169 protein-coding genes, 6 tRNA genes, 2 rRNA genes and 15 pseudogenes (1 of these 192 only partly in view) are annotated in these 196,408 nt (G+C 57.3%); 85 read left to right on the forward strand and 107 right to left on the reverse strand.

All coding sequences use genetic code 11. The features are described 5' to 3' along the window. From BLW22_RS06620 to BLW22_RS06630, 3 genes are all read left to right on the forward strand, one after another. Nucleotides 1-366 carry the 3' portion of a glutathione S-transferase family protein gene (locus BLW22_RS06620; RefSeq protein WP_074845180.1) on the forward strand. 252 nt of this gene lie to the left of the window's left edge, so 366 of the gene's 618 nt are visible here — the last part of the coding sequence; the start codon falls outside the window, past its left edge; it ends in the stop codon at nt 364-366. A 134-nt stretch (nt 367-500) separates the two neighbouring features. Beyond that, nucleotides 501-1,433: an ABC transporter ATP-binding protein gene (locus BLW22_RS06625; protein WP_027607098.1), complete on the forward strand. Its 933-nt coding sequence runs from the start codon at nt 501-503 to the stop codon at nt 1,431-1,433. Further along, the gene (locus BLW22_RS06630) at nt 1,430-2,209 is read left to right on the forward strand and encodes an ABC transporter permease (protein WP_012723134.1); all 780 of its coding nucleotides are present in this window, start codon (nt 1,430-1,432) and stop codon (nt 2,207-2,209) included. The genes BLW22_RS06625 and BLW22_RS06630 overlap by 4 nt, the downstream gene beginning before the upstream one ends. A 128-nt stretch (nt 2,210-2,337) precedes the next feature. Here the strand turns inward: BLW22_RS06630 and BLW22_RS06635 are convergent, their stop codons facing one another. Next, nucleotides 2,338-2,877: a TetR/AcrR family transcriptional regulator gene (locus BLW22_RS06635; protein ID WP_065947283.1), complete on the reverse strand. Its 540-nt coding sequence runs from the start codon at nt 2,875-2,877 to the stop codon at nt 2,338-2,340. Nucleotides 2,878-2,968: 91 nt separating this feature from the next. Here BLW22_RS06635 and BLW22_RS06640 point away from each other — a divergent pair, with 91 nt between their 5' ends. From BLW22_RS06640 to BLW22_RS06650, 3 genes are all read left to right on the forward strand, one after another. Then, nucleotides 2,969-4,168, forward strand: a complete 1,200-nt coding sequence (locus tag BLW22_RS06640; protein WP_074844749.1) for an MFS transporter — start codon at nt 2,969-2,971, stop codon at nt 4,166-4,168. 88 nt (nt 4,169-4,256) lie between these two features. Next, nucleotides 4,257-5,405 carry a TDT family transporter gene (locus BLW22_RS06645; protein WP_074844751.1) on the forward strand — a complete coding sequence of 383 codons (1,149 nt, stop codon included), beginning with the start codon at nt 4,257-4,259 and terminating at the stop codon, nt 5,403-5,405. A gap of 57 nt (nt 5,406-5,462) precedes the next feature. After that, the gene (locus tag BLW22_RS06650) at nt 5,463-7,337 is read left to right on the forward strand and encodes an MFS transporter (RefSeq protein ID WP_065924523.1); all 1,875 of its coding nucleotides are present in this window, start codon (nt 5,463-5,465) and stop codon (nt 7,335-7,337) included. 56 nt (nt 7,338-7,393) lie between these two features. Here BLW22_RS06650 and sugE read toward each other — a convergent pair whose 3' ends face one another. The 3 genes from sugE to rdgC all read right to left on the reverse strand — a co-directional run bounded on the left by sugE (nt 7,394) and on the right by rdgC (nt 9,793). Continuing rightward, on the reverse strand, nt 7,394-7,708 hold the full coding sequence (gene sugE, locus BLW22_RS06655; protein ID WP_027607103.1) for a quaternary ammonium compound efflux SMR transporter SugE: 315 nt from the start codon (nt 7,706-7,708) through the stop codon (nt 7,394-7,396). Between the two features lie 107 nt (nt 7,709-7,815). Next, a complete protein-coding gene (locus tag BLW22_RS06660) occupies nt 7,816-8,781 on the reverse strand; it encodes a bile acid:sodium symporter family protein (RefSeq protein ID WP_074844754.1) in 966 nt (321 codons plus the stop codon). A 91-nt stretch (nt 8,782-8,872) separates the two neighbouring features. Beyond that, nucleotides 8,873-9,793, reverse strand: a complete 921-nt coding sequence (gene rdgC, locus BLW22_RS06665) for a recombination-associated protein RdgC (protein WP_065939896.1) — start codon at nt 9,791-9,793, stop codon at nt 8,873-8,875. Between the two features lie 159 nt (nt 9,794-9,952). Here rdgC and BLW22_RS06670 point away from each other — a divergent pair. From BLW22_RS06670 to BLW22_RS06705, 8 genes and pseudogenes are all read left to right on the forward strand, one after another. Then, a tRNA-Val gene (locus tag BLW22_RS06670) sits at nt 9,953-10,028 on the forward strand. Between the two features lie 19 nt (nt 10,029-10,047). Further along, nucleotides 10,048-10,124, forward strand: a tRNA-Asp gene (locus BLW22_RS06675). Between the two features lie 176 nt (nt 10,125-10,300). Next, nucleotides 10,301-10,376: transfer RNA gene (locus BLW22_RS06680), tRNA-Val, on the forward strand. A gap of 19 nt (nt 10,377-10,395) precedes the next feature. Then, nucleotides 10,396-10,472, forward strand: a tRNA-Asp gene (locus BLW22_RS06685). 233 nt (nt 10,473-10,705) lie between these two features. Next, nucleotides 10,706-12,010 carry a tyrosine-type recombinase/integrase gene (locus BLW22_RS06690; protein ID WP_074844757.1) on the forward strand — a complete coding sequence of 435 codons (1,305 nt, stop codon included), beginning with the start codon at nt 10,706-10,708 and terminating at the stop codon, nt 12,008-12,010. A gap of 439 nt (nt 12,011-12,449) precedes the next feature. Next, a pseudogene (locus tag BLW22_RS06695) lies at nt 12,450-12,578 on the forward strand (AlpA family phage regulatory protein). 476 nt (nt 12,579-13,054) lie between these two features. Next, nucleotides 13,055-13,730 (forward strand): annotated as a pseudogene (locus BLW22_RS06700) (inovirus Gp2 family protein). A 250-nt stretch (nt 13,731-13,980) separates the two neighbouring features. Beyond that, a complete protein-coding gene (locus tag BLW22_RS06705) occupies nt 13,981-14,592 on the forward strand; it encodes a glutathione S-transferase (RefSeq protein ID WP_074844764.1) in 612 nt (203 codons plus the stop codon). A 21-nt stretch (nt 14,593-14,613) separates the two neighbouring features. Here BLW22_RS06705 and BLW22_RS06710 read toward each other — a convergent pair whose 3' ends face one another. From BLW22_RS06710 to BLW22_RS06735, 8 genes are read right to left on the reverse strand one after another with little or no spacing between them, the layout of a single operon-like run. After that, on the reverse strand, nt 14,614-15,819 hold the full coding sequence (locus tag BLW22_RS06710) for an MFS transporter (RefSeq protein WP_083381322.1): 1,206 nt from the start codon (nt 15,817-15,819) through the stop codon (nt 14,614-14,616). A gap of 51 nt (nt 15,820-15,870) precedes the next feature. After that, nucleotides 15,871-17,220, reverse strand: coding sequence for an ATP-grasp domain-containing protein (locus tag BLW22_RS06715; RefSeq protein WP_074844767.1), 1,350 nt, complete (start codon nt 17,218-17,220; stop codon nt 15,871-15,873). Between the two features lie 27 nt (nt 17,221-17,247). After that, nucleotides 17,248-18,825, reverse strand: coding sequence for a carbamoyltransferase C-terminal domain-containing protein (locus tag BLW22_RS06720; protein ID WP_074844770.1), 1,578 nt, complete (start codon nt 18,823-18,825; stop codon nt 17,248-17,250). Between the two features lie 30 nt (nt 18,826-18,855). Next, the gene (locus tag BLW22_RS34820; protein WP_159440233.1) at nt 18,856-18,996 is read right to left on the reverse strand and encodes a hypothetical protein; all 141 of its coding nucleotides are present in this window, start codon (nt 18,994-18,996) and stop codon (nt 18,856-18,858) included. Nucleotides 18,997-19,003: 7 nt separating this feature from the next. After that, nucleotides 19,004-20,107, reverse strand: a complete 1,104-nt coding sequence (locus BLW22_RS06725) for an MFS transporter (RefSeq protein ID WP_074844774.1) — start codon at nt 20,105-20,107, stop codon at nt 19,004-19,006. Between the two features lie 16 nt (nt 20,108-20,123). Then, nucleotides 20,124-20,297: a hypothetical protein gene (locus tag BLW22_RS34825; RefSeq protein WP_159440234.1), complete on the reverse strand. Its 174-nt coding sequence runs from the start codon at nt 20,295-20,297 to the stop codon at nt 20,124-20,126. 39 nt (nt 20,298-20,336) lie between these two features. Then, the gene (locus tag BLW22_RS06730; protein WP_074844780.1) at nt 20,337-22,175 is read right to left on the reverse strand and encodes a carbamoyltransferase family protein; all 1,839 of its coding nucleotides are present in this window, start codon (nt 22,173-22,175) and stop codon (nt 20,337-20,339) included. A 15-nt stretch (nt 22,176-22,190) separates the two neighbouring features. Further along, a complete protein-coding gene (locus BLW22_RS06735; RefSeq protein ID WP_074844785.1) occupies nt 22,191-24,329 on the reverse strand; it encodes an iron-containing redox enzyme family protein in 2,139 nt (712 codons plus the stop codon). Between the two features lie 202 nt (nt 24,330-24,531). Between BLW22_RS06735 and BLW22_RS06740 the strand changes: the two genes are divergently transcribed. After that, a complete protein-coding gene (locus tag BLW22_RS06740; RefSeq protein ID WP_074844788.1) occupies nt 24,532-25,314 on the forward strand; it encodes an alpha/beta fold hydrolase in 783 nt (260 codons plus the stop codon). On the opposite strand, the gene BLW22_RS06745 is transcribed toward BLW22_RS06740, so the two are convergent. Next, nucleotides 25,311-27,740, reverse strand: a complete 2,430-nt coding sequence (locus BLW22_RS06745) for a penicillin acylase family protein (RefSeq protein WP_074844792.1) — start codon at nt 27,738-27,740, stop codon at nt 25,311-25,313. The genes BLW22_RS06740 and BLW22_RS06745 overlap by 4 nt on opposite strands. Next, nucleotides 27,737-28,966, reverse strand: coding sequence for a cation:proton antiporter domain-containing protein (locus BLW22_RS06750; RefSeq protein WP_074844795.1), 1,230 nt, complete (start codon nt 28,964-28,966; stop codon nt 27,737-27,739). Before BLW22_RS06750 ends, BLW22_RS06745 begins: the two co-directional genes overlap by 4 nt. A gap of 228 nt (nt 28,967-29,194) precedes the next feature. On the opposite strand from BLW22_RS06750, the gene BLW22_RS06755 reads away from it, so the two are divergent. The 10 genes from BLW22_RS06755 (at nt 29,195) to BLW22_RS06800 (ending at nt 37,909) form a co-directional block, all read left to right on the forward strand. Next, on the forward strand, nt 29,195-29,500 hold the full coding sequence (locus BLW22_RS06755; RefSeq protein ID WP_074844797.1) for a hypothetical protein: 306 nt from the start codon (nt 29,195-29,197) through the stop codon (nt 29,498-29,500). 25 nt (nt 29,501-29,525) lie between these two features. After that, nucleotides 29,526-30,410 (forward strand): GNAT family N-acetyltransferase, encoded by an 885-nt coding sequence (locus BLW22_RS06760; protein WP_143045095.1) that lies wholly within the window; start codon nt 29,526-29,528, stop codon nt 30,408-30,410. 1 nt (nt 30,411) lies between these two features. Then, entirely contained in the window at nt 30,412-31,107 is a 696-nt protein-coding gene (locus BLW22_RS06765) for an SDR family NAD(P)-dependent oxidoreductase (RefSeq protein WP_074844803.1), read from the forward strand. Continuing rightward, nucleotides 31,104-32,471, forward strand: a complete 1,368-nt coding sequence (locus BLW22_RS06770) for an ANL family adenylate-forming protein (protein WP_074844806.1) — start codon at nt 31,104-31,106, stop codon at nt 32,469-32,471. The genes BLW22_RS06765 and BLW22_RS06770 overlap by 4 nt, the downstream gene beginning before the upstream one ends. Then, nucleotides 32,468-33,085: an LbetaH domain-containing protein gene (locus tag BLW22_RS06775; protein ID WP_074844809.1), complete on the forward strand. Its 618-nt coding sequence runs from the start codon at nt 32,468-32,470 to the stop codon at nt 33,083-33,085. Before BLW22_RS06770 ends, BLW22_RS06775 begins: the two co-directional genes overlap by 4 nt. A 15-nt stretch (nt 33,086-33,100) precedes the next feature. After that, a complete protein-coding gene (gene cmlS, locus BLW22_RS06780; RefSeq protein ID WP_074844812.1) occupies nt 33,101-34,813 on the forward strand; it encodes a chloramphenicol-biosynthetic FADH2-dependent halogenase CmlS in 1,713 nt (570 codons plus the stop codon). Next, nucleotides 34,803-35,360, forward strand: a complete 558-nt coding sequence (locus tag BLW22_RS06785) for an RBBP9/YdeN family alpha/beta hydrolase (protein WP_074844815.1) — start codon at nt 34,803-34,805, stop codon at nt 35,358-35,360. Before cmlS ends, BLW22_RS06785 begins: the two co-directional genes overlap by 11 nt. A 62-nt stretch (nt 35,361-35,422) precedes the next feature. Beyond that, entirely contained in the window at nt 35,423-36,826 is a 1,404-nt protein-coding gene (locus BLW22_RS06790; protein WP_074844819.1) for a GNAT family N-acetyltransferase, read from the forward strand. Between the two features lie 19 nt (nt 36,827-36,845). After that, on the forward strand, nt 36,846-37,208 hold the full coding sequence (locus BLW22_RS34830; RefSeq protein ID WP_159440235.1) for a hypothetical protein: 363 nt from the start codon (nt 36,846-36,848) through the stop codon (nt 37,206-37,208). After that, entirely contained in the window at nt 37,205-37,909 is a 705-nt protein-coding gene (locus BLW22_RS06800; protein ID WP_074844825.1) for a 4'-phosphopantetheinyl transferase family protein, read from the forward strand. Before BLW22_RS34830 ends, BLW22_RS06800 begins: the two co-directional genes overlap by 4 nt. Here the strand turns inward: BLW22_RS06800 and BLW22_RS06805 are convergent. The 3 genes from BLW22_RS06805 to BLW22_RS06815 are packed head-to-tail and all read right to left on the reverse strand — an operon-like array spanning nt 37,896 to nt 39,962. Continuing rightward, entirely contained in the window at nt 37,896-38,630 is a 735-nt protein-coding gene (locus BLW22_RS06805) for a helix-turn-helix transcriptional regulator (protein ID WP_083381326.1), read from the reverse strand. The genes BLW22_RS06800 and BLW22_RS06805 overlap by 14 nt on opposite strands. A gap of 49 nt (nt 38,631-38,679) precedes the next feature. Next, complete coding sequence (locus BLW22_RS06810; protein WP_074844828.1) at nt 38,680-39,606, reverse strand: DMT family transporter; 927 nt, start codon at nt 39,604-39,606, stop codon at nt 38,680-38,682. After that, a complete protein-coding gene (locus BLW22_RS06815; protein ID WP_143045096.1) occupies nt 39,606-39,962 on the reverse strand; it encodes a hypothetical protein in 357 nt (118 codons plus the stop codon). The genes BLW22_RS06810 and BLW22_RS06815 overlap by 1 nt, the downstream gene beginning before the upstream one ends. Nucleotides 39,963-40,099: 137 nt before the next feature. Between BLW22_RS06815 and BLW22_RS06820 the strand changes: the two genes are divergently transcribed. Then, a complete protein-coding gene (locus BLW22_RS06820) occupies nt 40,100-41,011 on the forward strand; it encodes a LysR substrate-binding domain-containing protein (RefSeq protein WP_074844835.1) in 912 nt (303 codons plus the stop codon). 96 nt (nt 41,012-41,107) lie between these two features. Here the strand turns inward: BLW22_RS06820 and BLW22_RS06825 are convergent, their stop codons facing one another. The 4 genes from BLW22_RS06825 to BLW22_RS06840 all read right to left on the reverse strand — a co-directional run bounded on the left by BLW22_RS06825 (nt 41,108) and on the right by BLW22_RS06840 (nt 48,508). After that, nucleotides 41,108-42,001 carry an HNH endonuclease gene (locus BLW22_RS06825; protein ID WP_074844838.1) on the reverse strand — a complete coding sequence of 298 codons (894 nt, stop codon included), beginning with the start codon at nt 41,999-42,001 and terminating at the stop codon, nt 41,108-41,110. Beyond that, complete coding sequence (locus BLW22_RS06830) at nt 41,998-43,671, reverse strand: AAA family ATPase (protein ID WP_074844841.1); 1,674 nt, start codon at nt 43,669-43,671, stop codon at nt 41,998-42,000. The genes BLW22_RS06825 and BLW22_RS06830 overlap by 4 nt, the downstream gene beginning before the upstream one ends. 1,064 nt (nt 43,672-44,735) lie before the next feature. Continuing rightward, nucleotides 44,736-45,452: a hypothetical protein gene (locus tag BLW22_RS34295; protein ID WP_074844844.1), complete on the reverse strand. Its 717-nt coding sequence runs from the start codon at nt 45,450-45,452 to the stop codon at nt 44,736-44,738. Further along, nucleotides 45,449-48,508, reverse strand: a complete 3,060-nt coding sequence (locus tag BLW22_RS06840) for an HsdM family class I SAM-dependent methyltransferase (RefSeq protein WP_074844847.1) — start codon at nt 48,506-48,508, stop codon at nt 45,449-45,451. The genes BLW22_RS34295 and BLW22_RS06840 overlap by 4 nt, the downstream gene beginning before the upstream one ends. A gap of 1,700 nt (nt 48,509-50,208) precedes the next feature. On the opposite strand from BLW22_RS06840, the gene BLW22_RS06845 reads away from it, so the two are divergent. Then, the gene (locus BLW22_RS06845; RefSeq protein ID WP_074844850.1) at nt 50,209-55,350 is read left to right on the forward strand and encodes a RecQ family ATP-dependent DNA helicase; all 5,142 of its coding nucleotides are present in this window, start codon (nt 50,209-50,211) and stop codon (nt 55,348-55,350) included. A 344-nt stretch (nt 55,351-55,694) separates the two neighbouring features. Here BLW22_RS06845 and mobH read toward each other — a convergent pair whose 3' ends face one another. Further along, entirely contained in the window at nt 55,695-57,419 is a 1,725-nt protein-coding gene (mobH, locus tag BLW22_RS06850) for a MobH family relaxase (RefSeq protein ID WP_074844853.1), read from the reverse strand. A gap of 224 nt (nt 57,420-57,643) precedes the next feature. On the opposite strand from mobH, the gene BLW22_RS06855 reads away from it, so the two are divergent. Then, complete coding sequence (locus BLW22_RS06855) at nt 57,644-57,841, forward strand: DUF7740 domain-containing protein (RefSeq protein WP_074845191.1); 198 nt, start codon at nt 57,644-57,646, stop codon at nt 57,839-57,841. Between the two features lie 132 nt (nt 57,842-57,973). Here the strand turns inward: BLW22_RS06855 and BLW22_RS06860 are convergent, their stop codons facing one another. Both BLW22_RS06860 and BLW22_RS06865 read right to left on the reverse strand, forming a co-directional pair. Beyond that, entirely contained in the window at nt 57,974-58,936 is a 963-nt protein-coding gene (locus tag BLW22_RS06860) for an ArdC family protein (RefSeq protein WP_074844856.1), read from the reverse strand. A gap of 126 nt (nt 58,937-59,062) precedes the next feature. Then, a complete protein-coding gene (locus BLW22_RS06865) occupies nt 59,063-59,401 on the reverse strand; it encodes a hypothetical protein (protein ID WP_074844859.1) in 339 nt (112 codons plus the stop codon). Nucleotides 59,402-59,859: 458 nt separating this feature from the next. On the opposite strand from BLW22_RS06865, the gene BLW22_RS35660 reads away from it, so the two are divergent. After that, the gene (locus BLW22_RS35660) at nt 59,860-60,243 is read left to right on the forward strand and encodes a DUF3742 family protein (RefSeq protein WP_074844862.1); all 384 of its coding nucleotides are present in this window, start codon (nt 59,860-59,862) and stop codon (nt 60,241-60,243) included. 9 nt (nt 60,244-60,252) lie between these two features. Here the strand turns inward: BLW22_RS35660 and BLW22_RS06875 are convergent, their stop codons facing one another. From BLW22_RS06875 to BLW22_RS06895, 5 genes are all read right to left on the reverse strand, one after another. Then, nucleotides 60,253-61,797, reverse strand: coding sequence for a conjugal transfer protein TraG N-terminal domain-containing protein (locus tag BLW22_RS06875; RefSeq protein ID WP_074844865.1), 1,545 nt, complete (start codon nt 61,795-61,797; stop codon nt 60,253-60,255). A gap of 10 nt (nt 61,798-61,807) precedes the next feature. Continuing rightward, nucleotides 61,808-62,116: a hypothetical protein gene (locus BLW22_RS06880; RefSeq protein WP_074844868.1), complete on the reverse strand. Its 309-nt coding sequence runs from the start codon at nt 62,114-62,116 to the stop codon at nt 61,808-61,810. A gap of 4 nt (nt 62,117-62,120) precedes the next feature. Further along, a complete protein-coding gene (locus BLW22_RS06885) occupies nt 62,121-63,503 on the reverse strand; it encodes an integrating conjugative element protein (RefSeq protein ID WP_074844871.1) in 1,383 nt (460 codons plus the stop codon). Further along, a complete protein-coding gene (locus tag BLW22_RS06890) occupies nt 63,500-64,456 on the reverse strand; it encodes a TIGR03756 family integrating conjugative element protein (RefSeq protein ID WP_074844875.1) in 957 nt (318 codons plus the stop codon). Before BLW22_RS06890 ends, BLW22_RS06885 begins: the two co-directional genes overlap by 4 nt. A gap of 105 nt (nt 64,457-64,561) precedes the next feature. Beyond that, nucleotides 64,562-64,816 carry a helix-turn-helix domain-containing protein gene (locus BLW22_RS06895; protein ID WP_069551348.1) on the reverse strand — a complete coding sequence of 85 codons (255 nt, stop codon included), beginning with the start codon at nt 64,814-64,816 and terminating at the stop codon, nt 64,562-64,564. Between the two features lie 168 nt (nt 64,817-64,984). Here BLW22_RS06895 and BLW22_RS06900 point away from each other — a divergent pair, with 168 nt between their 5' ends. Then, nucleotides 64,985-65,239 carry a LasR-specific antiactivator QslA gene (locus BLW22_RS06900; protein ID WP_074844878.1) on the forward strand — a complete coding sequence of 85 codons (255 nt, stop codon included), beginning with the start codon at nt 64,985-64,987 and terminating at the stop codon, nt 65,237-65,239. A 44-nt stretch (nt 65,240-65,283) separates the two neighbouring features. Here BLW22_RS06900 and BLW22_RS06905 read toward each other — a convergent pair whose 3' ends face one another. The 9 genes from BLW22_RS06905 to BLW22_RS06945 are packed head-to-tail and all read right to left on the reverse strand — an operon-like array spanning nt 65,284 to nt 72,772. Beyond that, nucleotides 65,284-68,037: a conjugative transfer ATPase gene (locus BLW22_RS06905; protein WP_074844881.1), complete on the reverse strand. Its 2,754-nt coding sequence runs from the start codon at nt 68,035-68,037 to the stop codon at nt 65,284-65,286. Then, nucleotides 68,037-68,453 carry a TIGR03751 family conjugal transfer lipoprotein gene (locus BLW22_RS06910; protein WP_074844884.1) on the reverse strand — a complete coding sequence of 139 codons (417 nt, stop codon included), beginning with the start codon at nt 68,451-68,453 and terminating at the stop codon, nt 68,037-68,039. Before BLW22_RS06910 ends, BLW22_RS06905 begins: the two co-directional genes overlap by 1 nt. Continuing rightward, a complete protein-coding gene (locus tag BLW22_RS06915; protein WP_074844887.1) occupies nt 68,416-69,936 on the reverse strand; it encodes a TIGR03752 family integrating conjugative element protein in 1,521 nt (506 codons plus the stop codon). Before BLW22_RS06915 ends, BLW22_RS06910 begins: the two co-directional genes overlap by 38 nt. Then, the gene (locus BLW22_RS06920; protein WP_074844890.1) at nt 69,926-70,738 is read right to left on the reverse strand and encodes a TIGR03749 family integrating conjugative element protein; all 813 of its coding nucleotides are present in this window, start codon (nt 70,736-70,738) and stop codon (nt 69,926-69,928) included. The genes BLW22_RS06915 and BLW22_RS06920 overlap by 11 nt, the downstream gene beginning before the upstream one ends. Further along, nucleotides 70,735-71,376, reverse strand: coding sequence for a PFL_4703 family integrating conjugative element protein (locus BLW22_RS06925; RefSeq protein ID WP_074844893.1), 642 nt, complete (start codon nt 71,374-71,376; stop codon nt 70,735-70,737). Before BLW22_RS06925 ends, BLW22_RS06920 begins: the two co-directional genes overlap by 4 nt. Further along, complete coding sequence (locus BLW22_RS06930) at nt 71,373-71,786, reverse strand: TIGR03750 family conjugal transfer protein (RefSeq protein ID WP_074844896.1); 414 nt, start codon at nt 71,784-71,786, stop codon at nt 71,373-71,375. Before BLW22_RS06930 ends, BLW22_RS06925 begins: the two co-directional genes overlap by 4 nt. A 7-nt stretch (nt 71,787-71,793) precedes the next feature. Further along, the gene (locus tag BLW22_RS06935) at nt 71,794-72,165 is read right to left on the reverse strand and encodes a TIGR03745 family integrating conjugative element membrane protein (RefSeq protein ID WP_020300904.1); all 372 of its coding nucleotides are present in this window, start codon (nt 72,163-72,165) and stop codon (nt 71,794-71,796) included. Nucleotides 72,166-72,182: 17 nt separating this feature from the next. Beyond that, complete coding sequence (locus BLW22_RS06940; RefSeq protein ID WP_029290855.1) at nt 72,183-72,422, reverse strand: TIGR03758 family integrating conjugative element protein; 240 nt, start codon at nt 72,420-72,422, stop codon at nt 72,183-72,185. Then, a complete protein-coding gene (locus tag BLW22_RS06945; protein WP_074844899.1) occupies nt 72,419-72,772 on the reverse strand; it encodes an integrative conjugative element protein, RAQPRD family in 354 nt (117 codons plus the stop codon). Before BLW22_RS06945 ends, BLW22_RS06940 begins: the two co-directional genes overlap by 4 nt. Nucleotides 72,773-73,079: 307 nt before the next feature. Here BLW22_RS06945 and BLW22_RS06950 point away from each other — a divergent pair, with 307 nt between their 5' ends. Next, on the forward strand, nt 73,080-73,451 hold the full coding sequence (locus tag BLW22_RS06950; RefSeq protein WP_029290860.1) for a histone-like nucleoid-structuring protein, MvaT/MvaU family: 372 nt from the start codon (nt 73,080-73,082) through the stop codon (nt 73,449-73,451). Nucleotides 73,452-73,738: 287 nt separating this feature from the next. Here BLW22_RS06950 and BLW22_RS06955 read toward each other — a convergent pair whose 3' ends face one another. The 12 genes and pseudogenes from BLW22_RS06955 to BLW22_RS07010 all read right to left on the reverse strand — a co-directional run bounded on the left by BLW22_RS06955 (nt 73,739) and on the right by BLW22_RS07010 (nt 83,274). Further along, nucleotides 73,739-74,470: a TIGR03747 family integrating conjugative element membrane protein gene (locus tag BLW22_RS06955; protein WP_074844902.1), complete on the reverse strand. Its 732-nt coding sequence runs from the start codon at nt 74,468-74,470 to the stop codon at nt 73,739-73,741. Nucleotides 74,471-74,560: 90 nt separating this feature from the next. Then, a complete protein-coding gene (gene traD / locus BLW22_RS06960) occupies nt 74,561-76,666 on the reverse strand; it encodes a type IV conjugative transfer system coupling protein TraD (RefSeq protein ID WP_074844905.1) in 2,106 nt (701 codons plus the stop codon). Nucleotides 76,667-76,675: 9 nt separating this feature from the next. Beyond that, nucleotides 76,676-77,191 (reverse strand): integrating conjugative element protein, encoded by a 516-nt coding sequence (locus tag BLW22_RS06965; RefSeq protein ID WP_074844909.1) that lies wholly within the window; start codon nt 77,189-77,191, stop codon nt 76,676-76,678. Next, nucleotides 77,188-77,736 (reverse strand): lysozyme family protein, encoded by a 549-nt coding sequence (locus BLW22_RS06970; protein ID WP_074844912.1) that lies wholly within the window; start codon nt 77,734-77,736, stop codon nt 77,188-77,190. The genes BLW22_RS06965 and BLW22_RS06970 overlap by 4 nt, the downstream gene beginning before the upstream one ends. After that, nucleotides 77,718-78,437: a TIGR03759 family integrating conjugative element protein gene (locus tag BLW22_RS06975; protein ID WP_074844917.1), complete on the reverse strand. Its 720-nt coding sequence runs from the start codon at nt 78,435-78,437 to the stop codon at nt 77,718-77,720. The genes BLW22_RS06970 and BLW22_RS06975 overlap by 19 nt, the downstream gene beginning before the upstream one ends. A 9-nt stretch (nt 78,438-78,446) precedes the next feature. Further along, nucleotides 78,447-79,118 carry a chemotaxis protein gene (locus BLW22_RS06980; protein ID WP_074844920.1) on the reverse strand — a complete coding sequence of 224 codons (672 nt, stop codon included), beginning with the start codon at nt 79,116-79,118 and terminating at the stop codon, nt 78,447-78,449. Then, on the reverse strand, nt 79,115-79,657 hold the full coding sequence (gene pilL2 / locus BLW22_RS06985) for a PFGI-1 class ICE element type IV pilus protein PilL2 (RefSeq protein WP_074844923.1): 543 nt from the start codon (nt 79,655-79,657) through the stop codon (nt 79,115-79,117). The genes BLW22_RS06980 and pilL2 overlap by 4 nt, the downstream gene beginning before the upstream one ends. Before the next feature lie 89 nt (nt 79,658-79,746). Beyond that, nucleotides 79,747-80,509: pseudogene (locus BLW22_RS06990) on the reverse strand (DUF5983 family protein). 51 nt (nt 80,510-80,560) lie between these two features. Next, nucleotides 80,561-81,055 (reverse strand): RadC family protein, encoded by a 495-nt coding sequence (gene radC, locus BLW22_RS06995; protein WP_074844926.1) that lies wholly within the window; start codon nt 81,053-81,055, stop codon nt 80,561-80,563. A 100-nt stretch (nt 81,056-81,155) separates the two neighbouring features. After that, nucleotides 81,156-81,413, reverse strand: a complete 258-nt coding sequence (locus BLW22_RS07000) for a hypothetical protein (RefSeq protein ID WP_074844928.1) — start codon at nt 81,411-81,413, stop codon at nt 81,156-81,158. A gap of 71 nt (nt 81,414-81,484) precedes the next feature. After that, on the reverse strand, nt 81,485-82,066 hold the full coding sequence (locus BLW22_RS07005; protein WP_074844930.1) for an STY4534 family ICE replication protein: 582 nt from the start codon (nt 82,064-82,066) through the stop codon (nt 81,485-81,487). Nucleotides 82,067-82,932: 866 nt separating this feature from the next. Beyond that, complete coding sequence (locus BLW22_RS07010) at nt 82,933-83,274, reverse strand: helix-turn-helix domain-containing protein (RefSeq protein WP_074844933.1); 342 nt, start codon at nt 83,272-83,274, stop codon at nt 82,933-82,935. Between the two features lie 207 nt (nt 83,275-83,481). Here BLW22_RS07010 and BLW22_RS07015 point away from each other — a divergent pair, with 207 nt between their 5' ends. Beyond that, nucleotides 83,482-83,739, forward strand: coding sequence for a hypothetical protein (locus BLW22_RS07015; protein WP_074844936.1), 258 nt, complete (start codon nt 83,482-83,484; stop codon nt 83,737-83,739). Between the two features lie 37 nt (nt 83,740-83,776). On the opposite strand, the gene BLW22_RS07020 is transcribed toward BLW22_RS07015, so the two are convergent. Continuing rightward, nucleotides 83,777-85,744, reverse strand: coding sequence for a DNA topoisomerase III (locus tag BLW22_RS07020; RefSeq protein WP_074844939.1), 1,968 nt, complete (start codon nt 85,742-85,744; stop codon nt 83,777-83,779). A gap of 149 nt (nt 85,745-85,893) precedes the next feature. Between BLW22_RS07020 and BLW22_RS07025 the strand changes: the two genes are divergently transcribed. Next, on the forward strand, nt 85,894-86,181 hold the full coding sequence (locus BLW22_RS07025) for a hypothetical protein (protein WP_074844942.1): 288 nt from the start codon (nt 85,894-85,896) through the stop codon (nt 86,179-86,181). 156 nt (nt 86,182-86,337) lie between these two features. Here BLW22_RS07025 and BLW22_RS07030 read toward each other — a convergent pair whose 3' ends face one another. Continuing rightward, nucleotides 86,338-87,336: a LysR substrate-binding domain-containing protein gene (locus BLW22_RS07030; protein WP_235865557.1), complete on the reverse strand. Its 999-nt coding sequence runs from the start codon at nt 87,334-87,336 to the stop codon at nt 86,338-86,340. A 59-nt stretch (nt 87,337-87,395) separates the two neighbouring features. Between BLW22_RS07030 and BLW22_RS07035 the strand changes: the two genes are divergently transcribed. Genes BLW22_RS07035 through BLW22_RS07045 form a run of 3 tightly spaced genes read left to right on the forward strand, consistent with a single transcriptional unit; the run spans nt 87,396 to nt 89,136 of the window. Further along, complete coding sequence (locus BLW22_RS07035; RefSeq protein ID WP_069787744.1) at nt 87,396-87,956, forward strand: sugar ABC transporter; 561 nt, start codon at nt 87,396-87,398, stop codon at nt 87,954-87,956. Continuing rightward, on the forward strand, nt 87,949-88,275 hold the full coding sequence (locus BLW22_RS07040; RefSeq protein WP_069787743.1) for a hypothetical protein: 327 nt from the start codon (nt 87,949-87,951) through the stop codon (nt 88,273-88,275). The genes BLW22_RS07035 and BLW22_RS07040 overlap by 8 nt, the downstream gene beginning before the upstream one ends. Nucleotides 88,276-88,296: 21 nt before the next feature. Beyond that, nucleotides 88,297-89,136, forward strand: a complete 840-nt coding sequence (locus tag BLW22_RS07045; RefSeq protein WP_074844948.1) for an MBL fold metallo-hydrolase — start codon at nt 88,297-88,299, stop codon at nt 89,134-89,136. Between the two features lie 45 nt (nt 89,137-89,181). Here the strand turns inward: BLW22_RS07045 and BLW22_RS07050 are convergent, their stop codons facing one another. After that, nucleotides 89,182-90,090, reverse strand: a complete 909-nt coding sequence (locus BLW22_RS07050) for a LysR family transcriptional regulator (protein WP_174562727.1) — start codon at nt 90,088-90,090, stop codon at nt 89,182-89,184. Nucleotides 90,091-90,216: 126 nt separating this feature from the next. Between BLW22_RS07050 and BLW22_RS07055 the strand changes: the two genes are divergently transcribed. The 5 genes and pseudogenes from BLW22_RS07055 to BLW22_RS07075 all read left to right on the forward strand — a co-directional run bounded on the left by BLW22_RS07055 (nt 90,217) and on the right by BLW22_RS07075 (nt 92,821). Then, the gene (locus BLW22_RS07055) at nt 90,217-90,927 is read left to right on the forward strand and encodes a type 1 glutamine amidotransferase domain-containing protein (RefSeq protein ID WP_235865558.1); all 711 of its coding nucleotides are present in this window, start codon (nt 90,217-90,219) and stop codon (nt 90,925-90,927) included. A 3-nt stretch (nt 90,928-90,930) separates the two neighbouring features. Continuing rightward, nucleotides 90,931-92,124, forward strand: a complete 1,194-nt coding sequence (locus tag BLW22_RS07060; protein ID WP_074844958.1) for an MFS transporter — start codon at nt 90,931-90,933, stop codon at nt 92,122-92,124. A 7-nt stretch (nt 92,125-92,131) separates the two neighbouring features. After that, nucleotides 92,132-92,248, forward strand: a pseudogene (locus tag BLW22_RS35665) (LysR family transcriptional regulator); the annotation flags it as partial. Nucleotides 92,249-92,402: 154 nt separating this feature from the next. Further along, nucleotides 92,403-92,576: pseudogene (locus BLW22_RS07070) on the forward strand (TrbI/VirB10 family protein); the annotation flags it as partial. Next, a complete protein-coding gene (locus BLW22_RS07075) occupies nt 92,573-92,821 on the forward strand; it encodes a DUF2274 domain-containing protein (RefSeq protein ID WP_074844960.1) in 249 nt (82 codons plus the stop codon). The pseudogene BLW22_RS07070 and the gene BLW22_RS07075, both read left to right, overlap by 4 nt. Before the next feature lie 237 nt (nt 92,822-93,058). Here BLW22_RS07075 and BLW22_RS07080 read toward each other — a convergent pair whose 3' ends face one another. After that, nucleotides 93,059-93,655 carry a TetR/AcrR family transcriptional regulator gene (locus BLW22_RS07080; protein ID WP_074844963.1) on the reverse strand — a complete coding sequence of 199 codons (597 nt, stop codon included), beginning with the start codon at nt 93,653-93,655 and terminating at the stop codon, nt 93,059-93,061. Between the two features lie 113 nt (nt 93,656-93,768). Here BLW22_RS07080 and BLW22_RS07085 point away from each other — a divergent pair, with 113 nt between their 5' ends. The 4 genes from BLW22_RS07085 (at nt 93,769) to BLW22_RS07100 (ending at nt 97,979) form a co-directional block, all read left to right on the forward strand. Next, the gene (locus tag BLW22_RS07085; RefSeq protein WP_074844965.1) at nt 93,769-94,524 is read left to right on the forward strand and encodes an SDR family oxidoreductase; all 756 of its coding nucleotides are present in this window, start codon (nt 93,769-93,771) and stop codon (nt 94,522-94,524) included. A gap of 165 nt (nt 94,525-94,689) precedes the next feature. Beyond that, nucleotides 94,690-96,012, forward strand: a complete 1,323-nt coding sequence (locus BLW22_RS07090; protein WP_074844968.1) for an NtaA/DmoA family FMN-dependent monooxygenase — start codon at nt 94,690-94,692, stop codon at nt 96,010-96,012. 166 nt (nt 96,013-96,178) lie between these two features. Next, nucleotides 96,179-96,928 (forward strand): NADPH-dependent F420 reductase, encoded by a 750-nt coding sequence (locus BLW22_RS07095; protein ID WP_074844971.1) that lies wholly within the window; start codon nt 96,179-96,181, stop codon nt 96,926-96,928. A gap of 793 nt (nt 96,929-97,721) precedes the next feature. Further along, nucleotides 97,722-97,979: a hypothetical protein gene (locus tag BLW22_RS07100; RefSeq protein WP_235865559.1), complete on the forward strand. Its 258-nt coding sequence runs from the start codon at nt 97,722-97,724 to the stop codon at nt 97,977-97,979. A gap of 251 nt (nt 97,980-98,230) precedes the next feature. On the opposite strand, the gene BLW22_RS07105 is transcribed toward BLW22_RS07100, so the two are convergent. The 10 genes from BLW22_RS07105 to BLW22_RS07150 all read right to left on the reverse strand — a co-directional run bounded on the left by BLW22_RS07105 (nt 98,231) and on the right by BLW22_RS07150 (nt 105,675). After that, nucleotides 98,231-98,701: a single-stranded DNA-binding protein gene (locus BLW22_RS07105; RefSeq protein WP_074844974.1), complete on the reverse strand. Its 471-nt coding sequence runs from the start codon at nt 98,699-98,701 to the stop codon at nt 98,231-98,233. Further along, nucleotides 98,698-99,216: a DUF3158 family protein gene (locus tag BLW22_RS07110; RefSeq protein ID WP_074844977.1), complete on the reverse strand. Its 519-nt coding sequence runs from the start codon at nt 99,214-99,216 to the stop codon at nt 98,698-98,700. The genes BLW22_RS07105 and BLW22_RS07110 overlap by 4 nt, the downstream gene beginning before the upstream one ends. Beyond that, a complete protein-coding gene (locus tag BLW22_RS07115) occupies nt 99,213-99,968 on the reverse strand; it encodes a PFL_4669 family integrating conjugative element protein (protein WP_074844980.1) in 756 nt (251 codons plus the stop codon). The genes BLW22_RS07110 and BLW22_RS07115 overlap by 4 nt, the downstream gene beginning before the upstream one ends. A 144-nt stretch (nt 99,969-100,112) precedes the next feature. After that, entirely contained in the window at nt 100,113-101,300 is a 1,188-nt protein-coding gene (locus BLW22_RS07120) for an STY4528 family pathogenicity island replication protein (RefSeq protein WP_074844983.1), read from the reverse strand. Continuing rightward, a complete protein-coding gene (locus BLW22_RS07125) occupies nt 101,297-101,845 on the reverse strand; it encodes a DUF2857 domain-containing protein (protein WP_068934431.1) in 549 nt (182 codons plus the stop codon). Before BLW22_RS07125 ends, BLW22_RS07120 begins: the two co-directional genes overlap by 4 nt. Beyond that, the gene (locus BLW22_RS07130) at nt 101,842-103,425 is read right to left on the reverse strand and encodes a ParB family protein (RefSeq protein WP_074844985.1); all 1,584 of its coding nucleotides are present in this window, start codon (nt 103,423-103,425) and stop codon (nt 101,842-101,844) included. The genes BLW22_RS07125 and BLW22_RS07130 overlap by 4 nt, the downstream gene beginning before the upstream one ends. Nucleotides 103,426-103,439: 14 nt before the next feature. Continuing rightward, complete coding sequence (locus BLW22_RS07135) at nt 103,440-103,649, reverse strand: hypothetical protein (RefSeq protein WP_074844988.1); 210 nt, start codon at nt 103,647-103,649, stop codon at nt 103,440-103,442. Between the two features lie 82 nt (nt 103,650-103,731). Further along, complete coding sequence (locus BLW22_RS07140) at nt 103,732-104,574, reverse strand: ParA family protein (protein WP_074844990.1); 843 nt, start codon at nt 104,572-104,574, stop codon at nt 103,732-103,734. A gap of 4 nt (nt 104,575-104,578) precedes the next feature. After that, a complete protein-coding gene (locus tag BLW22_RS07145) occupies nt 104,579-104,809 on the reverse strand; it encodes an AlpA family transcriptional regulator (RefSeq protein WP_074844992.1) in 231 nt (76 codons plus the stop codon). 110 nt (nt 104,810-104,919) lie between these two features. Then, the gene (locus BLW22_RS07150) at nt 104,920-105,675 is read right to left on the reverse strand and encodes a hypothetical protein (RefSeq protein ID WP_074844995.1); all 756 of its coding nucleotides are present in this window, start codon (nt 105,673-105,675) and stop codon (nt 104,920-104,922) included. A gap of 565 nt (nt 105,676-106,240) precedes the next feature. Here BLW22_RS07150 and BLW22_RS07155 point away from each other — a divergent pair. Further along, on the forward strand, nt 106,241-106,861 hold the full coding sequence (locus BLW22_RS07155; RefSeq protein WP_074844998.1) for a TetR/AcrR family transcriptional regulator: 621 nt from the start codon (nt 106,241-106,243) through the stop codon (nt 106,859-106,861). 318 nt (nt 106,862-107,179) lie between these two features. Beyond that, nucleotides 107,180-108,451 (forward strand): OmpP1/FadL family transporter, encoded by a 1,272-nt coding sequence (locus tag BLW22_RS07160; protein ID WP_074845001.1) that lies wholly within the window; start codon nt 107,180-107,182, stop codon nt 108,449-108,451. A gap of 103 nt (nt 108,452-108,554) precedes the next feature. Here BLW22_RS07160 and BLW22_RS07165 read toward each other — a convergent pair. Beyond that, nucleotides 108,555-109,342 (reverse strand): annotated as a pseudogene (locus BLW22_RS07165) (SDR family NAD(P)-dependent oxidoreductase). A 103-nt stretch (nt 109,343-109,445) separates the two neighbouring features. Then, nucleotides 109,446-110,290: pseudogene (locus tag BLW22_RS07170) on the reverse strand (TolC family protein); the annotation flags it as partial. Between the two features lie 2,499 nt (nt 110,291-112,789). On the opposite strand from BLW22_RS07170, the gene BLW22_RS07175 reads away from it, so the two are divergent. Continuing rightward, on the forward strand, nt 112,790-113,752 hold the full coding sequence (locus tag BLW22_RS07175) for a helix-turn-helix transcriptional regulator (protein ID WP_083381327.1): 963 nt from the start codon (nt 112,790-112,792) through the stop codon (nt 113,750-113,752). A gap of 483 nt (nt 113,753-114,235) precedes the next feature. On the opposite strand, the pseudogene BLW22_RS34315 reads toward BLW22_RS07175, so the two are convergent. After that, a pseudogene (locus BLW22_RS34315) lies at nt 114,236-114,378 on the reverse strand (IS110 family transposase); the annotation flags it as partial. A gap of 357 nt (nt 114,379-114,735) precedes the next feature. Then, nucleotides 114,736-114,948, reverse strand: coding sequence for a helix-turn-helix domain-containing protein (locus BLW22_RS35820; protein ID WP_083381328.1), 213 nt, complete (start codon nt 114,946-114,948; stop codon nt 114,736-114,738). A 958-nt stretch (nt 114,949-115,906) separates the two neighbouring features. On the opposite strand from BLW22_RS35820, the gene BLW22_RS35825 reads away from it, so the two are divergent. Next, entirely contained in the window at nt 115,907-116,131 is a 225-nt protein-coding gene (locus BLW22_RS35825; RefSeq protein WP_346428880.1) for a reverse transcriptase domain-containing protein, read from the forward strand. 167 nt (nt 116,132-116,298) lie between these two features. Next, on the forward strand, nt 116,299-116,457 hold the full coding sequence (locus BLW22_RS35830) for a hypothetical protein (RefSeq protein WP_413038058.1): 159 nt from the start codon (nt 116,299-116,301) through the stop codon (nt 116,455-116,457). Nucleotides 116,458-117,029: 572 nt separating this feature from the next. Here BLW22_RS35830 and BLW22_RS07205 read toward each other — a convergent pair. Continuing rightward, a complete protein-coding gene (locus BLW22_RS07205; RefSeq protein WP_328586399.1) occupies nt 117,030-118,067 on the reverse strand; it encodes an MFS transporter in 1,038 nt (345 codons plus the stop codon). A 225-nt stretch (nt 118,068-118,292) separates the two neighbouring features. Between BLW22_RS07205 and BLW22_RS07210 the strand changes: the two genes are divergently transcribed. Together BLW22_RS07210 and BLW22_RS35225 are read left to right on the forward strand one after the other, a co-directional pair. Next, nucleotides 118,293-118,799 (forward strand): Lrp/AsnC family transcriptional regulator, encoded by a 507-nt coding sequence (locus BLW22_RS07210; protein WP_074845014.1) that lies wholly within the window; start codon nt 118,293-118,295, stop codon nt 118,797-118,799. Nucleotides 118,800-119,506: 707 nt separating this feature from the next. Beyond that, nucleotides 119,507-119,761 (forward strand): diguanylate cyclase domain-containing protein, encoded by a 255-nt coding sequence (locus tag BLW22_RS35225; protein WP_268876147.1) that lies wholly within the window; start codon nt 119,507-119,509, stop codon nt 119,759-119,761. A gap of 44 nt (nt 119,762-119,805) precedes the next feature. Here BLW22_RS35225 and BLW22_RS07220 read toward each other — a convergent pair whose 3' ends face one another. The 3 genes from BLW22_RS07220 to BLW22_RS07230 all read right to left on the reverse strand — a co-directional run bounded on the left by BLW22_RS07220 (nt 119,806) and on the right by BLW22_RS07230 (nt 124,021). After that, nucleotides 119,806-120,999, reverse strand: a complete 1,194-nt coding sequence (locus BLW22_RS07220; protein ID WP_074845019.1) for an MFS transporter — start codon at nt 120,997-120,999, stop codon at nt 119,806-119,808. A 1-nt stretch (nt 121,000) separates the two neighbouring features. Beyond that, nucleotides 121,001-123,004 carry a TonB-dependent receptor gene (locus BLW22_RS07225; protein WP_074845022.1) on the reverse strand — a complete coding sequence of 668 codons (2,004 nt, stop codon included), beginning with the start codon at nt 123,002-123,004 and terminating at the stop codon, nt 121,001-121,003. Nucleotides 123,005-123,115: 111 nt separating this feature from the next. Continuing rightward, nucleotides 123,116-124,021 carry a helix-turn-helix transcriptional regulator gene (locus BLW22_RS07230; protein WP_074845024.1) on the reverse strand — a complete coding sequence of 302 codons (906 nt, stop codon included), beginning with the start codon at nt 124,019-124,021 and terminating at the stop codon, nt 123,116-123,118. Between the two features lie 151 nt (nt 124,022-124,172). Here BLW22_RS07230 and BLW22_RS07235 point away from each other — a divergent pair, with 151 nt between their 5' ends. After that, nucleotides 124,173-125,357, forward strand: a complete 1,185-nt coding sequence (locus tag BLW22_RS07235; protein WP_074845027.1) for an FAD-dependent monooxygenase — start codon at nt 124,173-124,175, stop codon at nt 125,355-125,357. A 653-nt stretch (nt 125,358-126,010) separates the two neighbouring features. Here BLW22_RS07235 and BLW22_RS34325 read toward each other — a convergent pair. The 4 genes from BLW22_RS34325 to BLW22_RS34330 form a co-directional block, all read right to left on the reverse strand. Then, nucleotides 126,011-126,541, reverse strand: coding sequence for a hypothetical protein (locus tag BLW22_RS34325; RefSeq protein WP_143045099.1), 531 nt, complete (start codon nt 126,539-126,541; stop codon nt 126,011-126,013). A 634-nt stretch (nt 126,542-127,175) separates the two neighbouring features. After that, entirely contained in the window at nt 127,176-128,210 is a 1,035-nt protein-coding gene (locus BLW22_RS07245) for an alpha/beta hydrolase (RefSeq protein ID WP_074845196.1), read from the reverse strand. Nucleotides 128,211-128,286: 76 nt separating this feature from the next. After that, nucleotides 128,287-129,927, reverse strand: coding sequence for a methyl-accepting chemotaxis protein (locus tag BLW22_RS07250; RefSeq protein ID WP_074845033.1), 1,641 nt, complete (start codon nt 129,925-129,927; stop codon nt 128,287-128,289). Nucleotides 129,928-130,044: 117 nt separating this feature from the next. Next, nucleotides 130,045-130,410 (reverse strand): hypothetical protein, encoded by a 366-nt coding sequence (locus tag BLW22_RS34330; protein ID WP_143045100.1) that lies wholly within the window; start codon nt 130,408-130,410, stop codon nt 130,045-130,047. A gap of 457 nt (nt 130,411-130,867) precedes the next feature. On the opposite strand from BLW22_RS34330, the pseudogene BLW22_RS35115 reads away from it, so the two are divergent. The 7 genes and pseudogenes from BLW22_RS35115 to BLW22_RS35840 all read left to right on the forward strand — a co-directional run bounded on the left by BLW22_RS35115 (nt 130,868) and on the right by BLW22_RS35840 (nt 143,373). Continuing rightward, nucleotides 130,868-131,459 (forward strand): annotated as a pseudogene (locus BLW22_RS35115) (winged helix-turn-helix domain-containing protein). A 1,072-nt stretch (nt 131,460-132,531) separates the two neighbouring features. Next, nucleotides 132,532-133,614, forward strand: a complete 1,083-nt coding sequence (locus tag BLW22_RS07255; RefSeq protein ID WP_074845036.1) for an efflux RND transporter periplasmic adaptor subunit — start codon at nt 132,532-132,534, stop codon at nt 133,612-133,614. Nucleotides 133,615-133,627: 13 nt separating this feature from the next. Then, nucleotides 133,628-136,690: an efflux RND transporter permease subunit gene (locus BLW22_RS07260; protein WP_074845039.1), complete on the forward strand. Its 3,063-nt coding sequence runs from the start codon at nt 133,628-133,630 to the stop codon at nt 136,688-136,690. A 5-nt stretch (nt 136,691-136,695) separates the two neighbouring features. Beyond that, the gene (locus BLW22_RS07265; RefSeq protein ID WP_074845199.1) at nt 136,696-139,818 is read left to right on the forward strand and encodes an efflux RND transporter permease subunit; all 3,123 of its coding nucleotides are present in this window, start codon (nt 136,696-136,698) and stop codon (nt 139,816-139,818) included. Then, nucleotides 139,815-141,236 carry an efflux transporter outer membrane subunit gene (locus BLW22_RS07270; protein WP_074845045.1) on the forward strand — a complete coding sequence of 474 codons (1,422 nt, stop codon included), beginning with the start codon at nt 139,815-139,817 and terminating at the stop codon, nt 141,234-141,236. The genes BLW22_RS07265 and BLW22_RS07270 overlap by 4 nt, the downstream gene beginning before the upstream one ends. A gap of 1,081 nt (nt 141,237-142,317) precedes the next feature. Further along, nucleotides 142,318-142,506: pseudogene (locus BLW22_RS35835) on the forward strand (HAMP domain-containing protein); the annotation flags it as partial. Nucleotides 142,507-142,509: 3 nt separating this feature from the next. Then, complete coding sequence (locus BLW22_RS35840) at nt 142,510-143,373, forward strand: methyl-accepting chemotaxis protein (RefSeq protein WP_413038059.1); 864 nt, start codon at nt 142,510-142,512, stop codon at nt 143,371-143,373. Between the two features lie 856 nt (nt 143,374-144,229). On the opposite strand, the gene BLW22_RS35845 is transcribed toward BLW22_RS35840, so the two are convergent. Continuing rightward, nucleotides 144,230-144,451 carry an RAQPRD family integrative conjugative element protein gene (locus tag BLW22_RS35845; protein ID WP_413038054.1) on the reverse strand — a complete coding sequence of 74 codons (222 nt, stop codon included), beginning with the start codon at nt 144,449-144,451 and terminating at the stop codon, nt 144,230-144,232. A 713-nt stretch (nt 144,452-145,164) separates the two neighbouring features. Here BLW22_RS35845 and BLW22_RS34340 point away from each other — a divergent pair. Further along, on the forward strand, nt 145,165-145,599 hold the full coding sequence (locus BLW22_RS34340) for a hypothetical protein (protein WP_143045101.1): 435 nt from the start codon (nt 145,165-145,167) through the stop codon (nt 145,597-145,599). Nucleotides 145,600-145,699: 100 nt separating this feature from the next. Here the strand turns inward: BLW22_RS34340 and BLW22_RS07285 are convergent. Beyond that, a pseudogene (locus BLW22_RS07285) lies at nt 145,700-146,035 on the reverse strand (DNA helicase); the annotation flags it as partial. A 1,060-nt stretch (nt 146,036-147,095) separates the two neighbouring features. Here BLW22_RS07285 and BLW22_RS35850 point away from each other — a divergent pair. The 4 genes from BLW22_RS35850 to BLW22_RS07305 all read left to right on the forward strand — a co-directional run bounded on the left by BLW22_RS35850 (nt 147,096) and on the right by BLW22_RS07305 (nt 149,819). Next, on the forward strand, nt 147,096-147,362 hold the full coding sequence (locus BLW22_RS35850; RefSeq protein ID WP_159440236.1) for a helix-turn-helix domain-containing protein: 267 nt from the start codon (nt 147,096-147,098) through the stop codon (nt 147,360-147,362). A gap of 104 nt (nt 147,363-147,466) precedes the next feature. Next, nucleotides 147,467-148,243, forward strand: coding sequence for an AraC family transcriptional regulator (locus tag BLW22_RS07295; RefSeq protein WP_074845063.1), 777 nt, complete (start codon nt 147,467-147,469; stop codon nt 148,241-148,243). Nucleotides 148,244-148,346: 103 nt separating this feature from the next. Beyond that, entirely contained in the window at nt 148,347-149,252 is a 906-nt protein-coding gene (gene yddG, locus BLW22_RS07300; RefSeq protein WP_074845066.1) for an aromatic amino acid exporter YddG, read from the forward strand. Between the two features lie 261 nt (nt 149,253-149,513). Beyond that, nucleotides 149,514-149,819, forward strand: coding sequence for a transposase (locus BLW22_RS07305; RefSeq protein ID WP_074845070.1), 306 nt, complete (start codon nt 149,514-149,516; stop codon nt 149,817-149,819). A 403-nt stretch (nt 149,820-150,222) separates the two neighbouring features. Here BLW22_RS07305 and BLW22_RS35855 read toward each other — a convergent pair whose 3' ends face one another. The 3 genes and pseudogenes from BLW22_RS35855 to BLW22_RS07315 all read right to left on the reverse strand — a co-directional run. Beyond that, nucleotides 150,223-151,236, reverse strand: a complete 1,014-nt coding sequence (locus BLW22_RS35855) for a methyl-accepting chemotaxis protein (protein ID WP_459564949.1) — start codon at nt 151,234-151,236, stop codon at nt 150,223-150,225. Nucleotides 151,237-151,347: 111 nt separating this feature from the next. Continuing rightward, a pseudogene (locus BLW22_RS35865) lies at nt 151,348-151,878 on the reverse strand (MCP four helix bundle domain-containing protein); the annotation flags it as partial. A gap of 125 nt (nt 151,879-152,003) precedes the next feature. Further along, nucleotides 152,004-152,243 (reverse strand): annotated as a pseudogene (locus tag BLW22_RS07315) (transposase domain-containing protein); the annotation flags it as partial. Between the two features lie 474 nt (nt 152,244-152,717). Between BLW22_RS07315 and tnpB the strand changes: the two are divergent. The 5 genes from tnpB to BLW22_RS34835 all read left to right on the forward strand — a co-directional run bounded on the left by tnpB (nt 152,718) and on the right by BLW22_RS34835 (nt 156,546). Then, nucleotides 152,718-152,882, forward strand: a complete 165-nt coding sequence (gene tnpB / locus BLW22_RS35870) for an IS66 family insertion sequence element accessory protein TnpB (RefSeq protein WP_143045102.1) — start codon at nt 152,718-152,720, stop codon at nt 152,880-152,882. A gap of 238 nt (nt 152,883-153,120) precedes the next feature. Beyond that, complete coding sequence (locus tag BLW22_RS07330; protein ID WP_074845076.1) at nt 153,121-154,260, forward strand: hypothetical protein; 1,140 nt, start codon at nt 153,121-153,123, stop codon at nt 154,258-154,260. Between the two features lie 642 nt (nt 154,261-154,902). After that, a complete protein-coding gene (locus BLW22_RS35230; RefSeq protein ID WP_235865561.1) occupies nt 154,903-155,301 on the forward strand; it encodes a reverse transcriptase family protein in 399 nt (132 codons plus the stop codon). Next, nucleotides 155,298-155,807: a reverse transcriptase domain-containing protein gene (locus BLW22_RS35235; RefSeq protein WP_235865562.1), complete on the forward strand. Its 510-nt coding sequence runs from the start codon at nt 155,298-155,300 to the stop codon at nt 155,805-155,807. The genes BLW22_RS35230 and BLW22_RS35235 overlap by 4 nt, the downstream gene beginning before the upstream one ends. Before the next feature lie 505 nt (nt 155,808-156,312). After that, the gene (locus BLW22_RS34835; protein WP_159440237.1) at nt 156,313-156,546 is read left to right on the forward strand and encodes a hypothetical protein; all 234 of its coding nucleotides are present in this window, start codon (nt 156,313-156,315) and stop codon (nt 156,544-156,546) included. A gap of 124 nt (nt 156,547-156,670) precedes the next feature. Here BLW22_RS34835 and BLW22_RS07345 read toward each other — a convergent pair whose 3' ends face one another. Further along, complete coding sequence (locus BLW22_RS07345) at nt 156,671-157,837, reverse strand: catalase family protein (protein WP_074845079.1); 1,167 nt, start codon at nt 157,835-157,837, stop codon at nt 156,671-156,673. Then, nucleotides 157,834-159,642 carry a di-heme-cytochrome C peroxidase gene (locus BLW22_RS07350; protein ID WP_065924527.1) on the reverse strand — a complete coding sequence of 603 codons (1,809 nt, stop codon included), beginning with the start codon at nt 159,640-159,642 and terminating at the stop codon, nt 157,834-157,836. Before BLW22_RS07350 ends, BLW22_RS07345 begins: the two co-directional genes overlap by 4 nt. 258 nt (nt 159,643-159,900) lie before the next feature. Here BLW22_RS07350 and BLW22_RS07355 point away from each other — a divergent pair, with 258 nt between their 5' ends. From BLW22_RS07355 to BLW22_RS07370, 4 genes are all read left to right on the forward strand, one after another. Beyond that, a complete protein-coding gene (locus BLW22_RS07355) occupies nt 159,901-160,632 on the forward strand; it encodes a BamJ family beta-barrel-assembly machinery protein (protein WP_012723274.1) in 732 nt (243 codons plus the stop codon). A 312-nt stretch (nt 160,633-160,944) separates the two neighbouring features. Next, nucleotides 160,945-161,403 carry a YkvA family protein gene (locus BLW22_RS07360; RefSeq protein WP_065924528.1) on the forward strand — a complete coding sequence of 153 codons (459 nt, stop codon included), beginning with the start codon at nt 160,945-160,947 and terminating at the stop codon, nt 161,401-161,403. Between the two features lie 93 nt (nt 161,404-161,496). Continuing rightward, nucleotides 161,497-161,835 carry a helix-turn-helix domain-containing protein gene (locus tag BLW22_RS07365; protein ID WP_074845206.1) on the forward strand — a complete coding sequence of 113 codons (339 nt, stop codon included), beginning with the start codon at nt 161,497-161,499 and terminating at the stop codon, nt 161,833-161,835. Continuing rightward, nucleotides 161,832-162,203 (forward strand): hypothetical protein, encoded by a 372-nt coding sequence (locus BLW22_RS07370; RefSeq protein ID WP_005786715.1) that lies wholly within the window; start codon nt 161,832-161,834, stop codon nt 162,201-162,203. The genes BLW22_RS07365 and BLW22_RS07370 overlap by 4 nt, the downstream gene beginning before the upstream one ends. Here the strand turns inward: BLW22_RS07370 and BLW22_RS07375 are convergent. Together BLW22_RS07375 and BLW22_RS07380 are read right to left on the reverse strand one after the other, a co-directional pair. Next, nucleotides 162,200-163,969, reverse strand: a complete 1,770-nt coding sequence (locus BLW22_RS07375) for a bifunctional diguanylate cyclase/phosphodiesterase (protein ID WP_043293707.1) — start codon at nt 163,967-163,969, stop codon at nt 162,200-162,202. The two genes, BLW22_RS07370 and BLW22_RS07375, sit on opposite strands and share 4 nt — an antisense overlap. A gap of 118 nt (nt 163,970-164,087) precedes the next feature. Continuing rightward, nucleotides 164,088-166,169 (reverse strand): carboxy terminal-processing peptidase, encoded by a 2,082-nt coding sequence (locus BLW22_RS07380; protein WP_174562728.1) that lies wholly within the window; start codon nt 166,167-166,169, stop codon nt 164,088-164,090. Nucleotides 166,170-166,307: 138 nt separating this feature from the next. Here BLW22_RS07380 and BLW22_RS07385 point away from each other — a divergent pair, with 138 nt between their 5' ends. Then, nucleotides 166,308-167,270, forward strand: a complete 963-nt coding sequence (locus BLW22_RS07385) for a zinc-binding dehydrogenase (protein ID WP_065924529.1) — start codon at nt 166,308-166,310, stop codon at nt 167,268-167,270. Nucleotides 167,271-167,367: 97 nt separating this feature from the next. Here the strand turns inward: BLW22_RS07385 and BLW22_RS07390 are convergent, their stop codons facing one another. From BLW22_RS07390 to BLW22_RS07415, 6 genes are all read right to left on the reverse strand, one after another. Next, the gene (locus BLW22_RS07390; RefSeq protein ID WP_027607113.1) at nt 167,368-168,021 is read right to left on the reverse strand and encodes an HAD family hydrolase; all 654 of its coding nucleotides are present in this window, start codon (nt 168,019-168,021) and stop codon (nt 167,368-167,370) included. 30 nt (nt 168,022-168,051) lie between these two features. Next, nucleotides 168,052-169,041, reverse strand: coding sequence for an ABC transporter ATP-binding protein (locus tag BLW22_RS07395; RefSeq protein ID WP_065924530.1), 990 nt, complete (start codon nt 169,039-169,041; stop codon nt 168,052-168,054). Then, nucleotides 169,038-169,838, reverse strand: coding sequence for an ABC transporter permease (locus tag BLW22_RS07400; protein ID WP_074845081.1), 801 nt, complete (start codon nt 169,836-169,838; stop codon nt 169,038-169,040). Before BLW22_RS07400 ends, BLW22_RS07395 begins: the two co-directional genes overlap by 4 nt. Continuing rightward, a complete protein-coding gene (locus BLW22_RS07405) occupies nt 169,825-170,670 on the reverse strand; it encodes an ABC transporter permease (protein ID WP_027607116.1) in 846 nt (281 codons plus the stop codon). The genes BLW22_RS07400 and BLW22_RS07405 overlap by 14 nt, the downstream gene beginning before the upstream one ends. After that, nucleotides 170,667-171,473, reverse strand: coding sequence for an alkaline phosphatase family protein (locus BLW22_RS07410; RefSeq protein ID WP_074845084.1), 807 nt, complete (start codon nt 171,471-171,473; stop codon nt 170,667-170,669). The genes BLW22_RS07405 and BLW22_RS07410 overlap by 4 nt, the downstream gene beginning before the upstream one ends. A gap of 293 nt (nt 171,474-171,766) precedes the next feature. After that, nucleotides 171,767-172,843 (reverse strand): ABC transporter substrate-binding protein, encoded by a 1,077-nt coding sequence (locus BLW22_RS07415; RefSeq protein ID WP_027607118.1) that lies wholly within the window; start codon nt 172,841-172,843, stop codon nt 171,767-171,769. 347 nt (nt 172,844-173,190) lie between these two features. Between BLW22_RS07415 and BLW22_RS07420 the strand changes: the two genes are divergently transcribed. Together BLW22_RS07420 and BLW22_RS35670 are read left to right on the forward strand one after the other, a co-directional pair. Next, entirely contained in the window at nt 173,191-173,904 is a 714-nt protein-coding gene (locus tag BLW22_RS07420; protein ID WP_065924533.1) for a UTRA domain-containing protein, read from the forward strand. After that, nucleotides 173,901-174,020: pseudogene (locus BLW22_RS35670) on the forward strand (outer membrane lipoprotein carrier protein LolA); the annotation flags it as partial. The gene BLW22_RS07420 and the pseudogene BLW22_RS35670, both read left to right, overlap by 4 nt. On the opposite strand, the gene BLW22_RS07425 reads toward BLW22_RS35670, so the two are convergent. The 10 genes and pseudogenes from BLW22_RS07425 to soxR all read right to left on the reverse strand — a co-directional run. Beyond that, complete coding sequence (locus BLW22_RS07425) at nt 174,013-174,936, reverse strand: metal ABC transporter solute-binding protein, Zn/Mn family (protein ID WP_074845087.1); 924 nt, start codon at nt 174,934-174,936, stop codon at nt 174,013-174,015. The pseudogene BLW22_RS35670 and the gene BLW22_RS07425 sit on opposite strands and share 8 nt — an antisense overlap. Continuing rightward, nucleotides 174,936-175,835: a metal ABC transporter permease gene (locus tag BLW22_RS07430; RefSeq protein ID WP_027607121.1), complete on the reverse strand. Its 900-nt coding sequence runs from the start codon at nt 175,833-175,835 to the stop codon at nt 174,936-174,938. The genes BLW22_RS07425 and BLW22_RS07430 overlap by 1 nt, the downstream gene beginning before the upstream one ends. Further along, nucleotides 175,832-176,578: a metal ABC transporter ATP-binding protein gene (locus BLW22_RS07435; protein ID WP_074845090.1), complete on the reverse strand. Its 747-nt coding sequence runs from the start codon at nt 176,576-176,578 to the stop codon at nt 175,832-175,834. The genes BLW22_RS07430 and BLW22_RS07435 overlap by 4 nt, the downstream gene beginning before the upstream one ends. After that, nucleotides 176,575-177,495: a metal ABC transporter substrate-binding protein gene (locus tag BLW22_RS07440; protein ID WP_065924535.1), complete on the reverse strand. Its 921-nt coding sequence runs from the start codon at nt 177,493-177,495 to the stop codon at nt 176,575-176,577. The genes BLW22_RS07435 and BLW22_RS07440 overlap by 4 nt, the downstream gene beginning before the upstream one ends. Nucleotides 177,496-177,514: 19 nt before the next feature. Further along, nucleotides 177,515-178,075, reverse strand: coding sequence for a DUF6162 family protein (locus BLW22_RS07445; protein WP_065924536.1), 561 nt, complete (start codon nt 178,073-178,075; stop codon nt 177,515-177,517). Further along, nucleotides 178,072-178,395, reverse strand: a complete 324-nt coding sequence (locus tag BLW22_RS07450) for a hypothetical protein (protein WP_065924537.1) — start codon at nt 178,393-178,395, stop codon at nt 178,072-178,074. The genes BLW22_RS07445 and BLW22_RS07450 overlap by 4 nt, the downstream gene beginning before the upstream one ends. Further along, on the reverse strand, nt 178,392-178,931 hold the full coding sequence (locus tag BLW22_RS07455) for a hypothetical protein (protein ID WP_027607126.1): 540 nt from the start codon (nt 178,929-178,931) through the stop codon (nt 178,392-178,394). Before BLW22_RS07455 ends, BLW22_RS07450 begins: the two co-directional genes overlap by 4 nt. Further along, on the reverse strand, nt 178,928-180,130 hold the full coding sequence (locus BLW22_RS07460) for a PepSY-associated TM helix domain-containing protein (RefSeq protein ID WP_065924538.1): 1,203 nt from the start codon (nt 180,128-180,130) through the stop codon (nt 178,928-178,930). The genes BLW22_RS07455 and BLW22_RS07460 overlap by 4 nt, the downstream gene beginning before the upstream one ends. 220 nt (nt 180,131-180,350) lie before the next feature. Then, nucleotides 180,351-180,809: a VOC family protein gene (locus BLW22_RS07465; RefSeq protein WP_074845093.1), complete on the reverse strand. Its 459-nt coding sequence runs from the start codon at nt 180,807-180,809 to the stop codon at nt 180,351-180,353. 95 nt (nt 180,810-180,904) lie between these two features. Next, a pseudogene (gene soxR, locus BLW22_RS07470) lies at nt 180,905-181,339 on the reverse strand (redox-sensitive transcriptional activator SoxR); the annotation flags it as partial. A 99-nt stretch (nt 181,340-181,438) separates the two neighbouring features. On the opposite strand from soxR, the gene BLW22_RS07475 reads away from it, so the two are divergent. Continuing rightward, nucleotides 181,439-181,804, forward strand: coding sequence for an antibiotic biosynthesis monooxygenase (locus tag BLW22_RS07475; protein ID WP_074845096.1), 366 nt, complete (start codon nt 181,439-181,441; stop codon nt 181,802-181,804). On the opposite strand, the gene BLW22_RS07480 is transcribed toward BLW22_RS07475, so the two are convergent. From BLW22_RS07480 to msuE, 4 genes are read right to left on the reverse strand one after another with little or no spacing between them, the layout of a single operon-like run. Next, the gene (locus BLW22_RS07480) at nt 181,793-182,896 is read right to left on the reverse strand and encodes a sigma-54 interaction domain-containing protein (protein ID WP_065924541.1); all 1,104 of its coding nucleotides are present in this window, start codon (nt 182,894-182,896) and stop codon (nt 181,793-181,795) included. The genes BLW22_RS07475 and BLW22_RS07480 overlap by 12 nt on opposite strands. Before the next feature lie 12 nt (nt 182,897-182,908). Next, nucleotides 182,909-184,096 (reverse strand): acyl-CoA dehydrogenase family protein, encoded by a 1,188-nt coding sequence (locus BLW22_RS07485; protein ID WP_074845099.1) that lies wholly within the window; start codon nt 184,094-184,096, stop codon nt 182,909-182,911. Nucleotides 184,097-184,151: 55 nt separating this feature from the next. Next, entirely contained in the window at nt 184,152-185,291 is a 1,140-nt protein-coding gene (ssuD, locus tag BLW22_RS07490; RefSeq protein WP_027607133.1) for an FMNH2-dependent alkanesulfonate monooxygenase, read from the reverse strand. Nucleotides 185,292-185,300: 9 nt separating this feature from the next. Next, nucleotides 185,301-185,864 carry an FMN reductase gene (gene msuE / locus BLW22_RS07495; protein ID WP_074845103.1) on the reverse strand — a complete coding sequence of 188 codons (564 nt, stop codon included), beginning with the start codon at nt 185,862-185,864 and terminating at the stop codon, nt 185,301-185,303. Between the two features lie 396 nt (nt 185,865-186,260). Here msuE and BLW22_RS07500 point away from each other — a divergent pair, with 396 nt between their 5' ends. From BLW22_RS07500 to BLW22_RS07510, 3 genes are all read left to right on the forward strand, one after another. Further along, the gene (locus BLW22_RS07500; RefSeq protein ID WP_065924558.1) at nt 186,261-186,530 is read left to right on the forward strand and encodes a hypothetical protein; all 270 of its coding nucleotides are present in this window, start codon (nt 186,261-186,263) and stop codon (nt 186,528-186,530) included. Nucleotides 186,531-186,764: 234 nt separating this feature from the next. Then, on the forward strand, nt 186,765-187,925 hold the full coding sequence (locus BLW22_RS07505) for a cysteine desulfurase family protein (RefSeq protein ID WP_065924545.1): 1,161 nt from the start codon (nt 186,765-186,767) through the stop codon (nt 187,923-187,925). Between the two features lie 39 nt (nt 187,926-187,964). Continuing rightward, a complete protein-coding gene (locus BLW22_RS07510; protein ID WP_065924546.1) occupies nt 187,965-189,773 on the forward strand; it encodes an aminopeptidase P family protein in 1,809 nt (602 codons plus the stop codon). Nucleotides 189,774-189,879: 106 nt separating this feature from the next. Here BLW22_RS07510 and BLW22_RS07515 read toward each other — a convergent pair whose 3' ends face one another. Both BLW22_RS07515 and rhtA read right to left on the reverse strand, forming a co-directional pair. After that, nucleotides 189,880-190,161, reverse strand: coding sequence for a hypothetical protein (locus tag BLW22_RS07515; protein ID WP_027607138.1), 282 nt, complete (start codon nt 190,159-190,161; stop codon nt 189,880-189,882). A gap of 164 nt (nt 190,162-190,325) precedes the next feature. Further along, nucleotides 190,326-191,213: a threonine/homoserine exporter RhtA gene (gene rhtA / locus BLW22_RS07520; RefSeq protein WP_027607139.1), complete on the reverse strand. Its 888-nt coding sequence runs from the start codon at nt 191,211-191,213 to the stop codon at nt 190,326-190,328. Nucleotides 191,214-191,910: 697 nt separating this feature from the next. Between rhtA and BLW22_RS07530 the strand changes: the two genes are divergently transcribed. The 4 genes from BLW22_RS07530 to BLW22_RS07545 form a co-directional block, all read left to right on the forward strand. After that, nucleotides 191,911-193,447, forward strand: a 16S ribosomal RNA gene (locus BLW22_RS07530). A gap of 83 nt (nt 193,448-193,530) precedes the next feature. Next, nucleotides 193,531-193,607 (forward strand) — tRNA-Ile (locus tag BLW22_RS07535). Nucleotides 193,608-193,637: 30 nt separating this feature from the next. After that, nucleotides 193,638-193,713, forward strand: a tRNA-Ala gene (locus BLW22_RS07540). Between the two features lie 249 nt (nt 193,714-193,962). Further along, nucleotides 193,963-196,408 (forward strand): 23S ribosomal RNA (locus tag BLW22_RS07545); the annotation flags it as partial.

The raw sequence follows: 196,408 nt of genomic DNA on the forward strand, positions 1-196,408 counted from the left end.
GACCTGCAGGCGCGTGCCAGCGCCGAGAAATGGATGGACTGGACCACCTCGACCCTCGCCGAGCCGTTCAAGGCCGTGTTCTGGGGCGTTGTGCGCACCCCGGCGCAGAAGCAGGACTGGGACAGCATCAACGCCGGGCGTCAGGCCTGTATCGATGCACTGAGCACCGTGAACAATGCATTGGCCGAGCAGCCTTACCTGTCGGGCGACACCTTCGGCGTAGGTGATATTCCCCTGGGCTGCTTTATCTACGCCTGGTTCGAGATGCCCATCGAACGCCCTGCGATGCCCAACCTAGAGGCCTGGTACCAGCGTCTGCAACAGCGCCCGGCCTACCGCAAGGCGGTCATGACCGCGTTGACTTAATACTGACTATTAATACAGGTGACTGTACTTGTGCGGCGCGGGCAAGCACCATGCCTGTCATGCGCCGCCGTTGAACTACCTGCGCTGCGCCCTCATCTACTCTTTCTATTCCCTTCTTTGGTGCGTATTCCGATATGAGTTCCGCTCTGTCCATCCGGCAGCTAACCAAAACCTACGGCAACGGTTTCCAGGCCCTGAGTGGTATCGATCTGGACGTTGCCGAAGGTGACTTCTTCGCCTTGCTCGGCCCCAACGGCGCCGGCAAATCCACCACCATCGGTATCCTCTCCACTCTGGTCAACAAGACCAGCGGCACGGTGAATATCTTCGGCCACGACCTGGACAAATCCCCGGCGGCGCTCAAGCGCTCCATCGGTGTGGTGCCCCAGGAATTCAACTTCAACCAGTTCGAAAAGACTTTCGACATTGTCGTGACCCAGGCTGGCTACTACGGCATCCCGGCGAAAGTTGCCAAGGAGCGCGCCGAGCAATACCTGACCCAGTTGGGCCTGTGGGACAAGCGCGACGTGCCGTCCCGCTCGCTGTCCGGCGGCATGAAGCGTCGCTTGATGATTGCCCGCGCACTGGTGCATGAACCGCGCCTGTTGATCCTCGATGAGCCCACCGCCGGCGTGGACATCGAACTGCGTCGTTCGATGTGGACCTTCCTCACCGAGCTGAACGAGAAGGGCATCACCATCATCCTCACCACCCATTACCTGGAGGAGGCTGAGCAGCTGTGCCGCAACATCGGCATCATCGACCACGGCACCATCGTCGAGAACACCAGCATGCGTAACCTGCTGGGCCAACTGCATGTGGAAACCTTCCTGCTCGACCTGAAGAACAACCTGTCGGCACCGCCGCAACTGCTCGGCTACCCCAGCCGCCTGGTGGACAGCCACACCCTGGAAGTCCAGGTGGATAAAGCCATGGGCATCACTGCGTTGTTCACCCAGTTGGCGGCGCAGAACATCGACGTGCTGAGCCTGCGTAATAAAACCAATCGCCTTGAGGAGTTGTTCGTGTCCCTGGTGGAGAAAAATCTGACGAAGGTGGCGGTATGAGTTCTGAGCTGCAACCCAACCTCGTCGCACTGCAGACCATCGTCTACCGCGAAGTGAAGCGCTTTACCCGGATCTGGCCGCAGACCCTGCTGCCGCCGGCGATCACCATGGTGTTGTACTTTGTGATCTTCGGTAACCTGATCGGCCGGCAGATCGGCGACATGGGTGGTTTCACCTATATGGAGTACATCGTGCCGGGCCTGATCATGATGTCGGTGATCACCAATTCCTACGGCAACGTGGTCTCCAGTTTCTTCGGCAGCAAGTTCCAGCGCTCCATCGAAGAGCTGATGGTCTCGCCGGTGTCGCCGCATACCATTTTGATCGGCTACACCCTGGGTGGCGTACTGCGCGGCTTGATGGTGGGCGTGATCGTGACGCTGCTATCACTGTTCTTCACCCACCTGCAGGTGCATCACCTCGGCGTCACCATTCTGGTGGTGGTGCTGACGGCGACCATCTTCTCGCTGCTGGGGTTTATCAACGCCGTGTTTGCACGCAACTTCGATGACATCTCGATCATCCCGACTTTCGTGCTGACGCCGCTGACCTACCTGGGCGGGGTCTTCTACTCCATCACCTTGCTGCCGCCGTTCTGGCAGACCGTGTCGCTGGCCAACCCGGTGCTGCACATGGTCAACGCCTTCCGCTACGGCATCCTGGGCGTGTCGGATATCAAGATCAGCGTGGCGATCACCTTCATGCTGGTGGCGACTGTGGTGTTGTATATCGGTTGCGCGAAGCTGCTGGTGAGCGGGCGCGGGATGCGTACCTGATAAAACGCGGTCAAAAAATGTGGGAGGGGGCTTGCTCCCGATTGCGATGTGTCAGCTACAGATAAGCTGACTGACATACCGCTATCGGGAGCAAGCCCCCTCCCACATTTGGTTTTTGTGTCAGGTCTTCAGGCTTTCAGTGCCAGCTCGATCAGCGTGTGCAGTTCTTCAACGTTCAGCGGTGCGCTTGAGAACAGAATACGAAACACCGTCGGCGCTGCCAGCAGATTGATCAAGTGGTCCACGCTCGGTGGCGACTGGTGCGGATAACGGTCGACAATTGCCTGCAGCTGCCCACTCAAGATGCTCACGCAGTAGCCCGGCGTCCCCCTGCATTGCAGGTCGCGCATCATGTTGCGGCCCGGCTCCGAACTCATCTCATCCAGGTATTGCTCGGCCCACGCCCGCAAGTCGCCACGCAGGCTGCCGGTGTTGGCGGGCTCGCTGTCAGGGCGCATGCGCGCCAGGGCCACATCCGCCAGCAGCACCGAGAGGTCGCCCCAGCGCCGATAGATGGTCGAGGGCGTTACGCCTGCGCGCGCGGCAATCATCGGCACCGTGACACTGGAGCGCTCATGGGTTTCGAGCAATTCACGCACGGCCGAATGGACCGATTCCTGTACCCGGGCACTGCGGCCCCCCGGGCGGAGGCCTTCTTTTATCGCCATGCGTGTGACCTTAACACAAAGAATTTGCTTTAAGCGCCGGCGAGTAGCACACTCCGCAAAAGCAAAAAATTAGCTTTAGCGGAGCGTGCCCATGTCCAGCCTCACTTCTCATCGTTCCAGCCTGGTGTTCCTCGCGGTCACGTTGCTGACGTTTCTCGCCGCTTCCAGTGCGCCGACACCGTTGTATCACCTGTACCAGGAGGGGCTGCATTTTTCGGCGGGCACGCTCACGCTGATCTTTGGCGTGTACGCCCTGAGCCTGTTGGCGGCGCTGTTGACCGTGGGCGCGCTGTCGGACCACCTGGGACGCAGGCCAGTGATTTTTACGGCGTTGGTCCTGAATATGTTGGCGATGCTGCTGTTTATCAATGAAGACAGCGTGGCCTGGCTGATCGCTGCGCGTACCGTACAGGGGTTTGCCACCGGCATGGCCACGGCGGTGCTGGGCGCGGCCTTGCTCGACACCGACCGCCAGCAGGGCCCGCTGGTCAACAGCGTGGCACCGCTGCTGGGCATGGCGTGCGGTGCGATGGGCAGCAGCGTGCTGGCGGAGTTCGCGCCACTGCCGACGCAGTTGATCTACTGGACGCTGCTGGCGCTGATGCTGATGCAGGCGCTGTATGTGTGGCGCCTGCCGGAAACCGTTGATCGTATTCCCGGTGCACTGGCCTCGCTGCGCCCCACGCTGCATGTGCCGCCCCAGGCGCGTCGCGCGTTGTGGCTGTCATTGCCGGTGGACGTGGCGGTGTGGGCGATGGGGGGCTTTTACCTGTCCCTGGCGCCGTCGCTGGTACGGGCGGCGACAGGCTCTACATCGAACCTTATCGGTGGCGGCCTGGTGGCGGTGCTGACGTTGAGTGGCGCGCTGATGATCTTCACCCTGCGCAATCGCCCGGCCAGCAAGGTGCTGCGCCTGGGCGCGACGCTGCTGGCGGTGGGGGTGGCGCTGATCCTTACTGCGGTGCACAGCGCCAGCCTGCCGCTGTTTTTTATCGCCACATTGATCGCCGGCAGCGGCTTCGGCGCCGGCTTTCTCGGCGCATTGCGCAGTGTGGTGCCGCTGGCTTTGCCCCATGAACGGGCAGGCTTGATGTCGGCATTCTATGTGCTGAGTTATTTGGCGTTCTGCTTACCTTCGCTGCTGGCGGGCAACCTGATTCGCAGCTTTGGCCTGATCGTCACCACCGACGGTTACGGCGCTGTACTGATCCTGCTGGCCCTCGGGGCGTTGGTCGCCTTGCTGCTGCAGGATTCGGCAAAATCCAAGGCGGCCTGCATATCTGTAAAGTAGATAACAGTTAGAGATATTACCCGTTATATAGATATTCGATCAGGTTCTACCATGGCCTCAACCTCATGCGAGGAAGAGGATTGCCATCATGAACTGCTCGACGACCATCAGCTACAAACCCTTCAGTCACCTGACCCGGCCTCGGGAAGTGATTCGCCAATTCACCCCCAACTGGTTCGCCGCGACCATGGGCACCGGCGTGCTGGCGCTGGCCCTGGCGCAATGGCCGGTCAACCTGCCAGGTGTGCAGGCCATTGCCGAAGCACTGTGGTGGTTCACCATTGGTCTGTTCATTCTGTTCAGTGCCCTGTATGCCGCGCGCTGGGTGATGTTTTTCCACGAGGCGCGGCGGATTTTCGGGCACTCCACGGTCTCGATGTTCTTCGGCACCATCCCCATGGGCCTGGCGACCATTCTCAATGGCTTGCTGCTGTTTGGCCTGCCGCGTTGGGGCGCCGATGTGATTGCGTTGGCCGAAGCCCTGTGGTGGCTGGATGTGGCGATGGCCCTGGCCTGCGGTGTGCTGATTCCCTTCATGATGTTCACCCGCCAGGAACACAGCATCGATCAGATGACTGCGGTCTGGTTGCTGCCGGTGGTGGCGGCCGAAGTCGCCGCAGCCAGCGGCGGCTTGCTCGCGCCGCACCTGGCGGACGTTCATTCGCAACTGGTGATGCTGGTGACCAGCTACGTGTTATGGGCGTTTTCCCTGCCGGTGGCGTTCAGCATCCTGACCATCCTGATGTTGCGCATGGCCCTGCACAAACTGCCCCACGCCAACATGGCTGCGTCGAGCTGGCTGGCGCTGGGCCCGATCGGTACCGGTGCCCTGGGCATGTTGTTGCTGGGCGGCGATGCTCCGGCGATCTTTGCCGCCAATGGCTTGTCCGGCGTGGGTGAAATAGCCAATGGGCTCGGCCTGGTCGCAGGCATCACCCTGTGGGGCTTCGGCTTGTGGTGGATGCTGATCGCGGTATTGATCACCCTGCGTTACCTGCGCGGCGGTATCCCGTTCAACCTCGGTTGGTGGGGCTTTACCTTCCCATTAGGGGTGTACGCCCTGGCCACGCTGAAGCTGGCGAGCCTGCTGCACCTGGGCTTCTTCAGCGCCTTCGGTAGCCTGCTGGTGGTGGCGTTGGCGCTGATGTGGCTGATCGTGGCCAAGCGCACCGTGCAGGGCGCCTATAAGGGAGAGCTTTTTGTTTCGCCGTGCATTGCAGGACTAGGGAATAAGTAAGCGGAGTTAGGTAAAGTCGTGGCCTGATAACTATTAGGCCACGCAGGAACACGGACGATGAGCCACCCCTCACAATTCACCTTGCTGCGCACACGGCGCTTCCTGCCGTTTTTCATCACCCAGTTGCTGGGCGCTTTCAACGACAACATCTTCAAGCAATCGCTGATCCTGGCGATTCTCTACAAGCTCACCATCGACGGTGACCGCAGCATTTGGGTCAACCTGTGCGCCTTGCTGTTTATCCTGCCGTTCTTCCTGTTTTCGGCGCTGGCCGGGCAGTTTGGCGAAAAATTCAACAAGGATGCGTTGATCCGTGCGATCAAGATCGGCGAGATCGTGATCATGGCCGTCGGTGCCACAGGCTTCCTGTTCAACCATTTGGAATTGATGCTGCTGGCGTTGTTTGCCATGGGTACCCATTCGGCGCTGTTCGGTCCGGTGAAGTACTCGATCATGCCCCAGGCCCTGCACGAAGATGAGCTGGTAGGTGGCAACGGCCTGGTGGAGATGGGTACGTTCCTGGCCATCCTGGCCGGCACCATTGGCGCCGGGATCATGATGTCGTCCACCCATTACGCGCCGATCGTGGCGGTGGCGATTGTCGGCGTGGCGGTGCTGGGTTACCTGGCCAGCCGCAGCATTCCACGGGCGGCCGCATCCACGCCGCAACTGCGCCTGGATTGGAATATCTTCACCCAGTCCTGGGCCACGCTGCGCATGGGCCTGGGGCAGACGCCGGCGGTGTCGCGCTCGATTGTCGGTAACTCGTGGTTCTGGTTTGTCGGCGCGATCTACCTGACGCAGATCCCGGCCTACGCCAAGGAGTGGTTGTACGGCGATGAAACCGTGGTGACCCTGATCCTCACCGTGTTCTCGGTGGGCATCGCCCTGGGCTCGATGCTCTGCGAAAAACTCTCCGGGCGTAAGGTGGAAATCGGCCTGGTACCGTTTGGCTCGTTCGGCCTGACGGTGTTCGGCCTGCTGCTGTGGTGGCATTCCGGCGGTTTCCCGCAGAACGTCCAGGCCAACGATTGGCTCGCGGTGCTCAGCTACGGCCAAGCCTGGTGGGTGTTGTTCGATATCCTTGGCCTGGGTGTGTTCGGCGGCTTCTATATCGTGCCGCTGTACGCGCTGATCCAGTCGCGTACCGCCGAGAACGAGCGGGCGCGGGTGATCGCCGCCAACAACATTCTCAATGCGCTGTTCATGGTGGTATCGGCGATCGTGTCGATCCTGCTGCTGAGCGTGGCCAAGCTGTCGATCCCGGAGTTGTTCTTGGTGGTGTCGCTGCTCAACATCGCGGTCAACGCCTACATCTTCAAGATCGTCCCCGAGTTCACCATGCGCTTCATGATCTGGCTGCTCAGCCACTCCATGTACCGCGTGGAGCATCGCAACCTCGACCTGATCCCGGACGAAGGCGCAGCGTTGCTGGTGTGCAATCACGTGTCGTTTGTCGATGCGTTGTTGATCGGTGGCGCGGTGCGTCGGCCGATTCGCTTTGTCATGTACTACAAGATCTACCGTTTGCCGGTGCTGAACTTTATCTTCCGCACCGCCGGGGCGATTCCGATTGCCGGGCGCAATGAAGATATCCAGATCTACGAAAAGGCCTTCACGCGCATTGCCCAGTACCTGAAGGACGGGGAGTTGGTGTGTATCTTCCCGGAAGGCAAATTGACGGCGGATGGCGAGATGAATGAGTTCCGTGGTGGGGTGACGCGCATCCTGGAAGAGACACCGGTGCCGGTGATTCCGATGGCGTTGCAGGGGCTGTGGGGGAGTTTCTTCAGCCGCGATCCGCACAAGGGCTTCTTTCATCGGATCTGGTCGCGGGTGGTATTGGTGGCGGGTGAGCCTGTTGCCGTGGGGGCGGCTACGCCTGCGCAGTTGCAGGCGGTGGTGGGTGTTTTGCGGGGGAGTGTCAGGTAGTTCTGTGCTGGATGTTCCGGACTCATCGGGGGCTTGCCCCCGATGGCGGTAGCGGCCTAAGCGCTGATCTTAAGCCCAACAAGCCCGCAAATGATCAACGCCACACTGGCCAATCGAAACAACGCCATGGACTCCCCGAACAGGACAATCCCGGCAATCACGGTGCCCACCGCACCCACGCCGGTCCAGATGGCATAGGCGGTGCCCAGGGGCAGTTCTTTCATGGCCAGCCCCAGCAGGCCGAGGCTGATGGCCATGGCTGCAATCGTCAGGGCCGTGGGCAGTGGCTTGCTGAAACCGTCGGTGTACTTCAGGCCGACGGCCCAGCCGACTTCGAACAAGCCGGCAAAAAACAGAATGATCCAGGACATGATGACCTCGCTTCCATAGGCGGGGTCGTCCCCGGATTGTGCGCCTCGACAGCGTCGCGAGGTCGTCCCCGCGAAGCTCGGTAGAGTGCCGAAAATTGATCATGCGATCAAGTTTGCGGCGTGTTCTCCATTACGCGGCGGTCTTCCTTCTCGCTCATGCGGCGGAAATACGTCGACAGCAATGCCCCGGAAATATTGTGCCAGACACTGAACAACGCACTGGGCACTGCCGCCAACGGCGAAAAGTGCGCACTGGCCAAGGCGGCGCCCAGCCCTGAGTTCTGCATGCCCACTTCCAGCGCCAACGACTTGCGTTGGGCCAATGGCAACTTGAACACGCGGCCGGTGAAGTAGCCCAGCAGGTAGCCGAAGCTGTTGTGCAGCATCACCACAGCCATGATCAGCAGGCCCGATTCGGCAATTTTCGCCTGGCTGGCAGCCACTACCGCGGCGACGATGATCACAATGCTGACCACCGACACCAGGGGCAGCACGTCCACCGCATGGCGGACCCGCTCGCCGAGCACGCGTTGCGCGACCACGCCGAGCACGATCGGCAGCAGCACCACTTGCAGGATCGACCAGAACAACTCCATGAACGACACCGGCAACCAGGCCGAGGCCAACAGCCAGATCAGCGCCGGGGTGAGCAGCGGGGCGAGGAGGGTGGTGACGGCAGCGATGGCCACCGACAGCGCCAGGTCGCCACGGGCCAGCCAGGTCATCACGTTGGAGGAGGTGCCGCTTGGGCAGCAACCGACCAGGATCACGCCGACGGCAATTTCCGGCGGCAGGTGAAAGGCCTGGCACAGCAGCCAGGCCACCCCCGGCATGATCACGAAATGCGCGACCACGCCCAGAGCCACGCGCCACGGGTGGCGAGCGACTTCGGCGAAGTCTTCAAGTTTGAGGGTCAGCCCCATGCCGAACATCACCAGGCCCAGCAGCGGGACGATGGCGCTTTTCAGGCCGATGAACCAGCTGGGCTCGAGGAAAGCCACGACGGCGAAGATCAACACCCAGTAGGCGAAGGTATTGCCGACGAAGCGGTTCAAGGCGGCGAGTGCGCGCATGGGGGTGTCCTTGTTATTAGATTCTTGAAGTGCAAATGCGATCAAATGTGTGAGGGGTAATTCCCCTCCCACAATTTGATCTTCAAACGGCTTAGATACCTTGCGGGGTTTCTTCGCCGCCAAGGGCTTCGATCAGCGCCGGCAGGAAGTCACCGAAGGTCAGCATCATCAGCGTGAAGCTGGCGTCCAGTTGACCCAGGGCCTCTTCACCACCGTCCTGTTCCGCCTGGTCTTGCAGCAGGTCTTCGAACTTCAGGCGCTTGACGGTCATCTTGTCGTCGAGCATGAAGGACAGCTTGTCCTGCCAGGCCAGGGACAATTGGGTCACGACTTTGCCGGTGGTCAGGTGCAACTGGATTTCTTCGCCGGTCAGGTCCTGGCGCTTGCAACGCACAATGCCGCCGTCTTCGTGGGTGTCGCGCAGTTCGCATTCGTCGAGGACGAAGAAGTCAGCGGCCGGTTTCTGGGTGGTGACCCAGTCGGTCATGATGGCCGTGGGCGCGGTCTTCACGGTGAGTGGGCGAACCGGCAGGGTGCCGATCACTTCCCGCAGGGTGGAGAGCAGGTCTTCGGCGCGTTTCGGGCTGGCGGAGTTCACCAGGATCAGGCCCTGTTTCGGCGCGATGGCGGCAAAGGTCGACGAACGACGAATAAAGGCGCGGGGCAGGAAGGCCTGGATGATTTCATCCTTGATCTGGTCGCGTTCCTTTTTATAGACCTTGCGCATTTGCTCGGCTTCGATCTCTTCGACTTTCTCTTTCAGTGCGTCACGCACCACGCTACCCGGCAGGATGCGTTCTTCCTTGCGGGCGGCGATCAGCAGGAAGTCACCGCTGACGTGAACCAGGGGAGCGTCCTCGCCTTTACCGAAAGGCGCGACGAAACCGTAGGTGGTCAACTCCTGGCTTGCACAAGGGCGCGCCAGTTTGGTGGCCATGGCCGCTTCCAACGCCTCGGCATCAACAGGCAGATCTTGGGTCAGGCGATAGATAAGCAGGTTCTTGAACCACATGGGGTGAGTCTCTCCTTTATACAAAGGGGGGCATTATTCTCTTGATAGCGCCCCAGGCCAACCCTGCCTAAGCCATTGGAAGGCCTCAAAAAAAAGATTTAAGAAAGTGCTTGCCAGACCCAAGGTCGCTCCGTAGAATGCGCGCCACACCGAGACGAAGGGTGATTAGCTCAGCTGGGAGAGCATCTGCCTTACAAGCAGAGGGTCGGCGGTTCGATCCCGTCATCACCCACCATTCGCTTCATGTGTTACGCGCAGCGGTAGTTCAGTCGGTTAGAATACCGGCCTGTCACGCCGGGGGTCGCGGGTTCGAGTCCCGTCCGCTGCGCCATATTCGGTAGCCTGGAACGCTGAACGCCAGGTCACCACAGAAAGCCCGCCTGATCGCGGGCTTTTTGCTGTCCGGAATATGGCAAAAAATCGTACGATGAACTTTTTTTGAATAAATTGCATTTAAATCAAGACATTACGATTTTTTGGTGTATGATGCGCCCACACCGAAACGAAGGGTGATTAGCTCAGCTGGGAGAGCATCTGCCTTACAAGCAGAGGGTCGGCGGTTCGATCCCGTCATCACCCACCATTCGCTTCACGTGTTACGCGCAGCGGTAGTTCAGTCGGTTAGAATACCGGCCTGTCACGCCGGGGGTCGCGGGTTCGAGTCCCGTCCGCTGCGCCATATTTGCTTCCATTAAGGCCCACTGAACGCCTGGAAGCCACGGAAATAGCGGCCTTGAGCCGCTTTTTTCGTTTTCTGAATTCCACTGGATTCCATCTCCAGCCACGGTTTTTAAGTACATATTTAAGTACACCGCTGGCACAGCCTTTTACGATTCATTGCGCATCAATTTTCGCATTGGTCCGTCTAGCACAGGGTTGTATTCCCCTCCTTGATGCGAAAGGAGGTGTCTGATGGCTCTGACAGATACAGCGATCAAGCAAGCCAAGCCCGCCAACAAGCCTTATACGTTAACTGATGGCGATGGCTTATCTCTGCAAGTGCCCCCAACGGGTTCGAAGCGCTGGCATTTCCGTTTCTATTGGCATGACAAGCAATTACGTATTTCCCTCGGCATCTATCCCGACGTGAGTCTCAAGGAGGCTCGTCAGCGGAGAGAGGCTGCACGTACGCTGGTGGCCAACAATATCGATCCCCGATTGCATCGCCGTGCTGAGCGGCAGAAAGCCTCTCACGCCATCAACAACACGTTTGAAGCGGTTGCTGGTCGTTGGCACGCGTTCCGAAGTAAGAAGCTGACGAAAAGTACGAAGGGCAGTGCAGGGCAAGCCAGCAAATACCTGAAGAAGGACATGCTGCCCTGTTTGGGCGATCTTCCGATCGCGAATGTTTCTCGTGGTGACGTGCTGGAGCTCATTCGGCGAATTGAGCGCAGAGGGGCGCTGGTCTCTGCTCGAAAGGTACGCACCTGGCTCAACCAAATCTTTCGTTTTGCCATGGCGGAAGGGCTTATTGAAGTGAACCCTGCCGCGGACCTTGATATCGTTGCTGAGACGCCGCGGCCAGTTCGCCATAATCCCTTCCTCCAGGTAAATGAGCTTCCAGGACTGCTCAGAACCGTCACCCACTATGGGTGTGCAGAAGCGACACGGCTTGGTATCCGTCTATTGCTGCTGACAGGGGTGCGCACAGGAGAGCTACGGGCGGCGACGCCAGACCAATTCGACTTCGACAAAGGAATCTGGCGGGTGCCGCCGGAGGGTGTGAAGCAACTCCGGAGTCGTGTGCGAACACAGGGGAATGAGATCCCACCTTACGTGATTCCGCTTTCTGCTCAAGCAATTGCAATTGTGCAGCGGTTGATGCAGTTAAGGGCGCGCGGTGCGCGTTATCTGCTGGTTCACCGATACGAACCGCAGGAAATGATCAGTGAAAATACTCTTAACACCGCGATCAGCCGTATGGGTTACAAAGGCAGGCTCACCGGTCATGGGATCAGGGCCACCATCTCAACGGCGCTCAACGAGGTTGGCTTTGCAGAAGAATGGATTGAGGCGCAGCTTTCCCACGCTGATGCCAACCAAGTTCGAGCTGCGTACAATCATGCGGAATACGTCGAGCCGAGACGTAGGATGATGCAATATTGGGCGGATTTATTAGATGCACTCGAGGTCGGCGTTTCGCCGCCTACGCCCGAAGCATACATGCCGCAGATCGGCCGAGTTCCTGCGTGTTTTCTGGGCTCTCAGTTGGAATAGGGTGATAGCAGCATGGGGTGCTAGGGGGCGAGTGTTCGAATCGCTCCGTCCTGACGATATATTCAATGGGTTGCGAGATTTTATCTCGTGACCCCTTTTTATTTCTAAGGGCCCTTACTCCTACGAAACGACTGGCTTTGGATGGAATCATCGTCTGTTTCGAAGAAAGTGGACGCGAGATTTCTAGGCGCCAATGTCCTCCGCAGTAAGTTCGGCGATGGAGGTTGTGAGGGGAACTAATTGACGACTCTTCGGCAGCCTCCAGTTTTGACTGTTGGGCGGCTGCGCTAACCGGGAAGTTCCAATAGCCCCATAAGACGAAATGTCAGCGAATCGGGGCTAGAAGATCTGGGGCTCGAAGCCCATCCATTCAACTCTGAGCCCCTATCGATCCACCTGAAACCGCGTGACCAGATTAGGCTGCCGCTGAGAGCGTGGCTTGCACGGCTTGATTCATCCAACCGTAGAAATCACTGGTCTTGGTCGGTCTACCATCTATAAGTACATCGCCGAGGGAGCCTTCCCTAAGCCGGTTTCACTGGGAGAGCGCAGCGTTGGTTGAGTGTAGGAGGAGGTACACGAGTGGATTTTGGCTCGGATCGAAGAGCGCGACACGGCCGAATAATTTGTTGCGTGAAGGGTGTTGACTAACCGGCATAAGCGCCATGGTCGGATCAACTCCGACCATGGCGCTTATGCCGGATGCTGTGCGGGTCGTTGTGAACGCTTCAGTGACTCATGGCATGCGTCCAGTGAGTTGATCACAATTGCCGACAGTGTGAGCAGGCTCATGCATGGGAGATGCTTTTTTTCCAGAGTGAAGGGATTATTAAAAAACTCAACATATTGTTGGGATTTCAGCGATATGCCTTCGCAGCTCTCGGAGGTTACTTCGTCGGTGCGGGTAATATGCTTTATAGACTTACAGATACCCATCCGCTAGGTGCATCCCTCGAAGGCGAATGCATCTGGGGCAGGAAGGAGGCCGGGCTAAAAACTACTCAGTGTGCAGAGGTTATGACCACCACTCCAAGAGTAGTAATCATGCTTCGTCACCCCGATAACCGAAACCTTCACTTCCACTACGACGACACCTTCGAAGGGCTGCCAGTGATGGTGGAGAAAGGCCCACTCATCCGCGAATACCTGGCTGATCTAAAACGCACCATCTGCCTGGCACTTGATCAATATCCCAGGGTGCTGGCATTCAGGGTGAACCTACGGCTTCCCTGTGATATTGAACTGGACGATTACATAGATTCCAACGAGGTCATTAGCAGGTTCTTCGCCTCATTCAAATCAAAGGTGAAGCATCACCGCGAAATAGCTGCACGGCGGTACCAGCACGCTCATAGCTGCAAAGTTCGGTACGTGTGGGCACGAGAGCAAGGGTGGCGTGGAAGGCCGCACTACCATCTGCTGATATTGCTCAACCGAGACGCTTTTTACACGGTAGGCAAAATCGCTTCAGACCGAGCCAACATGTTCAGCCGCTTGAACGAGGCGTGGGCGAGCGCGCTGGGGGATGCCAGTCGATCTAGTTGTAGGACTGGTAGAGATTCCAGATAACGCGACCTACAGAGTAGCCAGGGAAAAATCTGCGAAAGGGTTTGGTGGCGATGGGCTTGTTTCACTTTTCAGAAGGGCTAGCTACCTCTGCAAGTCGGCTACCAAGGCCTACGGAAGCAATCAGCATGGGTTTGGTTGCAGTAGGGGGTGACGGTTCGGGTTTCCGACACCGACGTAAGTGAACAATATTACGTTTTTACAGGCCCTTTTTGTATTCTGCGGTTTATTTCCGCCCTTTGATCATTGCGCCGCTCTGTATTGGGCTTACCTTTTTTGCTACAGCCCGATGACGCTCAGAGCCTGACGATATCTCTCAATGCCCCATGCCAACACTCAAATTTCACTTCTCTGCAACGCAGCCAAGAAATAGGATTAACCTCTATTACCAAGGAGTTCACCTGATGAAATTGATCGGCATGCTCGATTCCCCATATGTTCGACGTGTGGCTATTTCGCTGGAGGTGATGGGGGTCTCGTTCGAACACGCCGCACTTTCGGTATTCAGCGAGTTCGAAGCATTCGGTGCGATCAACCCGGTGGTAAAAGCACCAAGTTTGGTGCTGGATGATGGCAACGTGTTGATGGATTCGACGCTAATCATCGACTATTTCGAGGCGTTGAGCCCGGCTGAGCGAAAATTGATGCCGCACGAGGCCTTGCCTTTGGCCGCTTCGCTGCGCAGCTTAGGGCTGGCACTGGCTGCCTGCGAAAAGGCAGTGCAGATCGTCTACGAATATCAGCTGCGACCGGAGGAAAAACGCCATCAGCCCTGGCTGGAGCGGGTAACCAGGCAGTTATTGGCTGCTTGTCGTGCATGGGATACCCAATTGTCGGGGCGACAACCGGTTTCGCTAGATCGGCCGGGTCAGGACGACATCACCAGCGCCGTCGCCTGGTCGTTCATTCAGTTGATGGTCGCTGATGTGGTCAGGGCGGATAATTTCCCAGCGTTGCAGGCACATGCGGCACGCTGGGAAGCTACCGAGCTATTTAAACGCTACCCCCAGGTTTAATGGCACCAGAGCGCCTGATGGTCAGTCCTTCACCAGGGACGAGCGTTGGCTGTTGGACGAATAGGCCTCTCTCAGCATATAGCACAGGTACAGGGCCGACAGGATCAGCGCGGTCTGCAGCAAACCGAGGTATTGGGTGAGCAGGCCGCCGGCCAGGGTGACTGAAATGATGCCAAAGTAGGACGCCGCGTACTGGTAGGTGGCGACATGAGCCATGTCGGCGCTGGAGCAGGCGTTGACCACGTTGGCTTCGTAATTGAAGAACATCAGTTCCCACATGAACATGTAGGCAAAGTAGGCGGTGTAGCTGCTCGCCACGTTGTAGCCGCTGCTGGCGGCACACAGCGCGGCGAGGCTGGCGATACTCACCAGGCGCACCGCGGTGGCACTGAACGTGCGGCCGGTCTTGTTATAAAAGTAGAACGCGACTGCTCCGATCAGCGCGCCCAGGCTGCTGAGGATCTGCAGGTAACCCACGTATTCATCGTTCAGGCCCAACTGGTGCGCGGGAAGCGTTACCCGTGAGATGTTGAAAAAGCCCTGGAAGACGCTGACGAACACGATGGACGCCATCAAATAGTGCTTGAGCAGCGGGTTGTTTTTAAGCAGGTTCGCGAGGTTGTTGCTCTTGAGCAGGGTTGGCGCGTCGGGCGACTCCTTGTCTTCAATCGCCTGGCTGTCGGGCAGCAGCAATGACACCAGGCCGGCGACCGTAAAGAGCACAGCGACGGCGCTCAGAATGATCATCGGCGTGGTCTGGCCCTTGAAGTAAGCGAGCATGACACCGGCCAGGCCACCGGCAATAAACTGCGCGGTCAGGGTCATGGGCACGGCGAATTTAACGTCTTCGCCCGAGAAAAATCGTTTGATCGCGACGATCCGCGTTACTCGCTGAAGCGCATCAAGGAAGCCGATGGTCAACGCACCTGCGATGGCAATTATGGGGAACCTTGGCAGCAGCAGGAATATCCCCACCGCGGATATCAGACAGGCTGCGTTGGCCAGTGCGAAAATTGGTCGTGGCGAGCCCGAGGCCGCGACTTTCTTGATGGCGACGTAGAGCAGGATCGGCACCAGCATCGGTGCAACCAGCACCGCGTCGGCCAGCAGCACATTGCCGGTCGCGTTGTAGAGGTAATAGGAGAGGTAGACGTAACTGACGGTGCAGCCGGCGATGGACGCCAGGTTGATCACCCATAGCGTCATGCTCAATTTTCTGGCGTCCATGATTCGATCCATTTCAAAAAAGTGGTCGGGCAGCCGCGGCTGCCGTGTGGGTCATACGGATTCAGGCAACTGTTGCTCAAGCCCATCCAGCAGTTTGTAGGCCGACGCTTTCAGCGTGCTGGCGTCAGTGCTGATCAGAAACGCTTGCCCGGCATAATTGAGTACGCCGCCGGACAGGTCGTAAGGCGGGAAGGGCGCGCCTGGCGAGATGGACTGCGCCAGCTCGACATTCACCGAGGTCTCGTGGCCGGTGAGGGCTTTCCAGTCCACCTGGCTCGGCGCGAACACCCGCGAGGACGTCCATTGGGTCCCCAGGCTGTCGCAACCGATCAAGGCGATCGAGGCCGCCGCACAGCGCGGTGGGGTTTCTTCGAAGCCGGGAATCTCGCACTCATTGCCGAGGATGACGTCCAGGAACAGGCCGACATAGTCGACGCCGAACACCTCATCAAGCTCCTTGGCGATCGCCACGCCACCCATGCGCGCCGCGGTTTCCAGGAAGGATACTTCGCCATTGGCCATCAGCTTGAGTTCGGTGTGGGTCGCGCAGTTCTGCAACCCCAGGGCATCGATGGAGCGACTCACCCACTGCACGATCCGTTGTTTTTTCTCACTGTCCAGCACACAGGGCGCCACGTTACCCAGCTCGGTGAACGGCTCGATAGTGCGCAGCCGGCTGGTCATGGCGATCGGGTAGTACTGGCCGTCGCGCACCAGGCCCTCAACGCTCAGGTAATCGCCATAACCCTCTTCCTCGTACCAGGAATCGGTGGTCGACTCGATGATTTCCTCGGCAATCAGTTGCGGGAAACCCTGGCTTTCGCTGAACTCGTGGTCACCCTGCTGACGTGTGACTTCGGTCAGGTCCAGCATGCGCATCACCGCGCTTTCGCTTTCTTCGTGCCGGCGGATAATTTGCTGTGCGATGGAACCTGCGCCGTACGCCAGCTTGATCAGGAACGGCAGGCGCAATTTACGCGTGCCTGGCAGATCATCCAGCGACCTGACCGGGCAGAACAAGGGTTGCGGTATGCCCGCGGAGGCCCAGTGCTGGCGCATCAGAATCTTGTTGCGGGCCAGCATGACATTAGGCCCCACCCCGCGCAGTCCCAGGGAGTCGGCCATGTTCGAGACCGAGCTCAAGAGAAATTCGGCAAACGAGAACAGTGCGTCGGGGCTGATCTGCGTGGCGTAGGCATAGACCCGCTCCATGGCGGCGTCGGCGCTCAGGCCGCTGAAGTCTTCGACATGCTCGCTGTAGCGTTCGATGATCTGGCGATTGTAGGCCGACACCGGGCTGACAATGCAGGTGTGGACCGAGGCGCGCTCGACCATCTTGGGGTAGAAATAATCCAGCGGTGGACCGCCGATTGAATAGACGTAGAGGATTTTCTTTTTCATGGCGTTTCCTGGCGAAAGTGTCCGGGCTTAATCCTGGGGTTTGAAGGTGCACAAGGTGTCGTTGTAGACGAAGCCGTCCAGCCCATTGGTTTTGCAGTAGTGGTACAGGTCGCTGGTGCGGTTGATGAAGCCCGTGCCGTTGAAATTCAGCGATGTATTGCACAGCACGCCGGCGCCGAAGCGATCCCGGAAGGCGCTGAGCAGTGCATGGATGCCGGGGTTCTGTTGCGCGTTCACGGTCTGTGCCCGTGCCGTGCCGTCGACGTGGGTGATGGCGCCCAGGTCATGATTGATGACCTTCTGGAAATACAGCATGTGCGGTGACGGGCCCTGCCAGTCGAAGTGGCGGTGTACCTCTTCTTCCAGGCAAATGGGGGCCACGGGGCGAAAGCCTTCGCGCTTTTTGATGGCGTTGAGGCGGTCGCGTGTTTGCGTCGAGAACGGCTCGGCCAGGATCGAACGGTTACCCAGGGCGCGTGGGCCAATCTCGCAGTTGCCCTGGGCCCAACCAATGATGTGCCCGGTACCGATAAACTCGGCCAGTTTCGCCGGATCCAGGGGCTCGCGATGCACATCCGGCATGTGGGGTTGATCGTCGACGAAAGCCTGGCCGCAATAGACATCCCAACTGACCTTGGCCTTGCCGGTGAGGCGGCGCATGGCATCCACGGCCGTGCCGATGGCCGAGCCGGTGTCGTTGGTGCACGGCGGCACGAAGACGTCATCGAACAGGCCGCAGTCTTTCCACATGGTGTTCCAGTCGCAGTTCAAACCACAGCCACCCACCACCAGAAGCGGGTGTTTGCCCTGGGTCAGGTGTTGCCTGGCGTACTGGTAGAAACGATCGAACAGCGCATCCGAGAAACGTTTTGCCATGCGGGTGAAGTCAGGGTGTTCAAGGCCGATGTTGTAATACGGCGAGTCCTTCAGGTCGTCTTTGGCCAGGCTCAGCAGAATGCTGTCGCGGTCCAGCAGGAAGTCGGTAAGTTCACGCTCCTGGGGCGTCATTTCACCGGACTCACCGTAGGAACACAGCGCCATTAATTTGCCGGGGTCCTCGAAACGCAGCTTGCCCTTGGGCAGGGTGAACGTCGGGTCCGCCAGTGCATAGAGGAAGCCATATTTGTTGCCCGGGGTTTTCATCACCGACCCCAGGTGCTGCACCTGCAGGTGCTCGTCGATGAAGTAGAAGTCACCCAATGCGCCTTCCCAGACCAACGCATAGCACGGGCGACCCTGCTCGTAAGGCGACAGGCCATAGGCGCACCAAATGTGCGAGCTTTCATGGCTGGAGCTGAAGTATTGGACCTCTTTGCCAAACAGGTTGCGCGCTTGAACCAAGGTTTGTTCATCCGCTGTGCCGTAGTAGCCGGCACCAATCGAGGCGCCTTCATCCAGCGAGTTTTTGCCCCAGCCGCTGATCGCGACCACGTCAGGCACCTGGTCCATCAAACCGGCCGCTTCGACGAACTGATGGGGATTGAAGGCTTCATAGCGCGGGAAGCTGTCTTTCTCGGCTTCAAACGACCACAGCAGCTTTTGCTGGTCAGTGTCGATCAGGGCCACGGCACCGTCGTGCCCGGGTTTCATCGAAAAAATCTGCATGGGGTCTTCCTTGGCGAATGATGGTTGGCTTCAACGCAGTGGATAGATCGAGTTGGGTTTTTTCTTCTTGCGTTTGAACAGGCGGCTGAGGACCTGCTTGAGCGTGCCAAGTAAACCTTTGGAGGCTGTCTTGCCGGCCGGTGGAAGGTCGTGGGCTGGGTTTTTTTTCATGCTGGGCTCACTGGGTAATCAAGTGGTGGTGGATAAGCCGGGCGGCTTCGTCATAGCCGGCGTCGTTAAAGTGCACGCGGTCGACGAAGACCGTCTGTGACAGCAGTGGGGAATGCCGGTACATCAGGTTCATGTCGAAAAAATCGATGCCAAGCCGCCGGCATTCACGCTCGATGGCCGATGCGAACGGCGCGTGGTTTTCGGGACGCAGGATCTGGCTGAACAGCCGCCAGAAGTTGTTCGGGCAGCTGTCGATGGCATGGAAGACCGCCTCTTCGTCTTCGGTCAGAAAGTCGCGGGTCCAATAGGCCATGGGCTGCAGTACGAAGGTCAGGCGCGCGTTGAACGGGGCAAGCAATTGCTGCCATTGCTTGAGGGCGTTGCTCACGACCCAGGCCGCTCGTTCGAGTCGCTGCGCATTGTCGGTGGCGCGGTCATCAATGATTTTGTCCGCGGGGTTTTCGTGGCTGACCTGGCCGTCCAGGTAGTGCTTGAACCGGCTTAACCACCCGCCGCGTTTATCCAGCTCGGAGGCGTAAGTGTTGGTCCGGCGCTTGAGGTCGTCGTTGTACTTGCCCATGTAATGGTCGTACTCATACGAGTAGTAATAGCGCCCGTGCTCGGTGGCCAGCTCGTCCGGCAGCCCCTCCAGTGTGAGGGTGTTCATGCCGCTGAACACCACCACGTTTTGGATCGCCTGGAAGCGATGCTGATGCATCAGGAACATCACCACCTCTTGCACTGCGTTGTAGCCGCGCCCGCCGAAGTTGATCCAGGGCGCGTCGCTGTGGGCGGACAGCCGCGAGGCCACGGTCCAGTCATCAGTGGATGCGCCGGTGCCCAGGGTGGTCGAACCGCCCACCAGGATATTCACCGGAGCGTCGGCCGGCAGTTGGGCGACACTGACCTGGGTATCGCGGTAGCGACTCAGGCGAAAGCCAAAGGCGTCGGTATTGATCACCTCCGAGCGATAGTTGGGGTGATGGAAGAACATGGTGTAGGGCAACCAGCGCACACCCAGGTACATGAATTCATCGTATTCACGGATCTGTGGGGTCAACCGATAGACTTCCTGCACCGCGGCTTCGTGGGAAAGGGCAGCTGTTGGCATGGCGTACCTGTACGGGTCAAAGGGCTGGGCGTTTAGCCGTCGAGGCCGGGTTGAAATAGCTGTGCGGTGACTTCTTGCGCTTCAATTGCAACGGGTCGACGAAGATCGACAGCGCAAGCCCTACCGGCAGCAGGGCGACAAACAGCAATGCCAGCACTGGCACGAGCAAGTATTTGATCAAGGTCAGCATGGTGAGCAGGTCCGGTCAGTGGGCGGGTGGCAGGGTGGATCAATCCAGTTCGAATTCGGTGCGCCAATCCCCGTCGCCTTGCAGCGCCGGTTGCTGGTCTTTTTCCATCACGTAGCGACCGATGACCAGGTCGTCCATGTGCGTGCGCAGGAAGCACAAGTAAGCGTTTTGCGGTGTTTCGACGATGGGTTCGCCGCGCACGTTGAACGACGTGTTGATCAGCACCGGGCAGCCGGTGAGCGCGTGGAAGCGCTGCAGCAGGGCGTGGAAGGCACTGTTGGAATATTGGTTGACGGTTTGTACGCGAGCCGAATAGTCGACATGGGTTACCGCAGGAATGTGCGAGCGCACCACTTTGAGTTTTTCGATGCCCTGCAGCGGCTTGTCGATCACCGGCGTCAAACTCACCTCGGCGCTGATCGGCACCACAAACAGCATGTACGGGCTGCTGCTGTTCAAGTCGAACCAGGTGGCGGCGTGGTCTTCCAGCACGGCCGGGGCGAACGGGCGAAATGACTCGCGGTTCTTGATCTTGAGGTTCATCACGCTTTGCATATCCGGGTTGCGCGGGTCACCGAGGATCGAGCGCGAGCCCAGTGAGCGCGGGCCGAACTCCATCTTGCCCTGGAACCAGCCGATCACCCGGCCGGCGGCGAGTTTTTCGGCGACGATCTGGCTGCGTTCTTCATCGCTGACTTTGCGGTAGACGGCACCGCAGGCATTCAATGCGGCTTCCACCTGCACGTCGTTGTAGCAACTGCCGAGCAACGAACCGGCCATGCGGTCCGCCGCCTGGCTGGGGCGTACGGCCTGGCGGCGTTCGTACCAGCCGGTATAGGCGGCCCCCAAGGCCCCGCCGCTGTCGCCGGCGGCAGGTTGCACCCAGATCGATTCGAAGATGCCCGATTCCAGCAATTTGCCATTGGCGACGCAGTTGAGTGCCACGCCGCCGGCCATGCATAAATGGCGGGCGCCGGTTTGCGCTTTGATGGTTTGGGCCAGCTTGAGAATCACGCCTTCCAGCACCTGCTGCACCGAGGCCGCCAGGTCGAACTCGCGCTGGGTAATCTGGCTTTCGGGTTCGCGACGAGGGCCACCGAACAGCTGGGCAAATTTGTCGCTGACCATGCAATCGCCGACGGCGTAATCGAAGTACGACATATCGAGCCAGAAGCTGCCGTCGTCTTTGACGTCAATCAGGTGGTCGAGAATGGTTTTCGCATAGACCGGGTTGCCGTAGGGGGCCAGGCCCATCAGTTTGTATTCGCCTGAGTCGACCTTGAACCCGCAGAAATAGGTAAAGGCCGAGTACAGCAAGCCCAGTGAATGGGGAAAGCGGATATCCCACAGCGGCTTGAGGTCCTTGCCATTGCCCCACCAGGCAGACGTGGTGGCCCATTCGCCGACGCCGTCGATACACAGCACCGCTGCCTCGTCGTAGGGGCTGGCGTAGAACGCCGAGGCCGCATGGGACTGGTGATGGTCGATATAACTGATGGCAGGGCAGTACCCGTCGGCGGTACGGCAGCTGGCAAACTCACGCTTCAAGGTGCGCTTGATGTGGACTTTTTCAGTCAGCCAGGCGGGCATTTCAGACAGGAACGAACCCATTCCCTTGGCGCCGAAATTCAGGTACGTCACGCCGATACGGCTGAGTTTCTTGTAGGGGTTTTCGTAGTAATAAATATGGTTGACCTGGGAGAGCGTGATACCCGCTTGCTCCAGGCAGAAGTCGATCGCATTGCGCGGGAATCGAGCGTCCTGTTTCTTGCGGCTGAATCGCTCTTCCTGAGCGGCCGCGACAATGTGTCCATCGCCCAACAGCGCTGCGGCGCTGTCATGATAATAGGCGGAAATGCCAAGTACATAGCAAGTCACGTATGCGTCCTCGATTCAGCGAGATAAGGTTGGAGAGGGGTAAAAAGTGTTGCGTGCCCACCAGCTCTTCAGGTTCTTCTGCGGGGCGCGCAAGGCGCGATAGCCGACCCAGATGCGTTGCCACAACGCCTGGGCGCTTTCGGGCAAGTGCGCGCATTCGTCCATAAAACCTTCGATAGCCTGCAGGGCCATGGCCGAATGGCCGGTGGCAACGTTGTCGATGGTGTTGTGCAGGTCGACGAAGTGGGTGGGGAATCCGTAGTGACGCAGCTCGTCACGCGCCTGGCGGTACGCGCCGCCCACCCCCGACATTTCCATGGCCAGGTTCAGGCCCAGGGTTTCCGGCAGGAAGTGACGTGGAAACAGCGATAACGACAACCAGAACACGGGCACGTCAAAATCTTCATCGTCGAAACCGTCCCAGTCTACGAAGGCTCGCTGTTCGAAGTCCGGCAGCTCGACACCCATCGCAGTCATCAACTGGCGATAGATGTTCGCGTGGTTCTGGCGGATATCTCCGTTGCCGATTTCATCCGAATAAATCTGGTAGAACAGCGAGCCGGTAGGGCTGTCCAGCAGCCCAGGGGCGCACCAGTGTTGAAGCCAGGCGCCATCGATGAAAATCATCGGGCACAACGACACGGCTTCTTCGATGACCTGTTCGCGCGACTTTTCGATTTCGCACTGACGCGTGTAGGCCTGCACCTGCCCGAGCGCCTTGGCGTCATACCAGGCGCGCAGTTGACCGGCGTCGTAGACAGGCAGCGGCATGGCGCCGTCGTCAGGCGCGGCGTTGGCGCGGGTCTGAGCCAGCCAGCGCACGGCGAAGGCTCGTGCTTGCAGGCGCGCGTCCGGGAAACGCTCGATGTTGATCAACTGGTGATACAGCGTGCGCGCGCCGGTGCGTCGCGGCACGCTTAACGGCTCACTTATCAGCTGGCCAGGCTCGGCGGGTGTCGCTGATGCGACCTGCTCGACTGCGGCCACTGTCGTGGGCGCGTGTTCGGCCAGATCATTGATCCAGTTGCGGATCACCACCAGGTCGGCCTCGTTGAAAATGCGAAACATCGGGCCTTTGAAGCTGATCAGTTCGTTGATCAACCGACTGCGCTGCGGCTGACCGGGCACTACCCAGCGCGAGCGCCCCAAGGCATCGACAAAACGCGCGGGGTTGCTGCTCATCAGTTCGTCGAACGCCAGCCCATCCATCTTCATGTTGGCGTGATAACCCTGGGCGTACCTGGCCTTGTCCTGAACCAGCCGGATCATTTGTTGGCGCGCCCCTGTCCGCCCTTGTGCGACCCAGTGCTGCAGGCCTTCAAGCCATTTCTGCATGATCGCCATGCTCAGGTTGAAACCGGCTTCAATGTCCCGGCAGGCGTGGATCAGCGAGGTGCCTGGGCTGCTTAAAACATGCGCGATAGCGTCGGCGATCACCGTGTCCAGGCGCTGTGCCTGCAACCACTGCATCTGTTGCAGATAAGCCGTGCAGCTCAGCGAGCGGACGAGATGCGGCAGTGGGTAGACGGTTTCAAACAACGCGGCGCCGAGCAGTTTTGCCCTGTACTTTTCGGGTTGGCTCGCCAGGCTCAGGCGCAGCTGTGTGAGGGTCCAGGCATCCGGCAGCAGGTGTGGGTCGCGGGCTGCCCGGGGGGACGAAATCGCCGGCAGATAAATGCCCAGGTGTTCAAGAAATTGGCGATACAAGCGATTGGGGTTGCGGTCCAGCCGTGCTTCGCCCATCTGAGCGCTGTGCATGCGATGCAGCAGGCAGGACAGCGGCAGGTGCGAACGGCAGGCGCTTGAAGCACTGTGCAAAAGGCTGCCGTGGGTCAGCCCCTGCGGCGCATATTGGCGGGCAATGAAGTCCTCGGTTCCTGTGCACGGCAGGTACAGGGCTGGGTCATGGCTGGCAGCGCTGGCGCGTTCGAGCAGGGCGCTGGCGATGTGCTCGGGGAGTGGGGCGTCGAACGATGCGAGGTCAAGTTGCAACCAGGCTGGGGCGCAAGCGAAGCGTTGTTCAATCAACGCCAGGCAGGCATCGGCGTGCTCGTGTAATGAGGGGTTGAGTTCTGCACTTAATAACGCGTCAACCGAGTAGCGCGGCATCTGGGGCGCTGCACCGCGAATACCAACGTCAATCTGAACGTCCATGTGCATGTCCTGAAAAAGTGCGCCTGCCCCGGCGCTTGTTGTTGTCTTTCAATCGCTTGGCAGGTGTTGGCAACACAGCTGGACGCAGAATCTAGTGAGTTCAGGAATGCCTTGCAACCTACCTGATCTGAGGGGTAGTAGAGGCGTTCGGGAGCGTGTTAACTAAGGGGTTGGTTCAGCTTTTAGACCCAGGGAGAGCACCATGAACACTGGCGAACAGACTCCGGTCATTTTTATCAATGGCCTTATTGGAACCTTGAAATCGCAACTGAGCGAGCAAGCGTTTTCGGGGCGGCCGATGGCAGCACCAGACCTGCTTGGCTATGGCTATGGCTGTGAAGCTGGGCGGCAGGCGGGAGTTATCGATATTGCGGCGCAGGTCGAGCACCTCGAGCAGAAGATCGCGCAGCAATTGGGTGAGCGTAAAGTGCACCTGGTCGGGCATTCCGTCGGTGGGGTGGTGGCGTATCTGTTTGCCTTGCGCTACCCGGAGCGGGTGGCAGGGGTGGTCAGCGTGGAAGGCAATTTCAGCCTCAAGGATGCATTCTGGTCTTCGTCGGTGGCGCGCGCGCCGGCCCAGGAAGTCGCCGACATGCTGGCCGGCTATCGCGCGCAGCCGCACACCTGGCTGACCAAGGCCGGGCTTGCGCCCGAGGCGCCGCTGCTTGAGCGCGCACAGGCATGGCTGGCGCATCAACCGGCGGGCACGCTGCAGGCGATGGCCAAGTCCGTGGTGGCGATTACCGGTGCGCCCGACTACCCAGAGCAATTGCAGCGTCTGTTCGAGCGCACGCCGGTGCACCTGCTGGCAGGGGAGCGTTCGGTGTCAGGCTGGGACATCCCGGCCTGGGCACATTCTGCCAGCCACGGCCTGACCTTGATGCCGGATACCGGCCATCTGATGATGCTGGAGGACCCGGCCGGTTTTGCTCGCTGTTTGGCTGCGATCCTCGTGCAGCTTGACCAGCAGACGGCGCGGGCCTAAGGCGCGGGCCGCAACTGCAAGGTGCTTTGGGTGGCCCGGGCAATGTCCGTCGAGGACAGGTGCAGCGCTTGATACTCGCCACGCACAAAGGGCAAGACCTGGTCCTGATAGTGCCGGTTGAAGGGAACGCCGCTCTGCCCCACAGGCAGTATGCCCTGCGCCTGGTCCGGCATCGCCAGGTCGATCACCCGGCGCGTTGAAGGGCCGTAGGTGACCGACCAAGGCGCCGCGCTCAGCGGCGCAGAGAAATTGTTCGGCACTTCGTGGCTGCCGGGTACCGCGTAAGGGCCCACGTTAAGCAGCGGCGCCAGTAGTTTTTGACTGCCCAGCGGATGCATCTGGGTCAGTTGGTGCGCTTTGCCCCATTGCCAATGTGCGGTGTCGGTGCCGAGAGTGGCCTGCAGGTGCGCGACGCTGGTCTTCCAGGCGCGCACCACCACATCGGCGCGCTGCTGTACCGCCGGTTGAGTCTTGTCCTGCCACCAGGGTGAATGCTCATCGGAGGCCAGGCGCGGCAGGGCGGCATCCAGGACGCGGGTGGCGAGCAGGTTCTGGAACATCACATCACCGAGTTCATCGTGCAAGGCGCCGTAGCCGAGGTCATAGAGGAACTGGTTGAACAGCGTCGGGTTGATTGAGTCCAGCGGGTAATCGCCCGGCCATTGTGCCAGCTCCTCCAGCCACTGGCGTTGCAGTGGGTCGTCAATCGCCGCCCGCAGGATCGGCAATAGCGGTTGTAATACACGCTGGGCGTAGCCGGTTTGTGTATCGAGCTGCAGCTGCTTGCTCTTGTCGATGCTCCAGTGCGCGTCCTGGGCCAATTGCCGGTTCAGGCGTTGGCCGCGGTCGGGCAGATTGTAATACCCAGGTATTGCCTGGCCGGCGGGCGAGGCGGGCTGGGCGTTGGCGGAGACGATATAGCCCCTGGCCGGGTTTTCTTCATGGGGGTTGGCGCTGAAGGGGTAATAGCCGAGCTTGTCGGCCTGATCGGTGCTGCCATCGAGGATGAAATTCGGGTCGACCTGTGGGGGCCGCTTGGGCAGACCTGCCGCGGCCCACCAGGCAATGTCGCCCTGGGCATTGGCGTAGACCACGTTGAGTCCCGGCGCCTTGATCAGCGCCGCCGCCGAGCGGGCCTTGTCCAGGGTATCGGCACGGTTGAGTTGATAGAAGGCGTCCACCACCGAATTGGGGCCATCCAGGTACGCCCACCACATTGCGATGGGGCGACCGGGGGCATTCTCGCCCAGTGCGTCATTGATGATCGGGCCGTGGGGCGAGCGTCGCAGGCGCAGCATGACGGGGTCGGCATCACGCACTTCGATACGCTGTTGTTCTTCCTCCAATGTTACCCAATGGCCCTGGTACCAGACCTGTTCGGGGTTGTCAGGGTTGGTGGTTTCGGCAATCAGGTCGATGTCGTCGTTCTGGAACATGGTCAGGGTCCAGGCGAACGCGTTGTTGTGCCCCAGCAAGGCGAACGGTACCAGGCTTTCATAGTCGCCATAGAGTTCGAAGCCGGGAGCGTTGAGGTGCGCCTCGTACCACACTGACGGCACCGAAAAACGAATGTGCGGATCACCTGCCAGCAGCGGCTTGCCGCTTTGGCTGCGTTGGCCGGACACGACCCACGCGTTACTGCCCTCCATTTGCGGCAGCCCGGCGTCACTCAAGGCCTGTTCGCTGAGTTGCGCCAAGGCCGTCAGGGATTTCCAGTCTTCACCGGTCAACGGTTGGCCGGCAATGGCGCCCTGCGGGTTCCAACTGCGATCGAACAAGTCCAGGTAAGGCTCACCCAGGGTGTCCCTGACATAGGTCAGCAAGGGCTCGGTACGAAACGCTGCGGCAAAACTGTAAGCCATGTACCCGACAACGCTGTAGACATCCTGCGCGGTGAACGGTCGTCTTTCAATTCCGAGCAGATCGAACTCAACCGGGCGCGGGCCCTGCTCTTGGTAGGCGTTGATACCGTCCAGGTAGGCCTGCAAGGCGTGCCATGCCGGGCTGTCATGATCGGCGTGAGTCACCTGCCAGTCGGCCTGATCCCGGATGCGCAGCGTGCGAAAGAGTTTGTCGGTGGGCAGTAGCTTGCTGCCCAGCACCGCCGCCAATTCACCACGGGCCAGGCGCCGCAGCATTTCCATCTGGAACAGACGCTCCTGGGCATGCACGTAGCCAAGGGCACGGTACGCATCCGCTTGATTACCTGCGGTGATATGCGGCACGCCGCGTTCATCGAACTGCACGTTGACCGGCGCCTGCAGCCTGGGCAGGTCAACCACCCCCTGGCGGCGCGGCTGTTTGCCATATAGGTAGAGAGATACACCGACGGCGCCAACCAACAGCACGATAATTAACGCAGCGCCGCTACGTTTGAGTCGGCGTGACCGCACCACGGCAGTGGCGGGGGTATTGAGTGCGGTCATGGCATGTCCAACCTTTGGCGCGCAGGGCGTAGCCTATCCAGAATGTTTAGTAAGGGGCCGGTCATGACGGTGGTGACCACGGTCATGATGACGAAGAGGGTGAACAACTCCTTGCCGATAATCCCCAGGTCAAGTCCGACCTTTAATACCACCAGTTCCATCAGCCCTCTGGCGTTCATCAGTACCCCGACGCTCAGTGCTACTGGTGCCGGATAACCGGCCAGACGCGCGCCCAATGCACCGCCCAGCAACTTGCCACAGATGGCTACCAACAGCACCAGAGCCAGGAGGCTGATACCCACCCCGGAAAACGTCGCTGCAGTAGTGTTGAGCCCGGCCAAGGCAAAGAAGCTGGGCATCAACACGATCACCGCCATATGTTCTACGCGCTCGACCAGCATGTTCAGCAGCCGTTGATCGCGCGGCAGGCACGCGCCGAAGAGGAACGCGCCAAACACGGCGTGCACCTGCAGCCATTCGGTGATGCTGCCGTAAAGCAGTGCTCCACAGAGCAGTACTGCAAGCAAGGGCAGCGTGCTCCTGTTGTCCTGTGCGGTTATCCACCGAGCCAGCAGCGGACGCACGCACCAGAATGAGGCGGCGCACAGCGCCAACAGCCCGCAAAGCCTGAGGATGAGAGCCTGCCATTGATGATCCAACGACAAGCTCATGGCAGTGATCGCCAACAACACCCACGCGCAAATATCACTCACGGCGGCGGCCATCAGCGAGAGCGCACCGATTTCGCTATCGAGCATCTGCCGTTCCTTGAGAATGCGCGCCAGCACCGGAAAAGCGGTCACCGAAAACAGCGTTGCAATGAATAGGTTAAAGCCCAGGTGAGGCGTGCCAGCAGGCGCGAAGGTGCTGTAGAGCACGGGCGTGATCGCAATGCCCAGTGCGAAGGGCAGGGCAATGCTGCTTCCGGCGACCAGCAAGACTTTGCCCAGTGCGTTGGCCGAGCGCTGGACCGGCATTCGAAACTCGGCGCCGACGACGAACATGAATAACAGGATGCCCAAGTCACTGAGTACTTTTAAGTGAGTGATGGTGTCGCCCTTAAATAGTGCATGGTGTGCCTCGGGAAATAGCAGGCCAAGAACTAAGGGGCCCAATACAAAGCCGGCGATCATTTCGCCAACCACTTCCGGTTGCCCTAACTTTTTTAGAAAGGCACCCGCAACCTTGGCCGTTAATATTACAAAAACAATGGGCAGGAAGAGCATGCGGTTACCTTGTTGGGTTAGTCGAAGATATGGGGCGCCGAGCGTCTATTTATCTATCGCGTGCTTGCAGGTCGGCGCTGGATCTTAGCGGAGCGGCCAAAGTTAAAAAACCTATCTGATCTGGTAGTTTTTTTTGTTCAGGTGAAGCTGTTAGGTTTTACCCACTGCCGGCTGCGTGTTTTTTAAGTGTGTCCGGCGCTTGTTCAATGATTACCCGGAAGGTCGATTATGCGAGACGCGATATTTACTATCATCCATGGCGCTTTGGTTGAAGTTAATGCCACGCGCAAAGAAAAAATCGATTTATCGAGTATCGATTCGCTGGCGCTTTATGGGACCACGGGCGTATTCGATTCCATGCAACTGGTGAGTTTTCTCGCGGCGGTGGAAGAAGGCCTGGACGACGAACTTGGCATTGAGATTTCGTTGACCTCGGAAAAGGCTGTGTCCCAGACCATCAGCCCTTTCAGCAGCGTCAGTTGCCTGATGGATTTCATCATTGCCGAGCAACAGCCGTTGTTGGCATCCGCCTGACTGTCATTCAGCAGGGAGCACTGACGTGAACGTGACTGTTCGTAGGGCGCTGAGCGCTGATATGTATCCCGTGTGCAAGCTATTGCGCGAATCTACCTTGAACTCCAACTGGATTGGCGCGAGCGTGCGCAAGCGCATGTTTACCGATGTGTGGTCCGGCGGTGAAGACTACTTTGGCTACGTGATGCTCGATGGCGACACGGTGGTGGGGTTTCTGGGTTTGCTCTTCACCACCCAGCCCTGTAACGACGAGCAGCGTTTCTGCGAGCTGCACAGTTGGTATGTACAGGCCGAGTACCGCAAGGAAAGCTTGAGGTTGCTGCTGCCGGTGCTGTCGATGCGCAAAGTCACGCTGCTTAACTACACGCCTACACCTGACGTTTATGAGATCAGCAAAAAATTCGGATTTACCGATCTGGAAACCGACTTGCGGCTGATTTACCCGCTGCCCAACCCGTTGAACATACGTCGCCGCTATCGTCTGGAAACCGATATTCATCGGGTTGCCGGCTGGTTGAATGAGCAAGAAGCCGTGGTGTTCCAGGACCACGCCGGGGTGGAGTGCCGACACCTGATGATTGTCGATTCGCAGACGGCGCAATCGTGCTACCTGATCGTCAAGCGCATGACCCGGCGCTGGTTCGAACCCATCGGCCGAGTGCTCTATATCGGCAACCCGGCGCTGTTCGCGCGCAGCCTCGACAGTTGGCGGTTGTCATTATGTCTGCGCCTGCGCGTGCAATGCCTGGTGAGTAATGCCGAGGAACTGGCCGAGTGGTCCCTGGGGGGATCGCGGGTTATCAAGCGCGAAGTACCGTCGTTGATAAAACGCGCCTCAGGCAGCTCACAAAGTACCCAAATTAAACCGCTGTATAGTTTGCCGTTACTTATCGGCTATAAGTTGCATTGATATGATTATATTGCTGACCGGTACGCGCAAAGGCGTGGGCAAAGAAGCGGCATTGTATTTTCTTGAACACGGCCATGTCGTCGTGGGCTGCAGTCGTGGAGAAGGTTCAATTGAACATGAGCGATACACGCACTTTTGCCTGGATCTGAATGACGCCAGTGCCGTCAGGAACATGATTAAGCATGTGCGTCTCGTCCATGGGAAATTGGATGTACTTATTAATAACGCGGGTGAGGCGACTATGGCGCCGTTTCAACTAACGCCGACTGAAACCGCTCGCGACTTGTTTGCCAGCAATGTATTCGGGCTGATCAATGTGACCCGTGAAGCCGTCAAGTTAATGCAAAAGAATGATGGCCCCAGTGCCATCGTCAATATCTCTACCGTGGCCACACACTGGGCCATTCCTGGCCAGTCAGTCTATGCCGCGAGCAAGGCTGCGGTGGAGCAACTGACGCGCACCTTGAGCAAGGAGTTGTCCGGCTTTGGTATTCGCGTCAACAACCTGGTACTGCCGCTGTATCGCAGCGCCCTGACTCGCACACTTCCTCAAGAGATTAAACAGAAGATGATTGAACGCCAGACGATTGCCAGGCCCTGCGTGTTTGCCGACCTGATCGGGCCATTGACGTTTCTGATCTCCAGCCAGTCGGTCTTTGTCACCGGCGAGACCTTGAGCCTGGGCGGTGTGCAATGAGCCGCGAAGCCTTGCTCGCGACACTGGGCGAACCCGCAGAGCGCACAGCGCTGTTGCACGGTGAACGGCAGTGCACTTACGCCGAACTGCTGACTCGGGTGCAGCAGTGTCTCGGGTGGCTGGTCGACCAGCGCGTCAAGCCGGGCGATGCGGTGATCCTCCACACCGATTACGGCGTGTCGGCGGTCGCCGCGTTGCTGGCCCTGTACCTGAACCGCAACATTGTCGCGCCGCTTGTGGACCTCAGTGAGCGAGCCCTGCTGACCTTGCAGGGCGCCGCACGCTGTGAGCACCGCATCGAGATTATTGACGAGAACTGGGTCCATCACGGGTTGGTACGGCAAGCCACCGATGACACCCCCGCTTACTACAACGCGCTGCGTGACAAGGGCCGCGCCGGCCTGGTGCTGCTGAGCAGCGGCAGCACCGGGGCGCCCAAGGCGATCCTGCATGACTTTGACGATCTGGTCGACACCAAGCTGGGCAAGGAACACAAAAAGCCGATGTCGATATTGATGTTCCTGCTGTTCGATCACATTGGCGGTTTGAACTCGTTGCTCAACACGCTGACCGTCGGCGGTTGCGCGGTGATGCCGGTGGACCGCGCGCCCGAGGCCATCTGCGCGCTGATTGCACGGCATGGCGTCAAAGTCGTCCCCGTCAGCCCGACTTTTCTCAACCTGATCCTCATGGGCCGGCATCACCAACAGCATGACCTGTCGTCGGTGCGGCTGATTACCTATGGCACGGAAAGCATGCAGCAAAGCCTGCTCAAGCGGGTTCAGCAGGCATTTCCCAAGGCCCGGATGCTGCAAACCTTCGGCACCAGCGAAACCGGGATCAGTGCCACGGTCAGTCAGTCGTCGGCCAGTACCTTCTTCAAGCTGGCGGACACCAACACCCAGTTTCGGATTGTCGACGGTGAGTTGCAGCTCAAGACCCGCAGCCAGTTCGTCGGCTACCTGAACCAGGACACCGATAACGTCACCGAGGACGGCTGGTTCCGCACCGGCGACCTGGTGGAGCAGAACGAAGAAGGCTACTTGCGCATCCAGGGGCGGCAAAAGGAACTGATCAACGTGGGAGGGCTGAAGGTGCTGCCTACCGAGATCGAGGATGTGATGCTGCGCAGCGCGCTGATCGACGATTGCGTGGTGTATGGCATGCCCAACGCCATTACCGGCCAGGCCGTGCACATGGATGTAAAGGCCACCGGTTTCACCTGCAAGAAGGCCCTCAAGCAACATGTGCTTGAACATCTGGCCGCTTGTCTTGAGGCCTATAAGTTGCCGGTCAAGGTCAACAAGGTCGATGAAATCGCCTTTTCCAACCGCTTCAAGAAAACCCGTGCGGTGGCCTCATGAGCGCAATCGTGATCCTTGGCGCCGGGCGCTTTGCGCTGGAGCTGGCGAGCTACCTGCAAGAAATCGAGCCCTCGGCGGTGGTGCGCCACCTGGCGGTGCAGGGCGAAAGCGAGGTCGCCGCCGTGGTCGAACCATGGCCCACCGACGACCTGGACGTGCGTGACCGCTACGTACTGGGCGTGGCTGATATCACCCTGCGCCAAACGTTGATCGACGCGTATTTCAGCGACGGTCGCTTGTCGGCCCCCAACTTCATTCATCCCTCGGTGCGCCATCGCCTGGACCTTGGCGCCAGTCGCGGCAATGTGATCGCCGCCGACTGCCATATCGGGGTCAATACCCGGGTCGGTTCCTGGAACATGATCAATTACCACTGCAGCGTGGGTCATCACTCGCAGTTGGGTGACAACAACTTCCTGTCGCCGCATTTCAATGCCGGCAACAGCATCACCCTCGGTAGCCGTTGTTTCATCGGGCTCAGCACGGTGGTCACGCCGCAGACGGTGATCGAAGACGACGTCACGGTTCAAGCCGGTTGCACCCTCAGTGACTGCATTCCGGCCCATTCGCATTGCACATCCACAGCCCGTCAGAAAATCCTTCAACTGGTCTAAAGGAGTAGTACCCGCATGAACAAGTCTGCACACGTCATTATCATGGGCGGTGGTCCAGCTGGCAGTATCGCCGCGTTGACTCTGCAAAAGCTTGGGCACCAGGTGACGGTGTTCGAGAAAGAGAAATTTCCGCGCTACCGGGTTGGCGAGTCCTTCCTGCCGGGCACACTGTCCATCCTGCATCGCCTGGGGTTGAGCGAAAAGATCGAGCAAGCGGGCTACGTGCTCAAGCCTTCGGCCACCTTCCTGTGGGGCAAGACCGAGGCGCCATGGACCTTCTCGTTCAGCACGCCCAAGACCGAAGACTGGGTGTTCGACCACGCCATCCAGGTACTGCGTTCGGACTTTGACCAGATGCTGCTCGACACCTGCCGCGAGCGCGGCGTGCGGGTGTTCGAAGAGGCCGCCGTCATCGACGTGGACACCGAGCAAGCCGACAGGATCAGCGTGACCGTGCGCCACAAGGACGAAGTCAGCGAGTTCACCGGTGACTACCTGATCGACGCCTCAGGCAGCAACAGCCCGCTGGTGCGCAAACTGGAGCTGCGCGAGTACGACGAGTTCTACAAGAGCGTGGCGCTGTGGTCGTACTTCAAGACCCCGGACCCGTTCAAGAACGACCTCAATGGCACCACCTTCTCGATTACCTTCGAAGACGGCTGGATCTGGATGATCCCGCTCAAGGACGGTATCTACAGCGTCGGCACCATTGTCGACCAGAGCAAGCTGGCCGACATCAAGACCCTTGGTCTGAATGCGTTCTATGACAAGACCCTGTCCAAGAGCGAGCGCGCCCTGTCGATCCTCAACGGTGTCGAGCGTTCGGAAGATGTGAAGCTGGTGCGTGACTGGTCGTACGAGACCAAGTGCTTTTCCCGTGACCGCTTTTTCCTCTGTGGTGATTCGGCCTGCTTCACCGATCCGCTGTTCTCCCAAGGCGTGCACCTGGCCTCGCAGTCCGCCGTCAGCGCCGCCAGCAGCATCGATTACCTGATGCAAAACCCCGAGCAAAGCGACAAGGTGCACGCCTGGTACAACCGCAGCTATAGCGAGACCTACAACCAGTACCACGAGTTTCTGGCGTCCTTCTATACCTTTGCCTCGTTCACGGAACCGGCGTCCGAGTTCTGGACCAAGCGTCGCATCAGCGAGTCGGCGGACGAACGCTTGAAGCGCAAAGAGTGGTTTGAGCAACTGGTCAACGGCGAGAAACAGAACCGCCCACAGATCGGCGATTTCAAGGATCGCGCCTCGACCATGATCGCGATCGGCCGGCACCAGCGCGACGAGCTGACCGACGAGTTCATGGATGTCGAGCTGAACCCGGCCCGTGTTCGCTGGATTTCCGATTTGACCAAGCAACTGAACCGCATCGTACGGTTCGACTGGTTGGGCGATCAGGTCGAGACCGCCGAGTACTTCAAGATCGAGCCCCTGAGCTTCAAGCTGAGCCTCAAGCAGATCCTCTCCAACGGCGCCGGCAAGGACATGACCAAGTACACCGTCAGCGATGCATTGGTACAGTTGTTCAAGGACCTCAACGAACAGGGTTTCGGCTACAAAGAGTTGATGGTGCGCCTCAACGACGTGGGCGAAGTGAATTCATCGCAGTTTGTTATCCGCTTGATGGAAGCCGGTCTGCTCGATGGTTTCGACAAACAAGGGCAGAAGGTGCTGGTGCAGGATCGCCTGCGCTTCGACGGGGTGGGGGTTGAATATGAAGTCTGACGAGGCGTTCAATTGGCTGTTCCTGGCGGGTGTCGGTAACTCCGGCGACACCCACTGGCAGCGACGCTGGAGGGCCGAACATCCGGATTCACTGTGGCTGGAGCACCGTGACTGGGATAACCCCGACTGCGAGGAATGGGTCGCCGATTTGCAGGCGCTGCTGGAGCACCAGCAGCAGCCGGTGGTGGTGGTTGCCCATAGCCTCGGTTGCCTGCTGTTGCTGGAGTGGGCCGCGCGCCATCGCTCGGAGCGGGTGCGCGGGGCGTTTCTGGTCGCGGTGCCGGACCCCCATAGCGCGCAATTCCCGGCAGAGGCCCGCGGTTTCCGACCGGCCGATCAACTGGCGAGCGATTTTCCGATCACGCTGGTCACCAGCCAGAACGATCCCTACGGTGACCTCGCCTATGCCCAACGCAGTGCACATAAGCTGGGGTGTGCGTGCGCGAACCTGGGCGAGTTGGGTCACATCAATGGGAAGTCGGAGTTGGGCTACTGGGATCAGGGCTACAACCTCCTGCAATCCTTCGCGCAGTCACTGAGCCGTTGAGTGACGATTGCACACAGGTCGCCCAGGCGGCCTGTGTTCCGTTTATCCATCAGGACGATGCTATGTCAGCCAATGCTGCATCTGTACTGCCAGGCGATGAGCCGGGGGCCGCCTTATCGCCGTTGATTAAAGGGGGCGCGCAGGGGCAGTGCCACCGCATTCCGGTGCAGGCCCAATTTGACGGGTACAGCGTGCCGGCCCTGCTGACGGTTCAAGGTGAGGCCCATTGCCTGCTTGAGCTGCCCGCCGGCACGTACCGCGCCGGTGCCGCGCCGGTCAGCGTGGCGCTGTACTTCCAGCAGAACCTGCATCACCCGGTGGTGCCGGTGAAAATGCGCGGTCGCTGGGCACCCAGCCAGCAACCTTGCCTTGAGCTGGTCAACAGCGGTCCCAGGCCGGCTCATCTGAATGAGCGCGAGCGCTGCGAAGAGCCTCTCAAGGCGTTGGCGCGCAGCCCCGTGTTGTTCAATCGCCGCCTGAGCCTGGACCTGCATTACCTCAGCCCGCTCAAGGGCGTGTTCGAGGTGATGGACCGCGATGTGGTGATCGTGTCCGGCATGGACCTTGAGCTGCAGTTCAACTGCCCGTGGAGTGGCCTGGCCATTGCGCGGGTGCAGGTGCTCGGGCGTTTCGAGGAGCACGGGCGCTGGCTCTGCCACTTCCGCGTGCTGGACACGCCGTCGAGCCGCGCCGTGGCACTGATGCTGCTGTGTCGGCAACGGCACTTCACCTTTGACAGCCTGCCGGCAGCGCTGCGCAAGGGGGCGGCGGTCGACCGCCTGATCAACGTCGCGATTATCCAGAACGCCGATGCACTGGAAGAAGTGCTTGCCTGTCGGCTGGCGGCCAACCGGCACTACGGACGCCTGGAAGACGTGCAGGACCCGCACACCTTGTGGGACGAATGGGACCCCTACGCCATTCAGGTCTGTGCGCGTCTGGGCAACAAGTGCGTGGGGAGCGGGCGTGTGGTGGTCAACAGCAGCCACCGCGAGCGCTGCGAGATCGAAGTGTCGACGCCTCTGCCCGTCTGGTTGTGGGACGCAGGTTTTGTCGAGATGTCGCGGGTTGCGGTATTGCCCGAATACGCCGGGCACCGTGTGATGCTGGCCTTGCTGCGTGAGCTTGGCAGGGTCGCGCTGCACCTGCGCAGTCGCTACATCGTGCTGGATGCCATTGAGATTCTGGTGCCGGTGTACACCCGTTTAGGCGCGCAATGCCTGCCGATCACGAAAAAACATCCGTACAGCGGTGAGAGCGTACGGGTGATGTATTTCGACGTCGGCCAGTTGCTCAGCCGCCTGAACTGGCATTTGCCGCAGTGGTTGTACGTATTCGGGCCGACTATCGAGCACAGTGTGCATCGTCGGCAGATTGGCGCCCTGGCCGCTCAGTTTCGTGTGTCGTCCATGGGCATCCGGGTTAAATGGGGGATTGCGCGTGCGCTCAAAAAACTCAGGGGTTAGCCCTTCGGTCGTGCGGCTGGTGAGTTCGATTGCGTCGGCCACGTTGTATGCCGGTTGGGTGGCGTTCTGCGCTCGGCACATGCCCTGGACGGCCATGGCGCAATCAGCCCTGGCACAGTGGTTGTTGAGTTTCGCGGCGACTTTTGCATTTTCGGCCTTTATCAGTCGCCGGATCGGCCGCAGCCCACGCCAGGCGGTTGCCGTTCGCGTGGCAGCCGTGGCGATGCTGATCTACACGGCCGTCCTGCTGAGCGTTCACCTGGTCATTGGCACGCCCCATCCGCTGCTGACTCTGCTTCCGGTGGTGAGCCTGGCGGGGGCTTACGCCTTGTTCTTTGCGCGCCTGCAGGTGCGCCACAACCTGCGCGAACAATCGGCGTGAGCGCGGTGCGGTTGGTGGTGTTTCCCGTACATGCGGCGGCGGATCCTGACTGGCAGGTAACGTTGGACGCCGAGCAACGGCAGCAGGCCGCGCGCCTGTGCGAGCGGCGACGGGTGCGCTACCTCAATGCTCGCGTGGCCTTGCGCTTGACCATCGCCGAGCTGCTGCACTGCGACCCTGGGCAGGTGATTATCGAGCAGCAGCCCAGCGGGCAATTGCGCGTGCGCAGCGAGCCGCCGCTGTTCGCCAGTGTGACCTACGCGCAGCGTCTGGGCGTGCTGGTGGTGGGAACGTCCGCAGTAGGCCTGGATTACGAGGAGGGTGGCGCCCCGGTATTCTGGCGCAGTGCGGTGCGTCGCTACTTTTGTGACAGCGAACGCACCTGGCTGCAAGGCCGTGACATCCATACGCAGGAAGCCGACTTCGTCTGGTTATGGACCCGGCGCGAGAGCTTGCTCAAATACCGTGGTTCCGGGATTCGCGGCGATATGCGCTGCCTGTGTAGCAGCCGGGACGGTGCCACCGCACCGTACCAGCACAGCTTCATGCTGGCGGGCGGGGTGGGCACACTCACGGGCGAGGCGCTGACCGTCGAGCTGTCGCCCGAGTGGTTGGCCTTGTGTGGTCAGCAGTCGTTTAACCTGGGGTTCAGTTGGCGCACGGCACCTGTCGGGATGGGATGTTGCGTCAAATCTGAATAAGATGCATCGACAGTGCCTGCACCACGGCAGCGCTACGGCTCGAGACGCTGAACTTGCGTCGGATATTCTTGAAGTGGAAGTCCACGTTGGCTTCCGAGCAACTGCAAATATTCGAAATCTCCCAGCTGGTCTTGCCGAAGGCACTCCAGCGCAATATCTCTTTTTCGCGCTGCGTCAGTTTGATCTGGGCGGCAGGCACTTCGCGCGTCATCGGTGCCATTACGCGCAAGGCGGCTTGCAGCGCCGCGTCCCTGAGCATCAGCAAGGTCCCCATCTGGCGCCTGATCAGCCATTGCGCCTGATCAATATCACTCGCTTCAAGACTGAGGCTCAGCGTACCGAATTGGCCCTGGGGGCCGTGCAGAGCGAAGGTCACGCCATATTCGAGACCGTGAGCCAGGGCCAGCTCGCGCAGGTTGAGGCGCTGCGGCGAACTGAACAATGCCTCGGTCCAAATGATCGGGGTGACGTTCTCCATGCAATGCAGTTGCACCGGGTCTATCTTGGCGTAACCGGCTCGTTCGTACTCCTCGCGCAAGGCCTGGGGGAAATCGCCAATGACCAACTGGTTGCACGCGTGTGCGTTCCTGCTGGGGCTCAGGCGCAGCTGAAACCGGCCGAAGCCCAACTGCAGCACACGTTCCTTCAAGCAAGCCATCAACTCATTGCTGGTGGTGATGCACAGCAGGTCCAAAAAGGGCTCAAGTGCTTGCGAAATCATCTTTCATTCCTTTTTCAAGTGATTGCCAGCTCAGCCCAGAGGGTGCCGATCAACGATTCATCAGCCATATCGACGCGGCTACCAGCAGCCCTCCCAAGCCTTGCCACAGGGAGAGTTGGGTGTTGAGAACGACCCAGGACAACAACACCGCAAACAAAGGCGCCAGAAACAGGAAGCCACTGGTGCTGGCCGCGTCTGCGCGTTTGAGCGCCACAAACCACAGCCCGAACGAGCCGGTCGAGGCGGGTATGGCCAGCCAGGCAAACCAGCCCCACTGCTGCGTAGTGAGGTGGGCCGGCCAGTGTTCGCCGGCCAGCACAGCACAGGCGAGCGCCCCCAGGGCGCCAATAAACATTTGCCAGAAGCTCAAGGCCCAAGTGCCCATGGGCAGCGGGTTGCGCTTGATGATCAGGGTCGTGGCGGCCCAGCTCAGGGCCGCACCCAGCGCCAGGGTCACACCGACCCACGCACCCGGCTGGGCGTCCTGCGCCAGGTCTGCACCCACGGCCAGCGCTACACCGATCACGCCGATCACCAGGCCCAGCAGGCGAATGGCCTTGAGCGGTTGCGCGAAGAACAGCCGATTGCCCACGGCGACCCACACCGGGTTGGTAAACAGCAGGATCGCGGCAGTGGAGGCCGACACCGTGCGCATCGCCAGGAACAGCAGACTCATCACGGCAGCGGTTTGGGTCAGGCCAATGACGGCGATTACGCGCATTTGCCGGGCGTTCAGGTGACGCGGGAACAGGGCGGCGCGCCAGGCACGCCCTTCGAGCATCACCAGGGGTAAGGTCGCCAGCGCCGCCAACAGGAACCGCGCGCCCACCAGCATCAATGGGTCGAACCCTTGGTTGAGCAGCACCTTGCCGGAGACGAAGCTTGAACCCATCAAAAACGTGGACGCCAGGATTGTCACGGCAAAGCCCAGGTAGTCACGGGCGCCGCTCGCTCCAGCAGTGATTGACACGGCCATCAGTGAATTTCAATCCGCAACGGCTCGGCGTGGTTCGGCTTGAACGGCGCGATCAGCCATTGACTCAGGCGTCTGGTGGGCGCTTCCTGCGCTGGCGCCAGGGCGATTTGCAACACACCTGCGCCATCGATCAAGGCTGTACCGGCGCTCAGGCGCAGGTCCTGGTGTTGCTCCAGAAACAGATCGCAGCCTTCCCAGCTCACCCAGTGACTGCCACTGAGCGAGCGCGCAATGATGTCCTGGTTAAAGCGCAGCGACATCAACTCCGCTGCGCGCAGGTGAACATAAACCCACTCCGGCTCGCAGTCCGCCCAGGCGTGAGGATGAGGGCTGGAAGTGACTGATAGCGTACGCACCCTGATGTCTCCTGAAAGGTCTATGGGGTGCGTCCGACACCGAAAAAACTGTGGTGAGTGCACCTGCACTTACATTAAATTGGCATCAGGTTCTTAGATATCAGTCTTTTTTTTACATATTTGTTAGGAGCGCTTACATGTCGGCTATCCCGCCCCTCAGTTGCCTGCGCAGCTTTGAAGCCGTCAGTCGTCTAGCGAGCGTCACCCTCGCGGCGGCAGAACTGCATGTCACGCACTCGGCGGTCAGCCAGCAGATCAAAGTGCTGGAAGAGATGCTCGGGGTGACGCTGTTCGCGCGTGAGGGACGCGCCCTGCGTATCACCGAAGACGGCCGCTTGTATTCACTGCAAGTGCGTGAGTCGTTGAATAACATTGCCGACGCCACACGCCAGGTCAAAGCGCAGCCCAAGGCTTCGGAGCTGGTGGTCGCGGTCATGCCATCGTTCGGGTTATCCTGGATGCTGCCGCGCATTGGACGGTTCCAGGCGCGCTACCCGCATATCACCTTGCGCCTGCAGGCCAGCCTGGCGGTGACCAATCTGGCGCAGGAAGCCATCGACATCAGCGTGCGCATGGGCCGGGGCGATTGGGATAACGTGCAACAATTCATGATGTTCCACGATGAAATGATTGTCGTCGCCGCCCCCGGTTTCAACGGCGGGCAACTGCCCGAAACGCCGGCGCAGATCGTTGCCAGCCCGATCATTTTCACTATGGATTCCTGGCAACCCTGGTGCGAAGCCGCCGGCCTGAACGTCGAGGTAGCGCGTAAAGGCTTGTGCAGCAACGATTCGAACCTGGTGCTGGAGGCCGTGCGCCTCAAGCAGGGAATTGCCCTCGTACGCCGCAGCCTGGTACACGACGCCATCGGCCGCGGTGAGCTGGTGCAATTGAGTGACTATGCGGTGCCGTATGCCTATCCCTACTGGCTGCTGCTGCCGGACCGCGAACGCATCCAGGGCAGGCGCCAGCAGTTTGTCGAATGGCTGAACGAGGAGGTGGAGCTCTATCTGCAAGAGGTCGATCAGGTGCTTAGATCGTCTGTGTAGCGGACTCATCCCAGATGCCCTAAATCACCCGGTGTGCGGCTAGTGTAATAGGGTGAGGACAAGTTGAATCAACGTATCGAGTAGATCCCTAGGCTATCAGTCTAAATCATCGAACAGGTCGTCCAAGATATGCTGAGGCACCCTGAAAACATCCACAAACCCGCCATCTACGAATGCGTCATGTCTCGCGAGGGCTCGCAGTAGCGTCGGGCGCCAATGGTTGGTGTACAGCTCGTGAGCCTCATGAAGTGCTTGAATCTTTAAGTGCTTACGGACACCTGCTTTACCACTTCGAGCGTACTCACGATGGGCTGAGGTTGCGTGCGACATGACGTAGGTGTTGATCTCCTTTTCATAACGCTCATTGAGCTCAAGCGTTTTAATCTGGTGTGTCAGTCGATTGCTGATGTCCTCGTTCAGATCAACATCAGTCGCGACCTGGAAGGTAACGACCAGCCCACCTTCGGAGATATCAATCCTAGCCTCCAAAAACTTCAAATCGGGCAGCGCGTCAAAATAGGCGTGGAGAAAAGCTAACTCATCTTTAGTCTGCTCCCCAAAGCCTGCGAGCTTGATGTGGTTGCAATCGTGGCAACTTGGTACGAGATTTCGCGCGTAGATGGCCAGAGGCTTGAAGTGGGTCCGAGGTAAAAAGTGGTCAAGTTCGGAAACGGTTTTGATGCCGCAGATGGGACACAGCCCCACGTCCTTGAACAGGCGTTGACGCAGCGGATAAAGCAAACGGTCTTCCTGCGTTTTGTCATAAGCGGCGTCCAGCGCATCAATTAATGACGCAGGGAAATCATTACCTTTCAGCATCTCGCTAGCTGTGCCCAGGTCACCGTCATAGCGATCATAGATGGCGAGCAGGCTCGTGATTTCGTCTTCAGTCAATTTATGCCCTTTTGGGCCACGGTAGTTGTACTGACGAATGGAGGCGATCAGATCATCCCGTGATGAGTCGCGATGTGGCAGGGGAAGATTTCTCATTTCTTCAATCTGCGCCTCGCTTGTTTGGAAAGCACATAAGCGCGGGCTTGGGCGCTAAGGCCGTACTCAAAAGCCGTTTCCACCTCGTCTATGGAATCGTACTCTTCGGCCAGCTTGTCGAGAGCATTGTGGTAGTCAGTGCTCGCTGCGGTCAGTCCAAAACTGTCATAAGTCAGGATGCCTATATTTTCCCCGAAGGTTTCAATCTTCGGCCTTTCAATGGTGATTTCCGCACCATTGCGGCTGACGTAGCGGACGTGGCAGGCAAGTGTCTCCTGCAACATTACAGGGGAGTGCGTTGCGACGACACAGTAGGCATTAACCTCCGTCAGGATCATCCGCACGGCGTGCATCAATGCGGCCATCAGCGGTGGATGCAAATGCGTTTCCGGTTCGTCGAAGAGAACAAGTGATTGCGGCCTCGTGTGCACAACCAACGAGGCGATCACGTGCAGCACAATCTTGTGACCTGTACTCCAACTCATGAAATGGCGCCGAGATCGCCGAGGCCTTGGAATAAGGTCCGCAAGTTGAAGCTTAAGATCTCGAAATGATGGGTCGGCTATCAGCGATTCAACGGCAGCTTCAAACAATTCGCTTCCACCGTTTTTTCTGATTGCTTTAAGCAATCCTTCGAATTCATCCGCAAGCGCGTCGATCGATTTGAGCTTCGTAGAGCTGCGCCTTTCCATGGATATTTCGGGCGGCTCGATCTCTGGATCTTCTTCTGCTTCGGCCTGCAGTTTTTCCAGATCATCGCGTACCTCTGCTACGACGTCTCTAAGGCCACAAAACACGAAACGGCTATCACCGTTTTCAATGTCATCAGTAATTTGCGAGAGGTCTCGAGCTGCAAGGCCGGGAACGGCGAAGCTGTCGAAGGCACTGTAAGAAATAGTGATTACCCGCATGAAGCCGATGGCCTTTGGCGTGATCTCACCCATTGCGGCGAACTCAGGTTGATCCCGTTCGTGGGGGGAGGCATAGGCGAGATGTGAGAGCCTCGACAAAATGGTGCTCTTTCCTGACCCGTTACGGCCGACCATAACGATGATTCGCTCGGGCAACAGAACCCGTTTTCGGCTCGGGCCGACTCGTCTATATGACCCTGAGTAGTAATCGGGCTTAGGCGCCTCGAAATTAAACTCGATAGGATCGGCGGCTCCTGCCGGCTGGAAGGAAAACTCATCCATTCCGACAAGTGTTGTAAAATCCCCTTGGTAGAGAATGCTCGCATCCCGAATGAACTCCCTCCACTCTGTCGTATCCCTAAACACGGAATTCCCCCATCCCTCTTCGTTTTTGAACTCATCCACAAGATTCGGGTTCGCAACCGCGTCCTGGAGGGCCGTCATGATCCTCGTGCGATGTCTGCGAGGGATCTCATTGAGACGCTGGTAATAGTCGAGCGAAGTCCCGACTGACACCCACCCATCCCCTAGTCGGGTGAAAGGTTTTTTGATGAGTCGAGCACCGGTGGTTTGGCCCTGCTTGAGAATCTTCACCCCACCGATATAGGTAACGTTGTCCGGTTCGTCCGCTTTCGGGCGATAATAAAGGTGATATAGCGTCTGGAAGCTGTAGTCATTCCAGTCATCCTGCTGAAGTGCGAACAGTGTTTCGGTACGTTTTAAGATTCGGCGCGATGGAGCGTAAATTTCGATGGCCATTGGGATTTCGATTCCTTTTGAGTGTTGTCTTATCCATTGCTTGATCCGTGTGTATGTCGGGAATCAGTTGGTCAAGATCAGGAAGCAAAGTTATGTCGCTGATTGTGCCAGAGCGAGCGTTCAGCGGCGATAAACCGAAGGGCTAGTGGCTCAAACATCGTGATTGCGCCGTCTGAACCGCCCCGGTGGCATCAATGCAAATCACCGAAGTCATCTACGAGAGAAACAGGCACATCCCTCGGAAGCTGAGGCGGGGTTGTAGGTGTTGCTGACCGAGTTGGGATAAGAGTTTCGTTGGCGCATGGCGATCCTGATGATAACGGCGATGGAGTCCACGTATTTTTCACTGTGCCAGCTGCCTTATGGCTGAAGTCGGTAGGTGGCTTCGCCGGGCGGTTACAATGATACTGCCGAATCAGCCCGTAATCTGTCACTCGATTCGCTGGATTTGATCATTTGAGATGTTGGGAGTACCGATGCGAATTGGACAACCTTGTTTCCCATCGGAGAGTAGTGCTCAGAACACATTTCGGTGCTGGAAACTGCTTGCCAAGACTAGCTGTTAGAATTGCGCAGGTTTAGTGACCAGGCCCTTGAGGAGCAGTATGAACAAAGAATGGACCGGAGAAGAAATGCGCCAAGCGTTGTGCAATTTTTAACGCGTGCCGTCCTGGTCGATCAGAAGTGCGTAGCGGCTCGCGCGGTAAAAGGAATGATGTTCGTGCTAGGTATCGGCTGAGCGCAACGCAAATCGGTGCGTCGATACACAAAATGACATTGCGCGTGTGAGTAAAGAGCGTTCTTTGTAAGAGGTAATATAAGAAGCGCGCGCATGCAATCTCTTGATAGGCGGTATCGTCTGTCCGGCTATCAATGACGTCTGTCAAGGTTTAAGTAAGTGAAGATGGCCGAGGATGTATTTTGGAGCCACCTCAATATCCCGTAAAAAAGAGTTTGGACGAGCTCAACATCCGTGATGTGCTGCTTCAGGAGTGACCTGGACACTTTCACGATGAGGCGACGGTCCAACCAGTGAGCCGTCTATTTCCTGGAGGAGCGTTTTTTCATACTTTTTTCTTCCCGCGACTTTGAGGAGCAGGCGAAGAGTAACCAAACTCTAGGAAGAAGTGTGCTATGTGGATGCTACCGTGTGGTGGGGCGCTTGCGGCGGGGCGAAGATGTACCGTGTCAAACGCCGCTGCTGATGGAAAAAGAACAGACGGCGCTTGCAGATGAGCGCCGTCGCTTGAGGGCTGAATTCTGAGGTTGGTCTGAACATCTGGACTACTACCTAAAGCCAGACGGATAGGATCCACACATTGTGAGTAGTCATCAATGATGATGCCCATCATGCAGGCCACGGGGTCTCCTAAGCTATAGGAACCATCGACGAAACGACCCAGACCATCGCTCCCCCAATAAGCCTTATAACTACTGGCGGTCCTTTTTAGTTTTTTAAACTCAAAAACGATCTTCCAGTTATTTGAGTCATTCCAAGTATATTCAATATCCGTTCGCGTACGAGACTGAATATTCAGAGTGTTTGGGTCTACGATGACGTGAACAGGTTCGGCGGACCAGTTTCCGAGCAACCTAGGGTGCAAATCCCGTACTCGGGAGCAAAGGACTAGAGTTAGGTCAGGTTCTTTTTTGGCTCTATTAAAGCCATCTTGGTGGCGTCTAGCCAAGAGCTTCCATGTTTCTGAAAGCGCGTCGACTGCCTGTTTTGCCTGCTGGTGAGGGAAGGTTTTCAACCAGTCCAATGGGATGCTATTACTCATTCAGCAGACACCTTTTCACGGTGAATAAGCTCTACGATAGAGCGCGCATCGCGCATTGCAGATCGTTTTAGCCACATTCGCCGGAAAGGTGGACGAAGAAGCAAGAAAGCACCTGGCGCTTGAATTGTTACGTCCGGGAGGAAGGCAACAGTTTCAGAGCGATGAGCTGGTAGTAGTCCTTGGGAGTTCAGACCTTCCATAGTTTTCTTAACCCAAATTTCTAATTTTTTCTCGTCGAAGTCAGCAGCCTTTTCAGGCTCAGAGAGAGTAATAGCCGCTACCGCTACTCGACCAACTGCAGAGTTTACCGTCCAAGCCTTAACTGCAATGGATCCCTCGCCGTTTAAGTGGGACCGCCATATACCGAGTTCTTGGCTCAAAGTTTCTGCGTAATCTTTTAGCTCATTTTTTGTAATCGTTTTATATACTTCAGTATTGATGCTTTTATAGCCGCGAGGGCGCACTGAAGGAACTAGTATAGTGTTTGCTTCTGTGACCAAGGCAGATTCTACGGCGCTCAGTCCGAAATACTCGTGAATCAAGGTGTTTATGTGTTTCTGTATCTGGGGGTTATGGTTTTGTGCTCTTAGAAATTCAGGTCTTTCGATATCTCCGAGTGCTAAAGATACTTCAGATATTATTTCTCTAGCTCGGCTTGGATCAAAGTGGTCATCGGGAGCGAAAAAAGGAAACTGTTCTATGTCGCCCAATGTTACTCGGTTGCGGTCACAAGTAACTTGAAATGCCCTCATCAACAGAAAGTAGGTAGCAAGGTCGGAGCGTAGATATGCAGCCATAAAGCGCAAAAGTTCTCTATCGCTTTCTGGTCCCGAAATTACCCCTATGCTGCTGGTGAATGAGGCCGGTCTGTCAATATAGGCTGCTCGAATTTGTTTACTGCTATCGAAACCGTCAGTAAATAATATACGAGGGCCATGAAAAACATCCCATAAGTCGTCAGTGAGGTTTACAACGGACTCAATACCTTCTGGAAAACTTTGTATTTCGTCATCTAGGAGAACAGGCGAGCTGGACTTCAATGATTCAACTAGTATATGCCCGATTTTTTTTAGGGGCGCCGCATCTGAAGTAAACTTAGCATGTTTGTCTTTTAGGTGAACGCCTTTGCGGGTGCGCCAGCTGTTTTCTCCGTTGTTGAACAAATCTTTAACTTGGCCTATAGCTCTAAGCCGTTCACATAGGGCTATGTCGAACTCATTGCCCCACATCAGTGTGACAAGACGAGTGGGATCATTGTAGTAAGCCTGTGCTGGCACCAAGTGACGGTCCGCAGGAGAAAGAGCCAAGCGGCCAAAGGCTAAACTAGCATCAACTTTTGGGGCCCAGTATTCAATATGCTCATCTGCTGGAATTGACCATGACTGTGTGCCTGTTCTAGGGCGAGAAGTAATAACAGCACAGCTGTGTTCCGCTGTCTCAAATATAAAGTTATGGAGGTCTCCAAAATTTATAAATCGATCAATTTTCGCCAGCGCAAGCCAGCCTTGAATAAATGGCCGACTAGTAGACGCAATGAGCAGGCTGATTGGCATAATCAGGCATATGCGGCCATTTGGCGATACACTTTCCAATGCTCTAAATGCAAAGTCGCCTGCCAGTTGACGACGCGCTCTTGGCACTCCTTTCTTCTTTGCCCAAACATCCGCCGAACTCCATGCGCTTCCGGCAGGCTCACTCCAAGGAGGATTCGAGATTATGAGGCTGAATCTTTGTGATGTAGCAAACAGGTTTTCAGGTGCGAAAAAATCCCCGTGTTGTTCGCCGCACAGTAAGTTTATGCCGCGAAGTGTTGGAAGTTTAACCTGTTCACTCTCCTGGAGTAGAGCAATATCGGCAGGTTTTAGATCTTCAAGAAGCGAAAGGTATAAACTGAAAGCAGTAACACGACAGGCGGCCTCACTAATGTCAGCGCCAAAAATGTGTTCCTTTAAAAGTTTTATACGACCTGCGAGATCCAGGCATTCCCCCGTTTGACTTTCTTGTATTTGAAGAAGGCGCCGGTATGCAGTAGTAAGCAAGATGCCAGAGCCGCAGGCTGGATCGAACACCGTTTCATTTGCCGGATTCAGAGATGTATGGAATGCTTCATCAATTACAAAGTTTGCAAGATGACGAGGCGTATAATAGGCCGACAATATGCTCTGCCGTTCCCCGATAAATGATTCGTAAATTCCGGACAGCAGCTCTACAGGAATGAAGCTGAAGTCATAATTCCATAGTGATTGCTGACCAGTGTCCAGATCGACTTGGTCAAGGAAGCGGCCAAGTATGTCTAAACCCTTGGAGCTGACCAATGACCACCAGTCAGAGTTTGTATGGTCTAGCGAAAGAAAATCACCGTTAAAGTCTTTCCTAAGCGCCTCGATCAGTTTTTCAATGCCACGGGTGTTATGGCTGGCAACTAACGAATGTAAAGGCTCGACATCTCGTTGGGTGCGGTAAACTTCGCTTACGATATTTCTATGCTCAAGGTAGGAGATAAAAAGTATCTGGCCTAAAAGTCCTTGTGCTGCTGCTCGAGCTACATGGACTTTGGTTAGCTGTTCAATTGCAAGTCCCAAGTTTTTCAGAAGTTGTCGATCGACTCTGTCTCCTGGAGAAAACCATTTTGGCAGTCTACGTTGAACATCACTTGATGAGATTTCAGCTAATGAGAAGTAGCCAGTAGTAATGGCTTCTTTAGCACTTAGGGTGGTGCCAACTGGCACGTTCTTCGCCGGCGGGTACGCAGTTAAGCTTGAGTCGTCCATCACAATGACTAACGAAATCAGGTTTTGATTCCAGATCTTTTGACGAATACGATTTAAGTCTTCTGTAGAGAGTGATAGCGCGTTATCAAAAAAAGCCACCGCAGGCACGCCATCTACTTCAAATACAGCTTTTGCGCGAACTTGGCCGTCAGGACGCAACAGCTCGTTAAGCTCACTTCTATACCTGTGACTGAGGCTAATATCCGAAGACTCAACGTGAAGTCCTTGGGCATGGCGATATCCGAGGACTTCTAACCAGCGCTCAAAAGTAATGTTCTCGTTCATTGTTTACGCTGCCTACGCGCTCCGGCTTTGACGGCCGTTTCAGAAGCGTTGAAAGTCTGCACTCTGTTTTTTTTCCGATTTGGCGTCACTGATTGCAGACCAAGGTCAAGCAATTGCTGTTGAGAGAGTCCAGGTAGGTAATCGGCTACTAGGTAGCCGTCCACTCGTGCAAAGATCTCTCGTAAAGATATGACCAGACCCTCTCTCAAGTTGCTTGGCACATGTTCCACAAACTGAACGGTTGCAGGGCAAACTTGGATGATCAAATATGCCTCTTGGGTGTTTGGGCGCGGGCCAAGGAGTGCTCGTGCGATATCTTGGCTTAAAGAGACAATAGCGTCCCTGCGGAGCCCAAAACGAGTCTCAAGCTCGCAGCAGATAGTGATCACTGCCAGATCATGCTTGGAGTACTCACGGGCAACCCGCGCACGCTCAGCCCTAGCCTGATATGCAGGTAATTCATTCAGTAATCCGCGTAGCTGGTGCCGGGTATATCCCGTTACGTTCGCAATATCGGCGGATGTTATCGGCTTGGTCTTCATCTGCGTATGTTAGACGCAGATCTGAGTATATGTCACGCAGGCTCGTGTTTTTTATCGTTTAAGGCCGAGACCAAGGCAGCTTAGCTGGCTCAGTGTGCCGAGAGATGGTGGCGAGGGCTCGTGACTGCGCGAACATTTACTGCTCAAGGTGTACAGAGCAGCAGCGTCCTCCGATTTCGGATTCATTATTTCTCGAAATAACCCGTGTGTTTATTGCTCATGAGTGCCGAATTTTCCCAGTCCGCGAGATGCGGGATGACTGCTGCGAAATGTCGGTCTTCTCATAGCCTCGCCCGCGTTTGCTTTCGGGGTACAGGGCTGCGGGTTGGTAGGTTGGATTGAGCAGCTGTGTTACTGCTAGGTTCCGATCCGACGCCGCCTGACTACCAAATCAGAAATTGGCCGTAACAGCTTGCCGTTTTATCCACACAATGACCCACTGCAGCTGAGATTTCTCCTGGGATACATGTCGGCTTGCCGACCACTCCGCCCCCGTCGGGGTGGACGTGGGCGGAGGCGAAAAGTGGGGTGGCAATCACTGACTCCAGCACCAAGACGAGCCAGTTCTCTACGGAGGTAATCCAAGCTGAAGGGACCATCGGAACGTAGGTACTCAAAGTAGCGCCTAAGAAAAATAAACTCTTCAGTGATCAATGAAGAAAGGCTCTGGAAAACAGCTCCGCCATCGAAGCCGGCCTCCACCAACACCATCATTTTTCGTATCCGTCGCACTGCGCTACTCGCGCCTCGCCATGGGCGCAAACGACAGTATTCTCGGGGTCAGCAAAAAGCCTCAAATCAGCCACTGACCAAGCTGCAATGATCAACGCAGCACCGGAAACCACGCAGCGTGATGAACGGTGGTGAAGTGAGGGGAAACCTCGATTTCTTCCAGCTTAAAATTTCGACTTTTTCAACGCAATTCGACGAAAGCAGCCACTTGCTCGGCCTCGATATTTCTCATTCGGGCTGTAAATGCCCATCCAGAGGGTAAGGCAATGTCGACTCGATCAGCATTAGTTCATCGCTCCTATACCTCGATACCCATCGCGGAGCTGCATAAATGCGTCTCACCGCAACCGTGCGCACCTATCAGCGCTGGCCATTTGCCGTTAAAGTGACGCAAGCCAAGTAGTTTTTTGCAAGGATGCTGTTCGGATGGTTTCACTGACTCTACCTACAAGCCTGATTTTTGACCTGGAAGTCGTCCCCGGCAGAGCCAATCAACCTGACCGCATTTTTATGATTGGCGCGATGCGTCCTGACACGGAAGAGGAGCTCGAGCATAAAGTCGACAAGGATCTGCCCGCTGCCCTTGAGGCCTTAGATCGCTTAGGGCAGGGCGCTAGTTTTGTGCTCGGCCATAACGTCATCGACCATGACTTGCCGATACTCCAAGAGCAAGCTGCGCATCTCGCCTTACACCAGTTGCCGGTGATCGACACCCTGCGCCTATCGCCGTTGGCTTTTCCGCAGAACCCGTATCACCGTTTGGTCAAAGACTACAAACTCATTCGTGACAGCCTCAACTCTCCGCTGTCCGATTGCCGCTCGACCCTGACACTATTCAATGACCAACGCCGGGCATTTGAAGAACTGAGCATTAAGCACCAGGCAGAACTGCTCTGCTACCAAGCGCTGCTCGCCCCAACGCCGAAGAGCGACCTGGGCGCGCTCTTCTCCTCGATCACTGGACAGGAGCCTAGCCTCACAGAGTTGCGCAGTTTGATTCCCGAGCTGCTTAGGGAAACCGACCTGGACCTGACGCGCACTTCCAAAGTCTGCAGCACCAGACTGAATCAGTTGCTGGAAGTCGACCTTATGGACGAGAGTCTGCATTGGCCATTAGCTTATGCGCTGGCCTGGCTGCGCGTCTCGGGCGGCAACTCGGTTCTAGCACCCTGGGTGCGCCATCAATTTCCAGCAACTGGTAAATTGATTGCCGAGCTGCGTGACGTCCCCTGCGGAGGAAGCCACTGCGACTACTGCAGCACTACTCATGACCCCCGCCACGAGCTCAGGCGCTACTTCGCTCCAATTCAGGAGTTTCGGACTGAACCGGACGGGCGCCCTTTACAGCATAACGTGGTACTGGCGGGTATGCAGGGAAAGCACGTGCTCGCAATTCTCGCGACAGGGGGTGGAAAATCCCTGTGCTACCAGTTGCCCGCTCTGAACCGCTTTCACCGCAACGGCAGCCTGACAGTAATCATTTCGCCATTGCAGTCGCTGATGAAGGATCAGGTCGACGGCCTTCTTGCTCGCAACGTCCAATGTGCAGCGACCTTGAACGGCCTTTTAACCATGCCTGAACGAGCCGAGGTGTTAGAGAGGATCCAGTTAGGGGATGTAGGCATTCTGCTGGTCTCGCCCGAGCAGTTTCGCAACATGGCCTTTCGCCGCGCGATCTCCCAGCGTCAGATCGGTGCCTGGATCTTCGACGAAGCGCATTGCTTGTCCAAATGGGGCGCAGATTTTCGCCCGGATTACCTCTATGTCTCGCGTTTCATCAAGCAGTTCACGGGGGACGGTCCGCTCGCCGCGATCGGCTGCTTTACAGCTACTGCCAAGCCTGACGTGATTGAGGACATCGAGCAGCACTTTGAAGAGCAACTGGGCATCACCCTTAAGCACTTCATCGGTACTCACGAGCGTACCAATCTGCACTTCGAAGTCTTGCCTTGTACCCGGTCAGAGAAGCGGCACCACACTCAGGCATTACTTGAGGAAGAGCTAGGCGGTAGCGAGGGCGGTGCCGTGGTATTCGTGTCTAGCCGCAAAGGTGCTGAAGAACTCGCGGAGTTTTTAATCGGCCATGGCTGGGCCTGCAAGCATTTTCACGCTGGGCTGGAACCACACGACAAGAAGGACATTCAGGACGCTTTCAAGGCTGGGGAGCTGAAGATTATCGTGGCCACCAATGCTTTTGGCATGGGCGTAGACAAATCTGATATTCGCCTAGTGGTACATGCTGATATTCCGGGATCGCTGGAGAACTACTTGCAGGAAGCTGGCCGCGCTGGGCGCGATCAAGGGCAGGCTCGATGCGTGCTCCTGTATGACGCTCAGGACATCGAGAACCAGTTCGGGATGTGCGAAGGGTCGAAGCTGACTCTGCGTGATATCCAACAGATCCTGCGCAAACTGCGCAAGGAGAGCGACCGACGCAAGGGCGGCCGGCTCGTCATCACTGCCGGTGAAGTATTGATGGACGAACAGGTCGATACAAGCTTTGAGGCCGGGGAACGCGATGCTGAAACCAAGGTCGTCACGGCTGTGTCCTGGCTTGAGCGCGGGCAGTTTTTAAAGAGGGAGGAAAATCAGACCCAAATCTTTCCGGCAAGCCTGAAGCTGACTAAGGTAGAAGCCGACAAGCGTCTGGCCACCGCCAAATTGCCGGCCAGGCGGCTGGAAGAATTTAACGCTATTCTGAGTTATCTGTACGAGGCGAGTGTTGATGAGCGCATCAACACTGATGCCTTGATGGCACTTACCAGCCTCACGTCAGAAGAAGTCACTGCGACACTGCGTCAGATGGAGAACTTGGGGATTTTAGTCAACGACTCTAAGCTTACTTTGTATGTCCGGCATGGCGTCGTGTTTCCTTCCACCCAACGTCTGCAAGCTACCTTAAAGCTCGAATCTGCCTTGTTTGACCTGTTACAGGAATTGGCACCGGAGGCCGAGAACGGCGAGTGGCAGGATCTTAACGTGCCGCTGTTGACCTCGACGCTCAAAATAGCTTCCGACAACAAAGATTTGATACCGCTGCACGTCCTGCGACTGCTGCGCAGTCTGGCCCAGGATCACGACAGCGAGAGTCAACTGCGTAGCAGTTTCGAACTGCGTCAGATCACTCAGGATTTCCTCAAGTTACGTGTCCGCGCGGGGTATAGCTGGAGAGGTATTCAAGGATTAGGCGAGCGCCGACGTGCGTTAGCTGCCGTAGTACTTGCGTTTTTAATTGGCAAACTGCCGCCGGGTTCACGAAACAAAGATCTGTTGGTCGACACCACATTCGGCGAACTTATAGGCCTGATTGATCAGGATCTTGAACTGCGCTCCAGAATCCCCGAGTCGCAACGCCGTAAGGCTATTGAGCACGTGCTGCTATACCTGCACAAGCAGGACGTGCTAACGCTGAACCACGGCATGACCGTTATGCGTCGCGCTATGACGATTGAAGTTGAGCCGGAAAAGCGTACCGGCTACCTTAAGGATGACCACCAGCGCCTTGATGAGCATTACCGAGAAAAACGTATTCAGGTTCACGTCATGCGCGAGTATGCCGAGGTTGGGCTCGACTCGATGCGAGAGGCCAGCGACCTCGTTCAGCATTATTTCACGCTAGCCAAACAGGAGTTCATTCGTCGCTATTTTGTAGGTCGCGAGGAGGTGCTTAAGCTAGCCACAAGTGAAGAATCCTGGCGTAGCATTGTCGAGAGGCTTAGCGCTGCCCAGCGGGTTATCGTGTCCGACGACGACGACGTGAATCGTCTGATTCTGGCGGGCCCCGGGTCGGGTAAGACTCGCGTGATCGTGCACCGCATCGCTTATCTATTGCGAGTTCGGCGTGTGCCGGCGCGCTGCATCGTGGCTCTGACCTTCAACCGTCATGCGGCAAACGAGATCAAGCAGCGCCTGCTTAAGCTGGTTGGCCCCGATGCTTTTGGGGTCAACGTGATGACTTATCACCGCATGGCGATGCGCCTTACTGGTACTCGCTTCGAACAAGGCGAAACGGTCGAGGAAGGGCGTCTGGCTCAGGTGATGGGAGAGGCCGTTGAGCTCCTCGAGGGCAAGCGGCAGGTAGAAGGCGAGGACGATCTACGCGAGCAACTGATGCGAGGTTACCGCTACATCCTGGTCGACGAATACCAAGACATTGACGACCTGCAGTATCGACTCGTGAGTGCTTTGGCCGGGCGTAAGGCCGAAGAAGAAGGGCGCCTGTGCATATTGGCGGTAGGTGACGACGATCAGAACATCTATGCCTGGCGTGATACCAATAATCGCTACATAGAGCGCTTTCGCGAGGAATACTCGGCCACGAAGAACTATCTGGTCGACAACTATCGCTCCAGCGGCCGCATCATCAATGCGGCTAACAGGGTCATTGGTCGCAATCCTGATCGCCTCAAAAAAGAGCATCCTATTCAGATCGATACTATTCGCCGCGCATTGCCGAAGGGCGGCGATTGGGAGACTCTGGACCTTGAGCGGGCTGGGCGTGTGCTTCGTCTGAGGATAGAGGCTGAGGGCCACGCCCGGGCGAACGTGCAGGCCCAGGCTGCTGTGGCTGAGCTGCAGCGTCTGCTCAGTTTGGACAGCGAGGATTGGCATGGGTGTGCGGTGTTGGCCCGTGCCCACCAGTACCTGTTGCCCCTTCAGGCCTGGTGTGAAGCTCACGGCGTTCCGTATTGCCTTGCCGCCGACAAGGAAGGTGTTTTACCTCTGACCGCTCAGCGCGGCTTTGTGCAGGCTGTTGAAATACTACGAGGAATTACCGAGCCGCTGAGTGCTTCCGAGACATGGACTTACATGAGTGGAAAGCAGCTCGGGCCAGAATGGTATGACATCTTGCTCACCGCCTTTAATCAGCTCACTGCAGAGTTCGGGCAATGCCCTATGAGCGCCCAGATGCTGGTCGATTGGCTCTACGATTATTTCCGGGAGCTGCGTCAGCAACCCAGGAAGGGCCTCTACTTAGGGACTGTCCATTCTGCCAAAGGCTTGGAGTTCCGCCACGTAGTGGTCCTTGATGGCGGCTGGTCCACTCAGCCCGAAACTCTTAGCGATGAGCGCCGACTCTTCTACGTGGGCATGACCCGCGCCGAGCAAACCCTAACGTTGTGTGAATTCCCTGGAGGCAACCCTTTCAGTGGCCAACTTATCGAAGAGGTCATGTGCCGCACCTTCCAAGGTGAATTTCTTGAGGAGCTGGAGAAGCGCTACCTACAGCTCTCTTTGAAGGATATTGACCTTGATTATGCTGGGCGCCAGAACCCCGCGGCGTCAATTCATAAGACATTGGCTGCGCTTGAACCTGGCGACACGCTTGCGTTCAAGGCCCATGAAGGTAGGTATCTAATTCAGGATGCGGGCGGTCAGGTTGTAGGCCGCACAGCAAAGTCATTCAATCTGGACCTTGAGGTTGAAGAATGTGAAGTGGCCGCCGTTATGGTGCGGCATTCTGATCGGTGTGAAGAGTCCTTCAGAGCCCATCATCGCTCGCAAGAGTGGGAGTTAATAGTGCCGAGAATTGCTGGCCGGGTTGTAAAGAGTAGCGGAAAAATCTGAAGCATCTGAGGAAAAGAAAGATCCCCAAGTCCCAGCTCTCCAAATTCGCAGGTTCTACTGCAGGTCAAGGTAACAATCTGAGGCTTCGGGCAGAGAGTCCTTGCGCTGACATTGATGAATGATCCTGACCCACTTGGGATCATTCCCCCCTGACAGGGCTGGCACGGTACGGTCTGCATGGCTTTAAAACCCATTGCATCGGGTTAAAAGTTATCCACAAATAGTGTGGGTATTTTTGTGGATAAGGCTGATCAAAAACTGAGCTTCTCCGTTCGCACTAGCAAAAGTGCGGTCTTGATATTCTCCTGTATGCAGAGGCGGTAGACCTTGAGAAATATGCATCTTCATTTTAATTCGAACGATAGAAAAGGATTGTCGGCAGGCATCGTTTCGAACAGTAGTTCCGGCTTTTCTAGTAAATAACCTTTAAGTCTTGCTTTCTTCCGAGGACCTTCGACCTGGCAGATCCAGATGTTCAAGCCATTCCCACGTTTCCTGTGGACGTTCAGTTTCTCGAACTGCTTCTGCACCCAACGCCATTCCTCCACGCCCTGATTGGCCCCTTTGGCGATGCCCGGAAATTCCTGGATATAACGTTGGAAGAGTCCCGGTGTTACGAGAAACACAGTACCGGCCACTGTATGGATTTTAGCCTTGCTGTCATTGATGATCAGCTTGTGACTCTGAATGCCTTCCCTGATCCAACTCAAGAAAACCTGCCCAGGATTGTTCGAGGGGTTTCCTGCCACTTCGAGAGGATTTTTTGACGGCGTATCAAGCGCCTCGGGTTCTCCCGTTTCGAACATATCCAGCAGCGCTCCGAGGTAGTCAGCATCCTCCGTAGCCATGAGCTCTGGCTGCGATTGGCTTTGATGCGATTCTGTTCCGCCTGTCTTGGGGGAGAGTGGTGATACGGGAGCGTTGGGCTGATTGTCATCGAGTGCAACGTTCACCTTTCCACTGAAAGCCTCGGGGCGGTCTGCGCTCCCCCAAATCAATGCCGGTTGAATGCGTAAAAACGTAAAGGTCTGCTGCCAATTTCCCTGTGCCACAAGCGCGGTCCAGATAGCTTTGCCTTCCGGGTTAGACTCGACTAACCCATATGACTGGAGTTCGTCGAACACAGCGATGTTGGACGTGGGGATGCCCTCAATCGACTGTGACAGCAGATAGGCCCGCAGCTTATCCGTGACCGTCTTGCTGACCAGCCACAGGGCGTCCTGGGTTAGCCAACCCGCGGCACCCGGCTGGTTGAGTTTCAGCTCGTGCTGAACCAGATGACGAAGTCCGCTGATCAAGTGATGTTGCAGCGAATGAATTGGTGCTTGCAGCGCCTTGCTCGGGTTACCACCGATGTTCTGTGCGGTGGAAACACGGTCGGCCTGCATCACCAACTCACCGAGCACGCCGGCACGTTCGTACTGGCCCGCCAGGACATACAGCAGACAGGCCCACAGCGACGGAAATCCACTGAGCCAATCCAGGATAGGTCGGTCAAGAATCTGGGTGTAGAGCAAGCCGGCGGCGGCGCCATGCAGGTGGTAGTCCCGACCTTTGAGGTAACGAAAACGGTAGGGTTGATCTAGCGGACCCTGCCAAGGATGCCAAAGACGGCCATCCTGGCGTTCGACCTGCAGGTCTACGGCGATCTTGCCGATGTCATGCAGCAGGGCACCATAAGCAATACCGGCGGACCAGGCATCAGTCTGGGCGGCTTGGTCTTCGGGCGCGGCGCCGGTGGGCAGCAGATAGGATTGGCGCAGTTTCAAACTACAGGCGACCAGCTCCAGGCCATGGTCGAGCATGCCGCCGAGATACGCATGGTGGTGCGTCTCGCTGGCCGGGAGTTGCTGGACCTGTTCGGCGTAGCGATGGATCGGATTTAAATAGAGTTGGGTGAATTGGACGTGGGAGAGGGCGGTGTACTGCCAGATGCGATCGAGCAACTGGCGGCGGTGCTCCGCGGCTAACAAGTTGTGGGTCGACTCGATGGGCAGGTAACCGTCGGCGACGTTGACGGTTGGTGGCGGAGGGGGCTTCTGCCTTTTGTGGCGAAACAGACTGAGCATCGTGACCTCCGGGAAGTGACTGGGTCAGTGGCCTTTTAGCCTTTTCGGATAGGGCTCTTACCCTTGAATCCCCATTCCCTTCCAACCCTTACCTGTCCTTTTGGCTCGTGTCCCTTTGTGCCGCAATCGGAATATGGATACTGCTCGACATCGTTTTGTTGGAGGGCTGGTACGGAAAAGACGAGTGTCGGTACACTGCGGTGCGAATTTTCTCGGGGCTTGCCATGAATCTGACTGACGCCACGCTGGTGCTGCTCCTTGCGGCACGTATCCATGGGACAGACGAAGCCGTCAGGGCCTCGGCGAAGAGCGTGGTCAAGAAGTTGCCGCGCAGTAAGCGCGATCTGATCTACAAGGTGATCGACAGCCGGAGACCACTCGAGCTGGTGGGTTTTCTGGCGCAGAATCTGGATGCGGAATGACAGGCTGCTGGTGAGCGTGCCTCTCTTGTTCTTTGCGTCAGAGTCCCGCGGCATGGAGCCTTTCTTCTGAGCATAAAAAAGGGCCCAACTTGTGTCAGGCCCTTTGAAGCGTTTGCAACGGTGAGGTATCGATTAAGCTCCATCGTTCATGCAAGGCGAGTCATCCATGACCGCTTGCTTCAGTTGCTGCTCCAAGTTGAGTACATACTCCGATGCGCTTCGGGCGTGACCACTAGCGCGAAAGATCGCGCGTTTGTCAGCCTTAAGCAGGCCTAGCCAAAAGTCGATGTAGCCCTCGTGCCGCAACTCTCCCTGTATACCGGTATAGGCACATAAAAAAGCGGCGCCCATCTCAGCGATTAACTCCTCAAACGCGTAGCCTGGCGAGCCGAACGGACAGGCTGACGTCATGCCTTCGCGCTGCAACCGAGCGTGATGTCCCGTCCAGTGCGCCAGCTCATGAAGTGCAGTCGCGTAGTACCCGCCTTCATCGTGAAATTGTGCTTTTGTCGGCAGTTGGATGAGATCCCTGATCGGGTGGTAAAAGGCTTCGTCTGCAGGCCGATGAACGATGCGTGCACCTGAACTTAACAGCAAATTTTCCGCGGCGCTGTTGGGCTGGAAGGGATCACCCTGGTCCGTCTCGAACAGGGTTTCATTGAGCATTTCGAGCCCCTCCGTTTGCTCGATGTTGAATAGAAGATGTGTTCTGAGAATGCCGAAGTGAGCGACCTTGGGTTGACCGTTTTCATCGAGCACGGGTTGGCCTGACTCGCTTTGTTCCTCGCGTTCCATCGGCCTGTAGAGCACCGCCAGGGTGCTGTGCTCACCCTTACGGATGTGCCCGCCGGCTTTCTTGGCTTGGTTGAAGGTCAGCCAACGATCTTGAGTGAACCCCTGCAACCTGGCATCGGTCCAGAGCAACGGTAAATTGATCCCCGAATAGGGACGCCCCGTGATGGCGTTAATGGGGTAGGGGTGATGATGACCGACGTGAGCTGAGCCACTTGAGGACCAGGGTTTGATCCAGGGGGCTACGCCTTGGTCCAAAGCGGTAACGATCTTGTCAGTCACGTCTTGGTAGATATCGCGCATGGCATTTTCCTCGAGAGAAAACGGAGGAACGCCGTGCCCGTCGGGGAGGGTTCCCCGATTGGGTGATGAGTGGACTGATACAGGTCTTGCATGCTGGTCGAATGTGGATTTGAGCGCCGAGTACGGTTATCTGCGTTTAGCGTTGGCCTCTTCTGCAAGCGCTATCAGCAAGGCGCAAGGCTGCCCCGGCTCTTGGAGCAGGCTGAGTCTCAGTTGCAGCAACGGGTCGTGGTATAAGTGATCGGTTGGTTGAATGTGGACTACCTCGAACAGCACATAGGGCTCGTGTGGAGAGGCCCGATGAGCCTCGAAGGCTGCGCGCAATACGTGGCTCAGCCGATCGACCTGCAGCTTCTCAGGGTGATCGGAACGCTCGAGCAGAACTGCGCGTTGCCACGCGCCAGGCGTGAACACGATGGGCAACCGAAGGGTGTTCAGTGTTTCCGGTGTCAGTGAGTCGGGCATGGTGTGTCTCCGTTGAAAACGCGAAGAAACCTGTCCCGTGGAGGGAAAGATTTTCCCCGCGGTGGGTTGAAGAAAAACAAGAAGGTTTGTCTGGCGAGCAAAGCTCGAAAGGCGCTCTGGAGAGCAGTAGGCGTTCATCACCGTAGCAACGGTCACCGTGCGAGCTACCGAACGCTAATCGCACTTGGGGAGAACCATCACCGAAGTGACGTAGTCTTGAAGGCTCTGGCTACCTGGGCAGGGTGCTGTCGATAACAGCGATCCGTACCTTGTATTTAACCGGACGATTTGTATGGGTCAATGACTGTAAAGACGCTGTTTCACGGAGCTTGTCCTCTGTCTTCCAATGAAGATTTTTCGGCTGGGGCAAACTGATAAACGGTCAGGGACGGGCCGATTTCAGTAGTACGCTATTACTCTTGTCTCAACCATGAAAACGCTCAGAAGAGGGCGAGACCATGCCGACTCAGCAACCTGTTCAGAGTTCACGTGCCCACCGCTGGGCGTATGCCTGTGGTCTGTCGGTGAAGCGTGGTTACCGTAAGTTGAGAGCGTTTGAATCCCGCGTGGTTGAGCGTGCGGAGACGGCAGGAATGCCCGCAGGTAAATTACTTGTTCGCGGGAGTTTTCTAGTTATCAAGTTGGCAATAGCCGCCGGACTCCTTCTAGTTAGCTTATGGTTCACAGTGTCGGTGATGATCCTTATTGTCTTGTGTTGGGCCATCGCCAATGGAACGCCTATCAAACCTAAGGATGCTCTCCGGTACAAGGCATATGGCGACCCATATAGTGAGTATGAGTATGGCCGCGCACCCGGTCAGCCTGATTTAAAAGACCTGTAGTCGAGTTCTTCACCCCTTCCTTAAGGCCTTTCCAGCAGACATCAGAGCTCCAGCGCCTCTTGCACCAGCGTCCTGCGCTTGAGCTGCTCCTTTGCTAAGCATGCCGTCGGCAATTGAGCCAACGCTATATCCTGCCCAGCTCATTGCAGCCAAAAACAACATCGGAAGCACGACGAACATTGCCCCCATCACGTACTCGATCACCTGCGCGGTGACCGTCCCATCCATAAGTCCGGATGTGGGCAGCGACAACAGCACCTGATTGGACACCGAAACCTGGTTGTACAAGGTATCGAGCATGCTGGAGTCGACCCAGCGGGCCAGTTCCCACCAGAAGCTCAGCATATGCAGTGTGAACAGTGCGAACGTCACCGTCATGACGGTCTTCAGCTGGTAGGTACTGACCAATAGAATCAGCGGCAAGCTGATGATGACGCCCATGATCAGGAAGGCCTGCACCATTGGCAGAGCGGCGCGTAGCGCATTCATCGCCGGGAAGTTACTGAAGGAACCGAGGGCCAAGCCGGTGTTGGTGGCCAGGTTATTGAGCCCCTGATTGATTGAGCCGCCACGAGCGCTAGAGCCATAGTCCTGGTACACCTGTCCAGGTGACATGGACATCGTTTGCTGGCGCGGGCTGATCAGTTCGCGCAGGGTGGCATCTTCGATCTCGTTGCTCGAACGGCCAGTCAACCAACCTTTCAGCTGAGTCAGCAGCGAGGGATCAACCTGCTGGATCAACCGCTCGCGCAAGCCAATACCGCTGTCGCTCCACCACTGCTTGCAAGTGGGGTAGCCCGCGCCATTCTCCAGCCGCGGCAAGGAAACATCGCGGCTTTCGTCATACGGCCAACTGATTCGCGGTGTGCGTGAACGATCCGTGTCGTAGTAGCCGGGCGTGTCGAGAAGATAGCTTGAGCCGATCCAGGACGCGTCGTGACTTTGTTCCTTGTCCAGTTGCGGGCGATTGGTAAACAACCGAGAACGGGAATAGCCATAACAGTCGCGGGTGAAGTCGGCGACTTCCTGCAGCAGTACCTGGCTGTTGATACGCGAGCTGTCGATCTCCATGCGCATCTGCCGAATATCCGGTGCGCAGGGAATGGAGGCGGTGGCTGCGGCGGTTACCCCTTTGCTCAAGGCATGCACTAGAAACCACCAGATCGGTACGTTGGCGGAGCGTTCGCCGATGGTATTGAAGGTCGTCCCCCAGGCGGTTTCCGCTGGCTTGGCCACACTTACGCCGCAGCGCTGACTCGCCGCATCATCGAACGTCATTGACGAGAGGCTCAACGGAAAGACCGGCGCGCAGCCGAACAACACAACGATGTAGGCCAGCCACAACCGGTTTTCGATCCGCGGCACCGAGAGCTGTCCCTTGTTACCTTCATCCGCACCTTGCTGACGGGCCGATAGCCATTCTTGCAGGATGATTGCACCAAAGGGCGCGGCGAACAGTCCGGTGTCGGACAGGACGCTCCAGAGGCCGTTGTTGATGATCCAGGCCAGCAGGGAGAGGTAAAACTCCAGGTAGCTGTTGGTGCTCATGAGCATGGTGGTGACCTCACAGTCGGGTGAGTTCGACGCAGGTAATGAGCACGAGCCCTAATGTCCCGATGCGTTTCACGCGCAGTCGATCCTGTGGTCGATGTCGGTAGCGCCGAAGCAGACCCCACCAGAGCGCGAAGAGGGCGCCGTAGAGCAGGGCACGCCACCCCCGCAGATAGGGTCGTACGGATTCGAATACCTGCTGCCAGGCCTCGAAACTACCCAACGCAATGCGGCCGATCCAGGCGACCAATGCGGCGGTGAGGATCATCGCCGCGGCAATTCCCAGACCTGAAAGCAGAGTGAACAGCCGTGAGCGTTTCATGGCTTCACTTGCGCCTGGCGTCGGCGTCATTGAGTCGGCGGGGCTCGGGATCACCTTGTTCGACGGTGCGTGATGCGTCGGCACCCCCTGCATGCCGATCGAGCACCAAGCTGGCGGTATTGGTGGCCAGCATCTGCCGGACCTGCAGTTCGGTCTGCAGCAGACGAATTTCGCGCTCCAGAGCGTCGATGTTTTTCGTCAAGGCGGTTTGGGCCGGTTCGGCGGAAGCGATGTTCGGTTCGTGGCTGCCCGCCAGCAGAGTGCGCAGTAGCAATAGCGCCTTGTCGAGCACGCTGGACAGGGCTGTCTCACTGGCCAGGCGCCGTGTCAGTAGATCCTGGTCGGGATCGTCGCGCAGCGCTTCGATCACACCCCGGGTCACCGGCAGCATCGGGCTGGAGGCTTTCACCAGGTTGTCAGGGGTAGGCGGCAGCGAGCCAGACAGCAGCTCTTGCAAGGCCTTGAGGCGCTCGTTATAGGCCTCCTGGATCAGTGGCGTCAATCCGCTGCCAGCGGTCGCACGCAGGGTTTCGCAGCTATCGCAGGTCGAGACTTCGCTCTCGCCCAACACGCGAACGGCCCATTCGGATTCCTCTTGCGGCGAGGCCCAAGTCTGGCAGATAGCCCCACCCAGGCAGTCGTTGCTACTGATCGACGCACCGTCATCCACCGACCGGTTATGCAGCAGGTTATAGCCTGCGCGGACCACGTCGGCGGTCACCCGAATGGGCGTCTGTCCGTTACCTCCGGCCTTCGAACCGCCGACCCAGGACACTCCATTGTTGCCGTTACGCGCCTCGGTGTTTTTCACTGCGGCCACCGCATCACCGCCGGTTTGCTCCAGATTACCCTGCATTTCCTGGTTCTTAGCCAGCGCGCCCCAGCCGGCCTGACCGACCTTGTCCGCCATCTTCTCGGCCATGGCCTGGCAGGTCAGCTTGGAGCGGTCGAAGTCGATACGCCCCTGCATCACCCCGTTACTCAGCAACTCATAGAGACCGGGGTTGGCGCGCTGGATGATCAACGCCGGCAGTGACATCACCGCTTGGGTCGCGTTCTGCACGATGCTGCCCATAATCTGCTGGAAACCTTCGGTGGCACCGTTTAGCTGGTTTTGCAGGGTGTTGGTGAGGCTCATGTTTCCGCACATCATGTTCGCTCGCCAGGACCCGCCGACACCGAGACCACTGGGTCGGTAGAGCGAGCTCGGTGAGCCCACTGCCGAGCCGCCACCAATGGTGTACATCACTCGGTCATCGAGCACTTCGCCTTGAGTGCCCAGGCGGTAATCGCCCTCGGCGGCGTGGGCATGCGTGGCCATGGCGAGCAGCCCGTAGATCAACAAATTTGCCAGACCAAACCATGATTGCGCACGAAGTCGACTCATGACGCACCGCCTTCGAAGTCGATGCTGAACAGGAAGGTCTGCCCCTCGCGTTTACAGCAGCTATAAGGACGCCACAGCGACCAGGCATAGCCGCCATCCGCGCTCTGGACCGGATCGCTGGGGAAGATGGCGCACGTGGGCTGAACCTGGGGGTAGAGCAACTGCCATTTGTGGGTTGAGGTGTCGTTTTCAATAATCGGGCCCGGCGGCCAGTAACCGTCGCGTTTGGCCGGCGTGAGTGGTACATACACATGCGGTTGCCCGTTACGGGTGATGACATCGCCGGCCCGTTGCGCCATGACTGCGGCGGCTTTGAAGTCGTCAGGCTGTACCAGAAAACCCTGCCGGGGATAAACGTTGCCCCACATGTTTCCCGAGGCCTGACTACCGATTTCACGGAGCCCCGGCATGAGCGACTCGGGGTAGAAACCTTCCGGGATGCCATGGCGCCAGGCCAGTGAGTCCAGGGTACTCAGGAAGTAAGGCATGAATGCAGTTGCGCCGCTGGCGCAGGCGTAGCCTGATTGCGAAGCCAGTTGCGTGGCGATCCTACCACCGGGGTGGCCGATACCGTCGACGTTCTTGAAGCGGGGCAGGTTGTCGCGGCGGGTGTTCGGGGTGATCAGGTTGCCGCCACCCTCCGCGCCGCTGATGGGAGCGGAGAGGGCAGCCATCTCGGTCCAGGGGTTGTTGCCGGTGTTGGCGTAGCTCGAGACCACCAGTTCAGGAATGAAATGACGAACCTTGGTCGAGGTTTTGACTGTGCAGCCGAAGGGGGTGCAGAACAGCCAGAAAAAAATGCCGACGACCCTGTAGTCGAGGCAGTTTTGCGAAAGCACGGAGGACGTGATGCTGGCGGTGTCCAGCGCCACGCTTGGGCCGCACGCCAGCAGGATACTCAGCGCCAGGGGCCGTAGCTTTGTGGGCGAGATTGACGAGCAGGCAACAGGCATGATCCAGGCTCTCGGTGTATGGCCTGGGCAGGTTCGATTACAGACTGAAGACTGTCAGTGGAAATTATGAAGGCGGATCTATCGGATTTGTGAGCCGTGAGACTATTATTTGACGTGAAGGGCGCTGCGCAGAGTATCGGGTTCTGCAAGTAGCTGATCTGTGGTGATTTCGAGAATATTGGCGAGCTTGCACAGGACCAACAGCGACGGATTGCCCGTGCATCGTTCGATTTGACTGACGTACGTGCGATCCACCTCGGCCATGAGCGCGAGCTGCTCTTGGGTAAGGTTTTTCACGCGTCGCATCAAGCGGATGTTTTCCGCCAGCTGAAGACGAAGCTGTTCGTAGTCTTGAGTCATGCGCGCAAATTGCGCCTTGAGGGACTCTCAATCCACGGGATATAGTCTACATTGGTATTGATCTAGGCCATTTGATGCACATACCTGTTATCCAGTGTTCATTTGGTTTCGTTATGATTCGAGGCTGGGTCCAGTGTCTAACAATAAAATCAGAACTCTAGGGTGTGTATGGACGAAAACTACATTTCAATTCCTGCGGCGGATGGTTGCTCAAGTCTTCTGACCCCTTGGGGCAACGAATTTGCTCAGATGATCGAACGTGGCGTGCAATGCGCCCAGGCTTGGCTTGATACGCCCGGTGAAATTCCACTGTGGTGGGAGCTGGCGCAAACACGCAAAACCTTTCCTGTCGGTGACTGCCAAGATGCTTTTGAAGCCGGATTCTTGTTGCGGATTCAGCAGCGGCTTCGAGGCGCATCGTAATAACCGGTCACTCGCTTTAGAGCGCGATACCTGAATAGATTCCCCTATGTGGGTTCTATGCCTCGCGCTCTATCGATCCGGTCAGCTATCCGATAAGCCGCTTCCAACTCTGAGCAGCCATTCTCCTGCATCAGTGTCCAGCGCTCGGCTTTTTCCTCGGGCTCTGTCATCGCCAGGGCAAGGTAAAGACTGGGCGGCACGGCCCGGAACAGCGTTTCGAGCTTTTTCGACAGCACCACTCCTTCGGTGTATTTGCCCGGCTCCTTGCTGGCGGAGAGCAACAAGGCTTTCTGTGCCGGCGTGAGTTTCTTGAACCGTGCGATTTCTTCGACTTCCGCCGGTGGCATGTTCAAGCAAACCCACCACTCGATCATGTTGAGCATGGTCTGCGCGGCAGTGGGGAAGTCGGCAAGGTTTTGTGTGGCCAGCCAGAACCAGGCGCCAAGCTTGCGCCACATCTTAGTGCCCTTGACCACGAACGGTGCCAGCAACGGGTTCTTGGTGATGATATGGCCCTCGTCGGTGACCATGATGATTGGTCGGCCCAGGTACTGATCGCGCTCGGCGAGATTGTTCACGGTGTTCATCAGGCTGATGTAGCTGATGGACATCTGGGCTTCGTAACCTTCACGAGCATAGGTGGCCAGGTCGACAATGGTCACATCGCTCTCGGGCCAAGGCGTGCCCTCGCGATTGAACAGTTCACCCTCGAAGCCCTGGCAGAACAGGTCGATGGACTCGCCCATTTCCTGGGCACGCTCGCGACGCTTCTCTGGCAGGTGCGGGTCGGCGGCGACACGCAGCAACGCGTCGCGCACGTCGCGGGTCAGCACCTGGCGGTTCGCTGCGACACAGGTCTGCGCCGCATCGAGAATGCACTCGCGAACCAGGCTGCGATCGGCTCGACTCAGGCGCGCCTCTTCCTTGGCCTCGCCGCCGGTGATCATCAGGCGAGCGGTGATTTCCAATTCGCCGAGAACATCTCGCTGGTCTTCGCGACTGGCTACCGCCTCATCGTCCAGCTCATCGATCGACAGACTCGCCACCTGATCCGGCTGCTCGACCAGGCGCCAGGCATCGGCGAACGGGGCGAGACTGACCGAGGCGCCAGGTTTCAATTGGACCTTGTTGACTGACAGGCCCTGTGTCGCGAAGTAGTCGCCCTGCAAGCCGAATGAGTTGCCGGCTTCGACGATAAACAGGCGAGGGCGGTACACGGCCATGACCTGCATCAGCAGGGTGACCAATGTGGCCGACTTGCCGGCGCCGGTGGGGCCGAACAACAGCAGATGGCCGTTCATGGCCCGGTCCAGGCGTGACAACGGATCGAAGCTCAGCGGCGAACCGCCGCGGTTGAACAAGGTGATGCCCGGGTGGCCGGTGCCTGTGCTGCGGCCCCAGACTGGAACCAGATTCGCCAGGTGTTGGGCGAACATCAAGCGGGTGTACCAGTTGCGCGTGTCGCGGGCCGGGTTGTAAGCCATCGGTAACCAACGCAGGTAGCTGTTGCAGGCGGCGACTTCATCGCCTTCGCGTACCGGTTGCAGCCCCGCACCCAACAGTGCGTTGGCAAGGCTGACCGAGCGCAGGTGCAATTGTTGTTCATCGTGACCGCGCAGGTAGAACGCCAGCGTGCCGCGGTACAGCTTGTGCTGGCGGCCGATGATCGTACGAGCCTCTTCAACATCTTGGCGGGTCTGAGTCGAGGCCAGGTTTTCACCGATGGCTTTGCGCGCCAGGCGGTTCAACTGATCCTCAAGCACGTCCTGAGGCTTGACCACCAGGGTCAGGCTCATCACCGTACCTTCAGGTAACTGGTCGAACAGGGCATTCACCGCGTCGCCCTTGCGGGTTTCGCCAGTGAGTTGACCAATCAAGGGCGCTCGGCGCAACTTGTCCACTACCATCACCCGGTGGGGCTGATCGTCGAAATACCAAAGTCCGCGCTGCACATCCGAACGCGGCTCATTGAAAAATAGCCGTTCGGCGAAGTCGTGATCGAAGGGCAGTTCCAGCGACTCACCGTCGCCCGACTCCGGATAGGCCACGCGACGGTAGAACGCCTCGGGCGCCTCATCGTTGAGCGTGGGTGCCGGATTGAACCAGGGCACTAACCAGGCATACAGACCTCGGCCATCGACTCGCGTCGATGGCACCCCGCATGCTTGCAGCGAGGCACCGATTCGTTCGCAAGCTTGTTGCAGGGCTTGCGCCGGGGAGAGTCCTGTTTCTTCAGCGTCAGACTCAAGCCAGCGATAGACCACCAGGCGCACCCGGCGGTTGTTGCCACGCCAGGGAAGGCGCGTCACCACCTTATCCTCAAACAGACCACCGGGCTTGGCGATGGCCTTCAGATGACGGCGGATGAGTTCCAAATACGCTTCGGTGAAGACCGTGCCTCGCGCGCTGTCCTGAATGTAATCGGTGAGCCGGGTCAGGTAGGGGGTGAAGTCGTTGTCGTCCTGGCAGAAAAACTGCACCACCCACGGCGCTTGATCCTGCTCGTCAAAGCTATCCTGCAGGGCATCCTCAAGGGCATCGCGGGCCGCCATCAACCAATCGGGTTCGCGCCCTTCAGTGCCGATGGGCAGCAACTCGAATACCGCACCCACCGAACGATTGTCATCGAGCAGAAAACACTGCTCGGTGTTGAGGTACTCGACCCACGGCAGGTGATCGGTGAAGCTAGGGTTGTGCGCATAGAGTGCGGCGTCATCGGCCAACGTGGCGCGAGCGCATAATGGGTTGCGCCAGGCTTTCCACGCGGCAGTGCAGTTGCCCGAATCGCCGGTACGCACTACAAGTCTTCCTGACGTTCACCCGGCAACGCGTACTGCACCCGTTGGTAGAACGGAAAGACAGTCGAGTAACCCGGGACCGGCGCCTGTTCGGTACCACTCAAATGCGGATACACGTACAGCACCAGATCGGGATTGGGCAGGCGAGGGAACAGGTTGCGGATCTCGTTCGCCGCTGTACGCGTGTACGGCTCCTGGAGAGAAGCAGAGACATCTGCCGGAGCCAGCGGGCGGCGTAACTGCTGCCGAGCATCCAGCAGTTGCTGCTGAGTGCCTTGCGAACCGGCACCGTTCCAGATGTCCAGCATGGTTTGCTCGCCATGGGGCAGAAGCGTGTCCTTGTTGGTGGAACACCCCGCCAGGACCCAGCAGAACACGCTAATCCAGATCAGGTAGGGAGGCATGGTCTTTTTCATGGCGAACGCTCCGGCCCTTGGGCTCGTAATCGATGGTGATCTCATGGTCGAGGTGCAGTGCGACCTGTGCCGCCGGTGGTACGTACACGGCCGCAAAGGCCTCGCCATACAGCTTGTTGACCCACTCGCGGATGTCGCTGACCCCACCACTGAGGATTGAATTCAGCGCACTGTTGCCTGTGCTGTTGGTGATCCCGAAGGTACTGCCGCCCGAACTGATCACGCTGCTGTTGTTCTGCTCATCCCCGAGCAAGGCGGCGACACCCGCGCCGGCCGCAGTGATCAGGCTCTGGCTGCCGAGGTATTGCTGGGCATTCGAGCGGCGCTCGCCGGCAATGCATGGAATGCCATACGGATCGGACAGGTAGCCGAGCCCACCGCGGATCTTGTCGATGTTCGAGCTCTGGGTGGAGGCATTACGGCTGGCTACCGCCTTCGGCTGAGGCACCGTACGGATGGTGCCATCGGTAAACACAAAGGTGATCGACTCGACCTGTCCGCGTACGCAAGACAGGGTCCAGTCACCGGACGCCGTGCCGCTCATCACGGCCCCCGCGACGTCCGGCAGGTCGATACCGTTGGCAGTCAGGTTCTCCGGACCGACCAGCACCTTGAAGGGGTAGGGGTCGTTGACCGTGCCATCCACCGGGACACGGCCGATCAGCGCGGTCATGGCAACCGAGCCCATCAATGTCGCGTTTTCAGGAATGGTGTAGACCGGCTTCGCGCCTTCGGTACGATCAACGGATCGCGTCAGGTCACGCTCACCCTCACCCTGGGTGACTGCACGTAGCTGTTTCTGGCTGCGATCAATGGCGTTGTCTTTCAAGCCTTCCAGTGAGTTGAAGGCGGTAGGCAGACTCAGTGCGGAGGCGGTCTTGGTTTTGCCTCGGGCGTCGGTGGGCGGAGCATCCGAGGGTTCAATCCACTGCAGCGCATCAGTGGCAGAGTGTCGTCCTTCGAACTGAGCCCCATCGCCCGGCTCTAGCCCCAATCCGATCGGCATGTCCTTGCTTTTGCCAGTCAGCCCCGACAACTGCTCCTGCAATTGCGTCAGCAGACCGCGAGCCTGGCGACTGTCTTGTTCCGCTTTGAGCCGGGCCTCGTTGGCTTGTCGGCGGCCTTCGTCGACCTGTTGGGTCACGCTGCCCAGTGCCGTCTGGATGCGCGAATCGACACTGTTTTCCCGCTCACGCAGGCGGTTGTTTTCCGTCTGCAGCGAATCGTTGTGTTTCTTCAAACCAAGCATGTCGCTGCGCATGGCCTTCACCTGGCCGACCAGGGTGGCGACCGTGTCGCGTGGGGTATCGCCCGCAATGCCGAGCGACTTGGCTTGCTCGGCGGATAATTGAATATTGCCCTGATCAACTGGGTGCTCTGGAGAAGGTGTGCTGCCACCCGGGACCCAGGTTTTCAGGATGATCAGCACCCCGCCCAGCAGCGCAGCCGGTACCAGCCATTTGAGCAAGGCGTTAGCTTTCATCGTCAGCACCTCGCGCAACGGGCGGGAGCAGCACAGCGTGTTCGAGGCCGGCACCGCGAGTGACTAGATAGGCGATCGTAGTGTCTTCGGCACTGCCGACCGGCCCGAGGAAAGCATGCTGGAAGGCCGCGGCGAACAGCTTGGCCTGAAGCCGACGCGGATCGAGTTGCACCGTCGCTGGACCACGATTGCGCAACTTCACCGCCGTCACCCAGTAATCACCGAGTCGCCAGGCGGCGATGGGCGTGCTGGACACGTTTTCGGTCGGCAGCAAGGTCGGCAGTTCGCTGCGCAGCTTGAGCGGGACGCAGCGTACACCGGGCAGGGACTCCACGGTGCGCAGCGGCGCGTACAGGCTTTGCGCGGCGTAGCGCGTCAACGCGACCGGGATCGGTGTGCGTTCTGGAACAGGGACGGCGCTCGATTCAGCCTCGGTAGCTTGCCCCTGAGCATGCTTGAGAATACGCACCGGCTCCAGCGGTTGATCGCCGGGCGTGGTCGCGATATCCAGCAGGATGATCTCACCCGTCGCGACCGATTGCAGTTGCAGTCGGGTCGGGGCAATGGCTTCCGACGCGCGCAGGTACAGCGTGCCGCCGGTGGATTGCACGCGCAGCTTGCCCGTCAAGGTTGAGGGCACGCCGACGCGAACAGCCTCATCGACAAATACCACTCGCTCCTGATTGATCACTAGCGGGACCGCGAGGGGGAGGCGTTCCCAATGCATCAGCTCGACGGCCTGTGCCGCGACTCCCCACAGCGTTAGTGCGACGGTGAGTCCCAGGGTCGACATCCGCTTCATGGTTCACCTCCAGGCAGGAAGATTTTTTGCGGAGTGCCCTGGTAGCAGTCCAGAGCCAGCCCCCACTTGTTGCGCTCGGGATCCAGGTCAAAACGCACCACGCGCAATGGATAGCGCACCACCACCCGTTTTACCGGTTCGGCGGCGTAATACTCATCGGCGTTGAGGTCGAGCGTGACCAGCCAGCTGTCGCGGTCGAGTTGCTTGACCCTGAGTTCCGGATCTTCGCTGTAGCCGCGGCCCAGAATTTCGTAGACGCCACGCACCCGCTGGCGCAACTCGCCGGCGGCCTTGCGGTACTCGTAGTCACCGTCGAGGAAGGCCTTGCAGGCGGGTGTCAGGTAGGACTGCAAGCCATAGATGGCGCGGCGATAGTCCTGCTCGCCATCCGAGGGCCAGCGGTTGAGCTGACCAAAGATGTACAGGGCAAAGGCATACACATTCTCCGAGGGGATATCCCACCACTTGCGCGTGCTGCCCGAGCGCAGATCTGGCGGTACATGTACGGTCAGATCGGTCGGTGCCGAGCGCCAGCCATACCAGAGTCCGGCACAGAGCAGAGCAAGGATCACTACCGCCAGACGCAGGCTGAAGATGTGGGCCTGTTGGGCATCGACCTTGTTCCGAAATCGGCTCATGGCTGCCACCGTGACAGGGCAGGACGCAGCCGACGTGAACGGCGGACCGTCCAGGCACCGGAGTGGAGGATCAGACTGCCGCGACCCAAGCGCCAACGGCTGGCGAGCATCCATTCGAGTTTGCGGTACAACCAGGTCTCGGGGCGAGCCCGTTTGGCCCGGCGCAGTAGCGTGCCACCGGCCAATAACACCAGCGCCATGCCGGCGATCATGCCGGTCGGCGCTATGGCAATGGAAGCGGTGGCAATCGCTAGAGGGACGCCCAGCAGCAGGCCAATGACGGCGCCAGTGCCGAGTGCTACCCACATCTCATCATTGGTCAACCCTCGCAATACGGCGGGATCACGATTGAGTCGCTCTGGAAGAAAGACCAAGGTGCCGTCGGCAAGGCGTTCGATAGTGTCGTTCATACCGACCTCACAGAATGGCGGCCGCCTTGGTCAGGAACCAGATGATGATCACCACCAGCAGGGCACCGATGCCGACCACTGCACCCAAGTCCTTCCAGGTCTTTCGTTGGTTTTGCACGTCGGCGTACACGGTCAACGAGTGCCACGCCACCCCCAAGAAAGCGAGTAGGGCGATCAGCAGACCGAGCAGGATGCCGCCGTCGTAGGCATAGTTTTTGATCGTCTCGATCAACCCGGAGCCTTCGCCGCGCGAAGGGGCTTCCATGGTAGGGAGCTCGGCAAAAGCCAGGCTTGGGCCGAGCACCAGCAGCAGTCCGATCAAGCGTTGGCTCGCACGATCACGCAGGTTGTTTTTCAGAGGAGTAAAACACTTGAGCATGGCGGCGATCTCCTGGGTTAGGACAGGGTGAAGAACATCAAAACCAGCAAGGTGAGCAGCACGCGTGCGGCGCTGCCGCCGAAGGCTCCAAAGCGCACGCTGCCGCTCGCCCAACCCCGGTAAGCCGTCCACATCACCCAGGCGCACCACAGCAAGGTCAGGACGAGAACCAGGGACAGCCACAGCGTCGAACTGCTCTGCGGTGCGAAGCCGGCGGCGTTTTGGAACGCAGCGATCTGAACGTCAGTCATACTCATGGCGAGGGCTCCGCAATCGGAGTGTCGAGGCGGTAATCACCGACCAGTTCACTGGGGTCGCGGGGTTGCGCACGGGAGGGGTACAGATAGCTCTGCACCCCTTGGCGGATGCGCTGAATGTCCTGGGTCAGTCGGGGGTAGTCGAATCGATAGCGTTCGATTGGTTCAAGGGTACGGGCTGCCTCCGCTCGCGTCGCAAGGCGTTCGAGAGTGTCGAGTTGCTGCTGGACTAGGCTGAGCTGTTCCTGTTCCTGTTCCTGTTCCTGCTCATGAGTCGATGCGGCATAGCCGCTGACATGAGCGATGGCCAGTGAAAGGAATAACAAGCAGCGAAAGACGGTAGTCGACATGATGCTGGTCCATGTGGAGATGGCGCCAGCATCAAGTTAGGGGTTGAATTACTCAGTATGAAACGCGAGATGGGATGTATCGCTTTTTTGGAGGCGAGCGGAAGAAACTTACTCACACATACACGAGCAATCGATTGGGCGAAAAAGAGAGCCCAGTCTAGCAATCCTTCCCCATTAGTAATGTGTTGCTCATAGGGCAATGAGTGAATTCACTTCTGCTTGAAACGCGTATGGGTGACGAAGAGTCAATCATCGCTTAGCATGGGGGCGTTCACTTCTCATTTCCCTAACCTGAAGGAAGTTTCACATGTCTCGTTTGGCTGAATTTCGCAAGCTTGAACAACAACTGGCTGAACAGCTCGCAGAGCTCGAGTCGATGAAAAGTGACTCCGGTCTGAAAAAAGAAATGGAATTTGAGAGCAAACTACGTGCGTTGCTTGGCGAGTACGGCTTCAGCTTGAAGAACATCATTGGCATCCTGGATCCAGAAGCTGGTCGTCGTACCTCGACACCAATAGCTGCCCCCGTAAAGGCAGTCCGTAAGGCTCGCGAAGTGAAGATTTACAAGAATCCAAACTCGGGTGAGGTGATCGAAACCAAAGGTGGAAATCATCGACAACTTAAAGAATGGAAAGTCGAGTTTGGCGCAGACGTTGTTGACTCGTGGCGTACTCAGTAAGATCGGTTTGATGATCAGGGGCCTGTAAGGGCCCTTTTTTATTGGTGAGAATTATAAGTCAAGAGTGCAAGTCTTGACCCAGTCCTGCACCAGTTTAATTGCTGGTTAGATCCTTGAATTCCGCCCAAATCTTGGAAGCCTACATTTCATCTGATGCTCTAATCCATAGTGGGAGTCGAGGACGACCTCTAGCAGCTTTATTTGCATCCGTATGGTGTGTTAGTTTTCGGTCGCTGGATAACTATCCTGGCATCGGGACATGTAAAGAAAAAACTGGTTTTTCCGAATCAGAGATACTTCTTGAATGTCGTTGCCGTGATTGCCGTAATGATGCCGAGCATCACAGCACAAGGGAAAAACACAGCCATGGGATTGAGCGAAAAGGGTAGAGACAAGTAGATAACCCAGGGCACGATCAGCAGTGGTAACACGGCTCGTTTAGCTCGATGGTAGACAAAGCTACTTTCTCTCCCTGCGCCAAATTTACGTAGGTCCCGGCGTATCAGTCCATCGACAAAACCAGTGAATATGGCCAGCAGAAACAGGGGGATGGCCAGGACCAGAATGGTCAGGCGCACCACGAAGGTTAAGGTCACATACACTGCAGCCAGTACGAAATCCTCGATGCTCACGTATAGCTGATTGGTCCAACTCCAGAAACCGTTGCCCTGGCTCGACACCCGAGCCTGCCGGGCAAAATCCGCAAAGCCAGTCTCGACCAGCAGCCGCTGATTTAGAAAATCCAGTACTTGAACGATCGTTTGCCCGGGTTGTTGGAGGATGAGTGAAGCTTTGAAGTGCTCGCTGAGCCATCCCAATTCGCTATTCAACATGGCCTGGCTGTGTCGCCAACCCTGATCGCCCCAGAACAGTAGCAGGCCTGCGAACTCGATGAGGATCGAGAACAGCAACGAGGCGATCAGCAATCCGATGATGCGGAGAACCAGGCTGATCGCCGAGATGATCAACCCCGGGCGCTGGACCGATTGTGGCGGCGTGTTCTGGACGGAAGTCGCCATCGTTCACTCCATTGCGCACTGCAGAGTTGAGTTGGGCACGACGTCTTCCGGATCGCTTTCTGTTGAGTCGAAACCTAGGTCAGGGTAGGGCTACCCCACCTGATCTAAATCGAAGTTTGTTGTTGGGCCGCCACCGCTTGCGCTCCACCACTGTCCCGCCTGCGCGTTGTAGGCCGCCCGCATCCGTTGAGTGAGTTCCTGTAGGTCCTTGGGCATGGCGTCGTCGTTGGAGGGTTTTGGCAACGGCATGCGGACTTTCCAGAGCTGCCCACCGGCCTGGAAGGAGAACATTTGCCCCTTGGGCAAACTGACGATATGAGCAGGCTCGATCAACGGCACACTGGTGCTGCTGACACGGTCCTGTGAGGACGAGGTGAAGTCCGTGTTGGCCTCCGGATCGGAGGTGTCGGTCGCACCCGACACCAGGGTCTTGGTCAGCACGTTAACCTTGGGTAACTGCTGGGTGAGCAGTTCAGCGGTGGCGGTTTCGCGCACGCGGAGCATCTGCAGGGTGTTGAAGTTGCCAATCACCTGGCCAGCTTTGGCGCGGTTGCCGATACGTGCTTCGATATCGCTGAGGGTCTGGGTGTAGGCGGTTACCTGGATACCGGCGCCGCCACCCTTGTTGATCAGGGGGATGAACTCATCGCCCATCAATTCGTTGAACTCATCAGCGTGCAGGTTGATCGGCAGCTTGTCACTGCTGCTGCCTGATGGGGGCAGGCCATGGTCAATGCCGTGTTTGTAGATGTGGCCCGCGACCGAGACCAAATCAGCGAACATGGAGTTGCCCACAGCGGCTGCGACTTCGGCGTCGGTCAGCGCATCCAGGCCGACGTAGACGATGCCGCGTTTGCGAATGATCTGCATCCAGTCGAAGATTGGTCGCGGGTCATCTAGGTCGGTGTAGTTGGGGGCCAGCAGTTGGGCGGTCTTGCCGGTGGTGAGTTTCTCCAGCAGCGGCAGCAGCGAAGCAACGATTTTGTCGAAGTAGGTGCGGTCGTAACGTACTGCCGAGCGCAGTCCATCCAGCACCGGATCGAATACCCGTTTCACCGCCAGGTACTGTTCGATGGCCACCACACGCTTTTCGCGTCCCACCATATGCCGGGGAATGTTCTTCTCAGTGAGTTTGCCTTCCAGTTGGACGATCACTTCCCAGGCTTTCGGATCGGTTTTGGCGAAAAACTGCTGAGCGTATTCGACGAACAGCGCGTCGATATTGACCACATGTCGCTGGATCTGCAGGTAGTCCGGACGCCGGCCGAGCTCGATCAGGGCACGGGCGATGATATTGACGAAGCGCCAGGCGAACTCACGGAAGGCCGCAGAGTTACCTTCACCACTGAGCTGCCCGGCGATGCGTGACGCCACTTCCGAAATGCGTCCGAAACGTCCCACCGCGTTGTAGCGCGCGGAGATCTCCGGCCAGCCCAGATGGAAAACATAGAATTCCTTTTCCCGACCGGCCCGTTTGGCTTCGACATACATCCGCTTGAGCAAGTCAGCATCGCCTTTCGGATCGAAGACGATGACTACCTCATGTTCGATGCGATGAATGTCCTGGGTGATGTACACCTCGGCGAGTCGCGTCTTGCCGACACGGGTAGTGCCGAGCACCAGGGTGTGTCCGACCCGTTCGCCCAGCGGCAGACTGACTTCCGTTTCATCGGGCTCGACCCCATGCAATAGTGGCGAGCCACCTACCGGGGGCAAAGGGCGCAACGGATTGAACGCACTGTCCCAGGCCGTGACACGGGCCAGTATCGAGAGTGGAAACGGTACATGCTCCAGGCGCCGTTCGAGTCCACGGGCCAGACGGTAGCTGGTCGGTTGGGCGACATAGTGGGCGACCGCCGGATCCTGGGCCTCGACCAAGCGCTGGGTGTGCAGACGGGTCCAGCGAAAGCCGCGACCCATGAACAAACGCTTACGACTGACCGGAATCTGCCGACTGGTCAGTTCGTAGCGGGGCAGCCGGCGGATATTGCGTCGATAGCGCAACACCTCCCAGGCTTGTCGCAGGCGGATCAGGCCGAACAAGGCATAGGCCAGCGCCGCAACCTGCCCGATCTCGGGTGACAGGGCCACGGCCCAGGGCGAGGACATGCACAGCATTGCGGCCGCGATGCAGATCGCTACGGTGTACAGCTCCACCGCTGGCCGGAGCTTGGATTCCATCGCATGCTCGGCCATGACCTAGACTCACTGTTCCAGTGAGGTGGCAGTGATCAAGACGGGGTAGTGCTCGATCTGCAAGCGGGTGGCGATGTCGTTACCGTTGATCGGCAGGATGGTGAGGTTCGGACCGGCTGTTCGAATCCGCGCCAAAGCTTCGGTGTCGGCCACTTCGACGGCGAGGCCGGCCGCGCCCATTTCTTGCAGTTCAGTCGCACGCTGATGCAGCCAAGCCAACGATTGGGGATCCTCCCCGACAAGGAAAAATGGCTGCAAGCCCGGCATGTCCAGGGTGCGATTTGTGATTTGGCCTGGGCTCAAGTGAGAGCTGCGCACGGGCAGTAACCAGGTTTCATCGGCAAATGCAGATAGGTCTGCATGTATGGCCCGAGCAGGCTGGGTCTTGTTGTTTAATGACGGCCTGGCAACTTGAAAATGGGGTCGGGTGAAGTCGCTAGGCTGATCCCCGGCTACGGTCAGTTCCGGCTGGGCGAAAGGTGCCAAGAGCAGGATGCAATAACAGACAATGGGGATTCGCTTCATGGTGGTATGCCCTGTTCAAAGGAAACCAGCAACCGTTCGAGTTGCCGGGAAAAGCCTGCGCGATAACGCGCGGCCGGCGTTCCTCCTGCCGGACGGTGATAGCGCCCGGCAGCCAAGACCCAATCACCGGTGGCAGCGTGATGCTCCTGCAGCAGCGCGGCGGTCACGGCGAGATTTCGGTAGGGATCAAGGGCTTCGCAGGGGCTGGAAAAACGTTGTCCGTGGTAACCCAGATTGGTTTGCCCGAGACCGGCATCGACCCGCTTGGCGTCATGTCGGGTGAGTGCCTGAAGCAAGGCGTGACAGGCGGCCTGGCGAGTGGCGAAGCGGTAGGGTGTTCCGGCGATGTTCAGGGTCCAAGGCCAGGGCAGCAGTCGACCCCGGACGCGGATACCACTCTCCTGCAGGGCAATCGCGAACAGCACCGTAGAAGGGATGTCGGCGTCATGCGCCGCCAATTGGTAGGCCGGAGGCGGGAGTTCATCCGCCTGGACGGCGAGCACCGTCAGCAGGAGCGCAATACCACTCAGTCGAGGCGTTGCCATTGTCCATTCACCTGTTGAAATGTGGCAGGCAATGGCCCCGTGGCACCCAGGTTGAACCAGCGACCACGGTCATGGTTCAAGGTGATCTGCTGGCGTTGGACCTTGACCGGATCGATGTCCGCTTGCCGAGCCCAGCTACGGACGCGTTCATCCTGGCCTTGGCTGCCCACCAGGTAGATATCGAACGCCGTGTCGCTGCTTTGCAGACGCTGCGCTTCGTCGGTGCACGCCGGGCAGTGGTCCTCCACAAACAGGGCCTGGCGCGGCATGACCGATGAGCTGGCAGGGGGCGGGGACGCCATGCCCTGGATCGGCAGCAGCCCGGGAAACAGCTTGGTCCAGGCCGCGGTGTAAGCGTTTTGGTAAGCCAACTCGCGCTCGGCGCGTTTGGCTTCCAGCGCTACCTGTAATTCGGCATAGCGCTGGCGATCTTGGTCGGTCTGGGCTTCGACCCCGAGTGCGGTCAACGGATCGAGGTTCGGGCTCCAGAAACCGCGCGGGCCAGCTTGGATCTGTTCGAAGCGCGTCCACTCCTGCTCCGTCAGACCCCAGCTCGCCGCCTGTTCAGAGTCAGAGCGCCCCAGGGGAGCGGACTGCGTGTCCTGGATCCGTGACTGTGTCGCGACGGGGTTGCCCACCGCAGCGCCCGTGGCCAGTAGCGAAGCGAGACAGACAACGGTGGGCAGTAGCGCTCTGTTCATGATCACTACTCAAGGGAGGTGCACGGTCTGATCTGGCTGAGCGGCCACCGCGAAGATGGCTGAGTTCGGCTCCAGTATTTTCAGGCGCCAAGCCCCTTGCTGCTCACCGCTATGTAGCAGCCGGACATCCGTGAGCGAGCGACTGTCATGAGGTGCGACCGCCAGAAAGCGCTCACCACCGCGGGACTCGACACTCAATACTGAAAACGGTGGCGAGAGCGGGGTGGGTGTGGGGCGAGCGGTCTTTTTCGGTTTGGTCGCAGAAGGCGTCGGCGATGGGGGTGATGGCTGGGTCTTGTGCTCCAGGAGCTGCTGCTCGACCTGTTCAAGGCGTGCGCGCAGCGCTGTCAGGTCTGCCTGGGTGGCGCGGGCTGCGAGACCATCACGCAGTTCCTGTATCTCTTGCGCCCACTGATCCAACATCGGATCGAGGGTATTGGCCTGTTGCTCGCCGGTATTGACCATCTGCTTCAGGTCTTTCAGCGCGTACTGCAGCTTCTCCTGGGCATCCTTGAGGGCGCTTGAATCATGTTGCAGGGTGTCCAGGGTTTGTAGGTGTTGGGTGTTCGTGCTCTGCAGTTCGGCCACGCGTTGATACTGGTTATACAAACCACCGCTCAGGCCGGCGACCGCCAAGCAAAGCAGCCCAACGATGAGGGTTTGAAACGTCGAGGCTCTCATGGGCGTACCTCCAACAGATGGGGCGAGACGGGTGTGATCAGCGCGACGCCGGCCTCCGTTTTCTGCTGTTCGAAGCAGACTGAACGGCTGACTTCGTCGGTCGTGAGTTGCCAGGCGGGGCCAGCGAGCACTTGGAGCGCGCGGCGCAAAGAGATCGGGCCGAGCCGGTAATGGGCCGCGGGCAGGGGCCGAGTAAACAGCACCCTCACCGACGCGGTAACGGGGCAGAGCGCATAGCCCGAGCGCTGCAATACGTACTGCAATGCATCCTGCACCGAAGGGTTCAGGCTGGACGGGATGCTCACGTCAATGATTTGGGCAAGAAGATCGCGTTGTTCCGTGGTGGGCTCGTTGCTAACCAGCGTGTAGCGGCCATAACGAATCTCTGCCGGATGGCTTTCTTCGGCTATGCCCTTCGAGTGCTGGGCCCGATTGGAGCCACTGTCGATCTCTGGATTGGTCGGCAAAGGGTTGGGGATTTGCGCGGTGCAGGCGCTCAACAAACCCAGCAGGCAGACAGGCGTGAAAAAACGCTCCATGGAAAAAACCTCATGTCAGATTCAGTGCAGAACCTGACATGAGGTGAAGGAGCGATTCAGTGAGTAAGTTGATTCAAGACGGGTCGTGTTTAAGTTGAACGCGTTGCTATTTCGTCATAAATGGCGAGCCCATCCAAGACGGCAGCGTCGGGGTCGAAAATCAATAACCTCACATCCGCCAATGCCGCCAGATACAGTACGTTGAAAGGCTTCCGGCGTACCGGCGTCGAGTTGCTCTTGCCTCAGCGACGCGTAAGGATTGCCCTCGATTTGAACCAAGTTATCGTCGGTCCAGGGCGTGCCGATCAGCTTACACCCGACGCCATTGCAGTCTGACAGGGCAAAGGGTTCAAACAGCAGTCCGGTTGGCTTGGAGTCGACATTGCCAACTCGGCTTTCCAAGTGGCGCAGTGCATCGTCAGTGAGGTGTGCGGTACTGATCTCCCAGGCTCGACTGTAGTGTCCTGTGTCGAAGCTCAAACGATGGACCATGGCTTGGGCTTCTTCGAGGGAGTACAGGTCACCGACGTGATGACGCTCATCGAGCATTTCGCCAGTCACGGCATAGACTACTTGCCGCACCAGCCCGGTGGACTGGAAACATTCTTCCAATTCATCCGGAATGGATTGGCCTTCGCTGATCAAGGCGGCGTCGTCATTGAACACGCAGGGAAACCGTTCTAACGCATCGTCGAGTAGATGAGCTTGTGACTCGTGTATGGAGCGAAAGCAGGGAGGGCAGTTGTTTGCGTAGGTGATCAGTAGCAGTCGCTCGATATGCAAGTTGCCGTAGCCACGAGCAAATGGGTTTGAGGTTTCCAGCAGCGCTGGGGGTTGGGGTGAAGGGTTCATGAGGTTTCTCCAGAGGGAAATGAACAAGGCGCCCGGAGGCGCCTTTAAAGGTTAAAGCCAACCGTATTCGGCAAGAGAAAGTGGGCGACCTTCACCCACAATGAAATGATCCAGTACGTGAACCTCGATCAACGCCAAGGCCTCCTTCAACCGTGCGGTCAAGACGCGATCTGCCTGGCTGGGTTCCGTACATCCCGAGGGGTGGTTATGAACAAAAATGGCAGCAGCTGCGTTACGTGCGAGGGAGCGCTTGACGACTTGGCGCGGATAAACGCTGGCGCCATCGATGCTTCCGTGAAAGAGGATTTCGAATGCCAGAACGCGATGGCGGGCATCGAGAAAAATCACACCGAAAACCTCATGCTCTTTTGGCGCAACATGCAGTTTTAGGTACGAGGCCACGGTGTCGGGTGAAGTCAGGCCGGGGCCGCGGGTGAACAGCCGACGATCCAAAATGTGCAGCGCTTCGTCGATCAGCTGGTTTTCTAGGACGATACGATCAGCCTCGACATCCGAGGTTTCGATCAGGGTGAGTGGGGTGCTCATGGGGTACCTCCGAAGGGAACAATCCGGGGTACACACCCGAGGGGGAGCGGCGTCCCCGAGGTGGATATAGAGTCAAGGGCATTGCCCGATGACGTGCTGTTTACAGCCGAGTGAATCGGTGGCGTTGTCCGTGTAGGTGTGAATCACAACCGTCGCAGGGCAATGGGGAGAAGGTCGTTATTCCACGGCCAGTTTCGGGATCGAAGTCGGCACTGATGGGCATTAGCCGAACCAGTCCGCGATGGAGGTCGGCGATGCGTTTCCCGATTTCATCCGTCGTGTAGTAGAGCGATAACGTGCTGTAGTCCTCGTAAGCCGCAGCGAACAGGCAGTCGTCGCAAAGCCAGAAGGATTCCATGCTGGTTCTCCTGTGCTGGTTGAAGAAAAGGCGCTCGATTGAGCGCCTTGATGTAAAACACCGTGGACTGTTCAGGCGGACTGAGCAGCACGTGTGGCGACACGGCGGGCCGTGCGGGGAGTGGGTGCAGATTCAGGTTCAATCCTGGACTCTGTTGGGTTGTCGGTGTCCTCAGCTTCGGCATCAGCCGATGTTGGGGATGGCTCACTGTTTGGCGCTTGCTCAGCAGGTGCTGTTGCCTCCTGCCTGGCGGGCGCTTTGTACTCAAATACGCCGTTGACCTTGATCCAGTCGATGAACAGCAAACGACCTTTCAGGCTGGCGCCCGGTTGGCCTTGTTTAGCGCCTTTCTCATAGAGAAATGGGTCTATCCACAGGTCGCCGATACGGAACGACAGCAAGACCTTTTTCTCGGCTTTGACGGCGTCCATATAGAGACGAATCAAGCGTTCAGCTTCGCCTCCAGCGACTTTGCAGTCGAAGCGGGTGTACTCGACCGCATCGGTGGCACCATGCAGGGCTGCGATATCGCAGGCCATGAATGGCTGGCCGCGGCGGACTTGTACTTCACGAACACGGTTGAGGTAGCCGATACCGACGGTGTGTAAGTTGAAGTAAGTGGTCGCTTCTTGGGATTGGTTGGCGTGGGCCATGGTGGTTCTCCTTTTAAGGAAAACGGCGACGCACAGCCCCTGACGGGGAAGTGAGTCCCCGTCAGGGTGGGTTAGGTGAAGGCGAACGATGAACGACTCGTCACCGGCAAGCCGATGACCATCAGATCGATGCGCTTGGGGAAGAGCGATGCTGCAGAAGGGAATCCGCAGTAGTGGTCTACGGATCTGGGGTAGTAGGCATTCATCACCGCTGAAGCGGTAATCGTGCGAGCCTCCGAATGCTGATCGCACTTGGGTAAACCACCACGAGCGTGGCGTAGCCTTGAAGGTTCAAGCTACCTGGGCTGGGCTGTCAACGACAGCGAACCACGCCCTTTGTATAAGCCTGTCACGGGGGAGCGTCAAGACGCCGTAAGCTGATTTTTTATAGCCGGAATACAGTGGAAATTATTGGATTGAAAAAATGAAGAGCGGGCCTGGCGGGGTGCCAGGCGAGGAATAGAAAAGCCACCTTAGGCGGTCTGACGCAGTCGACAAGCTCCTCGCATAACTTGATTTAACTGCGCCATGATTCGCCAACCGACCCTTATCGTGGCCTGGGTCGGAATACGCTGGCACGCATCCGCGCACAAAGGGTGCCCAGTGTTTCCCCGGCGGGCTCCGGGACTGAATGCGATCGCCGTAGCGGATGACCGCTGATGCCTGGCAGAGGCAACAGCGGTCATCCGCCACATTGATCCGGTCGAGCACAAAGCGGGAATGAAATTCCGCAGAAGAAAAGGCTCCGAACTCTGAGGGTCCGACCGAGCTACCCGGAGCGAATCGGTCTTGGGTCGCCTTAAGCGATGATCCTGAGGCACTACAGCAGAGCGGGTGTGACGACGTCAAGCCAGTGGGCGAAGAGGTTATTTGCTACTGAAATGAACGGCCAGCTGTTCGACGGTCGTCAGGATAAAGGCACGGTCGCGTTCTTGAAGACCGCTCAGTATGCCCGCGATCATTTGGCCCTGGTCGTTGGGGCGATTGCTCGACTCCGTCAGCAGCTCATCCATTCGACAGTCGAAAATATCTGCTAACTGCATCAGCTTGACCACGGAGAGCTCCACCACACCCCGCTCAAGGCGCGAAATGGCTTCGCTGCCAATTCCGAGGCGTTCTGCCACCTCTTCCTGGGTCAGATTACGCTGGGTGCGGTGCTTCGCGATCATGCGTCCGATTTGGGCTTGGGTTGGATGTTTATGTGCCAAGTGATGGGTTCTCCAATTCAACCCGAATGGTTGAGCAAAGACCCATTGACATGAACATCCTTATCGGTTGATTATCGACTTATAGGGTTGTTATATTGACTGAAATAGCTGTTTGTCGCGACGTGACATGTGTTCCCCCAGGAATTAGAGCCCGTAGTGACCAGTGACTGAGCGGTCTGATAGGACCAAATGGAGGCAAGGGTGAGCATGGATGAGCAGCGCGAGCACGACATGGACCTGATCTGGGATCGAACACTGGAACTGTTCATCAAGATCCATGATTGCCCCGATAACCCCGCACACCTCGACAGCCTTGTTCATTGGCTCAACGAAGATCCTGCTCACCTGAAAGCGTTCAATGAACTGGGGCAAATATGGATCGCGGCAGGCATCGCCTTGGCCCGTGAAATCGGACAACCGCTAGACGACTTGGAGAAGGATCAGGCACCGTTGATGATGCACTGACAACACCCACGAGGTTCATGTGAGCGCCATTTGTGCCTCATGGACGACGTATACCTTTGCTGATCGGCACAGTGCCTTTGCAGTCCGGGTAGTGGGAGCATGACCAGAACGGCCCTGATTTTCCCTTCCGCCTGAGCATTGAGGCATTGCAATTGGGGCAAGCCGGCCCGGCTTCGACCGGTACCGACAAGGTGAGTGCTCCGCAGTTTGCGATCAGCTGCGTAATCCAGTGCGCCTGCTTGGCAACGAATGCATCCAAGCTCAGACGTCCCGCTTCGATTTCATCCAGAGCTTGCTCCCAGATCGCTGTCATACCCGGATCCGCGACTGCAGCGGGTACCGCTTCAATTAGTGTATGGGCCGCTGCGGAGGCCGTTAAGGCACGTTTTTTCTTCAGCAGGTAACCGCGATCAATTAACCCCTTGATAATGCCGGCTCGCGTGGCTTCGGTGCCGATACCGGTGGTGTCCCGAAGTTTCTGTTTCAGGCGCGAGTCGTTGACCAGCTTGGCCACGTTTTTCATCGCCTTGATCAGATCGCCCTCGGTGAGCGGTTTGGGCGCAGCGGTGCGCATGGACTTGAGTTCGACGTCGTCCACTCCGCACTGCATACCCTGTTGTAGGGCGGGCAACACCTGGGACTTTTGACTGGGTGCATCGTCTTCGGCGTTGTCGGAGAGTAAGCCTTTCCAGCCTTGGACGAGGATCTGTTTGCCAACAGCAGTCAAACACTGGGCGCCGCACTCGAGTTCGACCTCGGTTCGATCAAACTCGTAATGCGGCAGGAATTGCGCGAGGTAGTGGCTACGAATCAGTTCGTAGACTTGGCGCTCATGTTCTGACATCCGCCCAAGGTTCGTCGGTTCGGTGGTGGGGATGATGGCGTGGTGCGCGGTGATCTTGGCATCGTTCCATGCTCGTGAGCGCAATGATCGATCGACGCTTCCGAGCGCTGGGCGTAACGCAGGATCCATTCTGAGCAGGGCATCGAATACCGACGCTACCTCGTTAAACATGCTCTCTGGCAAATAGCGGCAATCGCTGCGCGGATAGCTGGTGGCTTTGTGGGTTTCATACAAGGCTTGGGCGATGTTCAGGGTTTCCTGAGCGCCGAGTCCCAACTTGCGTGAACAGACTTCTTGCAGTGTGCTCAGGTCGAAAGGCAGGGGTGGCGCTTCGCGGAAATGCTTAGTCTGCAGCGAGACTACTGTGGCGGTCTTGCTGCTAGAAATCGCTTGGACGGCCTGACTGGCAAGCGCCTGCTGCAGGCAGCGACCGGCTTCGTCACGTCCTGAGCTTGGCGGTATCCACGACGCGATGAAGGGTTGCCCCATTGAGGACAGGTGCACATCCACCACCCAGTACGGCACAGAGACGAAGCTGGCAATCGCGCGATCTCTTTCAACCACCAAGCGCAAAGTGGGCGTTTGGACGCGTCCAACCGACAGCACGCCGTCATAGCCCGCCCGCCGTCCCAGGAGGGTAAACAAACGACTGAGATTCATACCAATCAGCCAATCGGCGCGGCTGCGGGCGAGGGCTGAGTGGTAGAGCGGTAAGGTCTCCTGACCAGACTTCAGCGAGGACAGTGCCTTGCGAATCGACGCCTCGTTGAGTGCGGATAACCAGAGGCGCTCAACAGAGCCACGATAGTTGCAGAGCTCCAGTAACTCGCGGGCAATTATTTCACCTTCGCGATCGGCGTCGGTCGCGATGACGACGGTGGAGGCTTCACTGAGCAACTGCTTGATGACCTTGAACTGTGCCGCGGTCTTGGGTTTGACCTCAACCCTCCACTGCGCGGGAATGATCGGTAGATGATCCAACGACCAGGATTTGTACTGATCGCCATAGGCTTCAGGTGGGGCCGTTTCCAGCAGGTGACCGATACACCAGGTGACGGTTGCCTCGCGTCCGATCAAGCAACCATCGCCACGTCGGCTGGCTCCGAGAACCTTGGCGAGGTCACGACCTTGGGAGGGTTTCTCGCAGAGAAAGAGACGCATAGAACTGCTCCGGGTTGAGTTCGGAGCAGCGTTGTTGGAAACAGCAGTGGCGAGCTATGAGAAACCTGAATAGCAGGTTCCTCATATTAGTCGGTGAGGTAAGGATTTAGGGGTTGAGGTTGCCGTCTGGTTGTTGTCTGGATAACAGAATGGATCTTTACGAGCAGCCAGTAATAACCGCTCAGAGACTTCGCGAAAAGCGCGATTTTATTTTACGATTACTCCAACAACAAAACTCGCTGGACTATGCGCCGCCGCTGCGAGACCTGAGTTGTCAACTCAGGCATCCAGGTCTAGATCGGTGTGGCGTTGAAGCGCGCAAGACCTTGGCGATGTTCATGCACTACGTCCACACCGAGGACAAGCCAGTGCTCGATGTGGCAGAGCTGATGGCTAACTGGCGCAAGAGGATTACCGGAGCGGAGGTAGTCAAATGAGCTAGAAGGCGCTTTCGGCGGAGGGGGAAGCCCCGTCGGCTTGCCGGCGAGAAGAAGCTGGGACAGCTGTCGTGTCTGGGCGCAACGGTGGTGTCTCACCGGAGGTGGGCGGTTACGGAACCCGTCCATCTAAAAACAATAGAGAAAGGCTGTTTTCTATGGCTGAACCGTCGTTCTTTTCTTCGCTTCGTCGAGCAGCCATTGAGCAAAAGCTTGTATTGGCTCTCTGCCCAATCCGATGGGCTCAGGGAGGATGAGGCAGAAGGTTTTGGAGATGGTTTTTCCCTCCGGCCACGGGGCGATCAGGCTTCCTGACGCAAGTTCGGTTTCAACGTACAGGCGCGGTACTAGCGCAACGCCCAGGCCGGCCAATGCGGCTTCTATCAACATTCCATGGAGATCAAAGCGTGCGCCAATTGCAGGATTGGTCAGCGGGCTTCCCGTCTCCTGGGCGTAATGTTGCCAAGCTTCAGGGTTCTGTCGTCGGTGAAGGCGCGGTAATTCATCCAGTGCGGTTGTTCGATTGCGTCCTGTCAGAAGTTCAGGATGGCAAACCGGAACCAGCACTTCATGCAAAAGTTCGTGAGTCCGCATTCCCGTCCACGCTGGGTGCTCGAAATGGATGGCAGCATCGAATCCGCTCCCGGCCAGGACGAAGGGTTCCATGCGCTCGGCCAAATGCACAGTAATGTTCGGATGCTTCTGCTGGAATCGTCCCAAGCGAGGAATGAGCCATCGCATCGCGAACGTCGGGATAGTGGCAATGTCCAGGCTTGCGCCATCGTTCGGCTGCCCCATTAAGTACTGACTGTCCCGATCCAAGCGGTCAAGCGATTCGCGAACTTGGACCGCGTAACGCTCTCCGTTAGGAAGGAGTCGGACACGATTGCCGACCCGCTCGAACAGCGTGACCCCGAGGAAGGCTTCCAGCCTGCCAATCTGGCGACTGATGGCTCCTTCAGTCAAAGACAGTTCCTCTGCCGCGCGCGCGAAGCTGCCGTGGCGCGCAGCCACTTCGAATGCCATCAGTGCCGTGCTGCTGGGGATCTTCCTTCGCATGAGCGTTCCTAGCTTAAAACTGGTGATCGGTTTAGCTTGATTTTTTGTCACTGAAGCATACCGAAAAATCGTTTTATACGTCGATTTCCAGGTCATACCATGATGAAACATCAACAGTGAGGACCGAACGCACAAGGGTTCGGTAGCGTGATTCCATGATCTATACCGTCGAGTGCAGCTTTGCCGACCCAGCCAGCGAAGCAGAGTGGAATGATTTCTATAGCCTGGAAAAGCTACCCGCGCTTATTTCCGTGAGCGGGTTCCATACTTCGCAGCGCTTCAAGGCGTTTAGCGATGGCTGCCCTGTCTACCTGGCCATGCACTCGATCGACGGTCTGGCTGTGCTTGAGGGTGACGAGTATCGCCAAAAGGGCGGGGGCAACTTCGCACGCTGGCAGCAGCACATCACCGATTGGCACCGCAATCTTTACGGCGGCCTTGAGCGTGCGCCTGCCATCGGTGAAGGCGAGCATCTGATCGTGAGCGCAGTCGGTCCCGAGCCGCTCATCGAGATGGGGCTCACGCCTGAGCAGATGTGGGCCGTCGCATTGGAGAAGTGTCCTGAAAACAGGTGGCTGGCGAAGCTGGATAGCGCCATTAGTCTTGGTGTAGATACCCTTCCGAAGAACGTGCATCTCTATGCCCCGATGACCGTGCAATTGACGAGTGGCAGAGGCGCAGAGCCCCAGACGCAGGTGCAGAACCGACATGCCTAACCTGACGATCTTCATCCAGGCGGACGAGATGCCACCCGACGCAAATCTGGCGGAACTCACCGAACGATGCACTCGACTTTGCACGGACGTCCTTCAGGCGGCGCTGGACAACGTGCATGTCATCTACGTCGCTGCCCGCCAGGGGCGTGGGCATCCTGCTTACGCGGAAATCAAATACCGCCTCGAACCGTTCAGAACGCCATCGGTCATGGACGATTTCATGGCGCGACTGGATGAGGCAATAAAACGCCATGCGGGGCTTACGGCGCGCATCCGTTGCTTTGGCTATCCAGCCGATACCATCTACGCGCGGAACTGATGACCTGCAAGGAGTGCCGCAATGAACGACATGAAATTTCCAGGCCAGCAGATCGGCGAGTTTTCGATCACGGCCATCAGTGACGGATACCTTTGCGCAAGTCTAGATCTTCTCTCCAATATCGATCCTGCGCAGGCGTCCAAGTTGCAGCAGGACGCAGGTGTGAGCGATCCATTCTCGATCCACATCAACTGTTACCTGGTGCGTGGAATGGGCCGCACGATCCTCATTGATGCGGGGGCTGGTGGTTTCAAGCAGTGGGGCGGCAAGCTAAAGGCGAATCTCGCGCGTGCTGGCGTGCAACCCGCTGACATTGACACCATTCTTCTGACCCATGCACATCCCGACCATGTTGGGGGGTTGCTTGACTCTTCAGGGGAAGCAGCCTTTCCCGATGCAGAGCTAGTCGTCCACCAGCGTGAGGTTTCTTTCTGGGAGGACGATGGCAATCTCAGTCGAGCGAGTGAACGTGCTCGTGGCAACTTCCTGTTTGCTCGGAAGGTGTTCGATCAGTATCGGGAGAAGACGCGCCTGTTTACTGATAGCGAAGTTCTCCCTGGCATTAGTGCGATGCCCCTTCCGGGGCATACCGCAGGACATTCCGGTTATCGTCTCGATTCCAATGGTCGTAGTTTGCTGGTTTGGGGGGATATCGTTCATTTCCCCCAAATTCAGATTGCTCGTCCCGACGTATCCATTGCATTCGACCAAGATCCGCTTCTTTCCGCCGAAACACGATCCAAACTATTGAATGTTGTTAGCTCGGATAAGATTCTTATCGCGGGTATGCACCTTGGCGAACTCGGTTTTGCACATGTCGAGCGGCTAGGCAAGACCTACAAAATTTCCTACGAAACTTAGCGGCTGTTCGAGATGCCTACGATGCGTCGGCAGCGTCGAATGAGGTCATTGATCCCACGGCGCCTCCTGCCAGCGGTCGAACAGAAAATCGCTGAACGCCGTCAGCCGGCCCGGCACGGGTTCGCGCCGCGCCCGCACGATGCTGATCTTCGAGGGTGTGGCTTCCCATTCAGGCAACACGCGCACCAGCCTCCCGTCGCGCAGTTCCTCGTGAATGTCCCAGGTCTCGCGCAGCGAGATGCCCAGCCCGGCCACGCACCACGCATGTAGCACGTCGCCGTTGTCGCTGCACAGCGTACCGCTGACCGCGACAGGCGTCTCCCTGCGGCCCTTGCGCAGCGGCCAGGTGCTTTGCAGCAGGCCCGGATAGGCGAACACCAGGCAGTTGTGCCGTTCCAGTTCTTCCGGCTGCGCGGGACTGCCATGCGCTTTCAGGTAGGCGGGAGAAGCTGCCAGGATGCGCCGGTTGTCGGCCACGCGCCGCGCCACCAAGCGCGAATCGGCCAACTCGCCCATGCGGATCGCCAGGTCGAGGTCGCCGCTATACAGATCCTGCACCTGATCGGACAGGCGCAGGTCGAAACCGACCCTGGGATGCAGGCGGCAGAAATCGTGGATAGCCGGGGCCACGAACTTGCGCCCGAACGGCGTGGGCGCGGTCAGGCGGATAGTGCCGCTCAGTTCCTGGCTGCCGCCGGTCGCCAGTTCCTGCACTTCTTCCAGCACCGCCAGGGCAACCCGTGCGCGCTCGGCGATGGCGCGGCCTTCGCTGGTGATGCGCAAGTTACGGGTGTTGCGCTCGAACAGCGTGGTGCCCAACGCTTGTTCCAGCCGGGCGATCTGCTTGCTGACGGTCTTAGGCGCGAGGTGCAGGTCGCGTGCGGCGGCGGAAAAGCTGTGGCGCTCCACAACATGCACGAACACCGCTAGGTCATCAAGATTGCGCAGGGCCATTTGGGTCATTCCGGGGAAAGTGTTTGTCTATTTTGGTCATTTAAACGATATACCGGATTCACCAGAATGAGGATCCCAACTTCCCACGCTGCAACACGCATGCCTCCGTTGGAGGTGTCCGGTGGTGTGCTCGATTCGCTGCAGGAGCTTCTTTTCGTCCTGACCAGCCACGACCGCAAGGGGCCGGCCGGCGCCTATGCCGCGCCCAGCGGTTTCTATCTGTCCGAGGTCACGCATCTGCATCGGGTGCTGGCAGACGCCGGTCATGCGGTCGATTTCGTCAGCCCCAAGGGCGGCAAGACGCACGTCGATGGACTCGATTTGGACGATCCGATCAATGCCGCGTTCTGGAACGATGCGACGCTAAGAAGCGCCACCGAGAACACCATGGCACCCACGCAGGTCGATCCCGATGCCTACGCCGCGATCTTCTACGCCGGCGGCCACGCGACGATGTGGGACTTCCCGGACAACGCCGAACTGGCGGCCATTGCGGCGTTCATCTACGAGCGTGGCGGCGTGGTCACGGCGGTGTGCCACGGGCCGGCCGGGCTGGTAAACCTCAAGTTGTCCGATGGCGGCTATCTGGTAACGGGTAAGGACGTGTCGGCCTTCACCAACGAGGAGGAGCGTGCGGTCGGCCTGTACGACACGGTGCCCTTCCTGCTGGCCGATGCTTTGCAGGAGCGTGGCGCCCGGCATGTGCCTGCGGCGAATTTCCAGGCGCAGGTAGTGGCGAGCGAGCGCCTGGTGACGGGGCAGAACCCGGCCTCGGCCAAGGGCGTCGCGGAAGCGATGCTGCCCCTATTAGCGGTGACAGCCGAGAAGCGAGCCTGAACCATGAATCCACGTATGCCTTTCGTCATCTACGTCTTCGCGCTTTGCGCGTTCGCCCTGGGCTTTACCGAGTTCGTCACCATCGGCCTGGTGTCCACTATTTCCGCTGATCTGCATGCCAGCGTCAGCCAGGTTGGCGCGGCGGTTACGGCCTACGCGCTGGGTGCGGTGATTGGTGCACCCGGCCTGACCGCGCTGGCAACCCGCTGGCCGCGCAAGCGGCTGCTGCTGGTGGCGATGGGGCTGTTCACGTTGGGCAACGCTGTAGTCAGTCTGTCCGATGCACTGACACCCATGCTGGTGGCCCGCTTCGCCTCCGGCCTGGGACATGGGGTGTTTCTCGCCGTAGCATCCAGCGTGGCAACCCAATTGGCGGGCCGACATCGCGCCGGTGCGGCGGTGGCCGTGGTGTTCGGCGGCCTGACGCTGGCACTGGCGCTGGGCGTACCGCTCGGCACCTACCTGGGCAGCGTGTTGAGCTGGCAGGTCATCTTCATGGCAGTGGCCGCAAGTGGTGCCATTGGGTTCGTCGGCCTGCTGGCCCTGATGCCGACAGATCGCAACGATGCCTCGGCGCAGGCCAATGCGATGGATGGCCTGAAAGCCATGTTCAATCAGCGTCTGCTGGCCGGAGCCGGTATCACCGTGTTGGCGTATGCGGGATCTTTCGCGCTCTACACCTACATTTCGCCGATCCTGCTGCAAGTGACGAACGTGAGTGAAAGCATGGCGAGCCTGTTAATGCTGGGCTACGGCGTGATGGCCGCCATTGGCAATGTGTGGGGCGGGCGGCTGACCGACCGCAAGGGTGCCGACTTTGCGGTGATGACTGTGCTCGTCGGCCTGGCCGTCGTGCTGTTGGCGATATGGGCATCGGCACCATCGTTGCCGTTGATGGTGTTGCTGACGGGCCTGCTGGGTGCGCTGACCTATGCGGCGGTGCCGGCCTTGCAGGCGCGGGTGATCGGGTTGTCGCACATCCACGCGCCGCAGGCGCCAGCGGTGGCGGCTGGGCTGAACATCGCCGGCTTCAATGGCGGCATCGCGTTGGGTTCGCTGCTAGGCGGGGCCAGCCTGGAAGCGATGGGCCTGACCAGCACGGCCTGGGTCGGTGCGGTTGCCGTGGGCCTGGGGATTGTCTGGATGCTCTGGCAGATGCGGCGTCCCACGTTCCTGGGCGCAAGAACTCAAATGTAGGTGAACGATGGATTCTCGGCATCTTCGCTGCTTCCTGGCCGTAGCCGAAGAACTTTACTTCGCCCATGCGGCGGAGCAACTGCACATTGAGCAATCGCCGCTGTCTCGGGCAATCAAGGAACTCTAAGAAGAACTGGGCGTGGTGCTGTTTGCACGTACCACACGTACACACGCAGCACACGCCTGGGGGCGAAGCTGCTACCTTGCAGTCGCTTGGACGACAATGCTTCACTAACAGCGAGTATTGAAAGGCCAAGACCTTCGCGCAACTCGCATCGGAGAACCGCCAGGACAGCATCAATCAGGTCGGCCAGGAGATGACCTAGCGCAACATGAATATCGAGCCGACGCTGACCGAGCAGCCGGGCCTGCCGGTTCGCATCATCGCCCACCCCGACTTGGTGCTGCGGCCATACCAGCCATTGTCCTTCAACAAGGGAACTTCACGATGACGACGCGCAAGCTGCGGCTCGGGCCGCTGCCGAAAACCGCTTCCACGAAGCTGAACTTTGCCTGCCCGGCCAGACTGAAAGCCGACCTCGATCTTTACGCCGCGCTGCAGGCGCAGGCGCAGGCGTATGGCGAGACCGTCGATGCCGTGACGCTGATCCCGCACATGCTGGAGGCGTTCATGGCTGTGGATCGGGGATTCAGGGAGGGAGGCATGGCTAAGACTGTGCCGCCCACGCCAAGCTGATGAAGCAGGTTTCCGCTCTGATGACAAAACAAGCTCTTCGCCCACCGGCAATTGCCCCGATGCAGCACGCTCTGGCTTTTTTACCGCGACGCTCTTGTGTGGCTCACGGCCACAACACCGCAACCCTGCAAGGGCTCAAAGTGACGCTAAAGCGCGTCCCATAAAGCCTTCCAGCCAACGGGGCGGGTTCACTAACCGCTTGACACTGGCCCTAATGAATCGAGTGGTCCTAATGCCTCAGGCAGATGCAAGCCGCGCCGGCGCGCCCGCGCGCAGTCCTTCCATAACGAAGTCCATGAGCCAACCCAGTCGGTGTTTCCACTCATCGTTGAAGTTGATCTGCCAAATACCTGCGATGGCTAGAAAAAAGTCATCGGTGGTGATGCCGGCGCGGATCGTGCCTGCCTTCTCATTTGCATCAAGTAAGGACTTGGCTGCAGCGACCACCGGAGCGTAACTCTCCTTTCCTGCACAGTCCCCCACACTGGACACCTCGCGTATTGCATTAGCCAAGCCAGCCTTGTTCATGGCGTACTCGGCAAGACGAGCCATCCACTCACGCAACGCTTGGTCGGGTGGGCGACTCTGGAGCAGATGTTCGGCGTATTTTGCCACCTGCAACATTTCATAGCGGTAGACCTCCATCACCAGTGCCTCTCGCGTCGGGAAGTGACGATAGAAGGTTCCTTGTCCTACGCCAGCCTTCCTAGCGATCACGCTTAGGGGAACGTCCGCAGAATGAGGCAGCTCCGCTAACGCGACCGCCAAGATGCGCTCGCGGTTAAGTAATGCGTCGACACGCGTACGACGCTCAATCTTTTGTGACTCTGCCATTTGTCCTCATCCTCGACGGGTCTCTTGTTAAGCGGACAACTGTCCGTTAATATTGCGGCTTACGGACAGTTGCCCGTTTCAATTCTACCCGTTCCACCCATCTGGAGAAGCATATGAAGCCGACTGGCAATACCATCCTTATCACTGGTTCCACTTCGGGCATAGGACTCGGTCTAGCGCTGCGGTTTCATAAGGCGGGTAACAAGGTTGTCGTCGCGGGGCGACGCAAGGCGTTGCTGGAGCAGATCACTGTCGATCATCCGGGCATCGAGGCTATTGAGCTTGATGTGGCCGATGCTACGTCCATCGCCCGGGCGAGTGAGCTAGTAGCCGCGCGTTACCCCGACCTCAATGTCGTGATAAACAACGCGGGCATCATGCCGCGCGAAGATGCGATGAATCCCGAGTCACTTAGGGTTGCAGAAGAGACCGTCGCGATCAACCTCTTAGGCACCATTCGGATGACCTATGCTTTCTTGCCGCAACTTGCGAAACAGAAAGATAGTGTCCTCATCAATGTCAGTTCCGCATTGGCATTTGTTCCATTCCCCATAGCGATGACATATAGCGCCACGAAGGCGGCTGTCCATTCGTTCACCGAGGGCTTGCGTGTGCAGCTCGCCAACACCTCCGTGCGCGTCGTTGAATTGGCTCCGCCCGGTGTGCAAACGACGTTGTTCGGTCAGGAAAAGGACGAGCATGCTATGCCTCTGGAAGACTTCCTCGACGAGACGCTCGCTCTTTTGCATGGCGAACCCACACCTCGGGAAATCATCTTGGAGCGGGCCAAATATTTCCGTACTGCCGAGGCTGCTGGTAACTATGAAGCAGCCTTGGCAATGCTGTCCGCATGGCAGGACCCGAGCTGAAGCATCGAGCTATGAATCAGGTCATTCCACAGTAATAAAGTTGACTACGCCGACCGGTGACTGATCCGGCTGAGGTGCCGGGCCTCGCGAAGTCTCGGCGAACGGCTCACGGATCAGTTCATCCACACGGCAAGATGCCGCGAACAGGGGCAGTCGGGAATCAACATGACTAAGCAAATGATGATTGGGATGGTTTTCAACGGCGGTTACGGCTCGCAACCCGGAGCATGGCGGATGCCGGGTGTGGACCCCAAGAATTACACGAGTTTCGACAGTCAGGTGCGGTACGCTCAAGCCGCTGAACGGGGTAAGTTTCAATTCCTGTTCGCCCCGGATTTTCCAGCGTGGCAGAACGACCTCGAGACCGAGGCTCCGTTGAATATCAATGAGCCGTTGTTGACCTTTGCCGCAGTCGCGCGCGAGACCCAGCGGATCGGGTTGGTCGCCACCGGCTCCACGACGTTCAACGAACCCTTCAATTTGGCTCGTCAATTCAAAGCGCTCGACCTGATGAGCCACGGCCGAGTTGGATGGAACGCCGTGCCCTCCAGCGATCCTGGTGTCGCCGCCCTCTACGGACGAGCCCTGCCACCTCGTAACGAGAAGTATGAGCGACTGCATGAATTCATCCAGCTTGTGCAGGCATTATGGGGCACATGGGGGTTGGACGCGTGGCTGCATGACAAGGAATCCGGCCGATTCGCTGATCCCACCAAGCTCCGGCCAATCAATCTGAAAGGGTGCCATGTGGCCGCCAGCGGTCTGCTTCAGATCCCACCTTCGGAACAGGGCCAGCCGGTGATTTTTCAAGCCGGCGGCGGCGCCCAGGGGCTGGAGGTTGCTGGTCGCTATGCCAGTGGCGTGATCGGTGCCGTCTTCACAATCGAGGACGCACGCACTCAGCGAAGCGCCCTTCGGAACGCAGCCGAACGTGCAGGGCGGAACCCTGACGAAATCAAGTTCTTCGCTGGTTTGATGACGACAATCGCGCGTGATCGACGCGCAGGCTTGGACCGACGAATTGCGCTGAGCGGGCAGACGTTTCCGCAGCGCGTCGTATATCTCGGTCAGATGCTGGGGCTGCGGCTCGATTCAGGCCAGCTGGACGCACCGCTTACACCGGAGCAATTGGCCGCCGCTCGTCCATCGCCAGGCGACCCTCGTTCGGCGAACGCGCTCAAGATCGCACGTGAAGGTTGGAGCCTGCGCGACGTGCTCGCCCATGGCGTGATCGACTATCACCCAGCGATCGTCGGCCCGGCCGTTGAGGCCGCCGATCATATGCAGGAATGGTTCGACGCCGGCGCCGCTGATGGCTTCTGGCTCTCGCCTGACGTGTTTGAGGACGGAATCGATGCCTTCGTCGACGGCGTGGTCCCGGTTCTCCAGGAGCGCGGGCTTTTTCATCGGGATTATGACGGCACGACGCTGCGCGATCATCTCGGCGCGCCGGCTCAATACGGGCTAGACCCGCGGGTCAGTGGCTGAAGGATCTTTTCTGAAGCTAGGAGGCGCATGGCTATGATCAAGCTTACTCAAACCGTCGATGCAACCTCAGTGACCGGTAAGAACCAAGAACTGCGGGGCACCATTGTCCCCGCTTCCTCTGCCAGTTTGTACAGCAAGATGAACCAAGTGAAATGGAGTAGAAATCATGAAAGTAGGCATTCTGGGCACCGGCAATATCGGGAAGACACTTGTCCGTGAATTGACCAAAGCGGGTCATGAGATCAAGGTTGCGAACTCTCGTGGCCCCGAGACAATAGACAAGCAGCTACTGGCAAACGGTGCCCGCGCGGTAACCGCTCAAGAGGCGGTGAGGGACGTGGACGTGATCATCCTATCGATCCCTTTTGCGAGTCACTCGACAGTCAAATCCCTTCTCGCGGGGGTCCCGGAAGAAACGGTCTTGATCGATACCGCCAACTATTATCCAGTGCGTGATGGAGCGATCGAGGCGATTGACACGGGTCAGGTGGAAAGCCTGTGGGTAGTGGAACAATTAGGCCGGCCGATCGCCAAGGCGTGGAACGCGATAGGAGCACAAGCATTCGCGGAATTTGGGATGGCGCCGGGAAGTCCCGATCGTATCGCGATACCCGTTGCTGCTGATCGCACAATCGATCGAGAAGTGGCGATGCGCCTGGTCGAAGAGACTGGCTTCGACGCATTCGATGCTGGATCGCTCGCGGATTCGTGGCGCCAGCAGCCTGCTGCGCCGGCTTACTGCACGAACCTTAAAAAGAAGGAGATGGCAGCGGCTCTCGCAACGGCCGAGAAGGATCGCCTCCCGAAACGTCGCGATTTGGTGTCCGCGATTGTGCAAGAACGCTTCGGTCTTGCGAACTTGAGCAATTCCGATGCCGACTTCCTTGAGAAGCTCAACCGGCTCATCTATATGTAAGCCGCTGGGTCGGCTGTCTTTGAGCAAACTGGTCTTGTTCGCTTAACCTCGAGCGAACGAGTCCGCTTGCTCTGTTAGGACCTGGAGCAGGATCGTCGTGATGACCACCTCGACGTCTTTGACACCCCCTTATCCGCAGGCATCGGCGCCACCTGGAGTGTGCCGACGGATACGGACGCGCGCGCCCTTCGCTTCTTCCTCGATTTCCCTGCGGCGATTCAGGCCGCCTATGCAGTCGACAACACGCGCCTGTTTTTCAACGGTTCATCGATGGGTACGGCGATGACCAACCGTAACGCCGTGAATACCCCGGTAAGCGTCCGGCCAACACACCTTACGTTAAACGGACGCCCATCGATGCGGAAGCAGCTCGGCAATTTCACTCCCCCACAGCGTCGCCAGACGTCGCATCCTTCAGATAAAAGCCATTCCGATACATATGACTGTTTGCGTTGCGGCTAGATGCCCGATTAGCCTAAACGTACTCTGAGGCATTGCAGTCAGCGCATGGTTCCACTTCTATTTAGGTTGGCTCAATCTGTGAAAATTCAGTCAATCCCAGGTAGCTTGGAAGTCGAACGCCTGCAGGTAGGTTGCAGGTCAAAGATGAGCCTGCTTTGATTTGCCTCGAGGCAAGCAACACAAGTTACGGCATGCTGAAGGACATCCGCTAGGTGAAGAAAGCTCAGGCCACTCGCACGCGAGCGTTTTAAAGAGGCAGGAACGATAGCGCCGCCCAGCCCCATCTCAACGTAGGATGGGATCGTCGGGATGATACTACGATGGCCATACCGTGCCCGTAGGGGACGGCAACGTTACGAATCAACTACTGCCAGAACTTGCCAACCTCGGCGACAAAACGTTGCTTGTGCGAAGCTCACGCACTGGCAGTGGCTCGCTGCACCGTGGCACTTCGTATGATGCCGATAAGCGTTACGGATTTGTGGCCGTTGACGACCAGACGCCTGTCAAAGCCCGCCTGCTGACAGCGTTGGCGCTAACTCAGACGAGCGATCCAGTAGAAGTACATGAAACAATGTACAAATACTGACCTGATCTGCCACCCAGACGCTGATCAGGGTCACTTACGAAGTCACTTCGCTGGGCGCCAGTTAAGGGGCCCTGCCTCAAGGAGCTCGCTCTCAGCAGCTCGTGATCAACGGATACGATCTCTGGCCCATTGGGCGCTACAACTTAAGTGTTTTCCAAAGTCAGTCGGCATAACTCAGGCAGATATAGACATCGAGCCATCCGGTCGGCTTCACGAAACGCTTGACGCCGGCCATTTTTATGCATGGTCAGTCATGCCGATGGTGGCTGTCCTCTGCGCTTTTCGGACTTCGTCGTAGGCGAGCTGGCCTGGTCTGTAGCCTGCCCGACGTGAGCCGCAGATGAAGCTGACTCACTGACGCGCTCCCGCATCACCACGTTTTGCACGCGATGGGGCAGGATACCGACACGACGCGCCTCGATCTTGAAGGTCACCCGGGCATTGTCTTCGCTGTCCTCCCACTCATCGCGCACGGTGCGGCCTTCGACCAACACGCGCATACCTTTCTGATACAGCGTGCTCCAGTGTTCAGCCTCGCGGTGCCAGAGCTCGACCGGCGCCCAATAGCCGCCTCGATCCTCATAGCTGCCATCGCGTGGCACGGGGTTGTCGAAGTACACATTCAGCCGCAGCAAGCGCCGTGGCTCGTCATTGCCTGACGGGAACTCCTGGAACTCTGGCGCACTGCCGATGTTGCCTTCGCCGACGAAAAAAGTACTCATCGTGATATCTCCGCTGCTGGTGTGAACTGGCGCAGCAGCCGTTCGGCGCTGGCCATTTTGATCGCGCAGGTTGAAGCTTGACGGTAGAGCGAATGCACCACGCTCATCTGCAAGTTCAGTGCAATGCGCTCGCATTCGAAACGGTGTAACCCCTCGCGTACGGCTTGCGGCAAGGCTTTGTTGGAGGCTTGGCGTTCCCAGACCGCAACGCCCATACGGGCGAAATCACGGGTGCGCCATCGCAAAAAGGTGCTGCCCGCACTGGTGTTCTGCAGCACGAATCGAATATCCAGCAGCGAGTAAGGCGGTTGTCCGGCCTGCTGCGCCACAGCCTCCATCAGACGACGTAACTGCGCCTCGGTTTCCCTCGCCACCTGCGCCAGGTATTCCAGTTCCCCCTTACCCTTAAAAGGTTTTAAAAGGCCTTTTAGGTAGACAGCGTGTTCCAGCTGTCGATAGGCATCCGGTGTTAGTGTTTCGAGGGGCATTGGTTGAGTCGAGATAATGGGCTTCATGCTTCGTCCTCAGGCTCATCCACTGCGGCAGATGGGACTACCACGTCCTCCACCAGCACATCAGCGTCATCCACAGCCAAAGCGCCACGACGAATGATCGGTGGCGCGAACTGGGAGCGGCGATGTCCCTCAAGGATGTCCATAGGGGGTAATCCAAACTTCTCCATGGCCGCCAGAGCACGAGCGTTGTGCGCCGCCATGTCATCACGGGTGACGCCTGCATGCCGATAGCGCTGCGCCTGCCCGAACAGGCTGCGCAGCAGGTGGGCGCCGTCGTCGATCCAGGCTTCCATGTCCCGGCGACCGATCAAGGCGGTGTGATGGGCCAACAGGGTATGTCGCACCAAGGTGTCGTAGTCAGTCAGCAGGTAAGCGGCGAGGAAGCCCAGTTGGCTGCCGATGTACAACGGCAAGGTGACGGGATGGATGTTGAGGTTGTCGCTCATGTCGATCTGCGTCGGCAGGTCCTGTCTGATCCGGTCCAACTGCTGGGTCAGTTCGAGCATCCCAGCCTTGGCCTGCATCAATTTCTCTTCGAGCTGCACGATCGCCCAATCGGCATAGGGGGCGTCCTGCGCTGCGGCCTGTTTGATCAGGTTAGTGACGCTGATGTAGCCCGCCATACCCATGATCGAGTGGACGCCTTCGCGTGCGGTTCGACCTTGCCAGATTCGGGCGGCGTGGTGGGTGTGCAGTGTCAGGGTGATGCTGCTGCGCAATGAGCCCAGGTTGAGCTGATAGTGATCGGCCACGGTGTCGTCCTCGCATAGGCTTGGACTGGAACGTTGCGACAGATGAGGGTCAAGGACAGCCGAAAAGCTGAATGCGGTGTGTTCGATTTGGTTCGAGACGATTAATTTCCGACGCGCTCGACAGTGATGCCAGTGGCATCAAATCTACTGACGTCCAGAGCGTTTGCTGCGCAGCTGGCGCAGTTCATCCAGGCACGCTTGGGCGAGGGCAGAGGCAGGTTCGCCCTTTTTCCTAAGCTGGCGCGGGGGAGCGGGTGGCGATTCTGCAATGGGTAACGATTCAGCCTGACCTGCCCAAGGGCGGAAATCGCCTTTCAGCGCCCGCTGGATCAGGCCCATCAGATACGCCGCCGGTTTACGGACGCTGCCTGCCGCACACCGTGCGGCCGCTTCGTTGAGCACCGCCTGCCGATCCGCTGGTTTCAGCTTGTTCAGCGTCACGGTGACGGCCTGCCGCTCGCTCGGACTCAGGTGCAGCGGATCGGGCCAGTGCAGGTTATCCACTGCTGGGGTCGCGCGCGGTACAGTACAACTACTTTCGTTTAATACAGTACAGGCGGCATTCGGATTCCGAACGGTGCCGGAAACATGGGCGTTCGGACCCGGTTCGGAAACCGAACGAGGTTCCACACGATTCCGAACGGGGTAGTCGCCACCCAGTTCGGAATCGTGTAACGCTTCATTCGGCGCCTTATCCAATCCTTGTTTTGTCCAATGGTCGCTCCAACTGTCGAGCCGGGTGGGGAGTTGACCCAAATCGATATCGGTGTCCTGACGAATTTCATCCAAAACATTCTGAGCAACAATTCGCACCGCCTTGGTTGCATGAGAGAGGGCATGTCCGACCAGCTCCAGATAATCCTGATCCAGCTCCATGGCTTCGGCGGGCGTTAACGGTTCATCGTGCAGGACGTACAGAGAGCCTTGTAGGCGCCCGCTAAGCTGATCGCGACCACGACTCACCAAACTGAGCCAGCGCGTCAGCCTGAGCATCGTCAAGACGCGAGCGATGGTCTCACGGGAGGCTGACGTACCGTAGGGCACGCTCGACAGATAAGGCTGTAAATCCTCATAACGCGGTGTGACCACGCCTTGGCCTTGCAGCATGAGTCGGAATACTTGCCAGGCATTCCGTTCCAAGGGCGTTAGCCGACTATCCAGCAGCAGCCGACGCGGCACGACTTCGTGAGATTGGCCACTGAACAAAAAGCCCGCCTGCAGGGCCTGGTTGGAAGGAGGTTCAGTGGTGGGGCGTGCGGGCCAACGTTCACTTAGTTGTTGGGTGCATTGCTGCAGAACACGCTGCCAGCGACTGGAACGGGAAGTGTTCATGTTCCGTTGCTGTAATGGTCGATCTGCTGCCAAACGATGGTCAAGCTGATCTGTTGCTCCTCTGCCAACATCATCATGGCGTCGAGCTGATCCTCAGCACCGTCCTCAGCGCGTAGTTGGCACCAACGCTGCCAGAGCGCATGTTCTTGCGCTTCGCTCAAGTTCTGAGGACGGCCCTTACGGGTTTCTATCTTGAGCAGACGTCGACGCAAGGCGGTTTCCGAATGCGCCAAGCCGAAATACTGATACATGATGGTACTGCTGGCACCGAGCTTGAGCGCTCGGTTGATCAGGCGCTCGTTCTGTTCATCACGTTCGGCTTGGTCGATCAACCGATGCAACACCGGCGAATCAATCTTGACCTCAACCCAGGGCACGGTCGCATGGGCCAGGCGTGACAGTGTGGTCGGCGGTAAGGATTGCAACAGGTAGATGTCTTCTTCGCCCAGTCCGAGTGCTTTGCAGCGTTGCAGATTACCCAGGCGCAACTCGTGAAGGACCTGGGTCAGCATGGCCTGGTTGAGCACATTGAAGGACAGGTTCATGGCAGCTCCCTTAGTGAATCGTCTTCATGGGTAAGCGTTAAGTCGATCAGGCGCCGGGCTAAGCGAATGAGGCGATACAGTTTGATTAACAGATAGTCGGGCAGTCGTTCCAGTCCTACGTCCACGGCGGGACGATCTGCTAGCGGGAGCTGATAGACCCCCAATAGCAGTTGCCCGAACAGAGCGGAGGGCAGTTGCTTGCGATCCTCCCAACTCACGCCGTCTTGAGCGCGCAGTAAGGCAAGGAGCATCAGGTGAACGCCGGCCGCACGAGGCGCAGCAAGATTAAGTTGCTCGATGTTCAGGGTGAAGCCCAAGCCATGCTTCTGGTCGATGATGCTCTCGGGCTGTCCGGCATAGGCCGCCATTTCCCGAGCCAGGCCGGCGATGGCTAAACGCAGTTGTTCGGGGATATCTAGTGTTGGTGCGATGATCCAGATGTCGTCGGTTAGGCAGGTTTCGACGGCTTGTGCTGGTTCGGAAGCAGTGGCGCGATCAATCTGTTCGCGGATCTGCTGAACACGTGACGGAGGGCTAACGGCTGATACCACATCCGGTTCGGGCAGCGTGAGCTGCTCCTCTCGCTCTGTTTCGGTCATCGTGCTGGTTTCAGGTGATTTGGAACGCGGCTCGGTGGCGTGAGGCTCGGCCGCGGTCTCATCGATGCTCGGCAGAGGGTTGTTCTCTGATGGCGTGACGACCACGCCGGACGTCCGAATAGCCCGTTGGGTATCGCCAAGCTCCAGGGCCAGCATGCGGTAGGACTGTCCGAGTAAGCGACTCATGCGTTCGAGCAGTTCATCCTGGATTTGCTCAAGATCGAAGGACTCTGGGTCGGCATCGAATTGCCCTAGGGTGTCGAGCCAAAACTCGGGAAAAGCGATGGCGTCGGTTGGGTAACGATTCCAGGTTCGTTCCGCCTGGCTACGCAGACCAATCAGACGTTCAATTTTTGGTTTTCCCAACCCTGCATACAGAGTTTGTGGAATGGCGGGCAGTAGGTGTTCGAGGGTGTCAAGCATCCGGCTGATATGCGACTGGGAAATCGGATAGCCTCCAGCAGCAAGACGTCGTGCCAGCTCACGTTGCGAGAGTGTTGCTCCATCTGATTCGAGCATGGTCTTGAGTTTGGTCACTGCCAGAGCACGTTCGATGAAGGTGAGCTGGCCGTGCAAATCGCTTTCGGCAAGATGGCCGAGTAGGGCGCTGACTTCGTCGGTCCAGGGTCGGAACAGGCAATGAACGCGAAAGAAGCGCTCGTCGCGAGTTTCCTGCCACAGCTCGCCGAGAATCGCCAAGCGCGTGTTACCGCCGTTGCGGATGATGAAATAGGTTTCACCCGGACGGCGAGTAATTGGTGGCGGTTGATCCAGCCCGCGTTCACGGATCGAAGCCTTGATATCGTCATACAGCGGATTACGGATGAAACGTGGGTTGTGTTCGTAGGGGCGCAACTGCTCCAGAGTGACCAGCATAGGCGTATCAGTGACTGGATCGGACAACTGCTCCAGTTCTGGGCCGCGAGGGAAATGATCCTGGTGTAGTTTTTCGGTGATCTGCTCCTGAGTGAGCGTCTTCATTGGAGCAACCTCAGTTAACGCCGGGGGCGCAAATGGTCACCAACCTCGAACTTGACGATCTCGGCAGTGCCCGAATCTTCGAAATAACGAGACAGTTCCGCGACGAACCAACCCATGGCTGATCGCCCGCCTTGCAGTCGAAAGACCACCGTGCAGTACTCCTCGCAAGATGGCTGGTGCGGTTGAGTGGACGGATGAACGTAGATGGGAAAATGATCCAGCATCAAATACTCCTCGCCAGATACCGCTGGCATCAAAATCGATTAACCTAAACAGCTATCGAGAACACTCGCACGACGAGTCGCCTCATTTAATCACCGAGACTCTATTTACCGTGTAGATTGCCGAACGCCATTCCGGGAACAACTCGGCGGCCAACGCTTGCATGGTTTCAAGCGTTGATGGCGAACGTCGTTCGAGTGACTGGTGACTCTCAATTCTGTGTACTGGAAGTCCAAGAGACGCAGCGTTGAGGTACGCTACCCGGTCTGGAATTACGGTATCTAGGATTGATATGTCGGGCGTTTTGATGAAGGTTTCGCGCAGACCCCGAATGATCATTCGAGTATCTTTCCACCGTGCGTTCACTTGGTTAAGTAGCAGTCGCAACGGGGGCGTTGTTATGCCCAAGTGACGAAACGGTTCTAGCTCACTCAGCAGCTTAAGGGTGCCGCGATGCAGTTCGCGGGCGGCGAGCATTTCCGGGGTGATGGGCGAGAGTGCAACGTCTGAGACCAGCGCAGCCATCTCCAGTAGTGCGCTGCGTGCGCCTTGTGTATCGATCAAAAGCAGATCGTACCCAACGCGGAAATTGCCGAGCAAATTCCGCAGCCGCAGTCGCCCGTCTGGTGCATGCAGAAGCAATGTGTTCAGTCGGCCTTGATCGTCATTGGAGATAATCAAGTCGAGACCTGTGACCATTGTCCTGGAAATGATCTGTTCAGGAGCTGTCAGATTGAGTGCGATAAACTCGTACGCACCTGCTATCGCTTTGTGATTCAATGCGTAGTAGCTGGAGAGGGTGGGTTGGCTATCGAGGTCGAGTAGCAGGACGCGTAAGCCCGCATCCGCCAGCAGACCGCCGAGATTGGCAGCTACTGTTGTTTTGCCTACTCCACCTTTGGTGGAAACCACCGAGACTATACGCATGGCATCAGGCCTGCTGGTCCAACTGTTCAATGACCCACTGCTCTATCTCCAGTGAATCCCAGCCAACCGCCCGCTGCCCAATGCGCTTGGCTCGAGGAAATCTACCTTCCTTCATCAGGTTGTAGATGTGCGACCGTTTGAAACCGGTTTTTCGCTCTACCTCTTCACGGCGCATGATATGGCGCTCGACCTTGGGGTTAGGTGCATCAGCGGTAGAGAAGGATTGATTGAGCATTGTGGTCACTCCTGGCGCCGTATGGCATCGGGTGGGAAGTGACCTGGATTCAATACCAGAAAGCGAGAGAAGTCATTGCACTGCAACTGGAGTGATTGCCGCGCAAGGTCTCACTTTTTTACCTTCGCAAGGTTGCGTCTGCCGGCCGCAAATTTTCCGTCCAGTGTGCGCTTGCTCAGCCCCTTCACTCCGTCGTAGTGCGCGATGATCGAGTCGACAATAGACGCCTGACTGTCGAAAATAGAGTGTTTTCTGCCGGAGTTTGTCGAGCCCAATATGGTTTCGACCAGCGCGCCGATAATGTTAATAAAAGTCTCTTTGCTGTCGTCGCTTAGGTGGATCCTATTCTCAGCGAGCTCGCGCAGGTTCTCGCGCTCCAGTCCTGCAGCCTTTAACTCGTCAGTCAGAGTTTGGAGTTTCGCTTCGGTAGCTTTTAGCTGTACCTGTAACGCGTCTCGATCGGCTTGTAAGATCAAATACGTGTTGTCGGGAATAGTTTCCTGACTAAGTACGGGCGGGCCGAAAAGAAAAGATGGTCGTTGATCAGGATGGTACATAAACATCCAGCGTCTTAAATCTGAATGTCGGATGGTCAGTAGCCTGATATCTACAGGAGTGCCTGGAGTCACGGTAACCCCCAATGCTCCGTACGGAATTTCACGATTTCGAATGGCATCCAGAATCTTCCAGAAGGTCGCGTGCAAGCACGGCCACTGCGGAAACTCGTTGCTTAGGCGATCGGGATTGCTCCATGCAGATTCAAGAATCAGAGACTCATGAGCAGTTAAATCACTCCAGCGTATTGCCGCTTCAATGGGCCTGTAGAACAGTTTTTCAGTGGCCCTAAAATCGTTAGGTGCATACATAGCGGTGGCCTTCTGTTAAAGGGCAGACCCGCTAGGTACCGTCTAATGCCTGATACAATGACTTAGGCTTCCGTGCGGTTGCTGTCCTGTATGTCTTTAGGGGCTTATAAGTCATCGAGTCCTGTCTACGTTCATTGATCTAAGTCTCGTCGTGAAACGTTTGCATAGAAGCTTGCGTCTGACGCGAAGAGCCTGGCTTGCGATCTCTTGGCATCTACGCGTTCGTAAGCTCGAGAGTGGGTCGATATGACGCGCGATCATCGCCCTAGGCGAGACTCCCCTTCAGGTATCAGCTGATCCCGTTTCAGGTCAACGTATTTGACCTTCTGCCCGAGTCAATTCGTGTCGTCGTCGGATCTAAGCACAGGGTGTAAAAAAAAACGGCCAGTTAAGACCGCAAAGCGGGATGAACCGCATAAGCTACTGTGTTGAGGAATGCAGATGAAGAGCGCAGCCAGCATTTCATCCGACATAGCTACACAGCATCTGTAGTTCAGAGGTGTGTGACTATATTACAATCGGGTCATAAGTTGTCAACCTTGACGGGGATGCGTAAGCTACATGTATGAGCCAGCCATCAGTCTCCTCGCCCGGCGTTCGTGGCCCAGCCGATCATGACATTCGAGATCAGATTGTCGCGGCGGCCAACGAGCATTTCAGCCAGTATGGTTACAGCAAAACCACGGTTTCCGACCTGGCCAAGGCCATCGGATTTTCCAAGGCTTACATCTACAAATTCTTTGATTCCAAGCAGGCGATTGGTGAAGCCATATGCGCGAATTGCCTGGCGGAAATTGTTGCGGCTGTTGAAAAGGCCATTAATGTCGAGAATATTTCGTCAACCGAGCGGTTTCGACGTCTGGTCAGAACCCTGATCTCCAAAGGTGTCGACCTGTTCTTCAATGACCGAAAACTCTATGATATCGCCGCATTTTCGGCGTCGGAGAGCTGGCCTAGTTCACAGGTCTACGACGCACAGATTAAACGCTTCGTATTGCAGATCGTGCGTGATGGGCGGGAGAGCGGCGAATTTGAACGCAAGACTCCATTGGACGAGACGGTAGATTCCATCCATTTTGCGTTGCGGCCTTTCGTCAACCCTTTGCTGCTGCAATACAGTCTTGACTTCGTTGAGACAGCACCCACGCTCACCTCAAACCTGATATTGCGCAGCCTCATGCCGTGATTCCAGGCTGCGCTTTCTGCGCGGCCTTCGCGTGAGCGTCGAAAAAATACCTTTTCAGTTCCAGCCATTGCATCGAGCAGTGGCGTACACGTTTTTGCCTGGGTTGTGACCGTTGACATAAATGGTCACATGACTAAATATGCGCCTCAGTTTTGTCTGCATTGCCATCATTCAGCGCTGCTGTGTTACTTTCGCGGCGATCGCCGGGTTGTTTGAGGGCGCCAGACTGTGGCCTTTTTGCGTGAGGCAAACGAACTGAAACTCACAACAAAACTACTGCTAACCGGTTCGTTCCGGTGATCACGAAGAGTTCTAATAATGAAAAAAATCTTGCTCAAACGTCCACTTGGACTGGCTGTCGTGCTTGCTTCTTCTAATGTGCTGGCGAGCGGTTTTGCACTCAACGAACAAAGCATTAGCGGGATGGGCTCCGGTTTTGCTGGTCGTTCTTCTTCTGCTGAGGATGCGACCACAGTCTTCGGTAACCCGGCGGGTATGGCGCGCTTGAAAAGCGAGCAGGTCAGCGTGGGGGGCGCGACGCTGTTCGCGAAGTCCGATATAAGCCATACGAGCAGTACATTCGGTGGTCAGGAAGACGGCGACATGGTGCCGGTGACCACGGTCCCGATGGGGTATTACGTCAAGCCTATTGATGAGCATTGGGCATTCGGTGTGGGGTTCTATGTGCCGTTTGGTCTGATGACCGATTACGGCAGCGGATTTGCTGGCCGATACTATGCCAACAAAAGTGAAGTTACGACCCTTACGTTTCAGCCCACCGTCAGCTATGCCTTTAACGAAAAAGTATCGATAGGGTTTGGTCCAACCATCAACCACATCAGTGGTGAGCTGTCCGGGATGGTGCCCAATCCGCTGAGCCCCGGCCGCAATGACGGCAAACTCAAGAGCACTGGGGATGACACGGCTCTGGGTTTCAACGTCGGTATTTTGGTGCAGGCTACAGACCGGACCCGTCTGGGAATGACTTACCATTCCAAGGTCAGCTACCGCCTGGATGCCAAGACCAAGGTCACTGACGGTCTCTTTAGCGTGCTGGGGGTAAGTGGTCGCAGCTATGACGCTTCGTTGGAAGTGGATACTCCAGAGTCCGTGGACATGTCGTTGACTCATCAACTGGATGATGACTGGACCCTATACGCAGGCAGTACCTGGACGCGGTGGAGTCGCTTCAAGGAATTGACCAGCGAGACCAAAGGGTTGCCTCCTTTGTTGAATGCTCAGCTAGGTTCCGTCACTGAAGAACAGAACTGGCATGATACGTGGGCTCACGCGATCGGCGCGGCGTACAAGTTAAATGATCAGTGGGTACTTCGTTCCGGCTTCTCGGTCGATCAGTCGCCCACCAATAACTCCGATCGAGGGCCGCGCATTCCTACGGGCGACCGGAAAGTGTTCAGCGTCGGCGCGGGCTGGACCCCCGCAAACAACTTCACAATTGATGTTGCCTACTCTTATCTATGGGAAGAGAGTGTTCAGATAAATCATGTCTCTGCGACCAGGGGTGGATACAGTTCTAAGTATAAAAACAGCGCGAGCGGTCTTGGGGCCTCTGTCAGTTATCGGTTCTGATTGGCTGCTGTTCCACACACGGGCCGGGAGTCGCGCATTACTTCCGGTCGTTTAGAGCGTTCCCAACGGTTACCATGGTGAAAGGCGGTGTTTTATCACGCATTCAGACGCCCATCACGTGCTCCATAAGCCCCTGGTGAAACAGACGAGGCGTGGCCCAGGTCAGGACGCTGATGGCCTTGTTGCCGAAACCCCGCACGACGCTCATTCGTCCCGCTTGCAGTGCGCGGATTCCTGCTTGTACCACGGGCTGGGGCTGCATCATCACCCTGCGCAAGAGGGGTGTGATCTTTTGCTTGGCGTTTAATTCAAAGCCTGTGTCAGACATGCCTAGGCAAAGCGAGTTGACGACGACACCGTCACCTTTGAGTTCGCGATGAAGCGCATCGGAGAGTCTCAGCACATAAGCTTTGGCAGCGGAGTAAAACGGCAAAGTTTTTAACGCCTTGGTAAGACAGCAGACCTGCAACCATCAAAATATGCCTTTTCCGCCGGGCTCGCATATCCTCGGCAAAGAGGTGAATTATAGCGTTCAGACTGGCGATATCCAAGTCGACCATAGCCAGGGAGCTTTCCAGGGGGGGCGTCCAGAAATGCGCCCTGTAGGCCATAGCCCGCGTTGTTGATCAGTATGTCGACGGCAATGTTGCGGTCACGCAGATCCCGATGCAGATCGATAATCACATCAATGGATGACAGGTCCGCCTGTACCACCAACACATCGACGTCGTAATGTGCGCGTAACTCATCAGCGAGCGTTTCAAGCTCATTTAGCTTGCGCGCGACTAGGATCAGTTATCTCCCTTCTGCAGTATATTGTTGCGCAAACTCTCTGCCGAAACCGCTTGATGCGCCGGTAATGAGTACCCAGGAATTCTTGCTCGACTGCATAGGAATGTTCTCCGACGTATTGCTGTTGTGTGGTTCGGCAACTCGCTGCTCTGTGCTAAGACCAAAGGCCACCAGTCGCCCTGCGCAACCAGGCTTGGCTGACTCAGCGAGTCGCCACGGGCTGGGATTCAGGCGCTTGCCAGCCACCGCCGAGCGCTCTAAATGCCGCGACCGCCGCCGGTGCTGATTCTGTTCGAGCTTGCGCACGAGCATCGAAAGACCGCAGGAGGGTCTTGTCGGCATGCAGTACATCGATCAGGCTGGCTGTACCCTTTTCAGAGGCCCTGATCGACGATTGGCGGGCCTGTGTCAGGGCGTCCTCGCCTGTGATGAGGTGGTTGCCTGAACTTCCCGGTTCACCAGGGCGGAGAAGACGTTTTCGACATCCTCCGTGGCGCGTAATACAGATTGTCGGTAACCGGCCAGTGCATCGGCTTCTTGCCCCTCTGCCTAGTCAATCTGCGCGCTTATGCGATCGAAGTCGAAAAGCCTCCAGCGCAGGCCCAAGACGCCTGCCGCCTGGCTGGCACCGCCGATAAACAGGTTGCCACCGGATACGTCTCTGGCACTGCCGAGCAATGCGCTCAGTGAAAGCTTCGGGTAGTACTCGGCGGTGGCCTCACCGATGCGTGCGTTGGAGCCCGTAAGCCGGCGATCAGTTACAATCAGATCCGGCTGGCAACGCAGCAAATCGGCGGGTGTTCCCGTGTCATTTAATTGCGGCGCCAGAAAATGTGCCCAGACTCGCCAATTGCATTCGATGCGTGCCTGGAGGTGTGCCAAGGATCACATCGAGCGCGTTCATGGCGGCATCCAGGGAGACAGTGCGCCCTCCGTTTGGCGAACCGTATAGCTGGCGGCGAGGCCTTTGCCATAGAGCAGTCGGACTTTTTCATACAGTTGCTCCTGCGTTTTGACTTGTCGGTTTGCGATGTCCAGCCGGGCCTGAGGCATGCCATATCACCCAGCCATCCTTGCTTCAAGAGTTCATGGCGGCTCAGCGATTAACATCGGAAAAAATGACATCCAAACCAATGGGAGAATTAGATAATCACTCGTTCTGATCGTTGGCTAAAGGTTCTTGTGTGTGCTGCAAGCAGATGGTTTCATAAGCGCTAATATTTGCGATTTTATAAGAGTTTCACATTAGAAAATAAAGGGTGAAGTTAACAAAATTCTGCTAGTCGGTAGCGAAGTGGCATTGGATATAGTGAGGGGTTAGTTTATTGCTAATTAATTAGCCAATTGCTTCTGTTTATTAGGCTGGCGCTAAGAAAGATTGAGTGGACTCCATCCGCCTTACGTATCAGGCTGGTTAACTTATCGAGCAGAGCTGAAAGACCCCTCGGTATGTTTAGCGGTTTTTAGCATTGTTCGGCTTATGGTCTTGAAGAATTAAGAGCGATACGTCGGGATCACTAGAATCTGAACATTCTGACCCGAGCCGTGCTACACCAGCCGCAGCCCAAGCAGGACGATCGTCCGGCTATAGAAAACAATTCGGCGCCTCTGACTAATAGCACCTACGATAGCTGTCCGATACTAAACTGAATCAAGCTCAATTGCGCGACCGCTTTGCTACTGCTGAGGTGCGGCGAACTGTTCTCTCGGCGCCACAGACCCACGAATACTTATAAAGTACTCTCGGACGCCAGTTCCATCGCGTAGTTCATACAGTCCGCGGAGTCAACTTTACTCAGGCATGCTCATCGAGCTATCGGGATCACCGATGCATACGATAAGCACTGATTGCCCTACAGGCATGGCAGCCGTACGTAGGGGATTGGTGAAGTAAGGAGCATGATAATAGCATTGCAATAGAATTTGGCTTACATACGAAAAAGGGGGGCGACGAAATGATAGAACGTTTTGTTCGGGTGAGTATTGCCTTGTGTATTCAATACGAATTGCTGTTTAACCTTGCGCGAGTATCCTACTCCTTTTGATTTTGAATTCTTCAATCTGCTTTTTAAGCAATCGCCTGATGAAAGGAGATAAGCTAAGTTTCTGATTGATGCTTTTAAAAGATAGAATATGGACTTGCATCTAAAATTGGTAGCTGCGGTCTTAAATCTTTCCGCTTGAGCCAATATAGATTCCCCAAAGCTCTGATATCATTCTCTTTAGTGGTTTGCTTTGAGTGATCATATTTTCAGCTAATTGTTCGATTTTGATAGGTGTGTTTAAAAACTGAAGATGTGTTGGTTTTTTTTGCTGTTTCAGTTGAAGGTGTGCCTATACAGTGAGGAGTTTAAATTTGAATTTTAGCTCATTACTGGTTGGTTATTTTCTTCAGAGCTAAAACCGGTTTGTGCGACGAATAATGTCTCATTTTGGGTCGATGTGCTCATGCTTGGTGCGTTATATGTTTTTTGATGAATGCGTGAATATCATTGCGTTCATACGTGGCAAAGAGTATCGAAGCTGACGGTTAATTGGCGTCAATTTCCAATATGAATTTTTTGTGACAATGTTCATTTTCGCTTAAAAATTGCCTTTCGCTCGTCGACAAAGTAGGAGTCATGCTGTTTAATTATTTCAGGTTTGTTGACGGATTAATGGAGAGTTAACGGCTGATAGCATTCAAATGACGCATTCGGGGTTGACTGTTAGGGGGCGGTTGAGGCTTTCAACTTTCGCCATTATTGCAGTGTTCTTTGGATTGTCAGCTTATCTTTTCTTTTCAGATCAATATGTCGACTGATAACGTGGAGGCATTGTTTGATCAGTGTTTTTTAGCATGGGAAAAATGAATAGGATGGACGGGCTTTTCACCAGAGTAGACATCAATATCCTTCGTGCGGTTGCAATAGGTGACCCCGTCCAGATTCCTGTATGAAAAAGCCCGAACTAGGGTGCGTTTGTCCAGATCGATAGCTCGATATCATCTAAAGCTTAAAGTGATTATTAAAAAAGCGTGACGGTACGCTCCAGCAAACAACAGCTGTTACAGCTTCAGTCATTGCCGATGCTGTGCTCCCTATTCTCTTAGGAGCCCCCGATGCCATGATACGACCCGACTCTAAATTTGAAATAGTCATCGTGACCCCCAGGCTTGCCGGCTTCCGAAAGTCAATTGATGACTTGGCTGCGCTGATCGAGCTGGATATACAGTAGTCGTGTTCAACCTCTATGCTCTTCGTCTTTTCAACAAGCCGCGCAGGTTAGTCTTAAAGGCCCGGGAGGAGGCCGACCTAGGTGAAGTGTTATCCATCCGCACACTGGCAGCAAAGACGCGATGACTGAACTGAGAATTGTCTTGGCTAAGTGTAAGTGAACGCTCAGTAATGGTGCGCGGCCGCAGTGATGAATAACACTCAAAGTTAAAATCTTTCGTGGTTTTCCCGTTGCTTGGGACCTATTTATACCTTTTGTCAGTGTTTAGTTAACATTTGGATTTGTATTTAATAACATTGGCATGCTTATCAGAATTGTGAGGTCTCAATAATGAGCGAAACCGTCTTTTCTTCATGTCAGCTATCTACAGAAGATTCTGTTAGCGAGTTTTTTAGTAAATTCCGCTGTGACATTGATGTGTTTCGCGGAACTGCGGGCAGATTCGATTATTCTTCAAAAATGTGCCAAATTGGGAAAACTAGTGTCAGTCGTTCAACGAGTCTTTCAGGTTGGGCTTTTGAACAAAAAACTGAATTTGATGGCGTATTACTCACTGTACCTAATTCTGGACGGCTATCGTGGAGTACTCCAAAGGGTAAATGCGAGTCGCGACAGGGCGCTGTTTTCGTGATAGGCCCCCAAAGAGACCTTGTACTGTCCACGTTTTCTGCGCAGGCCAGCTATATCAGAATTTTCATTCAGCATGAGGATATATTTCAATACCTCAAATCTCTCACTGGTCAAGCACCCAAAGCGAAAGTATTTTTTAAAAATAATAATACTGATGTTTTGGTTGGTCGCTTTCTGACTAATCTTGCCGAAACAGTGCTGTCCGCATCAGAAAACATCGCCATAGCGGAAGGTCCATTTCTTCGCCACCTTAAGGAAAGCCTCATTTGTTTTGCGATATACAACTTAGAGAACAACTATTCTCAACTAGTTCGTTCGCCTGATACAGCCTTTGTGCCAACGCCGCACTGTATTAAGAGCACTATAGAATACATAAACTCACACTATTCAGAGGCGCTGACTAGCACCGACCTTGCTTTGCAGGCTAACGTGAGTATCAGAGGGTTGCAGGTCGGATTTAAAAAATATAGAAATACCACTATCAACAATTACATACGTGAAGTCAGACTCGTCAACGCGAGGAAAATGATTTTCGATTCCAGCTTGTGCTTGTCGCTCAAACAAATTGCTTATGCATGTGGATTTAGTAACTATTATCTCTTTTGCAAATATTACGCGCTAAGATTTTCTGAACACCCGAACGACTCCCTTAAGTTTAAGTGATATGATGGTTGTAAGCATGCTCACTACGAAAATGTGAGTCCTGTGGGTGTTTTTAGCAGTCAGATATGACTTCTACCCTGTCGGAAATGGCATTGAAATCTAAAGTTATGTTCCACTTTGCTACGAGGACAACCATCTAGTAGGCATATATAATAATCCACGGTAAATTTTATTCAGGTGTGTATTCAAGTAGGCGTAATCTGCCACATATAACGAGATTGAGAAGGACTACCACAAGATTAAAAAGCCATGAATCCTGGAAAGCTATTTCCTGCTACACTTGCTAGATTTGAGTGGGGGTATATTCGTACTAGCGCGAGGACGCAATGAACCTTATGCGATCCATAAATTCCACCTACCTAGCAGTGGATTAACAATTCCACCCTTTCGCTGCGGCTAATGGCGTATCAGACGAAGGCGCACCAGGGCTACGTCCTCAGTAGTCTCCGAATTATTACCGTGCTGACATCAGAGACCCCGACGGCAACCGGATAGGTTGGTGAAGAACCGCATCATCTGCTGTCGTGAAAGCTTCTTGCGAAATAGTTCTCGACCAGATTGTCCTGGCCGTGCAGGTGGAATGTGTGTTTGCCGAAGTCTATAGCGGCCAGATCCAAATCGCTCATGGTGGTGGTCTCCAAATAAAAAATACCCTGCGAAAGCGCAGCCCTCCCAGGGTTAGGGGTGACCATCCCATTACTAGCTTCGGTCTAAACTCCGAGTCGCCCGCTAGATCCCGAAGCCGTCATGCACCGGCATTTCATGCGTATGGCGCGGCGGTTGGCAAGTAGATAAGCACAGTGCAGCTTCGCCGCGCCGAACACCGCGATCACTTTGGCCAGTGCGGTTTTTGCATCCGCTCGCATGTCCATCGAGAAGGACTCAATGTGCATCACAGAGCAAGCCCTCGGACAAAGCGGGCGCATCCGTCAGGGTCTGAAGTTAGCCACTTACGGTGATCGATTGCTCGCCAAGTGGTAGCTTCACGATCGCCGACGCCCCACTCTTTTGTTTGGCTCGACCGGCATGAATTCTGTATGAATAAAATTCGGCAGCGCGACGGCCTGCTTATCACGATAAAGCGATATCCATCGGCGAACGAAATTCGGTTTGATCCCGTGCCTAATTGCGATAGCCGCCACGGAAAATCCGGCCTGCGCGCACTCCTGGAAGACTTGGTCCCTAAAGGGTTTCAGGTAGAGCTACTTTGGCCCATGGCGATCCTGACGTTAAGGGTAATTGCGCCCGCTTAAAAATGATATGACTCCGCAAGGTGTGTTCTCCGTCCCCTTACGTCAGATCAAATTTAAGTGCACATACCATGTATTGCCTTTGCAGGGCTGGTAGATGACTTGGTCGGACGGGGAGAGCGCGCTGGAGGAGGTTAGTCGATGAAAGTTCTATACTGGTAAGAGATGGCGAATCAACCAGACCCCGAGTCATGCATGTTGCACCGTGAGGTGCAGGGCGAAGCGTTGACAGGGGAAACCGATGGGCCAGCCATCGAGTCGCGTAATCAGGAATCCGGGATGCCGATGCTGTTATCCGAAGCAGAAGGCAATACGGGGCATGGCGATATACACCAGTCATGCTCTGATCCCGCGCGGCCGGAGACCCCATGCCCGTCGGGAAGTCCTTCGCACAGAAACTGGGAGATCTCAGCGGTGCCCAGTGCGCAAGCACCGGGCGGAGCAGGAAAGGCCAAAAGCCGTAACCCTGCTGTTCAGGTCGTTGATAAGTCGGATACGTCCGTAGTACCTGAGAAGCCATCGAACAAAGGGCCTGGCCCTGCGGAGATTGTGGAGGAAAGGGATGTAGCCAAGGGAAACACCGAAACGCCCCCGTGTCCCGGACACTGAGCCGGATCAGTAGCGCGTCGATTGGACTTGAAGGTGTACGTGAGGCCGCCCGAAGGAACAAGGGCTTGCAGTTCACAGCATTGCTGCACCACATCCCCCCGCTATTATTGGCGCAGAACTTTTATGCGCTTCGCCGCGATGCGGCGGTGGGCGTGCACGGTATGTCGTGGTGAGAATATGAGGAAGGTCTTCTCCAGCGGGTAACCGATTTGCACGCGAGGCTCCACAGTGGAGCCTATCGGGCAACGCCATCGCGGCGGGTTACATTCCCAAAGCCGATGGCAGGCAACGCCCGTTGGGCATTGCCTCTCTGGAGGAGAAGATCGTACAGCAGGCAGTCGTTACCGTTTTAAATGCGATCTATGAGGAAGACTTTCTGGGTTTCTCGTACGGGTTAAGGCCGGGACGTAACCAGCACGATGCGCTGGATGCGTTGAAGGTCGCGCTCAAGGGCCAGAAGGTGAACTGGACATTGGATGTGGATATCAAGTCGTTCTTTGATGGGATCGACCATGAATAAATGCTGATGTTTCTGGGGCATCGGATTGCAGACCGGCGCCTGCTCGGGCTTATCTGCAAATAGCTCCAAGCGGGTGTTATGGAGAACGGCCGTAAGGTGACTGCGACCAAGGGGCTCCCCTAGGCGTAGTGATATCGCCATGGTTGGCGAATAGCTATCTTCACTACGTGCTGAATCCGTGGGCAAGGCAGTGGCGCCAGCGGCATGCCCGTGGCGATGTGATTGTTGTGCGATACGCGGACGACAGCGAGGTGGGTTTCAGGACGCAATGGCAAGCTCAGCAGGTTCGGTTTATCTCTCGATGCCTCGAAGACACGGCTAATTGAGTTTGATCGTTTTGCTAAGAGAAATCGTAGGAAGCGAGGATTAGGTAAACCGGAGGCGTTTGATTTCCTGGGCTTCACACACTGCTGTAGTTCCAACAGAAACGGTGGGTTTCAAATACTGCGTCTGACGGTCAAGAAGCGAATGCGTGCAACGCTGCTGGCTATTCGGGATGAGCTGAAGCGCCGACGTCATGAACCCATCCGGGTTCAAGGGCAATGGCTCACTCGGGTGGTGAGTGGTTACTTCAATTACCACGCGGTGCCAGGAAATCTGATACGTCTGGGTGGTTTTCGTTCGGCGGTATGTCGTCTATGGCGGCAAGCCCTCAAACGTCGCAGCCAGCGTAACCGGCTTCAGTGGTCACGCTACGGACGTCTTGCCGACCTCTACATACCTAGACCCAGAAATGCACATCCGTACCCTGAGGATCGCTTCGCGTCACATACCCGAGGCAGGAGCCGTACGCGGTAGTTCCGCACGTACGGATCTGTGCGGGGGGGGCAGGTAACTGCCATCCCTACCGCGACCGTTCCTACCGCGACCTTGTCAGACTACCGAATTAAGGTTTGTCTCAATCGGCATCTAACTGAAAATCCGTTTTAGACCTTAATCCGTAAAAGGCTAATAAAGCAGCTGCTATCTGCACCATAGCTGCAACCAGAAGAATAGTTTTGAACCCAGCCACGGGATAGATGAGGCTCGCGGCGATTGTGCCGACGGTCAGGCCTAAGTAAGTTGTTGCGCTGTTCAGTCCGAGTATCGCTCCACGTTGCTTATCGCTGGATTGCGATAACAGCAGCACGATCGTGTTTAGAGTCAGATGGTTAGCAAACCCCCAGCAGAAGACCACTGGTAGAAACCCTACAAACGAGGCCATGGTGAGAATCATGGATACGAAAATGCTCGCATTAACAATCAGTAGCCACGGTAATACCTTATGTTGCCCTATCTGGTCGACCCTGCGATTAGCAATTGATGCGCTTGCAAAACCGAGCCCGAACATTAAAACAACAATCCCGGCTTGTGCCGTTGAAGTCTGCAGCACCTCGCGCGTCTCTTGCACCACAAACGCATAGGTGCCGTAGAACGAGCTGGTGAAGGCTAGTCCGAGAGTCAAAAGAGGACGTACGCCAGTTTCCTTCAATGCACGGAGTGGGCTTGGCCAGCCAGCTTCTTGTCGATTTCTACTGGGATAAAGTGGGGATTGAGGTAAACAGAAGAAAATGAATGTTGTTGACACGGCTAAACATAAGTACGCAACTCGCCACCCGGCGTACTCTGTAATAAATGCTGATAGCGGAACGCCAGCAACAAGTGAAAGTGACCAGCCAATGAGCACTTTCCCCAAAGCTCGGGAGGCAAATTCCGGTGCAATATATTTAGTTGCAAGTGCGTAGGCAGATGGAAGAACGAGACCTGCTCCTGCCCCTGCGAGTGCTTGGAACGCGACCAACATTGCGACAGAGACAGCTAACGAACTCCCGAGCATCGCGAAGAGAAGGGTTATTAACCCGGCTTTCAAAGTCCAAGACGCACCGCAGCGATCGATTAGCGGAGCCAGGAACAGCGCTGAAATAGCCGTCCCTGCACCGTAGGATGACATTGCAATCGCTGCTGAGCTTTAGGGGCGCAGCCAGTGAAGACGCTACGTCAGAAAGAATTGGGCTCAGAAGCAGGCCATTCGACCCCACGATGGCGACCGAACACATCAGCAACGTAACCTTTATCGGCGGACTAGCTGCTGAATGAGATATATCTGTCATTATGACAAACCTCTGAATACGGTACAAAACGTGTTCAAATATACCTAACGGAATTTGGCAAAAAGCGAGATATGGCTGAAATGAGTGAAAATTCGAACCCTATTAAGAAAGGTACAGCCAAAAGCACCTCGCTGGACCGGATTGACCGAAAGTTATTAGGTTATCTGGCCGTAGATGCGACGTCCAGCTATGCAGTGCTAGGCGAATTGGTTCATCTGTCAGGGCCAGCTGTGCATGAGCGCGTGAAACGCCTTAGGCAGCTCGGCGTTATCAAAGCGACTGTTGCTTCGCTCGACGGCGCCAAGCTTGGCAGGCCTCTTCTCGCATTCATCAACGTCGACACGAAAAGCTGGGCAAAGACGCGACAACTTATACAATTGGTCGACTTGCCTGATATTGAAGAGATTCACACGGTGACAGGCGAGAGTGCTGTCCTGCTCAAAGTCAGAACTCGAGATACTCAGACACTGGAGGCCTTACTCGGCATGATTCATGGAATAGAAGGCATTGAGGCGACGCGTAGCAGTATTGCTCTCTCTACCTACCTTGAGAGAGGCCCGTCACCGACAGCAGAATAAACATCTATCTGTCCTTAGAAAATCCGTAGACAAGTTTAGACGCCAACCTGCGTCCGGCAGCCCGGCAGCCCGGCAGCCCGGCAGCTGGTGGATTGTTTGAAGTCATCCTTCGGTGACTGAGGCACAATGCCTGCGTTAGATAGGGCGGATCAACAGCGAAAGCTAGAGTGCATACATCCCAAGACCTGCTTAGACGTTAATCACACGCTAAAGAGGCTAGGACGCGTTTTTTCGATTAATTATCATTAATATCAATAGCTTGGGTGAGAACAATCGCAGGGAGCTTGCCCGTTTTGGCAGAAAACACCCCTATTTGTACCCCATATTTGCCATATCCATTTGCTTAGCTAAAACCGCCCCTTTACCGTGATCGCCCCTTAGGCGGGCTGCTCTGCAGAAGGATGGCAGGTGATGAATCGAAGCTTGGGCGAGACATGGACGCTCGGAGCATTAGGTCTACTGGGTTTTCTCACCATATGGGCTATTTAGCAGCAGAATTGTTCGGTCCTCTCACTCACCAGAAATCGCTCAGTTGGGCTAATTAGTGCCCAAACCTCTAGGCCCGCACCCCCGCAGTACGTACGAACGGCTGCCCAGCGGTGATAGCCCGGTTTCAAGTTTTACAGCTAAGGCGCCAAGGACGTGATCAGCGGCTGAGCAAAGGCCATGCTCTCCAGACAGCTAAATGGCACACTAGTGGCACCAGTGTGAAACCATGTAGGGTCACCACCGCGTTAGCCAAGGCACTACGAGCTGCAGTGGCGGCACTCAATATTCCGCACCCGATACTGGACGAAGGTGCGCGAGTTATCATCAGCCTGGGGGTAGCGGCTGCAACTGCACCTCAAGTCAGCGCCGGGGCGTTGATCGGAGCCGCTGACGCAGCGCTCTATGCCGCCAAGCACGCGGGCCGTGATTGTCTTTTGTGTGCTTTGCCCGAAGCGATAGATTGCTATTGGTAAGGTTGGCGAACTAGGTTCTGCCGTTGCGACTCGTATCATGAAGTTCAAATCGCTGTTATGCCCCCAGTCTGTTGTTGCAGTCGCAGGCACATTTTGCGTGCTGGATACAGACAGACGCAGGCAATCACCGCCAGGCACAGCAGCAGTTGCGGGTAGCCCAAATAGTGCGCAACTTGCAGGGTCGCCAGCGAGGCAAGCATCGCCACCGCCGCGTCAGTCGATTGCAGCAGCGCGTAATCAGAGGCCGGTTGATGAGGGCGTACCTGACCCATCAGCAGGTTGTAAAGGGTGACGAAGCCGATCGCAGCGGCGACATTCACCACCGCGAAAAGCGCCAGCCATACCTGCAGATCAAATATTCGCGCGCCGCAAGCAGCCACAAGAGTAATACCGGCGTGGATAAGCATGCTCGGCGTGAGGCACTGCCAGGTCCCCAACCGCCGAGCCATCCAGCTACCGATCAAGATACCCAGCCCGCTGGCAAATGTGCCGTAAAGAGTGGTGATCAGTCCCAGTTGGCTGAAGTCGAGGCCGTTATCCAGCAGCATCACCGTTTGCAAAGCCATCATCCCTCGCATGGCCAGGTAGTAAACAGCCACCAGGCAAAGAACTGGCCACATGGCTTGAATACTCCGGTGATCCAGTCGCGGCGGCGGGGCGTGCTTCTGTTGCTCACGACTGGCGGGCAGCCATCTCAGCGGCAGCAACAGGCTCAAAGAGAGCAGCGCCATCGCCATGAACCCGCCACGCCAACCCCAGTGCTGCGCGAGATACAAGAACGCCAGGCTGCCGAATACTACGCCGAGGTAGCTGCCGCCCACTTGGGCGGCGTTGGCGAACGGCCGTTCATGGCTGTCACAGGTGGTAATGGTGATGGCATCGGCATAAATGTCATGCGTAGCTGACAACACCGCTAATAACAGCATTGCCTTCAGAATCGGGTAAAACGAGTGCTGCGGAGTTAGTGCGCTGATAATCAGCAGAATTGCCGCCATGCCCAGTTGTAGAAGGACCAGACTGCCCAGATAACGATTGCCCCGCAAACCCAGACAATGCCGCTCGCACCACGGTGCCCAGAAGAACTTGCCGATCCATGGTAGAAACGTCAGCCATAACAGGCTGAGGCTGGCCAGGTCGAGCCCTTGATGGCGAAAATAGGCCACCACTCCTTGCAGCATCAGTGCGGTGAGCACTCCCTGATGCAGGTAGTAACACCAGTAAGGAAGATAGCGGCGCATATCAGAATGAAGCCTTCATGCTCAGCCCCAACTCCCTGCTATGGCCGGGCTGGGCAAACTGCTGACCAGCAGACTCATAGGCATAGGTTCGATACAACTTGTCACTCAGATTGTTACCGTACAGCGCCAATTCGAGATCCGGCCTGGGCAGCCAGGCAAGGCGTGCATCGAGCAGGCTGTAGCCGCTTTGGGCTACCTGGTTATCGACGTCAAAATAATGCTTGCCGGTGTAGCTCAGGCCAACACTGGGACGGACCTCGCCCATTACGCCATCGAAGTACAGGCTGTGTTCCGCCGAAACCCGCAAAGTGCGTTTGGGTGTGAAGGTCAATTGATTACCCTGACGCTCCGAGTCAAGCAGGCGGTTACGGTTCAAGGTGCCTGCAATACTCAGACGGGTCGCTTCAGTAGCTTGCCAATCCACAGATAACTCGGCGCCCTCGCTGCGGGCCTTGCCGATATTGGCCAGAGACTGAGTCCCTGTACCTGCGTCGCCGACGAATTGCTGCACGTCGTCGATATAAATGCGGTACAGCGCACCATTGAGCCATACACGCTTGTCCAGCAGACTGGCCTTGATGCCGACTTCCATGTTCAGGGATTTTTCCGGTGAGTAGGCCACAGCATCGGGAGTGATGGCGCCGATGCGGTTGTAGCCGCCAGCCTTGAAGCCCTTGCTCACCGATGCGTACAGCCGAGTGTCAGGTGTTGCCTGGAAACCCAGAGCGACCTTTGGCGTGGTGCTGGTGAAGGTGTCGTTGCCACTGTATTCAAAGCCGGGGGTGAACAACGCGTTTTGCTGCACATAGCGAGTCTCGGCTTTTTCCTGGCTGTGACGCGCACCCAAGGTCAGGTCCCAACGGGGCGCCAAATGCCAGGTGAACTCACCAAATACAGCTTTTTCGGTATTTTCGATGCGGCTGTCCGCCTGACCGTAGACGCCGGATAACGGTGCGCTGGCATCAGGTTCACGTTGCGAATGACTTTTACTGTTCTGCCAATAAAGGCCCGTCACCAGATCCCATGCCCGATCAGCGCCTTGAGTCGACAGGCGCAACTCTTGGCTGAGGGTGCGCTGGGTTTCCGGCCAGAGGAAGCCCAGATCCCCGAACAACCGCTCATGCCGGTAGTTCTGCAGGGCACTGATGGAGGTCAGGCGCCAGCTGTCATTAAGGCTCCAATCAACGGTGGCGCTGCTGCTTTCAACACGGCGTACGTACACAGACTCCATCAACGGCACGCTGGCCCGACGCTTGCCATAAGTCTCGTCGGCGAGATATTGCTCGTCATACGATCGTAGTTTGTCCCGCGCGTAGGCCAGACGCAGGCTCAGGTCTTCATTGGCCTTGAACAACAGGCCCACTCGACCGCCACCATTGTCGCTGTCCCCATGGTGTTCACTGCGGGTCAACTCGCCGTCGGTGTCGTCGTGGTAAACCGCACCTTGTACGTACAAACGGTCACTGACCAGTGGAGCGGAGCCACTGGCAGAAACTTGCTGATGCAGGTTACTGAAACGGCTTTGTACCGTGGCAGTCTGGGTTTCGTCGGGCTGACGGGTAGTGATATTCAACGCTCCCGCATGAGCATTACGACCATACAACGTTCCTTGCGGGCCTTTGAGCAGTTCGATTTGTTCGATGTCCAGCAATTCCTGATTGAAGGTGCCCAAGTACTGTGGAACACCATCGACATAAATCCCGACCGGAGCGTTGTAGGGGTCTGAAGATGAGATGCCGCGCATGCTCAGGCTGGGGAAAAGGCCTGCGCCGGTATTGCGCACTAATAATTCGGGAAAGACGCGTTCCAGCTCCCCGCTGCGGTAAACATTGGCTTGTTCCAGGTCTGCCGGGGTGGCTACGGCCAGAGCCAGATCTGTCTGGTTTTGAGACTGGACACGCTTGCTGGCGGTGACTTGCAGTTCAGGCAAGGTCAGTACCGAGTCAGCAGAAGCGTAGGGCGTGATGGCGAACAGTACCGCAAGGTGGAGCAAGGAGCGTTGCATGGAGATAACCTGAGGAAGGGGGATGGCCAAATGGTCGGGTTATAGCCGTTGGCCTGCGCGCGTGATCAGGGTGTCGGCGCGCGTGATCGGGTCAGTTGTTGATATTGATTATCATTTGATTGGAGTCTCACAGCGATTGCGGTATTCGCTGGGAGCAATCCCGTGATGACGACGAAACACCTTGGCGAAGTGACTTGGATTGGAGTACCCGACTTCCAGAGCCGCATCGACCACTCGTTCGCCTCGCTGCAGACGCTCAGCGGCCAACTCCATGCGAATATCCTGAAGCAGCGTGTAGGCACCTTTGCCATATACCTGACGAAACCCTTGCTTGAGTTTGCGCACATTCAGGGTCACAGCATCGGCCAGCGCTTCAAGCGTCCAGGGTTCGGCGGGGCGTGCTTTCAATAAGCCGTGTGCCTGTTCAATACGGGCGCGATCACGTGCACCGACGGCAGGCTGGAGCTGGCCGCTTTGCAGATAGCCGACCATTTCGCCGAGCATCTCGAACGCCTTGCCCCGCAGGAAAATCTCCCGCGCTACCCCTTGCAGCGGGCAATCGAGCATTGCCATGCCAACTTTGCGCAGCACGGTTGGCGCGGGGAATTGCACCAGTCGTGCCTGACCGTCAGTGGAGATGCGCCTCTCCCATAGACCCGCCTGGTCGAGCAACTGTTGGTCAAGCCCGATGCGACTGAGTACCTGAGGCGCAAAGCTGATATTGACTCCGCGTACTCGGGTATTGGCCGCCAGCATCCCTTCGCCTTGAATCGCAACGGACCCGTGGTACAGGCAGCAGGTATCAGGGCTGAGCAGCATGAATGGCGTATCGGCAAATTGCCGCCAGCCGCTCCCTTGAGCGTAGTAGGCGATCGACAGCGAGGGTTCGCTGTTGGCCTGGATACGACAGTCCTGCGCAGGCAGCAGGTCGAGCACGCGTATGTCGAGTTCCTCATCAGCCAGGTTGGCGAAGGTGGGGGAGAGTGGTTGATCGGCGACGTAATGGTTGATGGACATGGAGGAGGCCCTGAGTGCGCGATGACAAATGATAACACTTATCATTAAAGGTCTGATCACGCGCGTTTCATCCCTGATCGCGCGCGCTCAAAGATCGCGCCGCCCGCAATCTTGATCGCATTAGCCAAGGTGCGAACGCAAGGGATAACACGTGTCAGCGAAGATTCTGATTCAAGGCGCCGGCATTGCCGGACTGGCCGCTGCCTGGTGGCTGAAGCAACGAGGATTCGCGCCGACCATTGTGGAGAAGGCTCCCGACCTGCGCTGTGACGGCTTTGTTCTCAGCCTGGGCGGAAGTGGTTACCAGATTGCCGGGCAGATGGGCATCCTCGAAGGCCTTGAGGCCAAGGGCGTGGAGTTGGGTCGTACCCAGTTCCGGGACAGTCAGGGCCGCGATGTGCTACTGATCGACCATCGCAAACATCTGCGCCAGACCAATCTGCTGCCGGTATGTCGTGATGATCTGGTCATGGCTCTGCATCGAGCATTGGGCGATCAAGTACCGATTCGCTTCAGCACTCAGGTGCATACGCTGCAGCAGCGGGATGACGGCGTGGAGGTGTGGTTCGACAACTCCGAACACGAGTGTTTTGACTTTGTGGTGGCGGCCGATGGCTGCTTCTCTTCTTTACGTCAGCGTTATTTCGCCAGCGACGAAGAGTGCCTTAAATCCCTTGGCTACAGCGCGGCGGCTTTTACTCTGCAAGGGCAGTCAGCTCGCGTCGATGAGCGACATGTGTCGTTCTCCGAACCCGGTTACACCGTCGAACTCTACGGGATGCGCAAGGACCTGCTGGCTGCGCTGTTCGTCTGGCAGGACAGTGAGGGATTACGGGTGCCCCGCGAACAGCGCGCCGCCTGGCTACAGGATTTGTTCTCGCATGCTCATCAGGATATTCAGGCGGCATTGGCCGCACGGCCAGACGGGTTTTATCTTGATCATTTGATGCAAGTGCATCTACCCACCTGGCACAAAGGCCGGCTGGTGCTGCTGGGCGATGCCGCGCACTGCCTGACCCTTGCTTCCGGACGCGGAGCGAGCATGGCCATCACCGGTGCCTGGCTGCTGGCCGAGGAACTGGCCCGCAGCTATGACGTTAATGCCTTGAGCCGATACGAAGCGCGTTTGAGACCGGATATCGACATCCTGCAGGCACTGGCTCCGCGGATGGCCAACTGGTATGTACCCACCACACGTTACAGTTGGCATATGCGTAACCTGTTCATGCGCTTCACTCCGGACTGGCTGGCAGGCTGGATGTTGCGACGGACTTTTACTCAACTAGATCAGGGTGCCTTGAGCGAAGCGGTGCGCTTGGCGACTCCCTTGCGTTGAGTCAATCAGGTCGATCTCGACCTGATGCCGCCGCTTGCAAGTGATAGCTCAGGCCTACTCCGTGGCCTCAACCACGCCCTGATCCTCGCACAGAAAGCCACCGCTCTGGTGATTCAGCCAGCAGGCGCAGAACGGACTGCGGTTTCGCACCTGACAGATTCCCCTGGTGCAGCAGGGTGCAGAATCTGCCTCACGGGCCGCTGTGATCAGGTGTCAGATGTATTTCAGCACATTTGAGAGCATATTTGGAGGATCCCTCCTCAAGGAAGCCATCATACCCACGCGCCTACAGCTTTAAACCGTTTATCTCGGCAAGTTCAAATTTCTAGAGTGGAAGTTAGGTTTGGTTCATTTTCCAAATCCCCTGATTTTTGACGGATGTATTCACGGCTCGCGTAAAACGTGTAACCGGGGTAATCACGTGCCTTTGATAAAAGATATTTATCTCAGACACGTTTGGTGTCGAATTGTAATAGTTCGGGAGGCTTCGCTTGGGGCGGATGTGTGAATTTATGAATGCCAAGCATAAAGCGAAATCTTTAGAATGTTTGGCGCGCACTCCGGGTGAGATGTCTTTATTCTTCTGTGGTGAGAAGAGAAATATGCAGGTCATCAATGAAAAATTTGCGATTAACCTGTTTTTAATTTTTGTGTTAATACTTGCTTGTCTGTCCGTTCGTCAGCTTGATGCTGTTTAGTGTGGTGAATATTTTTTCCATTTCCTTACAGTCTGGGAACTGTACGCTGCCTAACTTGCTGCAGGCGCTATCGACTTCATCAGTGATGGAGGTTAGTATGGAAATTTGTTCTTCGGTAAGAATGGGTTTGTCAAATTTAATTATTAAAGAATTTATTCCGGTCCGAACGTTATCTAAGTGTTGGCCCAATTCTCCCATAAGTAGTGAGCATGCAGATGTAAGAATTGTTTTTAATCGCGCTGACTGTATGTTTAGGGTGTTCGTTTCTAAGAGCGCGGCGTTACGTTTTGAAGTGCTTGAGCTATCATGTGTTTGTGAAGTTGAAGAGATGCCTGACAAGTTTTTCTTGAGTGTTGATATGCTATTCTCATAGGTTGCAATCTGTCTGTTTATTTCTGCGTAAATACTTATGATATCCTGAGCTACTCTAATGCATGCAGTAGCGGCGCTCCGAACTTTCTCAATTTCCCATTCTATAGTCGACATGGCATGATCTCCGTGACAATTACACTAATCTTAGCTTCGTAGGGATGAGCTGCTTGATAGGCGTTCATGCGATATCCATTAACGAGCTTTATTGGGTTTGGTCGGTACTGATATCGGCATCTATCCCCGCTGCTTTCCTTCGATGTAAACTTGAGCATGCCCAACGGTTAGATTTAAGCTTATGCCGAAGCAGGTATTGAGTTTACAGTTTGCAGGTTTTGATAAGTCCATGGATGGAACACCTAGATGGTTCTAGAATAGAAGCGCGGGTTTTATTAACGTCCGCTGTCATGTGCACATGCAGGCCCTTTACATTAAGCGTGTGATCAATCTTCCAGGTGACTTGTGTCAGTTCTTCTGCTGCAAAGGCCATCACCTTGTTTACTAAAGGAAATACTTACTGATTCGCTGTAGCGAACCCAGCTTTTGTCGCCAATTATTTAGATTTTTATCCATAGCCATTATAGCGCTCGCCAGCGCAAGCACATACTCGACCGAATATGTGCTCAATTTGTCAGTTACCGCTAGCACTTGGCGCCTTTACCTCAAGTGCAGCATAAAGATGCGCGTCAGGTCATCTACCAAAATTCCAATTATGAGAGTCAAGCGGCCAAGACATCTGACGCCGAAGAGGTTATAGATTGGACTCGGCAGCAGGTATTGCTTCCCTCGCCAGCGGCGTCCCGAGGGACTTCTTGAACCAATCAACCACGAGGTCAACGATGGGAGCTTGGAACCAGGTGATGTCACCGTGAGACGCACCTTGGACTAGTACATAGTCGGCCCGGTGTCCATTATTGCGTAGACCTTCATACAGTTGTTTACTCTGCACTGGTGAGACCAGAGTATCTGAGCTTCCGTGCATTATTAGGAACGGAGGTTTAGGCCCTTGCAAATGACCCATGGGGCTAGCTGAAAGCGCCTTGGCAGAGTCAGAGAAGATGCTCGCACCGGCAAAGTTACCAAATGCCGGGCCTTGCACCAAAAGGGCTTCAGTCACTGACGGTGATTCGTGAACTTTTTGCACAGCTGAAGAAAATCCTGCTGAGATATTTCTTAGATCAGAGATGCCGTATAGAGAAACCACAGCTTGAACGTCCGACGACGCTGTCAAATAGTCCCCTTTATCGAAACCATGGTCACCGTTAGTAGTACCGAGCATTTGAACCAGATAGCCGCCAGCTGAATCGCCCAGCACCCCGATGCGCTTCGGATCAATACCATACTCATTAGCGTGAGCGCGCAGATAACGCACCGCTGCTTTCCCGTCCTCGACCAGAGCAGGAAATTTATCCGGCACCACCCGATAGTTGGCTGCCGCCACCACAAAACCGGCGCGGGCCAGAGCGCTACGCATTTCAAAAAATTTACCGTAATCGGCCGAGGTAAAGCCACCTCCAGGGAAATAAACAATAGCCGGCTTTAAGTCGTTGTTTCTAGGCACCAGTACGTTCATTTGCATTTGACGCACCGACCGCATCTGCTTGATCTGGCTGTAGACGACACCGGTTATCTCGTCAATTTGCGAACGGGTAGCGTCCACCTTTACGACCTTGGCTCCATCGGAGTAGCCAGCTAACACTGATTTGTCAGCACCGTAAGCGGCCATGCTGAAAGTAAGTATTCCCGTCAAAATGGCGAAGGGAAAAAATTTCTTTGAATATTTCATCATTACCTCTTTTTTCCTGAGTCAATAGGACGCCGCTCTGGGCTGATCAAGTACCATGTTTTTAGTCGTGTAGTAGTTACAGTTTAAAATGACCAACAAGTTTGTTAAATGAGATAGCTAATCTGGAAAGCTCTTGGCTCGAAGCGCTGGTTTGGTTGGCCCCGGCGGCCGTCTGGACTGATAGGTCCTGTATATTGACTAGATTGCGATCAATCTCCCTAGCAACCTGAGCTTGTTCTTCTGCGGCGCTGGCGATTACCAGGTTTTGTTCATTGATCCTCTGCACGCCCTCACTGATTCGCTGCAGCGCTATGCCTGCTTCTGTTGCTAAAGACTGAGTGCTGAGAACAAGATCACGACTTTTACCCATAGCCGTTACTGCCTCATCTGCGCCGTCACGCACTCGACTTATCATATGTTCAATTTCACCAGTCGAGGCCTGAGTCCGATGGGCTAACGCCCGAACTTCATCGGCGACTACAGCGAAACCACGCCCTTGCTCTCCAGCTCGGGCAGCTTCGATAGCGGCATTCAAGGCAAGAAGATTAGTTTGTTCAGCGATGCCTCGGATCACATCTAAAACTTTTGTGATGTCATGTATCTGGAATGCTAAAGCTTCGACAAGCTTGGTAGAGTCATTTATGACGATAGCCACATTATCGATCGATGCAACTGCCTGCTGTACTTGTTTTTGCCCTTTATACGCTTCATCAGCGGTCTGGCTTGAAATAGTAGAGGTACTTACCGCGTTGCGAGCGACTTCTTCAACAGCAGCAGTCATCTCTGTGACTGCTGTGGCAGCTTGTTGGATTTCCCCGTTCTGTGTGACAAGGCCCCGCGTGCTGTCGTCTGTTACAGCGGTTAATTCCTCTGCGGCAGATGCCAATTGATTAGCGGCGTCGGATATCTGGCGAACAGTATCTATAAGATTGGTTTGCATATTAGAAAGAGACTGCAAAAGCTGGCCGGTTTCGTCTGTGCCCTTGAACTCTATAATCTGAGTCAAGTCACCTTTAGCAACTCTACTTGCTCCGGCTACCGACCGATATATCGGGTCTGTGATTTGTTTTGTGATAATCATGCCAAAGGTCATGGCAATAATAATCGCGATCAAGCAAACTATTATCAATATCCAAGTGAGTTGCTTGTGCAATTCATCAACTGACTTCCTTGCGCCAGCAACCTGCCGTGCGTTAGATTCGAGAATGATAGCAATATCTGCTTTTACTTTTTCATATTCAGTTATTATGTTGGAGGTGCCGAGTTTCCGAGCTTGATCAATATCACCAGCACGAAGGGCTGCTAACGCACTATCAATAGCAGAGGTATAAGAAGTCCAGTCTCGATTGAAGCTAGCGGACGCTATTATTTCGTCTGGCTCCCTCGAGGTGGTCTCGTATTTCCTAAATGCTTCCAAAGCCTGGTCTTTATTTTTGCGATAGGCTTCGACTGCTGAGTCTATTTCTTCGGATTTGGCATTGGCAGCAGTCAACACGATCACTTTGTAGAAGTCACGATTGGTAGCAATAGAGCGACCACTTGTTTGTTGGACCAATGCAACTGACAATATGTTATTGCCTACAATGTTGTCGAGTTGCGTTTTTAGCTTGCTTAGACCAATTTGAGCTAGAATGGAAACTAAAAGCGTGATCAAGGCGCACATGCCAAATGTACATAATAGTTTTGATTTTATTTTCATGTTTCTTAATGATATCATATCTGTCGCACCTGTTAATTGTTGGGCTTAACGCTGGGAAAGGGCGTGTTTAATCGTGCGGCAGCTTACGATTATGTTTTTTTGAAAGGATTCGAATCTCTAACATTTTTAAAATGACTATACAGTCATTAATTTTTTTCTTTGCTTCAATAGTTGCTGGCTTTTCCTGGGGATACGATTTTCTCGAGTTTCTCCGCTTTTAATTTGGGTTCTTGCACTTCTAATGAGGTTTTTCTCCATTCTCGATAATGCTGCTAGCAATATAAACATATCTCTGTGTAATATATCTTGCATGGCTCCTCGAGTAATCAAGTTGTCATTTTTAATATTGGTAGGGCTATTTTTTATAGCTGACTTAATCTCGAGATAAATTGTTTCGACTCGCCACGCCGTAACTACGGTATTGATAACCTCTATTGAAAGCCGTCTCGAAAACTTGACGATCTCCAACATTCTACTTTTTGGGTGTGTTGATTGGTTCATGGCACGTCTCATTTTCGATTCTAATTCTTGCTGATTTGTTTCGCTGACGAGTACATCTGCTTTTATCAAATATGCAAAAAACCGATATTATGTATGGTCGCATTGATCGTTACCGCGCAGTTTACATCTTATGAAGAAACACTGATTGTCGTGTCATGATTTTTTTTTGCGTTTTTTTATAATTTGCGTTTTTGTTTATTTTTAATGCGTCTTTTGGCAGGTTTAGTCTTGTCTTATAACTAGTGGTTTGCTTGAGTCGTCATGATGTGCTCACGTCATAGGGGCAAAAATCCGTAACGCCATTCCGCTTTTGCTATGAGGGTATGGGACAGCGTTATTTCACTTACCTTGCACTGCGGTCGTTACATTTGCCAATCAGCGAATCTAGTGACTCTGTTCAGATGAACCTGTGCTTAGTATTTAGAGAGTTGAAGACGACACGGTAACACAGCAGGAAATCGTCACTAATCAAACATGGACGGGCGTGGATTGGGCGCACAATTGTCGCGGAGGTTAGGTCGGGCTGTGAGTTGTGCTTACAACCTGATTTCCTCGAGCGCATGCCTCCGAAACTAGATGGCCCGGCTATCGTGGCCACGATGCGCACCATCGGCGTGTTTATATGATCAGCGCTCTTTCCGATGTGGACGAACATCTACGCAGCCTTCGTGTTGTTGTTTTTGTTGTTGGTGATGACTAACTCACCAAGCCTTTCGCATCTGATGAGATGGTCACCGTGTCGAAGTGCTGCTGCGCCGCAACAGAACGGCTCAGTAATTCAAAGCCACCCTTAGTGTCGCGACCTGGAACTTGACCTGATCAGCCGCGCAGCCCGTTGCATATAAACTCCTACAGTTTTCATGCGCAGCTCTGGGCAGGTCCTCACGCGCATGATGATTTTCGCGGCATGTAGGGATACTTCGGTGCGGGCACCAATCTGACAGATGTGCATATCGGTCGCCTGCGCGAGAAAATCGACCTGCCGGGTTTCACACTGCTTAATATTCACCGTACGTGGCTTCGGCTATATCATTACTAAACCCCTCTAAAGACTGACGCTTCTCCAGCCGCCGCCTCCTAACACTTTTCAGTCCGTTATTAGTGGACTTGAGCTGCATTTTGATGAGAATTCTGTATTGCGAAGTATCGGTTTATCTGACAGATCAATTCATAATTGATGCGCGCTGACTGGATCAGGCTCATGATCGCCACCGCCCGTTTGCCTCTACGCAACGATTTTGCGAAGAGCCAGTTTTTGTGCCCGAGCGCCCACGGTCGTATCTGGTTGCCGGGTAGTCAAACCCGATTGTCCGCGTCCAACTCCCTAATAACCGTGCATGCGAATATTCCAGTACACGGCTCAAGACTCAGCCAAGCCGCCAATTGGCATCCGGTTATACATCGTCGACGTTGGCGAATTGCATATCCTGTGAGCATCACAGGGTTTAGATCTTAAGATTAGAGGCTGCGTCAGTCCCGCGGTGTCCTTGTTTCACATTATGGCGACTGTTCCACGGTGTATCTTCGATCACCGGCTTAAAGCAGGCGCTACGCCTGCTGCCCTGTCGCACCCATATTCGATACAACGTTGATTGATCCTCCACGAACGTGAGCACCCATCTGCCGATGCTGGTTTTTAATTTGCTGGGGGGAACTACGGCATATCCCGTCGATCCCATGCTCCCCATGTCACCTAAACATATATAAACAGCGAGTCATATTTTCAGGTTGAGCAATCTAATGAAGTTCTGAAACTCTTGAGCAGGTATACCAATACTTGGTCCATCTCGTCAGAATCTTTAGAGTGAGGGGGGCGGCGAAGTCGATTGTCAAGTCCTTACCTCGAACTTCGTTCAGATCATAGGCTCCTCGCGAGAGTTTTTTATTGGAGTTGAATAGCCAGGACCTTTTATGGTCACGTAGTGCTCAGAAATGGTGCGGAAGCTTGCTAAGGCGGAGCATTTAATGTTGTTTTCTGTCTTGACGCTGAATGAACTCGTAGTAGGACACGCAGATGTCAAGCTTGTGGGTAAAGTATAAGGCAGTCTGTGTTCGGCTTTCGAGTGAGAAGCGGTGGGGAAAAAAAATAAGCGGAGGGCGCCTGCCTGGGCAGTTTGCACGTTGTTACTGGTGGCGTTGTTGATTGCCTTGGGGTTGCACTTCTTTGCAGGCGGGCACAAAGGCCGGCCACCCACTCCCGGCGAACCGGTGGCCGTGGTGCCAGTGGTGTTGCAGGACGTGCCGGTGTATATCGACGCCCTCGGCACCGTCACTCCCACCCGCAGTGTGACCGTGGTTACCCAGGTCGATGGCATCCTCAGCAGCGTGGCGTTCAAGGAAGGCCAGCATGTCACCAAGGGCCAGGTGATCGCCCGCATCGATGACCGTGCCCTCAAGGCCCAACTGGCCGTGGCCAAGGGCACCCTGGCCCACGACCAGGCGGTGTTGAGCAACGCCCAGCGCGATCTGGCGCGCTACCGCGAACTGGTCAAGGCCGGTTCCACCAGCCAGCAAACCGTCGATACCCAGGCCTCGTTGGTCCAGCAACAACTGGGCACCGTGGCCGCCGATCAGGGCAATGTGCAGGACCTTGAAGTGCAGGTCGGCTACTGCACCATTACCTCGCCCGTCGACGGCGTGGTGGGCCTGCGCCTGGTAGACCCGGGCAACTACGTCACCACCACCAGCACCACCGGCATAGTAGTGATCACCCAGATGAACCCGGCCACCGTGGTGTTCGCCGTGCCCGAGGATGACTTGGGCGCTATCAACCAGGCCCTGGGCCATGGCGCCGTGACGGTGCTGGCCTACAACCGCAACAAGAAAGTTTTGCTGGCCACCGGCAGCCTGTTGGCCCTGGACAACCAGGTGGACACCACCACCGGCACCATCAAGGTCAAGGCGCAGTTCGATGATTCGGGCAATGCGCTGTTCCCCAACCAGTTCGTCAATGCGCGCCTGAAGGCCGACACCCTGGCCCAGGTTGCCGTGGTGCCGACCCGGGCGATCCAGCATGGCAGCAAGGGGGATTTCGTGTTCGTGGTAAATGGCGACAAGGCCAGCCTGCGCACCATCAAGACCGGCCCGTCCATGGGCGATGTGTCGGCGGTGCTCGAGAACGGGGTCAAGCCGGGGGAGCAGGTGATCACCGAGGGCGCCGACAAGCTGGATGACGGTTCGACCGTGAAGGTCGTCGCCCAGTGAGGAACTGCCGAGCATGAACATTTCGCGGCCCTTTATCGAACGTCCCGTCGCCACCACCTTGATGATGGTGGCGGTACTGTTGCTCGGCCTGTTGGGGTATCACTTGCTGTCGGTGTCGGCCTTGCCCGAAGTCGATTACCCGACCATCCAGGTCTTCACCCAATACCCCGGCGCGAGCCCGGACGTGGTCAGCTCGTCGATTACCGCGCCGCTGGAACGCCAACTCGGTGAGATGCCGGGCCTCAAGTCCATGAACTCCACCAGCTCCGACGGCGCTTCGGTGGTGACCCTGCAATTCGACGTGTCGCTGTCCCTGGACGTCGCCGAACAGGAAGTGCAGGCCGCGATCAACGCCGCCGGCACTTTCCTGCCGGCCAACCTGCCGTACCCTCCGGTGTACAGCAAGGTCAACCCGGCGGATGCGCCGGTGCTGACCCTGTCCCTGACCTCCGACGTATTGCCGCTGACCAAGGTCGAAGACCTGGCGGATACACGGCTGGCGCAGAAGATCTCGCAGATCACCGGCGTCGGACTGGTGACCATCAGCGGCGGCCAGCGCCCGGCGGTGCGGGTCGAGGCGAATACTTCGGCGCTCAACAGTCTTGGCCTGTCCATCGACGACCTGCGCACTTCCCTCGGCACGGCCAACGTCAATCAGGCCAAGGGCAATATCGACGGCAAGTTCCAGGCGTATTCCATCGGTGCCAACGACCAGCTGCAATCGGCCGAGGAATACCGCGACCTGGTGATCGCCTATAAAAACGGCGCGCCGATTCGCCTGTCGCAGATCGCCACTTCCACCCAGGGCCCGGAGAACCCGCGCCAGGCCGCGTGGACCAACAGCACGCCGTCGATTGTGCTGAATATCCAGCGCCAACCCGGCGCCAACGTGATCGAGGTGGTCGACCGCGTGCAGCAATTGCTGCCCAAATTGCGGGCCAGTTTGCCGGGCACCTTGAAGGTCGATGTGCTCACCGACCGCACCCAAACCATCCGCGCCTCGGTCACCGATGTGCAGTACGAACTGGCCATGGCCATCGGGCTGGTGGTAATCGTGATTTTCGCGTTCCTGCGCAACGTGCCGGCGACGGTCATTCCCGCCGTGACCATTCCGCTGACGCTGGTGGGCACCCTGGCGGTGGCCTATGCATTGGGCTTCTCGCTGAACAATTTGACGCTGATGGCGTTGACCATCGCCATCGGATTCGTGGTGGATGACGCCATCGTGATGATCGAAAACATCACGCGCTACATCGAGGCCGGCGACTCACCGCTGGAGGCGGCGCTCAAGGGGGCGGAGCAAATTGGGTTCACGATTATTTCGCTGTCGATTGCCCTGATTGCGGTGATGATCCCGCTGCTGTTCATGGGTGATGTGGTCGGCCGATTGTTCCGCGAATTTGCCATGAGCGTGGCCGTGACCATCGTTATTTCAGCGTTTATTTCGCTGACCCTGACGCCGATGATGTGCGCGCGAATGCTGAAGAATAAGCACCAGGAGCGCCGCGCGGATTTCTTCGACCGCATCAACACCCACTACGTGCGTGGCCTCGACTGGGTACTGGCGCACCGCACGTTAACGCTGATCTCGATAGCGCTCACTGCCGCGCTGACCCTGATGATTCTGGCGATCATGCCCAAGGGCTTTTTCCCCGACCAGGACACCGGCCTGATCCAGGGCATTTCCCAGGCGGCGCCGACGGTTTCCTTCCAGCAGATGCAGACCGAACAGCAGCGCCTGGCCGCCCGAATCCTCAAGGACCCGGCCATACAAAGCCTGTCGTCCTTTGTCGGGATCGACCAGAGCAACCCGACCGTCAACCAGGGCAACCTGCTGATCAACCTCAAGCCGCGGGGTGAACGTGACAGCGCCACCGAAGTGATCCGCCGGCTCTCCGATGCGAATGCTGACGACGCCGGCATCCGCCTGTACCTGCACTCGGTGCAGGACCTGACCCTCGACGCCACGGTATCCACCACCAGCTACCGCCTGGGCCTGCAAGCCACCGACCCGGACGAGTTGGAACAGTGGTCCAACAAGCTGCTGGCCGCGATCAAGCAAGACCCGATGTTCACCGATGTGCAAAGCCAGGCGATGCAGTTCGGCAACCAGATCCAGCTGACATTCGACCGCGCCACGGCCTCGCGGCTGGGCATCACGCCCCAGGCAATCGATGATGTGCTGTACGACGCCTTCGGCCAGCGCCAGGTCTCGACCATCTACACCCAGCTCAACCAGTACCACGTGGTAATCGCCACCGACCATCCACCGCGCAACTTGCCTGACCTGCTCACGGGGTTGTACGTGGACATCCCGGGTGGCGGCGTCGCGCCGCTGTCGAGCATGGCGACCCTGCAGGTGGTGCGGGCGCCCGTCACCATTAACCGGCTGGGCCAGTTTCCGTATGCCGACGTGTCCTTCAACCTCGCGCCCGGCCAGACCCTTGGCGCGGCGGTGACGCGGCTCAAGGACATCGAGGCCAAGGTCGGTTTGCCGCTGTCGGTGCAGGCCAACCTCGAAGGTGCGGCGGCGACGTTCGAGCAGTCGCTGTCCAACCAGGTGTTCCTGGTGGTGGCGGCGATTGTGGTGGTGTACCTGATGCTGGGGATTCTGTACGAGAGCTTCGTGCACCCGGTGACGATCCTTTCGACGCTGCTCTCGGCGGCGCTCGGGGCCTTGCTGGCGCTGCTGGTGACCGGCACGCAGTTCGACATTATCGGTTTGATTGGCATTGTGCTGCTGATCGGCATCGTGATGAAAAACGGCATCATGATGGTCGACTTTGCCCTGGAGTTATTACGTGAGGGCGGCCTGAGCCCGACGGCGGCGATCCGTCAGGCCGCGGAGTTGCGGTTCCGGCCGATCCTGATGACCAGCATGGCGTCGCTGTTCGGCGCGGTGCCGCTGGCGCTGGGGACGGGGATTGGCTCGGAGCTGCGGCATCCGCTGGGCATCGCGATTATCGGCGGGTTGTTGCTCAGCCAACTGTTGACCCTGTTTTCCACGCCGGTGATCTTCCTTGCCATGCATGGCCTGGGGCAACGCTTCAGCCGCCGTCCGGCTGAAGCAGTCTGATGGCGATGAACCTCAGCGCGCCGTTTGTTCGCCGCCCGATTGCAACCACCTTGATGGCGGCCGGCCTCGCGCTGTTTGGCGCGCTGGCCTTTATGCTGCTGCCGGTGGCGCCGCTGCCGGAGGTGGATTTCCCCACCATCAGCGTCAGCGCCTCGTTGCCGGGAGCCGATCCCACTACAGTTGCCAGTTCGGTGGCCACGCCCCTGGAGCGCCAGTTCGGGCAGATCGCCGGGGTCACGCAGATGACCTCGTCCAGCAGCCTTGGCTCGGCGCGGATCATCCTGCAGTTCGACCTGAACCGCGACATCGACGGCGCCGCCCGGGACGTGCAGGCCGCGATCAACGCCGCCCGCAGCAACCTGCCCAGCGACCTGTCCGGCAACCCGACGTACCGCAAGGTCAACCCGGCGGACTCGCCGATTTTGATCATCAGCCTGACCTCCGACAGCGCCACGCCGGGGCAGATGTATGACGTGGCCTCGACCCTGCTGGAGCAGAAGTTGTTGCAGACCACCGGGGTCGGTGATGTGACGGTGGGCGGCGGCGCGTTGCCGGCGGTGCGGGTGGAATTGAACCCCGACCGGCTCAACCAGTACGGCGTCAGCCTGGAGCAGGTGCGCCAGGTGATCAATGCGTCCAACGTCAACTTGCCCAAGGGCAACGTGGCCATTGGTGACCGCAACTATGGCATTGCCGCCAACGACCAGTTGCTCGATGAGAAGGACTACGGGCCGCTGGTGGTCAAGGCCCACAACGGCGACCTGATCCATATCGCCGACCTTGGTTACGTGCGCGAAGACGTGCAGGACCTGCGCAACTTCGGCCTGTCCAACGGCAAGCCGGCGGTGTTGCTGGTGGTGTTCAAGCAGCCAGGGGCCAACGTGATCGAGACGGTGGACGCGGTGAAAGCCTCGCTGCCGTTTTTGCAGAGCTCGACCCCGGCGACGATCAAGCTCGACTTGCTGATGGACCGCACCACCACCATCCGCGCCTCGTTGCACGACGTGGAAGTGACGTTGCTGGTGTCGATCCTGTTGGTGACCCTGGTGACGTTCGGCTTCTTCCGCGACTGGCGCAGCACCCTGGTGCCGGCGATCGTGGTGCCGCTGTCGCTGCTGGGCACCTTCGGAGCGATGTACTTCCTCGGCTACAGCCTGAACAACCTGTCCCTCATGGCGCTGACCATTTCCACCGGCTTTGTGGTGGACGATGCGATCGTGGTGGTGGAAAACATCATGCGCCACCTGGAGCGCGGCAATACCCGGGTGGAGGCCGCACTGGAAGGGGCGCGTGAAGTCGGCTTTACGGTGCTGACCATCAGCGTGTCCCTGGTGGCGGTGTTTATTCCGCTGCTGCTGATGGGCGGGATTGTCGGGCGGTTGTTCCGCGAGTTCTCGGTGTCGCTGTCGGTGGCCATCGTGATCTCGATGCTGATCTCCCTGACCGTCACGCCGATGCTCGCCAGCGTGCTGCTGCGCGCGCCGAAAGAGATTGACGCAGGCAACGAACACCCGGATTCGCGCTTTCACCGCTTCTACGATCGCACCCTGGGTTGGGTGATCGAGCATACGGTGCTGATGGGCTTTGTCACGGTGCTGGTGATCGTCCTCGCCGGCGTGCTGTACGTGCTGGTGCCCAAGGGCTTCTTTCCCCAGGAAGACACCGGCCGCTTGCAGGGCAGCATCCTGGCGAACCAGAGCATTTCCTACGGGGCGATGCAGAAGGACTTCACCGAGATCAACCGCAAGGTGATGAAAAACCCGAATATCGAAACCGTCGCCGGGTTTGTCGGCGGCGGAGGTGGCGGCGGGGCGGTCAACAGTGCGCAGATGTTTGTCTTGCTCAAGCCCTTGGGCGAGCGCAAGGACAACGCCACCGAGATCATCGGGCAAATCCGCCGCAGCCTCGGCGACCTGCCGGGCACCAAGCTGTATTTGCAGTCGGCGCAGGACATCACCGTGGGTGGCCGGCAAAGTGGCGCACAGTACCAATACACCCTGACCGCCGATGACCAGGCATCCCTGGATGAATGGGTGCCCAAGGTGGTGGAGGTGCTGCGCAAATTGCCGCAACTCACCGACCTGAATACCGACCAGCAGGACAACAGCCTGCTGGCCAATGTGCAGATCAACCGCGACACGGCGGCGCGCCTCGGGGTGAGTATCTCGGCGGTCGACCAGGCGCTGTACGACGCCTTTGGCCAGCGCCAGGTCGCCACCCTGTATCGCGCGGCCAACCAGTATCACGTGGTGATGGAAATCGGCCCGGAATACTGGACCGACCCTTCAGCGCTCAAGGGGATTTATGTGCCGACGGGCACCCAGGCCACGACCACCAAAGGCACCACGGCGGCGCCCAACCTGACCACCGAACAGACCCTGGTGCCGCTGTCGGCCCTGGCGGATAACACGGTGGCGCGTACCGCGATTTCCATCAGTCACCAGGGCACGTTCCCGGCGGTGACGGTCTCGTTCAACCTGGCCCCCGGCACGTCCATCGGCCAGGCCACTGCAATGGTGGACGACGCGGTGAAGCAGCTGCGCATGCCGGCCAGTGTGGTCGGCCAGTTTGCCGGTACGGCCCAGGTGTTCCAGTCGTCGGTGGCCAGCGAGCCGTTGCTGATCGTTGCCGCGTTGCTCTCGGTGTATATCGTACTGGGCATCCTCTACGAAAACCTGATGCACCCGCTGACCATCCTCTCGACCTTGCCCTCGGCCGGTGTCGGTGCGCTGATTGCCTTGCTGCTGACCGGCACCGAGCTGTCGATCATCGCGCTGGTGGGGGTGATTCTGTTGATTGGCATCGTGAAGAAGAACGCGATCATGATGATCGACTTCGCGATCACCGAGCGGCGGGAGTTTGGCCTCACGGCCAAGGAAGCGATTCGCCGGGCGTGCCTGATCCGCTTCCGGCCGATCATGATGACCACCCTGGCGGCGATTCTTGGCGCGCTGCCGCTGGTGCTGGGCACCGGCTACGGTTCGGAGCTGCGCCGGCCGTTGGGTATTTCGATTATTGGTGGCCTGCTGTTCAGCCAGGTGCTGACGCTGTACACCACCCCGGTGATCTACCTGTGGCTCGACCGGGCGTCACAGCGCCTGGGTCGGCATAAGGAAGCAAGGTTATGAACGTGAAATACAGCGTGCTTTGCATCAGCCTGCTGCTCGGCGGCTGCATGGTCGGGCCCGATTACCAGAAGCCCGCCATGGAGCTGCCGCAGACCTTCAAGGAAGGCGCCCAGTGGCAGCGTGCGGCGGCCAACCCCCAAGGGGCGATGGACAGCCAGTGGTGGCTGGCCTATCAGGACCCGGTACTGAACGACCTGGTGGCGCGCTCGGCCAAGGCCAACCAGTCGATCATCGCGGCGGAGGCGGCGTATCGTTTGGCCCAGGCGCAGGTGGCGTCCAGCCGGGCCGGGTTGTGGCCCACCGTCGGCGTAGGCTTGTCGGGTTCGCGGGGTGTGGGCGGCAGCGGCAGCAGTACGTCCAGTACTACCTCGGGCGGTGTCGAGAACAGCGTCAGCGCGTCCTTGACTGCCAGTTGGGAGCCGGACCTTTGGGGGCTGGTGCGGCGTGGGATAGAGTCCAGCCAGGCCACGGCCCAGCAATCCGACGCGTTGCTGGCCGGGGTGCGGCTGTCCATCAGCTCCAGCGTGGCGAGCAACTACCTTGCGCTGCGGCAGATGGATATCGACGTACGCCTGCTGCAGCAACAGCAGAAGATCAATCAGCAACTGCTGGACATGATCCAGGTGCAGTGCACCCAGGGCGTCGCCACCAACGACCAGTTGCTGGTGGCCCAGGACCAGTTGACCACCTCGATCGCAGATTTGCAGACCTCGCTGCGCGACCGCGAGCAATACGAACACGCACTGGCGGTGCTGGTGGGTGTGGCGCCAAGCGAGTTTGCCGTGGCAGCGCGGGATGACTACACCTTCGTGCTGCCACGCCCGCCGCTGACCTTGCCGTCAACCTTGCTGCAACGGCGTCCCGACGTGGTGGCGGCAGAGCGCTCGGCGGCGGCGGCCAACGCGAAAATCGGCGTGGCCGAAGCCGCGTTCTTCCCGACCCTGGACCTCACCGCCGAGGCCGGTTATCGGGGCAGCGCGCTGGGCGGATTGTTCTCCCTGCCCAATCGCATCTGGACCCTGGGCCCGGCCCTGGCGGAAACCCTGTTCGACGGCGGCGCCCGTGAAGCGGCGGTCAGGCAGGCCGAGGCCAGCTACGACCAGATCGCCGCCAACTACCGGGGCACCGTGCTCAGCGCCTTGCAGAACGTCGAAGACAACCTCTCGGCGATCAACCATCTGCAAACCCAGGCCGATGCGTTCCAGCAGGTTTATCAGCGCAACCAGCAACTGTTCGGCAGCCAGGAAGCGCAGCTGCGCGCCGGCACTGTCAGCCAGGAGGCCGTGCTGACCCAGCAACTGGTGTTGCTGCAAGCCGAGCAGAACCTTCGCGACACCCAGGGCCAGATCAGCCAGGGCAGTGTGGCGTTGATTCAGAGTCTTGGCGGCGGCTGGCAAGCTGCAAGGTCTGCTCTATGATCAATCATTGGGTGCTGTCGTCGTTCATATGTTGGATGTATGAATCGCCCCGATTTCCGTAGACACCTCTTCGCCTTAAACTGCCAGGCAGCCATCTGATGTAAAAGTTGAGCGTGCAACTTAATGCTTAGGTTTCACGGTTCCCATGCCGACAGCTAGTAATGCACCACTGAGAGCAACCTGCCCTTAGTCCTAGCTTCACCGCAGGCCCTCTCCCTCCGCTTTTCCGTTGCGCCGAGTGATGTATTGGAACGTCTAAACCTGCAGGCTTTGCAACCCGGTGCCTGTAGCGCAGCTTTCTCCCCCCCCGTACCATTTTCGTACCACATAACCTTCAATGTGCCATATTTCACCCGTCTCTAGCCATATCGATTTATATGTCGAATTAAAGACATAAAAATTACCGTTCGCTGATCGCCCAAAATGCAGTCCCACGGCCTAAAGCTTTTCTCTTTGCAGTAGATAAATGAGCATTAGAGCCCTCTCTAGGCTTTTTCTTGGAGCTAACGCGATGTTTCCCAATCTCAAAGTCCGCACCGGAATGGTCGCTGTATTATTTACGTTTGTTTTGGCGCTGTTATTCTCGGTAGTTAATAACTGGCATTCGGCCGAACGCAGCCACGACCAGATCAGCGAACTGGATCGAGCGACGAGTCAGATTGACGGCATCAACAATTCCCTTCTATTAGCAATTCGCACCAGCGCCAACGTGTCTTCGGCCTTTATAGAAATCATGGCCGGGCGTCAGCAGGATGCCGAGGCCCGGCTGGTTCTTAGTGAGGCTATCTGGAAGGAGGCCATTGCCAAGATTGAGGCTTCCACCGCCGACATCACCGAACCGTCCCTTAAAGGTTATGTCAATGAGCTGAAGGCCGCGTTTACGGAGTACGGCGACGCCATCGTCGGCCAGCGGGCAGCTACACGTGCGCAATCGGCCAAGGATTATTTCCAGGTGAATATTGCCGCGGGCAAAGGCATGACCAAACTACAAGCTGTCCGCGCCAAATTGATTGATGAACTAGATACCCGTAGCAAGCAGATAATTGCAGAGTCGGCTGATCGTCTTAAAGTCTCGCAGACCATGGCGATCACTCTAGCGGTAGTGACCTTGGCGTTGGCTTTGCTGTGTTGGGGCTTTATCTCCAGCAGCGTTTTACGCCCACTCCGTGAGGCAGGCGTACACTTCCGACGCATTGCCGGTGGAGATTTGACCCAGCCGGTTATAGTTCCAGGGCGTAACGAGATCGGTGAGTTGTTTTCCGAACTACAGCAGATGCAAGTTAGTCAACGCGAGACGCTCAGCTTGATCGCCAGTTCTGCCACGCAGTTGGCTTCCGCTGCTGAAGAACTAAATGTAGTCACAGAAGAGAGCAACCGCGGTCTTCAGCAGCAGGACCAGCAGCTAGAACAGGCGGCTACTGCAGTAACCGAGATGACCAGTGCGGTCGAAGAGGTGGCGCGGAACGCTATATCCACCTCACAAGCTGCCTCCGCCTCCGACAATCTTTCCCAGAAGAGCCGAGCGCAAGTACGGGAGAATATCCAAGGAACAAAGTTGATGGCGTCGGAGATCCAGGATAGTGCTGGTCGTATCCAGAACCTGGCCAGCGAGGTGCAAAACATTAGCACAGTGCTGGATGTAATCCGCTCGATCTCCGAACAGACCAATCTTTTAGCACTGAACGCAGCTATCGAGGCCGCACGTGCCGGCGAGGCAGGGCGTGGCTTCGCAGTCGTAGCCGATGAGGTCCGCACGCTAGCTCATCGTACTCAGACATCGACTCGTGAAATTGAGCAGATGATCGCCACGGTGCAGAGCAACGCCGAGCAGGCTGCCGATGTCATGCGATCAAGTACGGCCAAGGCTCAAGACAACCTGACTATCACCCAAGCCAGCGGTGACGTTTTGGAGGAGATATTTTCTGCCATCGGGGAGATCAATGAGCGGAATCTGGTGATTGCCAGCGCAGCAGAGGAGCAGGCTCAGGTGGCGCGCGAAGTAGATCGCAATCTAGTAGCCATCCGTGATCTCTCAGCACAGTCAGCAGCAGGAGCGCTGCAAACCAATTCTGCAAGCCATGAGTTATCGCGCTTGGCAGTAGACCTTAATGCGCTGGTAGGTCGCTTCAGCATTTAACGCAGCCTTGTTAAAGCGACGCCGGAAAGCTTGCTGGTGGGCGGATTGATGTTCCGGGCATAGCGATCACTTGATGAGGTGATTAGCGATGCCCAACCTACCTATGCCCAGCATTTTATGTTGGCCGTGGGAAAAAGGTTAGGAGGGTTAGTTTTTTGCTGAACGCTCTGAAGACCTTGTTTTTTATGTCTTTTCGAAGAGGTGTTAAGGTTTTTTTGGTTAGGTTTGGTCGTTTCCTAATATTTCTTAGTGCTAAATATTCAATAAATCAATTTTTTGAGCACAGCTAGTTACGAAAGATGATCTTTTAATCTAATCTATCAAGGTTAGGTTTTAACCAATAAATACGGACCTTCTAAGCCCGTTGTAGTCGCAACTTCGGATTTCAGGTCGCTAATCTAATAGACTTGGATGATAGAACTGTGGGAGACGGCCGTCGAGGCACGGGAAAATGCGCTCTTTATTTAGAACTACAAAAATATTGGGAAAAAGATAAAAAAGTCGTTGTTTTATGCTTCTCATCCTGATAACACCGAAGTAATTAGATTTAGATCTCTAGTTCGACCATCTTCAGAATCATTCAACCTTGCAAGAGCACCGTCTTCCCTGCGCAAGAAAAACGCTGCGCCATCTCGAAGCAACTTGTCCTCGCGGTCCAGTAGCTGGCAGGCTGTGGCAATATCCTCACGGGTCAGGATAGACGTCTGAGTGTCCACAACAGCCTTACGCAACAGCTGCTCGAGATGCCCTTCAAGAATGTCCTACTGGGTGATCGCAAGGGTGATACAGAGAATAGTGTCGTCTGGCATCTTGCCTAACCCGCTGAGTGCATCAACGCCCTTGAGGATTTCACCGCTCATGGCTTGCTTCCTTCCGTTGCGTGTTGGCCCGAAGACTCAACGGGATCGCGAGACTGCGCACGGCAAGTAACGAGTGAATCTTCTAGCTCGTGTCGCAAACGAGCGATATCACCAGCTTGGCCCTGGTAACTGAAGAAGAAGCGGTTACCCTGTTCATCGGCGACTTGGGCGCTCCGACGCGCCATGTCCTTCAGAGTATTTAACTGACGGATCATCACGTCCAGGTTTTGGCCTGTCCCGAGGCTGACCCAGCGATGCCTGATAGATAAGCATGCCGCTTACAAAAAACGAGGAGTGTTGGCACAACAAGTCGGTAAGTAAGTGGAGTGCGACGCGAATACTGAATCACGGTTAGTACTTGGTCATTTCTGATACTGACAGCTCGCGGTGATCAATCTTTGGTCACCGCAAGAAAACCATCTTTAGGGCTGAATGTATTTTTTCCGGCGGTAACGAACCCATCAATCGCAGTGGATATTGCGTTCATAGAACAGCAGATACATGGGCAATGCGATTCCATAGTCTCAGCTCTGGGCGTTGTGATTGCCAACCTTGATTTCGCTTCTGATCACGGGCTTTACGCTGACTATGCTCCAGCCTTCGCACCTAACAAAGCGAGAATTTGTAGTGGTCTGGATTTTGCAAGGAAATTCTGAGGATTTGGTTTAGAGGTGAACTCTTCGGGCTTGAACATCAAAAGTTTTTGGTTCGAACGATCTACTCAAACAGGGGGACTAGGTGTGGTACTCAAATACTTAGCGAATCAGAGCCACCTTTTCAATCACAGAAAGCGCCAGCTTTTTCCATTATCGGGACGTGCATCCAGTCGGAAAGTGATCAGTGGCCAACTGATAATTTTAGCCTGTCGGCTGACGATTGATTTTCGTTGATGTAATATCGTGTTGGAATCGGCCCTTATTTCGAGCCTGTTATGACTGCATTTCAAAAAGATTTTCGACGTTTTCTATTTCCTGGATATGGAGAGACAGGGACGTGTTTTTTAAGGGGGCGTGTGAATTCGGACGGAACGTATATCTTTCTATGCTCTCAACTCAAAAACTACGCAGGCACACCCATTACAAGCGTCGTTGAGGAAATTTTTGCAAAGGCAGTGTGGGAGTTTAGAAAAGCCGGTTTGTTAAATCGTGAGTTGAGTTTCTCAGAGGTCGCGGCACTTAGCCGATGGGTGGAGCATTACCCCAAAGGAACGGGCAGATCCAGTGAGGACACGTACGCGCTTGTGAGTTTTGCTAGTGGGCCAAATCCTGCCTGGGATTATGTTTCACTTGAACGTGCCGCTAAAGAATGCGGCGTTGAAGAGGAGTTTTTCTTCATTTTGCCTGAAGATCTTCAGTTTGATCAGTAATCGAGTTATCTCAAAGGCGTTGCGATGCAATGCGCGAGGAAGGCTTTTTGAGATAATGGCGCATCCATATAGCGCTACAGGATGGCCAACACCATTGGGTTCAGCGGCCAACCCTCATGGCTCGTGTCACCGCTACGTAGAGCCAACTCAATTCGTCATCCCGCTGTACGGGATCATTATCGGTAGAGAGCGGGCCGGCACTGAATTCGTCACATAGGATGACAAAGCCCCACTCCAACGCCTTGGCCCTATGCCCGGTGGCCAATCTGATCATGGCATCCAACTCGTCATCGACTGATAGGGCACGCAGCGTATTGATGCGCTGATGCAGATCCGCACAGGTCGCAATGATTTTGATCGAGAGGCTGAACAAGTTTAGATCTTCCAGATCACGCAGAGAGTAGCTATCAATCTCGCCCACCCAGAATATCTTGGGGATACTGGTGACCAAAATAGAGTTTTAAATAACGTCGGTGTTCCGGTTTTGATGGCGGTATATTTCCAGAGAATCGTTCATGAATTTAATTGTCGAACTCATGGCATATGATAGATCCGGTGAGCAATAGCAAAGCTTAATTCTAAGAGTCATAGCTTGAATCGGACTACCATTTGTTCAGCGCTACCGCCGCCACGCGTGAGATCTCGTGGCTTGCTGAATTGGTCTGAGTGGCACTTGCCAAGGATTTCGCTGAGAAACCCGAGTGTTCACCAAATTTCGGTCAACTTCCCGGGATGCTCGAGCTTGCTCTTCAGCGGCGCCGACTATCACCAGATTGCGTTCGGCTATTTCACCAACGCTGCGGGTAATTTCTTCCAGCGAATCACCCGCACTGCGAGTTCATCTTTCGCGCTATGAGAGTGAAAACTGCTATTTTTCATCGGAGCAACCTCCTGACTACTGTTGTGTTGCTGAATGCCGCTGACCATTGCTTCGATTCCCTGTGTGGACTACTGGTTACGGTGAGCCCGGCGCGCGTTCATCGTCGCTACTGTCTGTAGGTATGCAGATTTGGATACAGGGAGCAGCTAAATTGGAATTAGGACATGCCTGTCTTTGTATGTCTAGCTAGAATATGCACGTTTCTCGTTCCATCTCCCCGAGGAAAAGAGAAAGATGCGTTTTTCTTAAATTATTCGTTTTATTTAAATAATTTTTTGCGTTATATATTCCTGAATGTTTAATTTTTGCGAAAAGACCGCATATAGGCATCATCAACTCGTTACCAGTACGCCATTTTAGGTACAGATCATTCTTCTGTTCGGTAAGTGACGTTGCGCCAGCGTTACCAGATTTTTTTCCGACAAGGTTTACGATGGTGAGGTTCTACGTCAGCGCTACAACCGCTACGGCATATAACCGGTGATTGCTCTGCGATAGGCGCGTCATAAGAATCGCCCGGTATGCCTTAGATTTTTGAGAGTTTCAGTACAAAAAATGCAAGGCTCTTGAGCAGTTGCTTAACTGGCTTGAGGCGAAACGTCGGATCTACACGCGCGTGAGTGTTCGTGCGCTACAATTGGGATTTAAGAAGTATCGAGGGATGACGCCACTTGAATATATCAGGGGCGTCAGACTGGAGAGTGTCAACTTGGCATTGTCTGACCCATTGAACCTGATGACGCCCAAGGAATTGGCGCTCAAAGCTGGGTTCACTAACTACTATCTCTTTTCAAAATATTTTTATCAAAGATATGGCAGTTCCCCTGATAAAATCAGGGAGCACGTGAAGCTTCAATCTCCCGTTATTGATAACAAGTCGTAGGCGCTCAGGGAGGGTAAGTTGAATATTACTTTCGCCTGGGATGGACTGGCCCTCGCGTGTATCGGTAACGTAGGATAAACGCCTCGACGCATGGAGAATCATGAATGAGCGCTACCGGCCCCCAATCGTTCTCCCTGGCGTTGCGCTCTTATTCAGGTGAGGTTGAGCTGCACGAACATGACTTTCATCAAATAGTCCTTTCTCAGTCCGGCTCAATGGAAATTGAGGTCGACGGACGAGGTGGCAAAGTCGACGCGAGCCAAGGCGTCGTGATTTGCGCGGATTCCCGGCATACGTTTCTGGCCAACACCCATAACAATTTTCTGGTGTTGGATGTATCGACCGACCGTGGCGAAGCGCATAAAAGCACTTCTGCGTCCCTTGACCCCCTCAACGACAAACGCTTTTTTGCGGTCAGGCCCGATATACGGCATTTGCTCGATTACGCCAGCAGCAACGGGCCACAGTTGGTCGGCTCGCTCGCGATGGCCGAGTCCTGGAGTCGGTTGCTGTTGTGTTCTTTATTGCAGCCCGAGGTTGCGCGCAGCGACCCTGGCCAGTTCATTCTCGCTCGCGCGCTGGCCTACATCGAGCAGCACCTGGCCACCGCCCTGACGGTGCATGATATTGCGCGTCATGCGGGCACCAGCGAGCGGCGCTTGTATGCCCTATTCGGGCAGCACCTGAACACAACCCCGTTCTCGCATATCGCGAACTTGCGCCTGAATCTGGCCATTGATCTGCTGCGCCAAACGTCCTTGTCGATCATTGATATTGCGCATCGCACCGGTTACGCCGACCAGAGTGCGTTAACCCATGCCCTGAAGAAAGCCCGCCACCTGACGCCGGCCGGTGTGCGTAAACAAGGGCGCGCCCCCTGAAAAAACAGCAGTCCCGAACAATTCTTTGGCGGGCCTGATCAATACTCGCTCTCTCGACCTTCCTATTGTTACCGCTTGAAGATTATCCGCAGACGGGGCTTGCATGAGCACTTCCAACCCATCCATCACCCTTGCCAAGGGCGCCGCCAGTGCGACGCTGATCGGGGTGATTGCCGTGTTTTTGTGGGCGTGCCTGGCGCTTCTGACCACCTTGACCGAAGGGATCCCGGCCTTTCAGTTACTGGCTTTGAGCTTCGCGGTCGCGTTCGTGGCCAGCCTGTGCGTGCTGGGGCTGCGTGGCGCTGCTGGGTTCAGCGGCTGGCGCCAGCCCTGGCCTGTGTGGGCGACGGGGTTTGCCGGGATCTTCGCCTATCACGCGTTGTATTTCTTTGCCATGAAGGTCGCGCCTGCGGCTGAAGCCAGCCTGATTGCCTACCTGTGGCCACTGCTGATCGTTCTGCTGTCGAGCTTTGCCACCGGCGAGTCGCTGCGCAAGCGCCAGTTGCTCGGCGCGTTGCTCGGCTTGGCGGGGACGGCCTTCATCATGCAACTGCGGGCCCAGAGTGACAGTGCGTCGATGCCGGTGATCGGTTACGCCGCAGCCTTTGCCTGCGCCTGGGTCTGGGCGATCTATTCGGTGTTCAACCGGCGTTTCAGCCATGTTCCGAGCAGCATCATCGGGGGTATTTGCGGGCTGGTGGCAGTGGCCGGAGGGCTATGTCACCTGGCGTTCGAAACCACGGCGCGGCCTGAACCGGGCCAGTGGGCGGCAATCATTGCCCTAGGGCTTGGCCCGGTCGGCCTGGCTTTTTTCGCCTGGGACCACGCGACCAAGCACGGAAATCTATCGATGTTGGGCGCCCTGTCTTACTTGGCGCCGCTGTTCTCCACGCTGCTGCTGATTGCCGTGGGGCAAAGCGATGCCAAGCCGATCCTGATGATTCCCGCGGTGTTGATCATTACGGGCGCGGTCATCGCCACTTCACGCTCACGCACGACCTCACGGTGATTTCGACGGGTAAGGAGACAGGGAAATGAACTTGATAGCTTCGCAGGGACCCCTGAGGATCGAGAGCGACGGGCCGAGTCTTTCGGTCGCACCTACGCGGCCCTTACTCAGTCATCAGGGAAAGCCATCGTTGCTGAACAGCCGAACCGGCATCCGCTGTCGCGCCAATGGTGAGGCACCTCGTGTGCTTTTTTTGTGCGTAACCGTCCGGGCAACACACCTTCCTGACACCGTCGCTTGAGACGATGGTATCCACCTAAATTGATCTTCCCCAAACCGTTCAAAGCCCAGGTCGTCCAGGAGTGCCTGCAACCTGGAGCGACGATGTCCAGCGTAGCCATCCATCACGGCATCCATGCCAACGTGATCCGCAAATGGCTACCGAATTACCGGCATCAATCACCTGCAACCTTGTTGGCTTTCGTTCCGGTAAAAGCGGCACCAAGACGAGCAACAGAAGAGATGGTGATAATCTCGCTACCTCTGGGCGATAAATTCATCACCGTTAAATGGCCTGCCTCGGATCCGGACGGCTGCGCGTGTTTTATTCGTGGCCTGGCCCAATGATTCGTGTCGATGTCATCTGGCTCGCCATCGAGCTCATGGACATGCGCGCTGGCACTGCGCTTACCTCTTCGCGAACCGCCGGGCGGAACCGGATGAAAGTCCTGGGTATCCGTCCGGCCAAGTCATCTACCCGGCCCCGCGAGATCAAGGTATGCATCCGTCGAAGTCAATTTGGGTGACCTCGACGGGTATCAACTGATGCGGAAAAGTTGATAAATCTCACTGGCTTGCCACGTCAGCACATCTTTGACACACACAAGACCTGTCCATTCATAATCGCCGGTAGTTCAAGCTGATGATCACCATTACCTTTTTTCGAGGAGTGGTAAGTGAGACAACAATGGGGAATTGCCCCTTGATTACTACCGTACGCTGATTACATAACTCTCTACGCTTGGGCATCTCAAGTCAGTTTGAATCTTCCAACAATCCCACTCAAATCTTCAGCCAGTCGCGACAACTCATGGCTAGCACTGGTCGTCTGTGAGGCACCTTGTGATGACTTGTTCGATAGGTCGCGGATGTTTACCAAATTCCGATCAACTTCCCGAGCTACATGCGCTTGTTCCTGTGATGCGCTAGCTATAACTAAATTCAGACCGTTTATTTCTCTGACAGCCTCGTTAATTTTGCTGAGGGCTTCGTTCGCGCCTTCTGCAATGACCAATGTACTGGCGGCCAACTCCGTATTCCCTTGCATAGAGCCCACGGCTCGGTCAGTTCCGTTCTGGATACCGGTGACCAAACGTTCGATTTCGCTAGTCGATTGTTGTGTCCGATGGGCTAGCGCACGGACTTCATCGGCTACAACGGCAAAGCCCCGGCCCGCTTCGCCCGCTCGCGCCGCCTCGATGGCAGCGTTAAGCGCTAACAGGTTGGTTTGCTCGGCAAGGCCACGAATGACGTCCAGCACTGTTCCTATGTCACGGGACTGGTCGGCTAACTCGCCAATCAGGTGAGAGGTTTTACCTATATCCGCGCCCATATTGTCGATAGCCGTAACAGTTTTTTTGACCAGAGCGGAGCCCTCTTCGGCAGCAGCAGTAGCACTGCTAGAAGAATGTGAAGTGTATTCGGCGTTGCGAGCAACTTCTTCTACAGCACTGGTCATTTGATTGACGGCAGTCGCCGCCATGTCAATCTCATTTGCTTGTTTTTGCAGACCATTGGCACCTTCTAGAGTGACGCTAGTGAGTTGTCCTGCGGCTATCGAGAGTTGGTTGGCCGATGTTGCGATCTCCTGCAAGGTTTGGCGCAGTTGCTGTTGCATGTTGCCGACGGCTGCGGCCACGCTGTTTTTGTCGCCTGTAACCACTTCGATGTTATTACTAAGGTCGCCTTGAGCGATTATGCGGGTAAAGTCAGCAACTGTACTCGGTTCGCCGCCAATAGACCGCAGGATACTGCGCGTGGTCATCAGTGTAACGATTACGCCTATTACGGAGATAAGCAACGTCACGACTATTGCGATATTGCGCGTTTGACTGGAGTAGGCTACCTGCTCCTGAAACCGAAGCTCTGCTTGGCTCTTGCCTCTTTCACGCAGTTGCTGGAGCGTCCCAAAGACTTGTTCGGCAAACGGTTTAACTTCTTCGCGATTGATTTTGGCTGCGGCGGGGATGTCGCCTGACTCTATGACCGTTGTCTGATGGCGCATTCCGTCACGCAGCTTTCTATAGTCGCTCTGTAATTTTTCGAATGAGTCGCCACTTTTTGTCTTGCTTTCTTTGGTAATCAATTGGTCGGTCAGGGTATCGACCCGGGCAAAGGCGCTTTCGTTCTGTGCTTTCCATTGGGGGATCTGCACCGGGTCGCCGATGGCAATCATGCGCAGGATATTGATGTCTACGCGAGTCAACGCACCATCAATGCTGTTTACCACTTCCGTCGCCAGAAAATCCTTATTAAATAAATCATCGACATTGTCGGTAGATTTCTTAAGGGCCTGGATCATGAAGACAGACAATGCAAAAAATACGAGAATTATTGTAAATGTCGAAAGCATAAGGCGTTTTTTGACGCTGAAGCTTGCGCTAACGTCAACTTTTTGATTGATCATGGGGAGCCCCTGATAACAGACATGTAACTGCGGAGGAAGCCTTCGGCTTTAGTAACTAGAGTATCGGCTAGCGTGCACTGATCTTGAGGAGGCCTGGCGTAGAAACCTTGCCAAGTCAGCATAAATCAGCTAGGAGCCCAACGATGTGGCAGCAGTTGCCCGAGCCCACTTGCCCGTTGCGTCGGCAGACGCGTGAGAACGTCTTCCAAGTAAGCATATGGGTCATGCCCGTTGAGTTTGGCTGACTGGATCAGGCTCATCAGCACCCACTCGCGTTTTCCGCTGCGCAGGGATCCTGTGAAGAGCCAATCCTTGCATCCAAAAGCCCATGGCCGGATCTGCTACTCGATGTGGTTGTTATCAATATGAGGCACCATCATGAAAACATTTGTAGCAGACGATGGCCGCTTGATCGGCGTGATTGAAAAAAAGGTCGAGGTGCCATCCTGAACGCCCTATAGTCGCCAAGTGCAGATCGGTACTGAGTACGAGTTCATTGACACCTGTGAGCGTCCTGATGCCATCGGTTCAGCTCCAAGCGCGACCATTCAGGAGTAAACGCTCTGTAACGATGTAATGCGATAGAGCCGCTATTCAACTAACAGTTGAATAGCGGCTCGCTGATTTCTATTATTTGTTCAACGCATATGGTAACCATGTGCCTACCTTCTGAGGCCCGCTTGGGATAAATCGCTGCGGGCTTTTGTATTTCTAGCTTAGGGAAATCACTCGGCATGCATTATTTAGCTTATCTCGATGAGTTTGATCACGTCTGTTAGTACGTCGCTCGTAACCACCACAAATATAAAACCAACCCTGTATTTAGCTCGGGTGACGGCGTGGGCATCTGGCATTCGACGCGAAGGCTGAACCAAGGCACGTTTCATTGGCCAGGTATTCGGCACGGCTCGGAAGTAGAACTCGACACCGAGCAACTTCCCGCTCTGATGTTGGGACTGCCATGGCAACGAGTCCGCGCTAGGGCGGCGATCACAGTGCTTTAACACCTGCCATTAACTCACTATTTCGTAACTTAATGCTTAAAGTATCTGATGGGCGCTGTCACTTGACAGAGTGTCTGGGATCTTGTGTACTGAGAGTAGTAGTGAATTTAGCCGTGCCGTTAGCCAACAGCCGAAGCATTTAAGGACTTCTTAAAATGTATTCATCGCCCGCTCACGTTGTTCAGCTACTGCAGCATCAGTGTAAGCTTGGCTGCTAACGTATCAGCGAGTGTTCTAAATGCAATCGATGCGCAGATTCATGAATGTTATGTTTGGTCTGGTGCTTTGTGCAAGCCAACCTCATGCAGACACGTTGGTACGCGAAGAACAGATCTTATTGCCTATCCAGATCAACTTCCATATTGAGAAAATCGAAGCATTGATCGTCCGTCCCGTAAAAGGGGGGCATTTCCCAATCGCACTGATTGTTAACGGCTCGGCGGCTACATCTCCGTCTGCCGCACATGCCGATTGGCTTGCTCATATCGCCCACGACTTTGCGCACCGCGGCTGGCTTGCCGCGTCAATTTTATGGCCCGGCTATGGCCGTTCGACCGGAACCTTCATGAATGAAGGGGGAACCTGCATTGAGCCCAATGTGGCTCGATTTCTCGATGCGCATGGCAAAGAGCTTGGCGCCGCGTTGGCGGCTATCCGTGAGCGTCCAGACGCAGATCCATCCTTGGCAGTAGGTGTTGGGATCTCTATCGGCGGAGCCTCAATGTTAGATCTGGCGGCTCAACCAGGTCGTCAATTGGCGGCGGTAATCAACATCTCTGGCGGCGTTTACCACTACACAAATGTGGGCTCTGCCGACTCTAATTGCTCGTTATATCAAAGTGATCTTGTGCGAACCCTCACGAAATTCGGCAAAGACAACCCAACGCCAACGCTCTGGATTTACGCCGAGAATGATCCGTTTTTCAGCCCAGATCTTGTCGCTCGGATGATCGCGGGTTATCGCTCGGGGGGCGGTAACGCTGAGCTGGCGTTGCTACCCCCATTCGGTAAGGATGGGCACACGCTCTACAAACAAGAGGCCAATCTACTTTTAAAACCTTATATCGAAGATTTTCTCAGGAGCAATCGGCTTCCTGCCATGGACGACAGCGCATTAACGCCGCTGCTTTCGAAGCTTGCGCCCGAAGACCGTGCGGGCGCTGAGGCTTATCTTCAAAGCGTTACCGAGAAAGCCATGGCAATGTCCAAGGACAGTAGCAGCATTTATTGGTACTACGGCGCGCGCTCACTCAAGACAGCGCGACAGCATGCCCTTAGCAATTGTCGCAAGGCCACTGGTAAACCCTGCCGACTCGTTGCGCAAAATATGGAATTGATAGATGGCTGGCAAGATGTAGTTTCCCCGTCTGGGAAATGACCAGCAGTTTGGCGCAGCGACTCGCTATCAACCCACGTCTTGACTGCGGGTCTGGATAGATGACCAGGCCGGACGCTTAGTGCGCCATTTAAAGCTGGTGAAGGATAGTCGATGAAAGTTCGGAACTGGTAAGAAATGGCGAATCAACCAGACCCCGAGTCATGCATGTTGCACCGTGAGGTGCAGGGTGAAGCGTTGATAGGGGAAACCGATGGGCCAGCCATTGAGTCGCGTAATCAGGAATCCGGGATGCCGATGCTGTTATCCGAAGCAGAAGGCAATACGGGGCATGGCGATATATACCAGCCATGCTCTGATCGCGCGGTCGAAGACCCCATGCACGTCGGGAAGTCCTTCGCTCAGAAACTGGGAGATCTCAGCGGTGCCCGGTGCGCAGGCACCGGGCGGAGCAGGAAAGTCCAAAAGCAGTAACCCTGCTGCCCACGTCGCTGAGAAGTCGGATACGTCCGTAGTACCTGAGAAGCCATCGAACAAAGGGCCTGGCCCTGCGGAGATAGGGGAGGAAAGGGACGTAGCCAAGGGAAACACCGAAAGGCCCCCCCCGGACACTGAGCCGGATCAGTAGCGCGTCGATTGGACTTGAGGGTGTATGTAAGTGAAGCAGCCCAGAGGAGCAAGGGCATGCAGTTCACCGCATTCCCGCACGACATCACACCACAGTTATTGGTGCAGAGTTTCTATGCCCTGCGCCGCGATGCTGCGGTGGGCGTGGACGGCATGTCGTGGCGAGACTATGAGGAAGGTCTTCTCCAGCGTGTGACCGAGTTGCACGGAAGGCTTCACAAAGGAGCTTTTCGGGCAACGCCATCGCGGCGGGTCTACATTCCCAAAGCCGATGGCAGGCAACGCCCGTTGGGTATAGCTTCTTTGGAAGAGAAGATCGTACGGCAGGCGGCTGTTATCGTCCTGAATGCGATCTATGAGGAAGACTTTCTTGGATTCTCGTATAGGTTTAGACCGGGCCGCAGTCAGCATGATGCGCTGGATGCGTTAACGGTCGCGCTAAAAAGTCAAAGGTGAACTGGATATTGGATGCGGGTATCGCATCGTTCTTTGATGAGATCGACCATGAATGGATGCTGATGTTTCTGGGGCACCGGATTGCAGACCGGCGCCTGCTCGGGCTTATCTGCAAATGGTTTCAAACGCGTGTTATGGAGGATGGCCGTAGGGTGGCTGCGACCAAGGGGACGCGCCAAGGCGCAGTGATATCGCCATTGTTGGCGAATATCTATCTTCACTACGTGCTGGATCTGTGGGCAAGGCGGTGGCGCCAGCGGCATGCCCGTGGCGATGTAATTCTTGGGCGCTACGCGGATGATAGTGTGGTTGGGTTCAGGACGAAAGTGCAGGTTCAGCAGTTTCTAGTGCAGTTGCAGGAACGGTTGGCCAGGTTCGGTCTATCGCTCAACGCCTCGAAAACACGACTGATTGAGTCTGGTCGTTTTGCTGTGACGAATCGCAGGAAACGAGGTTTGAGAAAGCCGGAGACACTTGATTTTCTGGGTTTCACACCGCACTTGTAGTGTCAGCCGACGCGGTGACTTCCAAGTGCTGCGACTGACTGTCAAAAAGCGTATGCGTGCGACGCTTCTTGCTATCCGTGTACCGCATGCAGGTACACGGTACGGCGTTGCTTGCTATGGTGGCGCAGATTGGTACAGCCAGAGTGAGCGGTGTTGGAAAGAAATTTCCGCCAAGAGCGAGCGTGAACACTGCTGCTTCAAGTATGTTTTATTTCAGAATCCGCTAACGGCGTGACATGTGATCCTTGAGCGTTGACGGCGACGGTGAGCTCTTACACGGTAGGGCAGACGTGGCCAGATCTCGGTTCTCTGTGGAAACGCTTCATTCAGCCCGCAGCATCTTGAGCGTGTTTCAGCTACCTGATTGCTCGGCCCCTGTTGATCTGATGATCAGACACCTCCGCAACATGATTTACAGCGTCGAATTTTGAGTACACAATTAAGGCCAAACACTTAACAACAGGTGTTAAAATCTTATATTTTACAGCTAGTTAGAAGGTGATTCATGGTCCCGTCCGCTGCGCCATATTCGGTCACCTGGCCCACTGAACGCCAGGTCACCACAGAAATCCCGCTCATTGAGCGGGTTTTTTTTGCCTGCGATTTGACCTTTCTGCGCCTTGCCTTTGCGCTGACGCTACCTGACCTTTTTCTTGCGTGGCTGGCGCGTGGCCAAGTGCTCGAAGCAAAAAGACGCAGTGCCGAACACGGCGATTATGCTCAGGACGATCATGCCTAGGGTTGAGCTTTCCACGATGGGCTTCCTACGTGATGGAGTAGGCGTCCACGGTAGAGTTACGGCGAAAGCGCCTCAATAGACCCGACGCAATCCTTACGACGCCGGGCCCATTGTTACGCAGTCTTTACGGGGCGTTGCGGCTGTGGCGGTAATCGCTGACCGCTTCATACACCGCCTTGCGCAAGCGATTGATGCCACCGATGGGCCGATGCTCGGCTACGCCAAACCATGGGTTGAACGACTGGTTGTCGCACGCCAGGTTCTGCTCGGGCGTATCGAAATCCTGGGCCGGGATCCGCACCTTGGCTACGCTCTCGTAGGGCGCATCGCTCTCCTTCCACTCGATGCTGGTGTCTTCGATCGGCATGAATTTCTGCGGGTTCTGCCGCTGGATCTGCAACACGAAACATGCCGGCACGCGGTCAGTGGACAGTTGCTGGCTCAAGGCGCTGCGCAGGAAGTTCGGCAGGTCCTGGTTCTGCTTGGGCAGGGCGTATTCCGGGCAGCTCTGTGGGTCGGGCGCCACACGGAACTTGGCATTGGCCGCGCCGAACTTGTAGGGCGATACCGAAAAATAGGTGGTCTGTGTCGGGCTGGCCGGTGCGGGTGCCAGGGTTGCCAGGGCGATAAACAGGTGACGCACCTGCCAGCTGCGCGGGTCGGCCTTGGGGAAGAACGCCAGGACTTTCTTGCCATCCGCCTGGGCGCCGATGTTCTGCGCGTACTCCGCCACATCGCTGACAAAAAAATTCGGGTGGCTGAACATCACGAAGTCCTGTTCCGTGCGGGCCTGCTGGTCGGCGAGCAATTGTTTGCCCGGCACATCCAACAGCTTGAGCGCCATGCCCCGGGCATCGCGGATGCTGTCGAACTGCGGGTAGGCGTTGCCGTTGGACAAGCGCATCATGGCCTGCCAGGTCTTGCCTGGTTCGGCAAATACGCCCTGGCGCAACGCCGGGTCGAGATCGGCCAGCACACTGACTTCGGCTTTCACGCAACCATGGGCCTTGGCGTGGGCATCGCGCAGGTAGCGCGTGCCTTCGCGATGCTGGTCAACGATGCGCACGGCGGTCTGGATAATGCCCTGGGTCATTGCCGCTTCACCCGCAGGGATCTGCTCGTCCGGCGACACCGGTCCGCTGTGCTGCCAGGCAAACCAGGCCGTGCTCGCCAGCCAGCCGAGCAGGCCGAGGCCCACCAGCCACAACAGGGTCTTGCCGAGCAACCGGCCAAGGCCCAGCCACAGGCGGGCGAGCAGGGAAGGTTGGTCGTATCGAGATCGGATCATCATGGCAGTTGTTGCTCCAGCGGGCCGCCCAGCACTTTGAGGTATTCCAGCAGTGCCCAGCGTTCCTGCGGCAGCAAGCTGCGGCCGATAACGCCATTGCCACGCTTGCCGGCACGGAATTCGTGGCCGCTGTTGTGGTTGCCGGTGAGTTTGGTATCGAACAGGAAGGCATTCTTGAACGCTGCGGTCTCAAAGCCCAGGTGACGCGGGTCGTAGTTGAAGGTGCCTTTATAGAAGGTGGTGCTGCGTTCATCCTGAGGCGAGAGCAACTGGTAGATCGTCGGCACCGAGCCGTTGTGCAGGAACGGCGGGGTCGCCCACACACCGGCCAGCGGGCGGGCCTTGTAGGCACGCAACTCGCGCACGCCAATGGGCAGGCCGTAGCCATCCAGGCGCGGGCGCTCGGCCGCGGTGACGCCGGCGGCGCGGTAGGCGTGATCTTCGACGAAGGCGGTGACGTAGGCCAGGCCCTTGGCCACGGACATTTTCTTCAGGTCCAGCGGCTCGGTGGGGGTGGGGTGCAGTTCGACATTGAGCTTGGCCAGTTCCGCCGGGTCCCACTGCAGGGCACTGAGGTCATAGCGCTGGTCGGCAATGTTGCTGGCGGTGCCGGGGTCGGTGCCGATGTACTCCACCGGCAGCATTTTCAGCTGCTGCACCGGGCGGCCATTTTCCTCGGTGACGGCCGGTACATGGCAGCCGGCGCAGTTCTCGGCGAACAGCGCGCGGCCCTGGGCGGCGAGGGGCTTGTCGACGGGGCCGAACAAGTCCTCGGGCCAGGTCGGTGGTTTGAGGCGTTGCAGGGTTTCTTCGATCCGGTTGAGGTCACGCACCCTGACGCTCGACGGGTAGCGCGCATCGCCCTGAAGCGGTTGGCCGGCGGCGTCGAAAAAGCTCAATGTCGCGCCTACACCGAGGGCTTCACCGATATTGCGCGCCATGGGTTGCTGGGCCGAGCCGTTCCATTGCACCCAGTCGAAGGTCCAGATGTCCCACAGCTGCGGGTAGTCCACCGGCGCATTGGCGACGCGGTAGTTGTCTGGCGAAATGGCATCGCCAAAGCTGGCATTGGCGATTCGGCCAAAGGCGTCGGTGCGGCCTGGTCCCTCTTCGGTGGGGTAGAGGCCGCGGTGGGTGTCGTTCCAGGCGACCTTGAGGAACTGGTTCAGCGACTGTTTGAAGTCCTCGCGCAACTGGCTGTGCTCGGCGTCGTAGCGATCCCCCAGCACCTGGCGGGCAAACCGCTCGAATTTCCAGGGGTTGTAGTAGGTGGCGGCGAGGCTGGCGACCAGGGCCTGGCCGAAACTGCCACCGCGCAAGGTGGGTACGCTGGAAGGCAGTACGTGTTGGGCCGAGCCGCCGTCGATACGCAGGGCCTGGCCCTTGAAGTGTAATTCGCCGGTATGGCAGGCGGCGCAGGTAATATCCAGGTACTCGACGTTGCTGTCGGCGTTTTTGTGCCGGGCGAAGCCCACGGGCAGGTTGCCGGGGTTTTGCGTGGTGGGTACCTGCTTGGGGTCCACCAGGAAACCGAAGCGCGCCAGGTACTCCGGCGTGGCAAAACGCCGCTCGGAGAACGGCAGTTCCAGGGCGGTGAACCAGTTGTAGTGCAGGCCTTTTACTTGGGTGCCCTGGGGCGTGAAGTAATAGGTCTGGCGGTCGGCGGCACTCCATTGGTCCTGGTAGCGCACCTGTTCCACCGGCACGTAGTCGGGCAGCCTGGGGTTGACGGTGTAGTACAGCACCACGGCCAGGATCAGGCCCAGCGCGATGAGTATCAGCAGTAAAACACGGGAAAAAATGCGCAAGATGGCTATCCTTGTCTCGGCCTTGTCGAGTGGTCGCGTTGTTATGCCACTACGCCACGGGTGCGGCAAGTGGCCATGAGTCAGATGAGAGGCGGTCCCGCGATCCGTCGCGGGCTCCCATAATGAATGAAAATGCTTTTAAACACGTGAACTTATCGGAAGTTTCCTGCTCACATGCCGGTAGCCATTGGTCGTGGCCGCCTGATAAGCTCGCGACTTTATTCGAATGCCCTTTTGGCGCATGAACAAGGAAATAGCATGAAACAGCATCGGTTGGCGGCGGCGGTGGCCCTGGTTAGCCTGGTACTTGCGGGTTGTGATTCGCAGACCAGCGTAGAGCTGAAAACCCCGGCGCAGAAAGCTTCCTACGGCATCGGCCTGAACATGGGCAAAAGCCTTGCCCAGGAAGGCATGGATGACCTGGATTCCAAAGCGGTAGCCCAAGGCATCGAAGATGCCGTCGGCAAGAAAGAGCAGAAGCTCAAAGACGACGAACTGGTTGAAGCGTTTGCCGCACTGCAGAAGCGTGCTGAAGAACGCATGACCAAAATGAGCGAAGAGTCGGCAGCCGCCGGCAAGAAATTCCTCGAAGACAACGCCAAGAAAGACGGCGTAGTCACCACCGCTTCCGGCCTGCAGTACAAGATCACCAAGAAAGCCGACGGCCCACAGCCTAAGCCAACTGACGTGGTGACTGTTCACTACACCGGCAAGCTCACCAACGGCACCACCTTTGACAGCTCCGTGGATCGCGGCAGCCCGATTGACCTGCCGGTCAGCGGTGTGATTCCTGGCTGGGTCGAAGGCCTGCAACTGATGCACGTAGGCGAGAAGGTCGAGTTGTACATCCCGTCCGACCTGGCCTACGGCGCCCAGAGCCCGAGCCCGGCAATCCCGGCAAACTCGGTGCTGGTATTCGACCTGGAACTGCTGGCCATCAAGGACCCAGCCAAGGCTGAAGCCCCTGCTGCACCTGCCGCCAAGAAGTAATCGGCGCTTGAACACGCAACGCCCCGTCTTGACGGGGCGTTGTTGTTTTCGGGGTTTTCAAAATCAGTCCCTGTAGACATCCGATCGAACGCCCGTACGCTGTAACAGTCTGATGTAAGACTCGAGTACGGGTATCGGCACATCTGCGCCAAGTCAATGAATTCTTGGGTTTTTTTGATGTGCGCAAAAAACGCCCGATCTGACTGGAAGCCTTGTAGACCGTGGCTTTCAGCCGGTAAAACAGGCTCTGTTCACAAGGTTATCCACAATTTGTGTGGATAACCTTTCTGTTTGATGGAACTGGAGTGACAGATGAAACCACCCTTCAATTTCACCCGTTTCCTGCCCATGGCGGCACGCTTGCTGGGCCGTGGACGTTTGCCGACCCTGCTGTTCGCTGTCGCCGCCAAAGGCTCCAGCCAGGGCAACCGCCTGGGTAAGCTCAAGGATGATCTCAAGCTGCTTCAATCCCTGTGCCTGGCCTACTGGCGTGGCGAGTACCGAGCCATCAGCCCCAAGGCGCTGATCTCTGTGGTGGCGGGGTTGATGTATTTCCTCAGCCCGATTGATGCGATCCCGGACTTTATCCCCATGTTCGGCATGCTCGACGACATCGCCGTACTGGCGTGGGTCATGAAGGCCCTGGAGGGTGAACTGAGCGCGTTTCGCGCCTGGCGTGACGCACAGCGCCCGGAAAAACTCGCGGTGGTTGAGCGTTTGCCTGCCACCCCGGCCTTGCTGGCCAAGGAAAACCCGCAAAAAAACGGATGACGTGGCTATCCCCCTGCGACCTTTGTGGCTGTTAGGATTACACTCCTAAGGAAAGAGCTTACTCAGTAAGTGCAGTTATCCTACGGGGCGGTCATGGATATTCAGATAATTTCACGCAATGGCGAACCCGAGTACGCGGTGTTGCCATGGGATCAGTACCAGGCGCTGCTAAAAGCCGCCGGTCAGCAACAGCCTTCACCGACGCCTTCTCCTACTGCACACGCCGCACCTGACCAGGATTTGCGCCCGCTCGCAGACCTGCGCGGCTTGCGTGAAGCCAAGGGCCTGGCGATTGAAGCGTTGGCCCGCACCGTGGGCATCAGCCCCTCGTATCTAGGATTGATCGAAAGTGGTGAACGTCAGCCGGATGCCGCAATCCGCCGCAGCCTGGCCCGGGAATTAGGCGTTGCAGGTTGGAGGGATGAATCTTGAGCCTACGTATCAGTCGTCAACATTGGGATGGGTTACTTAACGAACTGGACCAGGCGCGCCGCCAGCGCCATCTGCTGACCTACCGAGCACTGTTGGAGCGCCTGCAATTTCCGACGCCGGCGATGCAAACCCTGGCCGCTGCCCTGGAGCACCTGGCGGCGCTGGACGCCAAGGCCGAGCAACCGTTGCGCAGCTCCCTGGTGATCAGCCAGGGCGCCAGCCGCCTGCCGCGTACCGGGTTCTTTGAGTGTGTGGAGCGCCTGGGGCGTTTCAGCGGGCCGTCCGATGGTGTGGCCGCCGCCTCCTGGCATGCCTCGGAAGTGGTGCGGGTGTTCGAATACGAGTATCCGGAGTCTGCCGAGGCTTAAAGTGCCTGGGGCAACATGTCCATGCTGTCGATCACATGGATGCTGTAGCCGGTCATATCCTTGGCATGGTGCTTGGCCTGCGAGGCCAGTTCCGCCAACTGGCTGGCATCGAGTTGTCCACAGGCCTGTGGATACAAATGCACCACCCCGATCGACAGTGACAGCAACGCAAACTCCTGGCGTACGCCCTGGCGGTTCAGCGCCACGAAGCAGCCGGCGTCGAGGTGCTCGGCGCGGTAGAAGCGCCTGCACTGGGTATGGAAATCGTCCAGCAGCTGGTTGAGCCGCTTGCGCCAATCCTGTGGCCCCAACACCAGCAAAAAATCATCGCCACCGATATGCCCGACAAAGTCGCGGCTGGGGTCGACCCGGTCGTTCAGGCACTGCGCCAGGCACAGCAACACCTCATCCCCACGTCCGTAGCCGTAGATGTCGTTGAACGGCTTGAAGCTGTCGATATCCACGTAGCAGATCACCGATTCTCGCTGTTGCTGCAACAGTCGCGTCAGGCACTGCTGGATCGGCACGTTGCCGGGCAGCAGGGTCAGCGGGTTGGCATAGCGCGCCTGCTGGATTTTCAGTTCGGTGATCAGCTTGAGTACATCGATTACCCGGCCCAGGCCGAGGTAATCGCCATTGAGGGTGATGATGAAATCTTCTTCGATACGTTGCCGTGCGCGGCTGGTCAGCAGGCGGCTGACCTGTTGCAGCGACTGGCTCAACTCTACCGCCAGAAAATCCGTACTCATCAGCCGGCTGATGGGCTTGCGCGCAAACAGGTCGGTGGCAAACGGCTTGAGCAGCGCATCGGAGAGTGAATGCCGGTGCACGATCCCCACCGGGTGGCCGCGTCCATCCAGAACCGCCAGGGAGTTAAGGTTGGCCTGGCGGCGGAACGCCTCCAACACCTGGGCGGTGGCGGTGTCCTGATCGACCGCCGGTTGTTCGCTGAGCAGGGCGCTGAGGTCGCCGGCTTCTTCGCTGAGGGCCACATTGGCCTGATCGGGCTTGGGCAGCATCTGGCGCGCTTCCTGTGGCGGCTGCTCCTGTGGACGGCAGAGCAGGTAACCCTGGACCAGGTCGACGCCCATCTCGGTCAATACCGCCAGCTCTTCCGGCAATTCGATGCCCTCGGCGATCACCTGGGCCCGTGAGGCCCTGGCGATCTGCAGGATAGAGCCGACAAACTCACGCTTGAGCGCATCCTGATGGATACCGTCGATAAAGTGGCGGTCGATCTTCACGTAATCCGGGCGCAGCTCCGACCACAAGCGCAGGCTGGAATAGCCGGCACCCAAGTCATCCAAGGCAATCGAAAAGCCCATGTTGCGGTAATGGTGCAGGGCGGTTTGCAGCAGGTCGAAATCGTCGGTGGGGGTCTGCTCGGTGAGTTCGATCACCACCTGGCTCGGCGGAATGCCGAAGTCGCGCAGCAATTGCAGGGTGCGGCCCGGTTGATGAGCGGTCTCCATCAAGGATTCGGGCGAGACATTCAGGAACAGCTTGCCCGGCAGCTTTTGCTCGCTGAAGCGGCGGCATGCGCTTTCGCGGCAGGCCATTTCCAGTTCGCTGAGGCGACCGGCATGGCGCGCCACCGAGAACAGCGCGATGGGGGAGTGCAGCGGGCTGTTCGACGGGCCGCGGCTGAGGGCTTCGTAGCCAAGGATGCGCCGTTCTGACAGGCAGATGATCGGTTGGAACAGGCTGTGCAAACTGCCTTGAGCCAGGATAGAGCCCAATGCACTCAGCTGTTCGGTCATAGTCATGGCGATCTCGATCGAAAAAAAAGGACCGTGGGCGTTACGCCGACGGTCCTTCATTTCACGACAGAATGATGTCTATATGATGACACTCCAGGGAGCGATCACATTAAATCGCCATCATTTACTGTTTGGCCACCTGTTTGGTGATTTTCAGGTAGTCCAGCAGGATCCGGCCGCTCTCGGCCAGGTAAGCGTCGTCTTCCGGCTTGGTTTTATCCGCTTCGGTCGGCAGCGCATCCTCGTCTTCTTTCTTCAGCTCCTTGAGGGGTTCTTCGCCCTTGGCCTTGCGGCGGATGTTTTCCAGGGCGAGTTGCTTGTTTTCGATGTCGGAGTGCTGTGCACGACGGTCCACTTCATTGAGGCTGACGGTTTTTTCTTCCATCAACTTCTTGGCCAGGGCCAGCTTGTCGCGGATGAACACAAACTCGGCATCCTTGGCGGAGCGGGTATCGTGGTCAGCCTTCAACTGCGCGAGGAACGGCTTGAACGGGTCCGAGGCCGGCTTGATCGCAGGACGGATGGTGTCCCACGGCATGGCTTCCGGCAGGGCGCTTTCGCCGATTTCCTTGGTGTCGATGATCGACGGGAAATCGATGTCCGGCAGTACGCCCTGATGCTGGGTGCTCTGCCCGGAAACCCGGTAGAACTTGGCCAGCGTCAGCTTGAGCTCGCCATGGTTCAGCGGCTGGATGGTCTGCACGGTGCCTTTGCCGAAGGTCTGGCCGCCGATGATCAACGCGCGGTGGTAGTCCTGCATGGCACCGGCGAAAATCTCCGAAGCCGAAGCCGACAGACGGTTGACCAGCAACGCCATCGGGCCTTTGTAGAAGGCACCCGGGTTCTCGTCTTCGAGCACGTCGACACGGCCATCAGCGTTGCGTACCAACACGGTCGGGCCCTTGTCGATAAACAGGCTGGTCAGCTCGGTGGCTTCCTGCAGGGAACCGCCGCCGTTGTTGCGCAGGTCGATGACCACGCCGTCGACTTTTTCCTTCTGCAGCTCGGTAAGGATTTTCTTCACGTCGCGGGTGGTGGACTTGTAGTCCGGGTCACCGGCACGGAAGGCCTTGAAGTCCAGGTAGAAGGCCGGGATTTCAATCACCCCCAGCTTGTAGTCCTTGCCATCCTGCTTGAGGTTGAGGACTTTCTTCTGCACGGCCTGGTCTTCGAGCTTCACCGCTTCACGGGTGATGGACACGATCTTGCTGGTCTGGTCGTTCGGTGCATTGGTGTGCGGAATCACTTCCAGGCGCACCACGCTGCCTTTCGGCCCACGGATCAGCTTGACCACTTCGTCCAGGCGCCAACCGACCACATCGACCATCTCTTTGTCGGCCTGGGCCACACCGATGATCTTGTCGGCAGGCGCAACCTGCTTGGTCTTGTCTGCCGGACCGGCCGGCACCAGGCGCACGATCTTCACCTGGTCATTGTCGCTTTGCAGGACGGCACCGATGCCTTCCAGGGACAGACTCATGTTGATATCGAAGTTTTCCGCGTTATCTGGCGACAGATAATTGGTGTGCGGATCGTAGGACATCGCGAAGGTGTTGATGTAGGCCTGGAAGATATCTTCGGCACGGGTCTGGTCCAGGCGTGCCAGTTGATTCTTGTAGCGCTTGGTCAACAGCTCCTGGATAGCCTTGGGCTCTTTGCCGGCGATCTTCAGGCGCAGCACTTCGTCCTTGACGCGTTTGCGCCAGAGGTCGTCGAGGGCGGCGGTGCTGGTCAGCCAAGGCGCGTCCTTGCGGTCCACCAGAAGGGTTTCCTTCTGGGTGAAGTCGAGCTTGTCGACACCCTTGTCCAACTCACCCAAGGCGAAGTCCAGACGCGCTTTCACGCGATCCAGGTAGCGCTTGTAGATGGTGAAGCCGGGCTGCAGGTCGCCGCTCTTGAGGAAGTCGTCGAACTGCGTCTTCCACTTGTCGAACTCAGCGATATCGCTGGCCAGGAAGTAGCTGCGCGACGGGTCCAGCAGCTTGAGGTAGCTGTCATAGATGATCACCGAGCGCGCGTCGTCCAGCGGCGGCTTGCTGTAGTGATGACGCTTGAGCAACTCGACGACGTTAAGGCTGGCAATCACCTCATCGCGGTCCGGCTGAAGGTTGTCCCAGCTGTTGGCTGCGAACGTATTGGTCGACATCGACGCGAAGCCGATACCAATGAAAAGAGCGAGGGCGGTGCTGGGGAACAGATGCTTCATGCTGATTCGACGCGGGGGCAATTGATAACGCATATTAGGCCGTCTTTGAAGTTGCCGGTTCCATAGGGGCCGGTCGCATAATGCAAAAAGCCCGGCGCTACTGCTACGGGCTCAGTCCAGACTCACTATGGAGGCACTGTGAAAGCATTGCAAGGCGTTGAAGGTCATGTGGAGTGGTTGGACGAACCAAGTCCTACATGTGATGTAGGCCAAGTTCGCATTCGTGTGGCGGCTGCGGGCCTTAATCGCGCCGATTTATTGCAGCGTGCAGGGCTCTATCCGCCACCGCCTGGCGCCAGTGCCGTACTGGGACTTGAGTGTTCCGGGGTGATCAGTGAAGTGGGCCCGGGTTCGTCCTGGCAGGTGGGCGATCGCGTCTGTGCGTTGCTGGCCGGTGGCGGCATGGCCGAAGAAGTGGTGGTGGATGCACGTCATGTGCTGCCGGTGCCGGAAGGTTTGTCGCTGATTGAAGCGGCGGCGCTGCCGGAGGTGTACAGCACTGCGTGGCTCAATCTGTTCCAACTGGCGGGCCTCAAGCCCGGTGAGAAAGTGTTGCTGCACGCCGGCGCCAGTGGCGTGGGCTCGGCGGCCATCCAGCTGTGCAAGGCATTTGGCAGCCCGTGCTGGGTCAGCGTCGGCTCGGCGCAGCGCCTGGCCTACTGTGAAGACCTGGGCGCCCAGGGCGGCGTAGTACGCACTGACGGTATCGAAGGGCTGCGGGATTTCGGGCCATTCGATGTGATCCTCGATCCGGTCGGCGGCAACTACGCCGCGCTGGACCTCAAGCTGCTGGCGCTGGACGGTCGCTGGGTGTTGATCGGCTTGATGGGCGGCCGCGAGGCGCAACTGGACCTGGCCCAGGTGCTGGCCAAGCGTGTGCAACTGCTGGGTTCGACCCTGCGCAGCCGTGACGATCAGTTCAAGGCCGACCTGTTCAGCGACCTGAGCCAGCATGTATGGCCGTTGTTTGCCGAAGGTCGCCTGAGCCCGCAATTGGCCAGGACGTTCCCGATCAAGGATGCCGAGGCGGCGTTTGCGGAGCTGGCGACTAACCAGATCGCCGGGAAGCTGGTGTTGGTAATTGACGAGAGCCTGACCTGATCCCGGATTGGAATAGGGTCGATGTGGGAGGGGGCAAGTCGAATCGTCGCACCGCCCCTCCCACCTTTGATTGGATTTCAAGTCGGGATAGGCGGTCTCAGACCCAGTGGTGGATTGGCCAGCCGGATTTTTCGGCGTGGGCGCGCAACACCGGGTCCGGGTTCACCACCTGCGGGTGCTCCACCTTCAGCAACAACGGCAAGTCATTGCGCGAATCCGAATAGAAATACGCGCCGTCCAGCGATTCACCTTCCTGTTCCAGCCATTCCAGCAAGCGCGTGATCTTGCCTTCGCGGTAGGTCAGTACCCCCACGGTACGGCCGCTGTACACGCCATGACTCACTTCCAGCTCAATCCCCAGCACCTCATCAATGCCGATACGCGCCGCAATCGGTTTCACCAGGTGAGTCCCCGAGGCGGAGATCACCAGGATCCGGTCGCCGTTGGCGCGGTGGCGGGCGATGGTCCTGGTGGCGTCGCTGTAGATCAGCGGTTCAATCACATCCTCGACCCAGGGCTCCACCAGGTGCTCGATTTCCTCCGGGGTGCGGCCGATCATCGGCTCCAGGCTGAAGTCCATGAAGTCTTCCATGGCCAGCTCGCCGCGGCTGTAGGCGTCCATCAGCTCGTTGTTCCTGCCCATGAACGACGCCGGGTCGACCCAGCCCAGGCGCCCCATCTGTTCGCTCCAGAGGGTGGCGCAGTCGCCATGGATCAGGGTGTCGTCCAAATCAAAAATTACCAATGCCATCCGTTACGCTCTCTCAAGATTCACTGCTGCTCAGGCTACTTCACACAGCGCACTGGGGTCGATGGAAAGTGCCAGGCGCTGGCCGTCCGGGTGCAGATCGTCCGCCGAGCGGTTTAGCACGTCCACCACCAATTCCACGCCACGGGCTTCGATGCGGTAGCGAATCACGTTGCCCAGCAGGCTATGGCTGCGCACCAGCGCGTCGAGTTCGCCGCTGCGGCTCAGTTCGATGGCCTCCGGGCGAATCGCGATGCGCCCGCTGATCGGGCGTTGCAGCAACTGGCTGGCCTTGTCGGCGTCCAGCAGGTTGTAGTTGCCGATGAAACCGGCGGCGAATACATCCACCGGTGCGGTGTAGAGGGTCTCGGCATCGCCGCTTTGCACGATCTTGCCCTGGTTCATCAGGAAGATCCGGTCCGACATGGTCAGGGCTTCTTCCTGGTCATGGGTCACGAAGATCGTGGTCAACCCCAGTTCGCGCTGGATCTGGCGGATCTGTTCGCGCAGGTGCTTGCGAATCCGTGCATCCAGCGCCGACAGCGGCTCATCCAGCAGCAACAGGCGCGGGCGGGTGACCAGGGAGCGGGCCAGGGCCACCCGCTGGCACTGGCCGCCGGACATCTGGTGCGGGTAGCGGCCGGCCAGGTCCTTGAGTTCCACCAGTTGCAGCACTTCCTGCACGCGCTTGTGGCTGTCATCGGCGTTGACCTTTTGCATGCGCAGGCCGAAGGCGACGTTCTGTTCCACGGTCATGTTGGGGAACAGCGCATAGCTCTGGAACACCATGCCGATGTTGCGTTTCTGTGGGCTCAGCGGAACGATGTCCTGGCCGTCCAGCAGGATTTTCCCACTGTCCACTGCGGTCAGGCCGGCGATGCAGCGCAGCAGGGTGGACTTGCCGCAACCGGATGGGCCGAGCAGGGTGACGAACTCACCCTTGGCGATTTCGCAGTTGATGTCACTGAACACCGGGGTGCCGGCGTAGCCTTTTTGCAGATGTTGGACGCTGACGAAGCTCATTGGCTTTTGTCCTTGTTCAAGGTATTGGCGGCCCAGGTCAGCACCAGCACAAAGAAGAAATAGGAAATCACGACGGCGCTGGTGAAGTGGCCGCTGCTGTTGCGCATGTTGTTCAGGTACACCTGCAGGGTCTCGTAGCGGGTACCCACGAGGATATTGGCGAACACGAATTCACCGAACAGGAACGAGAACGACAGCAGCAGCGCCACCATCAAACCTTTGCGCAGGTTGGGCAGCACCACGAAGATCGCCGCCTGCCAAGTACTGGCGCCAAGCAGTTGCGAGGCGTCCATCAGGTCGCGCAGGTTGATGGCTTGCAGGTTGTTGGTGATCGCCCGGTACATGAATGGCAGCGCCACGGTGAAGTAGCAGCCGATCAGGATCCACGGCGTGCCCACCATCGCCAACGGCCCGGAACCGTACAGTTGCAGAAGGCCCACCGACGACACCACCGGCGGTACCGCGAAGGGCAGCAGGATCAGGATGTTCATCAAGGCGTCGAGCCTGGGAAAGTGGTAATGCACCACGAACAACAGCGGCAGAATCAACACCACCGACAGGATCAACGCACCCACGCACACCAGCAACGATTGCCCGAAGGCCATCAGGAAGCGTGGGTCGCTCCACAGCTGCACATACCACTTCACCGTGAAGCCCGCCGGCAGAATGGTTGCCGACCAACTGCTCGCAATGGAGTAGACGAAGGTGCCGATCAGCGGCAGCACCAGGATCGCGAACAACAGGTACACCACCACGCGGTGGTAGAGGGAGGCCGGGCCGGCTTCAGCGCGAGACATGGTAGCTCCTCTTGAGCAGCAGTTGATGCACCACTGTGACCACGGTCATCAGCGCAACCAGCACCACGGCCAGTGCGCTGGCCATGTTTGGATCGAGGGATACATCCCCCGACACGAGGCCGGCGATACGAATCGGCAGCACGTTGAAGTTCCCGGTGGTCAGGGCGTAGACCGTCGCGTAGGCACCCAGGGCATTGGCCAGCAGGATCACGAACGTGCCCAGTAGCGCCGGGGTGAGCACCGGCAAGCCGATATGTCGCCAGAACTGCCAGCCATTGGCGCCGAGCAGGGCCGCCGACTCACGCCAGTCTTCACGCAGTGCGTCGAAGGCTGGGTAGAGCAGCAACACGCCGAGGGGGATCTGGAAGTAGGTATAGAGGATGATCAGGCCGGTCTTGGAGTACAGGTTGAAGTCCTGAATGATCCCGGCCTGCTTGAGCATGATGGTGATGCTGCCGTTGAACCCCAGCAGGATGATGAACGCGAAGGCCAGGGGCACGCCGGCGAAGTTGCTGGTCATGTTGGCGAAGGCGGTGACGAAGTTGCGCAGCGGCGAATCCACCCGGCGCAGGGAATAACTGCCCAGCGTGGCGATGATGATGCCGAAGATGCTCGAGTAGAAGCTGATCTCCAGGCTGAACTGGATGGCTTGCAGGTAGAACTTCGAACTGAAGATGCGCGTGAAGTTGTCCAGGCCCCAGCCAGTGTCTTCGGTCTGCAGGCTATTGATCAGCACCCATACCAGCGGGGCGATTTCGAACACGATAAAGAACAGCGCGAAAGGCACCAGGCACAGGAGTGCCAGCCATTTGCCACGGGATATTGAACTCACTTCAGTAACTCCCGGCACACAGGTTTGTCGTGGGGTACGCCCAGCAGTTCGCAGACCGTGCCGCACAGCTCGGTTTGTTTCGGTGCGGCGTGGGTGTCCAGGCTGAAGGCATCGCCGAGCACGAACAGTGGCACTTCCCGTTCTTCCGGCAGCAGGCCGTTGTGGGAGCGGTCGTTGTTCATGCCGTGGTCGGCGGTCACCAGCACCTGGTAGCCGGCATCGAGCCAGGCTTGCAGGTAGTCGGCCAGGATGATGTCGGCCGAGCGTGCGCTGTTGCGGTACTGCGGCGTGTCGAGGCCGTGTTTGTGGCCGGCGTCGTCGATGTTCATCGGGTGCACCACCATGAAGTCCGGCGCGTGCTTGAGCCGCAGGCTTTCGGCGTCGGCAAACAGGTGGGAATCCGGGTAGTGGTCATTCCAGTAGAAATGCCCGTGCTGGATCGCCAGCGTCTTGTCGTCGGTATGACGATCCCGTGCGGCGAGAAAGGGCGTGCGGTTATACAACTCGCTGACCCAATGGTAAGCCGCCGCTGCGGTGGTAAGGCCGGCGTCGGTGGCGTAATGGAAAATGCTGCGCTGGTTGGACAGGCGCGAGACTTGGTTGTGCACGATACCGCTGTGGATCGGTGGCACGCCGGTGAGGATGCATTCGTACAGCGGGCGGGACAGGGCGGGCAGTTCACATTCCAGCTTGTAGAGGGCCGCGCGTCCTGCGCCGACATAGGCCTGCAAGTGTCCCATGGCGTGCCGGGCAACCTCGAAGTTCAGGCCGTCGAGCACGACAAGGATGACAGTGTGCTTCATGGGGGAGAGCGCTCCGCAGCAATAGACTTGACTCAATTCCCCTGGAGGAACGAGGTCAAAAGTGTGGGAGGGGGCAAGCCCTAATGCCAGTCAGTTAAGCGTACATCGCCTCCTGTAGGAGCGAGCTTGCTCGCGAAAAACGTCAACGATAACGCGTGCTTCCTGAATGAACGCGGCGCCTGTGAGTTTTTCGCGAGCAAGCTCGCTCCTACAAAAAGCCTTAACTGACTGGCATTAGGGCAAGCCCCCTCCCACATTGGATCTCCAGTGGATTTCCAATGTGGGCGACAGGCTTACTTCATTTCTACGATGACCTGCTCGTTCCACAACTGTGGCAGCTTCTTGGAAGTCGCTTCCCACGCATCGGCATCCTTGATCGGCTGCGGGTTGGCCTTGGTGTACTGCTCGCCCGGGATCAGGTTCTTGGCGATGTCGGCCGGCAGCTTCAGGTCGGTTTCAGCACGGATCGGACGTGCGTTGCCACGGGCCAGGTTGAGTTGGCCGGCGTCGCTGAAGATGTATTCGCGGGTCAGCTTGGCGGCGTTCGGGTGCTTGGCGTATTTGTTGATGATGGTGGTATAGCCGGATTTCACCGAGCCGTCCGATGGGATCAGCACCACGTAGTCATCCGGGTTGGCCATCTTGGCTTTGTAGCTCAGGCCGTTGAAGTCCCAGACGATACCCACTTCGACTTCGCCTTTTTCCATGGTGGCGATGGTCGGGTTGGACAGGCCGAGGCGACCTTGCTGGGCGATCTTGGTGAAGAATTGCAGGCCGGGGGCGATGTTCTTTTCATCGCCTTTATTGGCGATGGCGGCGGCGAGTACGGCGTTGGAGGCCTGGGCCGCAGTGCTCACGTCACCCACCGAGACTTTGTATTTGCCGGTTTGCAGGTCCGCCCAACTGGTAGGGACTTCGGAACCGTGCAGCAGCTTCTTGTTGACGATGAACGCGATGGTGCCGGTGTAGGCCAGGGCCCAATGACCGTCCTTGTCTTTCGCCCAATCCGGCACCGAAGCCCAGTTGGACGGCTTGTACGGCTGGGTCACTTCCTGCTTCACCGCGATCGGGCCGAAGGCGGCGCCTACGTCGCCGATGTCGGCGCTGGCGTTGTCTTTTTCGGCCTTGAACTTGGCGATTTCCTGGGCCGAACTCATGTCGGTGTCGATGTGCTTGAGGCCGTAGGTCTTGGCCAGGTCTTCCCAGGTGCCTTTCCAGTTGGCCCAGTCATCGGGCATGCCGACGCTGTTGACGGCACCTTCCGCCTTCGCGGCGGCTTCCAAGGTTTTTAGATCGGTATCAGCGGCCATGGCGGCGGTGCACATGGCAATGGTCGAGCCTAACAGTGATGCCAGGAAAAGCTGTTTCATCCGAAGCTCCTTTGGGCGTTTTCAACGCGGCGGTGTTTTCTACGGTGTTGTTGGTCTAGGTCAGAGCAATACCTGAGCCAATCTAGACGCGATGGATGACAGTTTCATGTCGATGTCGTTTTCATAGCCTTGATGTCGCTCGGCGCAGACTTAGCGTAGACCATGCTCAAATGCCCGCAGCGACTGGACTTGGCCGATGTATTGCAGGGTGTGGTGCAGGGACGGGGCAGGGACTGTCATCTGTCGGTCATCAGGAGTGCCTAGGCTGGCAAGCAGTCATGCAAGCCCACTTATGCAGCGGTTTGTGCACCTGAACAGTGCTGGTCTAGTCCAGATAGGTAACATTGATGCGTGATGAGGCAATCAAGGCGGTGACATCCATCGGGCTGGCGCTGCAAGAGCAGATCGACCACGGCCTGTTGCCGCCTGCAAGCAAGCTGCCCGCCGAGCGCAAGCTCAGCGAGTTGTTTGGTACCACTCGAATTACCGTGCGGGAAGCCTTGTTACAACTGGAGGCCCAAGGGCAGATTTATCGCGAGGAGCGCCGGGGCTGGTTCGTTTCGCCGCCACGCCTGGCCTACAACCTGATGCAGCGCAGCCACTTTCACGCCATGGTCAACGACCAGGGGCGGGTGGCATCCACCGAAGTGATCAGTGCGCGGCTGCAGCCGGCCTCGGCCGCGGTGTGTGCGTGGTTGCAGCTGCCGGCGTTGTCCAGGGTGATCCAGATTTGCCGGGGACGGCGGATTGACGGGCGGCTGGTGTTGTATGTGGAGCACTACCTGAACCCGCAGTATTTCCCGGGGATTCTTGAGTGCGACCTGAATCAGTCGATGACCGAGTTGTATGCGCGCAAGTACGACTTGCATTACGGGCGGGTGCGCTTCGAGATCGTGCCGACCTCTTTGCCGGTGGAAGCGGCGGCGGCATTGCGCGTGTCGGTGGGCAGCCCGGGCTTGCGGATCGCCCGGGTCAATTATGACCAGCACCAGCGCTTGATCGACTGCGACCTGGAATTCTGGCGGCATGATGCGATTCATGTCGGCGTCGATGTGGTGTGATCGGGGGGCTTCCTGTAGGAGCGAGCTTGCTCGCGAAAGATGTCAACGATGACGCGGGAGACCTGGCTCCCCGCAACGCCCTCAAGTTTTTCGCGAGCAAGCTCGCTCCTACAGTGAGTGCACCGTGAGTGCCTTGATCACCTGGTCCACATTGGTTTCCAGCTCCGATACCGGGTCCGCGCCGTCGACGTTCAACACCAGCAGCGTTGAACCGCCTGCCGTGATGGCGGCTTTCACTGCATCACTCGGCTGGCGATGATGCAGCACCACGGCCACGTCGTTGTCCTTCAGCTCGGCACTGAGCTTCTGTAACGCCTCAGGCGTCCAATCGGCGTCGGGCCGGGCATCGGTGCTGAGCAGTTCCAGATTCAAACTGCTGATCAGATAGGCAAAGTGATCGCTCAAACTGACCACGCTCAGGTTGTCCGCCTTGGCCAGTCGCGCCTCGCTGTCGGCGCTGAGCTTGAGCAGGCGTTGCTTGAGGGCGGCCAGGTTGGCGTCGATCTTCGCCTTGGCGCCCGGTGCCAGGCGGCTCAGGTCGGCGGCCAGGACATCGGCCATGCGCCCCAGGTTGTTGCTCGATTGCCACGGCTGGCTGTTCAAGCCATCGGCGACGCCAGGTTGCACGGCGATGCCCGGCAGGCCGCCATCCACCGGGCGTGCCGCATCGATTTCGACGATGCGGATATTGCTGCGCCGTGCCACGGGGTAGAGCGGGTCATCGGCCCACAGCGAGCGCACGCCGATGGCGGCGTCGGCGTCCTGGGCCAGGCTGTTCAGTGCCGGCGCGCCACGGCCGGTGAAGTACGACACCTGCCGCGAGCCCGGCAGGTTGGCCGGCGCGGCGCGCTCGAGCTGCACGTCGGTGCCCTTGAGCAGCACCTGCGCCAGGCCATAGGTGATCGGCAGCGAGGCCAGGACTTTGACCGGTTTGGCCGCGTGAGCAGCAGGTTTGCCCACGTCGGCCGCCATCAGCGGCGTGGTGATCAGGCAAGCGATGGCCAGGGCCAGAGGTTGAAGAACGGAGCGCATTATCCAAGGTTCCCTTTAAGGCTGGGCACGGTGCCCCGCGCGACGGCGGCAAGGGCGAAAGCGATACCGGCCATCAGGATGATCGCGGCACCGGAGGGGATGGGCAGGTCGAAGATGATCGGCAACAGGATCCCGCACAGGGTGCTGACGGTGGCGATCACCACCGAGATCCAGAAGAAGCCTTTGAGCGACTGGCTCAGCAGGCGTGCCGCTGCAGCCGGGATCACCAGCAGCGCGCCCACCAGGATGGCGCCGATGACCTTGACTGCCGCCACGGTGATCAGCGTCACCAGGATCACGAACAGGTAGTCCAGGGTCTTCACCGCCACACCACGCACCGCCGCCAATTGCGGGTTGAAGCTGGCGAGCATGATGCGGTTGTACAGCGGCAGCGCGAGGGCCATCACCAGGGCGCCGACAATCGCCAGTACCAGCAAATCGTTGCCGTTGACCGTCAGCACCGAGCCGAACAGCACGTTTTCGAGGATATGCACGTTGATCTTGCCCGCCAGGATCAGCAGCAGGCTGGCGCCCAATGCCAAGGACACCGACAGGAACACGCCGATCAAGGTATCCGGCGCCAGGCCGGTGCGGTTGCGCAAGTAGTTGAGCAGGATGCCGAACAACAGGCAGTAACCGAACAGGCTGCCATAGGGCCCGGTGTAGGGCTCACCCAGGAGGATGCCCACGGCCACGCCGGTCAGTGCGGCATGGCCGACCGCTTCGGAGAAAAACGCAAAGCGCTTGACCACCACCAGCGTGCCCAGGCCGCCCAGCACCGGGCCGATCAGCAGGCCGGCGAGCAGGGCGTTGACCACAAAACCATAGGCCAGTGCCTCCGGCAGGTAACCGGACGAGGCCCAGCCCTGGACCATCAGGCGAAACGCTTCATAACTCATGGCGCCGGGCTCCGAGGATGGGTAGAGAACAGGGTCAGCAGGCGCTCCGGGGTCAGCGCCTCTTTCGGCGTGGCGTCGAACAGCAGGCGGCGGTTCAGGCCGGTGACGCGGTCGGCCAGGCGGCCCACGGCTTCCAGGTCGTGCTCGATCCACAGCACGGTGATCCCGGCCAGGCGCCAGTCATTGAGCAGGCGTTCGAACACCTGGATACCGGCCTCATCGAGGGCCGACATCGGTTCATCCAGTACCAGCAGTTGCGGCGCCGGAATCAACCCTTGGGCCAACAACACACGCTGGCGCTCACCGCCGGACAGCGCGCCCATGCGCCGCTTGCGCTTGTCCTGCATGCCGACCCGTTCCAGCGCCTCGCCAATCGCGGCGGCGTAATGTTTGGACAAACCCAGGAACGCCGGGCGCCGCTGGCACATGGCGGCCATGAAATCGTCGACCGTCATTGGCAGGCCCCGGTCGAACTCCAGCGCCTGGGGCACATAGCCGATGGTGCCGGGCGTGCCCGGCCACTGCAGGCTCAGTTGCCCCTGATGCGGTGTTTGCCCCAGCAGGGTCTTGATCAGCGAGCTTTTGCCGCCGCCATTCGGCCCCACCAGCGCATGGATGCTGCCCGGCCGCACCTGGAAGCTCACGTCGTCGAGGATCACGGTGCGGCCCAGGGTCAGGGACACCTGGTCGAAGTCGAGGGTCGGGCCGACGCTGGCGACCTTAAGTTGCTGCGCTGCGGTCATGCCCCCGACTCCTGAATCGCCCGCACCACGGTGTTGAGGTTGCCGGTCATTTCCACTTCGTATTTTTCAGCGCTGTATTCGCCGTAGGAAATATGCGACAGCGGGTACAGCTTGACCCCGGATTCACGCTGGATGGTGTCGACGTAAGTGGACGGGAAATCCATCTCCGAGAAGATCACCTTCACGTCCAGGGCGCGCAGTTCGTCGATGGTCTTCTTCAACTGGCTGGGGCTCGGCTCGATCCCGTGGGCCGGCTCGACCACGGCCGTGACTTCCAGGCCGAACTCGCGCAGCAGGTAATCGTAGGCCGCGTGCACGGTGGCGACGCGCAGGTCCGGGTTGGGTGCGCCGGTCAACTTGGCCAGGGCATCGGCGCGCATCTGCCGCAGGCGTTTGCCGTAGGCGCGGGCGTTCTGGGTGTAGGTCTTGGCGTTGTCCGGGTCGAGCTTGCCCAGCTCGCGGGCGATGTTGTTGACCTGGGCAATCGACGCACTGATCGACAGGAAGGTGTGCGGGTTGACCACCTTGCCGGCACCGCGCGCGGCGTTGCCGGTGGCCGCCAGCAGCGGCACGTTGGCGTTGGCTTCGATCACCGGAATGTCCGGGCGCTCGCTGGTGGCGATCATGCGGTCGGCGAAATCGTCATGGCCGACGCCGTTGAGCACGATCACATCCAGGGTGCCGATGCGCTTGATGTCTTCGGCACGTGGCTCGTAGGCGTGGGGGTTGAAGCCGGCCGGGATCAGTGGCACCACTTCGGCCTTGTCGCCGACGATATTGGCCACGTAGCTGTAATAAGGGTGCAGGGTGATGCCGATACGCAGGCGTTTGGCGGCCTCGGCATTCGCGAGGGGAGCGAGTATCAGGCTGAACAGGCCAACCAGAAACACGCGCAACAGGGGCGATGAAATAGACATGGGCAATCGGTCTTCTCGTTCAGTGACGGTGCTGGCGGGTGACGCCGGCGTCGAATTGCGCGACCACCTGCTGCCAGCCGGCTGCGATCAGCGCCTGGTCAGTGAGGTCGGAGGGGGCGGCCAGGTGTGTGCTGCGGTTGAGCCAGATATCCGGCTCGCTGCCCTGTACGCGCATCAGCAGTGAACCGCTGGTGGTCGGCGTCTGGCTCAGTCCCAAGTAGGCCGAGTTCCCCAACAACTGCCAGCGATGGTCGCCGCGGCTGACCGAACTGGCGTCCTGGGCAAAGGGCGCGAAGCCTTCTTCGGCCAGTTGCTCGGGGGTGGGCAGGGCGCTTTGCTCCTGCTGCAGCAAGTGGATTTCATCCAGCGTGACCCGCAGGTCGGCGTAGATGCCTTGTTCGGCGGCGCTCAGGTCGCGGCGGGCATCCAGTTGATGGCGGGGCAGCGCCGCGACTGCCTGGGTTTCACCATGCAGCGCCACCACCGTACCGGCCACCGCGAGGATGATCAGGCACAGCAGCAGCACGTAGAGGGTTTCGTGGCCGGCACCGGCGGGGCGAACAACCTGTGTCGTACTCATTGAGGCTGGATATCCGCTTGGTCGATTTCCACTACGTGACCGGGGCCTGCATCAAACAGCACGTAGAACTCGGCGGACGGCTTCTTGAAGGTCAGGGTGGAGTCCTGGCCGAGCTTGCCGGGCACCAGGATGGTTTCGTCATAGCCGATCACATCCAGGGTCACGCCGGGGGCACCGCTGCCGTCGGAGAAACCGCCTTTGCACTGGATCTGCTCGCCGGGGATTTCCTTGCATTCGCACATTGGGTTGTGGGCAAGGACGGTGGTACTGAAACCGGCGCACAGCAACAGCGCGGCGCGGGACAGGCGCTTGAACGTCATGGTTTGACTCCTTGCTTGTTCAGCCAGGCAATGGTGGCAGGCGAGGCCTGGCTCAGCGGGATGGAACCCTGGTGCATGGTGCCGTCCCAACCTTCCATGGTGACCCACAGTTCGGCATCGACGGGGGTACGTTCCGGCACGGGCAGGCCCGCACCCATGCGGTACGGGGTGCCGAAGAAGATCACCCCGGCGGCACGCAGGCTGCGCGGCTTGCCGATGCGCAGGTAGGTGGCCTTGACCTGGTCGGCGCAGGTGGCGCAGAGGGCGGCGTTGAAGAACTTCATCGGGCCGGCCGGGTCGGGGCGCGGGCCTTCATTGCGGAATTCGGCCAGCGTGAGGCTCCAGGGTCCGACCTGTACGTCCCCGGCCACCCGCTCGCCGATGCCGGTGTCGCCGCGAAACAGCGCGGCATCGGCGAAGTACTTGGGCATGAAGCCCAGCGGTACCAGCAACAGCAGGACGTTGATGTGGAAACGCCATTTCAGCCAGAAGGCCCGCAACGGCGAAGGCGGGGTAGCGTTGGCGGACTTGCTCATGGCTTGGCCTCCGAGGTTTCAGCCTGCATGGCCGGAATGGGTGCCGGCGCACGTTGTGTCTTGGCTTCGCGCTTGAGAGCGTTGAGGGTGGCCAGGGCCGTGCGCTTGGTCCAGATCAACAGGCCGCTCAAGACCATCATGCTCAGCACCAGGCCGAAGAACGCCCAGATCAGCTTGATCCAGATGCCACCGAAGTCGCCGGTGTGCAGGGGGCGCATGGATTCGGTGACGAACTCCAGCTTGGTGCGGTCGGACAGCAGGTGCGACGAGGCGATTTCACCGTCATATGGGTTGATCTGAGCGGTCTGGAACATCAGCGGGTACCAGCCCCGCCCGCCGATTTGCAGGTGGCTGTAGGCATTGAGCGGCAGGCTCACGAAGCTCGCCTCCAGCCCCGGGATACGTTGGGTGGCGATCGCGATCGCCTCATCCACGGGAATCATCGGCGCAGGCACGCCGGGGGCTGAGGTTGGGACTTTTTCGCGGGCGATCACCGGGACGATGGGCTCGCTGGAGATGGAGATCTGGTTGTCACCCAGGATTGCCTGGATCAGGAACCAAGTGCCAGTGATGGAAATCACCGCAATAAACCAGATCGACCAGATACCGCTCAGGCGGTGGAAGTCGCCCCAGAAAATCCGCGCGCCGTGGCGGATACGCAGGGTCGGCTTGAAAAAACCTTTCCAGAAGCGCTTGTACACCACCAGGCCGGTGACCAGTGAGGCCAGCAGCGGCAAGCCGAGCAGCGACACCAGGTACCAGCCCCAGCTGAAGCCATTGGTAAACGGCACCAGCCACCAGCCGTGCAGGGCGCGGGTGAACTGACGGAAGTTGAACGACGGGCTGATGCCTTGGATCGCCCCGGTGTACGGATTGACGTAGACCTCTACCGAGCGCCCGTCCGGGTAGCTGAGGTCGACACTCAGGGCAAAGTGCGATTCATCCGGACGACTGAGAGACTGCACGATGACCTGGGGTTCGGCCCGCTTGATGGCGCTGATCACCTGGTCGTAGCTCAGCGGCTCGGCATCATCCGACGGCTTGCTCGCACGGATGTCCGGATTGGCCAGCCACACGATTTCCTGGCTGACCACCGCCAGGGTGCCGGTGACGCAGACAATCAGTACAAAGAACCAGATGGGCAAGGCCAGCCAGCTATGGACGAGAAACCAGAGTTTTGAGCGTGACTTCTTCGACATGTGAAAGAGGGTCTTGATCAGGGGAGGGCGAGGGAGGCCCGGAAAAGGCCAGTCGTAGCTTTTGCTGACGCGACAGGCTGTATCTAAGTTAAGACGGATGAGAATGAGAAATCCCCAAGGTGGATATGAAAGAAAATGTTTCAGGTTCACATCCAGCGGGTTTTCACGGCGTGGGGGTATTCATGAAGTGGGGTAGGAGCCGGCGAACCGCCCCCGATGCTCAGCCTTGCTTGAACATTTCCATGGCGCGCTGACGGATCTGTTCTTCGCTGAGGTCTTCCTTGCGGGTGGCGAGGTACCAAAGGTGACCGTATGGATCCTTCACGCTGCCCGAACGGTCGCCATAGAACCGGTCCTCTGGTTCGGACACCACGCTGGCGCCCGCTGCGACGGCTTGTTTGAACTGTGCGTCTACGTCGTTCACGTACAGATGCAAGGCGACACTGGTGCTTTCAGTCGGATTGCTCAGGGACATCTGATCACAGGGCGTGCCCAGCATGATCGCCGAATCACCAATGCGCAGCTCGGCATGGCCGACCCTGCCATCGGGCATGTCCAGGCGCATGATCTGGGTGGCGCCGAAGGCTTTTTTGTAAAACTCGATAGCCTCTGAGGCTTTGTCGATGCCCATATAGGGCGTGACACTGTGATAACCCTCGGGAATGGGTTTAACGCTCATTTCGTTCTCCTTGATTGTGGTTGTGGAGGCACGGCCTCTTCACTATAGGCCACGCCCATCAAGGGCTCCGAGGGCCCCGACGAGGGGGGGCAGCCGGGCTCCAGCAATTGCGCCCCCGGCCCGCGCCCACCGAGCTGGTCATCCGGGTTGCGCAACGGGCACGCGTCCAGCGACAAGCATCCACACCCAATACAACCGGTGAGTTTGTCCCGCAGCAGCATCAGCTTATGGATGCGCTCATCGAGGTCTTCCCGCCACAGCGCGGACAACCGCTCCCAATCCTGAGCGTTGGGCGTGCGTCCTTCCGGCAACGTCTGCAACGCCTCGCCAATCGTTGCCAGTGGAATTCCCAGGCGTTGGGCGATCTTGATCACCACCACCCGGCGCAGTACATCCCGTGGATAGCGTCGTTGATTGCCGGCATTGCGATGACTCTTGATCAGCCCCTTGGTTTCGTAGAAGTGCAGGGCCGTAACAGCTACACCGCTACGGGCTGCCAGTTGGCCGACGGTGAGCTCTTTGGTAACCATAAACACTCCAATTAAGCGCTTGACCTTGACTTAACTAGAGGTTTTACCCTGCGTGGTATCGAATCACCAGATTCTGCCTACAGAGAAAGGGGAGTGTTCATGCAGGTATCAGAGAAAAATCGCAGTTTCACTCAACTGATCGAGTTTCATATCGAACCCCAGCAACAAGTGGCGCTGGTGGCGGCCTTGTCCACCCAAAGTGAACGCCTGGCCGAGGGCCATGGCGGCTTTATCAACGCGAGTGTGCAGGTCAGCGAAGACGGGCGGCGTGTGCTCAATTACCTGCAATGGCGCTCCCGCGAGGACGGCGAAGCGGCGTTCCAATGCTTTGAGCACGGCGAGGAAGATTTCTGGACGCTGATTCGCGCCCACCAGGCCACGGCCGTGACCTTCGGTTCGTTCCAGGTACTGCGCAGTTTCGAGCGCAGCCATGACAACGCGTTGCACTGTCGCCTAAATGGATAGGTGCAGCATGCGCTCGCCCTGCACGTTTTCCCCCGGCCGGCGCTTGTTCACCGCCAACTCGCCGATCTTGATCAGGCGCGTGCGCGTGACGTTGCGGCTCAGGCCCAGCAAGTTGGCGGTGTGCACCTGGTTGTAATGGCTGAAGCGGTAGGCGGCGCGCAATAGCGCGTCTTCGACCTTTTCGTGCAGGGCGCCGGCCTGTTCTTCGAAGAGCTTTTGAAACGCGCGCTCCAGCAAGGCCTCGGCGCTGTTGTCGGTGCCGTGCTGACTGTCGTCCTGGCGCTCGATGCGCATGTTCGACAGGCGCAGGTCGTCGCGTTCGATCACGCCGTTACGGCAGATCAGCAGGGTGTGGTGAATCACGTTTTCCAGCTCGCGGATGTTGCCCGGCCAGCTGTAGCTCTTTAGCTTGTGTTCGGCCTCGCGGCTGATGGTGATCGGGCCGTAGCCCAGGCGCTGGCTGTAGGCTTCGATAAAATGCCGGGTCAGCGGCAGGATATCGCCGGGGCGCTCGCGCAGGGGGCTGAGCTCGAGGCTGACGACGTCTAGGCGATAGTAGAGGTCTTCGCGGAAATGCCCGGCGTTGATGGCCTTTTCCAGTTGCACGTTGGTGGCGGCCAGTACGCGCACATCGATCGGAATGCTCTTACGCGACCCCAGGCGCACCACTTCGCGTTCCTGTAGGACGCGCAGCAGCTTGACCTGGATGGGCATCGGCAAATCGCCGATTTCATCGAGGAACAAGGTGCCACCATCTGCCTCTTCGAACCAGCCGGCCTTGGCGCTGAGGGCGCCGGTAAACGCGCCTTTTTCATGGCCGAACAGCTCGGCTTCCACCAGGGACTCGGAGAACGCGCCGCAGTTAACCGCCACGAACGGCCGGTTGCGCCGCGCGCTGAGGTTGTGGATGTGGCGCGCCACCAGCTCTTTACCGGTACCGGTCTCGCCGATGATCAGCACGCTGGCTTCGCTGGGCGCCACTTGCTGGATATGGTCGAGCAGCGCCCTGGATTTCGGGTCTTCGAAGACCTGGGCCGTGGCGCGGATCGACGTCGCAAGGGCGGGCGAGGGCGGTAAGGTTAGAAGCTGCATGGGCACCTCTTTTTATGAGTAGAACGTCGGAATCGGCAGGGATTGGTTCAACGCCCAGTCCCCCAGTTCGTGGAGCTTGTAATCCACCGGGTCGTGCAGGGTTTGTGTGCGCAGGTTGCGCCAATGACGATCCAGGCGCAGGGATGCGTGGGTGGAGCGCGCGCCGGTGACTTCAAACAGGCGGCTGCACAGGTCCAGGCCTTGGCGGGTGGCGGCGACCTTGGCGGTCGCAATGGCAATCGCCAGTTGACCGCGTTCGTTTTCGCTGAGGTTGGGGCCTTTTGCCCATGCCTGGTCGAGCAGCTCGGCAGCGCGTTCCACCAACAGGCGCACACCCTCCAGGGCCACCCAGAATTCGCCGTAGTGATGCAGTACGTAAGGGTCCTGGCGCACGTCTTCGGTTGAGGACTTGTGCCAGGAACGGGTCTCGGTGAGCGTGTAGTTGCGCGCTTCTTCGAAGGCACCTTCGGCGATGCCGAGGAACATATGGGTGAAGGTCAACTGGGCGATCAGCGGGCGCAGGCAGGCAAAAGGCGTGCTCAGCGGGCCCGGGTCGAGCAGCAATTCCGACTCCTCGACGCGCACCCGTTCGAAGCTGGCGCTGCCGCTGTCGGTCTGGCGCTGGCCGATATTGTTCCAGTCGTTGTGCAGGGTGATGCCGCTGCGCCCGCTGGGGATGGCGGCGATCAGCAGCTTGCCGCCGGCGCTTTCATCCACCGCCGAGGCAATCAGCATTTCCGAGTCGCTGGCGCCGGAGCAGAAGCTCTTTTTGCCGGAGAACTCGCGCCAGCCGCCGAAGTCCTTGACCACGGTGCGTGTGTCCAATGGGTTGAGGGCATTGCCCCAGAACCAGTTTTTGCGCGCGGTCTGTTCGAACCAGGGTTGCCATTGGCCCGGCCGCGAGAACAGGCGCACGGTGGCGAGCATCAGGTGGTGGAAGCCGAAGACGTGGGCAATGGAGCTGTCGACCTTGGCGAACTCGCGCACGATGGCCAGGGTGTCACTCCAGCGGGCGCCGAGGCCGCCGTATTGGGTGGGAATGCTCAGGGCCAGCAGGCCGCTTTGGCGCAGGGCGTCACGTTCGGTCTTGGGGGTGCCACCGCGCTCGTCGCGTTCGACGGCGGTGAGGGCGAATTCGGCGGCCAGCAGTCTGGCGGTCTGCAACGGTGATGGCAGGACGCTGTGGGGTTTGGCTGTCACGGGGTTTCCTCTTTATAAGCGGGAACGACCAATGCCGCTCCCGCCGCTGCGCCGATCAGGCCTTGGCTGGCAGAACATCGTTGGCAATCATTTCGCCGAACGGGCCAGTGAGGTTGGTGATGCCGCGTCCGGCCAGGCTGGCATAGGGTTCCGGCAGCAGCGGGAACACCAGCTCGGCAAAGCGATAGGCTTCTTCCAGGTGCGGGTAGCCGGAGAAGATGAAGCTTTCGATGCCCAGGTCGGCGTATTCCTTGATGCGCTCGGCTACTTGCCGGGGGTTGCCCACCAGCGCGGTACCGGCACCGCCGCGTACCAGGCCGACACCGGCCCACAGGTTGGGGGCGATTTCCAGGTTGTCGCGGCGCCCGTCATGCAAGGCCGCCATGCGGCGCTGGCCTTCGGAATCAAAGCGCGAGAAGGATTTTTGTGCGGCGGCGATAGTTTCGTCGCTGATGTGCTCGATCAGCTTGTCGGCGGCTTTCCACGCGTCCTCTTCGGTCTCGCGCACGATCACGTGCAGACGAATGCCGAACTTCACCGTACGCCCGTGGCGGGCTGCGCGCTCACGTACATCTGCGAGTTTTTCGGCGACGGCGGCGGGCGGTTCGCCCCAGGTCAGGTACACATCCACCTGTTCGGCGGCGAGGTCGTGGGCGGCATCCGAGGAACCGCCGAAATATAACGGTGGATAAGGCTTTTGCACCGGTGGGTAAAGCGCCTTGGCGTTCTGCACTCGCAGGTGTTTGCCTTCGAAGTCCACTGATTCGCCCTGCAATACCCGGCGCCAAATTTGCAGGAATTCGTCGGAGACTTCGTAGCGTTCGCTGTGGTCGAGGAAGCTGCCGTCGCCGCGGTTCTCGTCGGGATCACCGCCGGTGACCACATTGATCAGCAGGCGACCGTTGGACAGGCGATCCAGGGTCGCCGCCATACGCGCAGAAACGGTCGGCGAGATGATACCCGGGCGAATCGCCACCAGATAACGCAGGCGCTCGGTCAGCGGCACCAGTGCCGAGGCGATGACCCAGGAGTCTTCGCACGAGCGGCCGGTAGGAATCAACACGCCGTGGTAACCCAGGCTGTCAGCCGCCTGCGCGACTTGCTTCAGATAATTGAGGGTGACCGGCCGTGCACCTTGGGTGGTGCCCAGGTAATGACCGTCGCCATGCGTTGGCAGAAACCAGAAAACATCCATGACCAATCCTTAAGCGATTTTCAGCAGAGAGGGGGAGTGCGTTGCAAACAACGGCGCTGCGCGTTCTGCCGCAAGGCGTATACGGCCCTTCAAGGGCTCACTGGTTATTTGGTAATCGGTGAAGTCGGCCTCGGTGGCGTACACCCCGATCGGCAGGGTCAGGGCCTGGAAGAAGCTGAACAGCGGACGCAGTTGGTGATCGAGAACCAGCGCGTGGCGCTCGCTGCCGCCGGTGGCTGCGAGTAATACCGGTGTGTCGATCAGGGCGTTGAGGCCAACCAGGTCAAACAGATGCTTGAGCAGGCCAGGGTAGGAACCGCGATAGACCGGTGCGGCGACGATCAGCAGGTCGGCCTGTTCGATGGCCACCAGTTGGGCTTCGACCTCGGCGGGCAACTCATCCCGTGACAGCGCACCACCGAGTGGCCGGGCAATGTCGCCCAGCTCGATCAGGGTGGTCTGGATCGGCAGCAAGGTCGCCAATTCAGCCAGTACGGCTTGGGTCAGCACGAGGGTGCGGGACGGGCGCCAGGTTCCGCCGGAGAGGGCAACGACATTCAGGGGACGGGTCATGAACAGTTCCTTTATCAACAGTGGTTCATAGCAGGTGGAGTGCAACCTGTTGAGCAAGAGCTGTACCAACGGGTGCAGGCCTTGATTGGCGTGGGTTGCAGGTTCACTGCTGAAAAATGCTGCTGTTGTCTGACTGGTGATTTGTTGAATGGCTGTTGCCTGGCAAACAGTTGCGTGGCGAACAGCGCAGGTTCTATGCAAGTCATTTATAGAGGGATACAGTTATTCCGTAAATGAACGTATTTCCATATTTATAGACCATAAAGAAATATAACGTTTCCTATCGAGGGTGCCTTGGTGGTCGATAGCGACTATCACGGACGGTGATTTTTCACTGCGCAACGGCGGGAGTAGCCTGTGTTCATTGACTTGAAACCTTCTTTGCAGGGCTACCCCATGAACCGATTTCTCGCTGTTTGCTTAGTGATTGTCAGCGCCGTACTCGCCGGCTGTGCGAGCCATCCATCGCCAGAATTGCGTCCCTACACGGCCGAAGAGAGCAAGCAACTGGCCCTGGAAGCGCTGAGCCGTCGTGGCTTGTCGTTTGATGAATATCAACAGCAGCGCGCCGCACTGACCGGCCAGCCACAGAAGCCCTTCGGATTTGATCGCCAGGGCGAAATGAACGCCGAGCGCAACGTGGTTTTGCATGGTCGTCCCAGTTGAGTCGGCACTGCACAGCAAAAAGCCCGAGGCTTCCCTTGAAGGAACCTCGGGCTTTTTGTTTGCCATGGCACGACTTCAGCCTGTTAAGCTGAATTTCAGGAGCGTTCCTACGCACATTTACTTAAAGTTGTCCTTCTTTAATGGCATTCGATCCGGTAAACCTGACGACCTCTGTTCCGGCCGATGCCCCTGAGACGCTGCTCTCGGGAACCTGCTCTGCGAGTCTTGACTGTCATGAATAAACGTCCGCTGTATTTCGACTACGCCGCTACCACCCCGGTGGACGAACGCGTCATCCAGGTGATGGTCGAATGTCTTGGCTTCAATGCCAATTTCGGTAACCCCGCGTCCAGTTCCCATGCGTTCGGCCAAGCGGCCCGGCAAACGGTTGAACAGGCGCGTCGCCAGGTGGCCGAGCTGGTCGGCGCACAACCTGAGCAGATCGTCTGGACCTCCGGTGCTACTGAGTCCAACAACCTCGCGATCAAGGGCGTTGCCCAGGCGCGTGGCGTGGCGGGCGGGCATATCATCACCAGCCAGATTGAACACAAGGCCACGCTGGACACCGCGCGGCAGCTTCAGGAAGCCGGTGTGGCCGTGACTTACCTGGTGCCGGACGCCGACGGATTGATCAGCGCCGAGGCCGTCAGCGAAGCATTGCGTGAGGACACCTTTCTGGTATCGCTGATGCTGGTGAATAACGAACTGGGCACCCTCAATGACATCCCCGCCATCGGCGCACGTGTGCGTGAGCATGGCGCGTTGTTGCATGTCGACGCGGCGCAGGGCGCGGGCAAGGTGGCGATCGACCTGGCGCAGTGGCCGGTGGATTTGATGTCGTTTTCCGCGCACAAGCTGTATGGCCCCAAGGGTATTGGCGCGCTGTATGTCGGACCCCGGGCGCAACAGAAAGTGTCGGCACAGATTCACGGCGGCGGTCACGAGGGTGGCTTGCGCTCCGGTACCCTGGCCACCCATCAGATTGCAGGCATGGGCGCGGCGTTCGCCCTGGCGGCGGCGTCTTTTGCGCAGGAGAAGGCTGTCATTATGACCTTGCGTCAGCGCCTGCTGGAGCAGTTGGATACGCTCGGTGGCGTGCGCCTCAATGGCAGCCCTGCGCAGCGCATTCCTCACACCCTCAGCCTTACGTTCAGCGAAGGTGAATTCAACGCTGCTGCGTTGAGCGCGGGCATCGCCTTTTCGGCGACCTCGGCGTGCAACTCCGCCAGCAATGCGCCTTCCCACGTGCTGCTTGCGTTGGGCCTTGACGCACGTTCTGCCGGCCGCACCATACGTTTGAGCCTGGGCCGGTTTACCACCGAGCAGGACATCGACCAGGCCGTGCAATTGATCAAGGCCGCACTGGCCAGCGCACCGGCGTTCTGGGCCGTCTGATTTTCACATAACAATTATTAGTGGTTAGCAGGAGACACAATGAGTACGCAGCCCTTGACCCATGGAACGGTTCCCCAGCGCCTGGCGCATACCCGCGAACTGATGCGCCGCGAGGGCATTCACGCCCTGCTGGTGCCGTCGGCTGATCCGCATTTGTCCGAATACCTGCCGGGTTACTGGCAGGGGCGCCAATGGTTGTCGGGGTTCCATGGTTCGGTAGGCACGCTGATTGTCACTGCGGATTTCGCCGGTGTCTGGGCCGATAGCCGTTACTGGGAACAGGCGACCAAGGAGCTCAAGGGCAGTGGCATTGAGTTGGTCAAGCTGCAACCGGGTCAGCCCGGGCCGCTGGAGTGGCTGGCCGAGCAGACGCCGGAAGGCGGTGTGGTGGCGGTGGACGGTGCGGTGATGGCTGTCGCGTCGGCGCGCACCTTGGGCGCCAGGCTGGCAGAGCGCGGCGCGCGCCTGCGGACCGATATCGACGTACTCGATGCAGTTTGGAAAGACCGTCCGAGCCTGCCGAGCCAGCCGATCTATCCGCATCTGCCACCGCAAGCGACCGTGAGCCGTGGCGATAAACTTGCCGCACTGCGCGCGAGTTTGAAAGAGAAGGGCGCCGACTGGCACTTCATCGCCACCCTGGATGACATCGCCTGGCTGTTCAACCTGCGCGGTGGCGATGTTTCGTTTAATCCGGTGTTTGTTTCGTTTGCGTTGATCAATCAACAACAGGCCACGTTGTTTGTGGCGCTGAGTAAAGTCGACGCTGACCTGCGTGCGGTGCTTGCGCAGGATGGTGTGACGTTGCGCGACTACAGCGACGTGGCGGATGCACTGCGTGCGGTGCCATCGGGCGCCAGCATGCAGGTTGACCCGGCCCGCGTTACTGCCGGTCTGCTGGAAAACCTGGATGCCGGCGTCAAGCTGATCGAAGGGCTGAACCCGACCACGCTGGCCAAATCCCGCAAGAGCCTGGCGGACGCGGAGCACATCCGCCGCGCCATGGAACAGGACGGCGCGGCGCTGTGTGAATTCTTCGCCTGGCTGGACAGTGCGCTCGGTCGTGAACGCATCACTGAATTGACCATCGATGAACACCTGACGGCTGCGCGCACCCGTCGCCTCGATTATGTGTCGCTGAGTTTCAATACCATCGCGGCATTCAATGCCAACGGGGCCATGCCGCATTACCACGCTACCGAAGAAGAACATGCGGTGATCGAAGGCGATGGCTTGCTGCTGATCGATTCGGGTGGCCAGTATTTGGGCGGCACTACGGATATCACGCGGATGGTGCCTATCGGTACGCCGAGTGACGAACAGAAACGTGACTGCACCCGTGTGCTGAAGGGCGTGATTGCCCTGTCCCGTGCGCATTTCCCCAAGGGGATTTTGTCGCCGCTGCTGGATTCCATTGCCCGCGCGCCGATCTGGGCTGAAGGCGTGGACTACGGCCACGGTACCGGGCACGGCGTAGGTTATTTCCTCAATGTGCATGAGGGCCCACAAGTGATTGCCTACCAGGCCGCCACTGCGCCGCAAACCGCGATGCAGCCAGGGATGATCACCTCCATCGAGCCGGGCACCTACCGCCCTGGCCGCTGGGGTGTGCGTATCGAGAACCTGGTATTGAACCGCGAGGCAGGCAAGACCGAGTTTGGTGAGTTCCTCTCGTTTGAAACCCTGACCTTGTGCCCGATCGACACCCGTTGCCTGGAGCCGTCGCTGCTCACCGCGGATGAGCGCGAGTGGTTCAATGCGTACCACGCCGAGGTGCGTGAACGCCTGAGCCCGCTGCTCAGCGGTGCTGCGTTGGCGTGGTTGCATGTGCGCACGACGGCTATTTGACCTGGTGCAAAATCAGGCGCTGCAATAATTCAGTTGCAGCGCCGCGAAGGGGCGGCGTTGTATCAGGCATGTGTATGAGCAGTCGCTGGTGACTGCTCGGAGCAGATCACTTGCAGATGACGATCATGCTGCGGCTGGTATAGCCGGCAGGGTTTAGGCCGAAGGGGTAATCCCCTGGCTCCTCGGAATTGTCACCGGACTTGGCGATAACCCGGTAGCCCTTGGCGCCACAAGAGTTGGTTGCACTGGTGTAGCACTGGTCCCAGGAAGAAGACAGGCCGGAACAGTTGATATGCAGCCCTTTTTTGCCGCGTTTTACTTCTGTCTTGGTAGTCGCGGCACAGCCAGCAATAGCCACGACCATTAACAGTATCAAAATTCGCTTCATTCCTATCCTTAATAGCCACTTCATAATGCTTGAAGCCGGCTCTACTCGCTCTCGAGTGTAGCGTTCGTGCTGTCCTTGTCGAAAAACTCCATGAATGACATTCGTTTGCAGTTTAAACATGGCCTAAATACGCAGCAAATACCAGAGCAACTTTCACTGATGATTCAATCCGCCGGAACCAGCGGCTTGGAGTCATTGCGCATCGTCAGTGTCGCGCCTACCGAGGCCATGATAATGCAACTTATGGCCAGCCATTGCGGTAGGGATAGGTGCTCCTGCAGGAAGAAAAGTCCTGAGAGTGCGCCGAAAGCAGGCTCAATGCTCATCAGTGTTCCGAAGGTGCGGGCGGGGAGGCGCGTCAGCGCTACCATCTCCAGGGTGTAGGGAAGTGCCGTTGACAGGATCGCGACACCGATGGCGACCGGAATCAATGCCGGGGTCAGTAAGGCGGTGCCGGCATGGACGATACCGATGGGCGCCACAAACAGGGCAGCGATCATTACGCCGAGGGCGGCGGTCTGGACGCCGTTGTCGTTGCCTGCTTTCTGTCCGAACAGAATGTAGAGTGCCCAGCAAGCCCCCGCCCCCAAAGCATAGGTCGCGCCGACCAGGTCGATTCCGCTGCTGGCTTCCCCCATGGGAATCAACAGGAGCAGGCCGATGATCGCCAGTGCTATCCACAGGAAGTCTACCGCTCGGCGCGACGCGTAGATCGCGACGGCGAGCGGTCCGGTGAATTCCAGGGCTACGGCAATGCCCAAGGGAACGCTGCGCAAGGACATATAGAAGAGGAAATTCATGCCGCCCAAGGCCATGCCGTAAACGACCACGGTGCGCAGGGATTTTGCGGTCAGCCTGGCGCGCCATGGTCGGAGGATGAGCAACATGATTACGCTGGCGAAGATCAGGCGCAGGGTTGTGGTGCCCTGGGCGCCGACAATCGGGAACATGCTCTTGGCCAGTGAGGCTCCGGACTGGATGGAGGCCATGGCGATCAACAGCAGGCCGACAGGAAACAATGCCGAGGCCAAGCTGCGGGGGGAGGTGGTCATTGGGGCGTTCGTCCGAGGTCATAGTCGAGAATCAGGGGCCGCTATGATGCTTAATCGTTTGGCTTTGAGCAATATATTGCTCAATTCGACAGCGAGACCTTCTCTATATAGAGGGATTTGAAGGTTGGCAGGCACTTTGATAGAAAAACCAAATTAAGTGTTGACGGCAGATCCTGGAAGTCTATAATTCGCCCCACTTCCGGCGCAGTCGAAACGCAAAACTCCTTGGTAAACAAAGAGTTATGCAGAATAAGGCAGCGGATTGCTTCAGTTCATCGAAGCCCAGAAGAAGTTGGTAGGGTCGTGTTGTTTGACGCTATTAACGATTCGATCTTCTCGGTCGAAAGCGGAGAAAAAGAGGTGTTGACAGCAGCGTGTAACGCTGTAGAATTCGCCTCCCGCTGATGAGAGATCGGAAGCGCAAGTGGTTGAAGTTGTTGAAGAAATCTTCGAAAGCTTCTGAAAATAATCACTTGACAGCAAATGAGGCTGCTGTAGAATGCGCGCCTCGGTTGAGACGAAAGCTCTTAACCAACCGCTCTTTAACAACTGAATCAAGCAATTCGTGTGGGTGCTTGTGGAGTCAGACTGATAGTCAACAAGATTATCAGCATCACAAGTTACTCCGCGAGAAATCAAAGAATAACCAACGATTGCTGAGCCAAGTTTAGGGTTTCTTAAAAACCCAAAGATGTTTGAACTGAAGAGTTTGATCATGGCTCAGATTGAACGCTGGCGGCAGGCCTAACACATGCAAGTCGAGCGGTAGAGAGAAGCTTGCTTCTCTTGAGAGCGGCGGACGGGTGAGTAATGCCTAGGAATCTGCCTGGTAGTGGGGGATAACGTCCGGAAACGGACGCTAATACCGCATACGTCCTACGGGAGAAAGCAGGGGACCTTCGGGCCTTGCGCTATCAGATGAGCCTAGGTCGGATTAGCTAGTTGGTGGGGTAATGGCTCACCAAGGCGACGATCCGTAACTGGTCTGAGAGGATGATCAGTCACACTGGAACTGAGACACGGTCCAGACTCCTACGGGAGGCAGCAGTGGGGAATATTGGACAATGGGCGAAAGCCTGATCCAGCCATGCCGCGTGTGTGAAGAAGGTCTTCGGATTGTAAAGCACTTTAAGTTGGGAGGAAGGGCCATTACCTAATACGTGATGGTTTTGACGTTACCGACAGAATAAGCACCGGCTAACTCTGTGCCAGCAGCCGCGGTAATACAGAGGGTGCAAGCGTTAATCGGAATTACTGGGCGTAAAGCGCGCGTAGGTGGTTTGTTAAGTTGGATGTGAAATCCCCGGGCTCAACCTGGGAACTGCATTCAAAACTGACTGACTAGAGTATGGTAGAGGGTGGTGGAATTTCCTGTGTAGCGGTGAAATGCGTAGATATAGGAAGGAACACCAGTGGCGAAGGCGACCACCTGGACTGATACTGACACTGAGGTGCGAAAGCGTGGGGAGCAAACAGGATTAGATACCCTGGTAGTCCACGCCGTAAACGATGTCAACTAGCCGTTGGGAGCCTTGAGCTCTTAGTGGCGCAGCTAACGCATTAAGTTGACCGCCTGGGGAGTACGGCCGCAAGGTTAAAACTCAAATGAATTGACGGGGGCCCGCACAAGCGGTGGAGCATGTGGTTTAATTCGAAGCAACGCGAAGAACCTTACCAGGCCTTGACATCCAATGAACTTTCTAGAGATAGATTGGTGCCTTCAGGAACATTGAGACAGGTGCTGCATGGCTGTCGTCAGCTCGTGTCGTGAGATGTTGGGTTAAGTCCCGTAACGAGCGCAACCCTTGTCCTTAGTTACCAGCACGTGATGGTGGGCACTCTAAGGAGACTGCCGGTGACAAACCGGAGGAAGGTGGGGATGACGTCAAGTCATCATGGCCCTTACGGCCTGGGCTACACACGTGCTACAATGGTCGGTACAGAGGGTTGCCAAGCCGCGAGGTGGAGCTAATCCCAGAAAACCGATCGTAGTCCGGATCGCAGTCTGCAACTCGACTGCGTGAAGTCGGAATCGCTAGTAATCGCGAATCAGAATGTCGCGGTGAATACGTTCCCGGGCCTTGTACACACCGCCCGTCACACCATGGGAGTGGGTTGCACCAGAAGTAGCTAGTCTAACCTTCGGGAGGACGGTTACCACGGTGTGATTCATGACTGGGGTGAAGTCGTAACAAGGTAGCCGTAGGGGAACCTGCGGCTGGATCACCTCCTTAATCGACGACATCAGCTGCTTCATAAGTTCCCACACGAATTGCTTGATTCATTGAAGAAGACGATAAAGAAGCAGCCCGAAATTGGGTCTGTAGCTCAGTTGGTTAGAGCGCACCCCTGATAAGGGTGAGGTCGGCAGTTCGAATCTGCCCAGACCCACCAATTTTGTGTGGGAAACGCCTGTAGAAATACGGGGCCATAGCTCAGCTGGGAGAGCGCCTGCCTTGCACGCAGGAGGTCAACGGTTCGATCCCGTTTGGCTCCACCACTACTGCTTCTACGTTATGAAAGCTTAGAAATGAGCATTCCATCAGTATGATGGTGAATGTTGATTTCTAGTCTTTGATTAGATCGTTCTTTAAAAATTTGGGTATGTGATAGAAAGATAGACTGAACGTTACTTTCACTGGTAACGGCTCAGGCTAAGGTAAAATTTGTGAGTGGCTCTTAATTGAGTATGATCGAATTTTCGGCGAATGTCGTCTTCATAGTATAACCAGATTGCTTGGGGTTATATGGTCAAGTGAAGAAGCGCATACGGTGGATGCCTTGGCAGTCAGAGGCGATGAAAGACGTGGTAGCCTGCGAAAAGCTTCGGGGAGTCGGCAAACAGACTTTGATCCGGAGATGTCTGAATGGGGGAACCCAGCCATCATAAGATGGTTATCTTACGCTGAATACATAGGCGTAAGAGGCGAACCAGGGGAACTGAAACATCTAAGTACCCTGAGGAAAAGAAATCAACCGAGATTCCCTTAGTAGTGGCGAGCGAACGGGGACTAGCCCTTAAGTGGCTTTGAGATTAGCGGAACGCTCTGGAAAGTGCGGCCATAGTGGGTGATAGCCCTGTACGCGAAAATCTCTTAGTCATGAAATCGAGTAGGACGGAGCACGAGAAACTTTGTCTGAATATGGGGGGACCATCCTCCAAGGCTAAATACTACTGACTGACCGATAGTGAACTAGTACCGTGAGGGAAAGGCGAAAAGAACCCCGGAGAGGGGAGTGAAATAGATCCTGAAACCGTATGCGTACAAGCAGTGGGAGCCCACTTTGTTGGGTGACTGCGTACCTTTTGTATAATGGGTCAGCGACTTATTTTCAGTGGCGAGCTTAACCGAATAGGGGAGGCGTAGCGAAAGCGAGTCTTAATAGGGCGTCTAGTCGCTGGGAATAGACCCGAAACCGGGCGATCTATCCATGGGCAGGTTGAAGGTTGGGTAACACTAACTGGAGGACCGAACCGACTACCGTTGAAAAGTTAGCGGATGACCTGTGGATCGGAGTGAAAGGCTAATCAAGCTCGGAGATAGCTGGTTCTCCTCGAAAGCTATTTAGGTAGCGCCTCATGTATCACTGTAGGGGGTAGAGCACTGTTTCGGCTAGGGGGTCATCCCGACTTACCAAACCGATGCAAACTCCGAATACCTACAAGTGCCGAGCATGGGAGACACACGGCGGGTGCTAACGTCCGTCGTGAAAAGGGAAACAACCCAGACCGTCAGCTAAGGTCCCAAAGTTATGGTTAAGTGGGAAACGATGTGGGAAGGCTTAGACAGCTAGGAGGTTGGCTTAGAAGCAGCCACCCTTTAAAGAAAGCGTAATAGCTCACTAGTCGAGTCGGCCTGCGCGGAAGATGTAACGGGGCTCAAACCATACACCGAAGCTACGGGTATCACGTAAGTGATGCGGTAGAGGAGCGTTCTGTAAGCCTGTGAAGGTGAGTTGAGAAGCTTGCTGGAGGTATCAGAAGTGCGAATGCTGACATGAGTAACGATAATGGGTGTGAAAAACACCCACGCCGAAAGACCAAGGTTTCCTGCGCAACGTTAATCGACGCAGGGTTAGTCGGTCCCTAAGGCGAGGCTGAAAAGCGTAGTCGATGGAAAACAGGTTAATATTCCTGTACTTCTGGTTATTGCGATGGAGGGACGGAGAAGGCTAGGCCAGCTTGGCGTTGGTTGTCCAAGTTTAAGGTGGTAGGCTGGAATCTTAGGTAAATCCGGGATTCTAAGGCCGAGAGCTGATGACGAGTTAACTTTTAGTTAACGAAGTGGTTGATGCCATGCTTCCAAGAAAAGCTTCTAAGCTTCAGGTAACCAGGAACCGTACCCCAAACCGACACAGGTGGTTGGGTAGAGAATACCAAGGCGCTTGAGAGAACTCGGGTGAAGGAACTAGGCAAAATGGCACCGTAACTTCGGGAGAAGGTGCGCCGGTGAGGGTGAAGGACTTGCTCCGTAAGCTCATGCCGGTCGAAGATACCAGGCCGCTGCGACTGTTTATTAAAAACACAGCACTCTGCAAACACGAAAGTGGACGTATAGGGTGTGACGCCTGCCCGGTGCCGGAAGGTTAATTGATGGGGTTAGCTAACGCGAAGCTCTTGATCGAAGCCCCGGTAAACGGCGGCCGTAACTATAACGGTCCTAAGGTAGCGAAATTCCTTGTCGGGTAAGTTCCGACCTGCACGAATGGCGTAACGATGGCGGCGCTGTCTCCACCCGAGACTCAGTGAAATTGAAATCGCTGTGAAGATGCAGTGTATCCGCGGCTAGACGGAAAGACCCCGTGAACCTTTACTATAGCTTTGCACTGGACTTTGAATTTGCTTGTGTAGGATAGGTGGGAGGCTTTGAAGCGTGGACGCCAGTCTGCGTGGAGCCAACCTTGAAATACCACCCTGGCAACTTTGAGGTCTAACTCAGGTCCGTTATCCGGATCGAGGACAGTGTATGGTGGGTAGTTTGACTGGGGCGGTCTCCTCCTAAAGAGTAACGGAGGAGTACGAAGGTGCGCTCAGACCGGTCGGAAATCGGTCGTAGAGTATAAAGGCAAAAGCGCGCTTGACTGCGAGACAGACACGTCGAGCAGGTACGAAAGTAGGTCTTAGTGATCCGGTGGTTCTGTATGGAAGGGCCATCGCTCAACGGATAAAAGGTACCGGGGATAACAGGCTGATA

It is taken from the genome of Pseudomonas marginalis (assembly GCF_900105325.1).
Classification (GTDB): Bacteria; Pseudomonadota; Gammaproteobacteria; order Pseudomonadales; family Pseudomonadaceae; genus Aquipseudomonas; species Aquipseudomonas marginalis.

Excerpts from the sequence above, each read along its gene's own strand:
- BLW22_RS06625 (WP_027607098.1), top strand. The coding sequence starts at position 501 with ATGAGTTCCGCTCTGTCCATCCGGCAGCTAACCAAAACCTACGGCAAC.
- BLW22_RS06630 (WP_012723134.1), top strand. The coding sequence starts at position 1,430 with ATGAGTTCTGAGCTGCAACCCAACCTCGTCGCACTGCAGACCATCGTC.
- BLW22_RS06635 (WP_065947283.1), bottom strand. The coding sequence starts at position 2,877 with ATGGCGATAAAAGAAGGCCTCCGCCCGGGGGGCCGCAGTGCCCGGGTA.
- BLW22_RS06640 (WP_074844749.1), top strand. The coding sequence starts at position 2,969 with ATGTCCAGCCTCACTTCTCATCGTTCCAGCCTGGTGTTCCTCGCGGTC.
- BLW22_RS06645 (WP_074844751.1), top strand. The coding sequence starts at position 4,257 with ATGAACTGCTCGACGACCATCAGCTACAAACCCTTCAGTCACCTGACC.
- BLW22_RS06650 (WP_065924523.1), top strand. The coding sequence starts at position 5,463 with ATGAGCCACCCCTCACAATTCACCTTGCTGCGCACACGGCGCTTCCTG.
- sugE (WP_027607103.1), bottom strand. The coding sequence starts at position 7,708 with ATGTCCTGGATCATTCTGTTTTTTGCCGGCTTGTTCGAAGTCGGCTGG.
- BLW22_RS06660 (WP_074844754.1), bottom strand. The coding sequence starts at position 8,781 with ATGCGCGCACTCGCCGCCTTGAACCGCTTCGTCGGCAATACCTTCGCC.
- rdgC (WP_065939896.1), bottom strand. The coding sequence starts at position 9,793 with ATGTGGTTCAAGAACCTGCTTATCTATCGCCTGACCCAAGATCTGCCT.
- BLW22_RS06690 (WP_074844757.1), top strand. The coding sequence starts at position 10,706 with ATGGCTCTGACAGATACAGCGATCAAGCAAGCCAAGCCCGCCAACAAG.
- BLW22_RS06705 (WP_074844764.1), top strand. The coding sequence starts at position 13,981 with ATGAAATTGATCGGCATGCTCGATTCCCCATATGTTCGACGTGTGGCT.
- BLW22_RS06710 (WP_083381322.1), bottom strand. The coding sequence starts at position 15,819 with ATGGACGCCAGAAAATTGAGCATGACGCTATGGGTGATCAACCTGGCG.
- BLW22_RS06715 (WP_074844767.1), bottom strand. The coding sequence starts at position 17,220 with ATGAAAAAGAAAATCCTCTACGTCTATTCAATCGGCGGTCCACCGCTG.
- BLW22_RS06720 (WP_074844770.1), bottom strand. The coding sequence starts at position 18,825 with ATGCAGATTTTTTCGATGAAACCCGGGCACGACGGTGCCGTGGCCCTG.
- BLW22_RS34820 (WP_159440233.1), bottom strand. The coding sequence starts at position 18,996 with ATGAAAAAAAACCCAGCCCACGACCTTCCACCGGCCGGCAAGACAGCC.
- BLW22_RS06725 (WP_074844774.1), bottom strand. The coding sequence starts at position 20,107 with ATGCCAACAGCTGCCCTTTCCCACGAAGCCGCGGTGCAGGAAGTCTAT.
- BLW22_RS34825 (WP_159440234.1), bottom strand. The coding sequence starts at position 20,297 with ATGCTGACCTTGATCAAATACTTGCTCGTGCCAGTGCTGGCATTGCTG.
- BLW22_RS06735 (WP_074844785.1), bottom strand. The coding sequence starts at position 24,329 with ATGGACGTTCAGATTGACGTTGGTATTCGCGGTGCAGCGCCCCAGATG.
- BLW22_RS06740 (WP_074844788.1), top strand. The coding sequence starts at position 24,532 with ATGAACACTGGCGAACAGACTCCGGTCATTTTTATCAATGGCCTTATT.
- BLW22_RS06745 (WP_074844792.1), bottom strand. The coding sequence starts at position 27,740 with ATGACCGCACTCAATACCCCCGCCACTGCCGTGGTGCGGTCACGCCGA.
- BLW22_RS06750 (WP_074844795.1), bottom strand. The coding sequence starts at position 28,966 with ATGCTCTTCCTGCCCATTGTTTTTGTAATATTAACGGCCAAGGTTGCG.
- BLW22_RS06755 (WP_074844797.1), top strand. The coding sequence starts at position 29,195 with ATGCGAGACGCGATATTTACTATCATCCATGGCGCTTTGGTTGAAGTT.
- BLW22_RS06765 (WP_074844803.1), top strand. The coding sequence starts at position 30,412 with ATGATTATATTGCTGACCGGTACGCGCAAAGGCGTGGGCAAAGAAGCG.
- BLW22_RS06770 (WP_074844806.1), top strand. The coding sequence starts at position 31,104 with ATGAGCCGCGAAGCCTTGCTCGCGACACTGGGCGAACCCGCAGAGCGC.
- BLW22_RS06775 (WP_074844809.1), top strand. The coding sequence starts at position 32,468 with ATGAGCGCAATCGTGATCCTTGGCGCCGGGCGCTTTGCGCTGGAGCTG.
- cmlS (WP_074844812.1), top strand. The coding sequence starts at position 33,101 with ATGAACAAGTCTGCACACGTCATTATCATGGGCGGTGGTCCAGCTGGC.
- BLW22_RS06785 (WP_074844815.1), top strand. The coding sequence starts at position 34,803 with ATGAAGTCTGACGAGGCGTTCAATTGGCTGTTCCTGGCGGGTGTCGGT.
- BLW22_RS06790 (WP_074844819.1), top strand. The coding sequence starts at position 35,423 with ATGTCAGCCAATGCTGCATCTGTACTGCCAGGCGATGAGCCGGGGGCC.
- BLW22_RS06805 (WP_083381326.1), bottom strand. The coding sequence starts at position 38,630 with ATGATTTCGCAAGCACTTGAGCCCTTTTTGGACCTGCTGTGCATCACC.
- BLW22_RS06810 (WP_074844828.1), bottom strand. The coding sequence starts at position 39,606 with ATGGCCGTGTCAATCACTGCTGGAGCGAGCGGCGCCCGTGACTACCTG.
- BLW22_RS06820 (WP_074844835.1), top strand. The coding sequence starts at position 40,100 with ATGTCGGCTATCCCGCCCCTCAGTTGCCTGCGCAGCTTTGAAGCCGTC.
- BLW22_RS06825 (WP_074844838.1), bottom strand. The coding sequence starts at position 42,001 with ATGAGAAATCTTCCCCTGCCACATCGCGACTCATCACGGGATGATCTG.
- BLW22_RS06830 (WP_074844841.1), bottom strand. The coding sequence starts at position 43,671 with ATGGCCATCGAAATTTACGCTCCATCGCGCCGAATCTTAAAACGTACC.
- BLW22_RS34295 (WP_074844844.1), bottom strand. The coding sequence starts at position 45,452 with ATGAGTAATAGCATCCCATTGGACTGGTTGAAAACCTTCCCTCACCAG.
- BLW22_RS06840 (WP_074844847.1), bottom strand. The coding sequence starts at position 48,508 with ATGAACGAGAACATTACTTTTGAGCGCTGGTTAGAAGTCCTCGGATAT.
- BLW22_RS06845 (WP_074844850.1), top strand. The coding sequence starts at position 50,209 with ATGGTTTCACTGACTCTACCTACAAGCCTGATTTTTGACCTGGAAGTC.
- mobH (WP_074844853.1), bottom strand. The coding sequence starts at position 57,419 with ATGCTCAGTCTGTTTCGCCACAAAAGGCAGAAGCCCCCTCCGCCACCA.
- BLW22_RS06855 (WP_074845191.1), top strand. The coding sequence starts at position 57,644 with ATGAATCTGACTGACGCCACGCTGGTGCTGCTCCTTGCGGCACGTATC.
- BLW22_RS06860 (WP_074844856.1), bottom strand. The coding sequence starts at position 58,936 with ATGCGCGATATCTACCAAGACGTGACTGACAAGATCGTTACCGCTTTG.
- BLW22_RS06865 (WP_074844859.1), bottom strand. The coding sequence starts at position 59,401 with ATGCCCGACTCACTGACACCGGAAACACTGAACACCCTTCGGTTGCCC.
- BLW22_RS35660 (WP_074844862.1), top strand. The coding sequence starts at position 59,860 with ATGCCGACTCAGCAACCTGTTCAGAGTTCACGTGCCCACCGCTGGGCG.
- BLW22_RS06875 (WP_074844865.1), bottom strand. The coding sequence starts at position 61,797 with ATGCTCATGAGCACCAACAGCTACCTGGAGTTTTACCTCTCCCTGCTG.
- BLW22_RS06880 (WP_074844868.1), bottom strand. The coding sequence starts at position 62,116 with ATGAAACGCTCACGGCTGTTCACTCTGCTTTCAGGTCTGGGAATTGCC.
- BLW22_RS06885 (WP_074844871.1), bottom strand. The coding sequence starts at position 63,503 with ATGAGTCGACTTCGTGCGCAATCATGGTTTGGTCTGGCAAATTTGTTG.
- BLW22_RS06890 (WP_074844875.1), bottom strand. The coding sequence starts at position 64,456 with ATGCCTGTTGCCTGCTCGTCAATCTCGCCCACAAAGCTACGGCCCCTG.
- BLW22_RS06895 (WP_069551348.1), bottom strand. The coding sequence starts at position 64,816 with ATGACTCAAGACTACGAACAGCTTCGTCTTCAGCTGGCGGAAAACATC.
- BLW22_RS06900 (WP_074844878.1), top strand. The coding sequence starts at position 64,985 with ATGGACGAAAACTACATTTCAATTCCTGCGGCGGATGGTTGCTCAAGT.
- BLW22_RS06910 (WP_074844884.1), bottom strand. The coding sequence starts at position 68,453 with ATGAAAAAGACCATGCCTCCCTACCTGATCTGGATTAGCGTGTTCTGC.
- BLW22_RS06915 (WP_074844887.1), bottom strand. The coding sequence starts at position 69,936 with ATGAAAGCTAACGCCTTGCTCAAATGGCTGGTACCGGCTGCGCTGCTG.
- BLW22_RS06920 (WP_074844890.1), bottom strand. The coding sequence starts at position 70,738 with ATGAAGCGGATGTCGACCCTGGGACTCACCGTCGCACTAACGCTGTGG.
- BLW22_RS06925 (WP_074844893.1), bottom strand. The coding sequence starts at position 71,376 with ATGAGCCGATTTCGGAACAAGGTCGATGCCCAACAGGCCCACATCTTC.
- BLW22_RS06930 (WP_074844896.1), bottom strand. The coding sequence starts at position 71,786 with ATGAACGACACTATCGAACGCCTTGCCGACGGCACCTTGGTCTTTCTT.
- BLW22_RS06935 (WP_020300904.1), bottom strand. The coding sequence starts at position 72,165 with ATGCTCAAGTGTTTTACTCCTCTGAAAAACAACCTGCGTGATCGTGCG.
- BLW22_RS06940 (WP_029290855.1), bottom strand. The coding sequence starts at position 72,422 with ATGAGTATGACTGACGTTCAGATCGCTGCGTTCCAAAACGCCGCCGGC.
- BLW22_RS06945 (WP_074844899.1), bottom strand. The coding sequence starts at position 72,772 with ATGTCGACTACCGTCTTTCGCTGCTTGTTATTCCTTTCACTGGCCATC.
- BLW22_RS06950 (WP_029290860.1), top strand. The coding sequence starts at position 73,080 with ATGTCTCGTTTGGCTGAATTTCGCAAGCTTGAACAACAACTGGCTGAA.
- BLW22_RS06955 (WP_074844902.1), bottom strand. The coding sequence starts at position 74,470 with ATGGCGACTTCCGTCCAGAACACGCCGCCACAATCGGTCCAGCGCCCG.
- traD (WP_074844905.1), bottom strand. The coding sequence starts at position 76,666 with ATGGCCGAGCATGCGATGGAATCCAAGCTCCGGCCAGCGGTGGAGCTG.
- BLW22_RS06965 (WP_074844909.1), bottom strand. The coding sequence starts at position 77,191 with ATGAAGCGAATCCCCATTGTCTGTTATTGCATCCTGCTCTTGGCACCT.
- BLW22_RS06970 (WP_074844912.1), bottom strand. The coding sequence starts at position 77,736 with ATGGCAACGCCTCGACTGAGTGGTATTGCGCTCCTGCTGACGGTGCTC.
- BLW22_RS06975 (WP_074844917.1), bottom strand. The coding sequence starts at position 78,437 with ATGAACAGAGCGCTACTGCCCACCGTTGTCTGTCTCGCTTCGCTACTG.
- BLW22_RS06980 (WP_074844920.1), bottom strand. The coding sequence starts at position 79,118 with ATGAGAGCCTCGACGTTTCAAACCCTCATCGTTGGGCTGCTTTGCTTG.
- pilL2 (WP_074844923.1), bottom strand. The coding sequence starts at position 79,657 with ATGGAGCGTTTTTTCACGCCTGTCTGCCTGCTGGGTTTGTTGAGCGCC.
- radC (WP_074844926.1), bottom strand. The coding sequence starts at position 81,055 with ATGAGCACCCCACTCACCCTGATCGAAACCTCGGATGTCGAGGCTGAT.
- BLW22_RS07000 (WP_074844928.1), bottom strand. The coding sequence starts at position 81,413 with ATGGAATCCTTCTGGCTTTGCGACGACTGCCTGTTCGCTGCGGCTTAC.
- BLW22_RS07005 (WP_074844930.1), bottom strand. The coding sequence starts at position 82,066 with ATGGCCCACGCCAACCAATCCCAAGAAGCGACCACTTACTTCAACTTA.
- BLW22_RS07015 (WP_074844936.1), top strand. The coding sequence starts at position 83,482 with ATGGATGAGCAGCGCGAGCACGACATGGACCTGATCTGGGATCGAACA.
- BLW22_RS07020 (WP_074844939.1), bottom strand. The coding sequence starts at position 85,744 with ATGCGTCTCTTTCTCTGCGAGAAACCCTCCCAAGGTCGTGACCTCGCC.
- BLW22_RS07025 (WP_074844942.1), top strand. The coding sequence starts at position 85,894 with ATGGATCTTTACGAGCAGCCAGTAATAACCGCTCAGAGACTTCGCGAA.
- BLW22_RS07030 (WP_235865557.1), bottom strand. The coding sequence starts at position 87,336 with ATGACCTGGAAATCGACGTATAAAACGATTTTTCGGTATGCTTCAGTG.
- BLW22_RS07035 (WP_069787744.1), top strand. The coding sequence starts at position 87,396 with ATGATCTATACCGTCGAGTGCAGCTTTGCCGACCCAGCCAGCGAAGCA.
- BLW22_RS07040 (WP_069787743.1), top strand. The coding sequence starts at position 87,949 with ATGCCTAACCTGACGATCTTCATCCAGGCGGACGAGATGCCACCCGAC.
- BLW22_RS07045 (WP_074844948.1), top strand. The coding sequence starts at position 88,297 with ATGAACGACATGAAATTTCCAGGCCAGCAGATCGGCGAGTTTTCGATC.
- BLW22_RS07050 (WP_174562727.1), bottom strand. The coding sequence starts at position 90,090 with ATGGCCCTGCGCAATCTTGATGACCTAGCGGTGTTCGTGCATGTTGTG.
- BLW22_RS07060 (WP_074844958.1), top strand. The coding sequence starts at position 90,931 with ATGAATCCACGTATGCCTTTCGTCATCTACGTCTTCGCGCTTTGCGCG.
- BLW22_RS07075 (WP_074844960.1), top strand. The coding sequence starts at position 92,573 with ATGACGACGCGCAAGCTGCGGCTCGGGCCGCTGCCGAAAACCGCTTCC.
- BLW22_RS07080 (WP_074844963.1), bottom strand. The coding sequence starts at position 93,655 with ATGGCAGAGTCACAAAAGATTGAGCGTCGTACGCGTGTCGACGCATTA.
- BLW22_RS07085 (WP_074844965.1), top strand. The coding sequence starts at position 93,769 with ATGAAGCCGACTGGCAATACCATCCTTATCACTGGTTCCACTTCGGGC.
- BLW22_RS07090 (WP_074844968.1), top strand. The coding sequence starts at position 94,690 with ATGACTAAGCAAATGATGATTGGGATGGTTTTCAACGGCGGTTACGGC.
- BLW22_RS07095 (WP_074844971.1), top strand. The coding sequence starts at position 96,179 with ATGAAAGTAGGCATTCTGGGCACCGGCAATATCGGGAAGACACTTGTC.
- BLW22_RS07105 (WP_074844974.1), bottom strand. The coding sequence starts at position 98,701 with ATGAGTACTTTTTTCGTCGGCGAAGGCAACATCGGCAGTGCGCCAGAG.
- BLW22_RS07110 (WP_074844977.1), bottom strand. The coding sequence starts at position 99,216 with ATGAAGCCCATTATCTCGACTCAACCAATGCCCCTCGAAACACTAACA.
- BLW22_RS07120 (WP_074844983.1), bottom strand. The coding sequence starts at position 101,300 with ATGAACACTTCCCGTTCCAGTCGCTGGCAGCGTGTTCTGCAGCAATGC.
- BLW22_RS07125 (WP_068934431.1), bottom strand. The coding sequence starts at position 101,845 with ATGAACCTGTCCTTCAATGTGCTCAACCAGGCCATGCTGACCCAGGTC.
- BLW22_RS07130 (WP_074844985.1), bottom strand. The coding sequence starts at position 103,425 with ATGAAGACGCTCACTCAGGAGCAGATCACCGAAAAACTACACCAGGAT.
- BLW22_RS07135 (WP_074844988.1), bottom strand. The coding sequence starts at position 103,649 with ATGCTGGATCATTTTCCCATCTACGTTCATCCGTCCACTCAACCGCAC.
- BLW22_RS07140 (WP_074844990.1), bottom strand. The coding sequence starts at position 104,574 with ATGCGTATAGTCTCGGTGGTTTCCACCAAAGGTGGAGTAGGCAAAACA.
- BLW22_RS07145 (WP_074844992.1), bottom strand. The coding sequence starts at position 104,809 with ATGCTCAATCAATCCTTCTCTACCGCTGATGCACCTAACCCCAAGGTC.
- BLW22_RS07150 (WP_074844995.1), bottom strand. The coding sequence starts at position 105,675 with ATGTATGCACCTAACGATTTTAGGGCCACTGAAAAACTGTTCTACAGG.
- BLW22_RS07155 (WP_074844998.1), top strand. The coding sequence starts at position 106,241 with ATGAGCCAGCCATCAGTCTCCTCGCCCGGCGTTCGTGGCCCAGCCGAT.
- BLW22_RS07160 (WP_074845001.1), top strand. The coding sequence starts at position 107,180 with ATGAAAAAAATCTTGCTCAAACGTCCACTTGGACTGGCTGTCGTGCTT.
- BLW22_RS07175 (WP_083381327.1), top strand. The coding sequence starts at position 112,790 with ATGAGCGAAACCGTCTTTTCTTCATGTCAGCTATCTACAGAAGATTCT.
- BLW22_RS07210 (WP_074845014.1), top strand. The coding sequence starts at position 118,293 with ATGGCTGAAATGAGTGAAAATTCGAACCCTATTAAGAAAGGTACAGCC.
- BLW22_RS07220 (WP_074845019.1), bottom strand. The coding sequence starts at position 120,999 with ATGCGCCGCTATCTTCCTTACTGGTGTTACTACCTGCATCAGGGAGTG.
- BLW22_RS07225 (WP_074845022.1), bottom strand. The coding sequence starts at position 123,004 with ATGCAACGCTCCTTGCTCCACCTTGCGGTACTGTTCGCCATCACGCCC.
- BLW22_RS07230 (WP_074845024.1), bottom strand. The coding sequence starts at position 124,021 with ATGTCCATCAACCATTACGTCGCCGATCAACCACTCTCCCCCACCTTC.
- BLW22_RS34325 (WP_143045099.1), bottom strand. The coding sequence starts at position 126,541 with ATGTCGACTATAGAATGGGAAATTGAGAAAGTTCGGAGCGCCGCTACT.
- BLW22_RS07245 (WP_074845196.1), bottom strand. The coding sequence starts at position 128,210 with ATGAAATATTCAAAGAAATTTTTTCCCTTCGCCATTTTGACGGGAATA.
- BLW22_RS07250 (WP_074845033.1), bottom strand. The coding sequence starts at position 129,927 with ATGATATCATTAAGAAACATGAAAATAAAATCAAAACTATTATGTACA.
- BLW22_RS34330 (WP_143045100.1), bottom strand. The coding sequence starts at position 130,410 with ATGAACCAATCAACACACCCAAAAAGTAGAATGTTGGAGATCGTCAAG.
- BLW22_RS07260 (WP_074845039.1), top strand. The coding sequence starts at position 133,628 with ATGAACATTTCGCGGCCCTTTATCGAACGTCCCGTCGCCACCACCTTG.
- BLW22_RS07265 (WP_074845199.1), top strand. The coding sequence starts at position 136,696 with ATGAACCTCAGCGCGCCGTTTGTTCGCCGCCCGATTGCAACCACCTTG.
- BLW22_RS07270 (WP_074845045.1), top strand. The coding sequence starts at position 139,815 with ATGAACGTGAAATACAGCGTGCTTTGCATCAGCCTGCTGCTCGGCGGC.
- BLW22_RS35840 (WP_413038059.1), top strand. The coding sequence starts at position 142,510 with ATGCAAGTTAGTCAACGCGAGACGCTCAGCTTGATCGCCAGTTCTGCC.
- BLW22_RS34340 (WP_143045101.1), top strand. The coding sequence starts at position 145,165 with ATGACTGCATTTCAAAAAGATTTTCGACGTTTTCTATTTCCTGGATAT.
- BLW22_RS07295 (WP_074845063.1), top strand. The coding sequence starts at position 147,467 with ATGAGCGCTACCGGCCCCCAATCGTTCTCCCTGGCGTTGCGCTCTTAT.
- yddG (WP_074845066.1), top strand. The coding sequence starts at position 148,347 with ATGAGCACTTCCAACCCATCCATCACCCTTGCCAAGGGCGCCGCCAGT.
- BLW22_RS35855 (WP_459564949.1), bottom strand. The coding sequence starts at position 151,236 with ATGACCACGCGCAGTATCCTGCGGTCTATTGGCGGCGAACCGAGTACA.
- BLW22_RS07330 (WP_074845076.1), top strand. The coding sequence starts at position 153,121 with ATGCAATCGATGCGCAGATTCATGAATGTTATGTTTGGTCTGGTGCTT.
- BLW22_RS35230 (WP_235865561.1), top strand. The coding sequence starts at position 154,903 with ATGCAGTTCACCGCATTCCCGCACGACATCACACCACAGTTATTGGTG.
- BLW22_RS34835 (WP_159440237.1), top strand. The coding sequence starts at position 156,313 with ATGGTCCCGTCCGCTGCGCCATATTCGGTCACCTGGCCCACTGAACGC.
- BLW22_RS07345 (WP_074845079.1), bottom strand. The coding sequence starts at position 157,837 with ATGATGATCCGATCTCGATACGACCAACCTTCCCTGCTCGCCCGCCTG.
- BLW22_RS07355 (WP_012723274.1), top strand. The coding sequence starts at position 159,901 with ATGAAACAGCATCGGTTGGCGGCGGCGGTGGCCCTGGTTAGCCTGGTA.
- BLW22_RS07360 (WP_065924528.1), top strand. The coding sequence starts at position 160,945 with ATGAAACCACCCTTCAATTTCACCCGTTTCCTGCCCATGGCGGCACGC.
- BLW22_RS07365 (WP_074845206.1), top strand. The coding sequence starts at position 161,497 with ATGGATATTCAGATAATTTCACGCAATGGCGAACCCGAGTACGCGGTG.
- BLW22_RS07375 (WP_043293707.1), bottom strand. The coding sequence starts at position 163,969 with ATGACTATGACCGAACAGCTGAGTGCATTGGGCTCTATCCTGGCTCAA.
- BLW22_RS07380 (WP_174562728.1), bottom strand. The coding sequence starts at position 166,169 with ATGAAGCATCTGTTCCCCAGCACCGCCCTCGCTCTTTTCATTGGTATC.
- BLW22_RS07390 (WP_027607113.1), bottom strand. The coding sequence starts at position 168,021 with ATGGCATTGGTAATTTTTGATTTGGACGACACCCTGATCCATGGCGAC.
- BLW22_RS07395 (WP_065924530.1), bottom strand. The coding sequence starts at position 169,041 with ATGAGCTTCGTCAGCGTCCAACATCTGCAAAAAGGCTACGCCGGCACC.
- BLW22_RS07400 (WP_074845081.1), bottom strand. The coding sequence starts at position 169,838 with ATGTCTCGCGCTGAAGCCGGCCCGGCCTCCCTCTACCACCGCGTGGTG.
- BLW22_RS07410 (WP_074845084.1), bottom strand. The coding sequence starts at position 171,473 with ATGAAGCACACTGTCATCCTTGTCGTGCTCGACGGCCTGAACTTCGAG.
- BLW22_RS07415 (WP_027607118.1), bottom strand. The coding sequence starts at position 172,843 with ATGAAACAGCTTTTCCTGGCATCACTGTTAGGCTCGACCATTGCCATG.
- BLW22_RS07420 (WP_065924533.1), top strand. The coding sequence starts at position 173,191 with ATGCGTGATGAGGCAATCAAGGCGGTGACATCCATCGGGCTGGCGCTG.
- BLW22_RS07425 (WP_074845087.1), bottom strand. The coding sequence starts at position 174,936 with ATGCGCTCCGTTCTTCAACCTCTGGCCCTGGCCATCGCTTGCCTGATC.
- BLW22_RS07430 (WP_027607121.1), bottom strand. The coding sequence starts at position 175,835 with ATGAGTTATGAAGCGTTTCGCCTGATGGTCCAGGGCTGGGCCTCGTCC.
- BLW22_RS07435 (WP_074845090.1), bottom strand. The coding sequence starts at position 176,578 with ATGACCGCAGCGCAGCAACTTAAGGTCGCCAGCGTCGGCCCGACCCTC.
- BLW22_RS07440 (WP_065924535.1), bottom strand. The coding sequence starts at position 177,495 with ATGTCTATTTCATCGCCCCTGTTGCGCGTGTTTCTGGTTGGCCTGTTC.
- BLW22_RS07445 (WP_065924536.1), bottom strand. The coding sequence starts at position 178,075 with ATGAGTACGACACAGGTTGTTCGCCCCGCCGGTGCCGGCCACGAAACC.
- BLW22_RS07450 (WP_065924537.1), bottom strand. The coding sequence starts at position 178,395 with ATGACGTTCAAGCGCCTGTCCCGCGCCGCGCTGTTGCTGTGCGCCGGT.
- BLW22_RS07455 (WP_027607126.1), bottom strand. The coding sequence starts at position 178,931 with ATGAGCAAGTCCGCCAACGCTACCCCGCCTTCGCCGTTGCGGGCCTTC.
- BLW22_RS07460 (WP_065924538.1), bottom strand. The coding sequence starts at position 180,130 with ATGTCGAAGAAGTCACGCTCAAAACTCTGGTTTCTCGTCCATAGCTGG.
- BLW22_RS07465 (WP_074845093.1), bottom strand. The coding sequence starts at position 180,809 with ATGAGCGTTAAACCCATTCCCGAGGGTTATCACAGTGTCACGCCCTAT.
- BLW22_RS07475 (WP_074845096.1), top strand. The coding sequence starts at position 181,439 with ATGCAGGTATCAGAGAAAAATCGCAGTTTCACTCAACTGATCGAGTTT.
- BLW22_RS07480 (WP_065924541.1), bottom strand. The coding sequence starts at position 182,896 with ATGCAGCTTCTAACCTTACCGCCCTCGCCCGCCCTTGCGACGTCGATC.
- ssuD (WP_027607133.1), bottom strand. The coding sequence starts at position 185,291 with ATGGATGTTTTCTGGTTTCTGCCAACGCATGGCGACGGTCATTACCTG.
- msuE (WP_074845103.1), bottom strand. The coding sequence starts at position 185,864 with ATGACCCGTCCCCTGAATGTCGTTGCCCTCTCCGGCGGAACCTGGCGC.
- BLW22_RS07500 (WP_065924558.1), top strand. The coding sequence starts at position 186,261 with ATGAACCGATTTCTCGCTGTTTGCTTAGTGATTGTCAGCGCCGTACTC.
- BLW22_RS07505 (WP_065924545.1), top strand. The coding sequence starts at position 186,765 with ATGAATAAACGTCCGCTGTATTTCGACTACGCCGCTACCACCCCGGTG.
- BLW22_RS07510 (WP_065924546.1), top strand. The coding sequence starts at position 187,965 with ATGAGTACGCAGCCCTTGACCCATGGAACGGTTCCCCAGCGCCTGGCG.
- BLW22_RS07515 (WP_027607138.1), bottom strand. The coding sequence starts at position 190,161 with ATGAAGCGAATTTTGATACTGTTAATGGTCGTGGCTATTGCTGGCTGT.
- rhtA (WP_027607139.1), bottom strand. The coding sequence starts at position 191,213 with ATGACCACCTCCCCCCGCAGCTTGGCCTCGGCATTGTTTCCTGTCGGC.